Origin of the sequence: Ornithinimicrobium pratense (assembly GCF_008843165.1) — a bacterium.
Lineage (GTDB): Bacteria > Actinomycetota > Actinomycetes > Actinomycetales > Dermatophilaceae > Ornithinicoccus > Ornithinicoccus pratensis.
Genome location: NZ_CP044427.1, coordinates 3079067 through 3309752, shown reverse-complemented (window position 1 = coordinate 3309752; position 230686 = coordinate 3079067). Strand labels below are relative to the sequence as shown.

195 protein-coding genes, 3 pseudogenes and 3 riboswitches (1 of these 201 only partly in view) are annotated in these 230686 nt (G+C 69.4%); of the genes and pseudogenes, 102 read left to right on the top strand and 96 right to left on the bottom strand.

What is annotated here, in order from left to right; all coding sequences use genetic code 11:
• Window positions 1-409: the 3' portion of an alpha-amylase family glycosyl hydrolase gene (locus FY030_RS15205; RefSeq protein ID WP_238348458.1), read on the top strand. It extends 1331 nt beyond the left edge of the window; only the last 409 of its 1740 coding nucleotides appear in the window; its start codon lies beyond the left edge, outside the window; the stop codon is at window positions 407-409.
• Window positions 410-465: 56 nt separating this feature from the next.
• The gene (locus tag FY030_RS15200; RefSeq protein WP_158062365.1) at window positions 466-1329 is read left to right on the top strand and encodes a hypothetical protein; all 864 of its coding nucleotides are present in this window, start codon (window positions 466-468) and stop codon (window positions 1327-1329) included.
• Between the two features lie 37 nt (window positions 1330-1366).
• Here FY030_RS15200 and FY030_RS15195 read toward each other — a convergent pair whose 3' ends face one another.
• From FY030_RS15195 to FY030_RS15170, 6 genes are read right to left on the bottom strand one after another with little or no spacing between them, the layout of a single operon-like run.
• Window positions 1367-4225 carry a multicopper oxidase domain-containing protein gene (locus FY030_RS15195; protein WP_158062364.1) on the bottom strand — a complete coding sequence of 953 codons (2859 nt, stop codon included), beginning with the start codon at window positions 4223-4225 and terminating at the stop codon, window positions 1367-1369.
• Complete coding sequence (locus FY030_RS15190; protein WP_158062363.1) at window positions 4218-5339, bottom strand: hypothetical protein; 1122 nt, start codon at window positions 5337-5339, stop codon at window positions 4218-4220. Before FY030_RS15190 ends, FY030_RS15195 begins: the two co-directional genes overlap by 8 nt.
• Complete coding sequence (locus tag FY030_RS15185) at window positions 5336-5725, bottom strand: hemerythrin domain-containing protein (protein WP_238348457.1); 390 nt, start codon at window positions 5723-5725, stop codon at window positions 5336-5338. The genes FY030_RS15190 and FY030_RS15185 overlap by 4 nt, the downstream gene beginning before the upstream one ends.
• A gap of 47 nt (window positions 5726-5772) precedes the next feature.
• Window positions 5773-6102, bottom strand: coding sequence for a DUF2249 domain-containing protein (locus FY030_RS15180; protein ID WP_158062361.1), 330 nt, complete (start codon window positions 6100-6102; stop codon window positions 5773-5775).
• A 51-nt stretch (window positions 6103-6153) separates the two neighbouring features.
• Window positions 6154-7554: an MFS transporter gene (locus FY030_RS15175; protein WP_158062360.1), complete on the bottom strand. Its 1401-nt coding sequence runs from the start codon at window positions 7552-7554 to the stop codon at window positions 6154-6156.
• On the bottom strand, window positions 7551-8891 hold the full coding sequence (locus tag FY030_RS15170) for an MFS transporter (protein WP_238348456.1): 1341 nt from the start codon (window positions 8889-8891) through the stop codon (window positions 7551-7553). Before FY030_RS15170 ends, FY030_RS15175 begins: the two co-directional genes overlap by 4 nt.
• A gap of 311 nt (window positions 8892-9202) precedes the next feature.
• Here FY030_RS15170 and FY030_RS15165 point away from each other — a divergent pair, with 311 nt between their 5' ends.
• From FY030_RS15165 to FY030_RS15130, 8 genes are all read left to right on the top strand, one after another.
• On the top strand, window positions 9203-10096 hold the full coding sequence (locus FY030_RS15165) for a helix-turn-helix transcriptional regulator (RefSeq protein ID WP_202879716.1): 894 nt from the start codon (window positions 9203-9205) through the stop codon (window positions 10094-10096).
• Window positions 10093-13797, top strand: coding sequence for a nitrate reductase subunit alpha (locus FY030_RS15160; protein WP_158062358.1), 3705 nt, complete (start codon window positions 10093-10095; stop codon window positions 13795-13797). Before FY030_RS15165 ends, FY030_RS15160 begins: the two co-directional genes overlap by 4 nt.
• An 82-nt stretch (window positions 13798-13879) precedes the next feature.
• Window positions 13880-15646 carry a nitrate reductase subunit beta gene (gene narH, locus FY030_RS15155; protein ID WP_158062357.1) on the top strand — a complete coding sequence of 589 codons (1767 nt, stop codon included), beginning with the start codon at window positions 13880-13882 and terminating at the stop codon, window positions 15644-15646.
• On the top strand, window positions 15646-16440 hold the full coding sequence (gene narJ / locus FY030_RS15150; protein WP_158062356.1) for a nitrate reductase molybdenum cofactor assembly chaperone: 795 nt from the start codon (window positions 15646-15648) through the stop codon (window positions 16438-16440). The genes narH and narJ overlap by 1 nt, the downstream gene beginning before the upstream one ends.
• Complete coding sequence (gene narI / locus FY030_RS15145; RefSeq protein ID WP_158062355.1) at window positions 16437-17192, top strand: respiratory nitrate reductase subunit gamma; 756 nt, start codon at window positions 16437-16439, stop codon at window positions 17190-17192. Before narJ ends, narI begins: the two co-directional genes overlap by 4 nt.
• A 23-nt stretch (window positions 17193-17215) precedes the next feature.
• Window positions 17216-18349, top strand: a complete 1134-nt coding sequence (locus FY030_RS15140) for a ThiF family adenylyltransferase (RefSeq protein ID WP_202879715.1) — start codon at window positions 17216-17218, stop codon at window positions 18347-18349.
• Window positions 18350-18504: 155 nt separating this feature from the next.
• Complete coding sequence (gene mobA / locus FY030_RS15135) at window positions 18505-19308, top strand: molybdenum cofactor guanylyltransferase (RefSeq protein WP_158062354.1); 804 nt, start codon at window positions 18505-18507, stop codon at window positions 19306-19308.
• A gap of 55 nt (window positions 19309-19363) precedes the next feature.
• Window positions 19364-19603 (top strand): MoaD/ThiS family protein, encoded by a 240-nt coding sequence (locus FY030_RS15130; RefSeq protein ID WP_158062353.1) that lies wholly within the window; start codon window positions 19364-19366, stop codon window positions 19601-19603.
• A 121-nt stretch (window positions 19604-19724) separates the two neighbouring features.
• On the opposite strand, the gene moaA is transcribed toward FY030_RS15130, so the two are convergent.
• The 3 genes from moaA to FY030_RS15115 are packed head-to-tail and all read right to left on the bottom strand — an operon-like array spanning window position 19725 to window position 21816.
• Window positions 19725-20744: a GTP 3',8-cyclase MoaA gene (gene moaA / locus FY030_RS15125; protein WP_158062352.1), complete on the bottom strand. Its 1020-nt coding sequence runs from the start codon at window positions 20742-20744 to the stop codon at window positions 19725-19727.
• Window positions 20741-21262, bottom strand: a complete 522-nt coding sequence (locus tag FY030_RS15120) for a MogA/MoaB family molybdenum cofactor biosynthesis protein (RefSeq protein WP_158062351.1) — start codon at window positions 21260-21262, stop codon at window positions 20741-20743. Before FY030_RS15120 ends, moaA begins: the two co-directional genes overlap by 4 nt.
• Before the next feature lie 59 nt (window positions 21263-21321).
• Window positions 21322-21816 (bottom strand): MarR family winged helix-turn-helix transcriptional regulator, encoded by a 495-nt coding sequence (locus tag FY030_RS15115; RefSeq protein ID WP_158062350.1) that lies wholly within the window; start codon window positions 21814-21816, stop codon window positions 21322-21324.
• Window positions 21817-21957: 141 nt separating this feature from the next.
• Here FY030_RS15115 and FY030_RS15110 point away from each other — a divergent pair, with 141 nt between their 5' ends.
• Complete coding sequence (locus FY030_RS15110; RefSeq protein WP_158062349.1) at window positions 21958-24105, top strand: MMPL family transporter; 2148 nt, start codon at window positions 21958-21960, stop codon at window positions 24103-24105.
• A 7-nt stretch (window positions 24106-24112) separates the two neighbouring features.
• On the opposite strand, the gene FY030_RS15105 is transcribed toward FY030_RS15110, so the two are convergent.
• Genes FY030_RS15105 through FY030_RS15090 form a run of 4 tightly spaced genes read right to left on the bottom strand, consistent with a single transcriptional unit; the run spans window position 24113 to window position 28078 of the window.
• The gene (locus FY030_RS15105; RefSeq protein ID WP_158062348.1) at window positions 24113-24931 is read right to left on the bottom strand and encodes an ABC transporter ATP-binding protein; all 819 of its coding nucleotides are present in this window, start codon (window positions 24929-24931) and stop codon (window positions 24113-24115) included.
• A complete protein-coding gene (locus tag FY030_RS15100) occupies window positions 24928-25959 on the bottom strand; it encodes a FecCD family ABC transporter permease (protein WP_158062347.1) in 1032 nt (343 codons plus the stop codon). Before FY030_RS15100 ends, FY030_RS15105 begins: the two co-directional genes overlap by 4 nt.
• Entirely contained in the window at window positions 25956-27002 is a 1047-nt protein-coding gene (locus FY030_RS15095) for a FecCD family ABC transporter permease (RefSeq protein ID WP_158062346.1), read from the bottom strand. Before FY030_RS15095 ends, FY030_RS15100 begins: the two co-directional genes overlap by 4 nt.
• Window positions 26999-28078, bottom strand: coding sequence for an iron-siderophore ABC transporter substrate-binding protein (locus tag FY030_RS15090; RefSeq protein ID WP_158062345.1), 1080 nt, complete (start codon window positions 28076-28078; stop codon window positions 26999-27001). The genes FY030_RS15095 and FY030_RS15090 overlap by 4 nt, the downstream gene beginning before the upstream one ends.
• An 81-nt stretch (window positions 28079-28159) precedes the next feature.
• Here FY030_RS15090 and FY030_RS15085 point away from each other — a divergent pair, with 81 nt between their 5' ends.
• Complete coding sequence (locus FY030_RS15085; RefSeq protein ID WP_192498642.1) at window positions 28160-29059, top strand: siderophore-interacting protein; 900 nt, start codon at window positions 28160-28162, stop codon at window positions 29057-29059.
• A 24-nt stretch (window positions 29060-29083) separates the two neighbouring features.
• Here the strand turns inward: FY030_RS15085 and ilvA are convergent, their stop codons facing one another.
• Both ilvA and FY030_RS15075 read right to left on the bottom strand, forming a co-directional pair.
• Window positions 29084-30349 (bottom strand): threonine ammonia-lyase IlvA, encoded by a 1266-nt coding sequence (gene ilvA / locus FY030_RS15080; RefSeq protein ID WP_202879714.1) that lies wholly within the window; start codon window positions 30347-30349, stop codon window positions 29084-29086.
• Between the two features lie 118 nt (window positions 30350-30467).
• On the bottom strand, window positions 30468-31487 hold the full coding sequence (locus tag FY030_RS15075) for a 6-phosphofructokinase (protein ID WP_158062342.1): 1020 nt from the start codon (window positions 31485-31487) through the stop codon (window positions 30468-30470).
• A 168-nt stretch (window positions 31488-31655) separates the two neighbouring features.
• On the opposite strand from FY030_RS15075, the gene FY030_RS15070 reads away from it, so the two are divergent.
• Entirely contained in the window at window positions 31656-32264 is a 609-nt protein-coding gene (locus FY030_RS15070; RefSeq protein WP_158062341.1) for a biotin transporter BioY, read from the top strand.
• An 80-nt stretch (window positions 32265-32344) separates the two neighbouring features.
• Here the strand turns inward: FY030_RS15070 and FY030_RS15065 are convergent, their stop codons facing one another.
• Entirely contained in the window at window positions 32345-33409 is a 1065-nt protein-coding gene (locus FY030_RS15065; protein ID WP_158062340.1) for a hypothetical protein, read from the bottom strand.
• Between the two features lie 389 nt (window positions 33410-33798).
• Here FY030_RS15065 and FY030_RS15060 point away from each other — a divergent pair, with 389 nt between their 5' ends.
• Window positions 33799-34461, top strand: a complete 663-nt coding sequence (locus tag FY030_RS15060; protein WP_158062339.1) for a hypothetical protein — start codon at window positions 33799-33801, stop codon at window positions 34459-34461.
• A 55-nt stretch (window positions 34462-34516) separates the two neighbouring features.
• Window positions 34517-35104: a class F sortase gene (locus FY030_RS15055; protein WP_158062338.1), complete on the top strand. Its 588-nt coding sequence runs from the start codon at window positions 34517-34519 to the stop codon at window positions 35102-35104.
• Window positions 35105-35132: 28 nt separating this feature from the next.
• On the opposite strand, the gene FY030_RS15050 is transcribed toward FY030_RS15055, so the two are convergent.
• The gene (locus FY030_RS15050; RefSeq protein WP_192498641.1) at window positions 35133-35645 is read right to left on the bottom strand and encodes a DedA family protein; all 513 of its coding nucleotides are present in this window, start codon (window positions 35643-35645) and stop codon (window positions 35133-35135) included.
• A gap of 58 nt (window positions 35646-35703) precedes the next feature.
• Here FY030_RS15050 and FY030_RS15045 point away from each other — a divergent pair, with 58 nt between their 5' ends.
• Window positions 35704-37086, top strand: coding sequence for a glucose-6-phosphate dehydrogenase (locus FY030_RS15045; protein ID WP_158062336.1), 1383 nt, complete (start codon window positions 35704-35706; stop codon window positions 37084-37086).
• Between the two features lie 53 nt (window positions 37087-37139).
• Here FY030_RS15045 and FY030_RS15040 read toward each other — a convergent pair whose 3' ends face one another.
• Window positions 37140-40403, bottom strand: coding sequence for an efflux RND transporter permease subunit (locus FY030_RS15040; RefSeq protein ID WP_158062335.1), 3264 nt, complete (start codon window positions 40401-40403; stop codon window positions 37140-37142).
• A gap of 99 nt (window positions 40404-40502) precedes the next feature.
• On the opposite strand from FY030_RS15040, the gene FY030_RS15035 reads away from it, so the two are divergent.
• The gene (locus FY030_RS15035) at window positions 40503-40970 is read left to right on the top strand and encodes a MarR family winged helix-turn-helix transcriptional regulator (protein ID WP_192498640.1); all 468 of its coding nucleotides are present in this window, start codon (window positions 40503-40505) and stop codon (window positions 40968-40970) included.
• A gap of 116 nt (window positions 40971-41086) precedes the next feature.
• On the opposite strand, the gene FY030_RS15030 is transcribed toward FY030_RS15035, so the two are convergent.
• Entirely contained in the window at window positions 41087-43159 is a 2073-nt protein-coding gene (locus FY030_RS15030; protein WP_158062333.1) for a M3 family metallopeptidase, read from the bottom strand.
• A 331-nt stretch (window positions 43160-43490) separates the two neighbouring features.
• Between FY030_RS15030 and FY030_RS15025 the strand changes: the two genes are divergently transcribed.
• Both FY030_RS15025 and FY030_RS15020 read left to right on the top strand, forming a co-directional pair.
• Window positions 43491-48725 carry a cell wall-binding repeat-containing protein gene (locus tag FY030_RS15025; RefSeq protein ID WP_192498639.1) on the top strand — a complete coding sequence of 1745 codons (5235 nt, stop codon included), beginning with the start codon at window positions 43491-43493 and terminating at the stop codon, window positions 48723-48725.
• Window positions 48726-48802: 77 nt separating this feature from the next.
• Window positions 48803-50308, top strand: coding sequence for a S10 family peptidase (locus tag FY030_RS15020; protein WP_158062331.1), 1506 nt, complete (start codon window positions 48803-48805; stop codon window positions 50306-50308).
• Window positions 50309-50418: 110 nt separating this feature from the next.
• Here the strand turns inward: FY030_RS15020 and FY030_RS15015 are convergent, their stop codons facing one another.
• A complete protein-coding gene (locus tag FY030_RS15015) occupies window positions 50419-51462 on the bottom strand; it encodes an EamA family transporter (protein ID WP_158062330.1) in 1044 nt (347 codons plus the stop codon).
• Between the two features lie 105 nt (window positions 51463-51567).
• Between FY030_RS15015 and FY030_RS15010 the strand changes: the two genes are divergently transcribed.
• Both FY030_RS15010 and FY030_RS15005 read left to right on the top strand, forming a co-directional pair.
• Window positions 51568-52161 carry a CGNR zinc finger domain-containing protein gene (locus FY030_RS15010; RefSeq protein WP_158062329.1) on the top strand — a complete coding sequence of 198 codons (594 nt, stop codon included), beginning with the start codon at window positions 51568-51570 and terminating at the stop codon, window positions 52159-52161.
• Window positions 52158-53261, top strand: coding sequence for a trans-sulfuration enzyme family protein (locus FY030_RS15005; protein ID WP_158062328.1), 1104 nt, complete (start codon window positions 52158-52160; stop codon window positions 53259-53261). The genes FY030_RS15010 and FY030_RS15005 overlap by 4 nt, the downstream gene beginning before the upstream one ends.
• Here FY030_RS15005 and FY030_RS15000 read toward each other — a convergent pair.
• The 4 genes from FY030_RS15000 to FY030_RS14985 form a co-directional block, all read right to left on the bottom strand.
• Window positions 53258-54013: a hypothetical protein gene (locus FY030_RS15000; RefSeq protein WP_158062327.1), complete on the bottom strand. Its 756-nt coding sequence runs from the start codon at window positions 54011-54013 to the stop codon at window positions 53258-53260. The genes FY030_RS15005 and FY030_RS15000 overlap by 4 nt on opposite strands.
• Before the next feature lies 1 nt (window position 54014).
• Window positions 54015-54230 (bottom strand): ribbon-helix-helix domain-containing protein, encoded by a 216-nt coding sequence (locus tag FY030_RS14995; RefSeq protein WP_158062326.1) that lies wholly within the window; start codon window positions 54228-54230, stop codon window positions 54015-54017.
• 104 nt (window positions 54231-54334) lie between these two features.
• Window positions 54335-54649: a YciI family protein gene (locus FY030_RS14990; RefSeq protein ID WP_158062325.1), complete on the bottom strand. Its 315-nt coding sequence runs from the start codon at window positions 54647-54649 to the stop codon at window positions 54335-54337.
• A 36-nt stretch (window positions 54650-54685) separates the two neighbouring features.
• Complete coding sequence (locus tag FY030_RS14985; RefSeq protein WP_158062324.1) at window positions 54686-55570, bottom strand: DsbA family protein; 885 nt, start codon at window positions 55568-55570, stop codon at window positions 54686-54688.
• A 156-nt stretch (window positions 55571-55726) separates the two neighbouring features.
• On the opposite strand from FY030_RS14985, the gene thpR reads away from it, so the two are divergent.
• Window positions 55727-56320, top strand: a complete 594-nt coding sequence (gene thpR, locus FY030_RS14980; RefSeq protein ID WP_158062323.1) for an RNA 2',3'-cyclic phosphodiesterase — start codon at window positions 55727-55729, stop codon at window positions 56318-56320.
• Between the two features lie 16 nt (window positions 56321-56336).
• Here the strand turns inward: thpR and FY030_RS14975 are convergent, their stop codons facing one another.
• Entirely contained in the window at window positions 56337-58076 is a 1740-nt protein-coding gene (locus FY030_RS14975) for a metallophosphoesterase family protein (RefSeq protein WP_158062322.1), read from the bottom strand.
• Between the two features lie 250 nt (window positions 58077-58326).
• On the opposite strand from FY030_RS14975, the gene FY030_RS14970 reads away from it, so the two are divergent.
• Complete coding sequence (locus FY030_RS14970; RefSeq protein WP_202879713.1) at window positions 58327-58836, top strand: NUDIX hydrolase; 510 nt, start codon at window positions 58327-58329, stop codon at window positions 58834-58836.
• On the opposite strand, the gene FY030_RS14965 is transcribed toward FY030_RS14970, so the two are convergent.
• Entirely contained in the window at window positions 58823-59815 is a 993-nt protein-coding gene (locus tag FY030_RS14965; RefSeq protein WP_158062321.1) for an NAD(P)H-quinone oxidoreductase, read from the bottom strand. The genes FY030_RS14970 and FY030_RS14965 overlap by 14 nt on opposite strands.
• A gap of 149 nt (window positions 59816-59964) precedes the next feature.
• The gene (locus FY030_RS14960; protein WP_158062320.1) at window positions 59965-61341 is read right to left on the bottom strand and encodes a NupC/NupG family nucleoside CNT transporter; all 1377 of its coding nucleotides are present in this window, start codon (window positions 61339-61341) and stop codon (window positions 59965-59967) included.
• A 95-nt stretch (window positions 61342-61436) separates the two neighbouring features.
• Between FY030_RS14960 and FY030_RS14955 the strand changes: the two genes are divergently transcribed.
• The 5 genes from FY030_RS14955 to FY030_RS14935 are packed head-to-tail and all read left to right on the top strand — an operon-like array spanning window position 61437 to window position 65158.
• Window positions 61437-61859, top strand: a complete 423-nt coding sequence (locus tag FY030_RS14955; RefSeq protein ID WP_158062319.1) for a hypothetical protein — start codon at window positions 61437-61439, stop codon at window positions 61857-61859.
• A gap of 26 nt (window positions 61860-61885) precedes the next feature.
• The gene (locus FY030_RS14950) at window positions 61886-62200 is read left to right on the top strand and encodes a hypothetical protein (protein WP_158062318.1); all 315 of its coding nucleotides are present in this window, start codon (window positions 61886-61888) and stop codon (window positions 62198-62200) included.
• On the top strand, window positions 62200-64146 hold the full coding sequence (locus tag FY030_RS14945) for a DNA/RNA non-specific endonuclease (protein WP_158062317.1): 1947 nt from the start codon (window positions 62200-62202) through the stop codon (window positions 64144-64146). The genes FY030_RS14950 and FY030_RS14945 overlap by 1 nt, the downstream gene beginning before the upstream one ends.
• Before the next feature lie 11 nt (window positions 64147-64157).
• Complete coding sequence (locus tag FY030_RS14940) at window positions 64158-64661, top strand: hypothetical protein (RefSeq protein ID WP_158062316.1); 504 nt, start codon at window positions 64158-64160, stop codon at window positions 64659-64661.
• A gap of 5 nt (window positions 64662-64666) precedes the next feature.
• Window positions 64667-65158 (top strand): hypothetical protein, encoded by a 492-nt coding sequence (locus tag FY030_RS14935; protein WP_158062315.1) that lies wholly within the window; start codon window positions 64667-64669, stop codon window positions 65156-65158.
• Window positions 65159-65160: 2 nt separating this feature from the next.
• On the opposite strand, the gene FY030_RS14930 is transcribed toward FY030_RS14935, so the two are convergent.
• The 3 genes from FY030_RS14930 to FY030_RS14920 form a co-directional block, all read right to left on the bottom strand.
• Complete coding sequence (locus FY030_RS14930; protein ID WP_158062872.1) at window positions 65161-65925, bottom strand: IclR family transcriptional regulator; 765 nt, start codon at window positions 65923-65925, stop codon at window positions 65161-65163.
• Between the two features lie 7 nt (window positions 65926-65932).
• Entirely contained in the window at window positions 65933-68383 is a 2451-nt protein-coding gene (locus tag FY030_RS14925; RefSeq protein WP_420371890.1) for a glycogen/starch/alpha-glucan phosphorylase, read from the bottom strand.
• A 269-nt stretch (window positions 68384-68652) separates the two neighbouring features.
• On the bottom strand, window positions 68653-69312 hold the full coding sequence (locus FY030_RS14920) for an ASCH domain-containing protein (RefSeq protein ID WP_158062314.1): 660 nt from the start codon (window positions 69310-69312) through the stop codon (window positions 68653-68655).
• 138 nt (window positions 69313-69450) lie between these two features.
• On the opposite strand from FY030_RS14920, the gene hutH reads away from it, so the two are divergent.
• Window positions 69451-71055 (top strand): histidine ammonia-lyase, encoded by a 1605-nt coding sequence (gene hutH / locus FY030_RS14915; protein WP_158062313.1) that lies wholly within the window; start codon window positions 69451-69453, stop codon window positions 71053-71055.
• Window positions 71056-71217: 162 nt separating this feature from the next.
• Here hutH and FY030_RS14910 read toward each other — a convergent pair whose 3' ends face one another.
• Both FY030_RS14910 and FY030_RS14905 read right to left on the bottom strand, forming a co-directional pair.
• Window positions 71218-71799 (bottom strand): gluconokinase, encoded by a 582-nt coding sequence (locus FY030_RS14910; RefSeq protein WP_238348455.1) that lies wholly within the window; start codon window positions 71797-71799, stop codon window positions 71218-71220.
• On the bottom strand, window positions 71796-73211 hold the full coding sequence (locus FY030_RS14905; RefSeq protein WP_158062312.1) for a GntP family permease: 1416 nt from the start codon (window positions 73209-73211) through the stop codon (window positions 71796-71798). Before FY030_RS14905 ends, FY030_RS14910 begins: the two co-directional genes overlap by 4 nt.
• Window positions 73212-73339: 128 nt before the next feature.
• Between FY030_RS14905 and FY030_RS14900 the strand changes: the two genes are divergently transcribed.
• On the top strand, window positions 73340-74428 hold the full coding sequence (locus tag FY030_RS14900) for an NAD(P)-binding domain-containing protein (protein ID WP_158062311.1): 1089 nt from the start codon (window positions 73340-73342) through the stop codon (window positions 74426-74428).
• 60 nt (window positions 74429-74488) lie between these two features.
• Here the strand turns inward: FY030_RS14900 and FY030_RS14895 are convergent, their stop codons facing one another.
• Complete coding sequence (locus tag FY030_RS14895) at window positions 74489-75010, bottom strand: aminoacyl-tRNA deacylase (RefSeq protein ID WP_158062310.1); 522 nt, start codon at window positions 75008-75010, stop codon at window positions 74489-74491.
• A gap of 162 nt (window positions 75011-75172) precedes the next feature.
• Here FY030_RS14895 and FY030_RS14890 point away from each other — a divergent pair, with 162 nt between their 5' ends.
• The 7 genes from FY030_RS14890 (at window position 75173) to FY030_RS14860 (ending at window position 82420) form a co-directional block, all read left to right on the top strand.
• Entirely contained in the window at window positions 75173-76558 is a 1386-nt protein-coding gene (locus FY030_RS14890) for a sensor histidine kinase (protein WP_158062309.1), read from the top strand.
• Window positions 76559-76632: 74 nt separating this feature from the next.
• Complete coding sequence (locus FY030_RS14885) at window positions 76633-77265, top strand: response regulator (RefSeq protein WP_158062869.1); 633 nt, start codon at window positions 76633-76635, stop codon at window positions 77263-77265.
• 152 nt (window positions 77266-77417) lie between these two features.
• Window positions 77418-77479, top strand: a riboswitch (guanidine-III (ykkC-III) riboswitch).
• Window positions 77480-77513: 34 nt separating this feature from the next.
• Window positions 77514-77828: a DMT family transporter gene (locus FY030_RS14880; RefSeq protein ID WP_158062308.1), complete on the top strand. Its 315-nt coding sequence runs from the start codon at window positions 77514-77516 to the stop codon at window positions 77826-77828.
• 1 nt (window position 77829) lies between these two features.
• Window positions 77830-78198 (top strand): DMT family transporter, encoded by a 369-nt coding sequence (locus tag FY030_RS14875; RefSeq protein WP_158062307.1) that lies wholly within the window; start codon window positions 77830-77832, stop codon window positions 78196-78198.
• Between the two features lie 177 nt (window positions 78199-78375).
• Window positions 78376-79134, top strand: coding sequence for an ABC transporter ATP-binding protein (locus FY030_RS14870; RefSeq protein ID WP_158062306.1), 759 nt, complete (start codon window positions 78376-78378; stop codon window positions 79132-79134).
• A gap of 14 nt (window positions 79135-79148) precedes the next feature.
• Window positions 79149-81713, top strand: a complete 2565-nt coding sequence (locus FY030_RS14865) for an FtsX-like permease family protein (protein ID WP_158062305.1) — start codon at window positions 79149-79151, stop codon at window positions 81711-81713.
• A gap of 401 nt (window positions 81714-82114) precedes the next feature.
• Window positions 82115-82420, top strand: a complete 306-nt coding sequence (locus FY030_RS14860) for a UBP-type zinc finger domain-containing protein (RefSeq protein ID WP_158062304.1) — start codon at window positions 82115-82117, stop codon at window positions 82418-82420.
• A gap of 130 nt (window positions 82421-82550) precedes the next feature.
• Here FY030_RS14860 and recD read toward each other — a convergent pair whose 3' ends face one another.
• The 4 genes from recD to FY030_RS14840 form a co-directional block, all read right to left on the bottom strand.
• The gene (gene recD / locus FY030_RS14855; RefSeq protein WP_158062303.1) at window positions 82551-84512 is read right to left on the bottom strand and encodes an exodeoxyribonuclease V subunit alpha; all 1962 of its coding nucleotides are present in this window, start codon (window positions 84510-84512) and stop codon (window positions 82551-82553) included.
• Between the two features lie 13 nt (window positions 84513-84525).
• Complete coding sequence (locus FY030_RS14850) at window positions 84526-88023, bottom strand: UvrD-helicase domain-containing protein (protein ID WP_158062302.1); 3498 nt, start codon at window positions 88021-88023, stop codon at window positions 84526-84528.
• Window positions 88020-91604, bottom strand: a complete 3585-nt coding sequence (locus tag FY030_RS14845) for an exodeoxyribonuclease V subunit gamma (RefSeq protein ID WP_158062301.1) — start codon at window positions 91602-91604, stop codon at window positions 88020-88022. Before FY030_RS14845 ends, FY030_RS14850 begins: the two co-directional genes overlap by 4 nt.
• Before the next feature lie 71 nt (window positions 91605-91675).
• On the bottom strand, window positions 91676-92140 hold the full coding sequence (locus FY030_RS14840; protein ID WP_158062300.1) for a YbaK/EbsC family protein: 465 nt from the start codon (window positions 92138-92140) through the stop codon (window positions 91676-91678).
• A 75-nt stretch (window positions 92141-92215) separates the two neighbouring features.
• On the opposite strand from FY030_RS14840, the gene FY030_RS14835 reads away from it, so the two are divergent.
• Window positions 92216-92899 carry a CueP family metal-binding protein gene (locus tag FY030_RS14835; protein ID WP_158062299.1) on the top strand — a complete coding sequence of 228 codons (684 nt, stop codon included), beginning with the start codon at window positions 92216-92218 and terminating at the stop codon, window positions 92897-92899.
• A gap of 106 nt (window positions 92900-93005) precedes the next feature.
• Here the strand turns inward: FY030_RS14835 and FY030_RS17145 are convergent, their stop codons facing one another.
• The 5 genes from FY030_RS17145 to pdhA all read right to left on the bottom strand — a co-directional run bounded on the left by FY030_RS17145 (window position 93006) and on the right by pdhA (window position 99188).
• Window positions 93006-93926, bottom strand: coding sequence for a hypothetical protein (locus FY030_RS17145; RefSeq protein WP_158062298.1), 921 nt, complete (start codon window positions 93924-93926; stop codon window positions 93006-93008).
• Between the two features lie 9 nt (window positions 93927-93935).
• The gene (locus FY030_RS14825; protein ID WP_158062297.1) at window positions 93936-95408 is read right to left on the bottom strand and encodes an alanine/glycine:cation symporter family protein; all 1473 of its coding nucleotides are present in this window, start codon (window positions 95406-95408) and stop codon (window positions 93936-93938) included.
• A gap of 101 nt (window positions 95409-95509) precedes the next feature.
• Window positions 95510-97015 carry a dihydrolipoamide acetyltransferase family protein gene (locus tag FY030_RS14820; RefSeq protein ID WP_158062296.1) on the bottom strand — a complete coding sequence of 502 codons (1506 nt, stop codon included), beginning with the start codon at window positions 97013-97015 and terminating at the stop codon, window positions 95510-95512.
• The gene (locus FY030_RS14815; RefSeq protein WP_158062295.1) at window positions 97012-98040 is read right to left on the bottom strand and encodes an alpha-ketoacid dehydrogenase subunit beta; all 1029 of its coding nucleotides are present in this window, start codon (window positions 98038-98040) and stop codon (window positions 97012-97014) included. The genes FY030_RS14820 and FY030_RS14815 overlap by 4 nt, the downstream gene beginning before the upstream one ends.
• Window positions 98037-99188 (bottom strand): pyruvate dehydrogenase (acetyl-transferring) E1 component subunit alpha, encoded by a 1152-nt coding sequence (pdhA, locus tag FY030_RS14810; RefSeq protein WP_158062294.1) that lies wholly within the window; start codon window positions 99186-99188, stop codon window positions 98037-98039. Before pdhA ends, FY030_RS14815 begins: the two co-directional genes overlap by 4 nt.
• Window positions 99189-99295: 107 nt before the next feature.
• Here pdhA and FY030_RS14805 point away from each other — a divergent pair, with 107 nt between their 5' ends.
• The 3 genes from FY030_RS14805 (at window position 99296) to FY030_RS14795 (ending at window position 100675) form a co-directional block, all read left to right on the top strand.
• The gene (locus FY030_RS14805; RefSeq protein ID WP_158062293.1) at window positions 99296-99787 is read left to right on the top strand and encodes an Lrp/AsnC family transcriptional regulator; all 492 of its coding nucleotides are present in this window, start codon (window positions 99296-99298) and stop codon (window positions 99785-99787) included.
• A complete protein-coding gene (locus FY030_RS14800; RefSeq protein ID WP_238348448.1) occupies window positions 99784-100329 on the top strand; it encodes a GNAT family N-acetyltransferase in 546 nt (181 codons plus the stop codon). Before FY030_RS14805 ends, FY030_RS14800 begins: the two co-directional genes overlap by 4 nt.
• 106 nt (window positions 100330-100435) lie before the next feature.
• Entirely contained in the window at window positions 100436-100675 is a 240-nt protein-coding gene (locus tag FY030_RS14795; protein ID WP_158062292.1) for a hypothetical protein, read from the top strand.
• 17 nt (window positions 100676-100692) lie between these two features.
• Here the strand turns inward: FY030_RS14795 and rfbA are convergent, their stop codons facing one another.
• The 15 genes from rfbA to FY030_RS14725 form a co-directional block, all read right to left on the bottom strand.
• Window positions 100693-101556 (bottom strand): glucose-1-phosphate thymidylyltransferase RfbA, encoded by an 864-nt coding sequence (gene rfbA / locus FY030_RS14790; protein ID WP_158062291.1) that lies wholly within the window; start codon window positions 101554-101556, stop codon window positions 100693-100695.
• Window positions 101553-102953 (bottom strand): sugar nucleotide-binding protein, encoded by a 1401-nt coding sequence (locus tag FY030_RS14785; RefSeq protein WP_158062290.1) that lies wholly within the window; start codon window positions 102951-102953, stop codon window positions 101553-101555. The genes rfbA and FY030_RS14785 overlap by 4 nt, the downstream gene beginning before the upstream one ends.
• Entirely contained in the window at window positions 102953-103963 is a 1011-nt protein-coding gene (gene rfbB / locus FY030_RS14780; protein ID WP_158062289.1) for a dTDP-glucose 4,6-dehydratase, read from the bottom strand. Before rfbB ends, FY030_RS14785 begins: the two co-directional genes overlap by 1 nt.
• An 83-nt stretch (window positions 103964-104046) precedes the next feature.
• Window positions 104047-104736, bottom strand: coding sequence for a winged helix-turn-helix domain-containing protein (locus tag FY030_RS14775; protein ID WP_192498638.1), 690 nt, complete (start codon window positions 104734-104736; stop codon window positions 104047-104049).
• A 170-nt stretch (window positions 104737-104906) separates the two neighbouring features.
• The gene (locus FY030_RS14770; RefSeq protein ID WP_158062287.1) at window positions 104907-105098 is read right to left on the bottom strand and encodes a hypothetical protein; all 192 of its coding nucleotides are present in this window, start codon (window positions 105096-105098) and stop codon (window positions 104907-104909) included.
• A gap of 98 nt (window positions 105099-105196) precedes the next feature.
• The gene (locus tag FY030_RS14765) at window positions 105197-106399 is read right to left on the bottom strand and encodes an alanine racemase (RefSeq protein ID WP_158062286.1); all 1203 of its coding nucleotides are present in this window, start codon (window positions 106397-106399) and stop codon (window positions 105197-105199) included.
• Window positions 106396-107637 (bottom strand): pyridoxal phosphate-dependent aminotransferase, encoded by a 1242-nt coding sequence (locus FY030_RS14760; protein ID WP_158062285.1) that lies wholly within the window; start codon window positions 107635-107637, stop codon window positions 106396-106398. Before FY030_RS14760 ends, FY030_RS14765 begins: the two co-directional genes overlap by 4 nt.
• Window positions 107634-108476, bottom strand: coding sequence for a 2,3,4,5-tetrahydropyridine-2,6-dicarboxylate N-succinyltransferase (locus FY030_RS14755; RefSeq protein ID WP_238348446.1), 843 nt, complete (start codon window positions 108474-108476; stop codon window positions 107634-107636). Before FY030_RS14755 ends, FY030_RS14760 begins: the two co-directional genes overlap by 4 nt.
• Window positions 108473-109495 (bottom strand): 4-hydroxy-tetrahydrodipicolinate synthase, encoded by a 1023-nt coding sequence (gene dapA, locus FY030_RS14750; protein WP_158062284.1) that lies wholly within the window; start codon window positions 109493-109495, stop codon window positions 108473-108475. The genes FY030_RS14755 and dapA overlap by 4 nt, the downstream gene beginning before the upstream one ends.
• Before the next feature lie 30 nt (window positions 109496-109525).
• A complete protein-coding gene (locus tag FY030_RS14745) occupies window positions 109526-110374 on the bottom strand; it encodes a 4-hydroxy-tetrahydrodipicolinate reductase (RefSeq protein WP_158062283.1) in 849 nt (282 codons plus the stop codon).
• Between the two features lie 177 nt (window positions 110375-110551).
• Window positions 110552-111217: a response regulator transcription factor gene (locus FY030_RS14740; protein ID WP_158062282.1), complete on the bottom strand. Its 666-nt coding sequence runs from the start codon at window positions 111215-111217 to the stop codon at window positions 110552-110554.
• On the bottom strand, window positions 111214-112518 hold the full coding sequence (locus FY030_RS14735) for a sensor histidine kinase (RefSeq protein WP_158062281.1): 1305 nt from the start codon (window positions 112516-112518) through the stop codon (window positions 111214-111216). The genes FY030_RS14740 and FY030_RS14735 overlap by 4 nt, the downstream gene beginning before the upstream one ends.
• Window positions 112519-112557: 39 nt before the next feature.
• Window positions 112558-112950 carry a hypothetical protein gene (locus FY030_RS16465; RefSeq protein ID WP_192498637.1) on the bottom strand — a complete coding sequence of 131 codons (393 nt, stop codon included), beginning with the start codon at window positions 112948-112950 and terminating at the stop codon, window positions 112558-112560.
• A 209-nt stretch (window positions 112951-113159) separates the two neighbouring features.
• Complete coding sequence (locus FY030_RS14730; RefSeq protein WP_158062280.1) at window positions 113160-113903, bottom strand: esterase family protein; 744 nt, start codon at window positions 113901-113903, stop codon at window positions 113160-113162.
• Window positions 113904-113963: 60 nt separating this feature from the next.
• Window positions 113964-114158, bottom strand: coding sequence for a hypothetical protein (locus tag FY030_RS14725; RefSeq protein WP_158062279.1), 195 nt, complete (start codon window positions 114156-114158; stop codon window positions 113964-113966).
• A gap of 122 nt (window positions 114159-114280) precedes the next feature.
• Here FY030_RS14725 and FY030_RS14720 point away from each other — a divergent pair, with 122 nt between their 5' ends.
• Window positions 114281-115540: an ATP-grasp domain-containing protein gene (locus FY030_RS14720; protein WP_158062278.1), complete on the top strand. Its 1260-nt coding sequence runs from the start codon at window positions 114281-114283 to the stop codon at window positions 115538-115540.
• A 3-nt stretch (window positions 115541-115543) separates the two neighbouring features.
• Window positions 115544-117556: a choline BCCT transporter BetT gene (gene betT / locus FY030_RS14715; protein WP_238348437.1), complete on the top strand. Its 2013-nt coding sequence runs from the start codon at window positions 115544-115546 to the stop codon at window positions 117554-117556.
• Window positions 117557-117627: 71 nt separating this feature from the next.
• Here betT and FY030_RS14710 read toward each other — a convergent pair whose 3' ends face one another.
• A complete protein-coding gene (locus tag FY030_RS14710; protein WP_158062277.1) occupies window positions 117628-118557 on the bottom strand; it encodes a glycosyltransferase in 930 nt (309 codons plus the stop codon).
• A gap of 224 nt (window positions 118558-118781) precedes the next feature.
• On the opposite strand from FY030_RS14710, the gene FY030_RS14705 reads away from it, so the two are divergent.
• Window positions 118782-119489 carry a hypothetical protein gene (locus FY030_RS14705; RefSeq protein ID WP_158062276.1) on the top strand — a complete coding sequence of 236 codons (708 nt, stop codon included), beginning with the start codon at window positions 118782-118784 and terminating at the stop codon, window positions 119487-119489.
• Here FY030_RS14705 and FY030_RS14700 read toward each other — a convergent pair.
• From FY030_RS14700 to FY030_RS14680, 5 genes are all read right to left on the bottom strand, one after another.
• Window positions 119426-121489: an acyltransferase family protein gene (locus tag FY030_RS14700; protein WP_192498636.1), complete on the bottom strand. Its 2064-nt coding sequence runs from the start codon at window positions 121487-121489 to the stop codon at window positions 119426-119428. The two genes, FY030_RS14705 and FY030_RS14700, sit on opposite strands and share 64 nt — an antisense overlap.
• A 236-nt stretch (window positions 121490-121725) precedes the next feature.
• Window positions 121726-123306 carry a lipopolysaccharide biosynthesis protein gene (locus FY030_RS14695; RefSeq protein ID WP_158062274.1) on the bottom strand — a complete coding sequence of 527 codons (1581 nt, stop codon included), beginning with the start codon at window positions 123304-123306 and terminating at the stop codon, window positions 121726-121728.
• The gene (locus FY030_RS14690; protein ID WP_158062273.1) at window positions 123306-124577 is read right to left on the bottom strand and encodes a glycosyltransferase family 4 protein; all 1272 of its coding nucleotides are present in this window, start codon (window positions 124575-124577) and stop codon (window positions 123306-123308) included. The genes FY030_RS14695 and FY030_RS14690 overlap by 1 nt, the downstream gene beginning before the upstream one ends.
• Window positions 124561-125424: a glycosyltransferase gene (locus FY030_RS14685; RefSeq protein ID WP_158062272.1), complete on the bottom strand. Its 864-nt coding sequence runs from the start codon at window positions 125422-125424 to the stop codon at window positions 124561-124563. Before FY030_RS14685 ends, FY030_RS14690 begins: the two co-directional genes overlap by 17 nt.
• Window positions 125421-125960, bottom strand: coding sequence for an acyltransferase (locus FY030_RS14680; RefSeq protein WP_158062271.1), 540 nt, complete (start codon window positions 125958-125960; stop codon window positions 125421-125423). The genes FY030_RS14685 and FY030_RS14680 overlap by 4 nt, the downstream gene beginning before the upstream one ends.
• Window positions 125961-126209: 249 nt before the next feature.
• Between FY030_RS14680 and FY030_RS14675 the strand changes: the two genes are divergently transcribed.
• From FY030_RS14675 to FY030_RS14650, 6 genes are all read left to right on the top strand, one after another.
• On the top strand, window positions 126210-127088 hold the full coding sequence (locus FY030_RS14675) for a Wzz/FepE/Etk N-terminal domain-containing protein (protein WP_158062270.1): 879 nt from the start codon (window positions 126210-126212) through the stop codon (window positions 127086-127088).
• 164 nt (window positions 127089-127252) lie between these two features.
• Entirely contained in the window at window positions 127253-128548 is a 1296-nt protein-coding gene (locus tag FY030_RS14670; protein WP_238348685.1) for an O-antigen ligase family protein, read from the top strand.
• Window positions 128545-129591, top strand: coding sequence for a glycosyltransferase family 2 protein (locus FY030_RS14665; protein ID WP_158062268.1), 1047 nt, complete (start codon window positions 128545-128547; stop codon window positions 129589-129591). Before FY030_RS14670 ends, FY030_RS14665 begins: the two co-directional genes overlap by 4 nt.
• Window positions 129588-130457 carry a glycosyltransferase gene (locus FY030_RS14660; protein ID WP_158062267.1) on the top strand — a complete coding sequence of 290 codons (870 nt, stop codon included), beginning with the start codon at window positions 129588-129590 and terminating at the stop codon, window positions 130455-130457. Before FY030_RS14665 ends, FY030_RS14660 begins: the two co-directional genes overlap by 4 nt.
• A 44-nt stretch (window positions 130458-130501) precedes the next feature.
• Complete coding sequence (locus FY030_RS14655; protein WP_158062266.1) at window positions 130502-131521, top strand: glycosyltransferase family 2 protein; 1020 nt, start codon at window positions 130502-130504, stop codon at window positions 131519-131521.
• On the top strand, window positions 131518-132837 hold the full coding sequence (locus FY030_RS14650; RefSeq protein WP_158062265.1) for a hypothetical protein: 1320 nt from the start codon (window positions 131518-131520) through the stop codon (window positions 132835-132837). The genes FY030_RS14655 and FY030_RS14650 overlap by 4 nt, the downstream gene beginning before the upstream one ends.
• Here FY030_RS14650 and FY030_RS14645 read toward each other — a convergent pair.
• A complete protein-coding gene (locus FY030_RS14645; protein ID WP_158062264.1) occupies window positions 132823-133776 on the bottom strand; it encodes a glycosyltransferase family 2 protein in 954 nt (317 codons plus the stop codon). The two genes, FY030_RS14650 and FY030_RS14645, sit on opposite strands and share 15 nt — an antisense overlap.
• Window positions 133777-133786: 10 nt before the next feature.
• The gene (locus tag FY030_RS14640; protein ID WP_192498634.1) at window positions 133787-134761 is read right to left on the bottom strand and encodes a glycosyltransferase; all 975 of its coding nucleotides are present in this window, start codon (window positions 134759-134761) and stop codon (window positions 133787-133789) included.
• 234 nt (window positions 134762-134995) lie between these two features.
• Between FY030_RS14640 and rfbF the strand changes: the two genes are divergently transcribed.
• From rfbF to FY030_RS14610, 6 genes are read left to right on the top strand one after another with little or no spacing between them, the layout of a single operon-like run.
• Entirely contained in the window at window positions 134996-135769 is a 774-nt protein-coding gene (gene rfbF / locus FY030_RS14635; RefSeq protein WP_158062262.1) for a glucose-1-phosphate cytidylyltransferase, read from the top strand.
• A 2-nt stretch (window positions 135770-135771) separates the two neighbouring features.
• Complete coding sequence (locus FY030_RS14630; RefSeq protein WP_158062261.1) at window positions 135772-136800, top strand: NAD-dependent epimerase/dehydratase family protein; 1029 nt, start codon at window positions 135772-135774, stop codon at window positions 136798-136800.
• The gene (gene rfbC, locus FY030_RS14625; protein WP_158062260.1) at window positions 136797-137339 is read left to right on the top strand and encodes a dTDP-4-dehydrorhamnose 3,5-epimerase; all 543 of its coding nucleotides are present in this window, start codon (window positions 136797-136799) and stop codon (window positions 137337-137339) included. The genes FY030_RS14630 and rfbC overlap by 4 nt, the downstream gene beginning before the upstream one ends.
• Window positions 137336-138643, top strand: coding sequence for an NAD(P)H-dependent oxidoreductase (locus FY030_RS14620; protein WP_158062259.1), 1308 nt, complete (start codon window positions 137336-137338; stop codon window positions 138641-138643). Before rfbC ends, FY030_RS14620 begins: the two co-directional genes overlap by 4 nt.
• The gene (lhgO, locus tag FY030_RS14615) at window positions 138640-139866 is read left to right on the top strand and encodes an L-2-hydroxyglutarate oxidase (protein ID WP_158062258.1); all 1227 of its coding nucleotides are present in this window, start codon (window positions 138640-138642) and stop codon (window positions 139864-139866) included. Before FY030_RS14620 ends, lhgO begins: the two co-directional genes overlap by 4 nt.
• A gap of 8 nt (window positions 139867-139874) precedes the next feature.
• Complete coding sequence (locus FY030_RS14610; RefSeq protein ID WP_158062257.1) at window positions 139875-140465, top strand: phosphatase PAP2 family protein; 591 nt, start codon at window positions 139875-139877, stop codon at window positions 140463-140465.
• On the opposite strand, the gene FY030_RS14605 is transcribed toward FY030_RS14610, so the two are convergent.
• A complete protein-coding gene (locus tag FY030_RS14605) occupies window positions 140414-142201 on the bottom strand; it encodes a VWA domain-containing protein (protein ID WP_158062256.1) in 1788 nt (595 codons plus the stop codon). The two genes, FY030_RS14610 and FY030_RS14605, sit on opposite strands and share 52 nt — an antisense overlap.
• A gap of 608 nt (window positions 142202-142809) precedes the next feature.
• On the opposite strand from FY030_RS14605, the gene wecC reads away from it, so the two are divergent.
• The gene (gene wecC, locus FY030_RS14600; RefSeq protein ID WP_158062255.1) at window positions 142810-144057 is read left to right on the top strand and encodes a UDP-N-acetyl-D-mannosamine dehydrogenase; all 1248 of its coding nucleotides are present in this window, start codon (window positions 142810-142812) and stop codon (window positions 144055-144057) included.
• Between the two features lie 30 nt (window positions 144058-144087).
• Here wecC and wecB (FY030_RS14595) read toward each other — a convergent pair.
• From wecB (FY030_RS14595) to FY030_RS14580, 4 genes and pseudogenes are all read right to left on the bottom strand, one after another.
• Window positions 144088-145092 (bottom strand): annotated as a pseudogene (gene wecB / locus FY030_RS14595) (non-hydrolyzing UDP-N-acetylglucosamine 2-epimerase); the annotation flags it as partial.
• A 76-nt stretch (window positions 145093-145168) separates the two neighbouring features.
• Window positions 145169-145732: an arsenate reductase/protein-tyrosine-phosphatase family protein gene (locus FY030_RS14590; RefSeq protein ID WP_158062254.1), complete on the bottom strand. Its 564-nt coding sequence runs from the start codon at window positions 145730-145732 to the stop codon at window positions 145169-145171.
• A 36-nt stretch (window positions 145733-145768) separates the two neighbouring features.
• A complete protein-coding gene (locus FY030_RS14585) occupies window positions 145769-146383 on the bottom strand; it encodes a hypothetical protein (protein WP_158062253.1) in 615 nt (204 codons plus the stop codon).
• 258 nt (window positions 146384-146641) lie between these two features.
• On the bottom strand, window positions 146642-148096 hold the full coding sequence (locus tag FY030_RS14580) for a tyrosine-protein kinase domain-containing protein (RefSeq protein ID WP_192498633.1): 1455 nt from the start codon (window positions 148094-148096) through the stop codon (window positions 146642-146644).
• Between FY030_RS14580 and FY030_RS16460 the strand changes: the two genes are divergently transcribed.
• A complete protein-coding gene (locus tag FY030_RS16460; protein ID WP_192498632.1) occupies window positions 148079-148609 on the top strand; it encodes a hypothetical protein in 531 nt (176 codons plus the stop codon). The two genes, FY030_RS14580 and FY030_RS16460, sit on opposite strands and share 18 nt — an antisense overlap.
• A 12-nt stretch (window positions 148610-148621) precedes the next feature.
• A pseudogene (locus FY030_RS17385) lies at window positions 148622-149095 on the top strand (tyrosine-type recombinase/integrase); the annotation flags it as partial.
• Window positions 149096-149882: 787 nt separating this feature from the next.
• On the opposite strand, the gene FY030_RS14565 reads toward FY030_RS17385, so the two are convergent.
• The 3 genes and pseudogenes from FY030_RS14565 to FY030_RS14555 form a co-directional block, all read right to left on the bottom strand.
• A protein-coding gene (locus FY030_RS14565; protein ID WP_420371864.1) for an IS3 family transposase occupies window positions 149883-151048 on the bottom strand; the annotation gives its coding sequence in 2 pieces (ribosomal slippage) (window positions 149883-150761 and window positions 150764-151048; 1164 coding nt in all).
• A 2028-nt stretch (window positions 151049-153076) separates the two neighbouring features.
• Window positions 153077-154383: pseudogene (locus tag FY030_RS14560) on the bottom strand (IS30 family transposase).
• A 118-nt stretch (window positions 154384-154501) separates the two neighbouring features.
• Window positions 154502-155722 (bottom strand): O-antigen ligase family protein, encoded by a 1221-nt coding sequence (locus FY030_RS14555; protein WP_158062250.1) that lies wholly within the window; start codon window positions 155720-155722, stop codon window positions 154502-154504.
• Window positions 155723-156505: 783 nt separating this feature from the next.
• On the opposite strand from FY030_RS14555, the gene FY030_RS14550 reads away from it, so the two are divergent.
• Window positions 156506-157840 carry an ISL3 family transposase gene (locus FY030_RS14550; protein WP_420371863.1) on the top strand — a complete coding sequence of 445 codons (1335 nt, stop codon included), beginning with the start codon at window positions 156506-156508 and terminating at the stop codon, window positions 157838-157840.
• Window positions 157841-157925: 85 nt separating this feature from the next.
• On the opposite strand, the gene wecB (FY030_RS14545) is transcribed toward FY030_RS14550, so the two are convergent.
• The 5 genes from wecB (FY030_RS14545) to FY030_RS14525 all read right to left on the bottom strand — a co-directional run bounded on the left by wecB (FY030_RS14545) (window position 157926) and on the right by FY030_RS14525 (window position 164205).
• The gene (wecB, locus tag FY030_RS14545; protein WP_158062249.1) at window positions 157926-159056 is read right to left on the bottom strand and encodes a non-hydrolyzing UDP-N-acetylglucosamine 2-epimerase; all 1131 of its coding nucleotides are present in this window, start codon (window positions 159054-159056) and stop codon (window positions 157926-157928) included.
• A gap of 149 nt (window positions 159057-159205) precedes the next feature.
• Window positions 159206-160504 carry a glycosyltransferase family 4 protein gene (locus FY030_RS14540; protein ID WP_158062863.1) on the bottom strand — a complete coding sequence of 433 codons (1299 nt, stop codon included), beginning with the start codon at window positions 160502-160504 and terminating at the stop codon, window positions 159206-159208.
• 342 nt (window positions 160505-160846) lie between these two features.
• Window positions 160847-161995: a DegT/DnrJ/EryC1/StrS family aminotransferase gene (locus FY030_RS14535; protein ID WP_158062248.1), complete on the bottom strand. Its 1149-nt coding sequence runs from the start codon at window positions 161993-161995 to the stop codon at window positions 160847-160849.
• Window positions 161992-163635 carry a polysaccharide biosynthesis protein gene (locus tag FY030_RS14530; RefSeq protein ID WP_238348430.1) on the bottom strand — a complete coding sequence of 548 codons (1644 nt, stop codon included), beginning with the start codon at window positions 163633-163635 and terminating at the stop codon, window positions 161992-161994. Before FY030_RS14530 ends, FY030_RS14535 begins: the two co-directional genes overlap by 4 nt.
• A 294-nt stretch (window positions 163636-163929) precedes the next feature.
• Complete coding sequence (locus tag FY030_RS14525; RefSeq protein WP_158062247.1) at window positions 163930-164205, bottom strand: DUF4235 domain-containing protein; 276 nt, start codon at window positions 164203-164205, stop codon at window positions 163930-163932.
• A 38-nt stretch (window positions 164206-164243) separates the two neighbouring features.
• Window positions 164244-164351: riboswitch (TPP riboswitch) on the top strand.
• Window position 164352: 1 nt separating this feature from the next.
• Here FY030_RS14525 and FY030_RS14520 point away from each other — a divergent pair.
• Window positions 164353-165561 carry a thiamine ABC transporter substrate-binding protein gene (locus FY030_RS14520; RefSeq protein WP_158062246.1) on the top strand — a complete coding sequence of 403 codons (1209 nt, stop codon included), beginning with the start codon at window positions 164353-164355 and terminating at the stop codon, window positions 165559-165561.
• Between the two features lie 38 nt (window positions 165562-165599).
• Window positions 165600-166244, top strand: coding sequence for a sugar transferase (locus FY030_RS14515; RefSeq protein WP_272950526.1), 645 nt, complete (start codon window positions 165600-165602; stop codon window positions 166242-166244).
• On the opposite strand, the gene FY030_RS17380 is transcribed toward FY030_RS14515, so the two are convergent.
• Complete coding sequence (locus FY030_RS17380) at window positions 166220-166870, bottom strand: acetyltransferase (RefSeq protein ID WP_158062245.1); 651 nt, start codon at window positions 166868-166870, stop codon at window positions 166220-166222. The genes FY030_RS14515 and FY030_RS17380 overlap by 25 nt on opposite strands.
• A 127-nt stretch (window positions 166871-166997) precedes the next feature.
• Window positions 166998-167765 carry an SDR family NAD(P)-dependent oxidoreductase gene (locus tag FY030_RS14505; protein WP_158062244.1) on the bottom strand — a complete coding sequence of 256 codons (768 nt, stop codon included), beginning with the start codon at window positions 167763-167765 and terminating at the stop codon, window positions 166998-167000.
• A gap of 213 nt (window positions 167766-167978) precedes the next feature.
• Here FY030_RS14505 and FY030_RS14500 point away from each other — a divergent pair, with 213 nt between their 5' ends.
• From FY030_RS14500 to FY030_RS14395, 22 genes are all read left to right on the top strand, one after another.
• Entirely contained in the window at window positions 167979-168530 is a 552-nt protein-coding gene (locus FY030_RS14500; RefSeq protein WP_158062243.1) for a glucose-6-phosphate isomerase family protein, read from the top strand.
• 57 nt (window positions 168531-168587) lie between these two features.
• Window positions 168588-169553, top strand: coding sequence for a shikimate dehydrogenase family protein (locus FY030_RS14495; RefSeq protein WP_158062242.1), 966 nt, complete (start codon window positions 168588-168590; stop codon window positions 169551-169553).
• Window positions 169554-169612: 59 nt separating this feature from the next.
• Window positions 169613-170494, top strand: a complete 882-nt coding sequence (locus tag FY030_RS14490; protein ID WP_192498630.1) for an NAD(P)-dependent oxidoreductase — start codon at window positions 169613-169615, stop codon at window positions 170492-170494.
• Window positions 170495-170627: 133 nt separating this feature from the next.
• Window positions 170628-171386: an SDR family NAD(P)-dependent oxidoreductase gene (locus FY030_RS14485; protein WP_158062240.1), complete on the top strand. Its 759-nt coding sequence runs from the start codon at window positions 170628-170630 to the stop codon at window positions 171384-171386.
• Window positions 171387-171458: 72 nt separating this feature from the next.
• Window positions 171459-172640 (top strand): sugar ABC transporter substrate-binding protein, encoded by a 1182-nt coding sequence (locus FY030_RS14480; protein WP_192498629.1) that lies wholly within the window; start codon window positions 171459-171461, stop codon window positions 172638-172640.
• A gap of 37 nt (window positions 172641-172677) precedes the next feature.
• The gene (locus tag FY030_RS14475; protein ID WP_158062238.1) at window positions 172678-174174 is read left to right on the top strand and encodes a sugar ABC transporter ATP-binding protein; all 1497 of its coding nucleotides are present in this window, start codon (window positions 172678-172680) and stop codon (window positions 174172-174174) included.
• Window positions 174167-175285: an ABC transporter permease gene (locus tag FY030_RS14470; protein WP_192498628.1), complete on the top strand. Its 1119-nt coding sequence runs from the start codon at window positions 174167-174169 to the stop codon at window positions 175283-175285. Before FY030_RS14475 ends, FY030_RS14470 begins: the two co-directional genes overlap by 8 nt.
• A complete protein-coding gene (gene deoC, locus FY030_RS14465; RefSeq protein WP_158062236.1) occupies window positions 175282-175980 on the top strand; it encodes a deoxyribose-phosphate aldolase in 699 nt (232 codons plus the stop codon). The genes FY030_RS14470 and deoC overlap by 4 nt, the downstream gene beginning before the upstream one ends.
• Window positions 175977-177518: a xylulokinase gene (locus FY030_RS14460; protein WP_158062235.1), complete on the top strand. Its 1542-nt coding sequence runs from the start codon at window positions 175977-175979 to the stop codon at window positions 177516-177518. The genes deoC and FY030_RS14460 overlap by 4 nt, the downstream gene beginning before the upstream one ends.
• Window positions 177496-178284, top strand: a complete 789-nt coding sequence (locus tag FY030_RS14455; RefSeq protein ID WP_158062234.1) for an SDR family NAD(P)-dependent oxidoreductase — start codon at window positions 177496-177498, stop codon at window positions 178282-178284. The genes FY030_RS14460 and FY030_RS14455 overlap by 23 nt, the downstream gene beginning before the upstream one ends.
• Window positions 178285-178493: 209 nt before the next feature.
• Window positions 178494-179264, top strand: a complete 771-nt coding sequence (locus FY030_RS14450; RefSeq protein WP_158062233.1) for an SDR family oxidoreductase — start codon at window positions 178494-178496, stop codon at window positions 179262-179264.
• Window positions 179265-179350: 86 nt separating this feature from the next.
• On the top strand, window positions 179351-180400 hold the full coding sequence (locus FY030_RS14445) for a zinc-dependent alcohol dehydrogenase (protein WP_202879709.1): 1050 nt from the start codon (window positions 179351-179353) through the stop codon (window positions 180398-180400).
• A gap of 21 nt (window positions 180401-180421) precedes the next feature.
• On the top strand, window positions 180422-181291 hold the full coding sequence (locus FY030_RS14440; protein ID WP_158062232.1) for a sugar phosphate isomerase/epimerase family protein: 870 nt from the start codon (window positions 180422-180424) through the stop codon (window positions 181289-181291).
• 169 nt (window positions 181292-181460) lie between these two features.
• The gene (locus tag FY030_RS14435) at window positions 181461-182504 is read left to right on the top strand and encodes a zinc-dependent alcohol dehydrogenase (protein ID WP_158062231.1); all 1044 of its coding nucleotides are present in this window, start codon (window positions 181461-181463) and stop codon (window positions 182502-182504) included.
• Window positions 182501-183994, top strand: coding sequence for a xylulokinase (gene xylB, locus FY030_RS14430; protein WP_158062230.1), 1494 nt, complete (start codon window positions 182501-182503; stop codon window positions 183992-183994). The genes FY030_RS14435 and xylB overlap by 4 nt, the downstream gene beginning before the upstream one ends.
• Window positions 183991-184962, top strand: a complete 972-nt coding sequence (locus FY030_RS14425) for a phosphotriesterase family protein (RefSeq protein ID WP_158062229.1) — start codon at window positions 183991-183993, stop codon at window positions 184960-184962. Before xylB ends, FY030_RS14425 begins: the two co-directional genes overlap by 4 nt.
• A 5-nt stretch (window positions 184963-184967) precedes the next feature.
• Window positions 184968-185609 (top strand): bifunctional 4-hydroxy-2-oxoglutarate aldolase/2-dehydro-3-deoxy-phosphogluconate aldolase, encoded by a 642-nt coding sequence (gene eda, locus FY030_RS14420; RefSeq protein ID WP_158062228.1) that lies wholly within the window; start codon window positions 184968-184970, stop codon window positions 185607-185609.
• A 60-nt stretch (window positions 185610-185669) separates the two neighbouring features.
• Window positions 185670-186617 carry an SIS domain-containing protein gene (locus FY030_RS14415; RefSeq protein WP_238348427.1) on the top strand — a complete coding sequence of 316 codons (948 nt, stop codon included), beginning with the start codon at window positions 185670-185672 and terminating at the stop codon, window positions 186615-186617.
• A gap of 273 nt (window positions 186618-186890) precedes the next feature.
• Complete coding sequence (locus FY030_RS14410; protein WP_192498627.1) at window positions 186891-187967, top strand: sugar ABC transporter substrate-binding protein; 1077 nt, start codon at window positions 186891-186893, stop codon at window positions 187965-187967.
• 221 nt (window positions 187968-188188) lie between these two features.
• The gene (locus FY030_RS14405) at window positions 188189-189088 is read left to right on the top strand and encodes an ABC transporter permease (protein ID WP_238348684.1); all 900 of its coding nucleotides are present in this window, start codon (window positions 188189-188191) and stop codon (window positions 189086-189088) included.
• Complete coding sequence (locus tag FY030_RS14400; RefSeq protein ID WP_158062225.1) at window positions 189085-190608, top strand: sugar ABC transporter ATP-binding protein; 1524 nt, start codon at window positions 189085-189087, stop codon at window positions 190606-190608. The genes FY030_RS14405 and FY030_RS14400 overlap by 4 nt, the downstream gene beginning before the upstream one ends.
• Window positions 190608-191603 (top strand): ABC transporter permease, encoded by a 996-nt coding sequence (locus FY030_RS14395; RefSeq protein WP_158062224.1) that lies wholly within the window; start codon window positions 190608-190610, stop codon window positions 191601-191603. The genes FY030_RS14400 and FY030_RS14395 overlap by 1 nt, the downstream gene beginning before the upstream one ends.
• An 85-nt stretch (window positions 191604-191688) precedes the next feature.
• Here FY030_RS14395 and FY030_RS14390 read toward each other — a convergent pair whose 3' ends face one another.
• Window positions 191689-192444 (bottom strand): FadR/GntR family transcriptional regulator, encoded by a 756-nt coding sequence (locus FY030_RS14390; RefSeq protein ID WP_158062223.1) that lies wholly within the window; start codon window positions 192442-192444, stop codon window positions 191689-191691.
• A gap of 70 nt (window positions 192445-192514) precedes the next feature.
• On the opposite strand from FY030_RS14390, the gene FY030_RS14385 reads away from it, so the two are divergent.
• From FY030_RS14385 to FY030_RS14370, 4 genes are all read left to right on the top strand, one after another.
• Window positions 192515-194056 carry an acetyl-CoA carboxylase carboxyltransferase subunit alpha/beta gene (locus tag FY030_RS14385; protein ID WP_238348418.1) on the top strand — a complete coding sequence of 514 codons (1542 nt, stop codon included), beginning with the start codon at window positions 192515-192517 and terminating at the stop codon, window positions 194054-194056.
• Window positions 194057-194132: 76 nt separating this feature from the next.
• The gene (dctP, locus tag FY030_RS14380) at window positions 194133-195188 is read left to right on the top strand and encodes a TRAP transporter substrate-binding protein DctP (RefSeq protein WP_158062222.1); all 1056 of its coding nucleotides are present in this window, start codon (window positions 194133-194135) and stop codon (window positions 195186-195188) included.
• Between the two features lie 3 nt (window positions 195189-195191).
• The gene (locus tag FY030_RS14375) at window positions 195192-195965 is read left to right on the top strand and encodes a TRAP transporter small permease subunit (RefSeq protein WP_158062221.1); all 774 of its coding nucleotides are present in this window, start codon (window positions 195192-195194) and stop codon (window positions 195963-195965) included.
• The gene (locus FY030_RS14370; protein WP_192498626.1) at window positions 195965-197317 is read left to right on the top strand and encodes a TRAP transporter large permease; all 1353 of its coding nucleotides are present in this window, start codon (window positions 195965-195967) and stop codon (window positions 197315-197317) included. The genes FY030_RS14375 and FY030_RS14370 overlap by 1 nt, the downstream gene beginning before the upstream one ends.
• 152 nt (window positions 197318-197469) lie before the next feature.
• Here the strand turns inward: FY030_RS14370 and FY030_RS14365 are convergent, their stop codons facing one another.
• The 4 genes from FY030_RS14365 to FY030_RS14350 are packed head-to-tail and all read right to left on the bottom strand — an operon-like array spanning window position 197470 to window position 202366.
• On the bottom strand, window positions 197470-198609 hold the full coding sequence (locus FY030_RS14365) for a lipopolysaccharide biosynthesis protein (RefSeq protein WP_158062220.1): 1140 nt from the start codon (window positions 198607-198609) through the stop codon (window positions 197470-197472).
• A gap of 58 nt (window positions 198610-198667) precedes the next feature.
• A complete protein-coding gene (locus tag FY030_RS14360) occupies window positions 198668-200077 on the bottom strand; it encodes an O-antigen ligase family protein (protein ID WP_158062219.1) in 1410 nt (469 codons plus the stop codon).
• Window positions 200078-200111: 34 nt separating this feature from the next.
• On the bottom strand, window positions 200112-201344 hold the full coding sequence (locus FY030_RS16455; RefSeq protein ID WP_192498625.1) for a glycosyltransferase: 1233 nt from the start codon (window positions 201342-201344) through the stop codon (window positions 200112-200114).
• Window positions 201341-202366, bottom strand: coding sequence for a glycosyltransferase (locus FY030_RS14350; RefSeq protein WP_158062218.1), 1026 nt, complete (start codon window positions 202364-202366; stop codon window positions 201341-201343). Before FY030_RS14350 ends, FY030_RS16455 begins: the two co-directional genes overlap by 4 nt.
• 402 nt (window positions 202367-202768) lie before the next feature.
• Between FY030_RS14350 and FY030_RS14345 the strand changes: the two genes are divergently transcribed.
• The 6 genes from FY030_RS14345 to FY030_RS14320 all read left to right on the top strand — a co-directional run bounded on the left by FY030_RS14345 (window position 202769) and on the right by FY030_RS14320 (window position 210646).
• Window positions 202769-204082 (top strand): tyrosine-protein kinase domain-containing protein, encoded by a 1314-nt coding sequence (locus FY030_RS14345; RefSeq protein WP_158062217.1) that lies wholly within the window; start codon window positions 202769-202771, stop codon window positions 204080-204082.
• Window positions 204083-204099: 17 nt separating this feature from the next.
• A complete protein-coding gene (locus FY030_RS14340; protein ID WP_158062216.1) occupies window positions 204100-205272 on the top strand; it encodes a glycosyltransferase in 1173 nt (390 codons plus the stop codon).
• Window positions 205273-205508: 236 nt separating this feature from the next.
• The gene (locus tag FY030_RS14335) at window positions 205509-206471 is read left to right on the top strand and encodes a glycosyltransferase family 4 protein (RefSeq protein ID WP_192498624.1); all 963 of its coding nucleotides are present in this window, start codon (window positions 205509-205511) and stop codon (window positions 206469-206471) included.
• Window positions 206472-206801: 330 nt separating this feature from the next.
• On the top strand, window positions 206802-208193 hold the full coding sequence (locus tag FY030_RS14330; RefSeq protein ID WP_158062214.1) for a hypothetical protein: 1392 nt from the start codon (window positions 206802-206804) through the stop codon (window positions 208191-208193).
• Between the two features lie 664 nt (window positions 208194-208857).
• Window positions 208858-210363, top strand: a complete 1506-nt coding sequence (locus tag FY030_RS14325; protein ID WP_420371862.1) for an IS1634 family transposase — start codon at window positions 208858-208860, stop codon at window positions 210361-210363.
• 37 nt (window positions 210364-210400) lie between these two features.
• Entirely contained in the window at window positions 210401-210646 is a 246-nt protein-coding gene (locus FY030_RS14320) for a hypothetical protein (RefSeq protein WP_158062213.1), read from the top strand.
• A gap of 632 nt (window positions 210647-211278) precedes the next feature.
• Here the strand turns inward: FY030_RS14320 and FY030_RS14315 are convergent.
• From FY030_RS14315 to FY030_RS14290, 5 genes are all read right to left on the bottom strand, one after another.
• Window positions 211279-212079, bottom strand: coding sequence for an MBL fold metallo-hydrolase (locus FY030_RS14315; protein ID WP_158062212.1), 801 nt, complete (start codon window positions 212077-212079; stop codon window positions 211279-211281).
• 287 nt (window positions 212080-212366) lie between these two features.
• The gene (locus tag FY030_RS14305; protein ID WP_158062211.1) at window positions 212367-212747 is read right to left on the bottom strand and encodes a HepT-like ribonuclease domain-containing protein; all 381 of its coding nucleotides are present in this window, start codon (window positions 212745-212747) and stop codon (window positions 212367-212369) included.
• Entirely contained in the window at window positions 212744-213202 is a 459-nt protein-coding gene (locus FY030_RS14300; RefSeq protein ID WP_158062210.1) for an XRE family transcriptional regulator, read from the bottom strand. The genes FY030_RS14305 and FY030_RS14300 overlap by 4 nt, the downstream gene beginning before the upstream one ends.
• A 176-nt stretch (window positions 213203-213378) precedes the next feature.
• Window positions 213379-213627: an antitoxin VbhA family protein gene (locus tag FY030_RS14295; RefSeq protein WP_158062209.1), complete on the bottom strand. Its 249-nt coding sequence runs from the start codon at window positions 213625-213627 to the stop codon at window positions 213379-213381.
• 168 nt (window positions 213628-213795) lie between these two features.
• Window positions 213796-214227, bottom strand: coding sequence for an OsmC family peroxiredoxin (locus FY030_RS14290; RefSeq protein ID WP_158062208.1), 432 nt, complete (start codon window positions 214225-214227; stop codon window positions 213796-213798).
• A gap of 262 nt (window positions 214228-214489) precedes the next feature.
• A riboswitch (TPP riboswitch) is annotated at window positions 214490-214595 on the top strand.
• Window positions 214596-214654: 59 nt separating this feature from the next.
• Here FY030_RS14290 and FY030_RS14285 point away from each other — a divergent pair.
• Window positions 214655-216280: an ABC transporter permease gene (locus FY030_RS14285; RefSeq protein WP_238348417.1), complete on the top strand. Its 1626-nt coding sequence runs from the start codon at window positions 214655-214657 to the stop codon at window positions 216278-216280.
• A gap of 70 nt (window positions 216281-216350) precedes the next feature.
• On the top strand, window positions 216351-217355 hold the full coding sequence (locus tag FY030_RS14280) for an ABC transporter ATP-binding protein (protein ID WP_158062206.1): 1005 nt from the start codon (window positions 216351-216353) through the stop codon (window positions 217353-217355).
• A gap of 30 nt (window positions 217356-217385) precedes the next feature.
• Here the strand turns inward: FY030_RS14280 and FY030_RS14275 are convergent, their stop codons facing one another.
• The 3 genes from FY030_RS14275 to FY030_RS14265 all read right to left on the bottom strand — a co-directional run bounded on the left by FY030_RS14275 (window position 217386) and on the right by FY030_RS14265 (window position 219880).
• Window positions 217386-217658, bottom strand: a complete 273-nt coding sequence (locus FY030_RS14275) for a hypothetical protein (RefSeq protein WP_158062205.1) — start codon at window positions 217656-217658, stop codon at window positions 217386-217388.
• A 562-nt stretch (window positions 217659-218220) separates the two neighbouring features.
• A complete protein-coding gene (locus FY030_RS14270) occupies window positions 218221-218757 on the bottom strand; it encodes a hypothetical protein (protein ID WP_158062204.1) in 537 nt (178 codons plus the stop codon).
• A 337-nt stretch (window positions 218758-219094) separates the two neighbouring features.
• Window positions 219095-219880 (bottom strand): thioesterase family protein, encoded by a 786-nt coding sequence (locus FY030_RS14265; protein ID WP_158062203.1) that lies wholly within the window; start codon window positions 219878-219880, stop codon window positions 219095-219097.
• 24 nt (window positions 219881-219904) lie between these two features.
• Between FY030_RS14265 and FY030_RS14260 the strand changes: the two genes are divergently transcribed.
• The 3 genes from FY030_RS14260 to FY030_RS14250 are packed head-to-tail and all read left to right on the top strand — an operon-like array spanning window position 219905 to window position 223267.
• Entirely contained in the window at window positions 219905-220984 is a 1080-nt protein-coding gene (locus FY030_RS14260; protein ID WP_192498623.1) for a DUF2891 family protein, read from the top strand.
• A gap of 50 nt (window positions 220985-221034) precedes the next feature.
• Entirely contained in the window at window positions 221035-222573 is a 1539-nt protein-coding gene (locus FY030_RS14255) for a sensor histidine kinase (protein WP_158062201.1), read from the top strand.
• Window positions 222574-222586: 13 nt separating this feature from the next.
• A complete protein-coding gene (locus FY030_RS14250) occupies window positions 222587-223267 on the top strand; it encodes a response regulator transcription factor (RefSeq protein ID WP_158062200.1) in 681 nt (226 codons plus the stop codon).
• 19 nt (window positions 223268-223286) lie between these two features.
• On the opposite strand, the gene FY030_RS14245 is transcribed toward FY030_RS14250, so the two are convergent.
• Genes FY030_RS14245 through FY030_RS17140 form a run of 3 tightly spaced genes read right to left on the bottom strand, consistent with a single transcriptional unit; the run spans window position 223287 to window position 226548 of the window.
• Window positions 223287-224939 (bottom strand): ABC transporter permease, encoded by a 1653-nt coding sequence (locus FY030_RS14245; RefSeq protein WP_158062199.1) that lies wholly within the window; start codon window positions 224937-224939, stop codon window positions 223287-223289.
• Window positions 224936-225892: an ABC transporter ATP-binding protein gene (locus FY030_RS14240; RefSeq protein WP_158062198.1), complete on the bottom strand. Its 957-nt coding sequence runs from the start codon at window positions 225890-225892 to the stop codon at window positions 224936-224938. Before FY030_RS14240 ends, FY030_RS14245 begins: the two co-directional genes overlap by 4 nt.
• Window positions 225892-226548 carry a TetR/AcrR family transcriptional regulator gene (locus FY030_RS17140; protein WP_158062197.1) on the bottom strand — a complete coding sequence of 219 codons (657 nt, stop codon included), beginning with the start codon at window positions 226546-226548 and terminating at the stop codon, window positions 225892-225894. Before FY030_RS17140 ends, FY030_RS14240 begins: the two co-directional genes overlap by 1 nt.
• 300 nt (window positions 226549-226848) lie before the next feature.
• On the opposite strand from FY030_RS17140, the gene FY030_RS14230 reads away from it, so the two are divergent.
• Genes FY030_RS14230 through FY030_RS14220 form a run of 3 tightly spaced genes read left to right on the top strand, consistent with a single transcriptional unit; the run spans window position 226849 to window position 230676 of the window.
• Window positions 226849-228129, top strand: coding sequence for a glycosyltransferase family protein (locus FY030_RS14230; protein ID WP_202879707.1), 1281 nt, complete (start codon window positions 226849-226851; stop codon window positions 228127-228129).
• On the top strand, window positions 228119-229393 hold the full coding sequence (locus tag FY030_RS14225; protein WP_158062196.1) for a glycosyltransferase: 1275 nt from the start codon (window positions 228119-228121) through the stop codon (window positions 229391-229393). The genes FY030_RS14230 and FY030_RS14225 overlap by 11 nt, the downstream gene beginning before the upstream one ends.
• Complete coding sequence (locus tag FY030_RS14220; protein WP_158062195.1) at window positions 229390-230676, top strand: glycosyltransferase family 4 protein; 1287 nt, start codon at window positions 229390-229392, stop codon at window positions 230674-230676. Before FY030_RS14225 ends, FY030_RS14220 begins: the two co-directional genes overlap by 4 nt.
• Window positions 230677-230686: the final 10 nt, after the last annotated feature.

Genomic DNA, 230686 nt, shown 5'->3' with positions numbered 1-230686 from the left:
GTTCCGCGACACCGTGCCACTGGACTGGGAGCGGGCCTGGGCCTTCCGCGACATCACCCAGATGTTCCGCGACCTGATCCTGCTGCGCCGTAACGCCGGGGGCGACACCCGTGGCCTGGCCGGGGAGCACACCACGCTGGTGCTCGCCGACGAGGAGGTCAAGGTGCTGGCCTACGTCCGCTCCACCGGCGACGGGCACCACGTGCTGGTCGCCGTCAACCTCTCGGCCACCTCGGTGCAGCGCCGGGTAGAGCTGCCCGGCAGGCACTGGCGCGTGCGCTTCAACAGCGACGCCCGCGCCTACAGCCAGCTGTTCGGCGACCACGCGACCTCTGACGTCGTGGTGCAGGACGGTATGGGCCTGCTCGACCTCGGGCCCTACTCCGCCGTGCTCTACGTCCCTGCCTGACGCGGGCCACCCGGAGGGATGTGCCTTCGGGTCCTGCATGTGCCTACGATGCGCACGTGCCAGGGACGATCGCCGTGCTCTCCATGACCAGAGCGCGCCACAGCCAGCTGCTTGCCCAGGTTGACGGCATTTCCGTCAGCTCCGTCCCACCGCAGGTGCACTGCGTGATCTCGATGGGGGACCGGGAGCTCACCCGCGGCCGGCTGCCGCTGGGCACCGACCGGTGGGAGACGATCGTGCGGCCGGTCCAGACCGACCGGCGGGCCCTGCCGATCGCCGCGGCGCGCAACCTGGCCGCCAGCCTGGCCATCGAGGCCGGTGCCCGGACGCTGGTGTTCATGGATGACACGGTGATCCCTGGGCCGCACACGCTGGAGCGCCTGGCTGAGGCTGTCGGCGGGCAGCGCTCCGCCGTCCTGCAGGCGATCCCTAGCGGGGCCCGCGACCAGGCGGTCACCTCGCCCGTGGTGTGGCGCCCTCCCGTCCTGGATCTGCCGCCCCTGGCCGACGAGGCGATCGGCTACCCGGTAGCCCGCCTGCACGAGATCGCGGCCCGGGGCCCAGACGCGCTGCCGCTGGTGCCCGGGCAGCAGGTGGTCGACACCCGGTGGCCGCTCTTCAGCGGCGAGTGCTTCGCGATGAGCGTCGAGGACTTCCAGGCGACCGGCGGCTTCTGCGCCGACTACAACGGGCGCGGCCTGCAGGATGCCGACTTCGCCGAGGTGGTGCGCCAGCGGGGCGGCACCATCATCTGGGTCGGGGGTGCCGACGCCTATCGGCAGCCGGCCGAGCCGGTCGAGCCCGAGCTGCAGGCCCGGTATGCCGCCCGCCACGTCCAGACCTGGCGCGAGCGGTGGGAGGGCGACCCCGAGCACCCGTGGCTGGACTGGCTGCGAGAGCAGGAGCTGCTCGCTCGGTAGCGCAGCCGGACCGGCACGGGTTCGCCAGCCGGGGTGCTCAGTCCTCCACGCGGACGACGCCGTGGGCACCTCGCTCGGCGTCGACCATGATGTGCGAGACGACCGGGTAGTGCCCGGCCTCAGGGAAGGTCAGCTCCACGAAGCCGCCCTGGGCCGGCTGCAGCGCGAGCGCCTGGGCGCCCGCCCTCTCGGCTCGCGGGCCGAGCTGGTAGGCGCCCTCGGCGTAGACGGTGTCGAACTGTCCGCCGACGATGTGGAAGGACGTGGGCCGGTTGGGCCCGGTGACCAGCACCCAGAAGCGCACCCGCTCCCCGACCCGGGCCTGGAGCATCTTCCCGGCCGTGCCGTACTGCCCGGCGATGCCGTTGAAGGTAACCAGGGCCGGGCGCTCCGCGGCGACGGCGTCGGCGTCCACCTCGGCCGCGGGCTCCTCGCCCTGGCCAGAGCCCGGGACGAGGTAGACCTCGGACTGGACCAGGACGTACTCCCGGTCCACCTCCGGCAGGCCCTCCGCGGGCTCGATGATGACCGCCCCAGCCATGCCGGCCGCGATGTGGCTGCTCATCGGGGCCGTCGAGCAGTGGTACATCCAGACGCCAGCCCGCTCGGCGGTGAACCGGTAGACCAGTGACTGGCCCGGCGCGATGGTGCGCATCGGCTGGTCCGGGGCCAGCGCCCCGGCGTGGAAGTCGATGGAGTGACCCAACGTCCCGTCGTTGACCAGGGTGATCTCGAAGACGTCGCCGACCCGGCCGCGCAGCGTCGGCCCCGGCACCTGCCCGTTGAAGGTCCACCGCGTCTGGGTCACCCCGGGTGCGACCTCCAGCTCCAGCTCCTGCGCGGTCAGCGTCAACCGGTGCACCCGCTCACCGTCGAGTGGGACAAGCACCGGGTCCACCACGTCCTGCACCCGGGCGTCCGGGTCCAGGAGCGGCGTGGCGGTCGCGGGGTGGCCAGCCGCGCCGTGACCGGCTGCCCCGCCGTGGCTGCTGCCGTCCACGCCGCCGCCGTCCCTGCCCCCGCTGTCCACGCCGCCGCCGTCCCTGCCCCCGCTGTCCACGCCGCCGTCCACGCTGTCCACCCCGACGCCACCGCCGGACGCCGCCGTGCCGCCGCCGTCGGCTCCCTCCACCACGACGTCGAGGACCATTCCCATCTGCCGATGGCCGACGATGGTGCACCAGCCCTGTGCCGGGCCGCCGACGACGCCGACGTCCAGCGTCGCCGACTCACCGGCCGCCAGTCGCGGTGAGCGCTCGCCGAGCAGCTGCAGGTCGTGCACATTGCTGTCGTCCACGTTGACCAGCTCGATCACCAGGCGGTCCCCGGCCGGGACGGTGATGCTGGCGGGCTCGAAGCGCATGTCGTGGGCCTCGACAGTGACCGTGGTCGTGTTGCCGGTGGGGGTCACGGCGGTGGCGGCGCCGCCACCGGCCACCCCGACCCGGGAGCCGCCCAGACCGGCGGCCGCCGGGTCCGCAGCCACCCCGACCGAGACGGCCAGCACCAGCGCCGACAGCGCCGCGACCAGCTGCCCTCCAGACCAGACCGAGGGCATCCGGTCCGGGCCGCCGTCGGCGGTCGTGCGCGTTGCCCCGACCGGGCGCTCGCCACGCTCCCGGGCCGCGGCCACCTCGCGCTTGGCCCGGCTCGAGGCCCGGATGCCCAGCACCATCAGCGGGATGAAGGTGGCCAGGGCCGCGACCACGAGCAGCGAGACGATGACCCGCACGATGCTGGGCACCGGCAGCAAGCACAGGAGCAGCCCGGCGTTGATGGTCACCAACCGGGCCGTGCCCCACCGGTCGAACCAGCGCGCGCCGGCCCGCACGACCGTCTTGCCGCCGCCGACGACGGAGGGCACGAGGTAGGCCAAGGCGCCGGTGAGCAACTGACTGGCGAACCCGACCACGATCACCGCCGAGGTCCAGCCGAAGCCGTTGACGAAGTCCGCCCAGTCGCTGGCCCCGGCCAGGCGCCACAGCACCATGGTCAGCGCCGCCAGACCCCACAGCAGCGCCGCCCCCACCGAGGCGGGCGCAAACTCCCGCGGCGGCGCCTGCCGCACCGGGGACAGCACCGCGCTGGCCCACCAGGCCAGGGAAGCGAGATAGCCGACCAGGGCGACGACGCTCAACCACCGCATGTCCAGCAGGGCCCCGCCGACCAGCAGGGCCAGCGCGCAGATGAGTCCGGGCAGCGCCTGGGTGGCCCGCCGCTCGGCGGGCGCGGCGATCCGCGTGCGCAGCATCGTCGGCCACAGGGTGAGCAGCGTGCCGGTGACGGTGAGCCCGACCCAGCCCAGCAGCATCGTCATCGTGTGCGCCAGCAGGAGGCGGCCGTGCCACACATCGGTCAGGCCCAGGGCCAGGGTCGCGCCAAAACCGGCGCCCACGGGCAGGGCCACCGCGGCTGCGACGTAATAGCGCACCGTCACCCGGAACCGGCCGGGGAGCGCGCCCCGCAGGCGGCGGACGAGCTGCACGCCGTGCGTGATCACCGCCACGCTGACCAGGCAGGCCCCGGCCAGCGTGATCGGCCACAGGGCGGTCGGGACTCCGACCAGGGTGAGCACGGTGCCGGCCAGGAGCAGCCACAGCCGGATCGACTGGGCGCGGCGGTCGTCCAGCCCGGGCCGGTTCTTCAGCAGCGCCTGGGTGAAGTGGGTGCTCCAGACCATGATCGCGTGGGTCAGGGCACCGAGCAGGACCAGGTGGACCATGAGCCAGCGCGACTCGGCCACGAACGGGTGGATCGCGGTCATCACCAGGGCCAGCACCAGCCACAGCAGGGCGGGCTGGTCACGCAGCGCCCAATGGCCGTGGCTGCCGCCAGCTCTCGCCCTGCCGCTCCCGTCGGGCGAGGTCCGGCGCGGGGCTGGCGCGAGGTCAGGCATGGATCTCCGTTCGGGCGGGTATGGGGCGGCGCCCGGCCCGCAGGCCGGTCACCACCGCGGTGAGCAGGAAGAGCAGGAGGGCGGCGACGTTGCCGACCAGGGCCAGCTGCCACACCGGCAGCGCCTTGAGACCGATACCGACCAGGCCCAGGGCGGCGACCCTGGCCGCGAGGGTGGTGTGCAGCAGGAGCAGCGGCAGCCACATCGCGCGGTGGTAGGGCAGCCGCACCTTCAGCACGGCCGGCAGGATCACCGGGGCGTGCGCGAGCACCATCGACAGGGCGAAGCCGAGGAAGGTGGCGTGCACGATGACGTCGTAGCCGTTGCCGGTGGGGCGCCCGGCCAGCAGCAGCCCGAGTGCGGCCACCAGCAGCCAGCCATACCCGAGCAGCAGCGCCACCGCGGCGAACCGGGGCAGGCCGGTCGCGTGCACCGTGCGCCGGGCGACGTCGTGCCGCAGCAGCCACCCGGTGAGCAGGAGCAGGGCCAGGCCGAGCAGCCGCCAGGTCACCTCGGCGCCGACGCCGGACCCGGCCAGGACGGTGGTGCCGAGCACCGCCAGCGTGACGCCCCCGGCGAGCAGGACCAGCCAGCGGTCGGCGCCGACGGGCATGGCCAGCCGGGCCAGCTCCACCCGCTCGGCGGCGATGGTGAGCACGACGAACCCGATGAGCAGCGGCACCACGACCGTCACCTCGACGCGGGTCAGCAGCAGCGCGGCCGCCGCCGCCAGCACCGCGCCCAGGGCCTGCACCGCCACGGTGAGGTCCCGGTTACGGCGCCAGAGGACGGCATACACCAGGACGAGGGTGAGCAGCCCCTGGGTGATGAGCAGCCGGCCGAGCAGGGGATCGGGCAGCAGGGTCAGGGCGAGTGCGCCGGCACCGGTGAGGGCGGGTGCCAGATAAGCCCAGCCCGCGCGCAGGGCGGTGGCGCGCTCCAGGCTGATCACCGTGCCGAGGAAGCCGAGGACCATCAGCGGTCCGTGCAGCTCGGCCAGCCGGGTGCTGGCGAGCGGCGCCGGCACGCCGGCCCGGGTGAGCCCGGCATCCATGCCGACCAGAAGCGCCAGCCCGCCCGGCAGCAGCAGGAGCGGCGCCGGCCCACGCCTCACGGTGCGGGGGGAGTGGTCTGCTCCACCTCGGCCCAGTCCGGGCCGTCCAGCGCGATCGCGGCCGCGGGGAAGAGCCCGTTGTCCTCGCGGTCGATGTGCTGACGCAGCAGGTGCTCGAAGGCGGGGTATGCGGCGTGGTCGCCGGCGCGGACCGCGGCCAGCCGTTCGTCGAGCTCGGTGTGCTCGGAGCAGAGGTCGCTGATGTGCTCGGTGAACTGCTCCTCGCGCCGCATGACCGAGAAAAGGCCCACCTCCTCCGCGGCGGTGTGCGGGTGCAGCAGGCCGGCGAGGGTGTCGGCGGCGGCGTGGACCGCCTCCTCCCCGCCGCCCTCGATGGCCCGGCGCAGCTGGCCGGCAGCGTTGATGATCGCGGTGTGCTCGGCCATGAACCGGCCGATCACCTCGATCGACTCACATCCGCAGTAGGTGCACATCAGGCGTTGGCGGCGCCCGTCGCCAGCTCGTCGGCCCGACGGGTGAGGCGCAGCGTCCAGGTCTCGGGGCCACGCTCGAGGTACTCGTGCATCACCGACCCGCCCTCGCGCTCGGCGAGCTGCGCCAGCAGGGGCAGCGGGTCGTGGGGGGCGAGGAGGTCCATCTGCTGTCCGGGCCGCAGACCGCCGACGGCGCCGAAGATGGTTGCGTGGCGGATCGCGTGGGGGATCGCCCGGGCATCGAGGGCAGGGATGCCCTCGGCGCCGGAGCAGCCGCAGCCGCAGCCGCCCTTCTCGGTGATCGGCAGGGTGCGGGGTGAGTCGTTCATGTCGGTCTCCTAGTTCTCACGCACGGGGCGGGACGGTGGGTGGGTGGCGGTTCAGCCCGGCTTCGGAGCGCCAGGACGGGCGTAGCGCACCCAGGTGATGATCACGCACATCACGGCGAAGGCGATGCCGATGGCATAGAAGGTGGTCGGGCTCATCAGGGTCAGCCCGATCCCGAAGAGGAACGGTCCGAAGGCCGCGATGGCCGCGGTCCAGCCGATCACGCCACCGGCCTGGCGACGCTCGAAGATCATCGGCATCTGCTTGAACGTCGAGGCGTTGCCGATCCCGGCGAAGAGGAAGATCGCCAGCATCCCCCACAGGAAGCGGTCGAAACCGGCGTCCAGGGCCGAGGCCGAGGAGGTGTCCGGCACCAGGGCGGTCATCGTGAAGGCGATCGAGCCGATGAGGCCCAGCCCGGAGATGAGCGTCCAGATCGCTCCACCCATCCGGTCGGTGAGTGGCGAGAAGAGCACGCGGGCGCCCGCCCCGACCAGGGGGCCGAGGAAGACCAGCGCGAGGGCGTTGGGCACCGCGTAGCCCTCGATGAGCATCTGGGCCTCGGGCCCGGTGCCCTGGACGATGTCGGGGTTGCCTGAGCCGTAGAGGTTCTGCATGAGCAGGCCGAACTGGGCGGACAGGCCGGAGAAGGTGCCGAAGGTCATGATGTAGAGCAGGGTCATCAGCCAGGTGTCGACGTTGCTGAAGATGTCGAACTGCTGCCTGATGTTGGCCTTGATCGGCACCGACTTCAGCATCCACCAGGCCAGGGCGGCGCCGATGAGGCAGAACGGGATCCAGAAGAAGGCCGCGTTCTGGTACCAGACCTCCTGGTTGGCCTGGCCGGCCATCTCCATGCTCTGGCTGTTGCCCAGGAAGCCCAACATCCCGAAGCCAATGAGCCAGGGGGTGAGCAGCTGGACCAGGGAGACCCCGAAGTTGCCCAGGCCCGCCTGCAGGCCCAGCGCCGTCCCCTGCATCCGCTTGGGGAAGAAGTAGGACGTGGAGGGCATGAAGCCGGAGAAGGCACCTCCGCCGATACCGGCGAGGAAGGCCAGGACCATCAGCTCCCAGTACGGGGCGGTCGGCTCCTGCACGCGCACGCCCCAGCCCAGCAGGGGGAAGACCAGCAGGAAGGTGGTGATCGCCACCATCTTGCGGGTGCCCAGGACGGGGGGCAGCACCATCCACACGATCCGCAGCAGGCCCGCCGCCAGGCCGGGCATCGCGGCCATCCAGTACAGCTGGCCCTGGGTGAACTCATAGCCGAGGGCGTTGAGGCGGGGCACGATGGCACTGGGCAGGAACCAGGTGATAAAGCACAGGGTCAGGGTGAACGTGGTGATCCACAGGGTGGACCAGGCCCGGCCGCTGTCCCAGGTCTCCTCGTTCTCGGGGTCCCAGTTCTGCAGCCACTCACCGCCGGTGCGGCGTTCGGTCGCGGGGGTACTCATCGCTGTGCCTCCTGAAGGCGGCTGTCGGTCTGGTCAGGGGTTCCGCTGAAGGTGCGGTCTAGGTGCTGCTGGCCGTCTGAGGGCTCGAGCTTGTCGGACAGCTGGGGGGACTGCTCGTGCAGCATCCGGACCACGGTCAGGTGCATCCACAGCAGGCAGACGGCAGTGAGGAGAAAGAGGACGAAGAAGGTGGAGGTCGGGAAGCCGGACCATTCCTCGGTGTAGGCGAACAGCGGCGGTAGGAAGAAGCCACCCAGCCCGCCGAGCATGCCGACCAGGCCGCCGACCGGTCCGACGTTGTCGGGGAAGTACTCGGGGATGTGCTTGAAGACCGCGGCCTTGCCCACGCCCATCGCGCAGCCGAGGAGGAAGAGCAGGATGGTGAACGGCACGATGTGCATGGCGTAGCCCAGGTGCTCGGTGGCCCGGCCGTCGGCGTGGTCGATGACGATGTGTCCGTTGGGCATCATCAGGATGCCGGAGGTGATCAGCATCACCACGAAGGTCCCGTACATCGCCTTGCGGGCGCCCCACCGGTCGGTGAACCAGCCGCCCACCGGACGCAGCAAGGAGGCGGGGAAGATGAAGACCGCGGTCAGCAGGCCAGCGGTCGTCAGCGAGACCCCGAAGTTGTTGATGTAGTAGATGGGCATCCAGGCGGCCAGCGCCACGTAGGCACCGAAGACCGCGACGTAGTACAGGCTGAACCGCCACACCCGCACCTGGCGCAGGGGCGTCATCATCTGCCCGATCGTCCGGGAGGAGCCGGGCATCTGGTCCTGGGACGGGGTGCCGAACCAGGTGATCGCCGCCATGACGAGCAGCAGCACGGCATACACGACCGGGATGAGGCGCCACCCGCCCTGCAGACCCAGGATGACGGTGGAGCCCGCGGTCGCGGCGATGATCGGCGGGCCGATGAACTTGGTGACCGAGGCGCCCACGTTGCCGGCGCCGAACAGGCCGAGGGCGAAGCCCTGGCGCTCGCGGGGCGTCCAGGCGGCATTCCAGGCGATGCCGACCGAGAAGGAGTTGCCGGCGAAGCCGACGAGGAAGGCCAGCACCAGCAGCATCCCGTAGCTCTGGGCCTGGCTGACCAGGAAGGCGGGGACCGCGCTGACCGCCAGGATCGCGGTCATCATCTTGCGCCCGCCGATCCGGTCGGTGATCATCCCGGCGGGGAGGCGCCAGATCGAGCCGTTGAGCACGGCCACCGCGGCGATCCACGACAGTTGGGTGTCGGTGAGCCCGAACTCCTCCTGGATGGGCTTGCCGAGGATGCCGAACATCAGCCAGACCGCGAACATGAGGGTGAAGGCGGTGGTGGAGATCCACATGACGCGACTGGCGTGCGAGTCCGTACGCGTCTGGCTACCGGTCGGGGCGCTGCTCATCCCGCTCCTAGGGGTTGAAAAGGACATTTGACGGAGAGACTCATTTCAAACAGCCGTATACTACACCTTGTCGGACCCCTCCGCCACCCGGTCGCTCGCGGCCAATTCCGCTACGGCAATGTAGCGTATTTCTGCAGGTGGGAGCGCGCGACGCGGGGGGTGTTCGAGGTGGGTCGGCACGTTGTGGCCTTCTTGCATCTGACCACAGGATGGGTTTAGATAAGGCGTCGCAATCCGCTAAATGAGGAGTCGCCGTGAACGCCGCCGAGACGCCACGCGAGGGAGCAGCGCTGCTGGCCTCAGCCGTGCGTCGGCGGATCGTGGATACCCTGGCCGGCCTGCCCCGGCTGGCGGTCGAGGGCCGACCGACCCGCACCAGCGGCCTGACGGCAGCCGAGCTGGGTCAGGTCCTGAGCCTGCACAGCACCACGGTCCGGTTCCATCTCGACCAACTGGTCGCCGCCGGTCTGCTCGAGGCGCACTTCGTCCGCGGCGGGGGAGCGGGCCGTCCGAAGAAGAAGTACGTCGTCGTCGACGGAGAGTTGACGCCGCCGGAGTCGCCCCAGGCCGAGGGGCCTTACCAGGTGCTGGCGGCCCTTCTCGCCGAGGCGCTCGACCCGGAGTCGGTGGCGCATCTGTCTCCGGAGGAGGCCGGCGCGGAGTGGGCCCGCCAGCGCCTGGCCGACCGGGGTCGAACCGGGCCGGAGCGGCCCGCGGCGACCGCCGGCGAGTGGGTCGGCAAGCTGGGGCAGGTGGTGGACCTGCTGTCCGAATGGGGTTATACCCCCGATCTCAGCGTGGAGGGCGCCGAAGGAGAGGCCACCTTGACTCTGCGGGACTGCCCCTTCCTGGAGCTGGCTCGCGTCCGCCCGGCCGTGGTCTGCGGGGTGCACCGCGGTCTGCTCCGCGGGGCCCTGGAGGTGGCGGGGGAGGAGCAGGCCGAGGTCAGCCTGCGCCCCTTCGTCGGGCCCCGGACCTGTCACGCGGTGGTCTTCCGCGACGGTGGCCCCGTCGACGTCGAGGGGCTGCTCATGCCCGAGCAGCCCGCCACCGACCCGCCCACTACCGACCCGCAGCCCCCGGACCCGCCCGCCACCGACCCGCCGGCAACCGGCACGTCACCCACCGATCAGGAGAGCACCTCATGAGCCAGGGCACCACCACGCCTGCCGGGCTGGACGGCCCGCTGAGCCAGGCACTGGTCAGCACCAGCCGCTTCTTCACCCGGGGGGAGGTGTCCGAGGACCAGCGGTCCGTGCACGTCACCGGCGGTCGGTCTGGAGATGCCTTCTACCGGGACCGGTGGAGCCACGACAAGGTGGTCCGCTCCACGCACGGCGTCAACTGCACCGGCTCCTGCAGCTGGAAGGTCTACGTCAAGGACGGGATCATCACCTGGGAGGCGCAGCAGACCGACTATCCCTCCGCCGGTGCCGACCGGCCCGAGTACGAACCCCGCGGCTGCCCCCGCGGTGCCGCCTTCTCCTGGTACACCTACAGCCCGACCCGCGTCCGCTACCCCTACGTCCGCGGCATCCTGCTGGAGATGTTCCGCGAGGCCCGTCAGCAGTACGGCGACCCGGTCATCGCCTGGGCCTCGATCGTCCAGGACGAGGAAAAAGCTCTGGCCTACAAGAGCGCTCGCGGCAAGGGTGGGCTGGTCCGCTCCTCCTGGGAGGAGGTCGTGGAGTTGATCGCGGCCGCGCACGTCTACACGGTCAAGCGCCACGGCCCCGACCGGATTGCCGGCTTCTCCCCGATCCCGGCCATGTCCCCGGTGTCCTACGCCTCCGGCGCCCGCTTCCACGAGCTCATCGGCGCCCCGATGCTCTCCTTCTACGACTGGTACGCCGACCTGCCCAACGCCTCCCCGCAGATGTTCGGCGACCAGACCGACGTCCCCGAGTCCGGCGACTGGTGGGACGCCGGCTACCTCATCATGTGGGGCTCCAACGTCCCCCTGACCCGCACGCCGGACGCGCACTGGATGGTCGAGGCCCGATACCGCGGCCAGAAGGTCATCGCGGTCTCCCCCGACTACGCCGACAACGTCAAGTTCGCGGACGAGTGGGTCGCCTCCGACCCTGGCACCGACGGGGCGCTGGCGATGGGCATGGGCCACGTGGTGCTCAAGGAGTTCTTCGTCGACCAGCAGGTCGACTTCTTCACCGACTACAACAAGCGGTTCACCGACCTGCCCTACCTGGTCACCCTGGTCCAGCAGGAGGACGGCTCCTACCAGCCCAGCAAGTTCCTCACCGCCGGTGACCTCGACGAGCAGTACCCCGAGCAGCAGAGCGAGAACGCGCTGTGGAAGCCCGCGGTCCTGGACCGCGCGGTCAACGACGTCGCGATCCCCAACGGCTCGATCGGCCACCGCTACGGCGACGAGGGAGCCGGCCGATGGAACCTGGAGCTGGACGGCATCGACCCCGCGCTGACCCTCTATGGCGAGAGCGGCGAAGCCGTGGAGGTCACGCTGCCCCGCTTCGACAACGTCGAGGGGCACCTGCGCACCGAGCGACGCGGTGTCCCGGTCCGCCGGGTCGGCCAGCACCTCGTCACCACCGTGCTGGACCTGATGCTCGCGCACTACGGCGTGGCCCGGGACGGTCTGCCGGGCCACTGGCCCACCGGGTATGAGGACCCCTCTGTGCCCGCTACCCCCGCCTGGGCGGCCGAGATCTGCGGGGCTCCGGCCGAGCAGATCATCCGGATCGGCCGGGAGTGGGCGCAGAACGCCATCGACACCACCGGGCGCGGCATGATCCTGATGGGGGCCGGCACCAACCACTGGTACCACTCCGACCAGGTCTACCGGGCCATGCTGGTGCTCACCACGATCACCGGCTGCCAGGGCCGTAACGGCGGCGGCTGGGCGCACTACGTCGGGCAGGAGAAGATCCGCCCGATCATGGGCTTCCAGCACCTGGCTTTCGCGCTGGACTGGGCCCGCCCGCCGCGGCACATGAACCAGACCGCGTACTGGTACGTCCACACCTCCCAGTACCGCTACGACACCTTCGACGCCGACGCCATCAACGGCAGCACCGGTGTCTTCGCTGGCCAGACCACGATGGACCTGCTCGCCCAGTCGGTGCGGCTGGGCTGGACCCCGTCCTACCCGCAGTTCGACCGCTCCTCGCTGGACCTCGCCGACGACGCGGCCGCGGCCGGGATGGGCGCCGGGGAGTATGTGGCCTCCCAGCTAAAGGAGGGCAGGCTGCAGTTCGCGGTCGAGGACCCGGAGAACCCGGAGAACTACCCGCGGATCCTGTCCCTGTGGCGGGCCAACCTGTTCGGCTCCAGCGCCAAGGGCAACGAGTACTTCCTCAAGCACCTGCTCGGCGCCGACAACGCGGTCAGGGCCACCGAGGCGCCGCCGGAGCTGCGGCCCAAGGGTGTGGCCTGGCCGGAGCGGGCGGTCGAGGGCAAGCTGGACCTGCTGCTCACCCTCGACTTCCGGATGACCAGCTCCACCCTGTTCTCCGACGTGGTGCTGCCGGCGGCGACCTGGTATGAGAAGCACGACCTCAACACCACCGACATGCACCCGTTCATCCACTCCTTCAACCCGGCGATCTCACCGCCGTGGCAGTCCAAGACCGACTGGGAGGCGTGGAAGGCGATCGCCAAGCGGTTCTCCGAGCTGGCGGTGGACCACCTCGGCACCCGCAAGGACGTGGTGACCAAGCCGCTGTGGCACGACACCCCCGAGGCGATGGCGACCGTCCACGGCCGGGTCCGGGACTGGAAGACCGGGGAGGTGGACGCCATACCGGGCAAGACTCTCCCGGTGATCGCGGAGATCGAGCGGGACTACACCGCCATCTACGACAAGATGACCGCGATCGGTCCGCTGCTGAAGAACGTCGGCATGCTGACCAAGGGCGTGAAGTATGAGGTGAGCCGGGAGATCGACATCCTGGCCCGCCGCAACGGTGTGGTCCGGGGCGGTGCCGCCGACGGCCAGCCCAAGCTGGAGACCGACATCCAGTTCGCCGACGCGATCATGCACCTGTCGGCGGTGAGCAACGGGCACCTGGCCACCCAGGGTTTCAAGTACCTGGAGGAGCGCACCGGCACCCAGCTGCACGACCTGTCCTCCGAGCACGAGGGCAAGCAGATCACCTTCGCCGACACCCAGGCCGCTCCCGTGCCGGTCATCACCTCCCCGGAGTGGTCCGGCAGCGAGTCCGGCGGACGGCGGTACAGCCCGTTCACCATCAACATCGAGCGCTCCAAACCCTTCCACACCCTGACCGGGCGCCAGCAGTTCTACCTGGACCACGACTGGATGCTCGGGATGGGCGAGGCGCTGCCGACCTACCGGCCGCCGCTGAACATGAAGACCCTGTTCGGGGAGAGCTCACCGGGTGAGCAGAACGAGCTGGGCGTCTCGGTCCGTTACCTGACCCCGCACAACAAGTGGTCGATCCACAGCGAGTACCAGGACAACCTGTTCATGCTCTCGCTCTCCCGCGGTGGCCAGGTGATCTGGATGTCGGACCAGGACGCCGCCAAGATCGGGGTCAGGGACAACGACTGGATCGAGGCGGTCAACCGCAACGGGGTGGTCGCCTGCCGGGCGATCGTCAGCCACCGGATGCCGGAGGGCACCGTCTACATGCACCATGCCCAGGACCGGCTGATCGACGTGCCGCTGACCGAGACGGACCGCAAGCGCGGAGGCATCCACAACAGCCTGACCCGGATCCTGATGAAACCCAGCCACATCATCGGTGGCTACGCGCAGCATGCGTACTTCTTCAACTACATCGGCCCGACCGGCAACAACCGGGACGAAGTGACGATGATCCGCAAGCGCACGGCGAAGGTGGAGTACTGATGCCCCGCGACGAAGGACGAGTGAGGACGGCGCACGTGCAGACCATGGTGAGGTTCGGAGTACGAGGAGCGGGGCGGTAGATATGCGAGTCATGGCCCAGATGGCGATGGTGATGAACCTCGACAAGTGCATCGGGTGCCACACCTGCTCGGTGACCTGCAAGCAGGCGTGGACGAACCGGCAGGGCACGGAGTATGTCTGGTTCAACAACGTCGAGACCAAGCCCGGCATGGGTTACCCGCGCGGGTATGAGGACCAGGAGGTCTGGAAGGGCGGCTGGGAGGTGACGCCGGGCGGCCGGCTGAAGCTCAAGGCCGGGGGCCGGCTGAACAAGCTGCTCAACATCTTCTCCAGCCCCAAGATGCCCAGCATCAACGACTACTACGAGCCGTGGACCTACGACTACGAGACGTTGCTGAACGCTCCGGCGCAGGAGAACTTCCCGGTGGCCAAGCCCCACTCGTTGATCTCCGGCAAGCAGATCAACATCGAGTGGTCGGCCAACTGGGACGACGACCTCGGCGGCTCACAGGAGCACGCGGCCAAGGACCCGATGCTCAAGGGCATCGAGGACAAGGTCAAGTTCGAGTTCGAAGAGACCTTCATGTTCTACCTGCCGCGCATCTGCGAGCACTGCCTCAACCCCAGCTGCGCTGCCTCCTGCCCCTCCGGCGCGATCTACAAGCGGGCCGAGGACGGCATCGTGCTGGTCGACCAGGACCAGTGCCGCGGCTGGCGGATGTGCGTCACCGGCTGCCCGTACAAGAAGGTCTACTTCAACCACAAGACCGGCAAGGCTGAGAAGTGCACCTTCTGCTATCCCCGGGTCGAGGTCGGCATCCCCACCGTGTGCGCCGAGACCTGCGTAGGCCGACTGCGCTACATCGGGCTGATGCTCTACGACGCGGACAAGGTGCTCGAGGCCGCCTCGGTGCAGGACGAGCACGGCCTCTACGAGGCGCAGCGTTCGGTCTTCCTGGACCCGCGCGACCCGGCCGTGGCGAGAGAGGCCGAGCGGGCCGGCATCCCCGGTGACTGGATCGAGGCAGCGAAGAAGTCGCCGGTGCTCAAGCTCATCCAGGACTACAAGGTGGCCCTGCCGCTGCACCCGGAGTACCGCACCATGCCGATGGTCTGGTACATCCCGCCGCTGAGCCCGGTCGTCGACGTCATCAAGGACACCGGCTACGACGCGGAGGACAAGGACAACCTGTTCGCCGCAATCGATGCGCTGCGGATCCCGGTGGAGTATCTCGCCAACCTGTTCACCGCTGGCGACGTGGGCCCGGTCAACGACGTGCTGCGCAAGCTGGCGGCGATGCGCTCCTACATGCGCGACATCAACCTTGGGCGCGACCCCCGGGCGGAGATCCCCGAGGCAGTGGGCATGAGTGAGGAGGCGATGTATGAGATGTTCCGCCTCCTGGCGATCGCCAAGTACGAGGACCGCTACGTCATCCCCTCGGCCCACGGCGAGCAGGCGCACGCCCTGGAGGAGATCGCCACCGACTGCCCGGTCAGCAACTACGACGACGAGCTGATGGAGACCTCCGGTCCGTTCGGCGAGGGCTCCGGGCGAGGCGGGGTGACCCCGGTCGCGGTGGAGAACTTCAAGATGCTCCAGGAGCGGGCGACCGCGGACAACCTGGTCTCCGGCGGGTCCAAGCGGGGCAGGGTCAACCTGCTCAACTGGGACGGCCGGGGCGTGCCCGAGGGCCTCTTCCCGACCCCGGACCCGAAGGTCACCTCCCCGCAGGAGGCGGCCGCAGGGGTCGACGACAGTGCCACCCTGGCCGGTGGCCGGGCCCGGCCGGACAACGTCGCGGGCTCTGAGGAAGGGCTGCGCTGATGCTGCCCTGGAAGCGGCACCGCCGCACCCAGCCGCGGCTGGACGCCCAGGCCCAGGCGGACACGTGGCAGCTGTGCTCGCTGCTGCTGGACTACCCCGACGACCAGCTGGTCGCTCGGCTGCCCCTGCTGCGAGAGGTGGTGGCCGGGCTGCCCGGGCAGGCCGGCGGACCGTTGAGCCGGTTCCTGGACCACGTGGACACGACGCTGGCGCAGGAAGGTCTGGGCGCGCTGCAGGTCGCCTACGTCGACACCTTCGACGTGACCCGCAAGTGCGCACTGCACCTGACCTACTTCCTGCACGGCGACACCCGCAACCGGGGCGTGGCCCTGGTCCGCTTCAAGCAGCTCTACCGCCAGCACGGCATGGAGCTGCGCGAGGGGGAGGACAGCCCCGCCGAGCTGCCCGACTTCCTCCCGGTCGTCCTGGAGTTCGGGGCGACCACCGCACCGGAGACGGCCTGGAAGCTGCTCAACGACCACCGGGTCGGGATCGAGTTGCTGCGGCGGGCGCTGGACAAGCGCTCCTCACCCTGGCTGGACGTGCTGGCCGCGGTCCGCGCCACCCTGCCGGCGCTGGACAGCGACGACGAGGTGGCGCTAGCCAAGCTCATTGCCCAGGGCCCGCCGCAAGAGACCGTCGGCCTGGACGACGCCGCCCTCAACGCCCCCTATGCCATCGACCCCGCCCTGGACCAGCTGCGCGAGCCGCCGGCCGGCGGCTGCGGCGACGGTGCACCGCATACCTCCCCTGCCCAGCTCGGATCCACCATTCCCGTAGGAGCCCCCCGATGAGTACCTTCCTCTGGGTGATCGTCCCGTACGTCTGCCTCGCGATCTTCGTGGTGGGCCACGTGTGGCGCTACCGCTACGACAAGTTCGGGTGGACCACCCGCAGCTCCCAGCTCTACGAACGCAAGCTGCTGCGGATCGGCAGCCCGCTGTTCCACTTCGGGATCCTCGGCGTGGCGCTCGGTCACTTCATGGGCCTGGTCATCCCCAAGTCGTGGACCGACCGGGTGGTGCCCGAGGAGGTCTACCACCAGTTCGCCGTGATCGGCGGGGTCATCTTCGGGATCATGACGGTGGCGGGCCTGGCGATCCTGGTCTACCGGCGCCGGACCGTCGGGCCGGTCTTCTCCGCCACCACGGTCAACGACAAGGTGATGTATGCCGCGATGATGCTGGTCATCGTCCTGGGTGCGCTCAACACCCTGCAGACCGCTGGTGTGGGGGTCAGCCCGGAGCAGACCGGGGCGCACGGCTACTTCAACTACCGGGAGAACGTCTCCGTCTGGTTCCGGCAGATCTTCTGGTTCCAGCCGGACCCCACCCTGATGGAAGGCATCCCGTGGAGCTTCCGGGCGCATGCCTTCTGGGCGTTCATCCTCTTCGCGATGTGGCCGTTCACCCGGCTGGTGCACGTCTTCTCCGCCCCCCTGGGCTACTTCGTGCGGCCCTACATCGTCTACCGTTCCCGGGACGTCCGGCAGGGCCGGGCCACCGGCACCCGCGCCCAGAAGCGCGGCTGGGAGCGGGTCGGCTGAGCCACTCACGTAGCCTGCTGGACGTGACCACCCTCGCGCCCCTCGTTGAGCTCGGCCCCGAGCTCACCCCGGCCCAGGTCTCCCGCTACTCGCGGCACCTGCTGGTCCCCGGGATGGGCATCGAGGCCCAGCGGCGGCTGCTCAACGCCCGGGTGGCGGTCGTGGGCGCCGGCGGGCTGGGGAGCCCGATCGTGGCCTACCTGGCGGCCGCCGGCGTCGGACACCTGACGATCATCGACGACGACATCGTCGACACCACCAACCTGCAGCGGCAGGTCATGCACCGCGCCGACTCGATCGGCACCCCGAAGGCCGACTCGGCCTCCGGCTTCGCCCGGGCGCTGAACCCCGACGTCACCGTCGTGACCCGGCAGCAGCGGATCACCCCGGAGAACGCCCAAGACCTGCTGCGGGGTCACGACGTGGTGCTGGACGGGGCCGACAACTTCCCCACCCGCTATGCCGTGAGCGACGCCTGCGCGGCCCTCGGCGTGCCGGTGGTGTGGGCCGCGGTGCTGCGCTTCGACGCCCAGCTCTCCACCTTCGTCCCGGGCGTGACCGACGCGGTCACCCTCCGTGACCTTTACCCGGTGCCGCCCCGGCCCGAAGACGTGCCCTCCTGCGCGGAGGCCGGCGTGCTGGGGGCACTCGTCGGCCAGGTCGGCTCGATCATGGCCGCCGAGGCGGTCAAGCTGATCTGCGGCTTCGGCGAGCCCCTGATCGGCCGGGTGCTGCTCGTGGACGCCCTCACCCAGCGCACGCGGGAGATCCCGCTGCGGCCCGCGGGTGCGGTGCTGGCCGCGGTCGCGCGGGAGCCGGTGCGGGAGATGATCGCGCTCCGCGAGCACTCCGCGCGAGAGGTCTGCGCCATGCTCACCGACGAGCCGCCCGTCCTGCTGGACGTGCGCGAGCCGGCCGAGCACCAGCTGGGCACGGTCCCCGGGGCGCTGTGCGTCCCGGTCGGCGAGGTGCTCACCTGGGACGACTTTGACCACCACCTGCCCGACGGCCCGGTCGTCGTCTACTGCAAGGCCGGCCCCCGCGCCCGTCGCGCCGCGGCCCACCTGGTGCGCATTGGCCGCGAGGACGTCAGCGTGATGACGGGCGGGATGCTGGCCTGGATCGAGCACGTCGACCCCTCTCTGCCCAGCTACTGACCCTTCCCCGAGCGCCCGTGTGCGGAAACGGTGCGTCACATGCGTAGCCGAAACAACGGATGTGACGCACCGCTTTTGCACATGCGTGGCAGGAGGGGCCCGGTCGGGGATGCGGCACCCTGGTGGGCGGGGTCGGGACGGTGCCATGCTGAGGTATGCCGACGCACCACCCCGTCCCGACCGACGCCCCCGTCCCTGTCGACGCCCCTGTCCCGGCCGACGTCCCCGTCCCGACCGACGTCCCCGTCCCTGTCGACGCCCCCGTCCCTGTCGACGCCCCCGTCCCTGTCGACCTGCTGATCCTTGCTGGGGGACGGGGGGCCCGGCTCGGCGGCCGCGACAAGGCAGCTCTCGTCGTCGGCGGGCGGTCTCTGCTGGAGCGACTGGTGCAGGACGTGGACCTGGGTGGGGCGGTCGTCGTGGTCGGACGCACCACGCTCCCCCCGTCCGGGACCGGCCGAACCCTGCTGCAGACCCTGGAGGACCCACCGGACGGGGGTCCGGTGGCGGGTATCGCCGCCGGCCTGGACGCGCTGGCCGAGGGGGGTCGAGGAGCTGAGCAGAGCAGCGACTGGGTCGCGGTGGCGGCCGTCGACCAGCCAGAGGCAGCTCGTGCGCTCGCATCTTTGGCCGCCGAGCTGGCCCACGTCGACGATGATGTCGAGGCGGTCAGCCCCCTGGACGCGACCGGCCACCGACAGTGGCTGTTGGCGCTCTACCGTCGGACCGCGCTGGAGCGGGCCCTGGTCGCGCTCCCCGACGTCCGGGACACCTCCGTCCGGCGCCTGGTCACCGACCTGCGCTGGCACGAGGTCGACGTCGAGGCGCAGCACCTGGGCGACGTCGACACGTGGGAGGACATGGAGGACTGGGCGCAGCGGGTGGCGCACGACGAACGTCACCGGGTCCTGCTGACCGGCGGCGGGTGTGACCCGGGTCCTGCTGACCGGCGGGTGTGACCCGGCTGCGGCTGGCGGGGTGGGACCCCGCCTGCGCATCTGGGAGACTGGCCCCATGGCCACGGTGAGGTATTTCGCGGCGGCCGCCGAGGCGGCCGGGACCCAGAGCGAGCGGGTGGACGCCGACGACCTCGGCACCCTGCTCGCCGACCTTCGCACCAGGCACGGGGCCGAGCTGGCCCGGGTGCTGGAGCGCAGCTCGGTGCTGCACGAGGGACAGTACGTCTCCGACCCCAGCCTGCCGCTGGCTCATGATGCCGAGCTCGACGTGCTCCCGCCCTTCGCTGGCGGCTGACCCGCCCTTCGCTGGCGGCTGACCCGCCTTTCGCTGGCGGCTGACCCGCCTTTCGCTGGCGGCTGACCCGCCTTTCGCTGGCGGCTGACCCGCCGTTCGCTTCGGCCCAGGGCCCGCTCGGTCAGCCGCCGATCGCGCTCATCGGGCGAGGAGGCTGGAGGAAGTGCGGCTCGTTGATGCCGTGACCGGGCAGCTTGGCTCCGATTGAGTCGCGGAAGATCTGCGCCAGCTCGTCGTCGGAGGCCCCGTCGCGCAGCGGCGTGCGCAGGTCGGTCTCGCCGGCGGCGAACAGGCAGTTGCGCACCTGGCCGTCGGCGGTGAGCCGAACCCGGTCACAGGTCCCGCAGAAGGGCATCGTCACCGAGGCGATCACCCCGACCGTCGCGGGCCCGCCGTTGACCAGGAACAGCTCGGCCGGCGCGGAACCGCGGCTCTCGTCCGGCATCGGCTCCAGGTCGAAACGCGGACGCAGGTGGGCCAGGATCTCTTCGCCCGTGATCATCTGGCTGCGGTCCCACCGGTGCTGTGCGTCCAGCGGCATCTGCTCGATGAAGCGCAGCTCATAGCCGTGCTCCAGGGCGAAGGCCAGCAGGTCGGGGGCGTCGATGTCGTTGATCCCGCGCATCAGCACGGTGTTGAGCTTGACCGGGGTCAACCCGGCCTCTGCCGCCGCCCGGACCCCGGACAAGGTGTCGTGCAGCCGGTCCCGCTTGGCCAGCTGGATGAAGGTCTCCCGGCGCAGCGTGTCCAGGCTGACGTTGACCCGCGTCATGCCCGCCTCGCGCAGGGCCGACGCGGTCTTGTCCAGCCCGATCCCGTTGGTGGTCATCGAGATCTCGGGGGCCGGGTCCAGGGCCGCGAGGCCGGCGACCACGTCGACCAGGTCGCGGCGCAGCAGCGGCTCGCCCCCGGTCAGCCGGATCTCCTCGATGCCGAGGGACACCGCGATCCCGCCCAGTCGGATGACCTCGGGGGTGGTCAGCATCGTCAGGCGAGGCAGCCACGGCACGCCGTCCTCGGGCATGCAGTAGGTGCAGCGCAGCGAGCAGCGGTCGGTCACCGAGATGCGCAGGTCCCGGTGCACCCGGCCGTAGCGGTCGATCAGGGGCCCGCGTTGAGGCTGGGGAGCGGTGGCGGTCATCGGTGGTCACCTCCGCCGATCTGGTCCAGGACGTGCCCGAGCAACGGCCCGATCACCTCAAGGCCTTCGGTGACGGCTGCGGGCCGCCCGGGCAGGTTGACCACCAGGGTGCCGCCGGCGCCGCGCTCCGCCGGCCAGTCCACGACGCCCACCACCCCGCGGGAGACCGCCGCGAACGGGGTATGCCGTGCGCCCTCGTGCCGCAGCAGCTCGGCCAGCCCGGGGTTCTCCCGGGTGATCACCGCACGCGTGCCCTCGGGGGTCAGGTCTCGTGGACCCATGCCCGTGCCGCCGGTGCTCACCACCAGCCCGGCCCGCTGCTCGACCGCGTCCCGGAGCGCTCCGGCGACATTGTCCGCCCCGTCGGGCACGATCTCGGTGCGCACCTCGAAGCCCATCTTCTCCAGGCCCTCGGCCAGCAGCCGACCGGAGGTGTCCTCACGGGTGCCGTCGGAGCTGCGGTCGGACACCGTGAGGGCGACGGCGAGTCGGGCCGGGCGGGGGTGGGTGGCGCTCATCCACCTAGTCTACGAGGCCCAGCGCTCGGGCGGCCCGCCCCACCAGGTGCGCACGCGGTCTAGAGCAGACGCCCGACGGCGCGGTCGGCGGCGGTGAGGAAGCGGTGGATCACGGCCAGCTCGCCGTCGGTGAAGTCCGCGTCCAGCCGGGCCAGCTCGACAAACATCGGCATCAGGTGCTGGATCAGCTCCTCGCGCCCGCTGCTGGTGCAGACGACCGCGGTGCGCCGCCGGTCGGTCGGGTGCGGCTGCCGCTCGGCGTGACCCCGGGCGACGAGGCGATCGACGATCCCGCTGGCTGCGGCGCTGGTCACGCCGATGCGCTGAGCCAGCTCGCTGGGGCCCAGGGGCTCCTCCATGACGTGCTCGAGCACGCTGAGCTCGGTGTGGGACAGGCCGGTCCGGCGCGCCAGTGCAGGGGTCACCCGTCCGCTGGTGTTGAGCAGCCGGCGCAGGGCGTCGAGGGTCTGACTGCGCTGCCAGTCCTGCACCCAGCGGGAGGCGTGACCCGGCGCCGGCGCCGGCGCCGGTGTGCCCTCTTCTCGCCTGTCCATCAGATGCCTCCTGCGTCTGTCGAGGGTTGTCCTCGGTTGAGACAGAACCCTATAGACACCCCGTGGTAGTTTGACCGAAGTACTTCATCAACTTAGGTACTTACTGAGGCACTTCACCCCACACACTCCGAAAGGCCCCTCGTGTCGCGCATCATCGAGGCCATCACTGGCCGCCGCTCCTGGATCGTGGCGGTCGTGGGCCTCCTGCTGGGGTTGCTCGTCATCCTCGGAGTCGGTCCGGCGGAGCGCTCGCCCAGCCCCCTGGACAGCCTGCCTGCCGGGTTCGAGAGCGCCCAGGGTCAAGAACTGCTGGAGAGGCTGCCCGAGGAGGGCAACCAGACAGCGATCGTGCTCTTCACCGTCGAGGACCAGGGGATCGCCGAGCTGCTGCCCGACCTCGCCTCGGTGATGGAGGATGTGGCCCCTGAGGGGGTGGAGCCCCCCGAGGCTACTGGCGAGGGTGAGGGTCAGTCCGGCCCGCCGGAGGGCGTCACCGACGCCACCTTCCCGGTCATCCCGGCGCAGGACGGCACCGCCGCCTTCAGCGTGATCGAGATCGACGCGCCGACCTCCTCGGTCGCCCGCGACACCGTCGCCGAGCTGCGCGCCGGCCTGACCGACGCCGTGCCGGACGGGGTCACGGCCCAGGTGACCGGGCCCGCCGCGATCTCCGCGGACCTGGCCTCGGTCTTCGACGGCGCCAACTTCACCCTGCTGGCCGCCACCGCCTCGGTCGTGGCCATCCTGCTGATCCTCACCTACCGCAGCCCGATCCTGTGGATCCTGCCGCTGGGGGTCGTCGGCATCGGCGACCAGCTCGCGACCACGGCGGCGACCCATGCGCTGAAGACCTTCGGGGTGCCGTGGGATGACTCGACCGTCGGCATCCTGTCGGTGCTGGTCTTCGGCGCCGGGACCAACTATGCCCTGCTGCTCATCAGTCGCTACCGCGATGAGCTGCGGCAACGGGAGTCTCGGCACGAGGCGATGGCCGTCGCGCTGCGCCGGGCCGCCGAGGCCATCACCGCCAGCGCGAGCACCGTCGCGGTGGGTGTGCTGACCCTGTTGCTGTCGGTCTTCCCCTCCACCCGCGGGTTGGGTTTGGCCTCCGCCGTCGGCATCCTGGTCGCGATGCTGATGGGGCTGATCATCCTGCCGTCCGTGCTGGTCAACTTCGGTCGCTGGATCTTCTGGCCGAAGGTGCCGCGGCAAGGAGAGCAGGGTCTGGCCGAGTCCCGCTCGGTCTGGCGGCGCATCGGTGACACCGTGGCCCGCCGCCCGGTGGCCTGGATCCTGGCCACTTTCGTGCTGCTGGGCGCGATGACCGCCGGCCTGTTCCAGTACCAGACCGGGCTCGCTCCCGAGGACCAGTTCATCGACACCCCGGAGGCGATCACGGCGAGCCAGCGGCTGGGGGAGTCCTTCCCCGCCGGTGCTTCCGACCCGGTGATCCTGGTGACGAAGACCGAGGACGAGGCCGGCCTCGAGGAGCTGTCCGAGACCGTCTCCGACGTCGCCGGCGTGGAGCAGGCCACCGTGATCGCCCCCGAGTCCGGGATCGGCCAGGTCCAGGTGGTCCTGGACGCGGAACCGGGCAGCGACGAGTCGAAGGAGGCCGTGCTGGCGATCCGCGACGCGGTGCCGGACGACGTCTACGTCACCGGCGGCGACGCCTCGGCGCTGGACGAGGGCGAGGGCAATGTGCAGGACCGCTGGCTGATCATGCCGCTCATCCTGGTCCTGATCTTCGTCGTCCTGGTCGGTCTGCTCCGGTCCGTCCTGGCCCCGCTGGTGCTGGTGCTGACCACCGTGGCGACCTCGGCTGCGGCCCTGGGTGTGTCCTGGTGGCTGTTCACCGGCGTGCTGGGCTTCAACGCCATCGACGCCAGCATGCCGCTGCTCGCCTTCCTCTTCCTGGTGGCCCTGGGCGTGGACTACAACATCTTCCTCATCACCCGAACCCTGGAGGAGGCCGTCGAGCACGGCACGAGGGACGGCGTGCTGCGCGCCCTGGGCGCGACCGGTGGCGTCATCACCAGCGCCGGCATCCTGCTCGCGGCGGTCTTCGCGGTGCTGGGCGTGCTGCCCCTGGTCGTGCTGGCCCAGATCGGTGTGGTGATCTGCATCGGCGTGCTGCTCGACACCCTCGTCGTGCGCACCGTGCTGACCCCCGCCATCGTGCGGGTCCTGGGCGAGCACTTCTGGTGGCCCCGGCGGGTCGACTCCGCCGGTCGCCACCGCGAGGACGACGACGCCGAGGGCCGGTCGTTGGAGCCGGTCTCGGGCTGAGGACCGCTCAGGCCGGGCAGGCCGGCCGGGCGCAGTGGTGCCGCCCGATCGGCAGCACCATCGGGCGACCGGAGACCGGGTCGGGAACGACCTCGCTGGGCATCCCGAAGACGGCCTCGATCACCGCGGGGGAGAGCACTTCCCCCGGGTCGCCGGTGGCCAGGATCCGGCCACCGGCCATGGCGACCAGGCGGTCGGCATACCGGGCGGCCAGGTTGAGGTCGTGCAGCACCATCACGATCGTGGTGCCGCGCTCCCGGTTGAGGTCGGTGAGCAGGTCCAGGACCTCCACCTGGTGGCAGATGTCGAGGAAGGTGGTCGGCTCGTCCAGCAGCAGGATGTCGGTCCGCTGGGCCAGCGCCATCGCGATCCACACTCGCTGACGCTGGCCGCCGGAGAGCTCGTCCACGGCCCGCCCGGCCAGGTGCGTGGTGCCGGTGAGGTCCATCGCCTCGGCGACCGCGAGGTCGTCCGCCGGCGACCACCGGCTGAGCAGCCGCTGGTGCGGGCTGCGGCCGCGGGCGATGAGGTCGGCCACGACGATGCCCTCCGGGGCGATCGGCGCCTGCGGCAGCAGGCCCAGAGTGCGGGCGACCTCCTTGGTGGGCAGCCGGTGCAGCTCCTTGCCGTCCAGCAGCACCCGCCCGCGGGACGGGGGCAGCAGCCTGGCCAGCGCGCGCAGCAGCGTCGACTTGCCGCAGGCGTTGGCGCCGACGATGACCGTGATCCGGCCGTCCTGGACGGACAGGTCCAGCCCGTCGACGACGGTGCGTTCGCCGTAGCCGAGCGTGACGTCCTCGGCGAGCAGGGTGTGGACCGTGGTCATAGCGAGCCTCCAGCGCGGTTGGTGCGGATGAGCAGGTAGACGAGGTACGGCGCGCCGAGCACGCCGGTGATGACACCGACCGGGTAGCGGTTGCCCACGGCGTGCTGCCCGACCAGGTCGGCGCCGAGCACGAGGGCGGCACCGACCAGCGCGGCCGGCACCATGAGCGAGGTGCCCGGCCCGACGATGCGGGCGGCGATCGGCCCGGCGAGGAAGGCCACGAAGGCGATCGGCCCGGCGGCGGCGGTCGCGAAGGCGATGAGGCCCACCGCGGCCAGGATCGCGATCACCCGGGTGCGCTCCACCGGCACGCCCAGCGCGGCGGCCGCGTCGTCGCCGTGCTGCATGAGCCGCAGCGGGCGGGCCTGCGTGAGCAGGACCGGGGCGAGGACCGCCACGGCCAGGCACAGGGGAGCCACGGTCGACCAGACGGCCCCGTTGACGCTGCCGGTCAGCCAACGCATGGCGGCCTGCAGGTCCCAGGTCGCGGCCCGGACGATGATGTAGGCGACGACCGAGTCGAGCATGGCCGAGATGCCGATGCCGATAAGGATCAGCCGGGTGCCGGCCACGCCGTCGCGGTAGGCCAGCAGGTAGATGACCAGGGCCGTGAGCAGTGCGGCCACGATCGCCACCACGGAGACCCAGGTCTGCGACAGCTGCAGCACGACGATCGCCACGACGGCGGCGGCGCTGGCGCCGGAGCTGATCCCGATGATGTCGGGGGAGGCCAGCGGGTTGTGCAGCATCGTCTGGAAGGTCACGCCGGCCAGCCCGAAGGCCAGCCCGGCCAGGAGAGCGAGGGTGGTGCGTGGCAGACGCAGCTCGCCGACGGTGAACGAGGCGCCAGGAACGTCCTGGCCCAGGATGACGCGGGCGACCTCGCCGGGGCCGTAGAACGTCTGGCCCACCATGAGGCTGGTGGCGACCAGGGCCAGGACGAGCGCGGCCAGGATGACGGTGAGCACGGACCGGGACCGGGCCCGGCGGATCCGCCCGGCGCGGACGAGCTCGAGGGTGCCGCTCACAGCGCCCTCCCGCGCATCCTGCGGACGATGATGATGAAGACCGGAGCGCCGACGAGGGCCGTGATGATGCCGACATCGACTTCGGCGGGACGGGCGATGAGGCGGCCGACCAGGTCAGCGGCGGTGAGCAGGGCCGCCCCGACGACCATCGACAGGGGCAGCAGCCAGCGGTGGTCGCTGCCGGCGACCAGCCGGCAGGCGTGCGGGACGACCAGGCCGACGAAGCCGATCGGCCCCGCCACCGCCGTCGCCGCCCCGCACAGCAGCACGGCCCCGGTGGCCGCCGCAGCCCGGGTCAGCGCCACCCGCTCGCCCAGGCCGGCGGCCAGGTCGTCACCCAGGGCCAGCGCGTTGAGCCCCCGGGCCACGACCAGGCAGACCAGGGCGCCGACCACGAGGAAGGGCAGCACGGCGAGGATTCGGGACGTGCTGGCCCCGCCCACGCCGCCGATCTGCCAGAACCGGAAGGAGTCCATGACTGCGATCCGGGGCAGCAGGATGGCGCTGATCAGCGAGCTGAAGGCCGCCGTGGTCGCCGCTCCCGCCAGCGCCAGCTTCAGGGGGGTGGCGCCGCCGCGCCCGAGCGAGCCCACCACATACACGAAGACGGCGGAGACGGCGGCACCGGCGATCGCCACCGAGATAAACCCGGTGGGGGTGCTGAGCCCGAAGAAGGCGATGCCCGACACGACCGCCAGCGAGGCGCCCGAGGTGACCCCGAGGATGCCGGGGTCGGCGAGCGGGTTGCGGGTGACGCCCTGCATCACCGCGCCGGCCAGGCCCAGCGCCGCCCCCACGAGCATGGCGAGCAGGGTGCGGGGGATGCGCTTGTGCACCGCGGCCTGGGAGACGTTCTCGTCCAGGCCGCCCAGGGCTGCCCGCAGGTCCGCCCAGCTGACGTCGCGCACGCCCAGGGTGACCGACAGCGCGGCCAACGCGGCCAGGACGCCCAGGGCGAGGGCCAGACCGGCCAGGCGAGGACCGGCCGCCCCGGCCCGCCCCGGTGGGGTGGTCCTTGGCGGTGAGTCCAGGGTGACGGTCATCGAGCCTGGTCGACAGCCTGCGCCAGCAGGGCCAGGTAGTCCTCCAGGCCCCAGGCGATGGCCAGCGGGGAGGGGTTGGCCGAAGCGGCTAGCGGGGTGTTGTCCTGCAGCACCACGATCGCTCCGTTCGCAACCGCCGGGATCTTCGAGAGCAGCGGGTCGCTCTGGACCAGCTCGACCACCGAGCCGTCCGTGGCACCGTAGGTGACGAACAGATCGACGTCGGCAAAGGAGTCGCTGCTCTCGGCGCTGACTGTCTCGTAGAAGGAGTCGCTGGCCGCCGAGGCCTCGGCGACGACCGCCGGGGCCTGCAGGCCGAGAGTCTCCAGGTAGCCGGCCCGGGGGTCGGACGTGGTGTAGAAGTCGATCTGGCTGAGGTCGTTGGGGTCGAGGTAGGTGAAGACGGCGACCTGGCCCTCCAGCTGCGGGTACTGCGCGACGGCATCGGCGATGGTGGCGTCCAGGTCGGCGATGAGCTGCTCACCCTCCTGGGCCAGACCCAGTGCCTGGCTGTTGAGCTCGATCATCTCGGTCATCGTCGTGCCCCAGGCCAGGTCCGGGTAGGCGACGACCGGAGCGATCTTGCTCAGCGTGTCGTACTGCTCCTGGGTCAGGCCCGAGTAGGCGGCCAGGATGACGTCCGGGCTGGTGTCCGCGACCGCCTCGAAGTCGATCCCGTCGGTCTCGTCGAAGAGCACGGGTGGCTCGGCGCCCAGCTCGGCCAGCTTGTCCTCGACCCAGGGCAGGATCCCGTCACCGTCGTCGTCGCCCCAGGTCGCCTTGCCCATGCCCACCGGGACGATTCCCAGGGCCAGCGGCACCTCGTGGTTGGCCCAGGCGACGGTGGCGACCCGCTCGGGCGCCTGCTCGATGGTGGTCTCGCCGAAGGCGTGCTGGACGGTGACTGGGAAGGCGTCCGCGTCGGCCGAGCGGGCTCCGCCGCCGCTCGGCCCACTCCCGGTGTCGTCCGCCGGGCCAGTGTCAGTGCCGCTGTTGGTGCCTTCGCCGCAGGCCGCGAGCAGGAGGGCGGCTGCCAGCGCGGTCGCGGTGAGCGCAGCCCGATGGGTTTTGAACACAGTTTCTCCTCGTATGTAGGTAAGGCTGGCCTAACCTAGCGTATGTTCTCCTTGTCCAGTTCCCCACGAGAAGGGTTCACCGTGACCACCCTCACCACCACCCTGCGGGAGGCGGCCTCGCGGCTGCTGCATACCCCGGCCCTGTCCCGGGTCGCCACCGCGGCCTACGCCCGCACGACCGCCGTGCCCGTCGAGCGGGAGAGTCACCGATGCGTCCCGGGCTCGGTGACCGCGGTCGCCCATGTCGCGCCCTGGCTGCGCCGGCTCACCCTGCACGTGCCCGGTCTGCTGGGGTATGCCGTGCTGGGCCCGGACGAGTACGTCGGCCTGGTCATGCCCCGGCCGGGCACCGAGCTGCCGGACCTGTCCTCGATCACCGGCCCCAACCCACGGCCGGTCATCGGTGCCATGCCGGAGGAGGTGCGCCCCGACGTGCGCTGGTACACGGTGCGCGAGTGGCGCGCGGACACCTGCGAGCTGGATGTCGAGGTGGTCCTCCACCCTGCGGGTGACGTCGACGAGGGCCCCGGCGCGACCTGGGTGCGCAGGGCCCAGGTGGGGGACCCGCTGGCGGTGCAGACCGGCTCGGCCAGCTTCCCCGCCCGCACCGGCGACGAGGTGCGCCTGGTGGCCGGCGACGAGACGGCATACCCGGCGATCGCGGGGATCCTGGAGGCAGCCCGGGACAGCGGCACGGTCCTGCACGTCTTCCTCGAGGTGGGCCGCGACGGCGTCCTGCCGGCCCTGGCCGAGCCGGAGCGGGGCAGCCTGACGGTCCTCGTGCGTGGGGAGCGGCGACCCGGGGAGGCGCTGCTGGAGGCGGTCCGGGCAGCCGACCTGCCCACCCTCGACCACGGCTGGGTCTCCGGGGAGCAGGAGCTGGCCGCGACGCTCCGGCGCCACCTGGTCGGCGACCGCGGCCTGGCCAAGACCTCGGTCTACTTCTGCGCCTACTGGATCCTGGGCCGCCCGCGGGGGTAGCCGCGAGTCGCGCGGGTCGGCGGGTTAGAGGATGAACCGGAAGAGCGGACTGTCCGGCTGGATCGGCTCCACGTCCATGCTCGAGCGGTCCAGCCGCTCCAGCAGGGGCGCCAGGTCCTCCCGCGAGCCGAGCTCGATGCCCACCAGCGCGGGCCCGGTCTCCCGGTTGTTGCGCTTGACGTATTCGAACAGCGCGATGTCGTCGTCCGGGCCCAGCACCTCGTCCAGGAAGCGCCGCAGCATCCCCGGCTCCTGCGGGAAGTCGACGAGGAAGTAGTGCTTGAGCCCCTCGTGCACGAGCGAGCGCTCCATCACCTCCGCGTACCGGAGCACGTCGTTGTTGCCCCCGGAGACCACGACCACGACGGTCTGCCCCGGCTCGACGGGCACTCGGTCCAGCGCGGCCGCTGCGAGCGCTCCCGCGGGCTCGGTGATGATTCCCTCGGTCTGGTAGAGGGCCAGCATCTCGGTGCACACGCGCCCTTCGGGCACGGCGACCAGCTCGGGGGTATGCCGTGCCACAGCCTCATAGGTCCACTCGCCGGCCCGGGCCACAGCCGCCCCGTCGATGAACCGGTCGATCTGGGGCAGGGTCACCGGCTCACCTGCTCGCGTGGCCGCGATCATGCTGGCGGCCCCGGCCGGCTCCACCCCGACGACACGCACGCCAGGATGCCGCTCGCGCAGCCAGGTCAGGCAACCGGCGAGCAGCCCCCCGCCACCCACGGGCACGACGACGACGTCACACGTCCGGTCCAGCTCCGCCAGATCGTCCATGATCTCCAGGGCGACGGTGCCCTGGCCGGCGATGATCGCCGGGTGGTCGAAGGCGGGGACGAGCGTGGCGCCGGTGGCCTCGGCGTCCGCGCGGGCGGCCGCGGCCGCGTCGTCGTAGGTCGCTCCCCCGACCACGACCTCCACCCAGTCACCGCCGATCTCGGCCACCCGGTCGCGCTTCTGCCGCGGGGTGCGGGCTGGCAGGTAGATGCGGGCGGTCACGCCGAGGGAGGCGCAGGCGTGCGCCACGCCCTGGGCGTGGTTGCCGGCGCTGGCGCACACCACGCCGGCCCAGACCTGCTCGCTGTCCAGCTGGGCAATGAGGTTGGCCGAGCCGCGGCCCTTGTAGGAGCGCACCGGCTGCAGGTCCTCGCGCTTGAGCCAGACCTGCGCGCCGGTCCGCTCGCAGAGCCGGGGGCTGAGCTGCAACGGGGTGCGCGTCACCCGGCCCGCGATGCGTGCGGCCGCGGCCTCGACGTCGGTCGCGGTGGGCAGGGCGGGGGAGGACGGCATACCTGGCATCCTAGGGAGCAGCCGACCGGCAGCTGACCGCGGTTGACGCTGCGTCCGGCGCGGTCCCCCGGGCCGGCCTCCAGGCTCGCGGCCTCGTCGCACCGCGGGCGGCCCGACCTCAGCCGAAGAGGATCGCGGCCTCGTCCCACAGCGCACGGGTGACGCTCTTGAGCGTCCTGGTGGCGTCCTGCAGGTTGACGTTGACGATGTCGACGCCGCGCAGGGCGACCATGGTGCCCCACATCCGGTTGCTCACGGCGTCGACGGCCGCGGTGCCGAAGCGCGTGGCGAGCACCCGGTCGTCGGCGCTCGGGACCCCGCCACGCTGCAGGTGGCCCAGCGTGGTGTTGCGGGCCTCGATGCCGGTGCGCCCCTCGATGATGCGGGTGACCTGCTCACCGATGCCGCCGAGGAGAGGCCGCCCGAAGCCGTCCGTGCGGCCCTTGTCGACCTGGTCCGCACCTTCGAAGCGGAAGCCCTCGGCCACCACCACCATCGGCGCCCGGCCGCGGTCCATCGCGTGCTGCACCCACTCGCAGACCTGCTCCTGGCTCACCGGGACCTCGGGGATGAGGATCGCGTGCGCGCCGCTGGCGATCCCCGAGTGCAGCGCGATCCAGCCCGCGTGCCGGCCCATGACCTCCACGACCATGCAGCGGCTGTGGGCCTCGCCAGTGGTGCGCAGCCGGTCGATCGATTCGGTCGCCACGGACACCGCCGTGTCGAAGCCGAAGGTCCGGTCGGTGGCGGACAGGTCGTTGTCGATGGTCTTGGGCACGCCCACGATGTTGATGCCGTCCTCGTGGAACATCCGGGCCACGGTCAACGTCCCCTCGCCCCCAATGGCGATGAGGGCGTCGATCTGGTGCTTGTCCATGACCTCCTTGACCCGGGCGGTGCCGCCGTGGTCGAAGGGGCTGACGCGGGAGGTGCCCAGGATGGTGCCCCCGACCTTGGACAAGCCGCGCACCCGCTGGCGGGGCAGCGGGACGATGTCGTCCTCCACCAGGCCGCGGAAGCCGTCCCGGACCCCGACGAACTCGTGGTCGTAGATCCGGTCGCCCTTGAGCACCACACCGCGGATCACCGCGTTGAGGCCCGGGCAGTCGCCGCCGGCGGTGAACAGTGCGATCTTCATAGGTCCATCCTCGAAGGTCCGAACAAGGACGACGCCGGACCCGGAGGGGGACCGGCGCCGGCGTGTCCCCAGCGTATGCGGTTCTCCGCCCGGTCGGCCACCCGCCCGGCCCGGGCGCGTTGTCGGCCGCTCGCCTGGGCCGGGTCGCGTTGTGGCACTCTTGCGTCCATGTCAGGTGCATCCCTTGCCGTACGCCCGTCGGCGGGCGTCCTCGCCGACCGTCTCCTGCCGCGTCGCACCGCCCTGGTGGACGTCGCCGTCGTCGTGACCGGCGCGGCCGTGGTGGCGCTGCTCGCCCAGGCCAGTTGGCGCATCGGCCCGGTCCCGATCACCGGGCAGACCCTGGGCGTCATGCTGGTCGGCGGCGCCCTCGGGATGCGCCGCGGGGCCGCGGCCCTGAGCGCTTACCTGCTGGCCGGCCTCGCGGGGGCCCCGATCTTCGCCGGGGGGATGGGTGGTCCCGCCTATGTGCTTGCCCCGTCCTTCGGCTTCATCATCGGCTTCGTCGCTGCTGCCGCGATCGCTGGCTGGGCCGCCGAGCGTGCCTGGGACCGCAACGTGTTGCTGGCCATGGCCGGTTTCACGCTGGCCACCGTGGCCCCGTTCGTCGTGGGCGTGCCCTACCTCGCGGCTGTGCTCGGCCTGACTGACCTGGCGGCGATCGCCGCGGTCGGGATCACCCCGTTCGTCGTGCCAGGGCTGATCAAGGCCGCGATCGCCGCGGCGATCTTCCCGCTGGCCTGGCAGGCCATCCGGGCGCTCGACGCCCGGCGCTGACCCACCACCCCCCGACAGAACCTGCATGAGGCCCGACTGAAGCACGCCGCGAGGCGCGACAGGGCGGGGGATCCTGCGGGTCAGTCGGCGTCTTCGGCTTCCTCTAGCGCCGTGCGGGCCTGGGCGCGACGCTCCCGCGCGGCTGTCAGAGCCTCGTCGGCGAGCTCTAATGCCGCACGGGCCTGCTCGTCCTCCGCCTCCGCGTGCTTGGCCTCCTTCTCGGCCCGGGCCAGGAGCTGCCTGGCCTGCGCCAGCCCGTCCGCGGCCTCTTCCACCCGGGCGGCCGCAACGCTCGCAGCCTCAAGGAGCGACCGCCGCTCCCGCCTAGCCGCGGTCACCTGCTCCTCGGCCTCTGCCAGTGTCTCCTCCAGCTGGGCCAGGCCTTTCTCGGCCGAGAGGTCGTCCTCCTCGTCGAGATCGTCCTCGTCGTCCTCTGGGTCGTCCTCCTCGTCCCCCGCAGCGCTGAAGTCGGCCTCGTCCTCCTCGTCAAGATCGGCCTCGTCCTCTGGGTCGTCCTCGCCGAGGTCGGCCTCGTCCTCCTCGCCGAGGTCGTCCTTTTCGCCCCCCGCCTCGTCCGTGGCGCTGTCTCCACCGCCGCCCTCGATCCGGGTCAGGACGACGCCGGTGCTGGTGCGGGCGACGGCGTCGCTGACATCCACCTCCCCAAAGCCGCTGTAGGAGAGGCCGCGGGTCAACGTGCCGCTGAGCACCACCTCCGTCGCGGCGCCGTCCGCGAGGGCCGCCACAGCGGTGTCCCGCACCTCGGCCTCCACCGCGGCCGTCAATGGCCCGGTCGCGTGTGCGCGCGCGGCCTCCACCCAGTCGTGCAGCACCGCGTCGCGCTCACCCCGCAACGCGGCCAGGCCCGCGGTGTCCAGCGCGGACTGAGCGTGCCGCATGCGCGTCCCGACGTCGCGCAGCCGATCGGCCGCCGGATCCTGGGCCCGCACGAGCGCATTGATGGCTGCTGCGGAGACCGACGGCTTGCGGAGGGCAGCGACAGACTTCGCCGCGTCGCGCTGTTTGCGCGACCGCAGCTCCTTGACCCACCGGGTCCGGGTGGCCACGAAGTCGGCGGGCGCGACGCCATACACCTCCCACGCCGCCTGTTGCAGCGCGTCGCTCTCGGCGCCGTCCTCCTCCATGGGCCGCAAGGTTAGCGCCAGGGGCTCGCACCGGCCGGGCCGGCGGCCCCTGCAGTCTCGTGCACCTCGAGCCCATCCACCACACGCGGGACACGAGCCCCGTCCCACCCCTGAAGTCTCGGGAATGAGGTGGGTCAGTGTCGCCGTGGCGGCACCGATCTACCTCAGTAGCCCTCCCGACTCCGCGGGTGGTAGTGACGGGTGGCTCTCGATCCGTCCGACCGACACGCCGTGTCGGGCGGTGACCCACCGTGCGCCCTCGGCTATGGTGCTTATGCGCTCAGAGTTACATGAGTGACATCTGTGCTTGAAGTGATTATTGTGACTCGCGCACGATGGACGCAGGACCGCGGAGGAACCGCGCGTTCGCCATGAAAGGAACCGTGACAATGCGCCGCACCACCTTCAGGCTCGCGCTCGCTGCCGGCACCAGTGCCGTCCTGCTCTCCGCCGGGCCGGCCCTGGCCACCACACCACCCGACGACTGGGCGGACCGCTTCACCGAGCTGTCCGGCTACTCCGACGTCAGCTGCCTCGTCTCCACGATTCCCGGCGGAGAGAGCAGCGTCTTCATCAGCGAGCAGCAGTGGTCGCCCTTGCTGCAGGGCGACAACGAGTTCATGGGTGTCGCGCTGGAGCTCACCAACGGGACCGCCGAGCACTCCCCGTTCCTGGGCTTCGGCGAGGACCACATCTACTCCTCCAGCAGCGGCGAGAGCATCGAGCGGGCCGTCGTCTGCCAGGGGGTTCCGGCGGGCGAGGCCGCGCCGGCTGATCCCGGGGACGACGCCGACGAGAGCACCGAGGACGACGCGACTGACGATGACGCGACTGACGATGACGCGACCGACGATGACGCGACCGACGATGACGCGACCGACGATGACGCGACCGACGCTGACGACGAGGACGCCGACCAGGCCAGCGGCCCGCCGGTAGAGACCGACGGCCCGAGCAGCATGTCCGGTGCCAACCTCGGCCTGATCGGTGGCGCCGCACTCGCACTCGCTGGCGTCGGCATCACCGGCTTCGCCCTGCGTCGCCGCGCCTGAGGGTGCGCGGCCGGACAGACACCCCGGGCCGACCCGGGCCGACACCCAGGACACCATGAGCCGAGGACACCGCCTTCTCGTCCCGACCGGCCTGCTGATCGCCACCTTCGGCGTGAGCACGCTGGCCGTGCAGGCCGTCGGCGCGATCGAGGGGACCTCCGCGCGCCCCATCACGGCCGAGGGACCGGATGCCCCGGCCTGGGTGAGCGTGGAGTCGGCGGGCCTGGACCAGGAGCCGATCAAACCCGAGGGGCTGACCCCGCAGGGCACGATCAACCCGGACCAGGGTGATGTGATCTGGCACGTCGGTTCCGGCCGGGTCGTCCCGGGACGGGTCGGGACCGCGGTGATCGCCGGCCACGTGACCTACTACGACGAGCCCGACGTCTTCTACGACCTCGGCGAGGTGACCGTCGGCGACATCGTCTCCATCGGCTACGGCAACGGTGACACCCGCGAGTTCGTGGTCAGACGCACCCAGCAGGTCTCCAAGGAAGGCCTGCAGCGGATGCCCCAGGTCTGGGACAACCAGGACGAGGTCGCCCGGGTCGCCCTCATCACCTGCGATGAGTCCCTCGGCCAGCGCGCCGACGGTCACACCCGGGCGAACTTCGTGGCGATCGCCGAGGAGACCGGCAAGTAGCACCGGCGCCCTGCGTGGCTCGGGGTGGTCAGGCGGGCGGGGCGCTCAGGCGGGGACGTCGGCGGCGCGCGAGAAGCACGGCCACGGTCGCCACCGCGAGGAGCAGCACGACCCAGACCGGGTTGCCCCGCACTGCGGCGAAGAACGCGCCCCAGAAGGCGAAGCCCACCGTGGTGTAGATCAGCGCCCACGCGATCGCCCCCGGCACCTGCGCCAGGGTGAAGACCTTCCAGGACATGCGGACCATTCCGGCCGCCGCCATCACCATCGACTGGAAGCCCACGGTGAGGTAGGCGAACGGCACCAGCGGCCAGCCCCACTTCGCCAGCGCGGCGCGGGCGTGGGCGACGCGGTCGCTGTGCAGCCACCGATAGATGCGCCGACGCCAGCCCTCCTCGGGCTCGCCGAAGGCCAGCGCGCGGTCGGTGCTGACACGGGCGAGCCAGTAGATGGCCTGGCCGCGCGCCATCGAACCGAAGAAGAAGGCCACGAAGACGCCGAGGGCGATGTCTTCCAGACGCCATGAGGAGGGGCTGCTCACGATGGCTCCAGGGTACGTCGAGGACCCGGCCGGACCCGCACCCGCATACCCTGCCGGTATGACGGACCAACCCACCACGCTGCTCATCCTCGGCGCCTCCGGCGACCTCACCCGCCGCCTGCTCCTGCCGGGCCTGGGCTCCCTGCTCAAGGTCGAGCCGGACCGGCAGGTGCGGGTGGTCGGTGCCGACCGGGCCGAGCTGTCCCAACACGAGTGGGCGCAGAGGGTGCGGGAGTCGTTCGTCGAGGCCGAGGCGCCGCAGGGGGCGGTCGACCGGGTGGTTGGACAGACTGCATACCAGCGGACCGACGCACTGGACGAGGACCAGCTGCGCGAGCTGATCGGCTCGGTGCCCGGGTCCCTGGTGATCTACTTCGCGCTGCCGCCGCAGGTCACGGTGGGCGTCTGCGCGCTGCTGGAGCGGATCGGCGTGCCCGAGGGGACCCGCCTGGCGATGGAGAAGCCGTTCGGCCACGACCTGGCCTCGGCCCGCGAGCTCAACGCGCAGGCCACGCAGGTGGTGGCGGAGGAGCAGATCCATCGGATCGACCACTTCCTCGGCGTCAACACCGTGCTGAACCTGCTCGGGCTGCGCTTCGCCAACCGGATCTTCCAGCCGCTGTGGAGCGCGGACCACATCGCCAAGGTCGAGATCGAGTATGACGAGGACCTCGCCCTGGAGGGGCGGGCCGGCTACTACGACAAGGCCGGGGCGCTGATCGACATGACCCAGTCGCACCTGCTGCAGGTGCTGGCCATGTTCGCCATGGAGAGCCCGGCCTCGCTGGACGCCGAGGAGATGCGCTCGCTGAAGTCGCAGGTGCTGCGGGCCACCCGGCTGTGGGGCGGCGACCCGCGGACCGCTTCACGGCGGGCCCGGTACACCGCAGGCCGGATCGGGGACCGGGATGTTCCCGACTACGTGGACGAGGAGGGGGTGGATCCTGAGCGGGGCACCGAGACCCTCGCCGAGCTGGTGGTGGAGATCCGCAACCAGCGCTGGGCCGGCGTGCCCTTCCTGCTGCGCAGCGGCAAGGCGCTGGGGGTGCCGCACAAGGAGATCACCGTCACCTTCCGCGAGCCGGCGCACATCCCGGACGGGCTGCGGGACTGCGGTGCCCCGGACCGGCTGGTCCTCCAGCTGCGCCCAGGGGCGGTCACCCTCGATGTGTCGGTGAACGCCGAGGGCGACCCCTTCGACCTGGAGCAGGCCCAGCTGCACACCACGCTCGGCCAGCCCCGTATGCGGCCCTACGGAGAGGTGCTCGCCGGGATCCTGGACAGCAACCCGCTGCTGTCGATCCGCGGCGACGCCGCCGAGCTGATGTGGGAGCTCGTCGAGCCGGTCCTTACCGCCTGGCGCAACGACGAGGTCCCGCTCGAGGTGTACCCGGCCGGCTCCCAAGGCCCCGAGGGCTGGGGCACGATCCCGCCGCGTTAAGGGGCGACGTCGCCGCGTCCCGGACGGGACGCCGCGACATGGCACACCGGCAGTCAGCTCCGCGAGAAGCGCGTGACCCCCCGCTCCACGAGCTCGTAGAGCACGGGCACCAGGATCAGCGTCAGCAGGGTGGAGCTGAGCAGCCCACCGATGACCACGATCGCCAACGGCTGGGAGATGAACGCGCTGCCGCCGGTGAGCGCGATGGCCATCGGCACCAGCGCGAGGATGGTGGCGAAGGCGGTCATCAGGATCGGTCGAAGCCGGTGCCGGGCGCCCTCGATGACGGCGGTGGTGCGGTCCATGCCCTGGGCGCGGTACTGGTTGACCAGGTCGATGAGCACGATCGCGTTGGTGACCACGATGCCGATGAGCATGAGGAAGCCGATGAGCGCGGTTACGTCCAACGCCTGTCGCGTGACCAGCAGCGCGCCGATCGAGCCGGTCGCGGCGAACGGCACAGACACCAGCAGGATGAGCGGCTGCAGCAGGGAGTTGAAGGTCGCCACCATGACCAGGTAGACGATCGCCACCGCGGCCAGCAGCGCCAGCCCCAGCGCCGAGAACGCCTCCTGCTGGTCGGCGCTGACGCCACCAATCTCCACCTGCACGCCCTCCGGCACCTCGAGCGCCTCGACCCGCTCCTCCAGGTCGCTGGTCACGGCGCTGAGGTCATCGCCGGTGGAGGTGCCGGTCACCGTGGCGGCCCGCAGGCCGTCGACCCGGGTGATGCTCGCTGCCTCCTCGACGATGGCCAGCTCGGCCACCTCGCCCAGCAGCACCGCCTCGCCGTCGGTGTCCCGGGCCACCTCCACCTCCTCCAGGGCCTGCACGTCCGAGGCTGAGTTGTGCAGCACGACGACGTCCAGCTGTTGCGTGCCGAACTCGACCTCCCCCACGGTGGCGCCGTCGGTGGCCGCCTGGACGACCTGACCGAGCTGGGCCTCGGCCACCCCGACCTCGGCAGCGGCGGCCCGGTCGACCTGCACCTGCAGGGTGGGCACCGTCTCGGCGAGGTCGTTGACCACGTCCGCCGCGCCGACGTCACGCATGAGCTGGGTGACGGCTTCGGCGGTCTCCTGCAGGTCCTCGGGGTCCTGGGCCTGCACGCGGATCGACAGACTGCTGCCGACCGGGCCGGCCTGCCCCGCGCTCGCGGTGAGGGTGGCCCCTTCCGGCAGCAGCGGCTCGAAGTGGCTGGTCAGCGACTGGCCGAAGGTGAGCCCGCTGACCTCCTCGTCGACGGTCACGGCGAAGGCCGCCGTGCCCGAACCGGCCCCGGTGAAGACCGCCTCGATGCCGCCGGTGGAGCCGACGGTGGCCTGGTAGCTCTGCACCTCGGCGCGCTCCGTGAGCCAGTCCTCCACCTCACGGGCCTGCTCGTCGGTCTCCTCAAGGGTGGTCCCGACCGGCATCTGCAGGGTGGCCTGCACGGTGTTCTCGCCGGTGTCGCCGATGAAGTCGGTGCGCAGCAGGCCGGCACTGAGCACCGTGCCCGCCAGCAGTGCGGCCGCCAGGGCCAGGGTCACCCACGGCCGCCCGAGCGCGACCCGGAGCGCGGGCAGGTAGGCGCGCTGCAGCCGGTCCGGCGCGTCCTCGGCGGGGCGCGCCTCCGCGTGCTCCTCGGGCTTGGTGTCGGCGGCTTCCGGCGCGTGCTCGGCGCGCCGCGCCGTGCCCAGCAGCCAGTAGCCCACGACCGGGATGATCGTCAGCGCGACCAGCAGCGAGGCCAGCATGGCCAGCGACACCGTCACTGCGAACGGGCGGAAGAGCTCCCCGACGGCCCCGCCGACGAAGCCGAGCGGCAGGAAGACGGCCACGGTCGCCACGGTCGCCGAGGTGATCGCCCCCGCGACCTCCCGGGTCCCGTTGAGGACCGCGTCCCTGCGGTCCTCTCCTAGGGTCGTGTGCCGCTTGATGTTCTCGATGACCACGATGGAGTCATCCACCACGCGCCCGACCGCGATGGTCAGGGCGCCCAGGGTCAGGATGTTGAGGCTGTAGCCCAGCGCGGTCAGGCCGATCAGGGTCACCAGCAGCGACAGCGGGATCGACAGCGCGGTGACCAGCGTCAGCCGGACCGAGAGCAGGAAGACCAGCACCACCAGCACCGCGAACCCGAGCCCGAGCAGGCCCTCGGTGGCCAGGTCCTCGATCGAGTTCTCGATGAACGGCGCCTGGTCGAAGATCGTCACCAGCTCACCGCCGTCCAGCGACTGCTCCAACTCGGGCAGCGCCTCCTCCAGCGCGTGCGAGACCTCCACGGCGTTGCCGTCCGGGGTCTTGGTGATCGCCAGGCCGACGGAGGCCACCCCGTTGGTGCGGGTGTATGCCGTGGCCGGCCGCTCCTGCAGGCTCACCTCGGCGACGTCTCCCAGGGTGGGGATCTCGGGGACCTCGACAGCCCCGGCGGCGGCCTGCTCGGCCGCGGCCTGGGCGGCGGCCGCCTGGCCGGCCAGCTCGGGGTTCGTGGGGTCGGCAGCGGCGGCCTCGCCCGCCTCCTGGGCGGCCTGCTCGGTCTCTCCGATCGCGGCCTGCTGCTGCTGGGCGGCGGTCCGCGCCCCGATCGTGGTCTGGGTGAGCAGGGGCAGCTCGGCGATGGCCTCCACGCTGGTCAGCCGCGAGCCGACCTGGACCGGCAGCTCGGTCTCACCGTGCAGCACCTGGCCGCCGGGCAGCACCACGCCGTTGGCCTGGAGCACCTGGCCGACCTCGGAGACGGACACACCCGCCTCCTGGGCCGCCTCCTCGTCCAGCTCGACGGTCACCACCCGGTCCGCGACACCGGACAGGGTCGCGGACCGCACGCCCTCCAGGTCCTCGATCTCGGGCAGCACGAAGCGCTCGAGGCGGTCCACCAGCTCCTCGCCGTTGACGTCCTCACCGCCACTGGCCGACATCTGGATGATCGGGAAGTCGTCGAGGTTGCCAGCGATGATCTGCGGGTTGGCCGTGTCGGGCAGCTGCGGCAGGGACAGCACCGCGCGCTGCAGGTCGGTCTGGGCCGCGCCCAGGTCGGTGCCGTAGTCCAGCTCGATGACGACCGAGGAGAACCCGTCGGTCGAGGTGGACTGCACCTCGACCACGCTGTTCAGCCCCTGGGCCGCGGTCTCGATCGGCCGGGTGACCTGCTCCTCGACGACCGAGGAGCTGGAGCCGCTCACGGGCGTGGCGACCACCAGGACCGGGAACTGCAAAGAAGGGAAGAGCTCTCGTGGCAGGGCGGACGCGGACCAGAGGCCGGCGAGGATCCCGAAGACGGTGGCGAGGGCGATGAGGGCGCGGTTGCGCACGCTGAAGACGGTCAGGCGTGACATAGGATGCCTAGCCTAAGGCGAATAGTTCGCCTGAGCCGAATCAATGGCTGCTGCCCTGGCTGCAGGCATCCTCGGCCGACCTGCGAGGCGAGGACCTGGATGACACCGAACCGTGAGGAGCTCACCGCGCGGCTGGGAGCCGCGGAGGCTGAGGTGCACGCCACCGCCATGCGCTGGGTCGGGGGAGTGCAGGAGGTGCCCGACCTGACCCTGCGTCAGTTGCAGGTGCTCGCGCTGCTGCGCACCACCCCGGGCATGTCTGGGCAGGACCTGGCGGACGCGCTCGGGGTCAGCACCTCCACGATGAGCGGCATCGTGGACCGCATCGTGGCCAAGGAGTGGGTCGAACGGGAGCCCGATGCCACGGACCGGCGGCGGGTGCTGCTGCACCCCACCCCGGAAGGGTTGACTGTCCTGGCCGACCTGGAGACCCCGGGTCGGCGGGCCCGGGCGTTGCTCGTCGAGCGGCTGGAGGACAGCGAGCTGACCGAGCTGTGCCACCTGGTCGAACGCCTGCGTGACATCGCCCGTCAGATCGATGAGGCCGGCGGTCCTGGCCCGGCCTAGCGGTGGGCGAAAGGTCTGGTCCTGCAGGTGACCGGCGCCTCCATCAGCGCCAGCACCCGCCGCAGCGCCGCTTCGCCCGCCCCTCCCACGGACGCCCCGCAGGTCCCGCCGCCCGCTCAGCCAGCAAGCCCCAGGCGGTGCAGCAGCGGGGTGACGTCCGGGTCGGCGCCGCGGAACCGGCGGTAGGTCTCCAGCGCCTCCACCGAGCCACCGGGTCCGAGCAGCTCGCGGCGGAAGCGCTCGCCGGCCTCGCGCGTCATCCCTCCCGGCTGGTCCGGCGTGCCCTGCTCACGGAACCAGGCGACGGTGTCGGCGTCCATCACCTCAGACCACAGGTAGGAGTAGTAGCCCGCGGAGTAGCCGCCGCCGAAGATGTGGTGGAAGTAGGCCGAGCGGTAGCGCGGCGGGACGAGCGGGAAGGCGACGCCGGCGCGCTCGAGCACGGCGGCCTCGAAGGCCTCCACCCCGGACCCGTCCGCGGGCAGCTCGGCCAGCGGGGTCTGGTGCCAGGCCTGGTCCAGGATCATCGCCTTGAGCAGCTCCAGGGTCGCGTAGCCGCTCTCCTGGCGGCCGTCGACCAGGGCCTGCACCCACTCCTGGGGCAGCGGCTCGTCGGTCTCGTGGTGCCGGGCGTAGCCCGCGATGAGCTCGGGCTCGAAGGCCCAGATCTCGTTGACCTGGCTGGGGAACTCGACGAAGTCGCGGGGCACGGACGTGCCGGACCGAGAGGGGTAGCGCACGTCGGAGAGCAGCCCGTGCAGGTCGTGCCCGAACTCGTGGAAGAGGGTGATGACGCTGTCCCAGCTCATCAGGCTCGGCAACCCGGGGGCCGGCGCGGGCAGGTTGCAGGTGTTGGTCACCACGGGCAGGTCACCGAGCAGGTGAGACTGGTTGACGACGCTGGTCATCCAGGCTCCGCCCCGCTTGGTGGGTCGGGTGTAGGGGTCGATGACCACCGCGCCGAGGACCGTGCCGTCCTCGTCCCGGACCTCGTAGACGGTGGCGTCGTCGGTGTAGCCGACCAGGTCCGGCCGCTCGCGGAAGGTGAGGCCGTAGAGCGCGGTGGCCGCGGCGAACACCCCATCGTGCAGGACGCGGGAGTACTCCAGGTAGGGCTTGAGCTGCTCCGGGTCGGGCCCGGCCCCCCGGGCGGAGCGGCGCGCGGCCGCCAGGAACTGCCAGTCCCACGGCTCCAGTGTCGCCTCCGGTTCCACGGTATGCAGCTGCTCGCGCAGCTCCTCTGCCTCCCGCTCGGCGATCTGCACCACGCCGGCGGCGAGCCGGGCCAGCAGGTCGTTGACCGCGTCCGTGCTTTTGGCGCAGGCCACCTCGTGCACGTAGGCGGCGTGGTGCGCATAACCGAGCAAGGTGGCCCGCTCGGCCCGCAGGCGGGCAATCCGGACCAGGATCTCCCGGGTGTCGTGCTCGCCGCCCAGGCCCCGCCCCGTCGAGGCCCGGAAGACCTGCTCGCGCAGTGCGCGGTCCTCCAGACTGTCCAGCAGGGGCTGACGCGTGGTGTTGGTGATGGTGAGCAGCCAGCCCTCGTCGGCCTCGTCGCGGGCCCGGGCCGACTCGCGCAGCCCGGCCCGGTCGTCGGCCGGCAGGCCGGCCAGGCGCGCCTCGTCGGTGACGTGCACCGCAGCGGCGTTGCGGCCAGCGACCAGGAGCCGGTCGAACTCGGTGGACAAGGCGGCCAGCTCGGCGTTCAGCTCCCGGAGCCGGGTCTGCCGGTCCTCCGGTAGGTTCACCCCGCCCCGCTCATAGCCGCGCAGCCGCTCGATGAGCACGAACTCGTCCTGCTTGTCGAGCTCCACCTCGCCGGCGTCGGCCCGCTCGCGCAGTGCGCGGAGGCGGGCGTAGAGGTCGGGGTCGAGCATGATCGCGTCGCTGTGCTGGGCCAGCCGGGGGCTGAACTCGGTCATGATCGCGTCGCGCTCGTCGTTGGTGTCGGCGGCCTTGGCGACCCAGAAGGCGGCCAGGGTGCGGTCCAGCGTGGCGCCGCTGGTCTCCCAGGCGTGCAACACGTTCTCGACGGTGGCCGGCTCCTGGCTCTGCGCCAGCGCACGCAGCGCGGCGAGCTGCTCGGCCATCCCGACCTCCAGCGCCTCCCGCACGTGGGCGTCCCTGATCCGCGCGTAGTCGGGGAGGGAGTATTCCAGGGCGGAGGGGGCCAGGAGGGGGTTCGCCATACCAACATCACACCACGAGCCGGGCAGGTCGACGCGTCAGAGCACGTCCCGGTGCGGGCCGGGAGGTCACGGTTTAGTCACGAAATGCCAGGCCACGCGATTCTGTGAGTGTGCTGTGAGAGGGTCGAGGGCGTCTGCGCCTCGTGTCCCGACGAGGCGCGGACCTGTCCTACCGCCGGGCGCCGGCCCAGGGGCCCGTTGCTTCGTTCGACGAAGAACCGGCGGCGGGATGCACACGGAGCCGGTGCGAGCCGGCCCGCAACGTGGTGCACCGTGGGCCCGCCCCTGGCCCGCCCGGTGTGCCTTGGCCCCATCGAACGGAGAAGCACGAATGGCCTTGAACAGGCGCCGGTCGACCCGTGCAGCGAGTGCGCTCGCGGGTCTGGCCCTGGTGGCTGCCGGTCTGACACCGGCAACCGCACTCCCCACCTCACCCGGCTCATCAGCCGATGGTGAGGCTTCACTCACGGACGAGTACGACATCTGGTCGGCCCCTGAGGCCGCACCCTCCAGCGACTGGGAAGGGGTGGCGAGCGACACCGGTCTGTGGATCGTCCGGCTCGCCGGCCCATCCGTCGCCGCCTATACCGCGACCCTCGAGGCGCGCGGCACCGCCTCCGACTCCCAGGTCGCCAGCTTCGACGCCCAGCTCGAGGCCAAGCACACCGAGCTGGTCGACACCATCGACGCGACCCTGGGTCGTGCGGTGAACGTCGAGTTCAGCTACCGCAACGTGCTCAACGGAATGGCGGTGGAGATCACCGAGGCCGAGGCCGAGCAGCTGCGCGAGCTGCCCGGCGTCATCGAGGTCTACCCCGACACCATCCGGGAGATGGACACCGACGTCAGCCACGAGATCCTCCTGTCCGAGGCTGTCTGGAACGGCGAGACCGGCACCGACGAGGGCACCCGGGGTGAGGGCGTCGTCATCGGCTTCATCGACTCCGGCGTGAACCCCTTCCACCCCTCGTTCGCCGAGACCGACATGGACGGCTACACCCACACCAACCCGTATGGCGAAGGCGTCTACCGCGGTGTGTGCGCCGACCCGTCCGCGAACAACTACGAAGACATCTGCAACGACAAGCTCATCGGTGCCTACAACCTGAATGCCGCGTCGTCGAGCGCAATTGACACGGATGGGCACGGCAGCCACGTCGGCTCCACCATCGCCGGCAACAAGCATGAGGCCGAGTTCGAGATCGGTGCCGACACCTTCGAGCGGTTGGTGCAGGGTGTCGCCCCGCGCGCCAACGCCGTCTCCTACCTGGTCTGCTCGCCCGGTTGCCCCGGCGCCGCGAGCATCGCCGCCGTCAACAACGCCATCACTGACGGGGTTGACGTCCTGAACTACTCCATCTCCGGCAGCGACTTCCCCTGGAACGACCCGGTAGACCTGGCCTTCCGCGACGCTGCGGCGGCCGGTATCAACGTCGTCGCCTCCGCCGGCAACGCCGGCCCGGGCGCCAGCACCGTCGCCAAGACCGGCCCCTGGATGGCCTCCACGGCAGCGACGACGCACCAGCGCGTCTTCGCCCAGTCCGTGTCGGTCGCCGGTCCGACCCCCGTCCCCGAGATGCTCACGGATATGCCGGGCTTCCCCGGTGCGGGTCCGGTCATGACCGAGGACATCACGGCCGAGGTCCGCTCCGCTGCGGACCTGGGCAACTTCCGCGCCTGCACCCCGCTGCCCGCGGGCTCGATGAGCGGTGCCATCGCCTTCATCGAGCGCGGTGACTGCCCCTTCCCCGACAAGGTGAACAACGCTGCGGCCGCCGGTGCGGTCGCGGTGCTCATGGGCAACAACTTCGGCGGTCCGCCGATCGCCCCGGGCGGGCTGGAGGGCACCTCCATCCCCACCGTGCTGATCTCAGGCGCCGAGTCCCAGGCGCTGCTGGACTTCTTCGCCAGCACTGACGCCGCGGTCACCGCGACGATCGACGCCGACGTGGAGCTGTTCCTCAATGAGGACTGGATCGACATCGTCGCCGGCTTCAGCTCCCGCGGGCCGAGCCAGTACGACATGCTGGCGCCGACCTACGCCGCGCCCGGTGTGAACATCCTGGCCGCAGCTGAGCCGCAGGCCGGGAACGACAGCCCGTACGCCATCCTGCAGGGCACCTCGATGTCCTCGCCGCACGCAGCCGGGGCGACCGCCCTGATGCGTGGGTTACACCCGGACTGGACCCCGACCGAGATCCGTTCGGCGCTGGCCGCCTCGGCCGACACCGACCTGGTCAAGGACAACGGCGTCACCCCGGCCGACCCCTTCGACATCGGCTCGGGTCGCATCAACCTCTCCCAGGCTGGCCGCATTGGTCTGGTCCTGGACGAGAGCATCCCCAACATGATTGCCGCCAACCCGGCAGTCGGCGGCGACCCGGCCACGCTGAACCTGCCGGCCATGGTCCGCCAGGACTGCGCCGGCCTGTGCAGCTGGACGCGCACCGTCACCAACGTGGCCGACGTCGAGGCGGAGTACACCGCCGCGACCACGGGTGCGGAGGGTCTGTCGATCCAGGTCACCCCGGCCCAGTTCACCCTGGCCGCCGGTGAGTCGCAGGAGGTCGTCATCACGGCCACCACCGTCGACACCCAGGGCGCCTGGGCGTTCGGCAGCGTGACCTTCTCCACCGACGCCAACCACAGCAGCGGCGCGGACATCGCCGACGCCTCCCTGCCGGTCGCCCTCAAGGGCACCGCAGCGGTGGCGGACATCACCGTCGACCCCTCGCAGATCGACTCCACCCAGGCCCCCGACGAGGTGACCACCCACGAGCTGACCATCGGCAACACCGGTGGTGCCCCGCTCACCTGGGAGTTCGTGGACGAGGCCGGCACCGGTGTCGTCTTCGAGCAGGCCGAGGGCGGGACCAGCGGCATCGTCAGCGACTACGGCAACGGAGCGCAGACCGGTGTCTACTCCGCCGACGACTTCGTGGTCGGGGACGCGACGGAGATCTCCTCGATCTACACCCCGGGCTTCTGGAACACCGGCTCGTTGACCCAGGCCAGCCAGATCAGCTGGCGGATCTACGCCGACGCCGGCGGCGTGCCGGCCTCCCACCCGGAGGCCGGGGACGACGCGGTGTGGGCCTACGACGCCGCGCCGACCGCAGCCGAGGTCGACATCACCGACAACAACATCACGCTGGATGTGTCGGCGGCCGCCTCGACGCTCGACCTGGAGGCCGGGACCTACTGGCTGTCGGTCTACCCCTCGATCCCGGGCAGCCCGACCAGCACCTCGCGCTGGAACTGGTACCAGGGCACTCCGCAGAACGGCGCGCCGGCCAAGCTGGTGGACCCCAGCAACTTGTTCGGTGGTGGCTTCACCAGCTGGACCACGCTGCCGGTCGACTGGGCCGTCTCGGCCCTGGCCTTCCGCCTGGAGGGGCCGCTCTCCTGCGGTGCCGACTGGGTGAGCGTCTCGCCGATGAGCGGCACCACCGCTCCCGGTGGCACCACCGGTGTCGAGGTCAGCCTCGACTCCACCGGGGTCGACGAGGGCACCTACACCGCCCAGCTCTGCCTGGAGTCCAACGACCCCGACGAGTCGCCGTTGACCATCCCGGTCACGATGACCGTCGAGGTCCCGGAGCCGGCCCCGGCCATCAACGTGATGCCGGAGTCGCTCTCGAACTCGCAGGAGCCCGACACGCAGAGCGAGCACACGGTGACCATCGCCAACGATGGTGACCAGGCGCTGGAGTGGGATCTGGCCGAGGCTGAGGCCGCACCGCCGGCCGCGGGCTCACCCGTCACCCTGCCGCAGGGCTCGGACCGCGCCTCCGGCGTGGTCGAGGTCGACGGGCAGGCGCCTGCACAGGTGCTGCCGACCTTCAACCCGTTGGCCACCGACTCGTTGATGGAGACCTTCGACGACATCGACACCCTCCCGGGTGAGGGATGGGCGATCGTCAACAACAGCGAGCCGGTGGGCGGCGCCAGCTGGTTCCAGGGCAACCCGGATGTGTTCGACGCCCACGAGGGTGCAGCGGACGCTTACGTCGGGGTCAACTTCAACAGTGCCGGTCTGGCTCCGGGGCACATCAGCAACTGGCTGATGACCCCTGAGCTGGAGCTGACGAACGACAGCACGCTGTCGTTCTGGACCCGCACTGCGGAGAACCCGGCGCTCTTCGCGGACCGGCTGGAGGTGCGGTTGTCGACCAACGGCGCCAGCACCAACGCCGGCACCGGGGCCAACGGTGTGGGTGACTTCACCACCCACCTGCTGTCCGTCAACGAGAACCTCACGGCCACCGGCTACCCCGCTGAGTGGACCAACTACGAGGTGACCATCGAGGGTCTGGACGCTGCCACCACTGGACGGATCGGCTTCCGTTACTGGGTGCCGGACGGTGGCCCGCTGGGTGACAACTCCAGCTACATCGGCATCGACACGGTCTCCTACGAGGCCGCCGACGTGGAGCCCAACGAGTGCGAGATCGGCACCGACATCCCCTGGATGTCTGCCAGCCCGATGAGCGGCACGACCGCTCCGGGCGGCTCCTCCGAGGTGACCGTGACCCTGGACTCCTCGAGCCTGGACTACGGCACCTACGAGGCGCAGCTGTGCGTCTTCAGCAACGACCCGGAGAACCCCCTGGTGCGGGTCCCGGTCACCCTCGAGGTGGCCGACGCACCGGTGGACCCGGTGGAGCCGATCGAGGTCGAGCGCTGGTCCGGGACCAACCGTTACGGCACCGCCGCTGCGGTGTCCGGGACCTACGAGCCCGGCGCGGACGTGGTGTTCCTGGCCACCGGCCTGGACTACCCCGACGCGTTGACCGGTTCGGCCCTGGCCGGATCGATGGACGCTCCGGTGCTGCTGACCCGTAAGGGTGCGCTGCCGAACTCCACGATTGCTGAGCTGGGGCGTCTTGCTCCGGAGCGGGTTGTGGTGCTCGGTGGTCCGGACGCGGTGGCGGATGCTGTCCTGGTCCAGGCTGCTGCCTTGACGGGTGCTTCGGTGGAGCGCCTGTCGGGTACTAACCGGTATGGCACTGCTGCGGCGGTGGCTGCCGAGTTTGGTACTGCGGATCGGGTGTTCGTGGCTACTGGAGTGGACTACCCGGACGCGTTGTCCGCGGCGGCTCGTGCTGGTGCGCTGGACTCCCCGGTGCTGCTGGTCCGTCAGGCCTCGATCCCGTCGGCCACGGCCGCTGCGCTGAGCGCTCTGGCGCCCAGCCAGATCACCGTGCTGGGTGGCGAGGGTGCTGTGGACCAGTCCGTGGTGCGTGAGCTGCGTCAGTGGGCTCCGACCCAGCGTCAGGGTGGCCTGAACCGGTGGATCACCTCAGCTCGGATCTTCGCTGACGTCGTCAGCGCGGAGACGGTCTACGTGGCCTCGGGCCAGGACTGGCCGGACGCGCTGGCCGGTGGCGCCAAGGCTGGCTCGGATCACGAGCCGCTGCTGCTCACCCGTAAGGGTGAGCTGCCCACGGTGATCGCGAACGCGATCCTGCGTCTCGACCCTGAGCGGGCCGTGGTGCTGGGTGGCACGAACGCGGTGTCGAACGACGTGGTCGAGGAGTTGGAGGACCTGCGCGGTCAGGACTGATCTCCTCCCCGTTTCACACGCACTGCCCCGTCGACCTTCCGGTCGGCGGGGCAGTGCCGTCTCATAGAGTCTGGGCTATGAGCGCCAGTGCCACCCCGGACCCGACCCCGCCCAGCGCAGTCCCGCCGACGGTGGGCCCCGACCGCCCCGAGCCCAGGGACCTGCTGGTGGAGACGAGTCATACCCTGCAGAGCGTCGACGGCAAGCTGTCCTACACCGCCCGGACCGGGCGGGTGGTGCTGCGCGAGGAGGAGTTCAAGGACGACGTCTTCGAGGGGTGGAAGCCGCGCGCCGAGCTGGCGGTCACGGCATACACCCTCGACGTCGACGAGGCCGACCGGAAGTCGCGACCGATCACCTTCGTGTTCAACGGCGGGCCGGGATCCAGCTCGGTATGGCTGCACCTGGGCGTCATGGGGCCGCGCATCGTCGACGCGGGGGAGCCCGACGCCCCCACGCCGCCGCCCTACGCGCTGCTGGACAACCCGCACACGCCGCTGCGCGCCACGGACCTCGTCTTCATCGACCCGATGTCCACCGGCCAGTCCCGGGTCGTCGAGGGCGGCAAGGCCAAGGACTACCACGGCTTCGGCAAGGACGTGGAGCAGGTCACCGAGCTGATCAGGCTGTGGTGCACGCGCGAGGACCGGTGGATGAGCCCCAAGTTCCTCGCCGGCGAGTCCTACGGCACCACCCGCGCCGTCGCCGTGGCCGAGCGCCTCTTCGCGAAGTTCGGCATGCAGCTGAACGGCCTGGTGCTCATCTCCAGCGTCCTCGACTTCGGTGCCCAGGACTTCCGCTACCTGCGTCACGACGAGGCCTGCCAGTCCTTCCTGCCCACCTACGCCGCGATCGCGCACTACCACGGCAAGCACCCCGGGCGGTCCTTGCGCGAGGTCCTCGCCGAGGCCGAGGAGTATGCCGGCACCACCTACCGCTGGGCGTTGGGCCGGGGCCACCGGCTGGCCCCGGAGGAGCGCGCCGAGGTGCTGGCCACCCTGGCCCGGCTCACCGGCTTGTCGCAGGACTACCTCGACCGCAGCGACCTGCGGCCCGAGCACTGGCGCTTCTGCACCGAGCTGCTGCGGGTCGAGGGGCGCACCGTCGGCCGGATCGACGGGCGGATCACCGGTGTCCTGCACTCCGGGATCGCCGAGGGGATGGACGCCGACCCCTCCATCGACATGATCATGGGCCCGTATGCCGCGGCCATCCACCACTACCTGCGCGGGGAGCTGAGCTCCGAGCTCGACCTGCCCTACGCGGTCTTCTCCGACGCCATCCAGCACTGGTCCTACAAGGAGTTCGAGGCCAAGCCGATCAACGTCACCGACCTGCTGGAGCGGGTGCTGCGCGCCAACCCCCACCTGCGGGTGCGGATCGAGTACGGCTACTACGACCTCGCCACCCCCTACGGCGCCGCCGAGGACATGGTCGCCCACCTGCGGGTGCCCGAGCAGGCGCTGGACCGAATCGAGCACGCCTACTTCGAGACCGGCCACATGCCCTACGTCGGGGAGGTCACCCGGGTCGAGGAGGCCGAGGGCATCACCGACTTCGTCCGTCGCGCCAGCACGTCCTGAATTTGCGGTAGATCGCTGTCGCCATCGCACCGAGCTACCTCACACTGAGCTACCTCACCCGAGCTACCTCACGGCCTGCGGATCCTCCCGCAAGGGTCTGCCGGCTGGCCTTAGGACTTGTCGGGGATCGGCTCGACCTCGATCGGGCCGGTCTCGGCATGGACTGCCCCGGTCGGCTCGTCGAGCTTGACGCAGACCACCCCGGCCAGGATGAGCAGGCCACCGGCCAGCTGGATCGGGGCGGGCAGCTCGGCGAGCAGGATCCAGGCCCAGAGCACCGCGAACATCACCTCGGTGAGCCCGACGAACGAGCTGACCTTGGCACCCAGCGCCCGCGCGGCGGCGATGCCGGTCGCGTAGGCCAGCCCGGCGGCGACGATGCCCAGCCAGAGCACCGGCACCCACCAGGGCACCGTCGCCCCAGCCAGGACCGCCGGGGCGGTGTCCCAGGTCATCGGCACCAGGCCGGCGAGCCCGGCGAGCAGCAGGGCGAGGCCGCCGAGCGTCATCCCGAAGCAGGCGAACGCCATCGGCGGCAGCCCGGAGGCGTCGTCCGCGCCGACGACGAAGAAGACGGCCAGGCCGACCGCGGCCGCCAGGCCCCACAGCACCCCGGCCGTGCTCAGCTGCACGTCGCCGAGGACGTCGAGGACCAGCAGCAGCCCGACGACGGCGATCGCGAGGCCGCCGATCGTCAGCGGCCGGGGACGTTGGCCTCGGGCCAGCCAGAGCCAGCCCACGACGAGGATGGGGCCAAGGTACTCAAGCATCAGCGCCACCCCGACCGAGAGCCGCTCCACGGCCAGGAAGTAGAAGAGCTGGCAGCCGGCGACGGCCACGAGCCCGAAGAGTCCCAGGTGCGTCCACGCCAGGCGGCTGCGCAGCAGGTGCCACCGCCCACGCATCTCCCACAGCGCGAACGGCGCGAGGAGCAAGGCGCCGACCGCGATCCGCAGGGTCACGGCCGCACCGGGTGACCAGCCCTCGACGAGCAGGCTCTTGGCCACCGCGCCGGAGCTGCCGAAGGTCGCGGCCGAGACCACGGCGATGAGCAGGCCCACCAGGAGCACGCGTCCGGGGCTGCGGCGGGGAGGGGCGTTGGTGGGGGCGGCGGAGCTGCCGGTCTGGGGCGGTGTGGTCGAGGTCGCGCTCATGCGGCCCTCCTCTCGGGGCGGGCACGATCAACGGCCCGACGTGGGATCATGGGTGTCAGCCGTTGACGGGTATGACGATAGGTGAGCCACGGCTCAGGAGTCAAGATGCATTTCACTCATGACACACAACTGGCGCTGCAGGCCGCCGCAGCCCTGGTCAACACGTCCCTGCGCCGTGAGGGGGACGTCGACGAGCTGGCCACGGTGAGCGAGTTGGAGGCGTTCGTCCGCCGGTGGCGCTGGACCGGTCGCCGGACCCGGGACCGGGCCGAGCTCGACGAGGTGCGCCACCTGCGGCCCCGGCTCGAGGCCTTCTGGGAGGAAGGGGAGGAGGGGGTGGCGCAGCTGGCCAACACCCTGCTCGCGGAGGCGCAGGCGCTGCCGCGGCTGGTCAACCACGACGACCTCGGCTGGCACCTGCACGCCACCCCCGACGACGCCCCGCTCGCGACCCGGATGGCGGTCGAGGCGGCCATGGCCTTCGGTGACGTGCTGCGAGCCGACGAGCTGCGGCGGCTGCGGGTCTGCGAGGCTGACGACTGCCGGGACGTCCACGTAGACCTGTCCCGCAACCGGTCCCGGCGCTACTGCAGCACCACCTGCGGCAACCGGATGGCCGCCGCGGCCTACCGGGAGCGACAAGGGGCCCGGCCGACCGAGAACCCGCGGCCCAGCAATGAGACGGAGGATGGCTCATGACCAACGCCGAGGAGTATGACGGGCTGACGGCGGCAACCCGGGCGGTCGCGCTGGGGCGCCCGAAGCGCATCGCCGGCGCTGCTGTCAACGTGCCCGTGTCGTTCACCTCGACCTACGTCGCAGACGGTGACGTCAGCTATGCCCGCACCTCCAACCCGACCTGGGAGGCCCTCGAGGAGGTGCTGGGCTCGCTGGAGGGCGGGTCGGCCCGGGTCTTCGGCTCCGGGCTGGCCGCGGTGTCCGCGGTCATCTCCCTGGTCCCGGTGGGCGGCGTCGTGGTCGCTCCGCGGCACGCCTACAACGGCACCACCGGGATCCTCGGTGAGCGGTCCGCGGCGGGCGCGCTGACCGTGCGGCCGGTGCAGGCGGACGACGTCGAGGGCATCGTCGCCGCTTGCGCGGGGGCGGACCTGCTGCTGCTGGAGAGCCCCACCAACCCGATGATGGAGCTGACCGACGTGCCGGCCGTCCTACGCGGGCTGGCGGACCGGTATGGCGACCAGCGCCCGGTGGTCGTGTGCGACAACACCTTCGCCACCCCGCTCGTCCAGCAGCCGCTGTCCTGGGGCGTGGACGCGGTGATCCACTCGGCGACCAAGTACCTCGCCGGCCACTCCGACGTGCTCCTGGGCGCCGTCGTCGTCAGCCCGCAGCGGGCGGACCTGGCCGAGCGGCTGCATACCCACCGGACCCTGCACGGCGCGATTCCCGGCCCGATGGAGGCCTGGCTGGTGCTGCGCGGGATCCGCACCCTCTCGGTGCGGCTCGAGCGCGCCACCGCCACAGCACGGGTGATCGCGGAGCGGCTGCGCGAGCACCCCGTGGTGGTCCGGGTGCGCTACCCCGGGTTCGGGGCGATGCTGTCCATCGAGGTGGGCAGCGAGGAGGCTGCAGAGACGGTCTGTGCCCGGACCCGGTTGTGGATGCACTCGACCTCGCTGGGTGGGGTCGAGTCCCAGATTGAGCGGCGCCGCCGGCACCCGCTGGAGGTGGACACGGTGCCGGTCGACCTCATCCGGCTCTCGGTAGGCATCGAGGACGTCGAGGACCTGTGGGCCGACCTGGAGCAGGCCTTGGCGCCTGAGGCTCCGGCGCCTTAGCCCGTGGAGAGATCCGTGTAGCCGTAGAGGTCGGTCTGCCGCTCGTTGATCCAGATCCGCTTGCCCCCGTCGGGGTCGGCGACCTGGAGCGTGCGGCTGTAAGTCTCGTCGATGAGCAGGCAGTCGATGCCGGCGGCCGTGAGCAACGCCTGGGCGTCCTCGACGACGCCCGCCCATTCGAAACTCAGCTCGGTCCCGCTCTCGTCGGCGCCGTGCACCGCGGCGAGCCCTCTGCCGTCGAAGGTGAAATCCGCCCAGGTCCCGGCGTCACCGACGATCCGGGGTCGGGCGCCCAAACCCTCCAGGACCGCGCGGGGCATGGCCGTGTCGACGGCATACCAGATCGGCAGCACGCTGAGCTCTGGGCGGGTCGCCTCACCCCCGCCGCGGGTCGCCTCCACCGCGACGGGCGTGGGCGCATCGAGCCAGAGGAAGGTCCCGTCCGCGGCCCGGACGTGACCGGCCGGTCCGTGGTCGCTGTCCTCGAGAGTCACCGGCACCCCATGGGCGGCGGCCTCCGCCACGGCCTGCTCCAGCTCGACCGGGGTCTCGATGGCGATCGTCGTCGTCCCTGCGGGTTGGTCGGGATGGGCGGCATGCAGAGCGACCCGGCCGCCGCCGAGCTGGTAGACGAGCCAGCCCGGGTGCTCGCTGATCAGTGTGCCGCCGAGGGTCTGCAGGATGCGCTGCCAGCCGGGCAGATCGGCGGTAAAGCGGATGGGTCGCGGCGTGGGGCCGGTCAGGGTGCTCATGTCACTGCTCCTTGCTGCTCGGATCGGTCGAGGTCGAGGTCGAGGTCGAGGTCGAGGTCGAGGTCGAGGCCTCGGGCCGGGTCTGCCCGGAGAGGTAGTCCCGCAGGGCTCGTTCGACCAGGGCGGAGAGGCTCACGCCCTCGTCGACCCCGCGGTGCTTGACCGCGGTGATGAGGTCGCGAGGGAGGTAGACGTTGAACTGCGCCTTCTCGACCATGCCTAGGATGCTAGCAATCTAGACTGCAGTGGGCAACGCGGTCGGTTGGGGCGACGCGGCTGGAGCTTGTCGCCGTGGATGACCTTCGCCCGGTGGGCGACCGGTCAGAGCCCTTCGGCCAGGGCTTTGTCGAACCAGTGGCCCAGCACGGGCGTCCACTCGCGGATCGCCACCTGCTCGACAAGCCCCTGCTGCTGGAACGGGTCCTGCCGGAGCAGCTCGACCAGCTCGGCGGCGCTGTCGCCGCGCAGGATCAGCATCGCAGCGTCCGGCGCCTCGTCGACCGCGGCGTAGGGGCCGGAGAGGAGAACGACCCCCTCCTGCGCCAATGAGCCGAGGAACTCCCGGTGGGCCGGGCGGTGCTCGTCGCGCGCCCGGGTGTCGTCGGAGTAGCTGTAGTGGACTGCGAACAGGCTCATGGCGCCAACTTACTGGGTGGTCAGCGCCGCCCGCTCCTACCGGGTGGTCAGCGCCGCCCGCTCGGCCTCGGCCGCGATCACCTGCTCGAAGTGCTGGATCGGGTGGGCGCCCTGCACGACCTGAGTGTTGATGAGGAAGGTCGGGGTGGAGGTGACGCCGATAGCGCGCGCCTCGGCGGTGTCGGCCTGCACCGCGGCCAGGATCTCCGGGTCGTCCAGCGCGGTCTCGAACGCCTCCAGGTCGGGGATGTCGAGCTCCTCGGCGAGCGCGATGATGTCGTCGCGGTCGTACTCCGCACGGCCCTCGGCCGAGAGCGCGAACAGGGCCGTCTGGTAGTCGTGGAGGTGGTCCTGCTCGGCCGCTGCGCGGGCAGCGACGGCCGCCAGCTGCGAGGCCTCCTCGAAGAGGACGAGGTCACGGAACTCGATGCGTAGCGTCCCGTCCTCGACCAGCGGGTCCAGGTCAGGGCGGGTCTGGGTGGCGAACTGGGCGCAGTAGGGGCAGCGGTAGTCGGCGTACTCGATCATCACCACCGGCGCGTCGACGTCGCCGACCGCCATCGGGTCGTCGGCGTCCCGGCGCTGCAGGCCGAGCATGAACTCCTCGATCTCCGGGGGCGGAGTCTGCTCCGCCGCGTCGGGGGCCGGTGCCTGCGAGGGGGGCTGAGCCTGGTCGTCGGTCTGGCCCTCCCCCTGGCCCTGCGCCTGGCCCTGATCCTGGCCCTCGCCCGGGGTCTGCTGCGGCTGCGCCTCCTGCGTCGTCGCGGGGGCGTCGCCGGCGGTGTCCGATCCGTCCCGGTCGCCCATCGCCAGCCAGGCGATGAAGGCGACGACCAGCGCCACGACGATCGCGGCCACGGCCCAGGCGATCGAGGCGGCCTTGGTGTCGTGGGCGGGCTGGTTGGCGGTCGGGGTGCTCACCACTCCAGCGTCGCACACCGGCCTGGGCGATCCCGTCGGTGGAGCCGCCCCTGGGTCGGCATACCGCTATCGGCTCGCCCGTGGGGGTCGGGCGCCGCCCGCCCTGCGGCGCACCTCGCCGCGGGCGGCTCAGCGACTCGGGGCGACACTAGATGTATGCGTGCTTTCGTGGCCCTCCTGCCCCCGCCCGAGGTGATCGACCAGCTGACCAGCTTCCTGGAGCCGCGCCGCGACGCACTCGCGGCCCTCGACACCCATCCGCGGTGGCGCTGGACGCGCCCGGAGCACCTGCACCTCACCCTGGCCTTCCTGCCCGAGCTGGACGAGTGGCGAGAGGAGGAGCTGGAGGAGGAGGGTATGCGGTGGGCCGCTCGCGTGGCCCCGCTGACCCTGCGCCTGGCGGGGGCAGGCGCCTTCCCGGACCCGGGCGCGGCCAGGGTGCTGTGGGCGGCTGTGCGCGAGGAGCCAGAGGTCGAGGAGCCCCGCCTCGGCAGCTGGGCGTCCGCGACGCGCGCCCTGGCCAGCAGGGTCGGCGCCCGCGTGGACGGGACGCGGTTCAGCCCACACGTGACCGTCGCCCGGGCAGCCGGTCGGCCGGGCCTCGCCGGGCACCTGCTGCAGTCGCTGGACACGCTGCATACCGACCCCTGGATCGCTGAGGAGGTGTGTCTCATCCGGTCGTACCTGGGTCAGGGCCCCCGTGGCACCCCTCGTTATGAGGTGCTGCAGACGTGGCCGGTCGGGGACTGACCGCGCAAGCGCCCGGTCAGGGGGTTGGAGCTTCGGTCACCTCGGACTCGTCGATCTCCGGCAGGCGCAGCGGAGGGAGCGTGGTGACCACGGCGTCATCCGGCGGCGTGACCACGAGCGTCGTCGACTCCGGCTCGTCGTCGCCGCTGCTGTCCTCGGCGAACAGCGCCATGTCCTCGATCGGGCCCACCGTCACCCCGAGCTCAGCCGAGCAGACCCGACCCGCCTGCGGAGGCGAGGCCTCGATGGTCTGGCCGTTGACCATGCTGACGTCGTCGAACTGGGGCCGCCCGGAGACCAGGTTGCGGTAGCTGTAGCGCGTCAGCGTCCCGACCGAGCAGTCCTCGCCGAAGGTGAGGATGTCGAAGCCTTGGGGCCCGCCCTGGAGCTCGCCGGCGGTGTCCGGGTCCTCCTCGGCCGCCTCCCGGGCCTGCTCGGTCAGCGGCGGCAGCCGGAACTGGTTGACCAGCCCGCCGCCGGTGAACGAGCCCACCTGGATGTTCCTCCCGCCCAGGCCGGCCACGTGCATGTGTCCGCTGATCGTCACCGCCCTGGGTTGCACCCGGTTGGCGGCGTACGGCTGATGGGTGACGATGATGTCTGTCGGCGGCAGGCCGTCCACCCGGTCCCGGTAGGCGGCGGCGAGGTCGGCCTGGTCGGTGGCGAAGTCCTCGTGGCGCTGGTTGAAGTAGCGGATGTCGTTGAAACCGCTGACCCGCACCCCGCCCACGGTGACCAGTTGCAGCTCGCCGGCGGTCGGCTCCAGCAGCACGACGTTAGGCACCCGCTCCAGGCGTCGCAGCAGCCGCTCGTCCGTCGCAGAGACCGCGTCATGGTTGCCCCGCACGAACAGGTAGGGCACGCCCAGGCTCTCGATGCCTTCGTAGATCCTGGTGAGGTTGCCCTCCTCGGGCGTGCCGAAGTTGACCAGGTCACCGGCGTCGATGACGGCGTCGATCTGCTGCGTCTGCACGATCTCCCGCATCAGCGGGTAGTGGTTCATCCCGTGCTTGTCGCTGACCAGCAGGAAACGGACAGCAGGCTCGCTGACGGAGGAAGGGCTGAACTCCTGCCGCATCGCCGAGGACAGCGCCAGCAGGTTGGTGACATACACGGCACCCTGGTCGGCCTTGCGGTCCAACCCCGCCAGGATGTCGGTGTTGCCCTCCACCAGGGAGAGCAGGCTGGTGGTGCGGAACTCCTGCACGTTGTCGGTGCGGTAGGTCAGGTAGGCCGTTGCACCGGGCACGAGCAGCGCCAACGCGGTCGCCACCGCGGAGGACACCAGGGCCCGGGCCAGGCGGACCGGGCGGGAGACGGCATAGGTGAACAGCACCAGGGCGGTGGTGACCAGCGCGCCGACCGCGAACTTCCAGGCGACCTCCCGCACGGCGGTGTCGATCGCGGCGCGCAGCTCCTGCTGGCTGGGCTCCAGGTCGGCGGTGCGCAGCTGCCCCTGCCGCAGCAGCTCGGTGACGCTCTCCCGGATCTGCACCTGCCCCACGAGGCCGGGGGCGGGCAGCGAGCCGTCGAAGGTGACCTCCATGTTCCCCAGCGCGGTGGGCAGCAGGACGGTGGAGTCCAGGCGCGGCTGGACGGAGATCTGGGCGCTGAAGTAGTCGGTCTGCGTGTGCACCGGGAAGAAGTGCGTCGCGGTGACTCCGCCCAGGAAAGCGACCACGGTGAGGAGGGCCACGACGACGCCGCGTCGCAGCCCGGTGACGACGCTGGCAGGGATGCGCTCACGGGTGCTCATCGCAACGTCAGACTAACCCCTGCGGCTGACGGGCCGGCAGCGAGTCTCGCGCTAGCCTCCCCCTCCTCAGCGCGCAGGCTGGCCCCGCCCCGCCCTCCCCGACCGCCCCGACCGGCGACACGCTTTGTCTCGACCGGCGACGCGGTTTGTCTCGACCGGCGACACGGTTTGTCCCGACTGGCGACGCGCTTTGTCCCGGCGCCGGGCGTCTGAGCCGCCCGGCCTCTGACCCGTGTGATTGGCTGCACCCATGAACATGTCCACCCTGCGTCGCAAGCTGGGCACAGCGGCGTTGGTCGCCTTTCGGGTGACGCCGGGGCCGCTCAAGCGGGCCGCGGTCCGGACGGTGGCCCCGACCTACCGGGTCGGTGCGGTGTGCGTCATCGACCACGACGAGGAGTTCCTGGTGCTCTGGCAGCCACACCGGCGCGGGTGGAGCCTGCCCGGCGGGTTGCTGGGCCGGGGTGAGTCACCGGCGGACGCGGTCCGCCGCGAGGTGCGCGAGGAGGTCGGGCTCGACATCGAACCGGGCGAGCCGGTGACCGTGCGCTTCGACCCGCAGGAGCGGGGGATCGACGTGGTCTTCCGGGTGCGGCTGGAGCGCCGTCCTGACCTGAGTCTGTCGACCGAGGCCCGCAAGGCGCGGTGGACCACCCGCAAAGAGCTGGGCAAGGCGGACCGGGACACGCGGGGGATCCTCGACGTGCTGCTCTCGGCCGACGAGCAGCCGCGGGAGGGTCGGTTGCTCAGCTCCGGCTGACGTCCAGCAGGATCTTGCCGATGTGACCCGAAGCCTCCATCTCGCGGTGCGCCTCGGCAGCATCCTCCAGCCGGTGCCGCGACTGGATGAGCGGCCGGACCCGGCCGTCCTCCACCATCGGCCAGACGTGCTCGCGCACCTGCGCGACGATCCTCGCCTTGTCCTCCCGCGACCGGCTGCGCAGAGAGGTGGCGATCACCCGGCCGCGCTTGGCGAGGAGGGCGCCAAGGTCGAGTTCCCCTGTGCGCCCACCCAGCAGCCCGATGACGACCAGCCGGCCGTCCTTGGCCAGGGCCTTGACGTTGCGGGGCAGGTACTTCGCGCCGACGACGTCGAGGATCACGTCCGCACCGTGGCCGTCGGTGGCCTGCTTGACGATCTCGACGAAATCGTCCTCGCGGTAGTTCACCAGGATCTGCGCCCCCAGCTCCTGGCAGGCCGCCAGCTTGTCCGCCGACCCGGCCGTGACCGCGATCCTCGTCCCGAGCTCCCGGGCCACCTGGATCGCCATCGTGCCGATGCCGCTCGACCCGCCGTGCAGCAGGACGGTCTCACCCTGCTTCAGGCCGGCTTCCATGACCAGGTTGCTCCAGACCGTGCACGCCACCTCTGGGAGCGCTGCGGCGTCGGCGAGCTCGACCCCGGCCGGGACCGGTAGCAACTGCCCGGCCGGGACGGTGACCGACTCGGCGTAGCCGCCACCGGCGAGCAGGGCACACACCTCGTCACCGACCGACCAGCCGGACGACTCGGTGCCCGGTCCGAGCGCGGTGATCCGGCCGCTGACCTCCAGCCCCGGCAGCTCCGACTCGCCGGGCGGCGCCGGGTAGAAGCCCTTGCGCTGCATGACGTCCGCACGGTTCACCCCGGCAGCGACCACCTCGACCAGGACCTCCCCCTGGCCGGGCTCCGGGGTAGGGACGTCGGCGATGACGAGGGCGTCGGCCTCGCCGGGCTCGGGGATGGTGATGGCACGCATGCCTCCAACCTAACTAACGGCGCCGCCAACAGGACACGCCATATGGCGCGACAGGACACGGCATATGGCCCCACAGGACACGCCGGAGGGTCTCTTGAGGTGTTCTTTCGAGACTTCAGCGTGTTCTGTCGGGGGAAGCGTGGGGTGGGTCAGCTGATGAGGATGCCGGCGATGGTGGCGCTCATCAGGTTGGCCAGGGTGGCGGCGGCAATGGCCCGCAGACCAAGCTCGGCGATCTCACCGCGACGGTGCTTGACCAGGCTGCCCAACCCGCCGAGCAGGATGCCGAGCGAGCCTAGGTTGGCGAAGCCGGTCAGGGCGAAGGTGATGATGGCGGCGGTGCGGGGGCTGAACTCCTCGATGATCGGCGCGAAGTTGCTGAACGCGACGAACTCGTTGACCACGACCTTCTGGCCGACGAAGCTTCCGGCGCCGGTCGCCTCGGACCAGGGCACGCCGATCATCGTCATGATCGGCGCGAAGACGTAGCCGAGGATCTGCTCAAAGGTCAGGTCCGGGTTGCCGAACCAACCGCCGACCGTCCCCAGGATCAGGTTGAGGAGGGCGATGAGCGAGATGAAGGCCAGCAGCATCGCCCCGATCGTCAGCGCCAGCCGCAGCCCGTCTGCGGCGCCTGAGGCAGCCGCGTCGATGACGTTGCGGTGTCCCTCCTCGCTCGACTCGTCGCCCTCGAGGAGGTCGTCGTCGTCGGAGGACGAGGTATGCCCTGCCTCGCCCGCGCCCTGCCCGTTCGCACCCGCCGCGTCCGTCGCGTCCGTCGCGTGGGCCGCCCCCACCTTCGCCCGCGCACCGCGCCCCTCGCGCTTCTTCGCCGCTGCGAAGTCCGGGTCGTCGGAGTCCCGGTCCTCGAGCCGCTCCGGCAGGACGATCTTGGCCATGAGCAGCGCCCCAGGGGCGGCCATGAAGGAGGCCGCGATCAGATACTCCAGCGGCGCACCCAGCAGGGAGTAGCCGACCAGGACCGATCCGGCCACGGTGGACAGGCCGCCGACCATCACGGCGAACAGCCCCGAGCGGGTCAGCCCCTTCAGGTAGGGCCGAATCACCAGGGGTGCCTCGGTCTGGCCGACGAAGACATTGGCCGCGGCGTTGACCGACTCGGCCCGCCGGGTGCCCAGGGCCCACCCCAGGGCACCGCCGAGCTTCTCGACGACAAACTGCAGGATCCCGAGGTGATAGAGCACGGCCGTCAGCGAGCCGAAGAAGATGATGACCGGCAGCACCTGGAAGGCGAAGGTGAACTGGACCCCCTCCCCGCCGAGCACCCCGCCGAAGACGAAGTCGATGCCCTCGCCGGAGGAGTCGATGATCGCCTGCACCCCGCGCGAGACGAGCTCCAGTGCGCGTTGCCCAGCCGGCCAGTAGAGCACGATCACCCCGAAGCCGGCCTGGATCGCCAACGCCGCCAGCACCGTGCGCCAGCGGACCGCCTTGCGGTTCTCCGACAACAACCAGGCCAGACCCAGCAGGCCGACCATGCCACCCAGACCCCACAGCACATACATGCGGTGAGGCTAACGGAGCCCGACGGCCCGCGCTGGTCGTGCAAACCCACTAGGCTCCGATCTGGGCAGGATTCTTCGACCTGGGAGGGGTAGTGATGGAGGCGACGGCGCAGCAGGAGCAGGTCCGGGCGATCGCGGAGCGGTTCGTCCAGATCGCTCCGGACGGCTGGGCCCGCCTGGTGGGCAACTGGGAGGCGACGGTGGTCGACGGCGAGGTGAGCCTCAACTGGATCACCCTGGGAGTGGTCGATCTCGGTGACCGCTGGGGCGCGGGCCAGTTCGGTTTCGACGAGCAGCTCTACGACCTTGTCGCCGAGCTCAACGAGGGTATGGCGCAGGCGGGCGAGCGCTGGACGGTCCTGGACCTCGAGGTGGACCGGGACGGGGCGTTCCGGACGCGGTTCGGCTACGGCCCGCCCACGCGCACCCTGGGCCGCCCCGACGAGGAGTCCCTCGGCCGGTTCGAGAAGTACCTCGACACGTGGGTGGCTGAGCACGGCCCGGTGCCGGGCCGCTGACCGGGCACCCACGAGGAGGACAGCAGATGGCGGGCGGGGACGAGGTCACCATGGTGCCGAACAGCTACCGGTCGGCGATCAGCAGCGCTCGGACGGCGGCGGCACCACCGGCCCAGGAGATGAAAGACGCCCTCGACAAGGCGCACCGAGCCTTCGAGGGCGGGTGCTGGCTCAGCACCACCGCCGACGACTTCGGGGTCGCGCTGGCCGAGCACCGCAGGTCGCTGACCCGCGTCCGGGATGATGCGCTGGCCGAGTTCGACGACTCTCTCGCGCAGCAGCCCGAGCTGGTGGAGTCCACCGACTGGCGGGTCAACTGGCACCGGATGGCGCCACGCTGATGGGCGTCTGCTCCATCCACATACCCGGCTTCACCGAGCTGGTCGCCGGCATCGAGCAGGTGCGCCAGGACCTGGCCGGCGACCGTTCCGCGGTGTCCGGGCGGCTGCAGCACGTGCTGCTGCCCACCGGCTCACTCACGCCGGTCGACACCGTGCTCGGCTGGGCTGACGGGCAGATCATGGGGCTGCACCGGCGGCTGGCGATGGCCCTGCAGATCGAGGCCTCGACACCGGGCCAGCAGCTCTACGCGCAGTTCGACGAGAGTGACCTGTCCACCAAGTCACGCGCTCAGGTGGAGGCGGACGCGCAACGGGTGGCGGACTTCGTGAACCAGGGCGGGGGAGAGATCCCCCAGGAGATCCTGGACCTGTTGCAGGAGGGGCGCAACGACCCGTACTTCGCCCAGGCCCTGGCCGGCAGGGTCGACCTGGAGCAGCTGGCGGGCACCGTGCGCAACGCGGGTCTGCGTCCGGACCTGGCCTACAGCACGGATCCGGTCGCGGAGCAGGAGCGCTGGCAGACGGACTACGAGGACCTTCTCGACGGCCTGGGCCAGACCCTGGGGCTGGCCTCCCGCGGCACCGGGGACGTCGCCCCTCCGCACGGCTGGGACCAGCGCTGGATCGAGGCCATCACCGCCATGGAGAACCCCGGCCAGGCGTCGAACCTCGCGGCGGTCGTCTCGCGCGGCACCTGGTCCACGGACTTCACTGTGGGTCTGGTGCAGGCGATCTATGACCTGGAGACCGGGGACCGGGGCATGAGGGGTATGTGGCAGCAGGACGCCTACCCCATGGGCACCTACCTCGGCGCCACGCTGCCCGACGGCACCCAGGCCTACGACCCGCTCGCGCTGGTCCTGCAGGCCGCTGCCCGCAACCCCGAGGCCGGGATGCGGATCTTTGAGGAGTCCGGCACGACGACGGTGACCGTCGGGGGTGAGGACCACTCCGTCAGCGCCTTCATGGACTACCTGATCTCCCAGCGCCGGTGGCCCGTCGATGACGGGCAGGGCGCCGGGGAGATGATCCTCGCCGCGGCCACCCCCTTTGAGGGCGGTTCGGTCTACTCCGCGCAGGTGGCCGACGACGCCTACTGGACGTCTGAGGCCTTCAAGGAGGAGGTCGCCTCCCGACGGGACGACGCTCCCTGGTGGTCCAGCGCAGGGCACATCGTCCTGGACGTGCTGGGGATGGTGCCCGGGATCGGGGAGCTGGCCGACGGGGTCAACGCGATCTGGTACTTCGCCGAGGGCAACGTCATCGACGGCTCGCTGTCCATGGTGGCGTTGGTCCCGCTGGGCGGTCAGGCAGCGACCGCGGGCAAGTGGGGACGTCGCGTGCTCAACGCCGACGAGGCCGCAGCCGTCCTGCGCAACCTCGACAACGTCCCGCTCAACCAGCTGGACGACTCGGTGCAGCTGTTGGCCCGCGGTGACAACATCGGCCCGGGTGTCTTCCGGTTCGACAGCATGGCTGACTTCAACGCGGCGGCGAACCGGGCGCACCCCAACGTCCGCTACGAGTACAACAACATGTTCTGGCGCACCGACGAAGCGGGCAGGACCGCCGAGGTCGGCGGCCAGCTGAGCCTGAGCCCGGCGGGTCGGGACGCGCGGCTCCAGGGCGACATCGGACGGGGACCCGACGCCCGGGACAGCGACGTCGGCTTCCACCTCATCGCCGACTCTCTTGGCGGCCCGACCAACCGGCTCAACGTGCTGCCCGGCAACGGCCGGCCCATCGACGACGGCCTGGCCAACCTCAACCAGGGTGCCTACTCCAGGATGGAGAATGTGCTGCGCAGTGCCCTGCAGGGCGGTAGCGAGGTCAGTTTTCATCTCAGGACGGTTTACCCGTCGGGATTAACGACGCGGCCCGATAGGTTCGTGGTCGAGGCCTGGATCGACGGCCGCCCGAGACAGTGGGTCTTCGACAACAAGTAGGAGTGCAACCGATGGTCGAGATCGACGACGCCGATGTTGACGAGTACGTCACCGAGATCACTAAGGGTCAGTCGAACTGGATCCGCCTCGTGGTCTGGGTCAGCCGACTTGCCGAGCCAGACGGCAGCCCGGCCGGTTCCTCCACGGCGGCACACCGCATCATCGTGCACGACAGCGCGGGCTTGCGGGCCGAGTACGGCAGCACCATGGATGCGTACGACGCCTTCCGTCGCATGGAGGTGACGCTCAAGGATGTGGACTGGAGCGAGCTGCGCATCGTTGCCGACCGCGATGGTCAGCATGACATCGAGGTGCTCACAGACCAGCCGCTGAGGCCGGAGGAGGATTCAGGCAGCGATCCCTACTGGGACCAGGTGCACGACTACCTGGAACTCAACCGGACCGAGATGGACGCCCTCGTCGAGCGCCTGCGCGCCAGCGGCGACCTGCCAGGCGAGGCCGCCCCCACCGAGCAGCGCCGCGGCGTCCTGGGTTACTTCCGACGGGACGGCTGAGCGCAGTGGACGAAAGCGTCGACCAGATCGTGGCTGAGTTCACGCAGGGCCATCCGAACTGGATCAGGATGGTCGTCTGGGTGGGACGACTGGCCGAGCCCGACAGGAGCCCGGCGGAAGCCAACGTCACCGTGCACCGGGTGCTGTCGTGGGACCGCGACCGTCTGATCGCCGGCCATGGGCGCGGCCACGGGGCGCGACAGGCCTTTCGAGACATCGACGAGGCCACGAAGGACGTGCCCTGGACCGAGCTGCGCATCGAGGTCGACCGGGACGGGCAGCGCCGGGTGGACCTCATCACCGACCGTCCGATGCGCTCGGTGGACAATTCGGCAACAGATCCTCACTGGCGACAGGTGCACGACTACCTGGACCACAACCGGGCGGAGCTGGACGCACTGGTGGAGCGGCTGCAGGCCAGCGGTGACCTGCCGGGCGAGGCGACCCCGCAGGAGCGGAGTCGCGGTGCCCTGGGCTATTTCCGCCGCGACGGCTGATCTCAGTCGCGGTAGCCCAGCCGGACGGACAGCTCGGCAGCGGAGGCGCGGACCAGCTCCACCACGGCGTCGCGGGCTGCGTCGTCGACGTCGTCCACCGGGTAGGTCACGGCCACCGCGGCGACCGGGTGCCCGGTGTGGTCGAGCACGGCCGACCCGACCGAGGCAAGGCCGGGCGTGACCTGCCCGTCCTCCACGGCATACCCCCGCTGCCGGGTGGCGGACAGCTCGCGCCGCAGCTGGGACAGGGAGGTGGGCCCGACCCCGTGCCGCTGCACGAAGGCGTCGGGGGAAGGGAAGAGCGCGCGGACCTGCGCGGCCGGCAGCGCCGCCAGCAGCGCCAGCCCGCTCGCGGTGAGCGAGGCCGGCAGCCGCACCCCGACGTCGGTGACCAGCGAGGGCCGACCGGCCACTCGCTCCTCGACGACGTAGAGCACGTCCCGGCCGTGCAGGACAGCCAGGTGTGCGCTGTGGCCGGCCGCGTCCGCCAGCCAGGTCAGCCGCGGCCGGGCGATTCGCTCCAGGGGCGCCTGCCGGGTGTAGGCGAAACCCAGCTCGAAGGCCGCGACCCCGAGCCCGTAGCGGCGTTCCTCCGGCAGGTGGACGGCATACCCCTGCTCGACCAGGACCGCCAGCAGGTGGTAGGTCGAGGAGCGGGGCAGCCCGAGGTCACGGGCGATCGTCACCGCCGACACCGGCGTGGGACGCCGGGCCAGCAGCGTCAGGATGGCCAGGGCGTGGGCGGCGGCAGGTGCGTTGCTGGCGATGCGGGCCTCAGGCGTGCCAGATCTTGTCGAGGTAGTCGCGCATCGAGCGGTCGGAGGAGAAGAACCCGCAGCGGGCGACGTTGAGGATCGCCATCCTGCTCCACGCGTCCTGGTCGGCGTAGGCCTCGTCCACCCGGTCCTGGGCGGCCAGGTAGGCCTGGAAGTCGGCCAGGGCCATGAACGGGTCGTGGTGCAGCAGGTTGTCGACGACCGCCGCCGCCGAGTGCCGGCTGCCGTTGGTGAAGTGCCCGCTGCCGATGAGGTCGAGCGTGGCCCGCAGCACCGGGTCCTGCTCGTAGTAGCTGCTGGGCACGTAGCCCTCCTTGCGCAGCGCCTCGACCTCCGGCTCGGAGAGCCCGAAGAGGAAGAAGTTGTCATCGCCGACCAGCTGGCGGATCTCCACGTTGGCGCCGTCGTCGGTGCCGATCGTCAGTGCCCCGTTGAGCGCGAACTTCATGTTGCCGGTGCCCGAGGCTTCCTTGCCGGCCAGCGAGATCTGCTCGGACAGGTCGGCGGCGGGGATAATCTTCTCGGCCAGGTTCACGTTGTAGTTGGCCGGGAACAGCACCTTGAGCCGGCCCTGCATGATCGGGTCCTCGTTGACGACCGCGGCCACGTGGTTGATCAGCGCGATGGTCTCCTTGGCCAGGTGGTAACCCGGGGCGGCCTTCGCGCCGAAGAGCACGGTGCGCGGGGTGACCCGCTCGATCGGCAGGCGGCCGGAGCGCACGCCCTCGTAGAGCGAGACCACGTGCAGCAGCTTCAGCGACTGCCGCTTGTACTCGTGCAGCCGCTTGACCATGACGTCGATCAGGTGGTCCTGCTCCAGCACCAGGCCGTCGCGGCCCTCCAGCACCAGCGCCAGACGGTTCTTGTTGGCGGCCTTGACCTGGCGGAACTGCTCGCGGAAGGCGGCGTCGTCGGCCAGCGGCTCCAGGCCGCGCAGCAGGTCGAGGTCGGTCACCCACTCCTCGGTGCCCAGCGCCTCGGTGACCAGGCCGGACAGGCGGCGGTTGGCCAGCCGGACGAAGCGCCGCGGGGTGATGCCGTTGGTGACGTTGGTGAACTTCTCCGGCCACAGCTCGGCGAAGTCGGGCAGGACGTTGTCCCGCAGCAGCTGGGAGTGCAAGGCGGCGACGCCGTTGACCTTGACCGCGGCCACGGTCGCCAGGAAGGCCATCCGCACCGAGCGCTGGGGGTGCTCAGCGATGATCGACATGCGGCGCACCCGCCACTCGTCGCCGGGGAAGGCCTCGCGCACCTGCGCCAGGAAATCGTCGTTGATCCGGTAGATGATCTCCAGGTGCCGCGGCAGCAGCCGGCCCAGCAGCTCTACCGGCCACACCTCAAGCGCCTCCGGCAGCAGGGTGTGGCAGGTGTAGGCGAAGCACTGCTGGGTGATCGCCCACGCCTCGTCCCAGTCGAAGCCCTTCTCATCGACGAGGAGCCGCATCAGCTCGGGCACCGCGATGACCGGGTGGGTGTCGTTGAGCTGGAAGATGATCCGCTTGGGCAGGTTCTGCAGGTCGAAGTCGCCCGGCAGGGTGTTCTCGATGAAGTCGTGCAGGGAGCAGGCCACGAAGAAGTACTGCTGCTGCAGGCGCAGCTCCTTGCCCTGCGGGGTGGAGTCGTCGGGGTAGAGGACCTTGGAGATGTTCTCGGCGACGGTCTGCGCCTGGGTGGCCCGGGCGTAGTCACCGGAGTTGAAGACCTGCAGGTCGAAACCCTCGTGGGCCTCGGCGCTCCAGAGTCGCAGGGTGTTGACGACGCCGTTGCGGTAGCCGGGGACCATGTAGTGGTAGGGCACACCCCGGACCTGCCGCTCGGGGGTCCAGCGACAGCGGTTCCGTCCCTCCTCGTCGGCAGACTCCTCGGTCTGTCCGCCGAAGCCGACGGTGACCGCCCGCTCGGGGTGCGGGAACTCCCACGGGGAGCCGAGCCGCAGCCACGGGTCGGGCTGCTCGACCTGGCGGCCGTCCTCGAAGGACTGCCGGAAGATGCCGTACTCGTAGCGGATGCCGTAGCCGATGGTGGGCACGTCCATGGTGGCCAGGGAGTCGACGAAGCACGCCGCCAGCCGGCCCAGGCCGCCGTTGCCGAGGCCGGGCTCGATCTCCTGCGCCCGCAGCTCGGCGATGTCGATGCCGCACTCGTGCATCGCCTGCTCGGCGATCGAGATGAGGTTGGTGGACAGCAGCGCGTTGCCCAGCTGGCGACCCAGCAGGTACTCGGCCGAGAGGTAGGCGACCATCTTGGTCGGGTTCTTGCGGCGCCGGTGGCCGGTCTCCAGCCAGGCGGCCATCAGATAGGAGCGCACGGTGCGCGCCAGCGCGAGGTACTGGTCGTTGATCGTCGACTGCGAGAGCTTGACGCCCTGCCCGTAGTTGAGCTCGGAGAGGAACTCCTGCACGAAGCCGTCGACGGTCACCGGTGGCGACTTCACCGGCCCGGTCGCCAGCTCGTGGCTGGCGGGGAAGGCGGAGCCCCGGCGGTTGGGGTCGGCGGCGGGCCGCTCGTCGGAGAACGGGCGGATGGTCTCAAAGGTGTCGGTCACAGGAGGGCCTCGCTGGGGCGTACGACGGGTGGGGCAATCATGAGCATAGGCACCGTTGCCCACCCTCAAGGGTACGCCGCGTCAAGAGCCGTGTCGGCCAGCGACCCGGTCGGTCGGGACCGGCTGGTCGGGCCAGCCCGGAGCCGCCGCTCAGGCCAGCGCGGTGCCGCCGCTCAGGCCAGCCCGTTGCGCCGGGCGGCGCGCCGAGCCTCGGCCGGCACCAGCACCTCGAACTGCTCCAGGACCACCATCGTGTCCTCATCGACAGGCTCGCCGGTGGTCGAGCTGCGGTGGAAGAACTCCTGGTGGACGCGCCGCCAGTGCGCCAGGGAGCCGTCGCCCTCGCCCTCACGCCGTGCGTGCTCGGCGCTCACGTCGCCGAAGCGCACGATCTGCACGTCCGTGATCCGGATCAACGCCCGAGGCCGCCCCGAGCCGTCGAGCAGGATGGACAGCAGCCCCGGCTCCGGCAGCGCCAGGTCAAGGTCGGTGTCGACCAAGAGGTCGCCCTCCGCGGGGCCGTGCAGGGCGTCCTGCTCCCGGGCCAGCTCGCGCGCCTCGTCCTCGTAGTCGCGCAGCGCGCTCGCGGTCGCGGTCTTCTTGCCGGTGAGCACCAGGTCCAGCAGCCGGTCGGCCTGGTGCGGGTCGTCCCCGAAGGACCAGGCCGGGGGCGGGACCGTGTCGTTGACGCCCGGGCCGGTGTAGGCCTCGATCGGGTTGAGCCGGGCCCGGATGCGCGCATCGGACCAGAAGGCGGCGATGGCGCCGGCCTGCGCCTCATCCTGGCTGGGGCTGGTCCCGTGAGTGTCGGAGGTTCGGTCGGCTGCAGGCACGAGCCCAGCGTAGGCGCTCGCGGGTGAGGGGCCGACGCCCGACGGTGTGCCCAGCCTAGACAACTGTGTCTGAGATCTGAGACGACCACGGTGGGGTGGGGGGTGCTTCTGCACGTGTCCGTGGGGTGGAATGTGGCCATGAGCCGTCTTCCGCTGCCAGGCATGCCCACCGAGGTCGTTGTCGACGTCGGCCCGCTGAGCCCGCTCGAGGTGGTCGCGGTGGCCCGGCACGGTGCGCGGGTGCGCCTGTCCGTGGCCGCGGTGGAGGCGATCGGGCAGACCCGCAAGATCATCGAGGACCTCGCCGACGACGCCGAGGCGCACTATGGGATCTCGACCGGGTTCGGGGCCCTGGCCACGACCAGCATCCCGCTGGAGAAGCGCGCCCAGCTGCAGCGCAGCCTGATCCGCAGCCACGCTGCCGGTTCCGGCCCGGAGGTCGAGCGCGAGGTGGTCAGGGCGCTGATGCTGCTGCGCCTGTCGACCCTGGCGACCGGGCGGACCGGGGTCCGGGTGGAGACAGCGCAGGTCTACGCCGACCTCCTCAACGCCGGGATCACGCCGGTCGTCCGCGAGCACGGCTCGCTCGGCTGCTCCGGCGACCTGGCACCGCTGGCCCACTGCGCGCTCGCGGTGATGGGGGAGGGGACCGTGCGTCTCGGCCCCCCCGCCGGGGCCGACGACTGGGCCGAGCAGGAGCCGGGACTGCTGCCGGCCGCTGAGGCGCTGGCCCGCGCCGGCATCCCCCCAGTCGAACTGGCCGAGAAGGAGGGTCTGGCGCTGATCAACGGCACCGACGGGATGCTCGGGATGCTGCTGCTCGCGCTGCACGACCTGGACACGCTGCTGACCACGGCCGATGTCGCGGCCGCGATGAGCGTGGAGGGCCAGCTGGGCACCGACGACGTCTTCGCCGCCGACCTGCAGGAGCTGCGGCCCCACCCTGGTCAAGGCGCCAGCGCGGCCAACGTGCGCGCGGTCATGGCCCACAGCCCGATCCGCGACAGCCATCGCGACCCGACCGCCTGCACCCGGGTCCAGGACGCCTACTCCCTGCGCTGCTCCCCGCAGGTGCACGGCTCAGCCCGGGACACCTGCGAGCATGCCCGCCTCGTCGCCAGCCGCGAGCTGGCCTCCGCCATCGACAACCCGGTGGTCACCCTCGATGGCCGGGTCGAGTCCAACGGGAACTTTCACGGCGCGCCCGTCGCGCACGTCCTGGACTTCCTCGCGGTCGTCGTCGCGGATGTCGCCAGCATCTCCGAGCGCCGCACCGACCGGTTCCTCGACGTCGCCCGCAACCACGGTCTGCCGCCCTTCCTCGCCGACGACCCCGGCACGGACAGCGGGTTGATGATTGCCCAGTACACCCAGGCCGCCATCGTCTCCGAGCTCAAGCGCCTGGCCAACCCCGCCAGCGTGGACTCCATCCCGTCCTCCGCCATGCAGGAGGACCACGTGAGTATGGGGTGGGGCGCCGCCCGCAAGCTGCGCCGCGCGGTCGACGGGCTGGCCCGGGTGCTGGCCGTCGAGGTCCTCACCGCAGCCCGCGCGCTCGACCTGCGTGCCCCGCTGACCCCGGCACCTGCGAGCGGCGCCGTGGTCGCGCTGCTGCGCGAGTCGGGGATCGAGGGCCCGGGCCCGGACCGTCACCTCTCGCCCGAGATCGAGACGGCCGTGGACCTTGTCCTCGACGGCCGGGTGCGCGCCGCCGCGGAGACCACCGCCGGCCCGCTCCACTGACAGAAACACGCCGCAGGCCCGAGAGAGCGCGCCGCAAGGCCCGACCGAACACGTCGCAAGGCACGAGAGGACACGTCGTCACGTGTTCTGTCGGCCCTATCGCGTGTCCTGTCGGGTCCTTTCGCGTGTCCTGTCAGGTTGGGAAGACCTGGGACGGAGAGGTCAGGGCCTCCAGATCAGCCCGGGGTCTCGCTCCTCGTCCCCTCGCGGCGGTAGCCCGGCCACGGCGAGGGCCTCGAGCGCGCGCGTGACGACGGCCTGGGGCGTGTGCCGGACATCGATCTGCAGGCCGAGCTCGTCCTCCTCGAGCATCTCCAGGGTCTCGAACTGAGACTTCAGCAAGGACGGCGGCATGAAGTGGCCGCGTCGCTGCGACATGCGCTCGTCCAGGACGTCGTAGTCGGTGTGGAGGTGCACGAAGAAGAGCTCCTGGACCCCTAGCCGCAGCCAGTCGCGGTAGAGCCGGCGCAGGCTGGAGCAGGCGATCACCCCGGTCTTGCCCTCGGCGTCCATCCGGGTGATCTTGCGCGCGAGCGACTGCAGCCAGGGCCGGCGGTCGTCGTCGTCCAGGGGCATCCCGGCGGCCATCTTGTCGATGTTTGCCTGGGGGTGGAAGGAGTCACCTTCGACGAGCGTCCCGGCCAGCCGCGCGGCGATCGCGTCGGCGACCGTCGACTTGCCGGTGCCCGAGACACCCATGACGACGACGTGACGTGGCGTGGCCGTGCGTGGCGTGCTCGTCACAGCACCAACCAGAGGACCGCGGACAATCCGAAGATCGCCAGTCCGAGGGTCGTCTCCATGACGGTCCAGGTCTTCAGCGTGGTCTTGACATCCATCCCGAAGAACCGCCCAACCAGCCAGAAACCGGAGTCGTTGACGTGCGAGAGGACGGTGGACCCGGCGGCGATCGCGAAGACCAGCAGGGCGATCTGCGCGTCGCCCAGTCCTTCGGCGATGACCGAGGACGAGATCAAACCGGCCGTCGTGGTGATCGCCACCGTGGCCGAGCCCTGGGCCACCCGCAGCGCGGTAGCGATGAGGAAAGCCTGCACGATCAGCGGCAGACCCAGGTCACCCAGTGACTCGGTGAGGGCCTGCCCGATGCCGCTGGCCCGCAGCACCCCGCCGAACATGCCGCCGGCGCCGGTGATGAGGATGATGGCGGCGATCGAGCCGAGGGCGTCGTCGAACAGGCTGCCCGCCTTGGACATGCTGAAGCGGCCGGGGGCCAGCAGGATCAGCGCCACGATGACGGTGATGAGCAGCGCCACGGAGGTCTGGCCGATGAGCATCAAGAAGTCGGCCCACACGGCGTCCTGCGGGATCACGCCGTCCGTCCGCAGGGTGTTGACGCCGGTGTTGAGGGCGATGAGCAGGAAAGGCAGCAGCAGGATCAGCAGGACCGTCCCGAACGGCGGCGCCTCCTTGCGGACCCCGCGGCGCTCCGCCTCGTCGTCGGCGTCCGGGTCCACGCCGCCGTTCTGCTTGCCGAAGAGCAGGTCCGGCACGGAGACGTGGAAGCGGTTGCCCAGCCATTGGGACACGAGGTGGGCGCCGAGGAACCACCCGATGATCGCGACCGGGACGCCCATCAGGAGCGTCAGACCGATGTCACCCTCCATAAGGTCGGCCGCCGCGACCGGCCCGGGGTGGGGCGGCACGATGGCGTGCATCGCCGCGAACGCACCGGCGGTGGGCAGGCCGTACTTGAGGACGGAGCCGCCGAAGCGCCGAGCGACGGTGAAGATGATCGGCAGGAAGACGACCAGACCGGCGTCGAAGAAGATGGGGAAGCCGAAGATCAGGGCCGCCACGCCCAGGGCGAGCGGAGCCCGCTTCTCCCCGAACCGGCCGATCAGGGTGTCGGCGAGCACCTGTGCTCCACCGGTGTGCTCCAACAGTCGGCCGAGCATCACGCCGAAGGCGACGAGCAGCGCCACCGACCCCAGGGTGGTGCTGAAGCCGCTCATCAGGGCCGTAGGCACGTCGGCCAGGGGGATCCCGGCCGCGACGGCGGTCAGCACGCTGACGAGGACCAGCGCGATGAAGGCGTGCAGCTTGATCTTCATGATGAGGAAGAGCAGCAGAGCCACCGCTGCGGCCGCGATCAGCAGCAGCACCCCGGCTCCATAGGCTGGTTCGATCGCTTCCATGCTCGCTCCTTTGCGTGAGGGGATCGCCCGACCAGGTCCGCGGTGCGACCATGCGTCACCGTAGCCTGACCTCGCGACCTCGCGCAGCAAGACGGAAGGCGGGCCCACGACGTGCTGTTGGACCCAAGGTGCAGACCTACGACAGCATCGTGATCGGCGCCGGCCAGGCCGGCCTGTCCACGGCATACCACCTGAAGCGGCTGGGGGTGAGCCCGTTCGTGGTGCTGGACGCCAACGAGGCGGCCGGTGGGGCCTGGCAGCACCGGTGGGACACGCTGACGATGGTCGACGTGCACGGCGTCTCCGACCTGCCGGGGGAGGCGCTGCCCGGGCACGACGGGCAGACACGGGCGAACGAGGTGGTGCCCGGCTATTTCGCCGACTATGAGCGGCGTCACCAGCTGCCCGTCGATCGGCCGGTCGCGGTGACCGCGGTCGAGTCCGTGGACGACGACCCAGCCGGCCTGCTGCGGGTCCGGGCCCGCGGCGCCGCCGGGGACCGGCTGACCCGCACCGTCGTCAACGCGACCGGCACCTGGGACAGCCCGTTCGTGCCCTCCTACCCGGGGATGAGCCAGTTCGAGGGGCGGCAGCTGCATACCGTGCAGTGGGCCGGCCCGGACGAGTTCGCCGGCCGGCGCGTGGTGGTCGTGGGCGGGGGTGCCTCAGCCGTGCAGATCCTGGGTGAGCTGGCCCCGGTCGCCCAGACGATCTGGGTGACGCGACGGGAGCCGGTATGGCGTGCCTCGGAGTTCACCCTCGACGCCGGCCGGAAGGCGGTCGCCCTGGTCGAGGAGCGGGTGGCTCGGGGGCTGCCGCCGCGCAGCGTCGTCGATGTGACCGGGCTCATCCTGCGGCCGCAGGAGGAGCGGGCGCGCCAGCTGGGTGCCTACGAGCGCCGGCCGATGTTCGAGCGGGTCGAGCCGGATGGCGTGCGCTGGGCGGACGGCACGGTGGAGCCGGTCGATGCGATCGTCTGGGCCACCGGCTTTCGGCAGAGCGTGGAGCACCTGGGTCCACTCCAGCTGCGCAGCCCGCACGGCGGGATCCGGCTGCTTGCGCCCTTCGACCGGCACACCTACACCACCGCCGCCCTCGACCACCGGGTCAACCTCGTCGGCTACGGGCCGTCCGCCTCCACGATCGGGGGCAACCGGGCCGGCCGCGTCGCGGCGCGGGCGACCCAGCGGTGGCTGGCCGAGCACCGGACGGGGTGAGACGCGTGGGTGGAGCCGACCTGTCGGCTCCCGGCCGGCTGAAGTTGCCGGCGCTCCCCGTCATCCCGCGGGCTCGGTGACGTCCGCCACCTGCGCCTGCAGGTGCTCCAGGGCGGCGGCGGCGTCGACGGTGACCGCCGCCCCGTGGGCACCGGCCCCCATCGAGATCAGACGTCCGGGTTCCGCGGTCAGCGAGGCGTCGGCCACGACCGGCCACGCGGTCGCGGACCCGAACGGCGTGATCGTCCCGCGCTCGTAACCGGTGGCCACCTGCGCTGTCGCTGCGTCCGGCATCGAGAGCCGATTGACGCCGAGCAGCGCCCGCAGCTTGGGCCAGGAGATCTCCCGGTCGCCGGGGACCAGCACGAAGAGGTAGTCACCCTCTGCCCGCCGCACGACCAGGGTCTTGACGATGTCCCGCGGCTGCACGCCACGCACCCGCGCGGCCTCCTCCAGGCTGCCGACCCGGCCGTGCCTCGTCACCTCATGTGCCAGCCCGGCCCGCTCCAGCGCCGCCAACGCCCGCTCCTCGCCGCTCTGCTCGCTCGACGTGCCCGCCCCCTCCGACCCAGCCGCGTTCATGCTGCCGACTCTACGACCAGGAGTCCTCCGCCCGAGCGCTGAACGGTGAGGCCAACGCCGCAACCAGCCCGGCGGGCGTCATACCCCGGTATGACGCCCGCCCGCCCGCTCCCGCCCGTGGCCGGACGCCCGGTGCCGGGGGACGGGCCTAGGGTCGAGGGCGTGGATCACAATGCGAGACCGAGCCGCCCCCGGGCGTGGTGGGACGCCGCGCAAGCGGGGGCCAAGGACGCGCAGGCGTGGGCCGAGGAGCTGGCCGGTGACCGGGCGGTGATGCTGCGCAGCCTCTTCCCGGACTTCCTGCTGGTCGTGGTCCTGATCGTGCTCAACACGCTGATCTCCGCGACTGCGGGCACCGGCTACTGGCTGGTCGGCGTGCTGCTGCTGCTGCCCCTCGTGGTGCGGCGCAGGTCCCCAGTGGTCGCGGCCCTCGGCGTGGCCGCGGTTTGCCTGTTGCAGGTGTGGGCGCTCGACGGCCCGCACTTCGGCAACATCGCCGTGCCGATCGTCGTCTACAGCGCCGCTGTCTTCGGCACCCATGCACAGTCCCGCGGCGTGCTCCTGCTAGGGCTCTTCGGCTCGGGCGTCGCGGCGCTGGACTGGGCCCGCCTCGAGTCGGGGATGAACTGGCGCTCGGAGCTGCTGTACGCCGCCTTCAACGCCTTCTTCATCGCCATGGTGGTGGCGGTGGCCTGGGTCCTGGGCGACGTCGTGCGCCGCCGCAAGGACGTCGTCGCCAAGCTGGAGCAGCAGAACCGGGCGCTGGCCCGCGACCAGGCCCAGCGCACCCTGCTCGCAGCCCAGGGCGAGCGGGCCTCCATCGCGCGGGAGATGCACGACGTGGTCGCGCACAGCCTGGCTGTCGTGGTGGTGCAGGCCGACGGGGGCCTGTATGCCGCGCGGACCGCCCTCGAGCAGCCGCCCGCCAGCGCACCGGACCGGGCTGCGCTGGAGCGGGCGGCGGCGACCCTGGAGACCCTGGCGCACACCGCCCGCGCGTCGCTGGCCGAGACCCGCAAGCTCGTCGGCGTGCTGCGCGATGAGGGGGCGGGCGCGGAGTACACGCCGCTGCAGGGGCTGGAGTACCTCACCGAGCTGGCGCAGCGGGTCCGGGACTCCGGCCGGGAGGTGCATGTTGCCGTGCGCGGGCGCATCGACGACCTGCCGCGCGAGGTCGACCTGGCCGCCTACCGGGTGGTGCAGGAGTCGCTGACCAATGCGCTCAAGCACGCCGGCCCGGACGCCGTCATCGACGTGGACGTGCTGCGGACCCCGGCGGTGCTGCTCGTGCGCGTCACGGATGACGGGTTCGGGCTGGACCCGAACTCCGACGGCGAGGGCAACGGCATCCTGGGCATGGCCGAGCGGGTGGAGGTGCTGGGCGGCAGCGTCCAGGCGGGCCCCCGGCCGCGCGGCGGCTGGGAGGTGGTCGCCACGCTCCCGGCGCAGGCACAGGCGCAGACGCAGACTCCATCCAGGGGCGTGACGCACGGGCGGGGGAACGGCATACCCTCAGCAGACGTGCCCACCCCAGGAGGACCGCAGTGACCACAGCCCCGGGCGAAGGCCCCATCCGGCTCTTCCTCGTCGACGACCAGGAGCTGGTGCGCGCCGGTTTCCGGATGGTCCTCGACGCGCAGGCTGATATGACCGTGGTCGGGGAGGCCGGCGACGGTGCTGCGGCCCTGGACGCCATCGGCGCGACGCGGCCGGACGTGGTGCTCATGGACATCCGGATGCCGCGTCTGGACGGGGTCGAGGCGACCCGCCGGCTGCAGGAGCGTGACGACCCGGCCCGGGTGCTGGTGCTGACGACGTTCGACCTGGACGAGTACGTCTATGCCGCCCTCAAGGCCGGCGCCTCCGGCTTCCTGCTCAAGGACGCCGGCCCCGCGGAGCTGCTCTTCGCCATCCGCGCGGTGCACGCGGGGGACGCCGCGATGGCGCCGTCGACGACGCGGCGGATGCTGGAGCGGTTCGTGCCTGACCTGCCCGACGCGGGCCAGGAGAACGCCGCCGCACGGCAGCGTCGTGCCGCGACGGCCCGGCTGGCGCCGCTGACCGACCGGGAGCGCGAGGTGCTCGAGGCGGTCGGCCGCGGCCTGACCAACAGTGAGATCGCCGCGGAGCTGTTCCTGGCCGAGGCAACCGTCAAGACCCACATCGGCCGGGTGCTGCACAAGCTCGGCCTGCGTGACCGCGTGCACATGGTGATCACCGCCTACGAGACGGGGCTCGTCGGCCGCCCCGAGTAACCACCCCGACCGGCGACACGCTTTGCCCCCGACCGGCGACACGGTTCGCTCCGACCGACGACACGGTTCGCTCCCGACCGGCGACACGCTTTGCCCCCGACCGGCGACACGGTTCGCTCCGACCGGCGACACGGCGCCGCGTTGCTACCCTGACAGTGGCGCTCCAGCGCCCCGGACGACGGTTCAGTACCCGGTGAGGACAAGACTGGCCACCCCTCTCGTCGACCTTCGTCAGGAGTGAACTGCCCATGGACTGGGCCATCCTCATCGGCGCCGGCGTGCTCGAAGCCGTCTGGGCGACTGCACTCGGAGCCTCTCGCGGCTTGCGTCGACCCCTGCCCACCATCGTCTTCGTCGTCGCCGCCGTCCTCAGCATGTGGGGCCTGGCGGTGGCGATGCAGACCATCCCCACCGGCACGGCGTATGCCGTCTGGACCGCCACGGGTGCCAGTCTCACCGTCCTGTGGGCGATGCTGCGCGGCACCGAGCCGGCCACCCTCGTGCGCGTCCTGCTGCTGCTCGGCATCGTCGCCTGCGTCGTGGGACTCAAGGCGGTGGCCTGACATGGCGTGGGGCATCCTGCTGTTCAGCGCCATCCTGGAGGCGGTCTGGGCCACCGCGCTCGGTGCGTCCGAGGGCCTGACCCGGCCCGTCGCGACCATCGTCTTCCTCATCTTCTGCGTGCTCAGCCTCATCGGTCTGGCCCAGGCCATGCGCTCCATCCCGATCGGCACGGCGTATGCGGTCTGGACCGGCCTGGGTGCCGTCCTCACCGTGACCTGGGCGGCCATCACGGGGGCCGAGCCCCTCACCCCGCTCAAGGTGCTCTTCCTCGCCGGCATCATCGGCTGCGCGGCGGGGCTGAAGTTCACCACCGCCGCTCCGGCCGTTCAGGCCGTGCCGGAGGACCCGCCCCAGGCGAGGTCCAGCTAGGGCTACGGTGCTAGCGGACTGAGGCCGGCCGGCCCCGGCCTCCGTCGAGCCGCCGCCGCGCTGACCGCGGGTGGAGATCGACCAGGCGCACGTCATACCCCGGTCGTAGGGAAGACCACCCAGGTCACGACCGGTGAACGACGTCCGGTGCGCACGGGCAGACCTACGGTTTCACCCATGACGACAACGACTGAGCCGCGACCTGCGGCCACCCTGGCGGCCAGCGCCCTGGACCTGACCAAGACCTACGGCCGCGGGGAGACCGCCGTGCGAGCCCTCGACGGGGTGTCCGTAGGCATCGAGGCGCAGCAGTTCACCGCGATCATGGGGCCCAGCGGCTCCGGCAAGTCCACCCTCATGCACCTGCTCGCGGGGCTGGACAGCCCCACCAGCGGCCGGGTCTTCCTGGGTGACACCGAGCTGACCTCGCTCTCCGACGCGCAGTTGACCAAGGTGCGCCGCCGTGCCGTCGGTTTCGTCTTCCAGGCCTTCAACCTGCTGCCCACGCTCACCGCTCGCCAGAACATCCGCCTCCCGCTGGACCTGGCTGGGCGTGGTGTCGACCCCAGCTGGGAGCAGCTGGTCGTCGACGGCCTGGGCCTGACCGACCGCCTGGGGCACCGCCCCGGCGAGCTGTCCGGAGGGCAGCAGCAGCGGGTGGCGCTGGCGCGTGCGCTGTTGACCCGCCCGGAGGTGATCTTTGCCGACGAGCCGACCGGCGCGCTCGACTCCGCCACCGGCGCCGAGGTGCTCGCCCTGCTGCGTCGCTCGGTCGACCAGTGGGACCAGACGGTGGTCATGGTCACCCACGACCCGAACGCGGCCGCGGTCGCCGACCGGGTCCTGCTGCTTGCTGACGGCCAGATCGCCGGCGAGCTCACGAACCCTGACGTCGACGCCGTCATCGAGGCCGTGCGCGGGCTGGGGCGCGCGTGATGCAGACCTCTGCCATGCCCACGGGCGCCCCGACCGGCAGCGGGCCGCAAGGCACCGGGCCGCACGGCTCCTCAGCCGAGAACTCCCGCCCCGGCCGCTCCTCCCGGGCCTCCGCAGCCTGGATGACCGCCGGGCTCGCCGCCCGTGGCCGCCGGCTGATCTCGGCCGCGATCGCCATCATCATCGGCACCGCCTTCCTGGCCACCAGCCTCATCGTGGTCGCCACCGCCCAGCGCGGCCTGGAGGACGCGGTCGCCACCGGTGTCCGTGACGCCGACCTGGTCGTGGAGATGGAAAACTCGTGGCTGACCATCGAGCAGTACGACGCCGTCGCGGCCGTCGACGGTGTCGCCCAGGTCAGTGGTGATGCCTCGACGTATGCCGAGCGCGGCTCCCAGTACTTCCCCGGCGTCTCGGTCCCGGCGGCCGGCGCGCGCCTGCTCGAGGGCGCCAGCCCGACCGCCGCCGGCGAGATCGCGGTCAACCCGATGGCCGCCGACCACGGCGTGGCGATCGGGGACACGCTGACCGTGACCGGGTCGGAGGACGAGGACGGCGTCGCCAACGACATGGAGGCGACCGTGGTCGGCATCATCGACCCGGGCGAGCTGAGCCAGCTCAGCTACGGCGAGGGCTTCATGGCCACCGACGCCACCCTGCGCGAGCTGGACCCGCAGCTGGGCTACAACTACGCCCAGGTCGAGCTCGCTGAAGGTGCTGACCAGGACACGGTGCGGACCGCGCTGGCCTTGGCTGTGCCGGAGGCCCAGGTGCGCACGGGGCCGGAGGCCGCTGAGGCGCGGGTCGCCGGGCTCACCGGAGAGACCGCCGTGCTGGGCGCGATCCTGCTCGGCTTCGGGGCCGTGGCCCTGGCCACCGCCGCCATCGTCATCGCCAACACCTTCACGATCACCCTGGCCCAGCGCACCGGTGAGCTGGCGCTGCTGCGCTGTATCGGGGCGGCCAAGACCCAGGTGCGCCGGATGGTGCTCCTTGAGGCGCTGCTGCTGGGGGTGCTCGCGTCCGCGGTCGGGGTGCTGGTCGGGCTCGGCGCGGCATGGGGCCTGCTCGCCTTTGCCCGCACGCTGGACATGGGGATCCCGCTCGGCTCCGGCCTGGCGGTCACGGCGCTCGCGGTCGTGCTGCCGCTGGCGGTCGGCACGGCGGTCACGGTGCTGGCCAGCTTGCAGCCGGCCACCCGGGCCACCCGTGTCTCGCCACTGGCCGCGCTGCGGCCCACCGACACCGCCGGGAAGGGACGCCGGGCCGGCTGGGTCCGGCTCGCCCTGGCCGCGCTGCTCGCCGGCGTTGGCCTGGCTGCGATGCTGTATGCCGCCACGAACCGCAACATGCTCGCGGGGGTGGGCGGAGGCCTGATCTCCTTCCTCGGGGTGCTCCTCGCAGCGGTCGTCATCGTGCCGCTCGCCGTCCGCGCCCTCGGCGTGGTGGCACGCCGGACCGGTGTGCCCGGCCGGCTGGCGGTCGACAACGCAGTGCGCAACCCGGGCCGGGCGGCCGCGACCTCCGCAGCCCTGCTCGTGGGGGTCACCCTCATCACGATGACCACGATCGGTGCCGCCACCGGTGAGCGCACCGCCCTGGGCGAGATCGACGACGCCTACACCGTGGACCTCGCCCTCGTTGCCTCCCCCGGCACGGACGAGGACGAGCAGCCTGTGCCCGCCCAGATCCCCCAAGGGGTGGAGGGCCGGGTGCGCGCCCTGGAGGGTGTCGCCGACACCTCGCTGGTCCCCACGGCCCAGCTCACCCTGGGACAGGACTGGCCGGTCCAGGCCCTGGGTCTGGACGAGCAGGACGGCGGCGTCTTCCGCAGCGCCAGTCAACTGGCGACCCTGGAGCCGGGGACCGTGGGTCTGAGTGAGGGCCTGCAGTCGATGTACGGGCTCGAGGGCGGGGACCGTCTCGAGGTCAGCGGGACAGGTGGCAGTCAGGAGATGACGGTCGTCGAGGTCGGTCTGGGCTACAACGTGGCGCTGCACAAGCAGGACCTGTTGGTCCTGGGCGGCGACCAGGTCGGCGAGGGCACCCTGCTGATCCGCGCCGGTGACGACGCCGACCTCGGCGCACTGCTCACCGGGATCCAGGACCTGGGTGAGGACACCCTCTACTACGAGGGGTCCGCCGTGGAGCGCGCCGTCATCACCCAGGTGCTCGACGTGCTGGTGCTGGTCACTACCGCCCTGCTGGGCGTGGCCGTGATCATCGCCGTCGTCGGGATCGCCAACACCCTGTCGCTGTCCGTGGTCGAGCGCCAGCGCGAGCACGCGTTGCTGCGCGGCCTGGGCCTGACCCGGGGGCAGATGCGCTCGATGCTGCTCACCGAGGGCGTGCTGCTGGCGGTCGTCAGCGCGGTGCTCGGGCTGGGGCTGGGTCTGCTCTACGCCTGGCTCGGTGTGCAGACGGTCCTGCCGGAGGGCACCAACGTGCGGCTCGGGATTCCCTGGGCCCGCCTGGGCCTGATCCTCGGCGTCGCACTCCTGGCAGGTCTGCTCGCCAGCGTCCTGCCGGCCCGCCGCGCCGCACGCGTCACCCCGGCCGAAGGGCTTGCCACCGCCTGACCATCCCACCCCACTTACCCCATCCTCGACACCACACCAGTCCCGACAGGACACGCGAGAAGCCCCCACAGGACACGCGGAATGCCACGAGAGGACACGCGGAATGCCACGACAGGACACGCGGTTGATCAGAAGCATCACACCGCCCGATCTCGCTCCGGCACAGGCTGACACCTGAGCAGGAGCTGCGACTGGGGCACCGCCACGAAGGGACGCGTGGCGGGTCACAACCCCAGTAGGCCGAACCGGGAAGGGACACCCGAATCGGCCCAGAGCGCCCGGTCACACCTTGCAGGGGCAGGTGCGGCCGGGCGCTCGTTTGTGTGCTCCCGGCCGACCCCGGACGTCGGGGCCCGATTCCCGCTAACGTTGATCACAGCCCCCGCCAGAGGAGTCGGACCGTGAACGCACCCTGTAAGCATCTCGACCTCGCCCAGGACGTGACCCCTTCGGCCAACGGTTGCGAGGACTGCCTGCGCACCGGTGACTCGTGGGTGCACCTGCGCATCTGTATGGCGTGCGGTCACGTCGGGTGCTGCGACAGCTCCCCGAACCAGCACGCCACCGCGCACTGGCGCGAGCGGCGGGACCACCCTCTGGTCCGCTCCTTCGAGCCCGGCGAGGACTGGTGGTGGTGCTACCCCGACGAGCTCACCTTCCGGGTGCCCGGTGCCGAGCCCGCGCCGTCCTACAACGCCTCCTCATGAGTAGCGCGCCCTGGCCGGCCCTGCCGCTCACCAGCTGGGTCGAGACCCGGGACACGCTGACCCTGTGGCTGCAGACTTACCGTCCCTTGTCGTGCTCAACACTGGATACATCCGGGGGGTAGGCACGAAATCAGCCTGTGAGTGGGGGCAGGTCCGCCGCCCCAGACTCAGCCGACGGAGGGTCGGCCAACGCGCGCAGCCGGCCTTGCAAGCCGCTGGCGCGGACCACCCGGCGCTCGACCGCGGCGCGGACCACGGCCTCGGAGCCCACGACCCGCACCCGCTCCTGAGCCCGGGTCACCGCGGTGTAGAACAGCTCGCGGGTCAGCAGCGCACTGTCCGACTCGGGCAGCAGCACGGTGATCTCCCGCGCCTGGCTGCCCTGCGCCTTGTGGATCGTCATCGCGTGCATCGTCTCGACCTCCCCGAGCCGGCTCGGCGCGAACCGCTGCGCCCCCGACGGTCCCTCGATGACCGCCATCCGCACCGGAGTGCCGTCCGGCCGCTGCGAGGCGACCACCACGCCCGTGTCCCCGTTGAGCACGCCCGTCGCGTAGTCGTTGGCGGTCACCAGCAGCGGCCGCCCGAGGTACATCGGCTCGTAGAAGGTCATCCCCGTCTCCTCGCCGAGCCACACCTCGACCAGCTGGTTCCACGTGCGCACGCCGTGCGGCCCGGCGCGGTGCGCGCACAGCAGCCGGTGCTCGCCCAGCGCCGCCAGCGCAGCCTCGCCGTCGCCCCGCCGGGCGGCGTCCAGCACCGCGCGGGCGTGCCGGGTGAGCACCGGACGCAGGTATGCCGTGTGGTCCGGCTCGTCGTCTCCCACCCATTCGACCTCGGGGCTGCCGGAGGACAGGGCGGCAACGACCGCGTCGGCGTCACCCTGCCGCAGAGCCTCGGCCAGGGCGCCGATCGTGGCGCCGAACCGGTGCACCGTGCGCAGACGGGCGACTGCCACCGGGGGGTTGGAGGCGAGGGCGGTCTCCGCCACCGGGTCCGGCCCTGATGCGCCCGCAGCGGGGGAAGCAGCAGAAGACGCCCCCGCCGCGGGGGAGGCCAAAGGGGATGCGCCCGCCACCAGGTCCGCCAGCACCGCGCCGGCGTCGACGGAGACCAGCTGGTCGGCGTCGCCGACGAGGATCAGCCGCGCGGTGGGTCGCAGCGCCTCCAGCAGCCGGGCCATGTGGGTCAGCGAGACCATCGACGCCTCGTCCACGAGCACCACGTCGTGGGGGAGCCGGTAGGCCCGGTGGTGCCGGAAGCGGGTCCGGCTGTCGGGGCGCCAGCCGAGCAGCCGGTGCAGGGTCGAGGCCTCGACCTGGGCCAGCGGCTCAACGACCGCCCGGGTCGCCGGGTCGGAGGTGCGCGCCAGGATGCCGGCCATCGCCCCGTCGAGGGCGGCCTTGACCCGCGCCGCGGCCTTGCCGGTCGGCGCGGCCAGCCCGACCCGCAGCGGCCGACCTCCCGCAGCCGCAGCCTGCTCGGCCAGCAGCGCCAGCACGCCCGCGACGGTGGTCGTCTTGCCGGTGCCGGGCCCGCCGGTGAGCACGCTAGTGCCGGCCCGGATGGCGACGTCCGCGGCGGCGCGCTGCTCGGCATACCCCTGGCCGGGGAAGATCCGCTGCAGCCCGGCCGCCAGCACCGCCTCGTCGACCGCCGGTGGCTCCAGCGCGGCCCGGGCCTGCAGGTCCTGCACCACCTGCACCTCCTGGTGGTGGTAGCGCTGCAGGTAGACCAGTCCCTGGTCGACGACGAGCGCGCCCTGCGCCACGAGCTTGCTGCCGGCGACGGACTCCACCCAGTCCTGCGGGTCCGGCCACGGCAGGTCGGGCAGGGCCGACGCGCCGTCGGCCGCCAGGTCGGTCAGGTCGATCGCCACCGACCCCGACCGCACCCCGCGCGAGGCCATCGCTACGGCGAGCACGGCGGACTCGTCCTGCTCCCGCGTGATCCGGGCCAGGGTGCGCGCGATGTGCACGTCGGCCGCGGTGATCACCCCCGCCGCGTTGAACTGCCCCAACACGCCCTTGGCGGACAGCGCCAGCCGCCGGTCGAAGTCACCGACCTGCTCGAAGGTCTCCACGATGCTCACCGCTCCGCCCTCCTCATGCCGCTCCCGCCGCGCGCCGACCGTCGAGCAGGTCAGAGACGCCCGTGACCAGCTCCACCGGCGGCCGCCAGGAGAAGACCCCGCACGGGTGCCCGTCGACCACCGGCGTCTGCGGTCCGCACATCCCGCGCAGGTAGAGGTAGAGCACCCCGCCCAGGTGCCGCGCCGGGTCGTAGCCGCGCAGCCGCCACCGCAGGAACCGGTGCGCGACGACGGCATACAGCAGCGCCTGCAGGGGGTAGGAGCTGTGCCCCATGGCCTCATCGAGCTTCTCCGGGCGGTAGTCGGCCGCGGTCAACGGCTGCTCCGGACGCCCCAGCCAGTTGGTCTTGTAGTCCACGACCAAGTAGCGCCCGCCCGTGCGCAGCACCACGTCGACCGACCCGGTCAGGTAGCCGCGCAGCTCCTGCCCGCCCAGCTCGGGGTTGCCCTCGAGCACGTCGGCCCAGCCGCGGACGGGGTCTCCCGGGCGCAGGTGGGCACGCAGCAGCGGCACGAGGTCGCCCAGCACGACCGGGGGGTATGCCGTGCCGCCTGGTCCGGCGCCCCTCTCGCCCGAGCCCTTCTCGCCCGAGCCCCGCTCGCCGGCGCCCGGCGCGCCTGAGCCGTGCCCACTTCCCGGTCCGCCCGAGCCACGCCCCTGTTTTGGACCGCCACCGGCCCCCCGCCGCAGGTCACCGCCACCCAGCGGCAGCTCGAAGTCCAGCTCGGTCAGCCGGCCGGCCCGGCCGATGTCGCGCAGCGTTGCGTTGCCGGCGAGCGGTCCCAACGGGGTGTCGCAGACCGCGACCAGAGCCTCGGCGAGCGACTCCTCCCCGCCCTCCCCGAGGTCGACGGGCCACAGCACCTTCTGCTCGCGAATGTGCTCCAGCAACTCCGCGTGCAAGTCGTCGGCCTGAGGGTCGGCGTCTTCGAGGACCCCGTGCACCAGCGAGCCGAACGTCGCCCCGACCGGCAGCTCGGCCATCGGTGAAGGCACCTCCGCACCCGGCACCGCCGCCTCCAGACCCGGCAGCGCCGGCGTCCCCTCGACCACCGGGTCGACAGCGTCCGGCTCGTCTTCGCGCGGCACGACCTCGGGCTCGCTGCCGACCCCCGCGAGCTGCTCGTCCTGCGGGGTGGACAGCGCGGTGTAGGAGGTGCGGCGCCAGCCGGTGTCGACCTGCCGGGTCCAGGTCGCCAGCCGCAGCTCTGGCGCTGGCGGCACGGGCACCTCGGGCACCTCGGCCGCCGGGTCGGCCGGCTCCAGCACGAAGGCGCCTTCGGCGGCCCACTGCCTGAGCCGCTCACCGGCCTGGTCGTCGCGACGCGGCACAGCGACCCGGTCCGGCACCGGTCCCTCCCCGGGAGCGCGGCCGAAGAGCACCCGGTGCAGCGCGGAGTTCGCGGAGTTGCTGCACGGCGCCCACCACGTCACGACCTGCGACTGGGCCCGGGTCAGCGCCACGTAGAGCAGCCGCAGCGACTCCCCGGAGTCCTCGTCCTTGTGCGCGCGCACTGAGGCGTCCCAGCCCGGGTTGCCGGCCGCCCCGCCGACGTCGAGGCAGCGTGTCCGGGCGGGCGGCTCCTCGTGCAGGAGCGGGATGTCCGGCACGTCGCTGACCCACCGGTCGGTCAGGCTGGGCAGGTAGACGACGGGGTACTGCAGCCCCTTGCTCCCGTGGATCGTCACCAGCTGCACCGCCGCGGCGTCGCTGTCCAGCCGCCGGGTCCGCGCTCCTGAGGACTGCGGGGCGTCCTCGGTCATGCCGGCGCGCAGCCACTCCAGCAGGGCGACCAGCCCCAGCTGGTCACGCCGGCCGACCTCGTGCAGCAGCTGCGCCACGTGCCGCAGGTCGGTCAGGACCCGCTCGCCGCCCACCCGGCCCAGCACCCGGGCCGGCAGGCCGGCGACGGTGAGCAGCTCCAGCACGGCAGCGACATCCTGGCGGGCGTAGACGTGCGCCAGCTCGCGGCAGCGCTGCGCCAGCTCGTCGTCGAGGTCGGCGCCGCCGGTGTCGAGCTGTGGCACCGCGTAGCCGAGCAGGTCGGTGAGCGCCGCTGCCCGCGTCAGCAGCGCGCGGTGGGGCGCCACCATCGCCTCCAGCAGCGCCAGCCAGTCGTGCGCCGCCTGGCTGTGCAGGACGGTCGACCCCCCGGTGCTGACGGCCGGTATGCCGAGCGCGTGCAGGGCGCGCTGCGCCTCGGCCAGGTCCTTGCCCTTGTGGGCGATGACCGCGATGTCCCGGGCCTGGACCGGGCGGCCGTCGAAGGTGGCGTCGGAGGCCAGGAGCGCGGCGACGTCCTGGGCTAGGTCCCGGGCGATGAAGGGCCGCACCGCACCCATCCGGCTGTCGCCGCCTAGGTGGTCCTTGAGCAGCACCTGCCGCACCCGGACGGGCGCGGTGTTCGGGGCCCCGGCGAGACGGGTGGCGGGTCGGTGGGCGCTCACCGGGTGGACCGCGATCTGCTTGTCGCCGAGCTGGGCGCCACCCAGCAGCGTGCCGAGGGCGTCGACGACGCCGGCGTCGGAGCGGTAGTTGCGGGGCAGCGTGCGCTGGTCGACCGCCGTGGCCGCCGCCTGCAGGTAGGTGACGACGTCGCCGCCGCGGAAGGCGTAGATCGCCTGCTTGGGGTCGCCGATGAGCACCATCGCGTGCGCGTGGCCGGAGAAGGCGCGATCCAGCACCTGCCACTGGACCGGGTCGGTGTCCTGGAACTCGTCGACGAGCACCACCCGCCAGCGCGCCCGCATCCGGGCCCGGGCGGGAGAGCCCTCGTCCTTGAGTGCCTCGGCCAGCTGGCTGAGCAGGTCGTTGTAGTGCATCACCTGCAGCCGGCGCTTGCGCACGTCCATCTCCTCGCGGACCGCCTTGGCGAAGCGGACCCGCCGGTCAGGGGCGCTGCCCCGCTCAGCGATCGTCGGGCGCAGCTCGGCGTGGGTGTCGTCGATGACGCGGCGGGCGATCTTCAGTGCGTCCCCTCGGGAGAACAGGGGCGCCGCCTCGTCCTTCATGAAGCCGCGCAGGTAGATGTCGTCGACCACCTCGACGAGCAGCTCGTCGAGATCCTCGACGAGGGTGGCGGAGGCGTCGGTCGTGCCGGCGACACCGAGGCTGCGCAGCACCTGCTGGCAGAACTGGTGCGTGGTGGCGATGGTGGCGGCGTCGAGGTTGGACAGCGCCGCGCGCAGCCGGGTGCGGCGGGCCGCCACCTCGTCCGGGTCACCGGCGAGGAGCAGGGTGAGCAGCTCGTCACGCTCCTGCTCCGGGGGCGGGTCCGCCAGGGCTCGCTCGGCGGCGTCCAGCTGCTCCCGGACCCGGGCGCGCAGCTCCTGGGAGGCGGCCCGGCCGAAGGTGACGACCAGCATCTCGGGCAGGGTGGCGACGCCCTCGGCGACGTAGCGGGTGACCAGGGCCGCGATCGTCCACGTCTTGCCGGTGCCGGCACTCGCCTCGAGCAGCACGGTGCCCTGCGGCAACGGGTCGGTGATGGAGAACTGGCGCATCGTCATACCCGCTCCAACCGCTCTGCCCCGCGCAGCACCGGCGCCCACACCCGCAGGGCGAGCTGGCCCAGGCGCGAGTCGACCCCGGGGGTCCAGCGCTCGTCGTCGTCCGGGACGCCCAGGACCGCGGTGAGGGGCACGGAGTCACCGTGGACGTAGCGGACGCTGGGGTCGTCCTGCTCCTTGGGGAAGGCGCTGTCGAAGGTGTCGTTGGTCTTCCACTCCCGCTCCGCGTCCATGGTCGCCGCAGCCTGGTCGCCCGGGCCGGAGAGCCAGGCCTGGGCCCACCGCAGCGAGGTCTTGGGGGACAGCGGCAGCGGCTCGCACAGCCCCCGGTCGCGCAGGTCGACGAGCTGCTCGAGCAGGTCCAGGGCGGCCTGCGGCTCGTGAGGGCCGTGAGTGGCCAGGACGTAGCCCTTGGCGCGGCCCCAGCGGTAGCGGCCGATGACGTGGCTGCTGGCCTCCTGACCCAGCGCGGCGGCCAGGGCGAGGGAGGTGATCCACGAGCGCAGCCGCTGCTTGGCGGCGACGGTGGAGTAGGTGACCTCCAGGGCCCGCTGGCCGACCATCCCCGGCACGGTGCCGACCAGACGCCGGCCGCTGGGCAGGGTGAGGTCGACGTCGAGGGCCTCGCGGGGCAGCGGCTGGCCCAGCCCGCCGAGCCCGGTCGTGCGCCACGTCGCCTCGCAGAGGGCCTGGACGTTGCGGGTGATGTCGTCCAGGACCCGGGTGCCCAGCTCGAACGGCGGCAGCTCGCCCCGCCAGTGCTCGGCGTCGAAGGTGGCGACGGGGTCGCGACCGCCCAGCACCGCGGACAGGATGCGGTCGCCGACCGCCCAGGCGGCCAGCCCGTCCAGCTCGATGGGAATGCCCTCGCCCCGGATCTCCGGCACCTCAGGAAGGATCAGGCCGAGCCGGGAGCGCAGGAACGCGCGGGCGGGGTTGTCGAAGAAGCGGATCAGCTCGCCGAGGTCCACGTCGGCCTCGGTGTCGACCGGGGTCAGGCGGTGGCGGGCGACCGGCTCCGGGCCGGTGCGCTCCTCGACCGCCGCCCTGGCACCGGCCAGCGCCGCCGGGTCGAAGCTGAACGGCGCATCACCCGGCGGCAGCGCCGGCCGCCCCTCGTCCACGGCGCCGAGGTTGCGCACGTCGAACGGCTGCAGCGGGTGCGCGGTGACCACCCGGTCCGCGCCCTCCGGGGAGGCGGTCCGGCGCACGGCGTCGAGCAGCTCGCCGAGCGGCACTGCCGGCGGGCGCTCCTGGCCTGAGTGCTCGTCGAAGCCGGTGTAGGTGATGACCAGCGTCTCCCCGGCCGACATCACCGCGTCCAGCAGCAGCTGCCGGTCCTCCCCCCTCAGGTCGCGCTCGCCGGTGACCGGCCGCCGGGCCAGGGCGTCGTCACCGTCGGGGGTGGTCGAGCGGGGGAAGACACCGTCGTCGAGGCCGACCAGGGCCACGACCCGGTGCGGGACCGAGCGCATCGGCACCATCGTGCAGACGGTGAGCGTGCCGGTGCGGAAGTTGGCCCGGGTGGCGCGGCCCGCGGCCTGCTCGCCCAGCAGGGCGTGCACGTCGGACAGCGACAACGACAACGACATCGCGCTCCCGCGTCCCGCGCTCTGGGAGGCGCCCCCGCGCCCGGCCCCGCCGCCGGCCGCCGCACCCCCGCCGCCGGCCGCCGCACCCCCGCGCGTGGCCGCCGTCTCGAGCCGGTCCAGTTCCCGCTCGAGCTGGGCGAGCTGCCAGGCGTCCCGGTATGCCGTGTCCGCCAGCCCGAACACACCCTCCTTGAGCAGGCGCACCCACTCGACGACGGTGTCGGCGGCACGCAGCCCCCGCACGGTGTGCGCCAGCCGGTCGACGAGCTCGGCCAGCCGGCCGGCCAGGTCGAGGTCGCCGCTGTCGAGGTCGTCGAGGGCCAGGGTCTGGCCCAGGTGGTCGGTGTCCTCGCCGTCGACGGCGGCCCCGACGAGCAACCGGTCCAGCGCGACCTGCCAGGTGTTCTGGGTCAGGTGGGGCAGCTGGTAGCCGGCCCGGTGCTCGGCGTCCAGCCCCCACCGCACGGCGGTCGACTTCACCCAGTCGCCCAGTCGCTCCAGGTCGTCGTCGTCGAGCCCGAAGCGGTGCCGCACCGGCGCCGCCCGGGCCAGGTCGAGCACCTCGCTGGCCGTGACCCGCCCACCCGCCAGCTCCAGCAGCCGGGTGGCCAGGCCGAGCAGCGGGTTGGTCTGCACCGGAGCGCGGTCGGCCAGCCGCACCCGCAGCCCGTGCGCGGGGTGGGCGGGCTCCTCGCGCACCACCTCGCCGAGGCCGAAGCCGGCGTGCACGAGCGGGGCGTAGGCGTCGATGTCGGGGCACATGACCAGGACGTCCCGCGGCTCGAGCGTGGGGTCGTCCTCCAGCAGCTGGGCCAGGACGTCGCGCAGCACCTCCACCTGCCGTGACTGCCCGTGGCATGCATGGACCTGCACGCTGCGGTCGGTCACCGGCACCTGACGCGCCGCGCGCTCGGTCTCGTCGGGGACATGGTCGGCGGCGAGGTCTGACTGCAGCAGGTGCAGGAGGGAATGCGGCCCGCCGTGCCCGGCCCCAGCGCCCGTGCCCGCCACGCCAAGCTCGCCAGCGCCGTCGACCACCCGCTCCTGCCCACCGGCGATGGCCAAGGTCCGCTGCAGCTCGCGCGAATCCCGCCCCAGGCTGGCCAGCAACGGGTGCCGCACCAGCAGCGCGCTATCGTCCGCCTCGCGCGCGACCGGCCCCTGCGCGGCCACCGACGCCAGACGGTCCCACGCCGCGGGGGAGGCCTGCGGCAGCCAGAGGTGGACGTCGAGATGCTCGCCGAGCGCGGCCACCACCTCGACCTCGGACCGGGCGATCCGGGTGTGCCCGAAGAGTGAGAGCCGGCCCGGCAGGACCAGCTCGCCCTGCCGTCCGCCACCCAGCGGGCCCAGCGCGCCGGCGCCCTGCTCGCGCAGCAGCCGCACGACCCGGCCCGCGCGCTCGTCGGGGGTCTGCCCACCCACCTGGTCCACGACCCGGCGCCACAGCTCGGGCTGCCAGGCCAGGTCCTCGTCAAGCTGCCCGCCGTGCCCGTCCCCGGCGCCGCCGGCGCGCCAGTCGGCCAGCATCGTGGGCCGCTGGGCGGCGTAGTCGGCGAAGAGGCCGGCGAGGCGTCGGGCCACGGCATACCTCCGGCCGTTGCGCAGCTCGCGCTCCACCCCGGTGAGGCCGTGGCCGAGGTGGGTGGCGAGCGTGGCCGCCCACGGCTCGCCGAGGCTGGCGTCGACCACCCGCAGCAGCGGCCAGGCCAGCTGGTCGGGATGCCACGGGTCGTCGCGCTCCACGCCGAGCACCATCGCGACTAGGGAGTGCGGCGTGAGGAAGCGCACCCCCGCGCACACGCCGTCGTCACCGTCCCCCGCGCCGAGCCGGTGCGAGAGCCGCTGCGCCAGCCACCGCTCGACCCCGCGCGTCGGCACCGCGACGACCTCCTCGGCGAACGGGTCCTCCAGCGGGTCCGCGAGGAGCTCGGCCAGGCCGTGGGCCAGCACGTCGGTGCTGCGGCCACGGTGCACGAACAGGGTCACGCAGCGACCTTAACCGGGGCCACCGACAGGGCCGGCCCCGCCACGGGGGGCCACCACGGGCCCAGGCCGCCTCACCGCACCCGCGTGGGCGTCCCGCCGGTCAGCCGCACCAGGTCGGGATAGCTCAGCGCCATCACGGTGTCGGGCGTCCCTCCTGCGGCCCATACCTGGTCGTACTGCTCCAGCTCGACGTCGACCACAGCCCGCAGCCGCCCCGGGTGGCCGGTGGGCGCGACGCCGCCGATCGGCATCCCCGTCGCCTCCCGCACAAAGGCCGCGCTGGCCCGCTCCACCCGCCCTGCCCCCAGGGTGGCCGCGATGAGGTCGGTGTCCACCCGGGCGGCACCGCTGGCCATGACCAGCAGCGGCTCGTGGTCGCAGTCGAAGACCAGGCTGTTGGCGATCGCGCCGACCTCGCAGCCGATCTGCGCTGCGGCCAGCGCGGCAGTGCGGGCGTGCTCCTCGAGGAAGACCATGCGGGGCTCGATCCCGGCCGCGGTGACAGCGTCGAGGACGCGTTGGTTGGTCGGGTGCATGGGCCAGATATTCGCAGATGAGGGATCGATATGAAACACTACCTTGCGTAGTAATTCCGACCGTTGAGGACCGCCATGAAGCTCCGCACCGCCGCCCTGCTTGCCGCCATCGCCGTCGCCCTCGCGGCCTGCAGCCCGTCGGACAGCGAGAGCGCCGCGAGCCCGGCACCGGCCACGACCGCAGCCGAGCCCGCCGCCGAGCCGGCCACCGAGCAGGCCGGCGAGCCGGTCTCCCCGGTCGAGCTCGACACCTCCGCCGACGAGGCGTTGCCCGAGGAGGTGGCCGACATGCTGGAGGGGTATGGCGTCTCCGCCGAGGACGGCGTGCGGGCGGCCATCATGACGCTGGACCGGGTGGACCAGCAGCGGCCGCTCACCGTCCAGGGCTCGGTGCGCACCGACGACGTCGTCTTCGGCGACGGCGAGCAGGAGATCACCGTGCCCATCCCGGGCGACCTGGTCTACGTCTCGGTCGCGCCCTACGTCGACCAGACCCACCCCTGCCACTTCCACGCCCTCGGCGGCTGCCAGGGCGAGATGGTGGGCGAGGAGGTGCGGGTGCACATCGTCGACCACATGGGCGAGGTCCTGGTTGACGAGGAGGTCACGACCCGAGCGAACGGCTTCGTCGGCTACTGGCTGCCCAAGGACGCGCACGGCACGGTGACGATCACCCAGGGTGAGCTGACCGGGGTCGCGGCGTTCGAGACCGGCGACGGCGACGCCACCTGCGTGACCACGCTGCAACTGCGCGCCTGAGGTCCGCCCACTCCGGTGAGCCACCATTAGAGGCTCCCGCCACTGTTGCAACGGTGGCGGATGCCTCGACGAGTGGCGCGAGGGCCGCGCGCGGGTCTCCGGGGCCTCAGCCGACCGGCCGCGAACCGTCCGCAGTCTCCAGCACCAGGCGGACCTGCTCCGGGGTCGGCCAGGCCTCCAGCACGTCCAGGATGTCGGTCTCCCAGCGCTCGTCGTCCTCAGCCAGGTCGTCGCCGCGCTGCATGATGCTCAGCCCGGACAGATAACCGTCGCCGATCCACAGCTCGACCTGCAGAGGCAGCCCGCCGGCCTCGAAGTGGGCCCGGACCGGCCAGCCCTGGGCGTGCGGGACCACCCGCGGGGCCTCCGCCGGGACCTCGAAGTGGACGTCGGTGCTCAGCGGCTGGTCGCGCAGGATCGAGGCCTGCGCCTGGTCCAACTGTCCACGCAGGGTCGCGGCGGTCTCGACCAGCCCGGCCGGCACGGGCCCGTCGGCGCCCGGGGACGTCGCCGCGTCGAGCATCGCCTCCAGCAGCGCGCGGGCGTGGTCGGGGACCTCGACCGACTCGTAGAAGTCCCCGGGCTCGAGCAGCTCGTCCTGGTCCCACGACGCGGGGCGGTTCTGGTTCTCCAGCGCCAGCGCCGCACCTACGCCCGCCCCCACGAGCGCCAGGGCCAGGCGGGGGCGCTGCATACCCCAGGAGCGCAGGCGGGCAGCAGCCCACCCGTCGGCCGCCTCGTCGAGGGGAGCGGTGACCAGGGTGGCCGCCGCCCCGGCGACCGCCCCGAAGATCGGCGCCGGGACCTCGGGCAGCAGGGCGCGGCGCCCCGTGTCCCAGGTGTACCAGCCGACGTAGGCCGAGCGGGCCAGCCTCAGCAGGTGCCGCTGCCCTGGGGTCATCCGGGTGTGGTCGGGCAGCGCCAACGCGCCCAGCGCCAGCGCGCTGGCGGCGACAGTGCCCAGCTTGGTACGGCTCGTCGTCGACGGGTCAGTCTCGGTGACGGTGGGCGCAGCGATGTCAGTCATGGTCCGACTCTACGTCCGCACCGCCCGGTCCTTTTCCGCCCGCCGGGCGGCAATGTCCTTCCACACCGGCGCGTTGGTGATGCCCACGTCCTCCGGGTTGAAGACTGGGTCCACCCCGGCCTTGCGCTGCCGGTCGTAGTCGCGGATGACCGCGTTGGCCTGCTTGCTGAGCAGGACCAGCGCCACGAGGTTGATCCAGGTGTAGAGGCCCAGGCCGACGTCGGCGAGGTTCCACGCGAAGGACGCCGAGCGCAGCGAGCCCAGGAAGATCGAGGCGGCCAGCAGCATCCAGGCGACGCGGACGACCAGGCGCTGGCGCCTGCCGGCGCGCAGCAGGTAGGACAGGTTGGTGTCGGCGTAGAAGGCGAACGACAGCAGCGTGGTGAAGGCGAAGAAGAACATCGCGACCGCGAGGAAGGCCGAACCGAAGCCAGGGAAGGCGGCGTCGATCGCCGCCTGGGTGTACTCCGGACCCTCGATGAGCCCGGGCACGTTCTCCACGACGGTCTCGCCGTCCGGACCTTCGACGTTGTAGGACCCGGTGACCAGGATCATCAGCCCGGTGATCGTGCAGATGAGCAGGGTGTCGACGTAGGCCGAGAAGCCCTGCGCCAGCCCCTGCTTGACCGGGTGGGACACCTCGGCCGCGGCCGCGGCCTGCGCGCCGGCACCGGTGCCGACCTCCGAAGAGTAGATCGCCCGCTTGACGCCCCACATGATCGCCGCGCCGACGATGCCGCCGAAGGCCGCGTCGGCCCCGAAGGCGCTGGCCAGGATGAGCCGGAACATCTCCGGCACAGCGCTGGCGTTGACGGCGAGCAGCGCGAGCCCCAGGAGGATGTAGCAGGCGGCCATGACCGGCACGACCAGCCCGACGACCCGACCGATCCGGTGCATGCCGCCGAAGACGACCAGGCAGAACAGCCCGGTGACGACGGCGCCGGTGGCCCACGGCGGGACCGAGAAGGCGGCGTCCATCGACACGGCGATGTTGTAGGACTGGATGGAGGGGCCGGTGATGGTCAGCGCGAAGATCGCCGCCACGGCATACAGGACCGCCAGCCACTTCCAGCCCAGGCCCTTCTCGATGTAGAAGGCGGGGCCGCCGCGGTACTCCCCGCCGACCTCCTCCTTGTAGATCTGGGCCAGCGAGCTCTCGGCGATCGCCACTGCCGCGCCGACGAAGGCGGTCACCCACATCCAGAACAGCGCGCCGGGGCCGCCGAAGTGGATGGCCGTGGCGACACCGGCGATGTTGCCGACCCCGACCCGGCCGCCGAGCGCCATCGCGAACGACTGGAACGACGACAGGCCCTGCGTCGAGTCGTCGCCGCGGACGAGGTAGCGCACCATGTCCGGCAGCCGCCGCACCTGCGGGACGACGGTGCGGATGGTGAACCACAGGCCCGCCGCGAGGACGAGCACGACCATGGGGGTGCTCCAGAGGAGCTCGTTGAGCCAGGCGATGGCGGGCTCCAGCATCGGCGCGGACCTTTCGGAAGGGTGAGCGCAGACTAGTTCGGCCGCACAGTTCTCGCCCGCCAGCAGCGCCCCTGCCCGGGTGCCGCGGGTCCGTCAGCGGGCTACAGGTCCGTCAGCAACCTCCGCGGATCCTCCACGCAGTCGGCCACGAACCGCAGGAACCCGCCTGCCGTCCCGCCGTCGCAGACCCGGTGGTCGAAGGTGAACGACAGCTGGGTCACCTGGCGCACCTTGAGCTTGCCTTTGTGCACCCACGGCTTGTCCACGATCCGGCCCACACCCAGCATCGCCGCCTCGGGGTGGTTGATGATCGGAGTCGAGCCGTCCACGCCGTAGACGCCGTAGTTGTTGAGGGTGAACGTCCCGCCGGTCATGTCCGCCGGTGACAGCTTCCCCTCCCGCGCCTTGGCGGTCAGCTCGCGCAGCCGTTGCGCCAGCTCGGTCGTGGTCAGGGCCTGCGCGTCATGCACCACCGGCACGACCAGGCCGCGTGGGCTTTGCGCCGCGAAGCCCAGGTTGATGCCGCCGTGCTGGACGATCTCGCCCGCCTCGACGTCCACCGAGGAGTTCAGGGCCGGGTATGCCGTCAGCCCCGCCACCACGATCCGCGCCAGCAGGGGGAGCACGCCGATGCCCGCCTCGGGCCGCGCCTCCTTGAGCGCGTCCTTGGCCTTCATCAGCCGGGTCGCGTCCACGTCCACCCAGGTGGTGGCGTCCGGGATCTCCCGCCGCGACGTGGACAGCCGCTCGACCATGATCCGGTGCACGCCCTGGATCGGGATCCGGGTCTCCTCACGGCCGGGGCTCTGCTCTGCCCGCCGACCGGACGAGCCGTCTGCGGCCCCCTGGCCGGCGACACGCTCTGCCCCCTGACCGGCGACACGCTCTGCCCGCTGCTGCGCGAGGTAGGCGTCGAGGTCGAGGCGGCGGATGACACCGGTCGGTCCAGGGCGCACCTGCTGCAGGTCCACGCCGGCGTCCTGGGCCAGCTTGCGCACCAGGGGCGAGATCACCCGGACGGCCTGGCGGCCGTTACGGGACGCGGCGGGGGACACGCTGGCGGACGTGACGGGGGAGGGGGCGGGCGACACGCTGGCGGAGGTGATGGGGGATGCGGCCGCGGACGGCTCGGGCGCCGACCGCGCCGGCCTGCGGCGACGACCGCCGGCCCGGCGGACTGGCTGGTCGCTGGCGCCATACCCGATGAGCGGGCGCTCGGGCTTGTCCTCCTCCTCCTCGTCACCCTCTGGCACGCGGGCGCCGGCGCGCTCCTCGGTGCGGTACTGCTCGCCACCGGCTCCGGTGGGTAGGTCCGCCCCGGCCGGCGCCGATCCGCCGCCGGCCCCTGGGGCGTCCGCTCCGGCGACGACCTTTCCGCCGATGGTGATCAGCGGCTCGCCGACGGGGAGCACCTGCCCCTCCTGGGCGTGCAGGACCGAGACCGTGCCGCCGAAGGGGATGGGCACGTCAACCGCGGCCTTGGCGGTCTCGACGGTGACGACCTCCTGGTCGATGCCCACCTCGTCGCCGACGCGGACGAGCCAGGTGACGATCTCGGCCTCGGTGAGACCCTCGCCCAGGTCGGGGAGACGGAAGACCTGCGTCATACCGTCACCGCCGTCCCGCCAGCACCCGCGTGGGTGAGGTCCGGCTCGTCGTCCCACTGCAGCCGGGCGATGGTGTCCAGCACCCGGTCCACGCCGGGCAGGTAGGTGTGCTCCAGCTTCGGCGGCGGGTAGGGCATGTCCAGCCCGCTAACCCGCAGCACCGGCGCGGCCAGGGAGTGGAAGCAGCGCTCCTGCACCCGGGCGGCGATCTCGGCACCCATGCCACCGAAGCCCTGCGCCTCGGCGAGCACCACGGCCCGGCCGGTCTTGCGCACGGAGGTCTGCACGGTGGCGTCGTCGAAGGGCACCAGGGTGCGCAGGTCGATGACCTCCACGTCCCAGTCCTCCTCCGCGGCAGCGACCTCGGCGGCCTTCAGCGCGGTCGGCACCTGGGGGCCGTAGGTGATCAGGGTGACGTCGGCGCCCTCGCGTCGCACGGCGGCCCGGCCGATCGGCTCGGTGCCAACCGGCAGGTCGAGGTCGGCCTTGGACCAGTAGAGCGGCTTGGGCTCCATGAAGACGACGGGGTCGTCGGAGAAGATCGACTCGCGCAGCAGCGAGTAGGCGTCGGCGGGGGTCGAGGGGGTGACGACGTGCAGACCGGGGGTGTGGATGTAGTAGCCCTCGGAGGAGTCGCAGTGGTGCTCCACACCACCGATGCCGCCGGCGTAGGGCATGCGGATGACGATCGGCATCGCCAGCTTGCCCTGGGTGCGGTTGCGCAGCTTGGCGATGTGCGAGACGACCTGCTCGAAGGCGGGGTAGCCGAAGGCGTCGAACTGCATCTCGATGACCGGCCGGAAGCCTTGCATCGCCATCCCCACCGCGAAGCCGGCGATCCCGGCCTCGGCCAGCGGGGTGTCGATGCAGCGGTCCTCGCCGAAGTCGCGGGTCAGCCCGTCGGTGATCCGGAAGACGCCGCCGAGCGCGCCGACGTCCTCGCCCATGACGATCACGTCCGGGTCCTGGGTCATCGCGTCGCGCATGGCCCGGTTGAGGGCCTGGGCGAAGGTGGTCTGGCTCATCGGGTGCTCTCCTCCATCGCGTCCTGACCGGGGCTGTCGGCGCTCGCGGCCTGCCCGGCCAGCTCGGTCTGCACCATCGCCCGCTGCTCGAGCAGCTGGGGGGTGGGCTCGGCATACACGTGCTCGAACAGCGAGAGCGGCTCAACGACCGGCTCGAGGTTCATCCGGTCGCGCAGGTCGGCCGCCTGCTCCTCGGCCTCGGCCCTGACCTGCTCGATCTGCTCCTCGTCGAGGTGGCCCTCGGCGACCAGCCAGGTCTGCAGACGCACGATCGGGTCCTGCCCGGTCCACTCGTCGACCTCGTCGGGGGTGCGGTAGCGGGTGGCGTCGTCGGCGTTGGTGTGCGCCTCCATCCGGTAGGTGTGCGCCTCGACCAGCACCGGGCCCTTGCCCTCGCGGGCGTGCCGGCAGGCGGCCTGCATCACGGCCAGCACCGCGGCGGGGTCGTTGCCGTCCACCTGCTCGGAGCGCACGCCATACCCGATCCCCTTATAGGCCAGGGTGGGTGCCTTGGTCTGCTTGGCGAGGGGGACGGAGATCGCATATTTGTTGTTCTGCACCAGGTAGACGGTCGGGGTGTTGAAGACGGCCGCGAAGTTGAGACCCTCGTGGAAGTCGCCCTCGGAGGTCGCGCCGTCGCCGATGAGGCAGAGGGCGACCGCGTCGGCGCCGCGACGGTCGAGCGCGTGCGCGCTGCCGGCGGCGTGGACGGCCTGGGTGGCGAGCGGGGTGCACTGCGGGGCGGTGCGGGTCGCCTGCGGGTCGTAGCCGCAGTGCCAGTCACCGCGCAGCAGGGTCAGCACGCCGACCGGGTCGATGCCGCGGGTGACCAGGGCCATCGAGTCGCGGTAGGTCGGGAAGACCCAGTCCTGCTCCTCCAGCGCCAGGATCGGCGCGACCTGGCAGGCGTCCTGCCCTCGCGAGCTGGGGTAGACCGCCAGCCGGCCCTGCTTGGTCAGCGCGGTGGACTGGGCGTCGAAGCGGCGCCCGAGCACCATTGCCCGCCACACGGCGAGGAGCTCCTCGGGCTCGGGGAAGGCGTAGCCGCGCGCGGCAGCCTGCTCGGAGAGCTCCACCCTGGTCCCGTCCGGCGCGAGGAAGCGCACTGGCTCGGGGCAGGGGAGGAGGTCGGCGATGTCGCTGGTCATGCAGACTCCTGTGTCTGGGCGATAGACGTCTGCCCCCTATCGTCGCTCCTGGGTGGGCTTCCGTTCTATCCCTAGGGGCAAGTGTGGACATCTGGCATGCTTGCGGTATGCCCAGGAGCCAGACGTCCAGTCACGGTGCGCCGCGCGCGGGCTCCGGCAGACAGGTGGCTGCCCTGGACGACACGGACCGGCAGATCGTCGCGTTGCTGCGCGCCGACGGACGGCTCTCGGTGCGCGCCCTGGCCGAGCAGGTGCACATCTCCCGGGCCAGCGCCTACACGCGCCTGGAACGGCTGCACCGCGACGGCGTGATCACCGGGTATGCCGCGCAGGTCGACCCCGACCGGCTCGGCCTGGCCACCGCGGCCTATGTCTCGGTGTCGATCCAGCAGGGCTCCTGGCGCGAGGTCCGCGACGCCCTCAGCGAGCTGCCGGGGGTGGAGCGGGTGGCACTGGTGGGCGCCGAGTTCGACATGCTGGTGCAGGTGCGCGCGCACGACAACCACGAGCTGCGCGAGGTGGTGCTGGGGCAGATCCAGGCCATCCCCGGCGTCCGTGGCACCCGGACCTGGCTGATCTTCGAGGAGTGGGTGACGTGAGCCGTGAGTTGGGCGAATACCGGCTGCGGCCGGTGCGCGAGGGTGACGCTGAGGCCGTCCTCGAGGCCTTCTTGTCCGCGCCCGACATGGCGCGGCAGGGGGACGTCACCGACCTCGCGTCGGCACAGGGCTATGTGGCGTGGCTCCAGGGGCCGACGCGGCACTCTTTCGCGGTGTGCACCGGTGACCGGGTGGTCGGGCTGGTGGCGGTCGGCGTCGACGAGGCCAACCGAAACGGCTGGGTCTTCTACTGGATGCACGCGGCGCACCGCGGCCTCGGGGTGACCGGGCGCGCCGTGGCGACGGTCGCGGACTGGGCCCTGCAGCCCGCGCCCACCGGGGCAGGCATGGAGCGGCTGGAGCTGGGCCACCGGGTCAACAACCCAGCCTCGGGGCGGGTGGCGCTGGCGGCCGGCTTCGTGCAGGAGGGCCGGGAGCGGGGGAAGTTCCTCATCAACGGTGAGCGGGTCGACGTGCTGACCTACGGCCGGCTGGTGTCCGACCCGTGGCCGGAGACGACTGTGCTGTCGATCGGGTCCTGACCCTCGGCCTGTGCCCCTCCCCGGCGTCGAGTGGCAGCCGAGGAGTCGCCCCTCTACCGTCGGGGGATCGGGCCGGCCCCCGATCGGCCCGGGAGAGGACACGATCATGGCGATCTGCGAGGTCTGCGGCAACGACTACGACAAGAGCTTCGAGGTGGTGGCGGCCGGCCAAACGCACACCTTCGACAGTTTCGAGTGCGCGATCCACAAGATGGCGCCGATCTGTGAGCACTGCGGCTGCAAAGTCGTCGGTCACGGCATCGAGGTGGAGGGCCGGTTCTACTGTTGCGCCCACTGCGCGAAGCACGCCGAGGGAGATGTGCCGGTGGATGACCGGGTGGGTTGAGGACGGTCTGGCCTCTGTTAGTGCTGCAGCAGCCCGAGTAGGTAGTCGCCGTAGCCGGACTTGCGTAGTGGTTCGGCGCGCTCGGTGAGTTCGTCGTCGGTGAGGAACCCTTGTCGCCAGGCGACTTCTTCGGGGGCGCCGATCTTGTAGCCCTGGCGGGCCTCCAGGGTGCGGACGAAGTTGGAGGCGTCGTTGAGGGAGTCGAAGGTGCCGGTGTCGAGCCAGGCGGTGCCGCGGGGCAGGATCTCGACCTGCAGCTCGCCCTGTTCGAGGTAGCGCCGGTTGAGGTCGGTGATCTCCAGCTCGCCACGGGCCGAAGGACGCAACTCGCGTGCGTAGTCGACGACGCGTTCGTCGTAGAAGTACAGCCCGGGGATGGCGTAGGAGCTCTTGGGCTCGGCGGGCTTCTCCTCCAGCGAGATCGCCCGCCCTTCTTCGTCGAACTCAACGACACCGTAGGCGGTGGGGTCAGCGACGCGGTACCCGAAGACAGCGGCACCGTGCAGGTCCTCAAAACGGCTCAGCTGGGTGCCCAGTCCGGGTCCGTAGAAGATGTTGTCGCCCAGGATGAGGCAGGACGGCTGCCCGGCGACGTGGTCAGCGCCGAGGAGGAAGGCCTGGGCCAGGCCGTCGGGGGAGGCCTGGACGGTGTAGGTGATGTTGATCCCGAACTGTGACCCGTCGCGCAGCAGGCGTTGGAACTGCTCGGCTTCGTGCGGGGTGGTGATGACCAGCACGTCGCGGATGTCGGCGAGCATCAACGTCGAGAGGGGGTAGTAGATCATCGGCTTGTCATAGACCGGGACCAGCTGCTTGCTGATGCCTTGGGTGATCGGGTGCAGCCGGGAACCGGTGCCCCCGGCCAGGATGATGCCCTTCATCGCTGCTCGTCCTCTCGGTGCAGGTATGCGGCCAAGGCGGCGCCCTGGTCGCTCGGCGTGAACCCGGTGGCCTGGATCTTGTCCAGGGACAGGACTGAACGGGCCGGGCGGGGCGCGACCGGGCTGGTGGCCCCTGCGGTGTACTGCGCGGTGGTGGTCTCGCTCACCGCTGCCGGGTCGGCGCCGCGCAGACTAAACACTTCTCGGGCGATGTCTGCCCACGAGGTGGGTTCGCCACTGCTGGTGACGTTGTAGGTGCCGTAGGGGGCGCCGGTGGCCAGCAGGTGGACGGTGGCTTGCGCCAGGTCGGTGGTGAAGGTGAGCCGACCCACCTGGTCAGCCACCACGGACGGGGACACGCCACGGTCGGCGAGGCCGGCCATGGTGGTCACGAAGTTCTTCCCCTCGCCCACGACCCAGGAGGTGCGGATCAGGTAGTGGCGGGGCGCGATGCTGACGGCCAGGTCCCCGGCGGCTTTGGCTTGCCCGTAGACGCCTAACGGGCACAGCGGGTCGCTCTCGCGGTAGGCGTCGGCGGTGCCATCGAAGACGTAGTCGCTGGAGTAGTGCACCAGGGTGAACCGGTGCTCGACCGCGGCCCGGGCCAACGCAGCCACGCTGGAGGCGTTCGCGGCCCAGGCCTCTTGCCGCCCCTGCTGAGTCTCGGCGGCGTCGACGGCCGTGTACGCCGCGGCGTTGACCACGGTGGCCACACCGCCCCAGTCGAAACGGGCGATGGCGTCCGGGTCGGCCAGGTCCAGCTCGTCCCGTCCGATGACCCGCGCCTGCGGCAGTGCCGCGGACAGGGCCCGGCCCAGCTGTCCCGTACGCCCCAGGATGAGGGTCCTCCGGTCCAGGACCGGGATCACGTCAGCCAGCCGCGGGTGGGCCCGATCCTTGTCCGAGATCTCCGCGTCCGCTAGCGGGATCGGCCACGGCACGGACACGGTCTCATCGGCCAGGTTCAGCATCGTGTAGGACGCATCGGGTGACCAGTGGTCGTTGACCAGATAGGAGTAGACCGTGTCCTGGGTCAGGGTCTGGTAGGAGTTGCCGACCCCGCGGGGCACGAACACTGCCGTGTGCTCGTCCAGCTCCTCGGTGTGCAGTGTGCCGAAGGTAGGTCCCTCGCGCAGGTCGACCCAGGCGCCGAAGACGCGGCCGTGGGCGATGGAGACCAGCTTGTCCCACGGCTCGGCGTGGATACCCCGGGTCACCCCGGCCGGCCCGTTGTGCGCCACCGAGTGCTGCACCGGGCCAAAGTCGGGCAGGCCCAGCGCGGTCATCTTCGCCCGCTGCCAGTTCTCCTTGAACCAACCCCGCGCATCGCCATGGACCGCGAGGTCCACCACGAGCAGGCCAGGGATGGCGGTCGACCGGACACTCAGGTCAGCCATCACTGACCCTTGGCGGCGTAGGCAGCCTCGGTGCCCGCCTTCTTCGGCTCCCACCAGTCCCGGTGGGCGGCATACCACTGGATCGTGCGCGCCAGACCCTCCTCGAAAGAGCCATGGGAAGGCGTCCACCCCAGCTCGGTCCGCAACCGGGTGGGGTCGATCGCGTAACGCAGGTCGTGCCCGGCCCGGTCGACCACGTGGTCAAAGTCGCCCGGGTCATGCCCCATCAACTCCAGGATGAGCCGCACCACGTCCAGGTTGGACCGCTCACCGTCAGCACCGATCAGGTACGTTGCCCCGACCTGGCCCTTCTCCAGGATGGTCCACACCGCGCTGGAGTGGTCCTCGGCATGGATCCAGTCCCGCACGTTCTCCCCACTGCCGTACAGCTTGACCCGCCCACCGGCCAGCACGTTGGTGATCTGACGCGGGATGAACTTCTCCACGTGCTGCCACGGGCCGTAGTTGTTCGAGCAGTTCGACAACGTCGCCCGCACCCCGAAAGAACGCACCCAGGCCCGCACCAGATGGTCCGCAGCCGCCTTCGACGCCGAATACGGCGAGGAAGGCCGGTAAGGCGTGTGCTCGGTGAACCGCTGCGGATCGTCCAGCTCCAGGTCGCCATACACCTCATCGGTAGACACATGATGCAACCGCACATCGTGCCGCCGCACCGCCTCCAACAGGGCGAAAGTGCCCACGATGTTGGTCTGGATGAACGGACTGGGGTCATGCAACGAGTTGTCGTTGTGCGACTCCGCCGCAAAATGCACCACCGCGTCACCCGGACCAATAAGCCGGCCGACGAGGTCACCCACCAACTGCTCATCAGCGATGTCACCCACCACCAGATCGAAACGATCCCCCGGCAGAGCATGCAGTGCCTCCGGCGAGGCCGCATACGTCAACCTGTCCAACACCGTCACATGCACATCCGTGTGCTCCAACGCGTGATGCACAAAATTGGACCCTATGAAACCGGCACCACCGGTCACCAACAGACGACGCATAGGACCAACCTATCTGGTCATGGCCCCCGCGCCGGAGGGCTGCGGGGGGCAAGGTGCCCCGGTCGATCTGGGTCCACCCGCCATCACTGAATGGCCTGCAGCCGATAGCCGATCGACCGCACCGAGTCGATGCAATCCGGAGCCCCGGCGGCGCGCAGTTTCATCCGGGTGCGGCTGATATGCGACTCCAGCGCCCGGTTGCTGAGGTTTGCTTTGCCGGTGGCAACCGAGAGTTCGCTGCGGGGCACCACGTCGCCCTGGCTCAGGGCGAGGGCTAGCAGGATCTGGAACTCGGACTTCGTGAGGCTGACCCGCCGAGTCCCTACGTCGACGGTGCGTTGCCGTAGGTGAATGTCGATAGTCCCGGCGACGGAGATGAGGTCTGGCAGGCTGGACCGGACCGGCTCGATGCGCTCAGAGCGGACGAGTGCATCCAGTCGGCTGCGCAACTTGCGAGTGGAGGCGGGGATCCCCACTACATCGCGCGCTCCCCGGTCCAAGAGGCTCGCCTCGTAGTGGTCGGTCAGTGCCTCGACGAGGACGAGGGTGGGCACATGAAACTCGGCTAGCCACCGTTGCACGTCGATGAGCTGGGGGGTGATGGCTCCGCCGTGCACGATCGAGGCCAGTGGCGTGTCCTGGTCCAGTTGCTCACGAACGAGCTCAGGACCCACGATGATGTAGGGGATGGAGCAGTCCTTGAGGGCTCCAAGGGTCGTCTTGAAGGCAGCCGGCGCAGCCTCCAGCGGGATCAGCCAGGCAGGTCGGGTCACGGGATCCTCAGCATGAAGAGACAAGAAGGCAGGCTCAGTCACGGGTGAGCCTTTAGGAAGTCTTTACCTTTGGTCTGCCTTTGTCAATCGCTCATCGGTCCGGACCGGAGGCTCGCTTTTCCGCCTTGCGAGGGAAGCTCAGCCGGGTGCGACCCCCACGACCGTTGGGTCTACCCCTGCTGCGAGTCGAACGCCACCCCCACGGCGATCCCGAGGGGCATGCCGATGGCCAGCCAGAGCACCTGGCCGGTGACGGCGAACAGGACTACCCCGAGCAGCATCCCCCCGATCAACCCGTAGATGAGGCCGTTGTGCTGCGGTTCATCCTGGGGGCCGGCGGAGTCGGGCTCCTCTGCGCTCACGTGCTCACTCCTTGCCCTTCAGAGGCGATGGTGGCTTGCATGGGGAGAACCTACCAACGCCATCTGATCCGGGGCCCAGCTTGACCCCCACCGAGTCGTCACCCGGCGTCGACCCAGACCTGCTCAGGTGCCGGGTGCGAGAGGAAGTGGGTCATCGCCTGGGTGGAGGCGTAGGCGCCGGCCTGGCCGAAGACGACGAGGTCACCGGGCTGCAGGTCGACCGGTAGGTCACCGGTCCCGACCCGGTCCAGCGACGTGCACAGTGGGCCGGCCAGCGTCGTCAGCGCCGTCTCTCGACCGAGCACGCCGACGCCGGGACGCAGCGCCAGCGTGGGGAAGGACTGCCCGGTCAGCAGCGGGCGCAGCAGGTGGTTGATGCCGCCCTCCAGCATGACGAACCGCTCGCCACGGGAGACCTTGGTGCGCACCACGTGGGCGCAGTAGACACCCGTGGGTGCCGACAGCCAACGTCCTGGCTCGAGCAGCAGCTCGCCGGTGAACCACGGGTTCTCCTCCAGCACCCGCCCCAGCCCGGCGCCGAGCGCACGGACGTCCAGGCTCGGCCGGTCCACCTCATACCGGACGCCCAGGCCGCCCCCGAGGTCGAGGAGGTCCAGCTCCCGCCCGAGCAGCTCCTGCAGCCGTCGCCCGATGCCGAGCGTCGTGCGGTGGTTGGCCAGCAGCCGGCCCGCGTCCAGCTCGTTGCTGGCCGCGAAGACCTGCAGCCCGGTGATCTGCACGCGGTCGTGCCGCGCCGCCTGCCTCACGAAGTCCTCGAGCGCCTCCTCGTCCACCCCGAACGCGCTCGGCCCACCGCCACCGATGATGCTCGCCGCCTCCGACACACCTTGGGCCGGGTTCACGCGCACGCTCACCGGCAGCGGACGCTCGCCGGTGTGCAGGGCATGGAGACGAGCGACGTCCTCGATGCCGTCCACCTGCACCCGGGCCCCGGCGAAGAGCGCTGCCTGCAGGTCACGCTCGGACTTGGCCGGGCCAGCAAAGACCATGCTTGTGCCGGTGCCGCCGGCGGCGAGGACCGCCGACACCTCGCCCGCGCTGGCGCAGTCGAACCACGCACCTTCGCCGGCGAAGGTCTCGACCAGCGGCAGCCCGGGGTTGGACTTCACGGCGTAGGCGAGCCGCACCCGGGCCGGGAGCAGCGCGCGCAGTCGGCGGTAGCGCTCCCGCGCTGCCCCCAGGTCGTAGGCGAAGAACGGGCCTGGCTGGGTCGCCGCCAGCTCCTTCAGTGCAGGAGCGTCGAAGGCGAAGAGATCGGTCGTCGCAGCAGTCAGCATCATGTCGTCCACCACGGCGCGAGACGCCGCAGTCCTTCCTCGAGATCGTCGAGCGGGCCGCCGAGGCTGACCCGCAGGTGTCCTGCGCCACGGGGGCCGAAGGCGCTGCCGGGGACGGTGGTCACCCCGCCCTCGTCGCGCAGGCGCAGGGCGAAGGCCAGGGTGGGGTCGTCCCCATCCGTGCCAGCCGCGTCGCGCGCACCGCGCGGCACGGGCACCCAGAGATAGATCCCTGCCCTCGCGGAGGAAGGCGCACTGCGGGCCCTCGTGGTCAGCGCCGGCGCGACCTGCTCGGCGATGCCCCACCGCCGTCGCACGTGGCCCCGAGAGTCCGCGAGCACTTCGTCAGCTGCCTTCAGCAAGGCCAGGGCCGCCGCCTGAGAGGGCTGCGCGGGAGCCGTCGTCATCGCGTTGTGGACGATCCGTGCGGGAGCGAGGGTCTGAGCCCCGCCGACGGCCCACCCGAGCCGCAGGCCCGGCGCGCCGAACGCCTTGCTCATCGACCCGAGGACGACCCCGGTGTCGATTGCGGCGACGTCGTGCAGTGACGGCGGCGGCTCGTCCACCCACAGCTCGCGGTAGACCTCGTCGCTGACCAGCAGCACGCCCCGGGCCGCGCACGTCTCGGCGACGGCCGTGAGGTCGGCGGCGGACGCCATCCCTCCTGTGGGGTTGGCGGGGTGACAGAGCACGACCATCGAGGCCCGCGGATGCGCCAGGAGCGTCTCGACCAGCGCCTCGGCGTCGAGGTGGCCGCCGGGGGCCAGCGGGTAGCCGACTGGCTCGGCGTCGCATAACCGGGCCAGGGAGGGATAGGAGACGAAACCGGGGTCGGGGACCAGCACGGTCGAGCCGGGCTCGACGTGCGCCTGGAAGAGGGCGAAGAGGGCTGCCTGGCTGCCGGAGGTGACCATGATCTGGTCGACAGACACCGTGGCGTGTCCAGTCGAGCCTTGTGGCGTGTTCTGTGCGGTCAGGGTGCGGTGGACGGGGTGGACGGTCTGGCTGGTCCGGGAGTGGTAGTCGGCGATGGCCTCGACCAGATCGGGGCGGCTCGTGTTGGGGCCGTAGGGGAGCGGGCCGTCCCCCTGCCCGACGTCGGCGAGCGCCTGCCGGGCGACGTCGGGCAGCGGCCAGCCGGGCTCGCCCAGGGCGAGGTTGATCGTGCCCGGCGGAGCGCCCACGGCCATGCGGCGGATGGGTGACAGGCGCTGGCCCGTCACCCGGCTTGCGGGGCTCACCGGAGCGCGTCCTCAAGGACGGTGGAGGCGTCGGTGGAGGAGTCGCGATACTTGACGATGACCGGCGCGTAGAGCGACAGCCGGCGTGCCCCCGCGAAGTCCCCACCGGCGGGGCGCGAACCGGGGACGACGACGGCACCCGCTGGCACCTCGCCGCGGATCTCCCGCTCGTGCACCAGGTCGTAGATCGTCGTGCGCCCGGTGAGCACCACGCCAGGAGCGAGGACCGCACGCTCGCGGACCACGGCTCCCTCGTAGAGCCCGCACTGGGCCCCGACGAAGGCGTCATCCTCGACCACGACCGGTCGGGCGCCGACCGGCTCCAGGACACCGCCGAGCTGGACGGCTGCCGAGAGGTGCACGCCACGACCTACCTGGGCGCAGGAGCCGACCAGCACGTGGCTGTCCACCATGGAGCCCGCGTGCACGAAGGCGCCGACGTTGAGATAGCTGGGCGGCATGACCACCACGCCCGGAGCCAGGTGGGCCCCGCGACGCACCGAGGTGCCGCCGGGCACGACCCGGACGCCGTCCTCCGCGACCATCTGGCGAGCGGGCACCAGCGACTTGTCCACTGCCCCGCCCGGCCAGTCCAGCTCGACCGTCTCGCTGTGCCGGAAGGCGGCGAGGATGCCCTGCTTGACCCAGGCGTGCGCCTGCCAGGTCCCGTCGGCAGAGCGGGTGGCAGCCCGCACCGTGCCGTCCTCGAGCGCGGCGAGCAGCTCCCCGACGTGGGCCACGACCTCGGCTGGGTCCGAGGCCGGCGAGGTGCCCGCGGCCTGGCGGTCCGACTCTTGAGCAAGATGGGTGAAGAACTCCTTCAACGACCTCGCGCTCACGACGCCAGCGCCGCGGGGCTCGAAGGGATCGCGGGCATCGCTGCGGCCGCATCAGCCACCCCCGCCCGGACGCGGCGCGCGGCCAGCAAATCGGCGAGCGCCTGCTGCACCTGGGTCCACGTCCCCGGCTCGGCGGGCGCGAGCGGCAGCCTCACCGCCCCGGTGGTCAGGCCCAGGCAGGCGAGCGCCGCCTTGACCGGCACCGGGTTGGTCTCGGCGAAGAGCGCCGCCATGAGCGGAGCAAGCAGGGCGAAGGCGGCCTGGGCGGACCCCAGCTGTCCGGCGCGGGCGGCCCGGACGAGGGCCGCCGTCTCGACGGGGGCGACGTTGGCGCAGACCGAGACCAGCCCCTGCGCCCCGACAGCGATCGAGGGCAGGGCGAGGTCGTCGTCACCGGCCAGCACGAGCCGGCTCGGAGGCGCCTCCTGGCACAGGCGGGCGATCTGCCGCAGGTCACCAGAGCTCTCCTTGAGCGCCACCACCTGGTCGATCTCCCACAGCCGGCGCATCGCCGCCGGGGTGATGTTGCACCCGGTGCGGCCGGGCACGTTGTAGGCGATGATCGGCACCCCCGGCGCGGCGTCGGCCACTGCGCGGTAGTGCGCCACCAGACCGCCGACCTGCGGCTTGTTGTAGAACGGCGTGACCACGAGCAGCCCGTCCGCCCCCGCTGCCGCGGCGTCGGCCGCGAGCTCGCAGGTGCGGCCGGTGTCGTTGTGACCCACCCCGACCACGACGGGGACGCTCCGCGCTTGGGCCCGGGCCAGCTCCACGGCTTGGCGCACCAAGGCCCGGCGCTCGCGGTCATCGACCGTCGCGCCTTCACCCGTGGAGCCGAGCACCACCAGCCAGTCCACACCTCGCCCGTCGGCGAGCACGTGCTCGACCAGCCGCGCAAACGCGCCGTGGTCCACCGCGGGCTTTCGCGCCCCGCCCACGGCGTCGGTGCCGGCGCCGAACGGCGTCGCCAGGGCGACGCCGAGGCCGGTGAAGGGCGCTGCGGTGGGGGTGGTGTTCATGGCTTTCCTTGGGGTATGCGGGGCCCCGCGTCAGGCGGGTGCCCCGGCGTGGGTGGGACGGCCGGCCGATGCGCCGGCCCGGGGGATGTCGGTGGTGGCGGGGGTGGCAGTGGCGTCACCGTCACTGGTAGACGCGACGTTGGTGGGTACCGCGCCGGTGGAGACGTCGAGCAGGTCGCGCAGGTGGTCCTCGGCGAGGTCGTCGAGGGTGTAGACGCCCGGCTCGGTGCGGCCGGCCAGCCAGCGCGCCGCGGTGAGTGCACCGGCGGCAAAGAGGTCCCTGCTGTGCGCGGTGTGGCGCAGGGTGAGTGTCTCCAGCGGGGACGCGGCGATGACCTCGTGGTCACCGATCACCTCACCGAGCCGCAGGCTGGTAACCTGCACGTCCTCTGGCCGTCGCTCGGAGCCGAGAGCCAGCCCCTCGCGCAGGGCCAGGGCGGTGCCGCTGGGCGCGTCGACCTTGTTCCTGTGGTGGGTGTCGGTGACGGCCAGGTCGACCGGGACGTCGGCGCGTGCCGCATAGCCCCCGAGCGCAACGGCGAGCCTGCGCAGCAGGGCGACGCCGAGGGAGAAGTTCGGCGCGGTGAGCACCCGGATGCCGGGGCCGGCGCCGATGCCCGGCCCGCCCCGATCGAGGAGCGCAGGGTCCCAGCCCGTGGTGCCGATGACCAGGTGGGTGCCGGTGGCACGCGCCCAGCGCAGGTGGCCTGGCACAGCGGCGGCGGTGCTGACGTCGATCGCGATGTCGACGGCCTGCTCATCCTCAGGCGGCCCGCCGCGGCCGACGGCCCAGACGACCTGCACGTCGTCCGCGCCGTCAGCCAGGGCCCGGATCGCCGTGCCGAGGCGTCCGGTGCCGAGCAGTCCAAGGGTGAGCACCCATCGAGTATGGGCGCGCTCGAAGGCCTGATCAACCGGTGTCTTCGCAGGTCAGAGCAGGTTTACGGGCAAAGTCATGGCCGGCAGGATGATGTCCTGCGAGGTGGTCTTCGCAGGCTCAACCCCGTCCGGTGCAGCCCACAAAAGTTGAGACGGCCGGGCTGCGGCCGCCCCAGCTCAGGGCTTGACGAGGCCAGAGCGGTAGGCGAGTGCCACGAGCTGAGCGCGGTCGTGGGATCCGGTCTTCATCAGCAACCGCGAGATGTGCGTCTTGACGGTGGACTCGGAGACGAAGAGTCTCTCGGCTAGCTGCGGGTTGGTGGGGGCGTCGCGCATGAGGCGCAGCACCTCCAGCTCGCGCTTGGAGAGCATGTCGAGGTTGGGCCGGCCGGTGGCGTCGATCGGGGTGGTCTGCCGCAGGGTGTTGATCACCTTGCCGGCGACACTGTGGTCGATCCAGGAGCCGCCGTCGGCGATGGTGCGCACGGCCTCGGCCAGGCCGGCGGGGGCGGCGTGCTTGAGCATGTAGCCGGAAGCGCCGGCCCGTAGGGCGCCGTAGAGCAGGTCGTCCTGGTCGAAGGTGGTGAGCACCAGCACGGTGGTGACCGCGTCAGGGTCGTCCTGGTCCGCGGTGATGCGCCGGGTGGCCTCGATGCCGTCCATGCTGGGCATCCGGATGTCCATGACGACCACGTCGGGGTGGTGCTCGTGCGCCATCGCCACCGCCTGCCCACCGTCCTCGGCCTGGGCCACGACATCGATGTCCGGCTCGGCCGAGAGCAGCATGGTCATGCCGTCGAGGACCGCCTTCTGGTCATCGGCGATGACCACTCGAATGCTCACGTCTCATCCTCCCGCGCGCCGCTGCGGGCGCCGGACTGGGGCAGCACCACGGTGGTGACGAACTCGTCGCCGACCCAGCCGGCCTCGAACGAGCCCCCGGTGAGGTCGACCCGCTCCCGCAGCCCCCGCAGCCCGTGCCCGCCACGGGGCGCGTTGAGCCGAAGGCCGTCGTTGCCGCCCCGGCAGCGCACCTGCACCTGCACCTCGTCCTCGCCCCACGACTCATAGATGTCCACGACCGTGCCCCGGCCCAGGTGCTTCAGGGCGTTGGTCAGCGACTCCTGCACGGTGCGGTAGGCCGCGATCCCGACCGAGGGGTCCAGCTCGCCGGGCGTCCCGGTGCGGTGCACCTCCACGATGAGCCCACTGTGCCGGCCGGTGCGGACCAGGTCTTCCAGGTCGGCCAGGCTGGGTGGCTCGCTGGGTCCAGAGGCCTCCGGGCCGAGGCTGGATGAGACGGAGGTGCCCAGCAGGCGGTGCAGCTCGCGCATGCTCTGCGAGCCGGTGTTCTCGATGCTGCTCAGGGCGTCCAGGATGGACTGCTGCACCCGCTCGTCCTGGGCCTGGCCCAGGGTCACGGTCTGGGCCATCGCTCGGGCGCCCGCAGCCTGCATCATCATCGCGCTGACCGAGTGGGCCAGGATGTCGTGCAGCTCGCGGGCGATCCGTTCCCGCTCGACCCGGGTGGCCAGCTCGGCGCGCGCGTTCATCTGGCTGGACAGCTCGGCGGCGCGGCCCGCCGCGAGCTGTTCACGGCGGGCGGAGAACCACACCCCCAGCACGACGCTGGTGAGCACCCCTGCGGGGAAGGCGACCTGCCAGAACTTCACGTCCTGGTAGCCGTCGTACCCCACCACCACCGCCGTGGTGATGGCCATGCCGATCAGCCCGAGGGCCAGCACGAGTCGGGCGGTTCGTCGGGTGGCGTGCCGGGCGGCGGCATACAGGGCGACCAGCACACAGATGGTCGGCTGCGCCTCGCGCAGCCAGAGGGCCAGGCCGGCCGTGATCACCAGCACGTAGATAAGGACGGGCAGCCCGGCCCGCCAGCGCCAGAACAGCGCCAAGGCCATGATCGCCACGATGGCGATGACCAGCACGGGGGAAGCCGGTGTGCCACTCAGCCGGGTGTAGAGGCCGTCGGTGAAGTAGCCGGCGAACATCAGGTCGGCGCCGAAGGCGAGCGGCACGACCACCAGGTCGCGCCATCGGATGCCCAGAGGCCAGCCTCCCGAGGGCGTGGCCGGCGGAGAGGTCGCAGCATCTGGACCGACCGCGGCGAGCTCGGTGTCACGGGTCACGCGAGTCTCCCTTCGGTGCGTCCTGCCCGGAAGGTCAACCTAGCGGCAGGACGGTGGCCAGATCTTGCAATACCAGGGATCGGAGGCCCGATCCTTCTCACCTACCCGCGACTCGACCACCGAAGCCAGACCCAGGTCGGCGAGCACCTGCCCATCGAGCTCGAGGACGCAGTGGTCGGACCCGTCCGCCGCCGGGTGCACTTTCAGCACCTCGACGGCGGACGTGCCGTCACGGTTCGTCCTGTGCTCGCCCCTGTCGCCCCCTGCGGCGACAGGGACGAGCACACGCAACGGAAGGGATGGGGTGGTGTCCCTATGACCCACCGCCATGATCGCGATGTTGAGGCCAACGAGAGTTGCAGGTCCCACGGGCCGACCGTCGCTCTCGCTGTCCCTGGCCTCCACGGTGAGGACCAGTCCCTTCTGTTGCACCCGAACATTGTGGCGGGGGAGATCGCGAGGTTTCGTCATCCTGCAGGATGATTTTTGCGAGGTATGTAGCGGGAAGCCCTTCGACACCCGGTGCAGGCCTTTACCTTGCGCCAGGAGCACCGATGCACGCTCTTTACCTGCCCGTTACTGATTCGTGACCTACAGCCCCAGGCGGACGCGATAGCACCCTCACCTGGGGCCAGGACCCGTCAGCAGAAGCGCGGCAGGTGGTGCGCCAGCTGCTTGCGCCACCAGGGCCAGTCGTGGGCACTGTCGAAGCCCCAGACGTCCAGTTCGTGGGGGATGCCCTTCTCGGCCAGGATGTGCGCCATCCGGTGTGCGCCGGGCAGCGACTGGGTCGGCTGCACCTCGAACGGGCCCTGGCCCACGACGAGCAGGATGTTGGCGTGGGCGCGCACCCAGGCCAGGTGCTCCCCGTCCATCCCGGCCACGTAGGCCGTGGGGTTGGCGAAGTAGGTCGCCTCACCGAACTCGCCCCACCCGTGCCAGCTGGTCGGGTCGAAGTTGGCCGAGAGGCTGATCGCCACCGGGAACACGTCGGGACGCTTCAGGCCCAGGTGGACGGCGTGATAGCCGCCCATGCTGGCGCCGACCGTGACGATCCCGCGATGACCCGGCGAGTCCGCGTCGATGCGCGGCACGACCGTCTGCAGGAGCCAGCGCTCGTAGGTCTGGTGCCGGCGGGCCCTCTCCTCGGTTGGCAGGGCGTTGCAGCTCCAGGTGAGGTGGTCGATTGCGTCAACGCAGTAGACCTTGACCTGACCACCGTCGATGAGGGATCGGATCGGCTCGATCATGCCGTTGTTCTCAAAGTCCCAGGCGCGGCCTGCCTCAGAGGGGAAGACCAGCACCGGACGTCCCCAGTGCCCGTACTGGATCACGGTGCCCCGGCCTGTGCCCTCGATGTCCAGGTCGACCTGCACGCGCTCCATACCGTCCTCCTTGATCGGGTGGGCTCCGGTCAGTGGGGGCTAGCCTGCCATAGGCAGGGTTCAGCCCGCGCGCGTTCCGCTCTCGTCGTCGTCCTCGTCGTCCTGCTCTTCCTCGGCCCCGTCGAGCACCAGCGGTATTCCTCTTAGGACGTCCCGACTTGAGGACATCGATATGGCCAGCCCCACGCCCGCGAGGACGACGAGGAGGCCGAGGATGATCCACAGCAAAGCTGTCTGGTCAAGACCGGAGAACACGTAACAGCACACTCGCTACAGGTAAGGGGACACAGCCGCGCCGGTGTGACGAGGGGGACTGTATACACGGTAACAGTCCGATCCTTGTGGTGCCCGACTGCGTCACCCGCTAACGTTCCGACATGGCCAACGACGTGAGGACTCACCTGATCGGTCTGCTGCTGGGTGCAGAGGAGGACTGGCCACGGGCGTTCGAGTCGATTCTGTCGCTTGTGGGGCCGCTGGACGTCAAGGGCACGACCCACACTTTCACCTCCGAGCGGGTGCGGATCCACCCCTTCGACCTGACCGACCCGGTGCGCTACCGACTGGTCATCGACCGGCTGGCGTACTGGTACTACCACCCGCGCGAGTGGCTGAAGAAGGCGTCGCTGATGAACGACACCTACCTGCTCAACAGCCCCTTCACCTTCCAGGCGATGGAGAAGCACAGCGCGTATGTGGCGATGCTGCGGCTGGGCATGAAGATCCCCAAGACCGTCCTGGTGCCCTACAAGAACCCGGTCGACAACACCCGCTGGGCCTACACCGCGGCCCGCTACAACGACCCCTTCGACCTTGAGGCGATCGCCGAGCAGGTGGGCTACCCACTCTTCATGAAGCCCTTCGACGGCGGCGGCTGGCGTGGGGTGTCCCGCGTGCCCGACGTGGAGACGCTGCACCGTGCCTACGACGAGTCCGGCAACATGCTCATGCACCTGCAGGCGACCGTCGACTACGAGCACTTCGCCCGGGCGTTGACGATCGGCCCGGAGACGATGGTGATGGACTTCCGCCCCGAGCAGCCCATGCACAACCGGTATGCCGTCACCCACGACTTCCTCTCCCCGCAGGCCGGCTGGGAGGCCGAGACGGTGAGCAAGGTGGTCAATTCCTTCTTCGGCTGGGAGTTCAACTCCGCCGAGATGCTGGTCGCCGGCGACGAGGTGCACCCGATCGACTACGCCAACGCCTGCCCCGACGTGGCGGTCACCTCGCTGCACTACTACTTCCCCTGGGCGATCACCGCGCTGGTGCGCTGGTCGGCCTACTGCCTGGTGACCGGTCGCCGCCCCAAGATCGGCGTGCGCGACCCCCGCGCCTACTTCGACATCGCCGACGACCCCGACCGCACCTACCTGGAGAAGATGCAGGCCTACCGCCAGCTGGCAGACCAGGAGTTCGAGACCGACCGCTACTGGGAGTGGTGTGAGACCCACCTGCCGCACCTGCCGGAGCGGGTGCTGGAGTGGGTCGACTCCCCGGCCTTCACCCAGCTGCTCGAGGACACGGTCCGGGCGACCTACCCCCAGCACGAGCAGGAGAAGTTCATGGCCCACTTCGGCGGCCTGCTCGACCTGTGGGTGAGCGACCAGCGGAGCCTGTCGGCGTCTCAGCGCTAGGCGGTGCGCAACATCGCTGCGCCGCCGCCGGAGATGAAGGCGCCCGATCGGGCGCGCACCAAGTGGACCGTTCTGGTCGTCTCGATGGCCTTCATCCTGGTGGTCGCGGTCTGGGCGCTGGTCGCGCCCGAGCAGTCCGCGACCGTCCTGGGCGAGATTGTCGGCTGGACGTCGACCTGGTTCGGGTGGTTCTACATCGCGCTGGCCACCGCGATCCTGCTCTTCGTCCTCATCATCGGGGTGCGCTACCGCGGGGTGCGGATGGGCAAGGACACCGACCGGCCGCAGTTTTCCACCTTCGCCTGGTCGGCGATGCTCTTCGCGGCCGGCATCGGGACCGACCTGATGTTCTTCGCCGTCGCCGAGCCGGCCAGCCAGTACCTTTTCCCGCCCCAGGGCGAGGCGGAGACGGTCGAGGCGGCTCGGCAGTCCTCGGTGTGGGCGCTCTTCCACTACGGGATCACCGGGTGGGGCATGTATGCCCTCATGGGCCTGGCGCTCGGCTTCTACGTGCACCGGCTGGGGCTGCCCCTGGCGGTCCGCTCCCTGCTCTACCCACTCCTCGGCAGGCGCATCAACGGCCCGGTCGGTGACGCCGTCGACATCGCCACCGTGCTCGGCACCATCTTCGGAGTCGCCACCACCCTGGGCATCGGGGTGGTCATGCTCAACGTCGGTCTCGACATCATGTTCGGCGTCCCGCAGGGCCTGACCGCCCAAACCCTGCTCATCCTGCTCGCGGTGGCCGCCGCCACCGTCTCGGCCATCACCGGCATCGACCGCGGCATCCGGATCCTGTCCCAGCTCAACGTGTTGCTTGCGGTCTTCCTGGCCGTATGGGTGCTGGTCACCGGCGAGACGGCGTTCCTGCTGCGGGCGATCGTCATGAACGTCGGCGACTTCGTCTCGATGTTTCCCGGGATGACGATGGACACGATGGCCTACGACTACCCGGGTGAGTGGATGGCGAGCTGGACGCTCTTCTTCTGGGCCTGGTGGATCGCCTGGGCCAGCTTCGTGGGCCTCTTCCTGGCCCGCATCTCCAAGGGCCGCACCATCGGGCAGTTCGTCCTGGGGACGCTCACTATCCCGTTCAGCTACATCGTGATGTGGATCAGCATCTTCGGCAACAGCGCGGTGGCGCGGATCCGCCAGGGCGACGCGGCGTTCGGCGAGCTGGCCGTCGAGCTGCCCGAGCAGGGCTTCTACACCCTGCTGCAGCAGCATCCCGCCGCGTTCTTCCTCGTCGGGCTGGCCACCGTGGTCGGGCTGCTCTTCTACGTCACCTCGGCCGACTCCGGCGCGCTGGTCATGGCCAACCTGTCCTCCGACCTGCCCGGTGGCGACGTCGACGCGCGGCCGTGGCTACGCGTGGTCTGGGCTGGCGCCACCGGCCTGCTCACCGCAGGCATGCTCGTCATCGACGGCATCCCGGCCCTGCAGAACGCCACGATCATCATGGGTCTGCCCTTCGCCTTCGTGATGATCGCGGTGATGGTCGGCCTGCCCCCGGCGCTGGCGCAGGACCGGGTGCGCACCCAGGCCGCCCCTCCGGCCCTTCCCGCGCAGCTGACCGCGGTCCCGTCACCGCAGCTGTGGCGCCGCCGCCTGGCGCGGGCCACCGGCACCGTCACGGTCCAGCAGGCCAACGAGCACCTGGAGGACGTCGTGCTGCCGGCGCTTGAGGCCCTCCGGGCCGAGCTGGCCGCGCAGGAGGTGGACGCCCAGGTGCGTGTGGACGAGCTGCAAGCGTCCGGGGAGGTGCGGCGCACCGCCGAGCTCGTCGTCGACCACGAAGGTGCACAGTTCCGCTACGCCGTCCGGGTGCGTCTGCAGCCGGCCCCGAGCTTCGGCGCCCTGGTCCGGGAGTCCAGCGACCAGACCACGGTCCTGCACGTCGAACTGCCCACCGGCGGCTATGACCTCATGGCCTACGACCACGACCAGGTCTGCAGCGCCGTCCTGGACCGCTACGTGCGGTGGGCCGCCGAGGTGGAGCAGGCGGGGCAGCACTGAGCGAGTCCACCGGCACCCCCCCGGCGGGCACCGGAGGTCCGGCGACCTACCCCCCAGCACGAGCACCACGCTCACAGGTTGACTTGGGTGCCCCATCTGATGGTCGAGCGCTGCGCCGCGTCGGTGAGCATGGGCAGTAGGTCGGAGTCCCGCCAGGCGACCGTGACCAGTCCCTTGGCTTCGAGCATCCGGGCCAGCTGCGACTGGTGGTTGTCGACGTGCTCCCCAAGTTGGGGCAGCCGGGGGATCACCAGCGGGTGCTTGGCCAGCCGCAACGCCGTGAGCACGGATCCCACCCCAGCATGGGTGACCACGACGTCGGCACGCTCCATCGCCCTGAGCAATTCGTCCAGCGGCAGCCACTTCTGATACGAGGCGGACGAATCGGGAGGTGGGGTGTGACCTACCTGATAGAGCACCTCCACGTCGCCGGGCAGGGCCCGAGCCACACTTTCCAGTGCCCGAGAGAATGGGTATCGCTCCGTTCCAACGATCACCACGACCCGGCGCAGCTCTCGAGAGACTCTAGGACCGGGACGGTAGGCGTCGAAGACGCTGCCGAGATGGCTCCAGCCCTGCCGAGGCACCCGGAACCCCTGGTGGTGCCGCCGCACTCCCGGCAGATTCTCCATCATTCGACCGGTGACGGAAGGGCCCTCCAGTCGTGTGGCGCTCTCAATGTAGTGCGTCGGCACCCCCAACGTTCTGGAGGCCACGAGGTGAGGAACCGCCAGGGCGGCGCCCGTCGAGATGACCAGGCTAGGGCGGTACCGGTGGATCAGCTGCATCGCGTACGGCAACTGCGCGAGAGCTCGATGGCCCTGACGCGAGGCGATCGGCGGCACCCACTCGGTCAGTTCGGTCGTGAGCAACTGCGCGGTCTGCGGCGTTCGCGCGGTGATCCAGAGGCGCCTTGTCGTACTGTCTACCAGCCGTGACGTCAGGTCGTAGAGCTCGTCAATATGTCCACCGGGTGAGGCGATGAGAAAGACCCCGCCCATCACGGCCTGCCGCGACTGACCAGGGCGCCACGGAGGAACCCCCCGCGTGCCCGCAACCGTTCGGCAATGTGACCGGCTGACGTGGTCATGCCGTGCATGCTACGACATCCATGTCGCACGAGGGCAAGAATAGGTTACCTCCACACCGTTCGCTAGGATCGCGTATGGCGTTCACCCCTCATTCACCTTGGCGACGTTTCCCAGATGTCTTTCGGGCTCTGCTCATGGTCGTTCCGCTGGTGTCCATGGTCGGCATCTATCTGCTCTGGGTCGTCTATCCGAGCGGTTACCTGTGGGGGACCGCCGAGGACAGCCTCGTGGAATGGATGACGGTGGTCTGCTACCTGGCGGCTGCTGCGGTCGCTGCCGTATTGGTACCGAGGTGGTGGAGGCGGGGGCGGCGGTTGACGGCCATCGCTTACGTGGTGCTCTGCCTAGGGTTCCTCGTCATCGCGGGGGAGGAGGTCAGCTGGGGTCAGCGCGTGCTGGGTTTCGAGGGTCCCTCCGCGCTGGTGGAAGCCAACCTTCAGGACGAGGCGAACCTGCACAACCTGCTGGACCGCTACGCGCTGCACGGTCTGTACATTGTGATCGGTGTGTGGGGGGTCGGCGTGGGTCGGTGGGTCGTGTCCCGTGTGGCGTGGTTGCAGCCCGGCTACGCCTACGCCCCCTCCAAGGACCTGCTGTGGTGGTTCCTGCCGGCCCTCGTCTACTACCTCTACGTCGACTACGGGGTGCCAGCTGCGGGCGTGGCCGGGGTCGCACTCGGGGAAGGCCCCCCGCGGTTCCAGGAACCGGTAGAACTGCTCCTCGGGGCAGGATTCCTGCTCTTCATGGTGGAGGTATGGCTGCGGGGTGCTTGCGCCCGTCAGCCGGCGTTGACCAGCGCGTCCCAGGCCTCGCCGACGCGGGGGCCCAGGGTGCGCATATAGGGCTGTGAGACGTGGTCTCCGTCGACGTACACCACGATATTCCCCACCACGGCAGGGCAGGCGTCGTCGGCGCAGAACAGATCACGGACCGGCATCAGATCGACGGGTTGACCGTCGGCCCGGAGACGGTCCACTGCCGCGTGCAGGGGGCTGGGACCGGGCTGATCCACCTGCGACTCCGGCTGGGCGCACGCCCGGGCCGGCTGCTGGGACAGGCATTCCAAGACGTCGTCACGGGGCAGCGGTGTCTCTTCCATCACCAGCACTCGCTTGCCGGCCTCAGCCCACCGGTTCCATGCCTGGGCGTAACCCTCGACGCCCGTCTCGTAGGGGGAGCGGCCCTCGGTGGGGACCCAGGTGATCGTGTTCAACGCCGCCGTCATGACCAGATCGACCTCAGGATCAGTCACAACCTCCTCGATGACGTCCCGCGACCAGGCGTCACACAACTCTTGCTCCCCGGGTACGTAGCGCTTCGTCACGGCAGCACTCACCGGACAAGCCCCACGCAGATAGGTCAGGAGCCGCCACCCGCGTTCCTCCGCTGCGACTTGTGCCGCTGGCAACCAGGCCAGGCCGTGGGAGTCGCCCACCAGGGCCACGGTGGTGTCTGAATGCGGATCGCCGAAGACGCAGCGGATGACGGTGGACGCGGTCACGGTCTGCATGCACTCGTTGTTCTCGGGCGACTGGGTGAAATCGACGTACGCCGTGCTGAGAGCTGGAATGAGCTCGTCACCGAACGGCGGCTCGCAACTCGGGTCGTCCAGAGCCTCGACGCCGTAGCAGGGGAGGTCCGAGGCCAGGGCTTGGCCTTCCAGAGCTGCCGCCCGCGAGGAGGCCGCGGTGATCGTGCTCAGCTGCAGGACACAGCCCACCACAACGACCAGGGGCAGGACCGTAGCGACGACGATCGACGGCCTGCGCAGCGGGTCCACGCCCCGCACGAGCACGACGCCCCCCTCCCGGAAACGGTCCTCGACCTGGGTCTTGGTCACCCATGCCAAGAGGAAGCACAGGACGACCAGGCCCAGATCGACCGGCAGGGAGGTTTCACCCTCAAGCACCCATGGTGCGAGCACGATGATGGGCCAGTGCCACAGGTACAAGGAGTAGGAGATGTCCCCTGCCCAGAGCACCGGCGGGGACAGAACAACCCGGCTGAGCGCGCGACGTCCTTGTCCGAAACCACCCCAGAGGCATAGCGCCGTCGCGAGGACAGGGATCGCCCCGATCCAGCCAGGAAAGGGCCAGGTGCCTCGATAGACGTAGAGGCATACAGCTAGAACCACCAGCCCAGCCCAGCCGACAGCGGCGTGCCACGGCCGGCGTTCGGGGGTCGGGGCGAGGGCTAGCAGGGCGCCGACGCCGAACTCCCACGCGCGGATGTGTGTGGCGAAGAAGGACAGCTGCCAGTCTTGAGGAGTCACCACGACCGAAGTGATGAAGGATGCAAGGGTCAACGCCCCCAGGGCCACGATGACCCCCCGGCGCACACCGCCAGTCCGATGTCCGATCCAGCCTGCCAGCACGATGATGACCGGCCAGATGAGGTAGAACTGCTCCTCCACCGACAACGACCAGTAGTGCTGGGCGAGCGAGGGAGACCCTGCGAAGTAGTCGTTGCCTTTGTAGACGAGGAACCAGTTCTGTACGTAGAGGGTTGACGCGAGCAGTTCCGAGAAGGTGTCCAGCCACAGGCTGATGGGTTGGACGAACCACGCGACGACCCCGGAGACCAGTGCCACAAGGGCCGCGGCCGGGATCAGGCGACGGATCCGGCGGATGTAGAACTGGCGGAACGAAAACTGTCGCCGTTCCACCTGGCGGACGATGCCGCCCGTGATCAGGAAGCCGGAGATGACGAAGAAGATGTCGACACCGAGGAAGCCTCCCGGCAGGGCATGCGGCCAGAAGTGAAAGATGAGAACGCCGCCGACCGCGACGGCTCGCAGGGCCTGGACGTGGGCCAGGCGGGTGGGGGCGGCTGCTCCCGTCACGGCCCGACCCTCCGGCACACGGGTGTCTCAGTGCGTTCGGCCGAGCGCTCGTGGCGTTCAACCATCCTGCAGCACTGCACCGTCGACCCCTGCCTGTATCCCGGCCGTCCCACGAATTCACACCCGGTAGGTCACGGCCACCGGTTGGGCTGCACGATAGCAGCCACACGCCGCAGCCGGCACGGCTCGACAGAGTTTCTCAGCTGGGCAGGAGCAGCGGCGCTGGTCGAGGGCTGTCATCGCCCGCGCCGGGGCAGGCGTGCTCGGACCATCTCCCCGACGCGGCGCGGCCCCCAGGTGGTCAGGACGAAGAGGCCCAGGGCGGGGGCGGCGGCGGCGCCGCACAGCAGCAGACCGATGCCTCCGCCAGGAAGCGGACCCTGGGTGATGGCGTAGGCCATGATGCCCACCAGGGCGGTGCTGCATACCCCCGCGAGCAAGGCCTGCCACCAGGGGATGTCACCCAGAAGCGAGGGCCCTGGCACCTCCAGGGCCCTGGAGAAGAGCAGGAGTAGCACCAGTCCGGCGAGATAACCGAGTACGGCAGCCACGGCGGCGCCCAGCACACCCAGCTGCGGGATGAGGAGCAAGGAACCACCGAGCAGCACCGCAGTGGTCATTGCGGAGCTCCACATCTCGTATGACGCGCGCCCCTGCAGCAGCTGCCACTGCAGGAGCACCTGAGGCAAGAGGGATAACCACTGCGCCGTCAGCATGACGGCTGCCACCAAGCCGGCCAGGTAGCCCTCCAGAGGGAGCCAGACGTTGACGCCGACGAATGCTGCAGGTGCCCCGACGACGCACCACCCCGTGACCCCGCGGACCCACATCCGTTGCAACGCCCGGAACTCTGGCAGGGTGTCCTGGGCGCCCTTGGCACCAACGCTTCGTCCCAACATGGACTGGATCGGGACGACGCCGTTCATCGGGATGAGCTTGAGCTGCTGGGCGAAGGTGCTGCCCGGCCCGAAGTCGGCGACCTGGAGGGGCTGCATACGACCCACGATGAGCAGCGGCCCTTGCATCGCGGCGACGGTGAGCAGGCCGGAGATCTGCACTCGCCAGGAAACCTGGGCGACCTCGACCATCCGTCGCCAGGACACGAAGCCGATGCCTCGGGTCGAGAGGTGACGGAAGGTGGGCGGCACGATGGTGAGGGTGGCCACCACCTGCTGGGCCACAAAGGCGTAGGCGACTCCCCGCAACCCCATCCCGCTTGACAGCCCCCACACCATGCCGATCGCGTAGACGGCATAGCTGAGCAGCGACGAGACAGAGCTCAGCGCGAACCTCTCGTAGGCGTGCAGGACGGCCGCGAACAGGTTACGCAGCAGGCCGACGGCGACAAGGACCAGGAGCACCTGCAGCAGGAAGACGGTGTCCGCCAGCATTTCCGGCGGCGTGTTGAAGAAGGCCGCCAGCTGCTCGGAGACCAGGAAGGCAGGCAACAGCAGCAGCCCGCTGACGAGCGCGACCGCCACCAACAGCGAGATCAACAACCGGGTACTGCCCTTCCGGTCATCGGAACCCGCGAGCAGGGCGAAGAAGTACTGCGCGCTACGCCCGATCCCTCCGTCGAACTGTCCCAGGAGCTGGGTCAGCGTGCTGCTGATCAGCCACAGACCGTACCCGGTCCGTCCGAGGGTGAGGATCACGTAGGGGGTGAGCGCCAGATTGACGAACAGCGGCATGATCTGTGCCACGATCCGCCAGCTGCTCCCCCGGATCAGTCGTGCGGCCAGACTCGGCTGGGGCGCCGGCTGTGGACCGGTCTGCGGTGCCGCATCGGCGCTCGGCGTCTGCTGGTGGTCCGACATCAGGCGTTCGCCGGGACGGCGTTCCGCAAGAAGTCGGCCATGACCGGGCCGGTGGTACGAGGGGTGAACTCCTCCAGGATGGCCGCCCGCCCCGCCCGCCCCAGGCGCAGGCGCTCCTGCGGGTCCGCCGCAAGCCTGCCGATCGCCTCCGCAAGCTGGTCGACCCGCGCCATCCTGACGACATGACCGTTCTGTCCGTCCCGGACCAGTTCGCCCACCGCCGCGACGGCGGTGGTCACCACCGGTAGCTCGGTGGCCATGGCCTCCATGAGCACGACCGGCAGGCCCTCCATGAAGGAGGTCATCAGGTAGGCGTCCGCCCAGTGGTAGTGCGCCACGATGTCGTCCTGCCCCACCGGCCCCACCAGGCGGATATGGTCCTGCAGCCCCAGCTCGGCGATGTGCGCACGCAGCACCCCCTCATCCGGGCCCTGGCCGATGATCCGGACCTCCACGTCGACCCCGTCTCGCCGCAACACCTCGACGGCGTCGATGAGCACGTGAAAGCCCTTCAGCGTGACGAGACGACCGACGGCCAGCGCCCGGAGCGGTCCCTCGTGCGAGCGTGGCGTGGCGGGCGGGACATAGATATCGGGATCGACCGACATCCGCACGACGTGGATCTTGTCCCAGTGCGAGCGGTCGACCAGGCGCATCAGCTGGCCCCTGGTGAAGTCGCTGATGCAGGCGATGGCGTGGGTCTCACGGATCTTGCTCGGCAGGTCCCAGGCGCTGATGTTCTCAAACTCCGCGGACCCGTGGATGGTCGCGGACCAGGTCCACGTGCCCGGACCGTCCACCGCGTTGCCGAGCTCGCAGGTGAGGCGGGCGACGTCAGCGGACACGTTCGCATGGTGGACGTGGATGTGGCGCAGCCCGCGGGCCCTCATCTGGTCGTGCAAGACGACGGCTTCACCGTAGTAGAACATCTGCCACAGCCGCCCTCGCGGCGTCGCCTCGCCCGTGCCCAGGGCGGTCCGGATCGTGCTCAGGGCCCCGCGCAGATGGCGGGTCAGAGTCGTTCCGTGCGCCCGGACCCAGGGGCCTGGCTGTCCACCCAGGAGCACAAAGGTGCTTTCCGCCTCGGTCCGCATCGTGCGGGAAAGCAGGTCCTCCGGAGGCGACGCCCGCACCGAGAAGGTGTGTACCTCGAACCCGTGCCCGCGGACCGCCTCGATCTCCCTTTCGATAAACGTGTGCGACAAGGCGGGGTACCTGCTGTTCAGGTAGGCGAGGCGACGCGCGGGCGCACCGTCAGCGGCTGGACTCATCACGCTGCCACCTCCGGGTCGGCTGACGAGGCGATCGCGCCAGTGTGTTGATGGCCGCATAGACCAGGGCCGGAGGTAGTTCGTACGGGCGCCGAACCACCAGGGCCAGGAGTGCCCGGAGGGTGGCCGACGTCGTGGCCGAGAAGTCATGGGCCTGGGTCAGCACCCCCACCTCGCCCTGCGTGGTCCGGGCGAGCTCGACATTACCCGCCACCAGCCTGGTCCTGACCTTGAGCAGGTCTTGCCACCGTCGAGGCGTGCGAACGGTGCTCAGCCCCTGGCTGACGATCGTTTCCTGGGGGGAGAAGAGCCGGTTTACGAACAGGTCGTCCGCCAGCAGGTCCGGGAACCGGCCGAACCTGGCCCGCCCCGCCTCGGACACGGCATAGACACCGCGCCCCACGACGCTCTGGCGAGCGGACGGCAGTTGCCGAAAGATGTGGAAGTAGGCGCGGACGAGCAGGTCCGCCCCGTCGGTCTGGTGACGCACCGTGGGTGCGGACAGTGCAGGCAGATCAGTGCTCAGCACCTGGATCATGCTTCGGACTGCCTGCTCATCGAGGACCACGTCGGCGTCGAGGTACAACCGTGGGAAGGCAGTCGCGACCTCGTCGCCGGCGTTGAGCGCGCCCGTCTTGCTCGGCTCGGGCAGGTTGAGCACCACGACGCCGGGCTGGCTGCTGGCGAGGTGCACGGTGTCGTCGATGCAGCCGTTGGCGACGACCACGATCTCCAGGGGCAGGGACCGGCTGAGCGACACCAAGGGGCGCAGACAGTCCACGATGCGAGGACCCTCGTTGTGCGCCGGGATCACCACACTGGCAACCGGGGCGTGTCCCTGGCTCACCTGGACGGGTTCCGACGGTCGCGCAGCACGACAGCCGGCACGCCGCCGACGATGGTGTAGGGAGGGACGTCCCGCACGACGACCGCACCGGCAGCCAGGACGGAGCCGGTCCTCACCGTGACCCCGGGCATGATGGTGACGTTGGCGCCGATCCAGACGTCGTCCTCAATCACCACGGGCTCGTACTCCCCGAAACCCTGGGTGCTCATCGGACGCGTGACGTCGCCGATGTGATGGTTGCGCGTCAGGATGGTGCAGCGCGGCCCCATCATCACGTCGTTGCCGATGCTGACCGGCCCGTGGATGTCGGCATCGACGCCGAGCCCCGAGCGGTCGCCAAGCGAGATCATCCGCCCCGAACCGAACACAGCGCCCGACTCGATGTTCACGTCGCGACCGGCGTGGGCCAGCAGGGGACCGGCCAGCGTGCGGCGCAGCCGTGCGGCGGTGGCACCGCCCGGCGCGTAACTGCGTGGGAGCTTGCTAGCCAAGGCGTAGTAGAGCGCATAACGGATGCCGTCGGTGGCTCGCTTCATGCGACCTCCACTCCTTGGTGACAGTCGTGGGTTCAGGCTCGGCCCGCAGTCAGGCGTAGGCCCCGCTACCCGGAGACCCGCCCCGCCCGCGGTGGCTCAGGGTAACCTATACCTAGCACGTATGACGAGGACCCTACTGTTAGGTAGTCTGTGTGCGATGGGCGATGTGACGGTTCAGGGACCGTCCATGGTGATCCGCCGGATCAGACCCATCGTCGACCGTGGGCCCGTGAACCCAGGAGATTACCCATGTCAGTAGAGACCGACGCTGCCGCCAAGTCGCGGCGGACCGAGTCTGCCACCCTCTGGACGCGAGTCCGTCGGCAGTGGGTTCTCATCACCGCGATCATCCTCGGCTGCCTACTGATCGCCCTGCTGGTGTCGTGGGTGCGGCCAGCCGTGTACACGGCCGAGGCCAGGTTGGCGGTGGGCGCGGGCCAGATGACCGCGCTGAACATCCCAGGCTTCCCCACGGCGTCGGAACAGATGGCTTCCAACTACGCCCGCTGGGTCAACCATCAGGGGGTGCAGGGCGAAATCGCCCCCGAGGGCACGTTGGCGGTTGCCGCGTCCCCGATCGTTGAGTCCAATGTGCTCCGTATCGAGGCTACCTCGCGCGATCCCGAGACAGCCGTCGACGCGGCCGCGACCATGGCGACCGCGCTCAAGAGCGCCGTCAACCAGGTTGCGCAGGAGAACGATCCCGAAGCGTTGCGGACGGAGATCGCCCAGAAGACGGAACCGCTGCTCACGGCCCGGGCGGACGCGTTGCGCGCCCAGGGCACCTTTGAGGCGTCCCAGGAGGAGGGTGTCCCCCAGGTCGAGGCCGACCGTCGCTTCGCGGCCTACGTGGAGGCTGAGAGCGCCCTGACTGAGATCCAGCTCGAGTACGACTCCTTGCGGGACCGTTACCGTAATCTCGTGGCAACCCGCAGCACGGAGGCGCAGCTCGTCGACACGCTGCCCGCCCAGCTGATCGGGCACGACCGGGTCGCGACAACGCAGCGCAACGCGCTGCTCGGCGTCCTGGGGGGTGTGGTGCTTTCCGGTGCTGTCCTCTACCTCTCCGAGCGGAAACCTCTGCGCCAGAGGCGGGACGAGGTCGGCGCCCCGATCGCAAGCCCATGAGGGTCACCACCGGCGGACAGGCAACCGCCGAGGCCGTCCGGGCAGAGGGCAGTACAGCGGTCATCGGCGAGCGGAGCATCTCTAGGGGGGCCACCCCGCAGCGTCGGACAGTAGCGCATGCGCCGGCCAGCAGGTGGGCCCGGCCGCCGGTGTATGTCGTGCTGATGATTCTCGGCCTGGCCGCCAACCTGCTGTCCGGCCACAGCCACCGGCTGGGCCTGCCCATTTCGCCGGACCGCATTCTCATCCCCCTTGCCCTGATCCTGCTGTGGAGGGACCCGAATCGGACCCGGGCTCGATGGGGAGCGGTGGCAACGTTGATGGTCCTGTTCGTCGCGTGGACCCTGGCGTCGATGATCTGGCACGGCAACCTGCTGACCCCCTCCACGCAGTTCGCCCTGCTCGACCGCACCGTTATGCCGTTCGTGATGTTCCTGGTCGGCCCCCTCATCTTCAGCACCACCGGCCGCCGAGACCTGCTGCTCAAGGGATTGACGGCAATGGGGCTCTACCTCGGCGTGACCGCCGTCCTGGAGGTCTTCGCTCCACAACTGGTCTTTCCCCGCTACATCGTCGACCCCGAAGTGGGGATGCACTTCGGCAGGGCCCGGGGACCGTTCGCCGGTGCGGAGGCGATGGCCATGACCCTGGCGGTCTGCATGGGCGCCGCCCTAGTGCTGGCGGGTCGCCAGCTGCCCCGATGGTCGACGCTGGGTCTCATCGTGGCTCCGCTCGCCCTCTTTGGTGTCGTGCTGACCGGAACCAGGTCGGCCTGGCTCGGGGTGGCGGCAGGCATCCTCGTCGCACTGGTCCTCTCTCCCGCCCTGCGCCGCTGGATACCGGCGATGTTGATCGCTGGTACGTCCGGGGTGGTCGGGGCGATGATCTTCCTGCCCTCCCTCGTGCAGAGCATCTTTGAGCGGTCCGCAGCCAACGGCCCGATCTATGACCGGCTGAGTAGCAACGCTGCGGCCTTCCGCGTCATCAGTGATCTACCGCTCACCGGTATCGGCTGGCGCAGGTTCTACCCCCATGGGAGCGAATGGGCACGGCAGTCGGACGCCCTACCGATGAACAACGCGGTCATCGAGGTGCACAGCGTGATTCTGTCCCGGGCGACCGAGTTGGGACTACCCGCCGTAGTGGTCTTCCTCCTCATCATCGTGCTCGGCCCCCTGCGCTCTGCTGTGCCCACCGGGCCCATCCCGGGGCACCCGGACCTCCCCGGCTGGCGGGCGCTGTCCGGGTACGCGGTCTCCGTCTGGCTGGTCGCGGGGTTGTTCGGGCCCCTGTCCAACCCCATGCCGAACTACTCGGTCTGGTTGATCGCCGGCGTGGCGTCCTGGGGACTGACCACGTGGGCCACACCCGCTCCAAAGCCGCCAGGTGGCGAGCTGGCCGGCGAGGCTGACTCCCCACCCCGGGCCTACCGGGCTGCGCGGACGACGAGCGTGCCGTGACGAGTCCGCAGCGGCCAATGGTCTCCGTCGTCGTGCCCGCCTACAACGCGCAGGACACGATCGGGGCCTGCCTGTCCGGGTTGCTGACCCAGACCTATCCCCACGTCGAGATCGTCGTCATCGACGATGGGTCCACCGACCAGACCGCTGAGATCTGCCGGGCATACGGACCGCTGGTGCGCTACCAGCGTCAGGAGAACGCCGGCAGCGCCGCGGCCCGCAACGCGGCCTTCTCTCTGGTGCGCGGAGACCTCATCGCCTTCTGCGACGCCGACGACATGTTGTTGCCCGCCTACCTCGACCGGGCGGTCGCGGCCTACCAGGACGCGGGCGGCGGCCGACGGATCGTGATGTCCGACGCCCTGCAGCTGACGTCAACCGGACTCGCCCACGGCCGCCGGCTGATCGGGCCGCACTTCCCGCGCCGACGGCAACGCCTGGCGATCCTGCAGAAGAACTTCGTCCCCATCCTGAGTGTCTTTCCCCGAGCTCTGCTGGAGGACGTTCCCGGGTTCGCCGAGGACCTTGACCTGGTCGAGGACTGGGAGTTCTGGATTCGCGCCGTCCTCACCGGGTGGGAGGTCATCTTCCAGCCGGAGCCGCACGCCCTCTACCGGCTGTCGCCAGACGCGAAGTCGACAGACGACAGACGGCACGAAGCCGAGGACGAGATCATCCGCCGGGTTCGGGACCAGTACCGGGAGGAGCTGACGCCGCAGGAGCAGGAGTTCGTCTCCCTGCGGCTGACCACGCCCCCGCCCCGGTTCCTGGACCTGCAGGCCGGGGAGGCGCTGCGCGACGGCGACGACAACCACGCCCGGACGCTCTACCGCCAGCTCGCGACGCTGAGCTCGGAGGACCCGCGGGTCAGGGCCCGGGCGCTGCTTCTGGGCTACGTCCCCGGGGCCACCAGGCTGGGCCGGTGGCGCCAGCAGATGATCGACCGTCAGATGGGCGGCCGCATCCAGGCCACACCCACCCCCTCCGGCCCGGAGACCGTGCCGCCGGGCGGCGACAGCACACCAGAGGAAGGAACATCATGACAACTGGCCCTACCCCCCACGTCTTCCTCACCAGGTTCAACCTGCCGGCCAACAGGGTCGAGCAGTCCATCTTTTCCCCGGAGTGGCTCACCGCCCGCATGCGGCTCTTCGAGGCCTACACCGTCCCGTCGGTGCGGGCTCAGGAGCAGGAGGGTCTGTCCTGGGTGATCTACCTGGACCAGCAGGGCACCCCGGACTGGCTGCGCGAGCGGATGACGCAGCTGCAGGAGGAGCTACCGCTCCACCCCATCTACCTGGATCGTGCCCTGGACCCTGAGACGATCCGCGCCCACGTCCTGCGCGTCAGCGGCCGGACCATGGGCCCGGTCGTCACCTCCAACCTGGACAACGACGACGGGTTGGCCACTGATTTCGTGCAGCGGGTCCGTCGGCTTGTGCCGGCCACCACCCCGTCAGCGATCTACCTGACCAAGGGCCTGATCTGGCACGGCCAGCGGGTCTACCTGCGTCAGGATCGCAACAACGCTTTCGTCGCGGTCGTGGACGACATCGCCTCTGCCGACTACCTCAGTTGCTGGGCAGGGGTGCACGACCAGCTTGAGTCCGTGATGCCGGCCGTCCGCGAGGCGGGTAACCCCGCCTGGCTGCAGGTCGTGCACGGACGCAACGTCTCCAACCGCGTGGCCGGGCAGCTGGTGGCTCCGGGCAGTCACGGAGCCAGGTTCCCCGGTCTGATCGACGACCTGCCCGACGTCACGCTGCCGGACCGGGTCAAGGACCTTGCGGCCCGTCCCGCGCGCCTGGCCCGGGACAAGGTCGTCCGTCCGGGGGCCACCCTGGTCCGTACGGTCATCGGTCCGCGCCGCTACGAAGACATCAAGATGGCGATCCAGGGGCACCGCTAGGTCGCCTGCTCGACCCCCTCACCCACCAATCCGGGAGTTTCAATATGTCCGTCCTACGCCGCTACTGGACCAGTCGGTTCGATCAGTGGGGGTCCCGCCCGGAGCAACGGCCGGGTTATACCCTGCTGGTGCCGGTGCCCGGTGACCTTCCGGTCTTCCTCGAGTTGGCCCTGCAGGTGCTGGGCACCCAGGGTGCCCGAGGCCGGGTGGAGACGCTCGTCATACCGGACGTCGTCACCCCCGCGATGGATGCGGTGGTCGCTCGCCACCAAGCCGACTGGGCCGGCCCCCTGGAGCTCCTTCGGCTGCCTTATCCCGAGCGCGTGCTGCTGCCCCGGATGCGCAACCCTGCCCGCAACCATGGCGTGCAGCTGTTGACGGGAGTTTCCCGCACCCGGGCGAGGTACATCGTGCTGCACGACGCGGACCTGTTCCTGCTGTCTCCTGACCTGCTGGACGAACGGGTGGCCCTGGCAGACCGGGAGGACCTGGACGTGCTGGGGGTGGACCCGGTGTGGGACGGGTGGTTCGCCGAGCGGGGAGTGCACCTGGCGGCCACCTGGGAGATGATCGCGCGCACCGACTGGCTGCGCTCCTTCCCGCCCAGCATGCACATAGGGCACGACGGGGAGTACGACGGGGAGAAGCACACCTTCGACACCTGCCTACACCCGCAAGCCGTGTCCGACCCGGCCCGCCGGGAGGTGGTCCGCAGCGATGATGTTGTCCACTTCAACTACGTCATCTCGACCTACCGGCACTTCCAGCGTGCGCGTGGGGGATTCGTGGACGACCAGTTCCGGCTGCTCCTTATCCGCCTCTTCGTCGACATCTTCGCCCGCGAGGAGTTCGACTACGGGCTACCTTCCCTGTCCGAGCTGGCCGAGGGCCTGCACGATGCTCAGGCGCCGGTGACCTATCCGGCCGCGGACGGGACGGTGCGGGAGAGCTATGCAGGATTCCGGGGCAAGCTGGACCGCATCCTGCAGGGGCCATGGACCCCTCCGGCTAGCAGGAGTGCGGTGAGCGAGCAGCTGCAGGCCTTCGACCGCTACTACGCATGAGCCATTGCCGTGCACCCCGCCCGGTCCTGGCCGCCGCCACCGCGCTGGCTCTGGTCAGCATCTCCGGCGCCGCCCTGCCGGCACTGTCCCGGCCGGCCGACTCCATCGACCGCTCCGACACCTCGGTCGAGGGAGTCTTTTCCGACGACTCACCCTTCTACCGCGAGCTGCCTGACGACACTCCCGTAGCCGACGACTCCGAGATACTGGTGTCCAGCCTGTATCAGCAGGGAATCGACAACTATGGTCAGCCGGACAGTCCCAGCCTGACGATCAACGTGTATCACTGGACAGCGCCGCTCTTCGCGGCCAGCACCACAGACGTCCAGCACGACATCCGGCCCTGGAACTGCCAGAACAAGGATCCCGGCTGGGATGCGGAGCTCGCCGGGATGCTGCGGGGTGTGCACCTGCCTGCTGCGTTCGAGCCGGACGACACCACTGACGGCAATGTCTCCATCTACAACGTCGACACCGGTCAGCTCGTGGAGCTGTGGCAGGCGCGGCAGGCGCCGGACGGCGCCTGGGAGGCGTGTTGGGGCGGGATGATCGAGGACGCGAGCCGGTCGCAGGGTTCGTTCCCGGTGCCCTATGGCGCCGCGGCGGGTGGGTTGGCCATGTGGGGGTACACGATTCGGCAGCAAGAGCTGCTGGACGGTTCCATCAACCACGTCGTCGGACTGGGTATCCCGAAGGTGAAGAGGGGCGTCATCTCGTGGCCGGCGGTGCGGACCGACGGGCGGGAGGACGGGACCGAGCTCGCCATGGGACAGATGCTGCGGCTGCCGGCAGATTTCGACCTGGACTCGCTCAACCTCTCGCCCTCGGCACGGACCGTCGCCCAAGCGGCTCAGGACTACGGCATCATCATCACCGACACCTCCGGTGCCCTGGCGTTTGCCGGGGAGCACGCCTCAGGCCTCCTCGACGTCCGTTATGAGGAGATTTTCCGGGGCCGGTACAGCGTCGAGGAGATGGCCGGTGACCCGGCGAGGGGCGAGGACCCGTTCCCCCTGGATCAGCTGGTCGCGCTGCCGGTCGACTACGGCCAGGATCTGCCGTGGCCTCCGGAGGAGCCGATAGCCGTGGACCCCGAGTCAGACCCTGACGCGGATCGGGACGAGGTCACATCGGCGGGTGAGGACGTCAGCCCCACGACTGCAGCTGCTTCACCGGAGACGACTGCAGCTGCACCACCGGAGACGACCTCCGAAGCAGAAGAGCAGGAGGCGGCGATCCCTTGGGCGGCAGTGCTGGTCGGCCTGCTCGTCGCAGCAGGTGCCGCCGTGGCCGGGCTCCTGTTACGCCGCCGGTAAATTTGACTGTCGGGCCGACACGAGTCGGCGCAGCAATGCCGACGGCAGATGAGACGTCACCGCGAGCCGAGCCGCGGTCAGGCCTGGCTGCAACCGGAAGGATCGGTGCAGGAAGGGCCTGGCCGACCGGAAGTCTCCGTCGTGCAGCAGGGCTCGGCCCGCAGCCAAGGTGGCCTGCCCCAGGCGGCGTTGCAGTGCAGACGTGTCTTGGTGGCGCCCGGACCCGAGCGCCTGCTCCAGCACGAAGACGGTGGCCCTCGCCTGCGCCGCGGAGTGGGTGTTCGTGTCGGCGTCCGGGTGAAGCCGGTAACGCACCACCGGAGCCTTGGTGAACCACAGCGGCCGATCATTCTCTGCTGCAGTTAGGGCAAGATGGAAGTCGTAGGCGGTCCCCACCTCGGCAGGGACCGATGCCCAGTCGACCAGGTCGGCCCGCACCACTGCGCCGGCGAGCTGGACGCCCCCACGAGCCACGATGCCGGTGGCCCCGGTCAGACGCCCCTCCTGGAAGAACGCACGGCCGCTGGTGCGATCCAACCACTGCGTCCGCTCCTGCAGGGGAGCGTCGTTTTCATCCACAAGTTGAACGCCGCCGAAGCTCAGCCTGATCTCGGGCTCTTGATCGAAAGGCCGGGTCAGGCGTTCGAGTGCATCGGGCATCAGGGCGTCGTCGTCGTCCAGCTTCATCACCAACGGCGACCGGGCGTCGGCGAATCCGAGCAGGGCGTTTCGCAGCATTCCCACGTTCTGGGGACGAGGGATGTAGCGAAACCTCTCGTCGTCCAAGGAACGCACCACGTCCTCGGTGGCCGCCTCCGCGCCGTTGTCGCAGACCAGCACCTCGAAGTCCGTCATGCTCTGAGATTTCAGTGAGGCGAGAGCGTTGACGAGGAAGTGTGGGCGTCGGTAGGTAGGCACGATGACCGAAACGCGAGACATTAGGCGACCCTCAACTTTCTCCGGTTTTCAGTGTGAACTCAGCGGCAGAGCCGCGCTCGACGCGCCGGGAGAGTGCCTCCCACACATGCTCCGGGCGGAGGTCGTCGGGGTCGGCCGTCACGGCCAGTCCTCGTGCGCTCAGCTCGTCGGCGATGAGCAACTGGTGGTCGTCGACATGCTCGCCCTTGGCGCTGGACCGGGGGAGGAACAGTGGGACGCGGCCCGCGTCGAGGATCTGCAGGGCAGACCCCGTGCCTGCATGAGCGATCACCAGGTCCGCCTGCGCGATCGCGACCCGCAACCGCTCGGCGGAAACCGTCGAACAGACCTCTCCCGGCAGAGCTTCCGCCTGCGCCATACCGATCTGCCACAACACATCGACATTCGTCTCCCCGAGTTGCTCCAGCACCCGACGGACCGCCTGAACGGCGCGGTCGAAGGGGTACTGATTCAACGTTCCCAAGGTCACCACGACGCGTCTAGGTGGCGCCTGCTCCCGGCCCGATGGGCGAGCAGTAAAACCGTCGAAGACCGACCCACGGTAGGACCACACCTCGTCAGCCCAGCGAGAGTACTGCGTGTAGAGACGCACCCTCGGGAAGCGTCGGACGATGCGGCCGGTGAGGCTGGGGCCATCGGTCCGGGCGGCGCTTTCGATGTAGTGCGCCTCCAACCCGGACAGCCGCGCACCCAGCAAGAACGGAACGGCAACCGCGGAGCCGGTGGAGATGACGTCCGTGACCCGTTCGCCTCGCATGAGTCGTACCGCTGGGAACAGTGCACGGGCTGCCGAGCGCCCAGCACGGGGTGGGACCCGAGGGACGAAACGGACGTCGTGTCCCGCGAGAAGGCTTCTAGATTGGTCAGTCTCCGAGGTGACGAAGATCAGGGAGTCGAACTGTGGTCGAAGACGCGGCGCGATCCGGACGAGCTGGTCGAGGTGACCGCCGCTCTCGGCCACGAGCAGGGCTTTGCGGCGGGCCATGGCTATTCCTTCATTACGATCGTCTCGCAGACACTGAGCGGCGATCCGCGTGCTGGACGGCGCCTCGCCCATCATCCATGTGCGAGGCGCTTCCAGCAACTACCACGTGCGGGGCGCTCCCGGCAACCGCCGGAATTCTGCGGGGATCCGCCGCAGGAGTCCATGGCGCGCTATGCTCCGCACACGTGACAGCACCCCCGGGGAGCGGGGTGCTCCCGAGCGCAAGGATGGCGCATGAAAGCAGTAATACTGGCCGGCGGGTTAGGCACGCGTCTCAGCGAAGAGACCGCACTCAGGCCCAAACCCATGGTGGAGATCGGCGGCCTCCCGATCCTCTGGCACATCATGAAGACGTATGCCGCGCACGGCATCGAGGACTTCATCGTGTGCTGCGGTTACAAGGGGACCGTCATCAAGGACTGGTTCGTCAACTACCGGCGCCGGATGTCCGACCTGACCATTGACCTGGCCAAGGATGAGATCACGGTGCACACCCCCCACATGGAGCCGTGGCGGGTCACCCTGGTGGACACCGGTGCTGAGACCATGACCGGAGGTCGGCTGGCCAGGGTCCGTGACCACATTGGGCAGGAGACCTTCTGCTTGACCTACGGTGACGGGGTCTGCGACGTCGACCTCACCGCGGAGATTGCCTTCCACCGCGAGGCCGGGATGCTCGCCACCATGCTCGCGGTGCAGCCACCGGGCCGGTTCGGCGCGCTCGTTCTGGGCGCCGACGAGACCGAGGTCAGCCAGTTTCAGGAGAAGCCAGACGGCGATGGCGCCTGGATCAACGGCGGTTATTTCGTCCTGGAGCCTGGGGTCATCGACTTCATCGACGGCGATGACACGGTCTGGGAGCAGGGGCCCCTCCGAGCCATCGCGCAGGCGGGACAGTTGAGTGCCTACAAGCACACCGGCTTCTGGCAGCCGATGGACACCCTGCGTGACAAGAACCTGCTCGAAGGACTCTGGGCGTCTGGCAAGGCGCCCTGGAAGGTGTGGTGAGTATGAAGATCCTGGTCACCGGGACAGACGGCTACCTGGGATGCCTGCTGGCACCGGCCCTCCGGGCTGACGGGCATGAGGTGATCGGCCTCGACACCGGTTTCTACCGAAACGGCTGGCTCTACAACGGGGTCCCCAGCACCCCGTTCACCCTGGACAAGGACATGCGCGACCTCACCCCGGACGACCTGGAAGGTGTCGACGCGGTGGTGGCCATGGCAGAGCTGTCGAACGACCCCACCGGAGACCTCGTGGGGCCCATCACCTTCGACATCAACCACAGAGGCTCGGCGCACGTGGCGCAGACGGCCAAGGAAGCCGGTGTCTCCCGGTTCGTCTACATGAGCAGCTGCTCGGTCTATGGCGTGGCTGACGGCTGGGTCGACGAGACGTCCCCGATCGACCCGCAGACGGCCTACGCCGAGTGCAAGGCCCTCACCGAGAACGACCTGCACGAGCTGGCCGACGACCACTTCCACCCCACGTCGCTGCGCAACGCGACGGCCTTCGGCGCCTCCCCGCGGCAGCGCTTCGACATCGTGCTCAACAACCTGTGCGGGCTGGCGTGGGTGGAGAAGAACATCGCAATGACCTCGGACGGCACCCCATGGCGGCCCATGGTCCACGCCCTGGACATCGCCAAGGCGATCCGGACCGTGCTGACCGCGGACGTCGACACTGTGCACGACGGCGTCTTCAACGTCGGGTCCAACGACAACAACTACACCGTCCGGCAGATCGCCGAGACGGTCGCGGCGGAGTTTCCAGACTGTGCGTTGACCTTCGGGCCCCCCGGGCAGGACAACCGGTCCTACCGGGTCAACTTCGACAAGATCCACGACGAGCTGGGCTTCTCCTGCGACTGGGACCTGGCCCGCGGCGCCCGCCAGCTGCACCAGGTCTTCGAGCTCATCGACCTGGACCGCGAGACCTTCTACGGTCGTGGGCACACTAGGCTCAAGCAGATCCAGCACCTCCTCGACACCGGTCAGGTGGACGGCTCACTGTTCTGGAAGGAACCGGCAGTATGAAGTTCATTCCCACCGAGGTCGACGGCTGCATGATCGTCGAGCTGGAGCAGCGTGCAGACCACCGCGGCTTCTTCGCCCGCGCCTTCTGCACCGACGAGTTCGCCGCCCACGGCCTGGACACCCAGGTCGTGCAGGCCAACCTCTCGTTCAACCACAAGGCAGGCACACTCCGCGGCATGCATCGCCAGATCCCGCCCCACGCCGAGGGCAAGCTGGTGCGTTGCATCCGCGGGGCGATCATCGACGTGGCCCTGGATCTTCGGGAGGACAGCCCCACCTTCGGCAGGCAGGCCATGGTCGAGTTGAGCGCCGACAACCGGCGCGCTCTGTGGGTCCCGCCCTATGTCGCGCACGGTTATCAGACCCTCGGCGACGACACCGAGGTCCTTTACCAGGTCTCCGGCCCTTACGCCCCCGAGGGGGAGCGTGGCCAGCGCTACGACGACCCGGCCTTCGGCCTGCAGTGGCCGCACGAGGTGACGGTCATCTCGGAGAAGGACCGCAGCTGGCCCGACTGGGACGGGAAGCCGATCGCGTGATCATCACCGACACTCTGCTCGCCCGCCGCGCGGATGAGGGCGCTCCGGTGCGGGTCGGCCTCGCCGGCTCCGGCTTCATGGCGACCGGGCTGATGAACCACATCGTCAACACCGTCCCGGGGATGGAGATCGCCGCGGTCTACGCGCGCCGCCCGGAGCAGGCGCTCGCCTCCCTGGCCAAGGCCGGCCTCCGCGAGGACCAGCTGGTGCGGGCCGACGAGCCGCGGCAGGTCGACGAGGCAGTCGCGGCAGGCAACGTCGGGATCACCACCAGCATCGAGGCGCTCACCCGGGCCGACTCGGTGGACGTGGTCGTGGACTGCACCGGTGCCGTGGAGTTTGGCGCGCACCTGGCGCTCGCGACGCTCGAGGGCGGCAAGCACCTGGTCCTGCTGAACGCCGAGGTCGACGCGACCATCGGCGCCGCCCTGAACCCCCGGTTCGAGGCGGCCGGGCTGGTCTACACGGGATGCGACGGCGACCAGCCCGGCGTGCAGATGAACCTCATCCGGTTCGTCCGCGGGCTAGGTCTGCGCCCCCTGGTGGCCGGCAACATCAAGGGCCTGCAGGACCCCTACCGCACCCCCACCACCCAGGAGGGGTTTGCCCGCAAGTGGGGCCAGGACCCGCACATGGTGACCAGCTTCGCCGACGGCACCAAGGTGTCGGTGGAGCAGGCGCTGGTCGCCAACGCGGCGGGCTTCTCCGTCCACCGTCGCGGTCTGCTGCAGCGCGACCACCGTGGTCATGTGGACGAGCTGACCCAGATGTATGACGTGGATGAGCTGCGCGAGCTCGGCGGCGCGGTCGACTACGTCGTCGGCGCCCAGCCCGGGCCCGGGGTCTACGTCCTCGCCGAGCACGACGACCCGGCGCAGCGGCACTACCTCAACCTCTACAAGCTGGGGGAGGGGCCGCTGTACAGCTTCTACACCCCATACCACCTGTGCCACTTCGAGGTGCCGAACACCGTCGCGCGCGCTGCCCTGCTCGGGGACGCGACGATCAAGCCGCTGCCGGGTCCGCCGCACGTCGACGTCGTGACCGTGGCCAAGCGGGACCTGAAGGCGGGGGAGACCCTGGACGCGCTGGGTGGCTACACCTACTACGGCGAGTGCGAGCGGGCCAGCACCGTGCAGCAGGAGCGGCTGCTGCCGGTCGGCCTGGCGGAGGGGTGCGTCCTGACGCGCGACGTCGCCCAGGACGAGGTGATCGGGTATGCGGACGTGACCGTCCCGGAGGGCAGGCTCGCCGACCGGCTGCGCGCCGAGGTGGACGCGCTCTTCGAGCAGGCGTCTCGGTGAGCGTCGCGTCGGCGCACGACGTCGTGGTGATCGGCGGTGGCATCGTCGGGCTCTCGACGGCCATGACGCTGCTGCAGCAGCGGCCCGGGCTCGACGTGCTGGTCGTGGAGAAGGAGCAGTCGCTGGGCCGGCACCAGACGGGGCACAACAGCGGAGTGATCCACGCCGGCGTCTACTACACGCCTGGTTCGCTCAAGGCGCGGCTGTGCACCGCGGGCGCCCGGGCCACGCAGGAGTTCTGCGACGAGCATGACGTGCCGTACCGCACCGTCGGCAAGCTGATCGTGGCCACCGACGACGCTGAGCTGGCCCGCATGGACGCGCTCTACGAGCGAGCCACCGCCAACGGTCTGGCGCTGGAGCGGGTGGACGCCGCCGAGCTGCATCGTCGTGAGCCGCACATCACCGGCGTCGGCGCCCTCTGGTCGCCCGGCACCGGGATCGTGGACTACACGCAAGTCTGTCAGGCGATGGCCCGGGAGATCGCGCGGCTGGGTGGGCAGGTCCAACTGGGCACGCGGGTCACCGCCATCACCGAGTCTCTCAGCGAGGTGCGGATCGACGTCGCCAGCCCAGGGGGTGAGCCCGACGGCCCGGTCTACGGTCGCACGCTGGTGGTGTGCGCCGGCATCCAGGCCGACCGGCTCGCCCGGCTGGCCGGCATCGACAGCGATGTGCGGATAGTCCCCTTCCGGGGGGAGTACTACCGGCTCCCTCCCTCGCGCAACGGCATCGTGAGCACGCTGATCTACCCCGTGCCGGACCCTGCGCTGCCCTTCCTGGGCGTGCACCTGACCCTGATGATGGACGGCGGCATCACCGTCGGACCCAACGCCGTGCTGGGCCTGTCGCGTGAGGGTTATCCCAAGCTGTCGGTCAACCCGCAGGACGCCGCCGACATCGTGCGCTTCCCGGGCTTCTGGCGCTTCGTGAAGGGGCATGTGCGCAGCGGTCTGGTCGAGCAGTGGAACTCGCTCTACCGCCCGGGTTACCTGGCCCTGGTGCGCAAGTACTGCCCCAGCCTGACCCTGGACGATCTCGGCCCGGAAGAGGCTGGCATCCGGGCGCAGGCGATCCGTGCGGACGGCAGCATGGTCGAGGACTTCCTGGTCATCAACACAGACCGGATGGTGCACGTCCTCAACGCACCCTCCCCGGCCGCCACCTCCGCGCTGCCCATCGGGGCCATGATCGCGGAACGGGTGGGTTCCCCGTCCAGGTAGGGCACCCGGTGCGGATCGGGTGGGGGTATGTCGTCAGCGGCGTCCTCGGGCTGCTGGGCATCTACCTGGCCGCGGTCTGGACGACCACGGGGCAGCGGGTGGACGACGCGCTCACTGCGAGGGTCCGAGCCGGCGAAGATGTCGCTCCCCTTCTCCTTGAAGTGGTGCACCTGATCGGGCCGATGACGATGGTCTCTGTCGTGGCCCTGGTGGTCGTCGCTGGACTATTCACCCGCGGGTGGCGTGCGGCGCTGGCCGCGAGCGCCGGCGTGGCAGTGTGCTTGATCACCCCGCAGGTGCTCAAGGCGGTGCTACCCCGCCCGGAGCTGGCTGTCTCGTGGCCGCTGCCGAACACCTTGCCGAGCGGGCACACCGCGGCCGTGATCGCCGTGGTCGTGGCGCTCCTGGTCCTGGCCCCGCAGTCGCTCCGCCTCCCCGTGCTCCTGGCAGGGGTGGTCGCGGCGACAGTGATGGGCTACCTCATGGTGGCCCTTCCCCATCACCGGGTAAGTGACGTCATCGCCTCCGGCGCGGTCGGAATCACGGGCTACGGCGTCGCGCTGCTGGTGCGCTGGGCAACGACCTCGACGAAGACCTGAGGCAGGTCACGCGGGTCGCGCAGCACGATGGACACACCACCGGCTGCGGACGCCAACCGGTCCAGGGCGGCTTCGTTCACCTCCGGCCCCATCCCGATCAGGACGACGGTGACCGGGCGGTCCCCGGCTGCGTGCGCCGCGGACAGCAGCTCGACGACCTCGTCCGCGGTCAGGCCCCCGGTGGTGTCGTTGTTCTTGCCGTCGGTGAGGAGCAGCACGGAGCTCACCGCCTCGGGCGTCCACTCCTCCTGCATCTTCTGGTAGGCCGCCCACAGCGTGTCGTGGAGTCCAGTGTCGCCGGTGAGCGTGTCCACCCCGAGCTCGTCGGTCACGGACATCAGCAGCTCCCGCTGCGTGCCGCCGTCGACCCGCTCGCCCAGCGGCCGCAGCGGGGCGACCTCGGTCCAGTCCTGCGTGCCCTCAAGTGCGGTGGCGAAGTACCAGACCCCGACCGCGGTCCGTGGGGGAATGGTCTGCAGGGCCGCCTGGGCCGCCTCGCGGGTCAGGTCCACCCGGGTGGTGTCACCGACTTCCTCGGTCATCGACAGCGAGATGTCAATGGCTGTCAGGATGCGCGACTGCCGGGAGATGGCCGCCCACGTCTGGGCCGTCAGCGGCACGGTCGCTGGGTCGACCTCGGTAGCGGTGGCCGGGACGTCGTCGGGCACCCCTTCCACCTCAGGTGCCGGCCCTGAGGTGCCAGGCCGCAGCCACAGCTCCTGCAGGTCCGCGGCCGCGTCCGACGATGTGAGCTGCTCCTCCAGCGCGTCGACGCCCTCCTCCGAGCCGTCGCCCACCCGGACGAACGGGATCTGCACCTGACCGAGCCCGTCCGCCAGGGCCAGTCCCGCCACCTCGCGGCCGGCTTCCTGGGCAGCACCCAGCTGACGCTCGGTGGCCGGGACCACCGTGGTCGGGTCGGCCACGAGCGCCGTCAACGGGTCGTCCGGGATCGACGTGTGCGCCAGCAGCACTAGCATCCCCCGCTGCGGGCTGTCCTGCTCGGTCCAGCCGCCGGTCTGGCTCCCCGTGGTCGACAGCAGGGACATCGTCGCCGCGTCGGACCGCGGGTCACCGATGCGCATCTCGAAGGGTGCCTGCTCCCCGGCCGCTCTGCTCTCCTGGACCTGCTGCACGACCTGTGCCCAGCTGGTCTCCGGTCCGATGCCCATCTGTTCCAAGGCGCTGATCACTGGTGGCGCCCCGGCGAGCAGGACCGGGGACGAGGCGATGGTCTCACCGACCTGCAGCTGGACCCCGTCCTGCGCGACGAGCCCCGGCCAGGCGGCCGAGCCGGGGATCCACACGTCTGGCCTTTCACCGCCGCGCAGCGCGGCCTGGGCCGATGCGTCGGCGTGCGGGGCCACCGCGTAGCGGAAGCAGCCGTCGGTCACCCGCTCGGCGGCGGCCTGCACCGCGGGCTCGAGGTGCGGGGCGGTCCAGACCGTGATGGAGACACAGTCCTGCGCGTCATTCGTGGGCGCGGCGGCGGTAGCCGTAGCGGTGGAGGTGCTGTCGTCGGGGGCGTCAACTGTGGGGGCAGCTGACTCGTCGGCCGTGTCCTCGCCGGTCGCCGTGGCCGGCGCGGGGTCAGCAACCGCATTGGGGGCGGGGTCGGTTCCGGAGCGCAAGAGGCCGAAGAGGATCAGCCCGTTTACGACGACGAGCAGCGCGACGATTGCGATGCTCCATCGCTGACTCGGGCTCCATCTGCCCCAGACTCCCTGCGTGGCCACGAGCGGACGTTAGCCGAGCGGGAAGATTGGCCGCAAGGGTTTCGGAGAAGGCTCGCGAAATGACCTTCTGCTTCTTCCAGTCGGGACCGTCAACTACTACCACGCCGTGATGGTCAACGACTGGAGGACCCCTGATCGGTCTCTGTTGGGGGTGGAGGAGGACTGGCCGCGGGCGTTCGAGCCAATCCCGTCGCTCGAAGGCGTCGTTGCTGAATGACAGCTATCTGTTAGACAGTCCCTTTACGTTCCAGGCGATGGACAGCACAGCGCGTAGGTGGTAATCCCGAGGATGAAGATCCCCAAGATGCTGCTGGTGCCGTACAAGAACCCGGTGGGCTACGCCGTGCCCCCTACAACGACCCCTTCGGCCCCAAGCGACCGCCCAGCAGGTCGGGGTCGACTCCCCAGCCATCACCCCATTGCTGAAGGACACGGTCCGCGCGCGACCTGCCGGACCACGAACAGGAGAAGTTCACGGCCCACCTCAAGGATGCTGGGGATGTGGGGAGTGACTAGCAAGGGTTGCGGGCTGAGTGGCCCATCGCGTGGGCCCCTGAGCCGGTGCCCGCTATAGTCGTGGCGTCTCCGGTCCCGAGCTAGTAGGTGTCATGTCGCAGCGCGTCGCGGTTATCGGTCTGGGCTACATCGGTCTGCCCACGGCGGCCATCCTGGCCAGCCACCAACACCAGGTGACCGGGGTTGATGTCAACCCCAGGCACGTGGAGGCGGTCAATCGGGGGCAGGTTCCGTTCGTCGAGCCCGATCTCGGCACCCACGTCGCCGGCGCCGTCAGCCAGGGCCACCTGAGCGCGCAGGCGGAGACCCCGCAGGCGGACATCTACATCATCGCCGTGCCCACGCCCTTCAAGGACGGCCACCACGCGGACCTGTCCTACATCGATGCCGCGGCCGACGGCCTCATCCCCCACCTGCAGGGCGGTGAGCTGATCATCCTGGAGTCCACCTCCCCACCCGGCACCACCCAGCACTTGGCCGACCGCATCACTGCAGCCCGGCCCGAGCTGACCACCAACGACGCAGGCTCCGAGGCCAACATCGACGTGGCCCACTGCCCCGAGCGGGTGCTGCCCGGCCGGGTGATGATCGAGCTGGTGGAGAACGACCGGATCGTCGGCGGCCTCACCGACCGCGCCGCCGCCCGGGCCAAGGAGCTCTACGCCACCTTCTGCCAGGGCGAGATCTTCCTCACCGACGCCATCACCGCGGAGATGGCCAAGCTCACCGAGAACTCGTTCCGCGACGTCAACATCGCCTTCGCCAACGAGCTGTCGATCATCGCCGAGCGTCTCGGCATCGACGTCTTCGAGCTCATCGAGCTAGCCAACAAGCACCCCCGGGTCAACATCCTTCAGCCCGGCCCAGGCGTCGGGGGACACTGCATCGCGGTCGACCCATGGTTCATCGTCTCCGCCGCCCCCGAGCAGGCCCGGCTGATCCGCACGGCGCGAGAGGTCAACGACGCCAAGCCGGAGTATGTGATCAACCAGGTCCTCGAGCACGTCCAGTCCGAGCCGACCGACGCCGTAGCCGTCCTGGGACTGGCCTTCAAGCCCGACATCGACGACCTGCGCGAGTCCCCGGCCCTGCACATTGCCGAGCAGCTGGCCACCCGGCTCCCGCAGACCCGGCTGCTGGTGGTGGAGCCCAACATCGCGGCCCTCCCCGCCAGCCTGGCCGGCCACGAGCACGTCACCCTGGTCAGCACCTATGCCGAGGCGGTGGAGCAGGCCACCCTCACGGTGCTGCTGGTCGACCACAGGGAGTTCCGCAACCTCGCCACCCAGGTGCCCGAGGGGCACCGGGTCATTGACACCCGCGGCGTCACCCGGAAGTAGTTGACGGCGAGGGGTGTGGCCAGGTTGCCCCGGCAGCCGCTCGCCACCCAGCAGGAGGGCCTCAACGGCGGCGACGCTACGCTCGGCCGCCCGGCCGTCCCCGTAGGGGTTGACGGCGTTGGCCATGGCCTCGTAGGCCTCCGGGTCATCGAGGAGGGTCGAGACCTCCCGGACGATCCGGTCCTCGTCGTTCCAATGAGCCGCACCGTCCCGGCCTCCACGGCCTCCGGACGCTCGGTGTTCTCCCGCATCACCAGCACCGGCTTGCCCAGCGAGGGAGCCTCCTCCTGGACCCCGCCGGAGTCTGTGAGGACGACCGTGGCAGCGGCCATGACGCGGGTGAACTCGCCGTAGGCCAGTGGCTCGGTCACGATGACGTTGGCCAGGCCCTCCAGGGCCGGCAAAACGGGCCTCGCGCACGATCGGGTTGCGGTGGGCGGGCAGGACGACCGTCAGGTCGGGGTATGCTGCCGCGAGCCGTCGAAGAGCCCTGCCGACACCCTCCATGGCCCCCGCCCCAGTTCTCCCGGCTGTGGCTGGTCACCAGGAGAATCCGCCCACCCGCGGCCACCGTCTGCGCGAGCCGCTGGTCCGAGATTGAGGTGTCCTGGTCGACGGCGCGTAGGAGCGCGTCGATGACGGTGTTCCCCGTCACCGCGATGGTGCTCTCCGGTAGCGCCTCGCGCAGCAGGTTGGCCTTGGAGGTGGGGGTGGGGGCCAGGTGCAGGGTGGTGACCTGGGTGGTGATCTTGCGGTTGGCCTCCTCCGGCAAGGGGGACCCGTGGAGGTGTCACCCTGCACGAGCAGCGCGTCGGGCGCTTCCCGCTCCAGGATGGGATCAATCCGGTCGAGGACCTTCACCATGAGCGTGTTGAGGCCCTGACCATGAGCGAAGACGTCAAGGTCGTGGTCGGGCACGATGCCGAAGATCCCGTTGACCTGGTCCAGCATCTCCCGAGGCTGCCCGGTGACGACCGTGACTGAATCGAGGCCGGGGCTGGCCTCCAGTGCCTTAATGACCGGCGCTAGTTTGATCGCCTCAGGCCGGCTCCCGTAGACAGCGCCTAAGGTCGGGGCCCGTGAACAACCATGACGCTCGGCTTCGGTGCCGTCATGGAGTTAGTACGCGCGTGATCGCATCGATCGCCGGCACGAGCTGCCGGCGCATCTCTTCGTAGGCCTCGGCGGGTTGGCGGTACGGGTCGACGATGTCCAGCTCCGCCGGGTCCAGCCCAGCCACGTTCCCGCGGTTCGCTGCGGCACACCTCGTCACGGCTTCGATCCGACCTTGGGGGTCGGTGGGTAGTTCCACGGGGTCGAGGCCCTGCACTAGGTGCGCCAGCTCACGGACGGTGAAGCTGCGGCGTAGCGCACGCGGGGCGTGCTGCATGGCGGTATGCCGGTGCTCCCTGGTCGCCGTCAGGATCAGGTCAGCGTCGGCGACCATCTGCGGCTCCAGCCAGCGGGAGAGGAAACCGGCGTGGTCGCCACCGAGGTCAGTCAGAATGCGCGCCGACTGCTCGTCCATCGCCGCGTCGACCAACGCGCCTGTCCCTGCGGAGTGCACTTGCACCACCCCGGGCCCGTAGGCCTCGTCCAGGCGCCGCTGCAGCAGCCGCTCGATGAGGGGGGACCGGCAGACGTTGCCGGTGCAGACGGTGAGGATAGAGGCCATGGCCCCAGGATAGTCAGCCGTGATCAGCCGCCCGGGTCAGCCTTCCTGCTCCGCACTGTCCGTCAGCGTGGTGTGGAAGGTGAGAGCCCACTCTTCGGCGGAGGGGTCGATGATGCCCGTGTCCCGGAGGTCGATGAGCGCCACCCGCGCGGAGTTCTCCTCAGCCCAGCTCGAGAGGTCGTCCCCGACCCCCGGGCTGTAAAGCCCCTCAGGAGCGATGGTCAACAGGACCGGGACGTCGGGGAGCTCGTCCAGCAGGGCGTCCATCTCGGCGGCTACGTCCTCGCCTTCGCTGGCCTGGCCCAGGCTGATGAGCACGGCGTTTGGATCGTTGGCCTCGCCCTGGAAGCGGTCCAGGCGTTCCCGCGCATCCGCGATCGTGCTCTCAGTCCGGCTCGCGCTCCAGACCGTCAGTGCAGGCCCGTCACCGCCGGACAAGACGATAGGCAGGTTGTAGGTCATGTCCTCGGCTTCGCCCCAGTGGCGAATGCCGACGGGCCGCTGCTGGGCGAGGATCCCGGCCCACTGCTGCAGCCATTGCCAGTCCATGTTGCTGTAGCCGTCACCGATGACCTGCAGAGAAACACCGTTCCCGGCCAGCGCGTCCAGCCAGTCCTGCGTCGTGAGTGCCACCGGCTCAGGCCCTGTCATGTCCTCCTCCACCGGTGATGCCGATTCAGTGACCTGCTCGTCATCGGCTCCCTCCAAGGGCGAGGTCGTGACCGCCACATCGTCTTCGCCATGGGCCACCACCGGCGGCGCGGTCACAACGGGTGGCGGGCCACCACCATCCTTTAGCGAGGGGTGAGGCTGGCTGACCACCCAAACGGCATAACCCGACGCGCCTACCGCAAGAACAGCGAGAGTACTCAGCAGGCCGTTCTGCGAGCGACCGGAAAGGGCCACAGGTCAGTCGCTTCCGCTGCGGAACTTGGCGCGGCCAACGTGCTTGCGCTGACCCTTCGGAGCGCCCGGGAGCTGGGGCGCGTACGCCTCGTAGGAGTAGCTGTAAGCATCAGGGCCCTTAATTGGGACTCGGTTCAGGACTGTTCCGAGCACCCTACTCTCCACCCGATTCAGGTGGCCCAGAGCGCGTTCTAACTGCTCGCGCCGTACCAAGCCGGTACCCACCACGACGATGGTGCCGTCCACAAGCGTGGAAAGAACAGCCGCGTCAGTGACCGCAAGCAGAGGAGGGGCGTCGATAACGACGTAGTCGAACTTGCCGCTCAAGCGATCTAGGAGCCGCCTCATAGCGTCTGAGCCAAGCAACTCGCTGGGGTTGGGCGGGATAGGGCCACATCCTAAGACCCTCAGGCCATCGCCGAAGTCCTGTAGAACATCCTCTAGCTCTGCCCTGCCGACCAGCACATCGGTCAGGCCCACGGAACTGACCAGACCCATGTACTCAAGCAACCGAGGCCGACGCAGGTCCCCCTCGATGAGGCATACAGTGGAACCGGTGGCTGCCAACGTCAGGGCCAGGTTGGCTGTCGAGGTGCTCTTGCCTTCACCCGGGATTGTTGAAGTTACGAGGAGGGTACGGGGCTGGTGATCTGGGTCAAGATAGAGCAGGTTGGTGCGCAACGCTCGGAATGCCTCTGACCGACTGCTGTGTGGGTCCAGATGCACCACCAAAGGGTGCTTTGCAGCATCTTTGTCATAGTGAACAGCGCCCAGCGTAGGCGCGTCGCTGACGCGGCGGACATCCTCCTCCCCGCGTACGCGGGTGTCGATAACGTGACGCAATGCGGATAAGCCCAGCCCAAGCAACAGGCCCAGCGTCAAAGATAGCGATAGGTTCTGAACTACATTAGGGCTTGCCGGGTCATTCGAGGCAGTAGCCGGCCTGACGATGCTGGCGCTTACTGGACTTTCCCCCGTTCCAGTTCGCTCAAGATCCTGTATAGTATCCGCGAATTGTCCAGCCACGGCGTTTGCGAGATTCGCTGCAGCGCCGGGGTTAGCATCGGTAACGGTGATCTGGATCAGCACTGTATTAGGTGGGACAGTAGCGCTGACCTGGCTTGCCAAGGCCCTCGATGAAGTGTCCAGTCCCAGTTGTTCGATCACTGGATCAAGCACTATCGGCGTGGTCACAATGTCCGCGTACGTAGCCACCTGACGCTGCGTGAAAGACCCACCTTGCACTAGGTCAGTCACAGTGTCTCCTCCAGCAGTCGAGACGAACAACTCCGCCTCGGCACGGTATTGGCGCGTCGTAAGAGCAGTCAGCGTTGCCCCCAGCAGGAGAGCAACAAGAGTAGTAGTTGCGACCAGACGCCAACTGCGCTGGACGATGTGTAAGTAGTCAGATAGTTTCACGTGGGTCCTGAGGTGCAGGCGATGGGCAAACGACGTCATCATACCCGGTTGGGCCTGCGGCTGAGGCCGCGTTCTTCCTCGACGACCCGCCGCCCCCGGTCCAGGCCCCTGCCCCGCTTCATCCCCGAGTTTGTCATGGGCCACCTCGAAGACCCCGACAACCTCGCCCAGCTGCCTGATCAGACCACAGTGCACCTGCTCGTGGTTCTCCAGGAGGCCGGGCTGCGCGCTCGGGAGCTGCATCTGGAGTTCAACCCCATCATCGTCGACAGCGCCGGCTGGCCGTGCCTGAAGTACTACACCAAGATGTCCACCGAGCAGCTCGTGCCGCTTCGCAGCGAGCTGTCGAGGCGATCCGCGCCCGGCAGGACCACATGCACGATCGGTGGCCCGGCGGCGGCTTCACCTGCCGTTTCCCTCACCGGTCGCCAACCCCGACGGGACCCGGCCGTTCAGAGGAGGCACCCTCGAGGGCGCCTGGTTGAATGGGAGCACGACATTGGCCTGCACGACGAGACCGGTTGGCCCGCGCGCGTCACCGCGCACCAATAGCGGCACACCCCGGGCACCCGGCTGATCAACGCCGGTGTGCCCCAGCACGTGGTGCAGAAGATGCTCCGGCACGCCTCTCCGCAGATGACCGCGCGCTACGCGACCATCCACGACGCCACCGTTCCGGCCGCCTTCGACGGCTACCAGCAACGCCGCGTCGACATAGAGGTCCACAACGTTCCCTTCGCCCCCGACGCACCCGGCCGAGGCCGAGTGGATCCAGCACAACCTCGCCCGCGTTCAGGCCACCCTGCCCAACGAGTACTGCGCCGCCCGCCGCAGCAGGAGTGCCCCCACCTGAATACCTGCCTGACCTGCCCGACTTCAGACCACCCCAACCTTCTTGCCCATCCACCGCCGCCAGCGCGACGACACCCGCGAACTCATCGACCTGGTCAAGGGGCGCGGCAACGTCCGCTTGGCCGACAACCACCGCAAGGTCGCCGACCACCTCGACCAGACCATCACCGCCTTGGAAACCGTTGAAACCCGGGGGGCCACCAGCGAGCACCTCACCTCCGCCACCCGGCGCCGCGCGCCTAGAACACCCGTGCCCCGAGGCGCTACGCCGCCTCCACCGCGACGGCACCCCCATCACCTACACCGCCGTCACCCAGGCCGCTGGCGTCTCCCGAGCGCTGCCGTACCGCGACCCCGAGCTACGCGAGACCATCAGCAAGCTCCGCCAGAACCCCACCTTTGCGCCCCGACTACCGATCTCTCAGCGCAGTCACAAGCCTCTCGCGACGAGTTCATGGCCAACCTGCGCAAACGAGATCAAGACGCCCCGAGTGGGAGAGAGCCGAGCCCAGCGGGGACGGCTCTTCCAGTTCCTCGGCGTACACCGAAACAGCACCTGACTTCTGCGCCGGTAACATGTCGCCGACATACAACTCCATCAACGACGCGGCCCACACCCACCCACGCTCCAGGTAATCGTCAACGGTCGACTCGAGCATCTTGGCGGCTCAGCCTCGGCTTTCGCAACCTCACCAACTACATCGCCCGAGCACCGCTCGAGGCCGGCGGCTTCCGCCACGACTACACGTCGCATTCCCAACCACCCGTTTACTGCCAAGCCTAACGTCGACGATCCTTGACGGCTGCGCAGACTAGGCGTCGCCGGCCCCCATTACACCGATCGCCTCAGACTTCCGCAACGGCTCCTAACGACGCTTCCGCACTACGGGGTCGCGGCTCCGACTACCTTCGTGCGTGTGTCGTTGCACGCGCCAAGAAAGGGACTGCTGCACGGATAGGTGACAGTGGTTAGTCACGCAGCCAGGGTGGCTGGTGTGGTCATGATGGTCTCGTACTCGATGGGGGTCAACCGGCCCAGAGCGTCCTGGCGTCGGCGGCGGTGGTAGGTGCGCTCGATCCAGGTGACGATCGCGATCCGTAGCTCCTGGCGAGTGGTCCAGGTGCGGCGATCCAGAACGTTCTTCTGCAGCAGGGCGAAGAAGGACTCCATGGCCGCGTTGTCACCGGCCGCACCGACCTTGCCCATGGATCCGACCATGCCGTGACCGTTCAGCGCACGCACGAACTTCCGGCTACGAAATTGCGACCCTCGATCGGTGTGAACCACGCAGCCGACCACCTCACCACGCCGTGCGACGGCGCTGTTGAGCGCGGCAACAGCGATCCTGGATTTCATCCGGGAGTCGATGGAGTAGCCCACGATCCGGTTGGAGTAGGCGTCCTTGATGGCGCACAGGTAGAGCTTGCCCTCGCCTGTGCGGTGCTCGGTGATGTCGGCCAGCCACAGCTGGTTGGGGGCCTGCGCGGTGAAGTCGCGCTGCACCAGGTCCTCGTGGACCGGTGGCCCGGGCTTCTTACCGTTCTTGCCGCGCTTCTTCCCGAACGCGCTCCACCAGCCGTTGGCTGAGCACAGCCGCCACGCGGTCCGCGCGCACATGCCCTGGCCGGCGTCGCGGGCCTCGTCGGCCAGGTACCGGTACCCGAACTCGGGATCGTCGACGTGGGCGTCGAACAGGGCGTTGGCGCGGTAGGCGGCCGCCAGCTCGGTGTCGGTGACCGGGTTGGTCAGCCACCGGTAGTAGGGCTGGCGAGCGAGGTTGAGCACCCGGCACGTCACCGTGACGGGGATCCCGTCACCGGCGAGCTCACGGACGAGCGGGTACATCATTTTCCCGGCAGGTTGGCCTGGGACAGGTAGGCCGCCGCACGGCGCAGAACCTCGTTCTCCTGCTCCAACAACCGGATCCGCCTCTTGGCCTCGCGTAGCTCGGCCGAGGCAACCGCGGCACCACCGGGCCGTTCACCATCCTCCTCCTCGGCCTTCTTCATCCACGAATAAAGCGTGGTGAAGTGGATCCCGAAGTCCTTGGCGATCTGGTCCAGTCCGACACCCGGCTCACGGTTTCGAGCGACCCGGACCACGTCGTCGCGGAACTCCTGGGGATAGGGCTTGGTCACGGTGAACATCCTTCCAGCCCAGCCCGAAGACTAGGCAGCTCAGGTGTCATCTATCCGTGCAGCAGTCCCAAATAGTATTGCAATACACTCGCTACGGATCTGGCATAGACCAACCGGAGTCTACTGGCGCATATGGTGGAGATCAGAGACTGTCATGGCAGAGCAACCCCTCGGGACTCTGTCGAACTGCATCTTCACCGCTCAATGACACGCATCGAGCCGATACGCTTCAAGTCAAGGAGTCAGCCTGTCCGTAGCGATCGGGCCGTCCAGCGCGCCTGATTCAGGGCTCGGGTCTGTGAACCGTCGATACCCAGCGTCCCAGGAGGACCCCGCAACCCGCGGGACCACCAAGCACTCAGCGCGAGGGTCGGAGCCGCTACACTGTCACAGACGTCAGAGTCGGCCGCGGGCAGATGGCCGATGCGTCGTCTACTTAACGAGAAGTCGCGGTTTTTCGGGAAGACGGGGAATCTGCGGGAGTGTGCCACTGCGGTGAGGCATACCAAACGCAGGCGGGAGTACGCCGATGTCGTGCCTTCCTTCTCCCAGCGCGCATAGGCCGACCCGAAGTCGAAGGACCGGAGCCATGCACGTTGAATCAGCGTGCGCAAAGATTCGGAGTCCCGCTCCATGCAAGCAGGGGCGTTTCTGGGCTTCATTGCAAGCCTTCGTCGTGTATCTGGATTGGAGTTGCTATTATGCTCGGACTTATACGCCGTTTCGCGCAGAGAGACAATGCGCTCACGCTTGGCTCTTCGTTGCTGTCCAGCGTGACAAATGCGGGCGCGGTGCTAGCCGGCGGCGCGCTTCTCCAGGCCGACGAGCTAGGTGTCTTCTCTCTTGTAGTAATGCTCGCACTCCTGGCGTCTACATTGATCAACGCCTTCACGGGTGAGGTGCTTCTGGGGACCGCTGCTGGCCCGTCTGACGTACAGGCGGCCCAATCCGCGACCTGGCTTTTGCTCCTGGGTGGAATCACGTTGGCCTTGCCGGTAGCGGTGTATGGCGTAGTGGCAGAGCGTTTCAGTGTAGGCTTGGTATTAGCGTCCGCGGTGACCGTGATATTTGTAACGCTCCACGCCTTTGCTCGCTGCGTCGCGTTCGCGCAGCACGATGCGATGGCAGCCGTAATTCTAGACGCCTTTTGGGCTGGGATTCTAGTATCCGGGTACGCTATTGCGGTAGCGTTGCCCAGTCTCAGGTCGTCCGCAGTATTGCTCCTGATATGGGGTTTCGGGGCAGCGGTGGCGGTGATCGGAAAGTCGGGCCGGTTGGTTCTTCGTCCAACTAGGCCGCAACGTTCCGTCGATTGGTTTCGGCAATACGGGTGGTTTGGCGGCAGTTTAGCCTATGGTGCGGCTGCGGAAACTGGAACACGCAATCTCGTAGTAGCCCTGGCCACTCCCGTGGCTGGGTTAGCGGCTGTAGGTGGCTTGCGTTTCATGCAGACAGCGCTCGGGTTGTCTACCGTCTTCTTCTCGGCCGCGCGCAGTCGCGCTTTGCCTCACTTGGCCAAGCAAAATAATGTGAATGGTCTCAAGCGGCGTCTTGCCGTAATGTCGGCGTTATTAGCGCTCGTTCCCATCTTGGCGGGTTTCGCGTTTGTGCTGTGCGTTCCGGTACTAGGGCTGGTGATTAACGAACAAACCCTTGCGGTGGCAACGTCGCTTGTTGTCCCTGTGGTGGTTGCATACGTAGGGTCCGCGCTAACACAGGGGCCGCAGGTCGGCCTAAGGTATCTTGGCGCAGCTAGGCCGTTGGTTGTTGTGCGAACTGCTAGTGGCCTCCTTGTCCTAATTGTCTGCCTTGCGCTCTTGCCCGTGGGGGGATTCTTGGGTTGGCCTGGGGTCTTGCGAGTGCGAATGTGCTAAGCGCTGTCATTTGGTGGGGCATATTCGCTCGCTTTCTTATTAGGCCAGGCAAGTAAGCCGGCTCTTCCCAGTTGCGGTGGGGGGGAATGGTTGAGTCCTCCGCCGACCAGGAGCATGCGGAGCCTGTAGTTGCTCCGGTTCTTGAAGCCTCTGGCTAGGCGGCGGTGCAGCTCGCGGGGGTTGCCCAGTCCAGGGTCTGCGAGGTCGGGTGTTGAGGGTGTGGGCGTCGGCGTGGAGCTCGTCCTCGTCGTAGCGGGCCAGGTCGGTGCCTTTGGGGAAGTACTGACGCAGCAGCCCGTTGGTGTTCTCGTTCGTCCCGCTGCCAGGCGGGTGCGGATCGCAGAAGAACACGTCCAGTCCGGTGCTGATCGCCAGCTGAGCGTGCTGCGCCATCTCGCTGCCCTGGTCCCAGGTCAGTGAGGAGCGCAGGCGCTGCGGCAGGGAGGCGATTTGGCGGCGATGGCGTCCCGGACGGCCAGCGCGCCGTGCCCGGCCAGCGGCCGCCCGTTCTTGACCTGGGTCCGACGCAGTGGCCCTCCAACCGTGGCAGGTGCAGCAGCATCGTGTATCGGGTGGTGCGCTCCACCAGGGTGCCGCGGCCGACTGTCTAGGCCGATGATCAGATCGCCTCCCCAATGCCGCGGGACGGCCCGGTCGGCCACCTCGGCCGGACGCGCGGAGATACCACCTGGTCGGTGACGGAACTTCTTGCCCTTGGCTCGGTGCGCAGGCACGCGATCAGCTCGCGGCGCAGGGCACCGCGGCCCTGCCGTACAACGACTGGTAGATGGTCTCGTGGCTGGCCCGCATGGACTCATCGTCGGGGAAGTTGCTCCGCAACCGGTGACTGATCTGCTCGGGGGACCAGGCCGCGCTCCAGCGTCGGTCAGCACGGCGCTCATGCCGACGCGACTTCCATGGCAGGTCCGGGCCTGGGATCCGCCGCCCTTGGGCGTCGGTGACCAGCCCGGCCAGACGCTCCTGCACGTAGGCGCGCAGCCGGGCGTTCAGAGCAAGCTTGGCCTTCTTGGGCCGTGGGGTGGCCAGCTCGATCTTCCTCCGCGCGACGCCGCCCCGATAGGCCGCTGCCCGGCCCGGCCCGGGTCGCGCTGTCGCGGCGCAGCTCACGCGAGATCGTGCCCGGGTGCCGTCCCAGGGCGCGGGCGACCTGGCGCACCCCCTGGTCCTGGGCAGTGAGGATGGCGATTTTCTCGTGCTCGGTCAACCAGAGGTACCGGCCAGTGAATTCGTCAAACTCAGCGGGGGCATACCGCCACCGTGGCGGAACCAACGGGCTCCGACCGGCGCCGACATGCCACCCGTGACAGCGCCCTCGTCACTGCTCACGCCTTTGGCGATCAGCCGCCAGAATGCCCGCTCCACCGCACGGGCCGGTTGCGGGCGTCCTGGGGAACGCAGCCGGGTCCGGATCGCTCGGTCCGCGTCCTGTTGCCCCTGCACGGGCCTGTCCCTCGGGTTTCGCCACCTGACCAGATGCATCGCCCGAGCACTACTCGAGGCCGGCGAATTCAAGTCCAGTTCTGGACCCTGGATTGTGAAGAGCCAGATCATCGGGAGTTTAGCGGCGACCACCCGACACGATGTGCGACCTTGGGCCAAGGCGGCGTGGAGCGTTATCGGTGTTCGGACCAAGTTCTCCATTTGGCTCAGGGTCAACAACGCGTCGGCTCAATGACTCTGCCCCAAAAATGAGAAAGAGCCAGATGAAGCGTGAGTCATACCATGTACCCGAGAACATCGATGCGACTATCAACAATATAGCAGCGCACGCGAAAAGTGAATGACGGCCGCCACGCAGGGACCACGCACTTCGAAGACCCACAAGAAGGAGGGCCAGCAGTGTCAATCCAGCGAGTAATCCCGCCTCGGCGAAAGTTTGCAAGATCAGATTGTGCGGATGCTGAAGTCCATAACGATATCCCGCCTCCCCCCAGTATCCATCCAGCCCCACGCCGATAAGGGAGTTTTCCGCCCACAATTCTAGTACTTGAGACAGGATCACGTCTCGCCCCGCGCTGTAGCCGGAGGCGATGGTGTCGACGAACCGAACTTCAACCCATTGTTCCACGCGCGGCCACACCACTAGGTAGATGACGGCAATAACTAATGTAAGACCTAGAAGCGTGTTGCGACGCTCGTTGCGAGTCCTTCCTGACAGCCCTAGCGCGATTATGACGGCGCCGGCGACGGCAATGGCCAGCGTGCCGCCACGTGAGCCGGAGAGGACTGCGGCTGCCAGGAACACGGGCACGGTCCAGATGACCCACTTACGGCCGCCCCACGCGAGCGCCACCGCCGCGATTGCACCGAGTCCAACGACACGGACGAAGACGTTCGGGCCCATGCCGAACGCGGATCGCCGGCCTTGGAGGTCGATATCGCCGCCGACACCAGTGAGGGCGGCGGAAGCGAACAGAATGCCTATAAGCCAAGTGAGGCCCCAGATCGATGCTATCGCTCTGTCGGGAAGCCGTGGCGCCACCCAGGCGGCGCATACCGTTAAGACCATCAGATAAACTAAATCAACCAAGAAGCGGCCCGGGCGGGCGTCGAGGGGCGCCCAATATGCCGACAGTGCGACAAGTCCAACCCACGTGACGAACCAGGGCAGGCCAGACCAGACCCGCCCCCGGGGCGGGAGGACAGTAAGGGCCAGTGAGCCAACCATCACCGCGGAAGTGCCAAGCAACCGTAGGGGCATTCCAGCTATGACCGTCTCTCCGGCAAGGAGAGTCACGTATAAGACCGTTACGAACGTGACCGGCACGACGATTGGCATGCGTCCAGATCCCACCCCCGCACCATACTCTGGCTCGGTTCAAACGCAAACATCGGGCTGTGTCCACCGTTGTGGACGATCCATTCCGACGGCAGTAGTTGCGAGGGTGTGTCGACTCCTGGGGCTTGGGGTTCGATGCGGCTCCCGCCCGCGAGCACTGCATTGAAGAGCCACCTCGTGGGGTCCCCCACCCTGGACGCTCCGTCGGTTTTGCTGCGGTCCTCCCACCCTAGTAGGGCTCCTACGAGCATGAGCCAGGGCGACACTCCCGCACTCGCCTTGGCGGTAACGGGATCAAGCGCCTGACCGTCGCGAACGTCACCAGCCTCGGCAATCAATTGCATGCGCAAGCGGCTAGGGCAGCGTCGGCCCGCTGACGACCTGGGCCGAGCTGATGTGGTCAATCTGCAGAAACGGCCGCCCCCGCTGGTGCACAAGCGGCACCGCCGTTTCGCCCGAACCGGTCCGCGGTTGGTGCACGAATGAAGCCTCCAAGAATGGCTCAAGGCAAGAGCAACCTGGCGACGCCTATCCGCGGGTCAGTCTGGGGGCGGCCACGAATCTCTTGGACCCGTAACTCATTTCTGACCCTGCTGCTGGTCGACCACCGGGAGTTCAGCGACCTCGCCGCGCAGGTGCTCGAGGGACACCGGGTCATCGGGCTCTTCGTCTTTGAGGGTGGGGTGAGGGCGGCGCGCCGACGAGCTGGGTGAGGCCGGGACGGGGTCGAGGTCCCCGATGATCAGAGGACTCTTACCTCACCTGATCGCCAAGGACCTCGACGTGAATCAGCCTACGTCGTGCCGCCGTGCCCTGTGCTCGGACGGCGCGTACTGCAACAACTGCGACCTGCTCGTCGGCCTGGACGGCCTGCACGTGACCGCCATCGACCGAGCGCCGGACCTGCTCACCGTGACGGTGGAGTCCGCGCCGGCGCGGGTCGGGTGCCCGACCTGCGGGACGGTCGCGGAGGCGCACAGCCGGCGGGCGGTGCGGCTCGTCGACGCGCCCTGCTTCGACACCCCGGTCGTGCTCTTGTGGCGCAAGCGAAGGTACCGGTGCCGGGAGGATGCCTGCGCGGTGCGGACGTTCACCGAGCAGGCGCCCGACCTGGCCCGCCCGCGCGGGCTCCTCACCACCCGAGCCGCACGGTGGGCGATCCGGGCGATCCGCTCCGAGCACGCCTCCGTGCAGGGTGTGGCCCGCCAGCTCGGGGTGCGGTGGCGCACCGTCTGGTCGGCGGTCAAGCCCATTCTGGCCGCCGCGGCCGACGACGAGACTCGCTTCGCTGGCGTGTCTACGCTTGGCGTGGATGAGCACGTGTGGCACCACGTCTCCACCAAGGCACCTGAGCACGGCGGTCGCGGGCCGAAAGAGCTGACCGGCATGGTCGACCTCTCAACCGATGAGAACGGGCAGGTCAGGGCACGTCTGCTCGACCTCGTCCAGGGTCGCACTAGGGCCGCCTACGCCAACTGGCTCGAGGAGCGCGGCGAGCACTTCAAGGCCGGTGTCGACGTGGCCACCCTGGATCCGTTCCACGGGTACAAGTCCGCGATCGAGGAGGAGCTGGGCGACGCCACGGCTGTCCTGGACGCGTTCCACGTCGTCGCCCTCGGCACCCGGTGCGTGGACGAGGTCCGCCGTCGGGTGCAGCAGAGCACCACCGGGCACCGCGGCCGCAAGGGCGACCCCCTCTACGGGATCCAGAACATCCTGCGCGCCGGAGCGGAGAACCTCACCGACAAGCAACGCGCCCGCATCGAGCGGGCGTTCGCAGCGAACGAGACCCACGAAGCGGTCGACCTGACCTGGCAGTGCGCCCAGCAGCTGCGCACCGCCTACAAGCACGCCGACAAGACCGAGGGCCGCAAGATCGCTGAGCGCATCGTCGCCACGTTCCCCTCCTGCCCGATCCCCGAGATCGCCCGCCTCGGCCGGACCCTGCGCAAGTGGAAAGAAGCGTTCCTGGCCTACTTCACCACCGGCGCGACCAATGGCGGCACCGAGGCGATCAACGGCCTCATCGAGCTCCACCGACGCATCGCCCGCGGACTCACCAACTTCGAGAACTACCGCCTGCGCATGCTCCTCATCGGCGGAGGGCTGAACCTATGACCCCACCCTCAAAGACGAAGAGCCGGTCATCGACACCCGCGGAGTCACCCGGCGGTAGGTCCCGCCGGCGCCGGCGCCGGCGGCGTCAGCCGGTGAAGTCCGGCAGGCGCTCGCTCCCCAACAGCAGGCTCTCGATCGCGGCCACGCTCCGCTCGGCTGCGCCGCCGTCCCCGTAGGGGTTGACCGCGTTGGCCATGGCCGCGTAGGCGTCGGCGTCGTCCAGGAGGGTGGAGACCTCGTCCACGATCCGCTGTTCGGCGGTGCCGATAAGCCGGACCGTCCCGGCCTCGACCGCCTCTGGTCGCTCGGTGTTCTCCCGCATGACCAGCACCGGTTTACCCAGCGACGGCGCTTCCTCCTGCACCCCGCCGGAGTCGGTGAGCACCACGGTCGAGGCAGCCATCACCCGTGTGAACTCGCCGTAGGCCAGCGGCTCCGTCACGATGACGTTGCCCAAGCCCTTCAGGTGGGGGAGGACCGCCTCGCGCACGATCGGGTTGCGGTGGGCAGGCAGCACGACGGTCACGTCCGGGTATGCCGTGGCCAGCCGCCGCAGGGCCCGTCCGACCCCCTCCATGGCGCCGCCCCAGTTCTCTCGGCGGTGGCTCGTGACCAGCAGGATGCGCCCGCCTGCAGCGACTGTCTCAGCGAGCCGGTCGTCGGTGACAGGGGTCTGTCGGTCCACCGTGTGCAGGAGTGCGTCGATGACGGTGTTGCCGGTCACCGCGATCGTCGACTCCGCCACGGCCTCCCGCAACAGGTTGGCCTTCGAGGTCGGGGTAGGTGCCAGATGCAGCGTCGTCACCTGAGTGGTGATCTTGCGGTTGGCCTCCTCAGGGAAGGGGGACCACAGGTCGCCGCTGCGCAGACCGGCTTCCAGGTGGATCACCCGGATCTGCCGGTTGAAGGCGGCGACGGCTGCGGTTGCGACCGTGGAGGTGTCACCCTGCACGAGCAGCGCGTCGGGGGCCTCCCGCTCCAGGATGGGATCAATCCGGTCGAGGACCTTCGCCATGAGCGTGTTGAGGCCCTGACCATGAGCGAAGACGTCAAGGTCGTGGTCGGGCACGATGCCGAAGATCCCGTTGACCTGGTCCAGCATCTCCCGATGCTGCCCGGTGACGACCGTGACTGAATCGAGGCCGGGGCTGGCCTCCAATGCCTTAATGACCGGCGCTAGTTTGATCGCCTCAGGCCGGGTCCCGTAAACAACCATGACGCGTACAGTTTTAACCATTGAGTACACTCCTGCGAAAGTTGCGAGGTGGTAAGGTTGGTAAGTCATCAGTACAAGATGCCGAAAAGCCACGCGACATCATCATTCTGTCAAGGGCAGCGGGACGATAACCGTAGGAGACCGAATATTCAGTGTTCGGCAGGTCCTCTGCGCCTAACGCGAATCCTGCTAGCATTAAGAGATTGCGACCGAGTGGTCTCGAGTGCAGACGCCAAGCGTTGAGCCATGATGGTGCGAGACTGATTTTGTGACAGCCACAGCCGTCCATTCTCGCCCAGTTGCTGCCTGCTGGCCTCGCTTTGAGACGCCATGTCCCTTAGTCCCGCACCTAGTTCGCAGGGCCCGACCGCCAGGCCCGCCTCGGCGGACATTAGGAGGTCTGCTACGAGACCGGGACTGTTGGAGAGCACTGGCAGACCTACTGCCATGTAATCGAAAACCTTGTTGGGGCTAACGGAAGTTCGGAACAACTCGACGTCAGCTAAGACATGAAGACCAAAATCCGCGGCGGCCAAGATGTCCGGGACCTCCGTCTTCGGTACAGCATCCAGAAACCTTACGTTCTGTAGGTTCTGATCTCGGGCCCATTGCTGTAACCTCGCCTTCTCTGGCCCACCCCCAACGAGGACGATGTCGACATTTGATGCTTCATCGGCCGCCTTGAGCAGCAGATCAAGACCGTTCGCAGGTCCGTGGGCGCCAACATAGACTCCCGTGAGGCGTCTCATGCCATACTTCTCCCGCAATACATCGCGCGGCATCGCCGAGACGAAGTCCTCCGGGTCAGCTCCGTTTGGAATGTAGTAGATGTCCTTTTCCCCGAATCCCCGCCTGGTTAATTCTGTTCGCGAACCCTCAGCCATTACGATTATGGCGTCTGCTTGACTGTAGATGAATTCTTCCACTGCGGTTAAGGCACGAAACATCGGGGAGGTTTCGCTCAGTACTCCCATGTCTAAGAGAACCTTCGGCCATAAGTCTCGAATTTCAACAACAAAGGCCGCCCCCTTGATGCGAGAGAGAAGCCAAGCGGACAGGGGTGTCAGTAGGTGAGGGGTTGATCCGTAAACTATATCTGCTGGACCACAGAGCAATCCTCTCAGAGTTCCTGTAACTGCGTAACTACCCCAATTTAGAATGCGGCCCACTCCATTGGACGTGTATGGGACCACGGGGACCGTCTTGAGTTGATCACTCCCCCGTACTCGCGTCCCGGTCTGTGAACTGAAGTTACTGGCGATGATCGTAGAATCCCAAGCTGTAAGTCGCTGAAAGAGCTCTACATGTCGGGTTCCACCAGGCGCGCCAGGAGGGACCGCAAAATGATTTAGCACAAGTGCTCTAGGTCTGGATGGAACGCCTTCGAGGCCTTGGCGACCGCCGGGTCCATCAAGAATTCGGGATAGTCTCTTCAGTATATTTGACATTTGCATCTCGCAACTCCTATCGTCGGTTGTCAAATGGAGAATTCTACCCCATTGACCAGTCTCCGTCGGAAACTAGCGCGCGCTAGGTGCGTCAACCGCGTTTGCCTGTTTTCTCGATTGGTCGTCGACAGGTACCCCGAATTTGGGCGACAATTTTATGACCTAAGTCAACGTTCTAATCAGAAAGTGCCAGCTACACTTGTCGAGAACTTGGCCTCTATAATTCCGACTTGGCAATCGTGCCAGGGTGATCTGGACCCAACTAAGAAAGTGAACGTCGGGACTTGAAACGTTTCACTCATATTGCCTCGTCAATAATCTCCGAACTTCCCGACTCCGCCCTCATTGGTACGACCATGCGCCCAACACAACGTGGAATGCCCGGGCGACCTCATCGATCTGTTCATCTGTTAGTGCGGAACCGCTTGGGAGAGCTATACCTGTCTCAAAAAGCCGTTCTGCCACGCCGGATAATAGTGACGGACAGGACGAGAACACAGGTTGCATGTGCATGGGCTTCCATACATGACGCGCTTCAACGCCCATTTGATTGAGGTCCGTGATCACCGCATTTGTCTTGCCCTGTAGGTGGCTGGGTAGGCAGACGACGGTAAGCCAATCGTTCTGCTCTACGTGCAAACGGGAATCTCGGCTTCCTAAGAACGTGAGGTCTTTTATATCCTGGAGCAAATGCATATATCGGGCGCGGATCCCCCTCCTTCGTTTGACCATAGTGTCCAGTCGGGTCAATTGTCCTCGCCCCAACGCGGCGAGCAGGTTTGACAGCCGGTAATTGTACCCAATTTCCGCGTGCTCGTACCATGGCACTGGCTCACGGGACTGAGTCGATAGCTTGCGGACGTGCTCCATAAGGTGAGAGTCAGAACTAAGGAGCATTCCTCCGCCGGACGTCGTCATTATTTTGTTACCATTGAATGATAAAGCCGCTGCGGTGCCGAAGGATCCGGCCTGTTTGCCGTCTAGGACCGTGCCGAGCGCTTCAGCAGCGTCTTCAATGATCGGAATTCCGCGTGCCGATACTGCCGGAACGAGGCTGTCGTAATCGCATGGTCTTCCGAAGAGATCGACCGTCATAACGGCTGCGACGCTTCGCCCTTGTCCCTGAAGGAGATCCAACGAGTCTTCCAGAAGTTCCACGTCGATGTTCCCGTCCACCGGGTTTGAATCCACGAAGAAGAGATCTGCCCCCGTATACGCTGCGGCATTCGCTGTGGCAGCGAAGGTCAGAGTAGGCAAGACTACGGTTGTGCCTGGCCCAGCTCCGAGGTGTAATAATGCTAAATGAAGTGCGGCGGTGCCCGAGGACAGGGCCAGCGCGTGGGGCACACCAACACGACGGGCGATCTCTTGCTCGAACGCGTCCACGTCGGGCCCCAGCGGGGCCACCCAACCCGAGCGTAGGGCGTTCAGGACGTACCGCTCCTCCACCTCTGTGACGTCGGCTTTGGAAAGGTGGATCCGTTCGCTCACTGAGTCAACTCCGTGTTTCGGACAACCCCAGTTTGGGCTTGTGCCCTCATGACGCTTGTGATCTGCCCAGGTGCCGCGTCCACTGCGGTCACCTGTGTCACCCTGATTGAGGGGACAGTCACAGCTGTGATGAGCGGATGCTCCGTCTGCAGGTGCTGCTCGCCCGAGGTGAAGAGCACTTCGGTCAATTTCTCTCCAGGTCGCAACCCTGTGAACTGGATGTCTACGACCTTCCCCGACATGGCAATCAGTTCTTGGGCGACATCGACAATTTTGACCGGCATGCCCATGTCTAGCACCATAACGCGACCGTCTCTTCCGATCGCTCCAGCCTGCAGAACAAGCTGCGAAGCTTCAGGGATGAGCATAAAATAGCGCTCCACATCGGGGTGGGTCACAGTGACAGGGCCGCCCTGGCGGATCTGCTCAGTAAAGGCGGGGATCACCGAACCCCGTGAGCCGAGGACGTTGCCGAAGCGCACAGAGACGTAACGGCCGGGCTCGTGCTGGGCATACCAGGCGGTGAGCCGTTCGGCGATGCGCTTGGAGTAGCCCAGGACTGAGGTGGGGCTGGCCGCCTTGTCGGTGGAGATGTTGACGAAGGTGCCGACGCCAGCGGCGGATGCCGCCTTGAGCACGTTGAGGGTGCCCAGGACGTTGGTCTGCCAGGCCTCGGAGGGATAGCGCTCCAAGAGGCTTAGGTGCTTGAGGGCTGCGGCGTGAAACACCACGTCGGGGCGGATCTCGGCGAACTCACTGATGAGGCGGTTCTCGTCACGGATGTCTGCCAGCAGCAGGTCCTCGCCGTGGAGGAGGGCGCGACCGGTCATGCTGAGCTGCGCGGAGTGGAGGGCGGACTCGTCCCGGTCGAGCAAGACGAGGCGTGCCGGGTTAAAGCGCTTGATCTGACGGCACAGCTCGGAGCCGATGGAGCCGCCGGCTCCGGTGACCAGGACGACCTTGCCAGTGAGGTGGTCGCTGATGGATGCCTGGTCCAGCTCGACGGCATGCCGGCCGAGCAGGTCCTCCAGGTTGATGTCGCGTAGGTCACTGCTCTGTGGGTGCGACAGGCGAGCCCACTCGTCGATTGGGGGCAACATCTTTACCGCCAGCTCGGCAGCGACCGCGAGGTCGCGGATCTCGCGAAGGGTGTCCGGCTCGGCCTTGGGCATCGCGACGACCAGGTGCGTCGCGCCGACCTTCTGGGCGACGGCACCCATGTGATGGCGGTTGCCCCGCACCGGCACGCCCTCGATCCGCAGCCGCCGCTTGCCCTTGTCGTCATCGAGCAGGGCGACGGGGACCATCTTGGCCCGGTCATCGTGCAGCAGGCTGTGGACCAGGCGGCGGCCGGCGAGGCCCGCGCCGAAGATGATCACCCGCTCGGCGCCCGGCTTGGTGCCGGTGCGCCGGGTGCGCCAGGACCGGACGACGAAGCGAAGCGCCAGCATCAGGACGATCGCCAGGGCGGTGCCGAGGACGGGTGTGGAGCGAGGGAACAGGCTGGGGTCGCCGAAAAAGGCCAGGGCTACGAGCGCGAGCCCGGTGATGACTGCGGCGCGCGTGACGGCCAGCACCTCTTCAAAGCTGCCCCGCACGTGCCGGACCATGTATGGGCCAAACGAGAGGCCGACCAGCACGTGGAATAGCGCCGCACCTAGGGCGACCGTCCAGGTCTGCCAAGACTCGAGGACCCCCAGCTTGAAATCCAGACGGGTAAAGAGGGTCAGGGCGATGGCGGAGACCCAGCACAGAGCATCTGCCAAGATCCAGGTGGTTCGGACGGACACTTCACGCCATATGGGCTCAGAACGTGGGGACACGCCGGGACCTCGAAAATCTCACACTTCGGAACGGGACCGCTCTATCATGCCTGACCGAGGTGTGCCTGAGCAACCACACCTGTCCCAAAAGCCACTTCTGGCCCGATCTACTCAGGCCTCGTCAGCCACCTGCGCCCGGCTCTTCCCCTGGCTCTTGGCCAGCACCTTGGTGGCCTCCCGGTTCGCCAGCATCCGCGCCAGGGCGACCAGGGCTCCGGAGAGGACGGCGAAGATGATCGCCTCCTTGATGTCGATGTCCGGGTCGTCCGGGTTCTCCGGGACGTCCTTGCCAGTGACGAGCGACCACGTGCCGTCGGTGGCCTTCTTGGCCACGACGCTGGCGAGGAGGGCCGCTCCGGTGGTCACAACTTTGGCCGTAATGTTCATGGCCTCGATCCTGCCACACGGGTGTTAGGGTCGTCGGACAGAACCGACAGGGGAGCGCTAGTTAGCGCTGAGAGTGCGGCAGCAGGCCGCAGACCCTTGAACCTGCCCCGGTTAGCACCGGCGAAGGAAGTCGAAGGAGAGACGCAGATGCGGTATACCCGTGCCCTGGCCCTTGCGGCCACACTGACCTTGACCGCCACCTCGGCCTGCACGCTCGCGGGGGGTGACGAGGAGACCCCCGAGCCCACCAGCCCAGGGACCCCCGCCCCGGTCCAGCCGCCGGCCGACGAGGGTGACGGGGATGAGACCCCCGCCGAGGGTGGGGCCGCCGCTGACGACGAGACCTCCACCGGCGACGGCGCCGCAGAAGAGGAGGAGACCACCCCCTCCGATCCGGGCGCTGTGACACTCATCGCGCATGACTCGTTCTACCTTCCCGACGAGCTGGTTGAGGCCTTCGAGGCGGAGACCGGGATCGACCTGGAGATCCAGCTCTCTGGTGACGCCGGGGCGATGGCCAACCAGGTGGTGCTCACCGCCGGCAGCCCGGTCGCCGACGTCGTCTTCGGCATCGACAACACCTTCGCGGCGCGCGTCATCGACGCCGACGCCCTGGAGGGCTACACCCCCGACGGGTTGCCCGAGTCGGTGGCCGAGCACGACCTGGAGGGGCCGAGCGCGGCCTACCTGACCCCCGTGGACTACGGCGACGTATGCGTCAACGTCGATAACGTGTGGTTCGCCAACCAGGGCATCGCGCCGCCGCAGACGCTGGCCGACCTAGTCGAGCCGGAGTACGAAAACCTCTTCGTCACCCCCGGTGCCACCACCTCCAGCCCGGGCATGTCCTTCCTGCTGGCCACCATCGGCGAGTTCGGCCCAGACGAGTGGCACACCTACTGGGAGGAGCTGATGGCCAACGGCGCCAAGGTCACCAGCGGCTGGACCGACGCCTACACCGTCGACTTCACGGGCGGCGGGGGCGAGGGTGACCGGCCGATCGTGCTGTCCTACGCCTCCAGCCCGCCCTTCACCATCCCCGAGGGGGGTTGGGAGCCGACCACCAGCGCGCTGCTGGACACCTGCTTCCGCCAGGTGGAGTATGCCGGCGTGCTCGCTGGGGCGGGCAACCCCGAGGGTGCCCATCAGGTGATCGACTGGCTGCTCTCCGAACAGGTGCAGGCCGCGATCCCGGACGCGATGTACATGTACCCCGTCCACGACCAGGTCGTGCTGCCCGAGATCTGGGCGCAGTGGGCCGCCGTGGCCGAGGACCCGATCGTCGTGCACCCCCAGCAGATCGAGGCCGAGCGGGAGACGTGGCTGCGCGAGTGGGCCGACATCGCCACCGGCTGACTAGGTGATCGTGAGTTGATTCGGCTAGAAACGTCTGTGTGAAGGTGGACAAGACAGTCATCAAGCGCAGCATAGACATCGCCGTAGCGAGTGCAGGCTTGGTGGCGACGGCCCCTCTGCAGCTCGCAGCGGCCGCAGCGGTTCGCGCCACGATGGGCAAGCCGGTGCTGTTCCGTCAGAAGCGACCAGGGCTACGCGGTCACGTTTTCGAGATGGTCAAGTTTAGGAGTATGCATCATGTGGACGACGGTCGAGGGCGGGTTGCCGATGCGGACCGGCTGACGAGAGTAGGCCGCGCCCTGCGGAGCACCAGCGTCGACGAACTGCCGACGCTCTGGAACGTTCTGCGGGGTGACATGTCGATTGTGGGACCGCGACCGCTGCTGGTGGAGTATCTGCCGCTCTACTCTCCTGAGCAGGCCAGGCGGCACGAGATGCGCCCCGGTCTCACCGGCCTGGCGCAGGTATCGGGTCGTAACACCGTTTCGTGGGAAGATCGATTTCGTCTGGATGTCGAGTACATCGACAACTGGTCCCTAAGGCTCGACTTCCAGATCCTGGCCAGGACTGTTGCTGCAGTTCTCCGCCGTGAAGGCATCTCCGCTGATGGTCAAGCGACGATGACGCCTTTTGGTGGATCCGGCGCGAGATCAGCGGCTCACTCTTCCAATGGCGAGGAGTAGAGGGGGCGTGCAGGCACCCCTGCCCAAGTCGCCCCAGCGGGGACGTCCTTCACTACCGCAGCCCCCGCTCCGATTGTTGCACGACTGCCAATTGTCAGGCCCTGTCGTACGACTGCCCCCGTGCCGACGGTCGCTGCTGCCTTCACGGTCACATCTCCAGACAGTGCTGCCTGTGGGTTCAGGGTCACGTAGTCGTCCAACGTCACATCGTGGGCGACTGTAACGTTGATGTTGACGTGCACATGTATGCCGGTCCGCACGTTCGTCGTCAAGCGAGCGCCGGCACAGATAACGGTACCTGCACCGAGCACCACATCCTCTCCGATCGTCGCCTGACCGTGCACGACTGTGACTTCCTGCAAACCGGCTTCGCGCGCCTTCGTCGCCAGCAAGTGACGGGCATCAGGGGAGCCGACACCAACAACAAAGCCGGCTCCCTCGTGCTCCGGGAGGACTTCCGTTCCGCCTAGGAACGGGGCGTCAAGGCGCCGTAATCGCTCTAGGTCCGGGATGCCGTCGTCGACGAAACCTACAAACTCCCTGGCTCCGTGCCTTCGATCGTGAGCCCGTAAGGCAACCAATACGTCGCGACCGTGGCCACCCGCACCCAAGATCAATGTCCGCATTCGCAAGAGCCTACTGGCCGTACTCGCCTCACAGCAGCTGACTGCGCGAGTGGGCCGACATCGTCACCGGCTGAGTCAGCAGAGGACTGGACGGCCTCAGGAGACCGGGGCAAGAAAAGCGGTAACCCTAGAACAGGGTGTACCCGCCGTCGGCGACGAGGATGGTGCCGGACATGAAGCTGGAAGCGTCTGAGGCGAGGAAGACCATGGCCGGGCCGAGCTCCTCGGGCAGGGCGTAGCGCCCCTGGGGGGCGTCCTCGATCCAGTGCCGTCGGAAGCGTGGCTCGTCCACCGGGGACATGTCGGTCTTGATGTATCCCGGCGCCAGCGCGTTGACCCGCACTCCTAGCGGCGCCCATTCGGCGGCCAGGGACTTGGTGAGCTGGTGAACCGCGGCCTTGGAGGCGTTGTAGGCCGGTTGCATCTGGGGCCGGTTGACGATCATCCCCGAGATCGACCCGACGTTGACGATCGTGCCTGAACCCCGGTCGATCATGTGCCGCCCCACAGTCTGGGACACGTGCCACAACGCGGTCAGGTTCGTGTCGATGACATGGGACCACTCATCGGGGCTGACCTCGAGCGCGGGACGGTGAATGCACGCGCCGGCGTTGTTCACCAGTACATCGATCCGCCCGGCCTGCGCCAGTGCCTCAGCCACCACCTGGTCCACGCCACCGGGGGTGGTCAGGTCCCCGGTCACGACGAACGCCTCACGCCCCAGGGCTTTGATGGAGTCTTGGACCGTCGCGGCAGCGGCCTCGTCGCGGCCGTGGACGATGATGTCCGCACCAGCTTCCGCCAGCGAATGGGCGAACTGGCGACCCAGCCCGCGCGTGGCCCCCGTCACGAGAGCAACGCGGCCAGAGAGGTCAAACTTGTCGATCACGGACACGTGATTCCCAACTTTCTGTGGTGGACGCTGGCCCGCCGGGCGGGTGCCCGTGACCCTGCGCCGCGGCTCGGCGTGGTGAGGGCGGGTGTATGTCGAGGATACGGGGCAGCCGCCTCTACGCGACTTGTTGTAGTCTAACTACATCCACGGACGAAGGGGACTAGCGTGTCTTACCACCAGCCTGTCACTGTCGACATCGCAGCGGATGGGGTGATGTCCGGAGCCTCGAGGATCTACGAGAAGCGTCTGGGTGACCTCGACGGCCTCTATCGTGACTCCGAGGCCTTCGCGGCCGAGGTGAGCCAGCGAGGAGCCGATGAGCTTGTCTACGTCGTGCACGAGCAGAAGTACGACTCGAGCCCGGGCGCCCTCATCATCGGCACAAGCACCCTTCTGCCGGGAGCGGTGAGCACCGAGTTCGCGATGACCCGCGGCCACCTGCATGCCGTCGCTGACCGCGCCGAGCTCTACCACTGCCTCAGCGGTCACGGGGTCATGCTCCTCGACACCGTCGACGGAGACTCGCTCGCCGTCGAGCTGACGCCTGGGAAGGCCGTCAACGTGCCAGGTCACTGGGTGCACCGCAGCGTGAACGTCGGCGAGGAACCCTTCGTCACGCTGTTCTGCTACTCCGCGGACGCCGGCCAGGACTACTCGCTCATCGAGCGTGCGGGCGGGATGCGCACGCTCATCGTCAAGGACGGCGAGGGCTGGAGCCAGATCCCGAACCCTGACCACCGCGGCTACGAGACCGCCGCCAACTGAGTGATGTCGCTGCGTCTGCATATGTAGCGCAGCCCGGACCGCACGACAAGGACTGCTATGGCAACGACATACACCCACGACACGCTCCAGCCCGCGACCAAGCCGACGTTCTACTTCGTCGGGGTCACCACCGGTAAGTCGTCTATCCGCCGGGTTTTCCCGGCCTGGGCGCAGGAGCTCGGTCTCGGGGACATCGAGATGGTCGGCATCGATCTCGCGGTGCACGCACCGCGCGACCATTACCGCAGGGTGGTGGAGTTCCTCAAGCAGGACCCGCTCAGTCTCGGCGGCCTTGTAACGACCCACAAGATCGACCTCTACCGCGAGGCCGGTGACCTGTTCGACAGCGTCGACCCGCTGGCCGAGCTCATGGGGGAGGTCAGCTGCCTGGCCAAGCGGGATGGACGACTCGAGGCCAGCGCGAAGGACCCGTTCTCCTCGGGTCACTCGCTCGATGCCTTCATCCCCGACGGTCACTTTGCCAGCACGGGGGCGGAGTTGTTCATCATGGGTGCAGGTGGCTCGGCCATCGCGATCGACTGGTACCTCGGACAGTCCGGGAGGGGAGCCGACCGGCCGTCGCGCACGGTGGTCTCCAACCGCAGCACTCCGCGGCTCACCAGGTTCCAGGAGGTGCATGAGCAGGCCGGCAACGAGGTCCCGCTCGACATCGTCCACACGCCGAACCCCGCCGACAACGACGCCGTGCTCAAGACACTCTCGCCGGGCGCCGTCGTCATCAACGCCACGGGTCTGGGCAAGGACGCCCCCGGTTCACCGCTCACCGACGCCGCCGTGTTTCCCGACGGGGCCCTCGTGTGGGACCTCAACTACCGCGGTGACCTCATCTTTCTCGACCAGGCGCGGGCTCAGGAGACTGAGCGCAGCCTGCACGTTGAGGACGGCTGGGTCTACTTCATCCACGGCTGGACGCAGGTGATCAGCGAAGTCTTCCAGATCGACATCCCGACTTCTGGCCCTGCCTTCGACCGACTGGCGGAGATCGCCGGAGCGGCCCGGTGAGCGCCCGCGGCCGGGTCCTCATTACACCGCGGTCCCTGACAGCCACCGGGCTCGACGCGGTGGCCGAGCTCGAACCCTTGCGCCGGGCGCAGTTCCAGCTGCTCGCCGGACCCGCCGGCCGGACACCCAGCGCGACCGAGCTCACCGCGCTGCTCGCCGCTGGCGACGTCGTCGGCTGGCTCGCCGGCGTCGAGCTGATCCCCGCCGCGGTGCTGGAGTCTGCGGGCACGCTGCGCGTCATCGCCCGCAACGGCGTCGGGGCGGACAACATCAACCTCCAGGCCGCAGCCCGGTGCTCAATCGAGGTGCGCACCGCTCCCGGCGCAAACGCCCAGGGAGTCGCCGAGCTGGCCCTCGCCCACGGACTCTCGCTGCTGCGCAGCATCCCTCAGGGGAACGCGGCCCTGCACGACGGGCGTTGGGAACGCACCAAGGGCCGCGAGCTGGGTGACATCCGCGTCGGTGTCGTCGGTTACGGCTCCATCGGCCGTCGTGTCGCTGCTCTGTTCACCGCCCTAGGTGCCTCGGTCAGCGTGCACGATCCGTTCCTGACCGGCCCGGTCGAGCACGAGCTCGTCGCGGACCTCGAGGTACTCCTTGGCAGGTCAGACCTACTCAGCCTGCACGCCCCGCCGTCCGCAGACGGCCCCCTCCTCGACAAGCACCGGATGGGCCTGCTGCCTAGAGGAGCGATCGTCGTCAACACGGCACGGGCAGCTCTCGTCGACTCGGACGTGATGCATGCAGCCCTCGAGTCGGGCGCGGTCAGCGGCTACGCGGTCGACGCCTTCGCCGAGGAGCCACCGGTCATCGACGAGCTGCTGTCGCACCCGCGGACGGTGATGTCGCCGCACGTGGGCGGATTCACCGACGGGAGCGTCCGGCGCGCAACCGAGGCTGCGGTCGCCCAACTTCTCGACGTCCTGGGGGGACAGCACTAGCGTCACCGGTCGGCCGAGGTTGAGCCGGATTGACCGCCTACCGGCGTCCCGATGCGCACATGACCCTGGCACTTGCAAGATTCGGGACTTCGTGTAGTAATACTACTAACACGTCCATCGCAAGGAGGCGAAGATGTATCGCTCACGCACAGATATCTCCGGTCGCTCGGCCCTCGTCACCGGCGGTGCCCGAGGCATCGGCCGCGAGATCGTCCGGGCCCTCAACGAGTTCGGCGCCAACGTCCTCATCGTCGACCTGCTCGAGGATGAGGGACGGTCGGTCGTCGCCGAGCTCGACCGCCCCGACGCGCGGGTCGAGTTCTTCCGTGGCGATGTGCGAGACAAGGCGCAGGTCACCGCGGCTTTCGACGCCGCCGAGGCAGCCTTCGGGTCTCTGCAGATCGTCGTCACGAGCGCGGGCGTCGTCGAGCACCTGCCGAGCAACGACGTCGTCGAGGACGGCTGGCGCTACGTGATGGACACCAACGTCGACGGCACGTTCTGGGCCGCCCAGGAAGCCGGACGCCGTCTGGCACGTGGCGGCTCGGTCATCACCATCGGTTCGATGTCGGGCCTCATCGTCAACCACCCCCAGCCCCAGGCGTCCTACAACGCCTCGAAGGCAGCCGTCCACGCCCTGACCTCCAGTCTCGCCGTTGAGCACGCACCGGCGGGGATCCGGTTCAACTCGGTAGCACCGGGTTACATCGCGACCGACCTCACTGTCCACGTGCGCCCGGACTGGATCGAGAAGTGGAAGCAGCTCACTCCCACGGGCGAGATGGGGACCACCCAAGACGTGGCCTCCCTCGTGGCCTTCCTGGCCTCCGACGCCGCCAGTTTCATGACGGGTTCAGTCCTGACCATCGACGGCGGTTACACCAGCTGGTGACGCCAGGTCTCCCTGACGTCGATCAACCTCCACGACCGAAAGGCTCTTGAGAACATGACCATACGAAGCGCAATGACTGCGGCGACCGTCGCCGGGGCCACGGCTATCGCTCTCGTCGGATGTGCCGACGACAGCTCGGACAACGGCTCCGCCGGCTCCGCAGACTCCAACGGCGACGGCGCCAGGCACGAGCTGTCGATTGGTTGGGTCCCCGCCAACACCACCGGCGTCTTCAACACCGCCACCTCCTACTTCGAGGCGGCGGTGGCCGAAGCCAACGAGAACGGCTTCGACATCGACCTGACCGTCCAGGCGCCCACCGGGGGCGAGGCCAACTCGGCCGGGTTCCAGCAGATCATCGAGAACCTCATCTCCACCGATGTCGACGTCATCGTCGTCTCACCCGGTGACTCCGAGGCCATCAAGCCTGCAGTTCGGGCAGCGAACGACGCTGGCATCCCCGTCGTCTACGTCAACCTTCTCGATGACCCGGATGACGTCGACGTCTCCGCCTTCGTCGGCTTCGACAACGTCGACGCCGGCCGGATCTCCGCCTACTCCGTCCTCGACTACTTCGGCGGCCCCGGTGTCCTGGGCGCCGGTGAGAAGGTCGAGGTCGCCGAGGAGGACTACCTCGACCTTGCCTTCTGGGAGGAGCTGTACGCGGACGCCGACCTCAGCGACGTCGAGGTCTCCGGTGCCCTCATCGAGGGGGTCAAGGGGACGATCTACTCCAACCAGCGCCTGCAAGGCTTCAACGAGGTGATGGAGCTTGCGCCGGGCGTCGAGGTCGTCACAACCCTCGCCGGTGACTGGGACCGTCAGGTGGGCGCTGACGCCGCGGCCGCCATCATCACCCGCTACGAGGAGCTCGACTTCATCTGGGCCGCCTCGAACGAGATGGCGCTGGGTGCCAGCAGCATCCTCAAGGGCGCCGACCGGCTCGATGTCAACGCCGACAACGGCGAGCCCACCCCTGGCCTGACGGCGCTGTTCACCAACGACAACACCGGCGAGTCGACCGACGCCATCCGCGCCGGAGACATCATCGCCGAGACCAGCCACGGCTTCGCTGACTGGGGCTGGGTCGGGACGCAGGTCGCTGTTGAGCTCGCGTGTGGGCTTGAGGCGGAGCGGTTCAACGACATCCGGCCGCGCACCGTGTACGTCGGCAACGCCGACCAGTTCTACCCGGAGCCGAGCCTGCCGGAGATCGACTGGGCCGAGATCGCCGAGAGCTGCGACGCGTCCTGACGTTCGTGATCCTGCACCGCCAGAAGGGAGACGGTCGATGACGACCACTGGGTCCACACCAGTGCTTGAGCTGGTCGACGTGAGCAAGTCGTTTGGCGCCAACCGGGCGCTGCGGAGCCTCAATCTGTCGATCGACTCTGGAGAGGTCCACGGCCTGCTCGGCAAGAACGGCGCCGGCAAGTCGACGCTGATCAAAGTGGTGGCCGGGATCTACGAGCCGGACCAAGGCAGCGTCCGAGTCCGCGGCGTCAAGTCGCGGCTCGGCTCGCCCTCCGGCGCCCGGGAGCTCGGGGTGGCCGTCGTCAACCAGGAGCTCAGCCTGGTCCCCACCATGACAGTCGCCGAGAACTTCCAGCTCGGTCGATGGTCGAGCACGGCCGGGTTCCTCAACCGTAAGGCCAGCCGCGCCGCCACGGTGCGGGCGCTGGAACGGGTCCGGCTTCAGCGCCGGCCTGAGGAGCCGCTGACGAATCTGGGGATGGCCGAGCGTCAGCTCCTCGAGATTGCGAAGGCCCTCGACGGCGAGATCAGCGTGCTGCTCCTCGACGAGCCGACGTCCTCGCTGTCCGACGCCGAGACCCGCCGGCTCTTTGAGCTCGTGCGCGAGCTCAAGGCCAACGGGACCTCGGTCATCTACGTCTCCCACCGGATGAGCGAGATCCTCGAGCTCACCGATCGGGTCACCATCCTGCGGGACGGCCAGGCCGACCCGCCTGTGGAGACGGCCGGGACGGATGAGAAGACCCTGGCGCGGATGATGGTCGGTGACGTTCGCCAGGTGGAGCGCACCGCTCAAGGAGCAGCCCGTGGCCAGGCGCTGCTCGAGGTCACCGGTCTTCGCGTCGACGAACGACTCAAGGGCATCGACCTGCAGATCGGCGCGGGTGAGGTCGTCACGGTGTACGGCCTGATGGGCGCCGGCCGCACGAGGCTCGCGCGGGCCCTCTTCGGTCTGGAGACCTGGACAGGGGGGAGCGCCAGCATCGAGGGCAAGCCCTTCGCCCCGACGAAGCCGCTGGACGCGATCAACGCCAAGATCGGCTTCGTCGGGGAGGACCGCAGTGCTGGCCTGGTCCCCAAGATGAGTGTCGTCGACAACATCACCCTGGGCAGTCTTGGCCTCTTCTCCTCCTACGGTCACTACAACCGCAAGGCAGCGACGGCCAAGGCCAAGGAGTTCGTCCAACGGCTCGCGATCAAGACCGAGTCTGTGGACACCCCGGTTGGACAGCTCTCGGGCGGGAACCAACAGAAGGTTCTGCTCGCCCGATGGCTACTGCGCGGAGCGCACGTCCTGATTCTCGACGACCCCGCGCGGGGCGTCGATGTGGGTGCCCGCGAGGAGATCTTCGCTGAGCTGGCCGAGCTCAGTGCGAGCGGGGCTGGAGTCCTTTATCTCACCTCCGACGCCGAGGAAGCACAACGGCTCGGTGACCGAATACTCGTCATGGCCAATGGCCGGATCGTCGCCGATCTGCCGGCATCGGCTGATGAGGACACGATCGTTGCAGCAGCAGGAGGAGCACATGTCTGAACTTGTCGCCAGGCGCGCGAGCGTCTCGCAGATCGGCGCCCTGGGCCGATTCTTCGGTGCAGGGGGGCTGGGTGGACCGATCATCATGCTCGTCGTCCTCGTCGGGCTACTCTGGTTTCTCTCCGACGGGGTGTTCCTCTCCCAGAACAACCTCGTCAACATCCTCCGCCAGTTCTCGGTGCCACTCATTCTCGCGATGGGCCAGACGCTGGTCATCATCACCGCCGGCATCGACCTGTCGGTGGCCAGCACCGCGGCACTGAGCGCGTGCGTCATGGGGATCATGTACACGCAGATCGGACTCGGTGGCTGGCTCGCGGTCCTGCTCGGCGTCCTCACCGGGTTGCTGGTGGGCCTCATCAACGGCTTCGTCATCACTAAGTGGCGGGTGCCCGACTTCGTCGCCACCCTCGGTGCCTACACCGCCGTTCGCGGCGTCGCGCTGCTCATCACCGACGGCTACCCGATCCCCAACCACGGGGTCGCGATCCCCGGGCGGACCATGCCCGAGGTCGTGCAGACCCTGGGCAGCCAATCCCTCGGACCGATCCCGATCATCGCCATCGTGGCGGTCGTGCTCGTGCTCGCCACGTGGGTGGTGCTGAACCGCACGACGCTCGGACGGCGGCTCATCGCCGCCGGTGGGAATGCCGAGGCCGCACGGGTAGCCGGAATCAACGTCCAGGCGACCAAGATCTACGCCTACCTGATCGCTGGTGGCTTCGCCGCCATCGGCGGCATCCTGATGGCCGGTCGCCTCGACTCGGCCAACGGCCTCATGGCACCCGCCATGGAGCTCACCACGATTGCTGCCGTGGTCCTCGGTGGGACGGCGCTGGCCGGTGGTGAGGGACGCGTCGGCGGCACCGTCATCGGTGTCGCGATCCTCGCCTCGCTCGCCAACGGTCTCAACATCCTCGGTGTATCCAGCTTCTGGCAGGACGTCGCCACCGGCGTGGTGCTCGTCCTGGTCGTCGCCCTGGACCAGTTCCGCCGCCGGCTCTCCGGCAAGCGCAACCGCGCCGGAGCGGCTCCGCCGGCCGACACCCAGATGGGGACAACGGCTGGTGGCGGTGCTGCTGACCAGCCTGTCGACAACGGCGCTCGGTGAGCGCCCTCCCACTCGACGTCACCCGGCTGCCGCGCCACGTCGACATCAGCTGCGTCCAGGCATTCCATGGCCGAAGCGATGTCGAGTTGTTGGCCGAACGTGCCGTGGCGGGAGACTTCGTCAGTGCCCACGTGCTGCCCTCGTGGCTGCCGCTGCTGCGCACCCTGCTGGAAGGATCGGCGACCCTCGCAGGCGGCCCGGTGGGTTTCCCCTCCGGCGGAACGGTCACCGAGGTCAAGGTCGAGGAGGCCCGCCGGCTCCTCGACCTCGGTGCCCAGGAGCTTGACGTCGTCGTGAACGTCGGCCAGCTGCGGTCCGGCATGATCGATGACGTCCGTCGCGAGCTGGAGGTGGTGGTACGGACGGTTGATGACGCAGTGCCACTCCGGGCGATTCTCGAGGTCGGCTACCTTGACGATCAGCAGATCCTGGCCGGGGCCCAGGCGGCGGTCGACGCCGGTGTCCCGTGGGTCAAGACCGGCACCGGGTGGTCCGGCCAGGCGACCGAGGTCCGCCACATCCGGCTGCTGGCCGACGCAGTGCAAGGACGTGCCCAGCTCAAGGCTGCGGGCGGGATCCGTGCGCTGTCCGTGGTCCGGGAGATGATTGCGCTCGGCGTCACGCGGTTCGGTATGAATGGAGAGGTCGCGATGCGGCTCGCCGAGGAGGCCCGAGGGGCCTCGGAGGCGCCGTGACCGGCTCTGCGAAGAGTGTCCTCGCCCTCGACCTTGGCACCGGCGGCTGCAAGGCGTCGGTCTGGCACTCGACCGGCGTCCGTGGCGAGACCAGCGTCGTGTCCTACGAGACCCTGCACCCCGGTGACGGATTGAACGAGCAGCGGCCCGCGGACTGGTGGGCCGCCGTCCTGCGGTCGAGCAAGCTGCTTCGCGACGCGGACCCAGCAGCTTTCGAGCGCATCGAGGGTGTCGTGCTCTCCGGACAGAGCCTAGGCTGCCTGCCACTCGACCAGAACGACGAGCCTCTTGAAGAGACCACGCCGATCTGGTCCGACTCCCGCGGCCACGACGACGCCCAGCGGTTCTTCGAGCACTTCCCGGAGGACCGCTGGTATTTGGAGACCGGCAACGGCTTCTCCCCGGGCCTCTACCCGGTCTTCACCCTCATGCACATGGCGAGGACCCGGCCAGAGATCTCTGCGCGCACACGCACGGTGATCGGCAGCAAGGACTACATCAACCTCCGCCTCACCGGGGTGGTTGCCACCGACCACTCCTACGCGAGCGGCAGCGGCTGCTACTCGCTGGCCGCCGGCGGCTACGACGCCGCCATCTGTGACGCCGCCGGGATCGACATCTCGCTGTTCCCGGCCCCGGTCGAGGCCAGCGAGGTGGTCGGCACCGTGCTGCCCACGGCGGCGGCCGAGCTGGGCGTGGCGCCCGGCACCCCGGTCTTCTCCGGTGGCGTCGACAACTCCTGTATGGCGCTCGGCTCCGGCCTGGCCCAAGCCGGCCGCTCCTACGCCTCGCTAGGCTCCTCGAGCTGGGTCACGGTCGCCTCCGCACAACCCGTCCTCGACGTCGACTCGCGTCCCTTCGTGTTCCGCCACGTCGTTCCCGGCCTGCACGTGAGCGCACTGTCGACCTTCAGCAGCGGCACCTCCTTCGACTGGGTCAAGGGCATCCTCGGTCACGCCGGCCTCGACACCCCGGCGGTGCTCGACGGGGCCATGAACTCGCCGGCAGGGGCACGCGGTGCGCTCTTCCTACCCACGCTCGCCGGCGGCACTCCCCTGGAAGGGGGATCGCAGGTCCGCGGCGGCTTCGTGGGCCTGGGTCTCTCGACGACGCAGGAGGACGTGGTCCGAGCGGTGATGGAGGGGATCGCGCTCGCGCTGCGCCGCAGTCGCCGTCGGCTGGGCGAGCTCACGCCGCTGGATGATCGGATGATCATCACCGGTGGTGGGAGCCGCCACGCCGGGTGGAACCAGATCTACGCCGAGGCGATGGGCGTGCGTCTCGTCCGGACCACGGTGGGCCAGGACGCCGCCACGCTCGGTGCCGCCGCGGCTGCCTTCGTGGGGCTCGGAGCGTGGCCGGACCACCGTCAGGCCGAGGCGGTCGTGAGCGCGCAGGATGAGATCGTCCCGGACCCGGCAGCAACAGCGACCTACGACCGGCTCGCCGAGGACTTCGAGGCGGCGTCCCGGTTGGCGGCACGCTACGCCCATCACAAGCACAACGGAGGTCACGATGCAGATCGATCTGACAGGTAAGCGCGCGCTGGTGACCGGATCGAGCGGTGGCATCGGCCAGGCGATCGCGGCCGGCCTGGCCGCCTCCGGGGCACTGGTGTTCATCAATGGTCGATCGCACGAGGGCGTGGCCCGCGCCATCGAGCAAATCTCCCGCGAGGTTCCCGACGCCCAGCTCGCGGCGGCCGTCGGCGACGTCACCGACGCGGCGGAGTCCGTCGTGGCCCAGGCCGGCGCCGTCGATATCCTCGTCAACAACGTCGGCATCTACCGTCCACGCGAGGCACGCGAGATCACCGACGCCGAATGGCGCGAGATGTTCGAGACCAACGTCTTCACCGGGGCGCGGCTGAGCCGGTTGCTGGTCGATGGCATGCTCGAGCGCGGCTGGGGCCGCATCGTCTTCATCGCCAGCGACGCTGCCATCGCCATCCCTGCGGACATGGTCCACTACGGCGCGTCGAAGACGGCGATGCTGGCGCTCTCGCGGGGCTTGGCGAAGTCGGTGCGAGGCACGGGGGTCACGGTGAACAGCGTAATCGCCGGCCCGACGGTGACCGAGGGCGTGCGAGCCTTCATCGCCGAGAAGATCGACCCCGCCCTGTCCTGGGAGGAGGCGCAGGCCGAGTTCATGCGCAGCGAGCGCGCTCCCTCGCTGATCGGCAGGCTCATCGAGCCCGCCGAGATCGCGAACATGGTCGTCTACCTCTCCTCGCCGCAAGCGTCGGCCACCACGGGTGGCGCGATCCGGGTCGACGGGGGCTACGTCGACGCCGTGACCACCTAGAAGGTCCGGGATGAACCGCTGTCGACGGGCTTGTGCCCCTGATCGGGCCTGGGTAGTCTTACTACCCTCCTACGCACACCTCCTGCTGAGGACGACTGCGCAGCAGAACCGCCGGCGCCCTACGGTGAGGACGGTAGGCGTACCAAGACAGGGTGGCCCGCACGACAGGGCCGTAGTTTCGTCCTCCTCAACCACGATCTGGGGTCGCAATGCATGACGAGATGTTCTCCCTGCGCGGCAAGACGACTCTCGTCACCGGCGGCGCCCGAGGCATCGGGCGGACGGTGGCGCAGGCCCTTGGGCACGCCGGTTCCGATCTCGTCCTCTTCGACCTCGAGCGCGAGAGCCTGGAAACCACTGCCGACGATCTTCGGGCCCGTACGGGGCGCCGGGTCCGCACGGGCGTCGTCGACGTCACGGACCACGAGGCCGTGCGAGTCGCTCTCGACGAGGCGTGGCAGGACTGCGGTCCGGTCCAGCTGCTGTTCAACAACGCCGGGATCGTTATCCAAAAGCCGGCTATCGAGACCTCGCCGGAGGAGTGGCGACGGGTGATCGACGTCAACCTCAACGGCGTGTTCAACGTCGCTCAGCTCTTCGGGAAGAAGCTCATCGACAACGACACCAGCGGCTCTATCGTCAACACCGGATCGATGTCCGGGACCGTGGTGAACTACCCACAGCTGCAGGCTTCCTACAACACGTCGAAGGCCGGTGTGGTGCACCTCACCAAGAGCCTGGCCTTCGAGTGGGCCGAGTGTGGGATTCGGGTCAACTGCATCAGCCCGGGCTACATCTTCACCGACCTCACGTCGCGTGTGCGCGAGGACTGGAGGGACCAGTGGGCACAGCTGACCCCCATGAAGCGCTTGGGCCGCCCGGAGGAGCTAGCCAGCGCCGTCGTGTACTTCCTGGCCGACTCGGCCAGCTTCACGACCGGTGCCGAGCTCATCGTCGACGGCGGATTCACGACCGTCTAACACCAGCAAGGACACCGTGCCGACGGTGCCGGGCCCATCCTTGGCCCGGGCGTGAGGCATAGCGACGACAAGGAGTGAGACGCACGATGGACATGAAGGCGCTCGTGGTCGGCACTGCCGGCAAGGTGGAGATCAGGCAGATCGACCGACCTCGGCCGGCGTCTCATCAGGCACTGGTCAAGACGATCGGGGGCGGCATCTGCGGCACCGATGGGACGCTGCTCCACGGCAGCTTCAAGGGGATCGAGCCTGCGCAGTATCCCCTCGTGCTCGGCCACGAGTCGGTGGGCCGCGTCGTCGAGGTGGGGACTGACGTCACCTCCTACACGGTCGGTGACGTGGTCCTGCTGCCCTTCGTGCCCAACCCCACGGAAGCCGGACGACCGCTCGGGTCGGCCTGGGGCGCGTTCAGTGAATTCACCCTCGTCGATGACATCGCCGCCTTCGAGGCGGGCACGGTGGCAGGCCCGGCCCCGGAGGCGGCTGTCGCCCAGTCGATCGTCCCCGCATCCATCGAGCCACTCCACGCTCCGGTCATCGTGACGCTGCGCGAGGTCCTCAGCAGCATCTACGTGAGTGGTATCGACGTGGCGGAGCCGGTCGTCATCTATGGGTCAGGGCCCGTGGCGATGACCTTCGCCAGGCTTCTGCGGTTGCTCGGAGCCACCCAGATCATTGCTGTCGTCCGCAGCGAGGAGAAGGCCTCGCTGATGCAACAGTTCGGCGCAACCACCTGCATCAACTCCCGGGCGGTGGACGTCGCCGGCGCGGTGGGTGACCTGCTCCCGGGGGGAGTGGGTGCCGTCATCGATGCCGTCGGGCATCCCTCCGTCATCAACGAAGCGCTGCCGATGCTGCGGGACCGCGGGATCCTGTTCTGCTACGGGGTGCCCAAAGAGGGCTCCATGCACATCGACTGGTCGCGCGCCCCGTACAACTGGACGCTGAAGTTCCAGCAGATGCCGCGCAAGGACGAGGAGGGCGCGTGTCACCAGCAGGTCATCGACTGGGTCGAGAGCGGGGACCTCGTGCTGGGTGACTTTGTCTCCGATGTCGTCCCGATCGATGAGGCGCCTGCGTTCTTCGCTGACTATCTGGGGGGCAAGACGTCCGGGAAGATTGTTCTGTCGTTCTGAAAAACCAACATAGGAGATCAGATGGATATCGGATGTCACGGCCTGGTCTGGACCGGATCGTTTGACCAGCAGGGTATTAGCCTGGCAGCGCGAAAGACGAAGGAGGCCGGGTTCGACCTCATCGAGTACCCCCTGATGGATCCGTTCACCTTCGATACCGAGGCGGCAGTGAGCGCCCTGGCGGAGAACGAGTTGAAGGCGAGCGCTTCCCTGGGTCTCTCGGACAGCACGGACGTCACGAGCACCGACCCTGAGGTCGTGGCGGCAGGCGAGGCGCTCCTCCTGCGCGCTGTCGACGTCCTCGCCGACATGGGCGGCACCCACCTGTGCGGCGTGATCTACAGCGCGATGAAGAAGTACATGGACCCGGTCACGACACAGGGCCTGGAGAACAGCAAGCGCACCATCGGGACGGTCGCCGATCACGCTGCCGCGCGTGGTGTCAAGGTCAGCCTCGAGGTCGTCAACCGGTATGAGACGAACGTGCTGAACACTGCTCGTCAGGCGGCCCGCTTTGTCGCTGACGTGGACCGGCCCAACCTCGGCATTCACCTCGACACGTATCACATGAACATCGAGGAGTCCGATATGTTCGCGCCCGTGCTGGACGCCGGCGAGCTCCTGCACTACGTGCATATCGGCGAGAGCCACCGCGGTTACCTCGGGACCGGCAACGTCGACTTCGGCAACTTCTTCAAGGCGCTGGGGCGGCTCGGCTACGACGGGCCCATCACCTTCGAGTCGTTCTCATCCGCCGTGGTGGCGCCCGATCTCAGTCGCATGCTAGGCATCTGGCGCAACCTGTGGGAGGACAACGCCGATCTGGGCTCCCACGCCAACCGCTTCATCCGCGACCAGCTGACGGCGGTGGAGACGATCAGCCTTCACTGACGGCGCGCTGCTGCCCGCCGGCGCCAGAGAGGGTGCTCGACAGGGCGCCCGCCGGCGGCTGTGTAGTATGACTACATACGGAGCGTGGCACGGCAGCGGTGGGTGACAACGCCTGGCCCGCCCGGTCCGTCGCGGGCGCCCGACCCGATTATCTCCAAGGAGGACTGGTATGTCTCGCAACAGCCGTCGAGTCACCTTTCATGGTGGCGCCGAGGTCAGCCTGGCCACCGAGCCGGTGGCCGCGCCAGGGCCAGGTGAGGTGCGGGTCGCCTCGACGCTCGTGGGACTGTGCGGGTCGGACCTGCACGCAGTCCAGGGTGATCACCCGTTCATGAACCTCCCGTACTCACCCGGACACGAGGTCGTCGGCACGGTCGATGCCGTCGGCGAAGGTGTGTCGGACCTCGCGGTCGGTGACCGCGTCGTAGTTGAGCCGAACCTCACCTGCGGGACCTGCGCCAACTGCCTGGCTGGCAACTACAACATCTGCGAGACGCTCGCCGTGTTCGGCTGCCAGACGCCTGGCGGGATGAGCGACTACTTCCTGATCGACGCCTCGCGGCTGCACCTGATCCCCGCGGACCTTCCCGATGCCTATGCGGCGCTCATCGAGCCGCTCGCCACCCCTGCCCACGCGGTCACCAAGGCCGGGGTCGGCGAGGAGGCCAAGGTCGCGGTCCTGGGCGCTGGCACCATCGGCGTGCTGGTGGCTCTCGTCGCCAAGGCGCGAGGAGCCCGGCAGGTGGTCATCACCGACACCGACCCGGTCAAGCGGGAGCGTGCCCTGCGGCTGGGCATCGATGCCGCGTTGAGCCCCGCAGAGTTCTCCCAGCAGATTGCCGAGGCTCAGGACTTCGACGTCGCCTTCGACTGCGTCACCAACGTCCCCTCCGCGGCGCAGGCCGTCGGCGCGGTACGCAAGGGTGGCACCGTCGTCGTCGTCGGTGTGCCGGCCGAGTCGATCCTGTTCCCCCTGCACCTGGTGCAGGACCGCGAGCTGAGGATCCTGGGAACGCTGATGTACACCAAGGCCGACTACGAGTGGGCGATGTCCTACCTTGCCGACCAGCCGGCCGGCCTCGATGAGCTCATCACCTCCTACTACGGCCTGGAGGAGGCCGGGGCAGCGCTCGCCGCGGCGCTCTCCGGGAACGAGGGCAAGGTAGTCGTGACGCCCGGTATCGAGGCCACCGCGAAGGCTTCTTCGCCGTGATACTGGCCCACGACCTCGGGACGACGGGGAACAAGGCGTCGCTTCACGACGACTCCGGGCGACTGCTCTCGGCGACCACCGTGGAGTACGGCACCGACTTCCGCCCCGGGGGCGTGGCAGAACAGGCACCCGATGACTGGTGGGACGCCGTCGGCCAGGCGACCAGTGAGCTGCTCAGCACCAGCGTCGAGTCCCCGGACGCGGTGTCCGGGATCGTCATCTCCGGGCAGATGATGGGCGCTGTCCTGCTGGACGGGGACTACCGGCCAGTGCGCCCGTCCATCATCTGGGCCGACGACCGTTCGACGGCACAGACCGCCCAGCTGCTCGACCGGATTCCCGGCGCCGAGGCATACCGCGAGCTCGGGCACCAGCTCAACCCGACCTACTCCATCGCGAAGGTCATGTGGGTCCGCGACAACGAACCCGACGTCTGGCGGCGCGTGCGCCACGTCTGCCTGGCGAAGGACTACATCAACTACCTCCTCACCGGAGAGCTGGTGACTGACCCGTCGGACGCGTCCAGCACCAACGCCTACGACCAACGCAGCGGCCAATGGTCCGCGCGGGTGCTCGAGGCAGCGGGCATCGACCCGGCGCTCATGCCGCGCATCGTGGCCTCCACCGCCGTCGTCGGCCACGTCACCGAGCGGGTGGCGGCCCAGGTCGGGCTACGTGCTGGCACCCCGGTGGTCGCTGGCGGTGGCGACGGGCCGATGGCCGCGGTCGGCGCCGGGGTGGTCGCGGAGGATGACGGCGTATACGTCAGCCTCGGCTCCTCCTCGTGGGTCTCCTGTGCCTCAGACGTGCCGCTCCACGACCCCCAGATGAGGTCGATGACCTTCAACCATGTGGTGCCGGGAAAGTTCGTGCCCACGGCCACGATGCAGGCGGGTGCGGCGAGTGTGTCGTGGGCGATCGAGGCGCTGGGATTGTCCGGGGTGTCGACCGCCGAGGCGGTCGAAGGGGCCGCCGAGGGGCGCGGCGCATCCACCGGGCTGTACTTCCTGCCGCACCTCATGGGGGAGCGGTCGCCATACTGGAACGCCGAGGCGGCCGGCGCTTTCGTCGGGCTGGAGCGGTTCCACACGGCCCAGGACATGATGCGTGCCGTGCTCGAGGGTGTGGGTTTCAACCTCGCCACCTGCCTCGGGGCGCTGCGGGACGCGGGTCGTCAGATCGACGGCGTCGATGCCATCGCCGGAGGGGCGTTGAGCGACACCTGGCTGCAGGTCCTTGCCGACATCTGGGGCTTCCCGGTTCGCCGGCGGACCGTGGTGCGTGAAGCCAACAGCATGGGCGCGGCGGTCACCGGGCTCGTGGGGCTGGGTCGGGCGGACTTCGGCATTGCCCGGGGGCTGTCGCACATCTCCGCGGAGTTCGCCCCCGACCCGGAGGCACACGAGAGCTATCGCAGCCACCACGAGCTGTTCCTCGACGCATACTCCCGGCTGGAGGGCTGGTTCACCAAGCGGGCGGCCCTGCTGTGACCGACCGCGCCGTGCGCACCGTCCTCGGCGACGTCGCACCCGGCGAGTTGGGCGTAGTGAACTACCACGAGCACCTCTTCCAGACCACCCCGCTGCTGCCCGGTGACGAGCTCGACGACGAGGAGCACAGCCGTGCGGAGGCCGCGGACCTCGTGGCGGCCGGCGTGGGTTGTCTGGTGGAAGCCACCCCGATCGGGCTCGGTCGGGTGCCCAGCGCCGTGCGGCGGATCTCGCGGGATCTGGGTGTGCACGTGGTGCACACCACCGGCGTCCACCGGGAGTCCCACTATCCTGCACGTCCCGACCTCACCGCGAAGAGCACCGCGCAGCTCGCTCAGGCGTTCCGTGCCGAGCTCGTCGACGGGCTGGTCGACGACCGCGACGCACACGATGCCGAGCCCGCCCGCCACGGCCGCGCCGGCCTGGTGAAGGTAGGCATCGGCTACTGGTCGGTCAGCGCCTTCGAACGGCGGGCGATCGAGGCCGCCGGCGGAGTCAGCGCCGAGCTCGGCGCCCCGGTGATGGTGCACCTTGAGCACGGCAGCGCCGCGCACGAAGTGTTGACCATGCTGGCCGAGGCTGGCTGCCCCGAGGACCGGGTCGCGCTCGCCCATATCGACCGCAACCCGGACCCAGGGCTGCATCTGGAGTTGGCGGCACGCGGTGCCTACCTCGGCTACGACGGTTGCGCACGCCACAAATCGTGGCCCGACAGTGTGCTGGTCGACTGCCTGGAAAAGGTTGTCGCCGGTGGCGGCGAAGACCGCACGCTGCTGGGCGGTGACGTCGCCCGGCGCAGCCGGTATGAGTCCTACGGCGGGATGCCGGGCCTGGCCTACACCTACCGGCGATTCTTGCCACGGGTGCGCGCGGCCATCGGTGAACAGGGCGTGGCACTCCTGACGACGAAGAACCCCTCGCGGTGGCTGACGTGGCGCACCGCACCCGAGATCGACCAGAAAAGGTGAAGACCATGAGCACGGCTACGACCCTCACGATGGAAGAGATCTGCCGGATGAGCCCGGTGGTGCCCGTCGTCAAGGTGCCGAGCGCTGAGGCCGCGGTGAGCGTGGCCAAGGCCCTGGTGCGAGGCGGGGTGCCCGTCATCGAGCTGACCCTGCGCACCCCGGCTGCGATCGAGGCGATCCGGGCCATCGCGGCGGAGGTGCCCGACATCGTCCTGGGCGCCGGCACGGTGACCACCCCGGAGCAGGTCACGCTCGCTGTCGAGGCCGGCGCGCGGTTCGTCGTCTCGCCGGGCTCGCCGGCCGACCTGCAGGACGCCGTCCTGGACGCCAACGTCCCAGCTCTGCTCGGCGCGGCCACCACCACCGAGATGATGCAGCTCGCGAACCGCGGGTGGCGCACCATGAAGTTCTTCCCCGCTGAGGCGGCGGGCGGCGCCACCTACCTGGCCAATGTGCGCGGACCGCTGCCAGACCTGCAGTTCTGCCCCACCGGCGGGGTCAACCGGAAGAACGCCGCGGACTACCTCGCGCTCGCGAACGTCGCCTGCGTCGGGGGCTCGTGGATCACGCCCGAGGCCGCCATTGACGCGGGGGACTGGGCCACCATCGAGAGGTTGGCCGGCGAGGCGGCACAGCTTGGTGGCTGAAAGCTCCCCCTCCCCGGGCCGCCCCCAGCGCTACGATGCCTTATCTACAGGGGAGAAGTGATGACTGCGAGTCCCAATGGCGGGAGCCCGATGGTCGAGGAGATGCCCCTCCTCGAACGGATCCGAGACGCGATGCCCAGCCTGCGCAAGTCCGAGCAGAAGGTCGCCCAGGTGGTGCTGGCCGCTCCGGCAGACATCCTTGGCTACACGATGGCCGCGGTGGCCGACGCCGCCGGGGTGTCCGAGCCGACGGTCATGCGCTTTGCTCTGCGGCTCGGCTACGACGGGTTCCAGGCCTTCAAGCTTGACCTCGCCCAGGTGCTCGCCCTCGGGGTCCCGGTCACCTACTCGGGCATCGAGCCTGGTGACTCCGTGGAGACGATGGCGCAGAAGGTGTTCGACCACACCATCAGCAGCCTTGACCGAGCCCGTAAGACCTACGACCCCGAGGCGCTCTCCAAGGCCGTCGACTATCTGGCCGCGGCAACCTCCGTGACGTTCATCGGCTTCGGCGCCTCAAGCATCATCGCCCAGGACGCGGAGCAGAAGGGCGGGTTGTTCGGGGTGCCGTGCTCCGCCCCACTCGATGCCCATCAGCAGGTCATGGCGGCCTCGATGTGCGAGCCGGGCTGCGTCTTCTTCATCATCTCCAACACCGGCAACACCGGCATCGTCCTCGAGGTCGCCGAGCTGGCCCGGCGCCATGGGGCGACCATCATCGGCCTGACGGGGGGTCAGACGCCGCTGGTGCCGTTCTGCGACGTTGCGCTCATCGCCAAGACCTACGAGGACACCGAGGTGTTCACCCCCATGGTCAGCCGTCTCGCCGGGCTCGTCGTCATCGACATCCTCGCGACGGCCGTGGTGGTCAAGAAGGGGCCCCAGCATCTCGACCGGGTGCGGACGATGAAGCGCGAGCTTGCCCGGTTCCGGGCGAGCAAGACCTCCATGGACGGCTGGCATCCCGGTCCCGAGGGAATTGTTGACGGCGGGACCAGGAAGGCTTGACACCCCTTCAGCAGTAGGTAGTATCACTACATGCTCTCTCGGTGCAGAGGGAGAGACATGGCGCACCTCCGGTTGGCCCCGACGCGGGCGGGCCCGAACGCCCGCCTGGATGACCAGCACCACCCTCAGGACCTCTCCGTTCCGTTCCGGGCAGGCCCTAGTCCTCTCCCCAGAGGCTCGTCGCCACCCCCGGTGCCCCGACTGGCCCCACCAATGATGTTGGAGGTAAGAGTGTTCTCCCTACGCAACTCACGAAAGCGCACCCGCACGGGCGTGTCTGCCGTCGCGGTCTTCGCGGCCCTGTCCCTCGCCGCATGCTCCTCGGGCGACGGCGGGTCAGACGGCGCAGCCACCGGCACCCCGGACGGTGACTCGGGTGATGACGTGCAACTCGTGCTGGCGATTCGTTCTCTGTCCAACCCCTACCACGCCAACTGGGTCGAGGGAGCGGAGATCTTTGCCGAGTCCGTCGACAAGGACCTCACCGTCCTCAGCGATGACGGTGACTCTCAGAAGCAGCTCTCCCAGATCCGCTCGCTCATCGCCTCCGGTCAGACCATCGCGCTCAACGTCGACCCGAACACGTCCTCGGACACTCAGGCCATCGTGCGTGCGGTGACCGACGCGGGCGGGTACGTGGTGACGCAGTGGAACAAGCCCGACGACCTGCTGCCGCCGGACGTGGGTGACAACTGGGTCTCGCACATCTCCTTCGACGGCGACGAGAGCGGCTACCAGATCGCGACTGCGCTGTTCGAAGAGATGGGCGGCGAAGGAGGCATCATCGCCCTCCAGGGCATCCTGGACAATGTCCCTGCGCAGCAGCGGTTCGCCGGTCTGCAACGGGCGCTCGAGGAGTACCCCGACATCGAGCTGCTGGACGATCAGACAGCGCAATGGGACCGCAACACCGGTTACAGCGTCACTCAGACCCTGCTGACCAAGCATGGTGAGGACGTCCAGGGCATCTGGGCAGCCAACGACAACATGGCACTCGGCGCACTGGAGGCCCTGAAGGCGGCCGGTCGCGGTGGGGGCGAGGTGCCCATTGTGGGCGTCGATGCGGTCCCCGAGGCGCTGGACGAGATCAGCTCCGGTGAGAACGGCTACCTCGCCACGGTCACGACCGACGCATGGTGGCAGGGTGGGGCGCCGCTCGCGCTCGCCTACCAGGCAGCCATCGGAGAGTACGACGTCGCCGACGCGAGCGATGAGCAGCGGGCCTTCTACGGCACGCAGTTCCTGGTGACGCAGGACAACGTCGACGAGCACATGTCGGCGCCGACGGCCGAGGAGCTGCAGCCCGACCTCGATGACCCGTTCCTTCGCAGCGTCGGGCCGATCGAGTAACTCCGTTCCTCGTTGTGCCGAAGAAGTAGTGCCGTCCGCGGCTACGTCCCTTGGCCGCGGACGGCACTGACGAAAGGTAAAGGATGTCGCAAGACCTGCAGACCCCACAGAGTCCGGCAGGGTCCCCGGCCCCGGCGGCACCCCCGTCGAGGCAGTCCAGGAGGGGCTGGGCGCGCCGCCTGATGAACGTCGGTCCGCCGGTCGCGCTGGTGGGGCTCTTGATGTTGTTCACTCTGTTGAGCGACCGGTTCTTCACCGCGGCCAACCTGGGCGGGATCGCGGACCAGACATCGATCCTGCTCGTCATGGCAGTGGGTATGACGTTCGTCATTCTCCTGGGAGGGATCGACCTCTCTACCGAGGGCGTCATGGCGACGTCGTCGATGGTCGTCGTGCTGCTGGCGGCCAACGACCGCAATGACAACGACTTCGGCCTGCTGGCCGTCCTCGCCGGCGTCGGTGTCGGCGCCATCTTCGGACTGGTCAACGGGGTGCTGCATACCCGGCTCAAGATTCCCTCGTTCATGGTGACGCTGGGTGTCGGGGCTATCGGCATGGGAATCGCCACGGTGCTCTTCGCCGGCCGCGCCCCCCGGCTGTTGGATGAGGGGGTTCGTAGCTGGGGTCTGGGCCAGTGGTTCGGGCTCTCCAAGCTCGTCTTCATCGCGTTGTTCATCGTCCTCATCGGTTACGGCATCCAGCGCTTCACCCGGGCCGGCCGCTACGCGTACGTCATTGGTGGCGATGAGGCGATTGCCCGCTTGTCCGGTATCTCGATCCCGAAGTACAAGACCTTGGCATTTGTGATCTCCGGGTCGGCCGCTGGGCTCGGCGGGGCCATGGCCTCGATGCGGCTCGGGGTGGGGGACGTCCAGATCGGTGCCGGTCAGATGTTCGCCACCATCACCGCCGTCGTCATCGGTGGCACCCTGCTCGCCGGCGGCCGCGGAGGAGTGCTGCACACCGTCGTCGGTGCGCTGATCATCGCAACCCTGGCCAACGGGCTCATCCTGGTCGGCGTGCAGCCGTACATCCAGGTGTCTCTGCAGGGCGCCATCATTGTCGTTGCGGTCGCCGCCACTGGCTGGCATCTGCGGAACAGGACGCGGGTCATCAAATGAGCGAACCCGTGATCTCCCTGCAGAATGTGTCCAAGAGGTTCCCCGGCGTCCTCGCGCTGGACCGCGTCAGCATGGACATCCGACCCCACGAGGTCGTGGGCCTGATCGGCGAGAACGGTGCCGGGAAGTCCACGGTTCTGAAGATCCTCTCCGGCGTCTACAGCCCCGACGAGGGGGCGGTCGAGCTGCGTGGAAAGCCGATCAAGCTGCGCAACCCGCGGGACGCGGCCAACGCCGGCATCGGAATGGTCCACCAGGAGCAGTCGCTCATCGGCACCGTGTCGGTCGCGGAGAACATCCTGCTGGGCGCCGAGGGCTCCTCAGTCCGCGGTGGGGTGTACCGCTGGGGTGAGATCAACCGGCGCGCGCAGCGGCAACTGGACAAGATCCAGTCGTCGATCAAGCCGACCGACAAGACCGAGTCCCTGACCTTCGCCCAGCGTCAGCTGGTCGAGCTGGCCAAGGCGCTGGGCGTCGAGGAGCGCTCGGCCCACGAACCGGTCATCATTCTCGATGAGCCCACCTCGGTGCTCGACGGTGAGGACCTGGAGACACTGTTCGAGCAGATCGAGCGGCTGCGCTCGATTGCCTCGGTAGTCTTCGTCTCCCACCGACTCGACGAGGTCCTGCGCGTCTCGGACCGCGTCTACGTCATGAAGGACGGCCGCGTCGTCGCCGAGCGGGACCCCAAGACGGTCGACGTCGACGAGCTCTACCGGCTGATGGTCGGAAGAGAGTCGAGTGGCGGTTACTACCGCGAGGACGAGCAGCAGGAGATCACCGAGGATGCCCCGGTGGTGCTCGAGATCAACCGGCTCAACCGGGCCGGGTCCTTCCGTGACGTCAGCCTCAAGGTCCGCGCCGGCGAGGTCCTCGGCCTCGCCGGCGTGCTCGGCTCCGGACGCGAAGCACTGTGCCGCAGTCTTTTCGGCGCTGAGCCCTTCGACTCTGGGGAGGTGCTACTCCGGGGCTCCCGGGTGTCGTTCGGCTCACCACCGGACGCCGTCGATGCCGGTATTGGCTACATCCCCGCCGAGCGGCGGACCGAAGGCGTAGCCATGGGGTTGTCCGTGGAGGAGAACATTGTGCTTGCTGACCCCAGCACTGTGAGCACGGCGGGCGTCGTCGTGCCCTCGCGGCGCTCAGCGCTCGTGGCGGAGTGGACCGAGCGGCTGAAGATCAAGACCCCGACACCACATGTCGACGTCGCCAATCTCAGCGGTGGGAACCAGCAGAAGGTGGCCTTGGCCAAGTGGCTGAGCTCGCCAAAGCTGAAGGTGCTCATCCTCGACCATCCGACCCGAGGGCTCGATGTGGGGGCCAAGGAGGACGTGTTCACGTTCGTCCGGGAGGCCTGCGCCGCAGGGTTGGCGATCATCCTGCTCGCGGACACGCTCGAGGAGACCATCGCGCTGAGTCACCACGTCGTCGTGTTCCGTGATGGTGCGGTGACCGCTGAGTTCCCCGCGGCTCCGGGCAACAAACCGACTCAGATTCAACTTGTGGAGGCGATGGTCTGATGGCTCAGACGGAGGTGGAGGTCGCGACACCGGATCGTCGCACCGGCCGCGGGGCCGTATCCAGAGGCAGGCTCGTCACGGCGCTCCCGATGGTCATGCTGATCGCCCTCGTCCTCGCGGTGAGTGTGCGTGAGCCCACGTTCTTGAGTGGCCCCAGCCTGAGCACGCTGGCAGAGAGCTCGGTGCCGATCATCCTGCTCGCCCTCGGGCAGACTTTTGTCATCCTCACCGGGGGTATCGACCTGTCGGTGGCCGTGCTCGCCTCGCTTGGCACGATCCTGCTGGCGTCGTGGATCGACACCATGGGCGTGGCGGGCATCCTCCTCATGATCGCCTGTATCACGGGGGCCGGTCTGCTCAACGGCGTCATCTCCGCATACGCGCAGATCCCGTCGTTCGTGGTGACCCTGGGCGCGATGGGGCTATGGTCCGGGGTGGCGCTGGGCCTCTCGGGCGCCTCGACCATCTCGATCGGCGAGAACTACCCACTCATCGGTTGGCTGACCGGCTCGAGGTTTGCCGGGGTGGCGCTGGGCTTTTGGGCGACGATGCTCGGCGTCGTGCTCGTGCTCGTGCTCATGGCCTTCCTGGCCCGGGGCAAGTCGCTGCACACCATCGGGCTCGCGGAGCGAGCAGCCCTCATGTCGGGGATCCGCACACGCCGCGTGCGCGTCCTGGCGTTCGGTGCCTCAGGGTTCTTCGCGGCGATGGCGGCGATCGTGCTGTCCTCCTCCCAGTACAGCGGCTCTCCGACCCTCGCGGACGCGCTGCTGCTGCCCGCGATCGCTGCGGTCATCGTGGGCGGCTCGGCGATCACCGGTGGCATCGGCGGCCCTCTGCGGACGGTCGTGGGTGCGTTGATCATCGGCGTGCTCCGGGTAGGAATGAGCATCCTGGGCGTACCGCCGGCGTACGAGCAGATCGTGTATGGCGCCTTGATCGTCGTAGCTGTAGCGCTTTCGATGGACCGGTCCAGGGTCCGCGTCGTCAAGTGAACGCGTCCGAGGGGCTGAGTGCGGCATACCTGACGGGCTGCTCGCAGAGCAGGCAGCCCGTTCCTGGCCGCCCACGGCCCGGTGATCAGGTCTCCTGCTGCTCGGCTGAGGTGTAGGACAAGAACGCGACGTCGGAGACCAACGCGATGTGCTCCGTCATCGCTGCGGCGGCGGCGGTGGGATCCTGGCGACGGATCGCCTCGGTGATGCTCTCGTGCATGCGCAGGGAGTCCTGGGGGCGCCCGGGCTGGGAGAGCGACTCGATGCGGCTCTCCAGGATGAGCTCGCTGATCTCAGCCATCAACCGGGCCAGCACCACCGAGTGCGCGGCCCGGGTCACCGCTTCGTGGAAGGCGCGGTCGCCCTCCAGCGCCCGCTCGCCCGCCTGCACCTCGGCCCGCATCTGGGCGAGCGCCTCGTCGATCAGCTGCATGTCCTGCTCGGTCCGACGCTCGGCGGCGAGCCAGGCGAGCTTGGCCTCCATGGCGGAGCGGGCGTCGATGATGTCGGGCAGTGAGTCCTGGTGCTCGCGCACCGCCCGGACCAGCGTGTCGCTGGCCCCGGGCAGCTGACGGATGGTTGCCCCCTCGCCGTGCCGCACCTGGACGATCCCCACCACCTCCAGGGCGACGAGGGCCTGGGCCAGGGAGGCGCGGCTCACGCCCAAGGCCTGGGCCAGCTCACGCTCGGCGGGCAGCTTGTCGCCAGGGGCCAGCCCATGCTCGGCAATGTGGTGGTGCAGCTCCTGGACGATCTGCTCATACAGGCGGGGCCTGGGCAGTTGGGTCGGCCGCGGCGTCGTTGCCGCTGGCACCCGGGCGGTGTCGTCATTGGCACTCATGGCGCCACACTCTATTGACAAGTGTCTTACTTGCCTATTGGCTAGGCCACTGGTCCACGAGGGAGTGACGATGACAGAAACGAGCCAGGCCCGGCCGGGTCCGAGCATGACCCGCCTACCGGCACTGGAGGTGCTCACCACGGTGCTCGACCCGGGCTCCTTCCGGTCCTGGGACCAGCCCGTGACGCAACCCCAGCTGGGGGAGGAGTATGCCGCGGCGCTGCGCAAGGCGCACGAGCGCAGCGGCGTCGACGAAGCGGTGATCACCGGCGAGGGGCTCCTCGACGGGCGCCGGGTCGCCGTCGTGGCCGGGGAGTTCGCCTTCCTGGCCGGCTCCATCGGGCTGGCCGCCAGCGAGCGGCTGACCGTCGCGATCGAGCGGGCCACCCAGGAGGGTCTGCCGCTGCTGGCCTCCCCTTCATCAGGTGGCACGCGGATGCAGGAGGGGACACCCGCCTTCCTGCAGATGGTCAAGATCGGGCAAGCCGTGATGGCTCACCGCCAGGCGGGCCTGCCCTACCTGGTCTACCTCAGGCACCCCACCACCGGCGGCGTGCTGGCCTCGTGGGGCTCGCTGGGCCACCTGACGGTCGCCGAGCCGGGCGCCCTGGTCGGCTTCCTTGGGCCACGGGTCCGCGAGGTCATCCACGGGGAGCCCTTCCCTGACGGTGTCCAGGTGGCCGAGAACCTGGCGCGGCGGGGTGTCCTCGATGGCGTGGTCCCTCTCGAGGACCTCCGCGGGCTGGCGATCGCCGCGCTGCACGTGCTCACGGCGCCGCAGGAGCCGGTCCGCTCCGCGAGCCGATCCACGACGGGACCGGCCCGGCTGCCCGGGGTGGCCGAGGAGAACTCCGCCTGGGCGTCCGTCGAGGCGACCCGGCGCCCGGGCCGTCCCGGGCTGCGCGAGCTCCTTGAGCACTCGGCCGACATCTTCATCCCGCTGCGCGGCACGGGGTCCGGGGAGTCCGACCTCACCGTGATCCTCGGGCTGGCCCGCTTCGACGGGGTCTCCTGCGTGCTCGTGGGCCAGGACCGGCGGGCGCAGCGAGACGCCTACCTGGGCCCTGCGGCGCTGCGGGTGGCACAGCGAGGCTTCCAGCTGGCCGAGGAGCTGTCGTTGCCCGTCGTCACCGTCATCGACACCCCAGGGGCCGACCTGTCCCCGGAGGGGGAGGAGGGTGGCATGGCCGGTGAGATCGCCCGCACCTTGGGTGCCCTCGCGACCGTGCGTGTGCCGGTGGTCTCGATCGTGCTCGGTGAGGGCACCGGAGGTGGTGCCCTGGCCCTGATGCCGGCTGACCGGACGGTCTGCGCCGAGCATGGCTGGATCGCGCCGCTGCCGCCTGAGGGTGCCAGCGCGATCGTGCACCGCTCGGGGGAGCGGGCGGCCGAGATGGCCGAGCTGCACCGGATCCGTGCCGTCGACCTGTTCCGGATGGGCGCGGTGGACGAGATCGTGCCCGAGCACCCGGATGCAGCCGACGAGCCGCACGCCTTCAGCCAACGGGTCGCCCAAGCAGTGGTCGACCACCTCGCCGATCTGCTGGCGATGCCCGCTGAGGAACGCCTGGTCATGCGGCGCGCCCGCTACCGCAACCTCGGCAGTGATTGACGGCCTACCGAGGGCCCTCTAGAGTCCTCTAAATGGATGGGCCACTAGGCCACCAACCCAGTCAAAGGAGACTCTCGTGACCCGCAAGGTGTTGTTTTCGCTGGCCATCAGTTCCGGACTGCTTCTTGCCGCGTGCGGTGGGGGCTCCAACGACTCCCCGGCGGGCGGCGAGGCGGCCGGGTGTGAGGACGTGACGCTGCGCCTGTCCCACCAGTGGCCCGAGCCCACCGGAGATGACGGCGACTTCCGCTCCCAGATCGCCATCGACTTCAAGGAGAAGGTCGAGGAGGCCACCGACGGCTCCGTCTCGGTCGACATCTTCCCCAACAGCACCCTGTCCAAGGCCACCGAGCAGTATGACGCGATGCGCGCCGGCTCGATCGACATGTCGGTGTTCCCCCTGGACTACGCCAGCGGTGTGGTCCCCGAGTGGGGGATCACCCTGATGCCGGGCCTGGTGAGCAACCACGACCAGGCGCAGGCGTGGGAAGACTCCGAGATCGGTGACTGGGTCGAGGAGAACATGGAGGAGAACGGCGTGAAGCTGCTCACCTGGGTGTGGAACGCCGGCGGGATCGGCACCAAGGCCGACCAGCCCATCGTGACCCCCGACGACATGCCGTCGGGCACCACCATGCGAGCGGCCGGCACCTACGTCGAGCACATGCTCGCCGACGCGGGAGCCGGGATCTCCAGCCTGCCCTCGAACGAGATCTACACCGCGATGCAGACCGGCGTGCTCGACGCCGCCGTCACCTCGACCGGCTCGTTCGCCTCGTTCAACCTGCAGGAGCAGGTGGCGTCCTACACCAGCCCGACGGAGAACACCTTCTGGTTCATGTTCGAGCCGCTCATCATCACCACCGAGACCTTCGAATCCCTCTGCGAGGAGCAGCAGGAGGCCGTCGAGACCGCGGGCGCGGACCTGCAGGAGTACGCCTACCAGGCCTCCCGGGAGGACGACGCGCGGGTGGAGCAGATCTTCACCGACGCGGGCGTGAACGTGGTCACCATGGACGATGCGGCATACCAGGAGTGGGTCACCCTGGCCGAGAAGCAGTGGGCGTCCTACGCCGAGGACATCGAGGGTGGCCAGGAGCTGATCGACATGGCACTCGAGGCTGGGAACTGATCGGTGGATCGGGAACCCAACCTGGGGAGCACACCCGCCCCACCTCTCGACCGGCCTGAGCCGTCACTGCTGACCAAGGCGCTGACGTTCCGGTGGGCCACGTGGCTGTCCGAGCTGACCGGCTACCTCAGCGGTGTCGCACTGGTCGCGGCCACCTTCGTCACGGCCCACGGCGTCTTCGTCCGGTATGTGCTGCGGGAGTCGACGATCTGGCAGACCGAGACCACGATCTACCTGATGATGTTCGTGACCTTCGTGGGTGCGGCCTACGGGCTGAAACACCACGCCCACGTCGGGGTGGACCTGTTGGTGGAGCGGGTCGACGGGCGCGCCCGGTTGGCGTGGAAGCTGGTCACCAGCGTCCTGTGCCTGGCGGTCGTCCTCGTCGTCCTGTGGCTTTCCTTCCAGATGTGGCACACCGCGTGGCAGGGCGGGCACCGCTCGGCCACGGCCTGGCGTGCGCCGCTGTCCATCGCCTACGCCATCCTGCCGATCGGCATGCTCCTCGTGGCGCTGCAGCTCGTGGCGATGATCATCGAGGGCATCCAGGGGCTGCGCGGGCGGATCCCGCTGTCTGAGGTCTCGCTCATGCGCGCTGCCACCGAGCTCGCGCACGCCCAGACGCACATCGAGGTCGTCGAGCTCGCGGAGGCCAAGGAGGCTGCGGATGAGGCGCGGGCAGACGCGGCTCGGGCAGACGCGGACTCCGAGTCCCAGCCCGAGCCCGAGCAAGGACCAGCGCGACCAGGTCGGGCGACGGAACGAGGGAGTGACTGATGGCTGACCTGGACTCGCTGGTCCAAGGGCTGATTATTGCCAGCTTTGCCGTGCTCCTGTTCATGTCAGGTATGCCGATCGCCTTCGCCCTGGCGATCACCGCCCTCCTGTCCGTCTTGGTGTTTCTCGGGCCGGGGCAGTTCGACCTGTTCGGGAAGATGGTCTTCGACTCGATCAACGACTTCGGGTTGCTGGCCATCCCGCTGTTCGTGCTGATGGGCAACCTCTTCGGCGGCTCGCAAGCCAGCCGGCAGCTGTTCGAGGCCGGCGAAGCCTGGCTGTCCCGCATCCGAGGTGGTCTGGCGATGAGCTCGGTGGCAGCGTCCACCATGTTCGCCGCGCTCACCGGCTCCAGCCCGGCCACGGCTGCAGCGGTGGGGCGGGTGGCCATCCCGGAGATGGAGAAGCGCGGTTACTCCGCCAGGGTGTCCACCGGCGCCATCGCGGCCGGAGGCACGCTGGGGATCCTGATCCCCCCCAGCGTCACCCTGATCCTCTACGGCATCGCCGCGGAGCAGTCGATCGGGCAGCTGTTCGCCGCCGGCATCGTCCCCGGCATCGTGCTCGCCCTGATGTTCTGCATCTGGGTGTTCATCGCCCAGACGTTGGACATGCGCCGCGCAGAGTCCGAAGGAGTCAAGACCGGCGGCCAGGCATTCGCGCGTGCGGTGAAGCGCTACACGTGGAACGAGCGGTTCACCAGCCTCCTGAAGGTCATCCCCTTCGGCCTGCTGGTCGCCGCGATCCTCGTCGTGCTCTACCGCGGCATCGCCACCCCGAGCGAGGCGGCGGCCATCGGCGCGCTGCTGGTCGGGATCATGGTGCTGGGCATCTACCGCGGCCTGACCGGCCGGGGCCTGATGGACGTGCTGCTGGACACGACGAACCAGAGCACGATGATCCTGCTGATCACGGCCTTCTCGGCGGTGATCGCCACGGTGATGAGCTATCTGCGCATCCCGCAGGACCTGGCCGCCCTGGTCTCGGAGATGGAGCTCAACCGGTGGGTCGTGCTGCTGATCATCAACGTGGTCCTGCTGGTGATGGGCATGTTCCTGCCGCCGGTGTCGATCATCGTGATGGTCACCCCGATCCTGCTGCCGCTGATCATCAGCCAGGGTTTCGACCCGATCTGGTTCGGCATTGTCATGACCATCAACATGGAGATCGGGCTGATCACCCCACCGGTCGGTCTGAACCTGTTCGTCCTGAAGGGGATCGCTCCACATATCCCCCTGAAGGAGATCCTGATCGGCTCGGCGCCCTACATCGTCGTGATGGGCCTGGCGATTGCGCTGTTCTCGATCTTCCCCGAGATCGTGCTCTTCGTCCCTGAGTTGTTGTATCAGTAGCCGGTGACGCCGGCGCAGGAGAACGAAGGCTCCCAAGAGGTGATCGCACCTCTGGGGGGCCGCAGTTCGAGCAGGGGGAGGCGCCCGGTCACGGCCTAGGTAGGTGCTGACGTGCAGCAGCACCGGGGCCCCCGTCTTCGAGTCGGATCAACTCAGTCCCTGCCGCCGGCGCAGACGCGGAGGAAGAGCACCAGACTCTTGGCGAAACTGACCACAGAGACACTCACGGCGGCGCCCGTTGCGCCTCCCCACGCGGCACCAATGAAGATCGCCAACACAAGGATGACCGCGAACACGAGAGCATTCGCGGCCACGAAGCGCTCCCGGCCAGTGCCTTGCAGCAGAGCATCGAGCGGGGACGTCAGGGCAACGAACGGCAGCCCCAGGATGAGCGCGGCCAAAGCCGGGGCGGCACTGGCAAACTCCTCGCCGAGAATGAGCGTGATGAACGGGCTGAGAATGAAGGCGAGGGGCACCGCTAGGACGAACAAAACCAGCGCGCCAGCCCCCATGGACAGGGCAACACGATAGACAGTCCGGGGGGTGGAGCGAGCGGCTCTGGGGAGCACGACTGCGGCCAGAGTGGACGCCACCAAGGAGAAGGGGGCGATGAGCTTGGACGCCCCTGCATAGAAGCCACCAGTTGCAGCAGAACTCACCAGACCCACGATGGCGACATCCAGGGAACGTGACTGGTTGCCGATGTCGGTGACAGCGAAGAACGAGGACTGTCGGACAACGGTAGCGGCGCCCTTGGCGTGCCGGACGCGTATCTGGAGCCCGAGAGTGGCGAGCCGTAAGCGCATATGGATCTGTCCTGCCACGGGGCCAGCAACTGCGGCTAGGCAGTAGGCGGGAACAGCCGGCCAGCCCCCGAGCAGGGCGACGAAGAAGACGGCCGCCGTCGTCATCCGTCGCAAGAGCACCGAAACGGCGGGAAAGACCCGTTCGCCGTCTGCGATCGGAACACCCACGGCCGCGTCAATGTTCTTATCAAGGGCTTGCCCCACAACGATGAGCGTCAGAAGGCCAGCTAACTCGGCGTCGAACGGGCCCAGAAACGTGGCCGCGATGGCGATCAGGGCTCCCAGGGCGGCGGTCGCGACGTTGAGGAGCAGTGAGGTCGACACCGCGGCGGCGTCCCCTACCGCGCGAGCACGGGGAACGTAACTCGCGATGCCGAGATCGCACACGATGAACCAGAACAGGACCGCGCCAGCGAAACCGACGATGGTCCCGTACTCGGCCGGACCAACGGAACGAGCCAGGGCGATCCCGACAATGGCCTGCACAGCAGCAGCTGAGAGCCGTGAGGCGACGATGAAGGCGAACTGACTTCGGGCCGATGACCTACCTTCGCTGATGGCTAACCCCTGCGTTGTGCGCCTTGTCAGGCGGTGTGCATCCGGCCGGCCCGGGCGTATCCTCCGTCGAGGCTGATCGGCCAGCTGAGGCCGAGTGGTGCTCTGGTGGACCAGCTATGACCAGGAGGAACAGCACGCCCATGAAGGCATGAAGGGGCAAGAGGGACTCGATAGCGTTATATCCAGAGATGGCCACCACGAACGCGACGATGGCGCCTAGCGCTGCCAGGTTCCGCGTCCTAAGGCAGTGGGCGAGCAGTACGGCGATCAAGATAGCGAAAGCCAAGCTACCTGGAATTCCGAGGCTGACGAGAACCTGCAAGGGTGAGCTCTCCACCATCAGTCCTTGGTCGTTCCACGACTGAATTGACTGGTCCGAGGTGCCAGCGCCCGTACCTCGCCAACCAGTTTCCCTTACCGTGGCAAGCGCGATGGAGAGGACCTCAGTGCGCGCAAGGCTCGACGTCGAGGCTTCAAGTGCTCCAGACCGCGTTTGTAGTAAGCCGGTTGAGAGCGCGGCGACACCCATAGCACAAGTGATCACCAGCCCACTTCGGTATCCGGGCAGGTCACCCTTCTTGAACTGTAGCCAGCCGACGAAGAACACCACTGCGGCCGCTGCAGCCACCGCGAGGAGCGCGCCTCGGGATACGGTGACCGTTAACCCAACAATGCTGGCGATGATCCATACCAAGGAACTGCGGTCGATGAGCCAGCGTGCAAGACCTGCCGCAGCCGATGTTGCGAAGAACGTTGCCGCGTACAGGGGATGTCCGAACGACGCATGAGAGCGGTACACAGCCCACTGCTGCTCCACGGGCCGACCCACCAGGGCGTAGAGCGACTCGAACAAGGCATTGCTCTGCAGCAGGAATTCGATGGCGGCGTAAGAGGCAGCGACCAGCGTGACGATCGGCCAAACGCTCCATACGGCCCGCGCCTCCCGCGTGGGGCCGGCGACGAACAGCGGCAGAACCGCGGCCAGGGTCAGGCTGACGATCCAGTTGCGACTCGTCGTAAAGGTGTTGGCGGTAGCCGCATGCATCAAGAGGAACGTGCTCCACAGCACGACAGCCACTCCGGCCGACCTCGCGATCATGACTAGGACTGGTGAACGCCCGGAGGGGACGCGACGCAATGCCTTTCGTAGCGCCCAGGCGAATAGCGCCAACGCGGCCGGCGACGCTCCGTTCAGATACCCGACCGCTTGCTGCGGCACCGCAACGAACAGGATGAGCGCCATAGCAGGCAGGTACGGCACCGGAACCGCCGCAAGTAGAACGCCGAACGCCAGCGCAGTCACCAGCAGACCAAGTTGGACCGGGGAGTTCGGAGACACGACCTCGACGCCTACCGCCGCCGCAAGAAAGATGGCGAGGCCAGCAGCAATCCTCATGAGGAGAGCTCGCCGTGAGGTGAGATCTTGCACGTTAGACTGCAAAACCCTCGGCGCCGGCCGCGTTGAACGCCGCGACGAGGCGCTCTGACCACCGTGCTGGCGCCAGATGCTCAGCGGCGTAGGTGCGCGCCGCTTCGCTGAGGGCGCGTCCTTCGTCAGGGTGGTGCACCAGGCGCTGCATCGCCGCCCCGAGCCCTGCGACGTCACCAGGCTCGACCAAGAGGCCCCGGCCTGCTCCTAGCTGCTCCACCATTCCCCCGACATTGGTGCCGATCACCGGGACATCGGCCGCCATGGCCTCATAAACGACCAATGGGCTGACCTCATGCCAGACCGACGGTACGACCAGAGCCGCCGCCTGCGCCAAGAGCGCCGGCACCTCAGCACTGGGTACTGCTCCAACGAACTCGACTGGAGCCCCAATCGACTCCGCCAGCGATCTGAGTGCTTCCGCGCTGCGTCCGTCTCCGACTATCTTCACGGGGACGTTGGACGTGCGAGCCGCACGGATAAGGATGTCCACACCCTTCTCGGGAACCAGACGACCGACAAAGAGCACATGGGTACGATCCGCGTTCGGCCGTTCACTGCCGAGCGTCACGGGATGGGGGATTCGATGCAATCTGCTGGCGTCAACACCGGCGGACAGCGCTGCCTTCTCCTGAAGCGTGTTCAACACAACCACCGCGCCGGGACGCCGGTAGCTCTGCCGGGCACGCGTCGTTAATGCCTCAAGGCTCAGCGCTAGTCCAGCCTTCCGGCTCCCGGACCAGCAACGTTCAACGGCTGGAGCCCACAAGTATCCGGACCGGTGGTCGAGACACTTAGTGCACATCTTGTCCGTGCGCTCGGAGAAAAACCGGTAGTTGGGGCAGGCAATCTTGTAGTCATGCAGGCTGAGAACCGTCGGCACCCCCCAATCAGTCAGGTCATTGAGCATCACCATTCCAAGCTGGTGATAGACGTGCACGACGTATGCTGCGTCAATCGACTCGGACCGTAGCAGCTCTCCCAGTTTGCGCCGCGTTTCTGACGAGACCGTGGCGCGCTCCAGAGTGCGGGCAGTGGCTCGCACTCCGGACGCTCGGAAGTCGAGCTGACTCGGGAAGTAGCGAGAGTAGGCCGTGTTTTCGTTCCCTTCCTCAGCCATGGCAAAGGGGACGACGGTGTGGTTCGCCGCTACCAGCCAGTCCTTCACCGCCTCCACGTGGGATTCCACCCCGCCGACCGGGCGCAGGAACTTGTTAGCGACGAGCACTCTCACGGGTGGTCCCACCTCACTGGGTCGACTGCGTCTGCGCTTGCCGCCCAGGCTACGAACCACGTGCCGAGGCGCATCTGCGATCTGGCCCACTCTCGGTGCCGTCGCGTGACAACAGAGGCGATAGCAGCAGTGAGGGCGACGGTGAACCGCGCCGTACCAGCACTTGCCACGATCGCGCGCACCCCTGCCGCGCTTGTGCCGCCAACGTCCATCAGCGAGAGAGCCGGCGCCTTGGCGAGTTCCATCATCCGCAACTGCCGTTGCATTGGCGCATTGGTTTTGCGACTGTGAGCTCCCACATGCTGGGCGATGACTCCCGGCAAGACGACGACCCGGTAACCCAGTTGGTGCGCACGATGACAGATCTCCTGGTCCTCCAAGTACATCGGCAGCCGGGTGTCCAGCCCAACGCCGAAAACCTCGCGTCGGATGGCCATGAAGGCACCTGAAGTAATGTCGACGTCCGCCGGGGTTCGATGCAGAGATATGTGCCGGGGGGCGGTGCCCAAGCCTAAGGCGAGAGATGGGGCGCCAAGCACCTCCGCAAAGAGGCGGCGTCGATTCCAATAGCGACGGGCCACTCCGCGGTCAGGACGCCCGTTCACGTCGACCAACATGGGCGCGCTGATGCCGATCGTCCGATCCTGCAAATGCTCTGCCACGGCAGATAGGGCTGACCCCGACGTCGAGACGTCGGGGTTCAGGAGTACAATAACGTCGGCTGTGCCCCATTGATGCTCGGCGGCCGACACGGCGGCATTCACGGCCGGGGCAAAACCTAAGTTCCGAGCGGCAAGCGTGATCATGACCTTGTCGCTGGACTCCTGGGTCGCCTCCCTGACGACGTCGACCGTCTCCTGGGAGTGGCTATTCTCAATCACCGCCAGCCTGAACCCGGGATCCCTTTCGAGCCATTCCTCGAGAGCCGCACTCAGGTCACGTATGAGCGAGGCCGAGTTGTATGTCACCACCACGACCAGGACGCGCACTCGAGTCGCGGACTCGGGCAGGCTCTCAGTCATTCTCAACTCCGGCGAGGTGCGGCTGTGCCGTCGGGCTTGGGGACGATGGCGGAACGGTGACACGGAACTTCACCAGCACCAAAGCGACCCTAACACTGGTGAAGGGTCCGAGGTCGAGCACGCCCGAACCTGCCACTTTGAGGCCGCGGCGGCCGGGAGGTGGAGAGCTCGGCGCTGTCTTGGGATGTCGCCGGGCCGCCCAGTCAGGTCCGCTTGGCATATGCGCCGTCGCTGTGCAACTGGGACTGTGTAGGGTGCCAGTGCGTCCAATCCGGCGACGCGTACACGTGAGAGGAAGATGTCATCGACTCGACGACGCGCCGGACGCCAACGCGTCCTTCCAGCGAGAGTTCATGGCTCGGTCCGGCCAACCTATGGGCACTGCGCAAACGCTGGCTGACCTTGCTCGTCACGAGTGTTCTGGGGGTAGCGGGCGGAGCGCTGGCCTCCGCGGTGATGCCCCGCGAGTATCAAGCCCACAGCGAGGTGTTCGTCGCGGTCACGAGCGTGGAGAGCTTCAACGAGCAGGCGCAGGGGAACGCTCTGGTCGAGTCGCGGATCCGGTCGTATGCCGCTATTGCTGACTCACCCCTGGTCGTCGGACCCGTCATCGAACGGCTCGGTCTGGACGCAACCATCGAGGATGTCGCCGAGCAAATCTCGGCCGACGTGAGGCTCGACACTGTTCTGGTCACCATAACTGTGACGGACGACACAGCAGAGGGCTCGGCCGCGCTGGCCAATGCCGTCGTCGAGAGCTGGTCCGAGGCGGTAGAAACAATCGGAACGCTCCCGGACGGCACGCTTGAAGGAGTCAATCCACCATCCGTAGCGCTGCTGCCGACCATGACCGCGACCGTGCCGGAAGAACCATCCCAGCCAATGGTTTTTCTCAATCTCGTTCTCGGAGGGTTGATAGGTCTTACTGCGGGTGTCGCAACGGCTCTGCTGCGTAGACGTTCCGGCTCCGAGCCGATAGATGACGCCGACGTTCTTCGCTTGGTCGACGCCGTCCTGCTCGGAAAGGTCCCCCAGGTAGGGCAAGGTGTGCAGCGGTCGAGCGACCAGGACGCGACGAGCGCGGAGTCTTTTCGCCGGATTCGCACAACGATGCAGTTCCACTCGAGTACCCGTGGCGTGGGGAGCGTGCTGGTGACCTCCGCACTCCCTGGTGAGGGCAAAACGACGGTCGCATCTCAGCTGGCCCTTGCCATGGCGGCTGCCGGAGTCCGTGTATGTCTCGTCGACGGCAACCTGCAACAGCCGGCCGTCGCTGCGTACCTCGGAGCCCACCCTGCCCCGGGCTTGAGCGACGTCTTGTCTGATCCGTCGCTCCTGCCTACGGCAATTGCCGACTGGGGTGAGCACGGTCTCGCCGTCCTTCCGGCCGGCTCCAACACGGACCACCCAGGGGAGCTCCTGGCGAGCCCAGCCATGGGAAACGTCTTCACCAGCCTGCGGCGCGAGTACGAGTTGGTGCTCGTCGATGCGCCATCACTCCTCTCGGTGACTGATACGGCGGTCCTGGCGGGTCTCACAGAAGGCACCCTGCTAGTGGTCGCCTCTAGCCAACCTACCCACGATGACCTTGACAAGGCCCTAGACGCCTTAGGGGGTGTAGAGGCACGACTGATTGGTGTCGTTTTGAACAAGGTGCGTTCCTCCTCCCGGGGGAAGGCCTCGACCTCCCGGGGGAAGGTCTCCACCTCCGCCTAGGCCCGAAAGTTTCGTCCATGTTGAAGAAGACACTACTCCGCAGGCAACACATCCCCGCCAACCCGGAACGGAGTCCCCAGGGCCGTCGGGTAGCGATCACCGGAACGCGGGGTTACCCCAGCTACTACGGTGGGTTCGAGACCTTGGTCAGGCGTCTCGTCCCATATCTGCTGGACCGTGGGTGGCAGGTCACTGTCTACGGCCGTGAGCGGGTGGCCCATGAGGACCCATCGCGAGATGAGCGCGCTGAACTTATTGAAACGGCAGGCTTGGACTGGAAGTCCCTCAGTACGCTTTCTTTCGGTATGACCTCGGCCATCGATGCTGCGGTCGACCGATCAGACGTCGCGCTGGTCATGAATGTGGCGAACGGTTTCTGGCTGCCATTGCTCGATAGACGTCAGGTGCCTACGGTCGTCAACGTCGACGGCATCGAGTGGGAGCGGGCCAAGTGGGGACCTGTGGCCCAACGCGTCTTCCGAGCCGGTGCGCGGGTGACCGCCAACCACGCCACGACTCTGGTCTATGACGCACAGGCAATTCGGCAGCGCTGGATGGATAGGTACGGCAGGGACGGCATCGTGATCCCCTATGGCGGGGAGGTCCACTCAGCCCTCCCCGTTCCCCTGGGCCTGACCTCGCGAGCCTACGTCCTGCTGGTAGCGCGGTTCGTCCCTGAGAACACGGTGCGGGAATTTTTCGACGCTGTCCCGAAACTCGCGGAGGTCGCCCCGGTGGTCATCGTTGGTTCCGGTGGGTACGGGGGCGAACTGGACGCCAGAGCCGAGGAGTTGGCGCGTATTCGGGGTGTGCAGTGGCTGGGGCATGTGAGCGATGACCGCCTCCTGTTCTCGCTCTGGGAGCACTGCGGTGCCTACTTTCACGGACATAGTGTCGGAGGAACAAACCCTGCACTCGTGCAGGCGATGGCATGCGGGGCGCCCGTCGTCGCAAGGGACACCGTGTACAACCGGGAAGTGTTGGGAGAAGTCGGGGTTTTCACGCAGCCCTCAGCGGAGGCAATCGCCGATGAAGTACTGAGTTTGCTGGCCTCCCCGGGGCGACAGGATAGGTTGGCACGCCTCGCGCGGGAGCGCGCGCAGGCTCGCTACAACTGGGACGACGTCTGCTCAGCCTATGAATCAGCGCTCGCTGATGCAGTCGATCGACGCCGTGGGTCGGAGCCCTGATGGCCCGCCTCAGGCCTGAGCGTCGTACCGGCGAGTCACCGCGGACAGTCTTCATCTGCCATTCTTCGCTCGCCGTCGGGGTAGAGCGCACCATGGTGACTTTCGTGCGAGAGGCCGTGTCTCGTGGAGATGTCGTCACGGTCGTACTGCCAGGACCTGGTCCCATCCTCGATTTGCTGGAGCCTTGGCGTGAGGCGATCGACGTCGTTGTGCGCAAGCCGCAATGGTGGATGGGTATGGATCATGCCGGGGTGGTCGGCGCATTGAAACTGGCCCATGGATTGCTGCAGAGTATTGGATGGGCAAGGTTCGTTGCCCGGCTGAACCCAGACCGCGTCTACGTGATGTCGACGGTGTGTCCCGCACCGATGCTCGGCACGCGGCTCGCCGGCAGGCCCCTCGTCGTTTTCCTCAGTGAAAGCGTCTCAAGCAATCCCACACTGCGCTCTGTAGTACCCAAATGGGTGATTATCGCGCTGGTGAAGAGATGGGCAGACGTCACGGTGGCGGTTTCCACCTACGCTGCCTCTCAATGGCGTGGGGCAACCATCATCGAGCCACCCGAGGTCATGGACCCCGACAAGGCCCTGCCTGACGTTGTCCATGGTGAGCGTCCGGCGACACCGCTTGAGATGGTGATGCTCGGCACGATGTCGGCGGAGAAGGGGCAACTGGATGCGGTGCGGGCCGTTGGCCTGGCGGTAGACGGGGGTGTCCCCCTCCAGCTCACCTTTTACGGTGACGCGGACCGGGTCGGCCTGCGTGCGTTGGAGCAGTTGATCTCACAGCTGCACCTCGACGAGGTTGTACGACATCGGGGATCGACGACTACACCTATGACTGTGCTTGCGCAGGCAGACCTCAGCGTGGTGTGCTCGAGGAACGAGGCTTACGGGCGCATCACAGCCGAGTCGCTCCTGGCGGGGACCCCCGTGGTTGGTTACGCCCTCGGTGGGACCGTCGAGATCCTGTCCCACGGTGGAGGGGTCCTCGTGCCACCCGCCCCTGCGCACCTAGCGACCGCCATGGCCACCATTGCCACCGACCCGGGGAAGTATGTCGAACTGCGGGCCGCTGCACTGCGCAGGCGGGAGGCACGAGAGGATTTCGGAGACGCAGCACGCACGCTGAGAAGGGCCGAGGCCGAGCTGGCGGCTCTACCCAAAAGAGGTGTGCGGGTCGTTGATCGTCGAGACTGACCTAGCCGCGCGGGAGTGTCGGCGCCCTGCCCAAAAGTGGAGCCACTGGGTATGCCGTTGGCCCAGGTCCACTGTTATCGTCGACGTGCACACTTCACGTTCGTGACACCTTGGGCGGTCGTAAGTGCTGCACCACTGCTGAGGTCACGCGCGTGACCGACTAAGTAAGAACGACAAGGCCGTAGTTTGGCTGCGGCCTACTACGCTCGAGAAGGTGCGCGTCTTGAATTGTTCGTATGTAGACCGCGAGCACGGGGTCTGGAAATTTGCCAGGCGCAGGTCGACCACGGGCCAATGCCAGGTTGCGGCCGTTAGCCTATGGTGCGGTCTATGAGCGTCATGAGTCGGCGCAGCCTGCTCAAGGGTGTGGGTGCGCTCGGTGCCGCCCTGACCGGCCAATCCCGCGAGCCTGCTCAAGCTCAAGGCGGCGGGTCGACATTCTATCTCGCGGCGGATGGTGACGACGATGCCGAGGGGGTGTCGGCGACGGCGCCCTGGAAAACTATTGACCGGCTCAATGCGGCTATGGCGGCGAACCAGGTGCGCCAAGGTGACTCAGTGCTGTTTCGCCGCGGTGACACCTTTCACGGTCGCATTGAGAACCCCGGACATACCAACCCCTACGCCCCTTGGATGGTCTTCGACGCTTACGGCACCGGCCCGAGGCCGATTATCTCCGCGTATAAAGTCGCAGTCACCTGGATCAGTCAGGGAGACAATGTGTGGGCAATTGACCTCAGCGCGTCGTCAAGCAACTACGTTGGGGCCAGGTCCGACAACACGGACGTCGGGTTCCTTAAAGTCGACGGCGAGACATTCGGGAGCAAGCGCGCCTCGCGGCAAGCGTTGAAGAACCAATGGGACTTTTTTTCGGGCTCCTACGACAATCCCCATGGACAGAGCACCCTCTACGTGCGGTCTGTTCGGGACCCTGGGCAGCACGCCATCAAGATTGCCGTGTCTGGGCCATGGACCGAGGGCAGCGGTAGTCCAGACGTGTGCACGCCCGCCACCAAGACTTCCATCAGGGGCCTGGATCTGCAGGGCAGCGCCGGGCACGGCGTCTCTGGGTCTGCCTACTGGCAACCCAAGTTTGTGCAGGTGGTCGACTGTACGATCCGCGAAATTGGCGGCGCCTATGCGCCTGGACACTACCCAGGAACTCGACTCGGCAACGGTGTACAAGCCTGGATCGGTCAGTCTGACTGGCAGATCGAGCGCAACAGAATTAAGGATGTCTTCGATGCGGGCGTGACCTACCAGGGGTCCCAGGAGGGGGTTCGAGGTTCATTCGTGCGGTTGCAGGCTCGGCGTAACGAGATCACGAATTGCGGGCAGTCGTTCGAGTGGTGGTCTTCCGGCACCGACGGAGCAGGATTTATTGACTGTTCCTTTTCGGAGAACACCTGTCGCGACGCGGGAATGGGTTGGGGTCATGCAGTCCGCATCGACCCAGCGGGGCGTGGCACTCATCTGTTGGCATATCAACAGGAGCTCCCTTGCGACCTGAGGATACAACGAAACGCGTTCTTAGGTGCAAAGACAAACTACCTATTTGCTTTGAGCGGCGTTCCCATGGGTGCGGTCCTTTCGCACAACCAGGTGGCGTTGAGTCCCGGCACGAGCATTAGTCACCAACGCCCTGAATCGATTAGCCAGTGGCGTAATTGGCAAGCCTCCACCGGGCTCGAGGCGGGCAGTGTGTTCACCGTGGCTTCATGACGGCTTCTGGCACTTCGCGCCCGTCAAGGCGGGCCTGTTTTCAAGATGCTGACCTGTGCCTCGAATGACCGGCTATGTGTGCCAAGCATGCGGGGTCGGTGCCTCTCCATATTGTGGTATCGCGCATCGAGCATCTGGTCACTTTTCTGGGGGGTCGTTGCCGGTGACCCATTCGTCCGCGGTGTCAGACCCGGCGCAGGCGCAGTATGTAATGAGCCGGTCAGGGCTGATCAAGGGCACCTGGGCCGGACGGCTCAACTCAGGGCTGACAGGGCCGCCCCGCCGACCTCTGGTCCGCAGCGGCAACGCCGTAGCGGTTTGTCCCGAGAGGCGGTCCACCGGCGCCCGTGAGGGCCGCAGCCTCCTCCAGCATTGCGTCAGCCACGGCGCGGTCGCCGCCGAGCAGCGCGACCCGCTGGGATCGATCCGCTGAGCTCGGCGATCGTAAAATTGGGCAGCGCGTCCTTGCGGGTGAGCACCACGGGGGCGTCCGGCGACCTCGAACGCCGTCGGGTCCAGGGTGAGCCAGTCGGCGTCGGTGGACAGGGTGACCTGACTTGGCTCACTCACCACGTTCAGCGATGACCACGGGCTGCTGACCTGCGGAGTCGTCAGCGACTGCTCGGAGATTGGGGCACTAGCCGAGGGGTTCTGGGGTGGCGGCGTGGCTCACATCCGTACCGTGAAGACGTCGTCGAGGGCGACGGCGGTGCAGATCGTGTACTCGCGCCGCAAGGGCTCCAGGCAGATCGAGCACATCGGCTCGGCCCGCACCGACGTCGAGCTCGAGCTGCTTAAGACCGCGGCCAGGCAGAAGCTTGCGGCTGGTCAGGGAGAGCTGGACCTGGGGATCCAGCCGCCTCCGGAGGCCGGTGGGCCGCTGCGCATCCTGTCCTCGCGCATGGGGCACCTGTGGGACTCCCTCGCCGCCGGCTACGCGGTGCTCGGGTTCGACCAGGCCGCCGGTGACGAGGTGTTCAAGCAGCTGGTCCTAGCGCGGATCGTGGAGCCGACCTCGAAGTTCGACACGGTCCGGGTGCTCGAGGAGATCGGTGTCCCAGCGGCGTCTTACCCGACGATCAAGCGTCGGCTCAGCCTGTACTCGGCCATCGGCTGGCGCGAGCAGCTGGCCGCGGCGTGTGCCGCTCACGTGCACCTGGGTCCCTCAACACTGGTCCTGTTCGACGTCACGACGCTGTACTTCGAGACCGACGAGGGAGACGGCTTCCGCGAGCCCGGGTTCTCCAAGGAACGACGCCTGGAGCCACAGATCACCGTCGGGCTGCTGTCGGACGCGAACGGATTCCCGCTGATGGTGCACGCGTTCGAGGGCAACAAGGCAGAGACGAAGACGATGCTGCCGACGCTGAAGGCCTTCATGGACACCCACGGCCTACATGACGTCGTGATCGTCGCCGACGCCGGCATGGTGTCCGAAGCCAACATGGACGCGATCGAGGCCGCCGGGCTCTCCTACATCCTGGGCGCCAAGATGCCGCGGGTGCCGTACGTGATCGAGCAGTGGCGCACGAACCACCCCGGCGCCGACGTGCCGGACGGCCTCACGCTTACGGCACGCTGGCCCGGCGGCCCCTCCACAAAGGGCAAGGACGTCACGACGTTCTACCAGTACGCCCACGACCGCGGCCGACGCACCATCAAGGGCATCGAGACCCAGGTCGCCAAGGCCGAGTCCGCCGTCGCCGGCAAGGCGTCCGTCAAGCGCAACCGGTTCGTGCAGCTGACCGGCGGAACCCGCTCGGTCAACCGAACCCTGGAGGAGAAGGCCAAGGCCCTGGCCGGGTTCAAGGCCTACGTCACCAACCTGCCCGACCCGGACGCCGAGATGGTGATCGGGTCCTACCGGCGGCTGTTCCAGATCGAACGGTCTTTCCGGATGGCCAAGTCCGACCTGCGCGCCCGACCGATCTACCACCGCAAGAAGGACTCCATCGAGGCCCACCTAAGCATCGTCTTCGCCGCCATGGCTGTGGGGCACTGGATCGAGCAGACCACCGGCTGGTCCATTAAGCGCTTCGTCAAGACCGCCCGCAGATACCGGACCTTCAGCATCGCTGCCGGTAAGCACACCATCACCGCCATCGACCCAGTCCCCGACGACCTCGCCCAGGCACTCGAGGCCATCAAGACGAAATCAGGAGCGCACTAGCCTGAGCCAAGTCCGGTCGAACGCCGTCGGGTCCAGGGTGAGCCAGTCGGCGTCGGTGGACAGGGTGACCTGGGCCGGCGTCGCCGTCACCGGTGTTGGTGAAGGTCACGTCGACTCCGAGCTCCACCGCGTGCGTCGCCGAGGTCGGCTCGACCTCGATCATGCCCACCGGCGGCTCCGGGTCAACCGGGCGGTCGGCATACGCGACGAACATGCCGTTGCCCCGCTCGACCTGGTCGTTGCCCTCGGGGTGCACGGAGACGTGATCAAGACGTCATCGTGATTGTTGATCTGCGGGGCTCCACCGAAGGCCGGGCTGTTGTCAGTCGGGAGACGTCGGCGGCGTGCTCGACGGTGGTGCCGCCCGTCTCCTCACCGGACGTTCTGGGTCAGGTGCGGGCATGGTCTGCCTCACTGGTATTGGGAGGGTGAGATGGGGACACCCCGCTGGTTAGACTAGATGAAGGATCAAGGGTCGCGTAGAGTCACTCGTTGGGTCGCCCGCCTCCCCCCGTGGCGGTGTTTCCCTGGTGCGCCTCCTGCTGCCGTGACCGGCGGGAGGCGCCCCCCCTGAGGACCTAGTTTTGAGGTTCAGGTGGCCTCCCGTGACGAGGTCGCCGCGCATGACTCTCGCCGGCCGTGACCCCGGCGAGTGCCGAAGGAGGCGACCCCGCCGTGACGAAGTGTCAAGTCCTCGACTGCCGCAACCCCAGTACGTGCCAGGTGGGCGGCACCCGGCTGTGCGCAGTCCACGCCCTTGTAGTGGAGCTTGAAGAAGGCTGAGGGGCTTTCGTCACCCGGCAGGTCTGGGCCAACGAGGAACCGCGCCTGCGACAGAAGTGGACTCATGGGACGTCGGCCCGAGCGGCATATCGGAGAGTGGTGTGCCTGGCTCGGTGCGTAGGACCTGACCGGCTAGGGACCGACCTTGAGCGAGATGGTGTCGCCTCGGTGGACGAGGCGGAGCTGGCCGGGCAGCTGGCGCTTGTGCCATTCCTGCTCGAAGTCGCTGAGCGGAGATCTGAAGACGGTGTAGTCGTCGTAGTGGATCGGCACGGTCAGGGACGGCTGTAGGAGCTGGACGAGGTCTGCGCCCTGGTTGCCGTCCATGGTCACGAGGATGCTGCCCAGGATCTTGGTGCCGCCCAGGTGGACTACCGCGGCGTCGAGGTGTCCGCAGCGGTCGGTGATCTCCCGCAGCCAAGGTCGGTAGAGGGTGTCGCCGCTGATGTAGAGGCGGAAGGGTGCGCCTGCGCCGGTGTCCAGCTCGAGCACGCTGCCCATGACCGGCGGCAGCAGCGGCTTGACGAGGTTGGGTGCGTGGGTGCCCGGGACGGCAGTAATCGTCAGGCCGGTGTCGTCCCGGGTCAGGGTTTGCGAGGTCCAGGTCTGCACGGCGGTGGCTTGCTCGAAGCCCCACTTGTGCAGCCGGCGCTGGGCGTGCCCGGTGGTGAAGATGGGCAGCTGACGGTCCAGCTTCTTCTTGGCGACCCGGTCGAAGTGGTCGCCGTGCAGGTGGGAGAGCAGGATGCCGTCCAGGGGCGGCAGCTGCTCCGGCTGCAGGGAGGGCTCGGTGCGCCGCTTGGAGACCAGGCCTTTGCCGAGGTAGGCGCGCTGACCCTTGTGCAGGAAGTTCGGGTCGGTCAACAGCGTGAATGGCCCGAGTCGGAGGATTGTGGTCGCCGTCCCGATGAACTCCAGGCTTGGATCGGTCATACCCCACGGTGTGACTGCCGCACGCGGCTGTCAACTTGACCTGGACTACGCCGATCTCCACCAGGCCAGGCTCACCGGGGGCTCGCGCTCAGTCACCGGAGAACGTGGGCTCCCGTTTGTCCAAGAAGGCCTCGACTGCCTCCGCGTGATCGGGGGCGTGGTGCGCCAGGGGTTGCATGGCTGCCGACATCTCCAGGATCGTGCTCAACTGCGAATGCCTGGCTTCACGCAAAAGTACCTTCGTCATCCGCACGTAGGTCGATGCGCCTGCGCGACGTCGGTCAGTGTCACAGGCCGCGGAGCAGCTCTGCGTGCAGCCGGACAAACTGCTCCCGCAGGCCGGGAAGGAAGTCGCGCAGTGTCCTCCAGACGAGTTCGTGGTCGATGCGCTGGTACTCGTGGACGGTGCGGTTCCGCATACCGCGGATCGCTGACCTGGGGATGCCGGGCTCGAGGTTGAGGACGTCCTCGGGCAGTCGGGAGATGCCCTCCCCGAGACGGATGAGGATCGCCTCGGAGGCCAGCCTCAGCAAGCGGTCCTGGCGATAGACCTCCTCCCCGCGGCTCACCAGCGCGGCAGCGGAGTCACAGACGTCGATGAGGTCCTCGATCGTCCATAGGTCCCGCTCATGTTTGCGCGGGCCCGAGCGGTCATCGGTGCTGGTCACAGCGGCACGGCGTCCTGAAGGATCGGGTCGTCCGGGCCGCGGAGACCGCCGCGGGACAGGACCTCGACCTTCACGTGCAGCAGCTCCTCCAAGGCGTGCTCCATCTCGATCAGGTCCACGAGCGTCGACTCGGGCGCCATGGTGACCAGCAGGTCCAGATCACTGTCCGTCGTGTCACGGGCGCGGGCGACGGACCCGAAGACGGCAGGCTCGGAGCCGCCGTGCGCGGTGATCGTGGCGATGACGTCCTCTCGCGCAGACGCGAGGGCGACGGAGGGTCGCTGGCGGCGCGCCTGGTCGAGCAACCGGGCGAGCATGGCGCGGGACATCGGCCGCCGACCGCTCTCGTAGGCGCAGAGGTTGGACGCGGGCATTCCAGACCTGCGCGCCAACTCTGCCTGAGTCAGACCCATCTGCAGCCGGAAGGTGCGAAGCTCCGCACCGAAGTCGGACATGGCACCAAGTTATCACTGATAAGAAGCGGGATCTGCTGACCGGGTGACCCGCCCAGCGGCAGCAAGCCACTCGAGGAGGTCGGTGTGCTCCACAGGATCCAGGTGAGCGAGCGGTCAGTTGTCCCGCGCGCGCTCGGCGGGCGAGGAGGATGACGTCGGCACTATCCGCCTGGGCCTCAATCGGCTGTCTCGCAGGCGAGGTAAGCCTGAACCGGCGCGACTGGGAGGAAGAGCGTGCGGGTTGGAATGTAGCTGTGTTGGGCTTGCTCGATGAGGTCGTCCAGGTCGATCTCCCCTCGCACGTACGCCTCCTGGGCCTCACGCATGTTCTCGCTCGAGCGTCCACCCTCCATCTCGGTGCTATGGCGGGCGTTGTCGACGGCGCGTCGCCGGCGTTCCCTTTCCTCGGCGGTGATCCGGCTCATGACGTTGTGTTCTTCCGGTGCCGGGCTGGGTCCAGGAGATCAGCAATCATCCCCTCGGGTGGCGTGTGCGAGCGAGACAATCTCCACGCCTGAAGACGCCTGGTGTCGCGGAACCTTGACAGCAGGATCGTTCCGCGCGTATCCGTGGCCCGCGAGGCGTGAGGCCGGTCAGCCCAGGTGTGCGTCGAGGGTGATCTCGACACTCTTGAGCGCCTGGCTCACGGGGCAGTTCTCCTTCGCGCCCTGGGCGAGCTGCTGGAAGGTCTCCTCGTCGAGCCCCTCGGCGGTGACCTGCGTGGTCAGGTGGATGCCGGTGATGCCGGTGCCGGCGACGAAGGTCACCTCGGCGCTGGTCCGCACCTCGGTCGGAGGGGTGCCGTTTTTCTTCATCTCGTTGGAGAAGGCCATCGAGAAGCAGGTCGCGTGGGCCGCACCAAGCAGCTCCTCCGGTGTCGTCGTGGTGTCCGAGCCCTCGGCGCGGGCGTTCCACTCCACCGGGAAGGACCCAGCTCCAGAGCTGTCGAGCGTGGTGGTGCCGCTGCCGGTGAACAGGTCACCGTTCCAGATGGTGCTGGCCTTGCTGACTACGGGGTTGGGCATGGCGTGCTCCTTGTCGTCGGGCGGTGCCCGAAGGTCTAGGCACCTGCTTGGCACCGTAGCGCGCCTGCGTGCCCGGCACTGCTTGAGGGCGGCCGGGCACCGCCCTAGCGCCCGTGGCGCGGCCCCACCTGCTCCGTCTGCACAACCTTGATCCCAATCTTGTGCCGAGGAGACATGGCGCGCGGGGGTGATCCCCCAGCACAACCTTGATCCCACGATCTGCTGTCCCTGAGGCGACGGTCTGCCCGGACTGTAGTCTGGACCGGTACGACAGGGGAGCGCGAGGTGCGCTGAGAGTGCGGCAGTGGCCGCAGACCCTTGAACCTGCTCCGGCTAGCACCGGCGAAGGAAGTCGAAGGAGGAGGCGGCCATCTGGGCTCGTCTAGGTCGAGGTGCCCGCGGCGCGCACCTCAGCGGACCTGGGCTCGTGCTGGGGCTGGCTGCCCTTCTGCCGCTGGCGTTCCTGGCGGTCTTCTTCGTGCTCCCGGTCGGCGGGATGCTGGCACGCGGCTTCTTCCCCGACGGTGGGCTCGACCTGTCTGCGGTGCCAGAGGTGCTGTCCCGGCGGCGGACCGTGCGCGTGCTCACCTTCACGGTGGTCAGCGCCACCGCCGGCACGGTGCTCACGTTGCTGGCTGGGCTGCCGGTGGCGTTCGTGCTCTACCGGCTGCGCTTCCCCGGCCGTGCGCTGCTGCGCGCGGTGGTGGTGATGCCGTTCGTGCTGCCCACTGTCGTGGTGGGCGTGATGTTCCGCTCCCTGCTCTCGTCCGGAGGGGCGCTGGGGTGGCTCGGCTGGGACGGCACCTGGGTGCCGATCCTGATGGCTTTCGTCTTTTTCAACCTGGCGGTGGTCGTGCGCACCGTCGGCGGAATGTGGGAGGGGTTAGACCGGCGGGCCGAGGAGTCCGCCGCGGCGCTGGGTGCCAGCCCCTGGCAGGTGTGGCGCACCGTGACCCTGCCCGCCCTGGCCCCGGCGATCATCTCCGCGGCGACCCTGGTCTTCCTCTTCTGCTCCACCGCCTTCGGGGTCGTGCTCACCCTCGGAGGCCTGCGCTACGGGACGATCGAGACCGAAATCTACCTGCTCACCGTCAACTTCCTGGACCTGCAGGGCGCGGCGGTGCTCTCCGTGCTCCAGCTGCTTGCCGTCGTGGTGCTGCTCGTCCTCGCCGCCCGCACCCGGGACCGGCGCGAGCAGAGCCTGCAGCGGGTCGGCGCTCGGGCGGCGGCCCGCCCGGTGCGAAGGCACGACATACCTGCCCTGGCGGTGACCGGGCTGGTGGTCGCGTTCGTGCTGCTGCCCGTCGGCTCGCTGGTGGTGCGCTCGCTGAAGGTGGGGGACGGCTGGGGGCTGGGGCACTACCGCGCGCTGACCGACCCGGACGCCACCCAGGCGCTGCGGGTGAGCGTGACCGACGCGATGGGCAACTCGCTGCGTGCGGCGGTCGACGCGACCGTGCTGGCGATGGTGCTCGGGCTCGTGGTGGCGGTGCTCGTGTCCCGGCGACCCCGGGCGGCAGGGTGGCGGCGCGTGGTCTCCGGGCTGGACGGGGCGTTCATGCTGCCGCTGGGGATCTCGGCGGTGACCGTCGGCTTCGGCTTCCTCATCACCCTGGACCGGCCGCCGCTGGACCTGCGCACCTCGCCGGTGCTCGTGCCGATCGCCCAGGCGATGGTGGCGTTGCCGCTGGTGGTGCGGACCCTGGCTCCGGTGCTGCGCTCGGTCGACCCGCGGCAGCGGGAGGCTGCGGCTGCGCTGGGGGCCGGGCCGTGGCGGGCGGCGTGGACCGCCGAGGCGCCCGTGCTGACCAAGCCGCTGCTGGCCGCCACCGGTTTCGCGTTCGCCGTGTCGTTGGGGGAGTTCGGCGCCACCGCCTTCCTGGCCCGCCCGGACCGGCCGACCGTGCCGGTCGTCATCTACCAGCTGATCTCCCGCCCCGGGGCCGACCACGTCGGGATGGCGCTCGCCGCGAGCGTCCTACTGGCGCTGGTGACGGTGACCGTCATGGGCGTGGTCGAGCGGCTGCGTGTCGGATCGGTAGGTTCCTTCTGATGCGACCGGCGACACGCTTTGCTCGCGACCGGCGACACGCTTTGCCCTCGACCGGCGAGAGGAGCTTGTGGTGCTTGAGTTGGAGGACGTGACCGTGCGCTTCGATGAGACGACCGCGGTCGACGACGTCTCCCTAGACCTGGAGGAAGGTCAGGTGCTGGCAGTGCTCGGGCCCTCAGGGTGCGGGAAGTCCACGCTGCTGCGGGCCGTCGCCGGGCTCGAGCGGCTCGACTCAGGACGCATCACCTGGCACGGGCGCGACCTGGCGGGCGTGCCGACCCACCGCCGCGGTTTTGCCCTCATGTTCCAGGACGGCCAGCTCTTCGCCCATGCCTCGGTCGCCGACAACATCGCTTACTCGCTGCGGCTGCGCGGCGTCGCGCGCGCGGCTCGGACGTCACGGGTGGGGGAGCTGCTGGAGCTGGTCGGGCTGCCGGGCTATGCCGACCGTCGGACCACCACGCTCTCCGGCGGCGAGCAACAACGGGTAGCGCTGGCGCGAGCGCTGGCCGCAGAGCCAGCGCTGCTCTTGCTCGACGAGCCGCTGTCGGCCCTGGACCGGTCGCTGCGCGAACGGCTGGCTGGGGATCTTCGGGAGATCCTCACGACCACCGGCACCACCGCGGTCATGGTCACCCACGACCACGACGAGGCCTTCACCGTCGCCGATCGGATGGCGGTGATGCTGGCCGGACGGGTGGCGCAGGAGGGGGACACCGCGCAGGTATGGCACAGCCCGGTCTCCCGGGAGGTCGCCGAGTTCATCGGTTACGAGACCGTCCTGGAGGGTCCTGCAGTTGCGGCGCTCCTCGCGCGGGCTGACGGCGGGCATGCGCTGCGCGCCGGCACGGGGGGTGGAACGCTGGCGCTGCGGCGCAGTGCCCTGCGCGTTGATGCAGCTGGCCCGCTGACTGGGGTGGTGCGGCGTGCGGTCTCCGTCTCCGACGCGGTGCACCTGCTGGTCGAGGTGCCGGAGATCGGCCAGGTCGCGGCTCGGGCCGACGACCCCGTCCATCAGCTTGGTGACGAAGTGCGCCTCAGGCTGGACGCTGGGGGGATCGCGACCCTCCCGTAGAGCCGTCGACCCGGCCGACCCCTGTGTCGGCTACCAGACCCAGCGGCCCCGGCCGTGGTCCCGACGCCGGCCGCCCGCGCCCGTGCGGCGGGGCTGGCTGGCTGGCTGGACGACATACTCGGCGACTTGCTCACCACTGTGGTTCACCACGCGGACGGTGCCGCCACCTTCCGCCCGGCAGATCTCCCGTGCCCGGTCCTCGGCGCGAAGACGGTCACTGCGGAAGATCGGCTCCGGACTGTCTTCACCCTCGAACACCCTCCACCAGCCAGTGCTGTTCTCGTGGATGACAAGGTGCTTCACAGTGGCCCTCTCCGTGGTCGACGACGGCCGCGCGGACGGCGCCCAGGTGCGGTGTTCGGACCGGCTCGGTTGCACCGATCCCTCCTGCGGGACGACCCCGTTTTTCAGCGAGGCGATGGCTCCGGCCAAGGTCTGCGCTGGTTTCGTGCTCGGGTGGTGCTCAATTAGACGGTTCACGGCGTCTCCTGATCTTCGCGGTCACCCGACCCTGGGTGCCTACTGTCAAGTATGTATCAGTAAACGTTAAGGAACAAGCAAAGTCCAGAGGTGGCTCTCACGCCAGTGCGCTGGTGCCCCGGGGGTGCACTGATCGGCGGATCTGCAGGTGAAGGGCCCCTGCTGACCTCCGTCAGATGAGAAGTGTATGCACTACGCCCAGGCCACGCGGGTCAGGAGTGGGGCCTCATGCCGCGCCGGGACGATCACGTATACAGGGGAGGAGGCCCTTATGTCGCACCATTGTCGCAGTAGCGTCGCATAAGGGTGTCTCAATTGGTTGCCGACCCAAGGAACCCTGGCGCCGGTGCGACAGGATTGAGGCCAGATCAGCCTGGTTTAAGCATCAACTGGTAGAGGTGCCGCCGGCGCCGCCGGGCGCGGGGGTCATCGGGTTGGCGCAGTACCGGAAGAGCTTGTCCTTGCCGGAGTGGTAGCTGGCGCGCTCGCCTCCGACCTGGAGGATGAGCTGATAACCGGGCACGAGTGCCTGGGTGTAGTGCATGCCAGGCTGCGGGCAGCCCAGGCTCCCGTCGGTCCAGGTGACGTCGGCGAAACCGATGACTTCGACCTCATCCTCACTGACCTGTCGCCGCTCCGCTTCTGCGGTGATCGCCGCCTTGACCTCTTCGCGCTCCAGCACGGAGGCGTCGACCGGGCCGGAGGGCAGGGAGTCGTCAGGGGTGGGGGCCGGGATAGAGGTGGGGCGGGCGTCGTCAGTCATGGTGGGCCTCTCAGGGGTGATGATCTCTGCCTCGATGGGGGCGGGGCTGTCCGCGGCACCGCCGCCGGTCTCAGTTCCGGTCTCAGCTCCGCAGGCGGTGAGCAGCACACTCACGCTCGCCACGGCAATCAGGTATCCCGTTCGTGTGGGTCGGCTCATCGTCGATCACCTTCCGTAGGGTCCCAGTCAGTCTAGGAGAGGGTCTGCCCGGCAGTCGCTGCGGCGCGGCTGTCGGTCGGCAGTCACGCGGCACTGTTGCACAGAACCCGCGGATGGCGTCCTGTCGGCCTCTGTGGCGCGCTTCGTGCGGAACAGAAGGAGTGGGGCGCCGGGCCCCTGCACCGGCACCCCACCCTCCTGCAACCCCTCTGTCCCGCCGAAGCGGCCTCCCCGTGACGGGTGTCGGCTGTCCCGAACCGACACTACATAGACGTCGCGACGAGGCAGATCGTTGCGTCGGTTTCAGGTGATGTCGGTCACATCTGCGATGGGCTGGTCACGGCTCGATCGGCCGGAGCGTCAAGCACTGGGCCAGCGTGCCCACCGGGCCGTGCTCATCGTGCAGGACCGACGAGGTCTCGCCCACGCCGCTCGGACCGAAGTAGACCTTGGTGTCCAGGCCGACCCAGGGTCCTTCTGGCTCGCGGTGCAGATGCAGGGTGAGGTCCACGTTGGGGAACATCCACTCCCGCGGGTCCTTGCGCACCGCTGTGCCGTTGGCCGTGTCGAGCAAGCCGACCCAGGCGGCCAGCGCGGAGGACGGCTCTCCACCGACCAGCTCCAGCGGCGTGCGGACCCACGTGCGGCCGCGGCCGGGCTCGTTGCCGGGGGAGCGGAACTCCAGGCTCTTGATGAACCCGCCGCCCCAGTGCAGCATCCCGCCCCAGACGGGCAGCTCGTCCGGAGCCGGCATCGGCGTCCCCTCCGGCTCGGGCGCTCCCGCCACCTCGCTGGTGTCGCCGCGGACCAGCCGCCAGGCCGTGGCCCGCACCGTGTCGCGGTCGTCGATCCGGGCGGTCGCCTCAAGCAGCTCGATGGTCCGCCCGGCCCGCAGCACCCGCGTGGTCACGGTCATCTCGTCCCGGCGGATGAAGCCCAGGATGTCCACGCTGATCCGCGCCCACTGCAGGTCCTCGCGCGGGTGGTTCAGCTCCAGGGCGTGCAGGAGCAGCCCGATCACCGGCGCCACGTGCTGCTCCTCGGGCGACCAGGCGCCCTGCACGTGGATGGTCGGCTGGTAGCGACCGTCGCCCAGCGCCTCGAAGTAGTGCTCCCGCGTCATGGCCGCGAGTGTAGTAATGGAGGGGTGAGCCCCCAGACCCCGCCATCTGCACCGACGCCCGAACCCGACCTCAACGCCTGGAGCCGGATCGCCCGTGAGGTGATCGGCACGCCATACCCATGGGCACCGGGGCACGTGGTGACCGGTCCGGACGACACGCGGGTCGTGCCGCACGAGCTGCACCCCGCCTTCCACGGCGCCCTCGACTGGCACTCGTGCGTGCACATGCAGTGGTCGCTCGCGACCATCCTGCTCCGGCACGGCGACGCGCTCGACCCGGCTGAGCGGGAGGCGGCTGGTGCGCTGCTCGCCGAGCGGTTGACCGCCGAGCATCTTGCGGTGGAGGTCGCCTACCTCCGTGAGCGACCTTCGTTCGAGCGCCCCTACGGCTGGGCGTGGGCGGCGCAGCTCATCGCCAGGGTGCAGGAGCTGGTCGACGCAGCCGGTCATGGGAGTGCCGCCACGGCGTATGGAAGCGACGTGCGCGCCTGGGCGGAGGCGCTCGCGCCGCTGGGTGAGGTCGTGGCCGGCCACGTGCTGGACTGGCTGCCGCGGCAGGCCTACCCGGTGGGGCACGGCAAGCACCAGAACGACGCCTTCGCTCTCCTCCTCCTGCTGGACGCCTACGGCCGGCTGGGGCGGCAGGACGTGGTGGAGGTATGTCGGTCCCGTGCGCTGGACTGGTTCGCGCAGGACGAGGGGGCGAGCACGGGGGACGAGCCGGGGGGTTCGGACTTCCTCTCGCCGGCGCTGACCGAGGCGCTGCTGATGACGCGGGTGCTCCCGCAGGAGGAGGTGAGGCCATGGCTGGAGAGGTTCCTGCCGGGGCTGGGGGAGGGCGCGCACGGGCACCTCCTGGTCCCACCGACGGTGCTGGACCCGACCGACGGTCAGGGCGCGCACCTGCTGGGCCTGGCGCTGTCCCGGGCCTGGGCACTGGGGGGCCTGGCAGGATGGTTGGCCAGACCTGCCGCCGACCTGCTGCGGGAGTCCGCCCGCCACCAGGAGGCCGCCGTGCTCGACCAGATCACCGATGGGCACTTCATGGCGACCCACTGGCTGGTCTCGTTCGCGCTGCTGGCTCGGGGCGAGGGGGCGTCGTGAGGCGCGGCGTGAGGTGGCGTCCATGAGGTGGCGCCCGTGAGGGGTCGCAGGTGAGCCAGCAGCACGAGCCTGAGGAGCCCCGGCTCCCGGCGCGCTTCCTGGGTCGCACGGTGCGTCGGCGCCTGCTGGTCCTCATCACCCTGATGCTGGGGCTGACGCTGCTGCTCACCGGGGTGCTGACCTTTGCGGTGCAGTACGCCACCGTCTCTGAACGGGTCGACAGGGACCTGGAGCAGGAGATCGGCGAGCTCACCCTGCTGGCTCAGAGCGGCCCGGCCCGGGACGGTCCCCCCTACGACAACGCCGCCGACCTGTTCCTCGACTTCATGAACGTCGCGGTGGCCGGTGAGGACGAGGCCTTCCTCGGCATGCTGGAGGGGGAGCAACCGATCTACAGCGGCGGGACCGGCCGGTCGTTCAACCCCATCGACCCCGAGATCATCGAGACGGTCGACGCCTTGGACGTGGCCGACGGGCGGGCCCGGACCGCCACGTTGCGCACCCAGGGGACGACCCTGCGGATGATCGTCGCCGACGTGCAGCTGCCGGGCGAGACCAGGGATGCCAGATTCGTGGTGCTGAACGACTTCGGCAGCCAGCGCGCCCTGGTGAACCGGCAGGTGATGACCTACGCGGGGGTCTCCCTCCTGATGCTGCTCGCCGGCGGCGCGGCCGCGCACCTGGTGCTGGGCCGGCTGCTGCGCCCGCTGCAGGCGCTGCGGGAGGCCACCGCCCGGATCCACCCCGAGGACCTGTCGATGCGGGTTGACGTCAACAGCGCCGAGAACACCGACGTGGCCGAGCTCGCCATCCGGTTCAACCAGATGCTGGATCGGATCGAGGACGGCGTGCGCCAGCAGCGCCAGTTCCTCGACGACGCCGCCCACGAGCTGCGCACCCCGCTGACCATCTTGCGCGGCAACACCGAGCTGCTGCAGGCCGACGACCCGGAGGACGTGGCCACCACGCGGGTGCTGCTGCTGGATGAGCTGGACCGGATGCAGCGCCTGGTCGACGACCTGCTCATCCTGGCCCGCGCCCAGCGCCCCGACTTCATCCGGCGCTCGCCGACCGAGCTGGCAGAGCTGGCGGTGGAGTGCATGGACCGGATGACCAACCTGGGCGAGCGTCAGTGGCGGCTGACCGCCGACGCGGAAGGTGAGGTGCTGGTGGACCGGCAGCGCCTCATCCAGGCGCTCCTCCAGCTCGCAGCCAACGCGGTGAAGTTCAGCGAGCCCGGCTCCAAGGTCGAGCTCGCCACCGCGCTGGTCCCGCAGGACGACCCCCGCGTGCTGGACGCCATCGCGGCCGGCGCCGCCGAGGCCCCGGAGTACATCACGCTGTCCATCACCGACCAGGGGCGCGGCATACCGGAGAGCCAGCTGGAGCGGGTCTTCGACCGCTTCGGGCGGGGGGAGAACTCGGTCAACACCGAGGGCAGCGGCCTGGGCCTGGCCATCGTCAAGGCGATCGTCGAGGCGCACGGCGGCGCCGTCATCGTGAAGTCGACCGAGGGGATCGGCTCCCGCTTCACCTTGTGGCTGCCGACCGACCCGCCGGAGGAACCCCCGCACTCCGACGTCGCCTAGTAGCCTGCCCGCTATGCAGCACATCCTGATCGCCGAGGACGAGGAAGGCATCGCCCGGATCATCGAGCGCGGCCTGCGCGCCGAGGGTCACCGCACCACCGTGGTCACCGATGGGCTCGCCGCGCTGGAGGCCGCCACCGCCGGAAACATCGACCTGCTCGTCCTCGACGTCGGCCTGCCCAAGATGGACGGGTTCACCGTGCTGCGCATGCTGCGGACCATGGAGGAGCCGGTCCCGGTGATCATGTGCACCGCCCGCGACTCGGTGGAGGACACCGTACACGGGCTCGACTGGGGCGCGGAGGACTACATCGCCAAGCCGTTCCGAGTGGAGGAACTGGTGGCCCGCGTCCGGCTGCGGCTGCGCCAGCACGCGGACATGCAGGGCGGCTCTGTCGAGGTCGACAACGGGGTCCTCAACGCCAGCGGCGTGGTCCTGGACCCGGCCGCCCGGACTGTCACCGTCGACGAGGCTCCCGTCGAGCTGTCCACCCGCGAGTTCGAGCTGGCCAAGGAGCTGATGTCCCACGCCGGCCAGACCCTGTCCCGCGAGCAGCTGCTCGACCGGGTCTGGGGCTATGAGGTCACCGGCAGCTCTAACGTCGTGGACGTCTACATCCGCTACCTGCGCGCCAAGCTCGGCACCGAGCGCATCGTCACCGTGCGCGGGATCGGCTACCGGTTCGTGACCTGACCGGGCCTGCGGGCCGGAATCAGCGCACGCCGATCTGGCGCCGCCGCACACCGACCAGGCCAAGACCGACGCCCAGGACCGCGATGGCCAGCAGGACCAGGATGGGGAGCAGGGCGAAGTCCTCGACGGGGAGCTGGGCGGGGTAGCTGAGCGGGGACAGGTTCTGCAGCCACCTGGGCAGGTCCAGCATCGCGGCGAAGTTGCCGACGAAGACGATCAGGCCGACGAGGGCCCAGCCGACGGGTGCCAGCAGAGCTGGCGCCCAGCCGTACAGCACGGCGCAGACGGCCAGCACCACCAGGACGGCCGGCAGCACATTGACGTGCGCGGCGACGAGCTCGATGACGAGGGACCCGTCCCCGGTCACGGCGGCGGCGGCCACACCTGTGCCCAGGCCGGCGACGACCAGGATCCCGGCCGCACCAGCGGCGACGACAAGGAGATGGGCGCCGGCCCATGCCGTGCGGCTGGTGGGGGTCGCCAGCACCGCCTCGGCGCGACCGCGAGCCTCCTCCCCGCTGAGGGACTGGACGGCGTAGACGACGTAGGCCGTGGTGAGGTAGCCGCTGAAGGCGGCGAGGAAAGCCAGGTAACCACTGACGAGCGCCTCCATGCCGAACATGTCGCGGACCGTCTCGGGCATCTCCTCGACGCCCTCGACCATCACCTGGGTGAAGGCACCGTCCACGCTGCCCAGCACGACGATGGCCGCCCCCCAGCCCCAGATGCTGGCTCGCTGCAGCCGCGCAGCCAGCCCCAGCGGCGTACCGAGGCTGCGCGAGGCCTCGCCCGGGCCAGGCCGCTCGGCTACCAGGCCAGCGCCGAGGTCGCGCCGCCGCTGCAGCGCGAAGGCGCCGGCCCCGGTGACCAGCGCGACCGCGGCCAGTGGCACCAGCGGCCAGAACCGGTCCAGCACATAGGGACCGGTCTGGGCCGCCCAGCCCAGGGGGGAGGTCCAGGACAAGGCACTGCCGCCGGCTGCGGCCATGTCTCCGAGCGCTCGCAGCATGAACGCCGCGCCCAGCACCGCTCCGGCCGCACCGGCGGCCGCCCGGGGCGACTCGAAGAACTGGGCGGTGACCGCGGCGACCCCGGAGAACGCCATACCCACCAGGCCGGTGCCCAGCCCCACGAGGACCGAACCGGTCGGGGCGAACCCGACGGCGGCCGCCAGTGCGGCGACGATCAGCGCAGCACCCGCGTTGGCGAGCAGGGCGAGCAGCAGGGTGGCGGCCAGCCCGGCGTCTCTCCCTGCCACATTGGCGCGGACGAGCTCGGCCCGGCCCGACTGTTCCTCCGCCCGGGTGTGCCGCACGACCAGGAGCAGGCTCATCAGGGCCGAGAGGAGGAAGAGGTACGGCGCGTAACCGGAAGCGAAGAACCGCTCATAGGTGGGGTCCTCCATGCCGAGGGCCGGCCCGGTGAACATCCGCCCGACCGGCTGCTGCAGCAGCGGCACCACCGCCTGCAGGTCATCCTCCGTCGGGGCGATCTGCGGCAGGGCGGCCGCGATGTAGAGGACGAACAACCCGTGCCCGGCCAGCCACGCCGGCAGCCGGACGCGGTCCCGGCGCAGCATGAACCGCACCATGGTGCCGGTCCCCGTGAACGGCCCGGAGGTATGCGGCGTCGGGGCGGTCGGTGAGCGGCGTCCCGCCAGGGTGGTGCTCACCGCGGGTCCCGGCCCTGAGTCGTGCCACCGCGGGCACCGCGGGCGGCGAGGTCATCCCCGTAGTGCCGCATCAGCAGCTGCTCCAGGGTCGGCGGATGCGCCACGATCGAGCTCACCCCGAGGTCGGCGAGCCGCCGCAGCACGGGCTCGACCTGGTCGCCATCCACCTCGAGGCGTACCTGGCCGTCTGCGTCGTGCAGCTCGTGGACGCCGGGCAGCCCCGCCAGCGACCCGGCCGGCTGCCGGGTGGTCGCCTCGATCGTGGTGCGTGTCATGTGGCGCAGCTCGCGCAGCGTGCCGGACTCGACGATCCTGCCCTGCCGGACGATCGAGATCCGATCGGCCAGAACCTCCACCTGCGCCAGGATGTGGCTGGACAGCAGGACGGTCGTCCCACCGTCCCGCGCCTCCCGGATGCACTCCTGGAAGACCACCTCCATGAGTGGGTCCAGCCCCGCCGTGGGCTCGTCGAGCAGCAGCAGGTCGACGTCCGAGGCGAGCGCGGAGATGAGGGCCACCTTCTGCCGGTTGCCCTTGGAGTAGGTCCGGGCCTTCTTCGTCGGGTCGAGGTCGAACCGCTCGCACAGCTCGACCCTGCGTCGCCGGTCCACCCCGCCGCGCAGCCGGGCGAACAGGTCGATCGCCTCGCCGCCGGTCAGCCGGGGCCACAGCTCGACGTCGCCGGGGACGTAGGCCAGACGGCGGTGCAGCTCGACCGCGTCGTCCCACGGGTCCTGGCCGAACAGCCGCAGCGTGCCACCGTCGGCCCGCAACAGCCCCAGGAGCAGACGCATGGTCGTGGACTTGCCAGCCCCGTTGGGGCCCAGGAAACCGTGCACCTCGCCCTGGTGCACGGTGAGGTCCAGGCCGTCGAGGGCGCGCGTGCTGCCGAAGGTCTTGATGAGTCCCACGGACTCGATGACGTCGGTCGTGCCTGCTTGCTGCGGGTCCATCACTCCTCGCTCTCCGAGCCGTCCGGCTCGTCGTGGTCGGCGGCATACCGCCGTAGCTCCTCGTAGGTGCCGTCGGCGAGGACGCCCTCGGCGTAGATCTCGAGCACCGCCTGCAGGTAGGGCTTGGGCAGGTCCGGACCCTCCAGCAGGGAGACATCGAGCAGCCGCTCGAGGTGCTCATGCAGCACGAGCACGCCCATCGACCACAGGAAGAGCACGACGACGCGGGCACGGGGGTTCTCGCTGGGCCGGATCAGCCCGGCCTCCACGCCGGCCTGGGTGTAGCACTCGGCGTCGGCGACCATCTCGTCGATCAGCTCGTTGACGTGCGGGCTGCCGTCGGTGAGGGTCTTGGCCAGGTAGCGCGTCACCGGCCGGTGCTCGCTCAGCTGGGTCATCATGCTGACCGGGTCCGGGCGGCTGCCCTGGGTGAGGGTGGAGGTCTTGACCGTCCGCAGGACCCGCGCGGCGTGCTGGTCGCAGGCGACGCGCAGGGCGTCCTTCGACCCGTAGTGGTGGACGATCAGGGCGGGGGAGACCCCGGCGGCCTCGGCGATGGTCTTCAGGCTGGTGGCACTGACGCCCTGGCGGCCGAAGAGGTCGAGCGCCGTCATCAGGATGCGCTCGGCCCCGTCGCCATGGCGTGGAGTTGGCATGCCTCCACCGTAGTGACTGAACGTTCAGTCAGTCAACGGGGCGGTCATATGACCGTGTCGCCGGTGGGGGGCGAAGCGTGTCGCCGGTCGGGCGCGAAGCGTGTCGCCGGTCGGGGGCGAAGCGTGTCGCCGGTGGGGGCGAAGCGTGTCGCCGGTCGGGGGCGAAGCGTGTCGCCGGTCGGGGGGTGGATGAGAGAGCTCTCATCGCTCTGTCATGCACCCCTCATCCGCGTGCAGTTCACTCAATCGTCATCGGCCGCCAGTCCCGGCGGCCCCGGATGAGGAAGGACGGTGGACGCCGTGGTCCCTCGACCAGACAGCGCACCGCTCCGGGTGGTGTTCTACTCGCACGACTCGCAGGGGCTTGGTCACTTCCGGCGCAACCGGGCGCTGGCTCACGCGCTGAACCAGCGTCTGCCGGTGCTCACCGGCCGGCAGGTGACCGGTCTGCTCATCAACGGGGTCCCCGAGGCCGGGGCCGACTCGCTGCCGCAGGGTTTCGACGTCGTCACCCTGCCGGCGATCGGCAAGGACGCCGGCGGCTACGGGCCCAAGCGCCTTGACGTCGCTATGCAGACCGTCACCTCGGTGCGCCGCGACATCGTCAGGGCCACCCTGACCACCTTCCGCCCCGACCTTTTCATCGTCGACCGGCACGCCCTGGGTGTGAACGGCGAGCTGGAGACCGGGCTGCGGGCCCTGCGCGCCGCGCACCCTGGGGCGCGGATCGTCCTGGGCCTGCGGGACGTGCTCGACTCCCCGCAGGTCGTCGTCGCCGAGTGGGCCCGCGTCCAGCCAGGGCTGGTCCGCGAGCTCTACGACGAGATCTGGGTCTACGGCGACCCCCGCGTGCACGACCTGCGCCGCACCGAGGAGATCCCGGTCCAGCTGCACGGCCTGGTCCGCTACCAGGGCTTCCTGGCCCACGGCCGCGCCGAACTGCCCTCCGGGCTCGACCCCGAGATCCCTTACCTCATCACCACCGCCGGCGGCGGCAGCGACGGCTTCCGCCTGTGCGTGGCCGCGGCTCGCGCCACCGTCCCCGCCGGCCACCGCCACGTCATCATCACCGGTCCGCAGATGTCCGACGCCGACCACCGTGCGATCGAGCTGCAGGCCGGCCCGTCCACCATGGTCGTCCGGTCCATCCCGGATGCCGCCGGACCGATCCGCCGCGCCGCCGCCAGCATCTCGATGGCCGGCTACAACACCGTCACCGAGACCCTCGCCACCGACGTCCCAGCCCTGCTCGTGCCGCGGGAGACGCCCCGCCGCGAGCAGCTCATCCGGGTCGAGTCGCTGGCCGCCCGCGGCGCGGTCGACCTCCTGCGTGAGGGTGACCTGACCCCGGAGGCGCTGACCCACTGGTGGGCCGGCGCCGTCCGCCGCCGCACCCAGCGCGGTCACCTGCACCTCGGCGGTCTGCGCGAGGTCGCGCGCTCGGCCGCCCGCCTGGTCCGCACCGCCCAGCAAGCGCGCCGCGCCGAAGCCACCGCCCCCGCGACCCCGGCCGCCACCGCCCCCGCGGCCGTCAAGCCCACCGACGCGTCCCCCACCCAGGAGCTCCCCGTTGCTATCTGAGACCCAGCCCCGTCCCGAGCGCACGGCCTACATCCTCAAGGTCTACCCGCGCTTCTCCGAGACCTTCGTCGTCACCGAGATCCTGGCCCGCGAGGCCGCCGGCGAGGACCTGGCGATCTACGCCCTGCGCCCCACCAGCGACTCCCGCTTCCACCCTCAGCTGGCCCAGGTCCAGGCGCCGGTCACCCATCTGCGCCGGCCCCTCAAACTGTCGACCGAGTGGGACGCCTTCGCCCGCGCACACGCCGAGCTGCCCGACTTCGGTGCCCGGCTCGGCGAGCTCATGCCGCTGCTGGTCCGCCTCGACCCCTCCGACGCCGCCCAGGCCGTCGAGCTGGCGTTAGCCCTGCGCCGCGACGGCATCACCCGGATGCACGTGCACTTCGCCACGCTGGCCTCCTGGTGCGCCGCCGTCGCCTCCGCGCTCACCGGCATCCCCTACACCGTCACCACCCACGCCAAGGACATCTTCCACGAGGACCTCGACCCGGTCCTGCTGCGCGAGATCCTGCACCGCGCCGAGAAGGTGGTGGCGATCAGCGACTACAACCGCCGCCACCTGCTCACCACCATCGACCCGACACTGGACGAGAAGGTCGACAAGGTCGTGCTAGTCCGCAACGGCCTGGACCTGCCCCGGTTCACCTACCGCGACCCCGAGCCGCCGCATACCCCACTGCGCGTGCTGGCCGTCGGCCGCGTGGTGGAGAAGAAGGGTTTTGACCACCTCGTGGAGGCCACCCGGCAGCTGCACGCGGAGGGTATGCCGCTCCAGGTCCGGATCGTGGGCGAGGGCGAGCTGCTCCCCGCCCTGCGCCAGCAGGTCGCCGACGCCGGGCTGACCGACGTGGTCAGCCTGTTCGGCTCCCGCAGCCAGGCCGAGCTGGTCGCCGAGCTCGACTGGGCCGACGTCATGGCCGCCCCCTGCGTGGTGGGCGCGGACGGCAACGCCGACGGGCTGCCGACCGTCCTGCTGGAGGCGATGGCCAGCGGCGTGCCCTGCGTGGCCACCGACGTCACCGGCATCCCCGAGGCCGTCCACCCAGCCCGGGGCGAGACCCCCGCCACCGGCATCCTGCTCTCCCACCAGCCGGCGGGCCTGCCCGAGCGGGTCGCCGACGCGCTGCGGCAGGTGGCCGACCCGACCTGGCCTCGTGTGGAGGCCGCCCGCGCCGCCCGCGCGCTGATCGAGCGCGACTTCGACACCACCCGCCAGGTCCGGCTCCTCGCCGACCTCGCCCGACCCGTGGAGGCCCGCCGATGACCACCGTCGCCTACGTCTGCGCCGACCCCGGCATCCCCGTCTTCGGCACCAAGGGCGCCAGCGTGCACATCCAGGAGATCGTCCGCGCCTGGCGCGCCCGCGGCGCCCACGTGGAGGTGTATGCCGTGCGCCGCGGCGAGGACGTCCCCGCCGACCTGGCCGACCTGCCCGTGCACATCGTCCGCGTCGGCGGCAAGGGCCTGGACCCGGCCGAGCGCGAGCACGCACAGCAGCGCGCCGCCGCCGACCTGGCCGGCCAGGTGGTCGAGCTCGCGCCGGACGTGGTCTATGAGCGCTACTCCCTCTTCTCCCGCGTCCTGGGCCAGGTCCGCGACGCCCTGCCCGGGCGTGAGCCGACCACGATCTTGGAGGTCAACGCGCCGCTGATCGAGGAGCAGGCGACCCACCGGGTGCTGGTCGACGTGGAGAGCGCCGTCGGTGCCCTGCGCGCGCAGCTCGCCGCCGCCGACGTCGTCGGCTGCGTGAGCCAGCCGGTGGCCGACTGGGTCGGCGGTCACCTGGACAACCGCGCTGACGCTGCCGCGCGCACCCGTCACCTGGACGGCGGCGCTGACGCTGGTGCGGTAACGGTGTGTCACATCCGTCGCCCGGACGACGGATGTGACACACCGTTCTGGCACACAGGTGCCCAGCGTCCTACGACCGCCGCCCGTCCCTCCATCGTGGTCACCCCCAACGGCGTCAACACCGCCCGCATCCGCCCCGTGATCCCTGACCTGGCCGGCGCTCCCGTCGTCGTCTTCGTCGGCACGCTCAAGCCCTGGCACGGCGTGGAGGACCTGGTCGAGGCCGCCGCCCTGGCGCAGGTCCCGTGGCGGCTACGGCTCATCGGCGACGGGCCGGTGCGCGAGGTCGTCGAAGCGGCCGTGGCCAAGCACGGCCTGGACGTCGAGCTGGTCGGGGCCGTCGCGCCGGAGCAGGTCCCGCAGGCCCTGCAGGGTGCTCTCGTCGCCGTCGCGCCCTACCCCGAGCGGGACGACCACTACTTCTCCCCGCTGAAGGTCTACGAGTACGGCGCCGCCGCGCTGGCGACCGTCGCCACGCGCATCGGCCAGATCCCCTCCGTCGTCCGCGACGGCGAGACCGGCGTCCTGGTGCCGCCGTCGGACCCGGCTGCCCTGGCTGCCGCGATCGACGCGCTCGTGGCCGACCCGGCGCGCGCCGGCCGCCTCGGGGCCGCGGCCCGCGAGCTGATGGACTCCGAGCATTCCTGGGACCACGTCCTGGACGCGACCCTGGAGGCCCAGGGTGCACTGGTCTAGAGCAGGCCTC

Coding starts and splice junctions, on each gene's coding strand:
- FY030_RS15195 (WP_158062364.1), bottom strand. CDS start 4,225: ATGCCTGACCTCGCGCCAGCCCCGCGCCGGACCTCGCCCGACGGGAGC.
- FY030_RS15185 (WP_238348457.1), bottom strand. CDS start 5,725: ATGGCCGAGCACACCGCGATCATCAACGCTGCCGGCCAGCTGCGCCGG.
- FY030_RS15180 (WP_158062361.1), bottom strand. CDS start 6,102: ATGAACGACTCACCCCGCACCCTGCCGATCACCGAGAAGGGCGGCTGC.
- FY030_RS15175 (WP_158062360.1), bottom strand. CDS start 7,554: ATGAGTACCCCCGCGACCGAACGCCGCACCGGCGGTGAGTGGCTGCAG.
- FY030_RS15170 (WP_238348456.1), bottom strand. CDS start 8,891: ATGTGGATCTCCACCACCGCCTTCACCCTCATGTTCGCGGTCTGGCTG.
- FY030_RS15160 (WP_158062358.1), top strand. CDS start 10,093: ATGAGCCAGGGCACCACCACGCCTGCCGGGCTGGACGGCCCGCTGAGC.
- narH (WP_158062357.1), top strand. CDS start 13,880: ATGCGAGTCATGGCCCAGATGGCGATGGTGATGAACCTCGACAAGTGC.
- narJ (WP_158062356.1), top strand. CDS start 15,646: ATGCTGCCCTGGAAGCGGCACCGCCGCACCCAGCCGCGGCTGGACGCC.
- narI (WP_158062355.1), top strand. CDS start 16,437: ATGAGTACCTTCCTCTGGGTGATCGTCCCGTACGTCTGCCTCGCGATC.
- mobA (WP_158062354.1), top strand. CDS start 18,505: ATGCCGACGCACCACCCCGTCCCGACCGACGCCCCCGTCCCTGTCGAC.
- FY030_RS15130 (WP_158062353.1), top strand. CDS start 19,364: ATGGCCACGGTGAGGTATTTCGCGGCGGCCGCCGAGGCGGCCGGGACC.
- moaA (WP_158062352.1), bottom strand. CDS start 20,744: ATGACCGCCACCGCTCCCCAGCCTCAACGCGGGCCCCTGATCGACCGC.
- FY030_RS15120 (WP_158062351.1), bottom strand. CDS start 21,262: ATGAGCGCCACCCACCCCCGCCCGGCCCGACTCGCCGTCGCCCTCACG.
- FY030_RS15115 (WP_158062350.1), bottom strand. CDS start 21,816: ATGGACAGGCGAGAAGAGGGCACACCGGCGCCGGCGCCGGCGCCGGGT.
- FY030_RS15105 (WP_158062348.1), bottom strand. CDS start 24,931: ATGACCACGGTCCACACCCTGCTCGCCGAGGACGTCACGCTCGGCTAC.
- FY030_RS15095 (WP_158062346.1), bottom strand. CDS start 27,002: ATGACCGTCACCCTGGACTCACCGCCAAGGACCACCCCACCGGGGCGG.
- ilvA (WP_202879714.1), bottom strand. CDS start 30,349: ATGCCGTCCTCCCCCGCCCTGCCCACCGCGACCGACGTCGAGGCCGCG.
- FY030_RS15075 (WP_158062342.1), bottom strand. CDS start 31,487: ATGAAGATCGCACTGTTCACCGCCGGCGGCGACTGCCCGGGCCTCAAC.
- FY030_RS15070 (WP_158062341.1), top strand. CDS start 31,656: ATGTCAGGTGCATCCCTTGCCGTACGCCCGTCGGCGGGCGTCCTCGCC.
- FY030_RS15065 (WP_158062340.1), bottom strand. CDS start 33,409: ATGGAGGAGGACGGCGCCGAGAGCGACGCGCTGCAACAGGCGGCGTGG.
- FY030_RS15060 (WP_158062339.1), top strand. CDS start 33,799: ATGCGCCGCACCACCTTCAGGCTCGCGCTCGCTGCCGGCACCAGTGCC.
- FY030_RS15055 (WP_158062338.1), top strand. CDS start 34,517: ATGAGCCGAGGACACCGCCTTCTCGTCCCGACCGGCCTGCTGATCGCC.
- FY030_RS15045 (WP_158062336.1), top strand. CDS start 35,704: ATGACGGACCAACCCACCACGCTGCTCATCCTCGGCGCCTCCGGCGAC.
- FY030_RS15040 (WP_158062335.1), bottom strand. CDS start 40,403: ATGTCACGCCTGACCGTCTTCAGCGTGCGCAACCGCGCCCTCATCGCC.
- FY030_RS15035 (WP_192498640.1), top strand. CDS start 40,503: ATGACACCGAACCGTGAGGAGCTCACCGCGCGGCTGGGAGCCGCGGAG.
- FY030_RS15030 (WP_158062333.1), bottom strand. CDS start 43,159: ATGGCGAACCCCCTCCTGGCCCCCTCCGCCCTGGAATACTCCCTCCCC.
- FY030_RS15025 (WP_192498639.1), top strand. CDS start 43,491: ATGGCCTTGAACAGGCGCCGGTCGACCCGTGCAGCGAGTGCGCTCGCG.
- FY030_RS15020 (WP_158062331.1), top strand. CDS start 48,803: ATGAGCGCCAGTGCCACCCCGGACCCGACCCCGCCCAGCGCAGTCCCG.
- FY030_RS15015 (WP_158062330.1), bottom strand. CDS start 51,462: ATGAGCGCGACCTCGACCACACCGCCCCAGACCGGCAGCTCCGCCGCC.
- FY030_RS15010 (WP_158062329.1), top strand. CDS start 51,568: ATGCATTTCACTCATGACACACAACTGGCGCTGCAGGCCGCCGCAGCC.
- FY030_RS15005 (WP_158062328.1), top strand. CDS start 52,158: ATGACCAACGCCGAGGAGTATGACGGGCTGACGGCGGCAACCCGGGCG.
- FY030_RS15000 (WP_158062327.1), bottom strand. CDS start 54,013: ATGAGCACCCTGACCGGCCCCACGCCGCGACCCATCCGCTTTACCGCC.
- FY030_RS14995 (WP_158062326.1), bottom strand. CDS start 54,230: ATGGTCGAGAAGGCGCAGTTCAACGTCTACCTCCCTCGCGACCTCATC.
- FY030_RS14990 (WP_158062325.1), bottom strand. CDS start 54,649: ATGAGCCTGTTCGCAGTCCACTACAGCTACTCCGACGACACCCGGGCG.
- thpR (WP_158062323.1), top strand. CDS start 55,727: ATGCGTGCTTTCGTGGCCCTCCTGCCCCCGCCCGAGGTGATCGACCAG.
- FY030_RS14975 (WP_158062322.1), bottom strand. CDS start 58,076: ATGAGCACCCGTGAGCGCATCCCTGCCAGCGTCGTCACCGGGCTGCGA.
- FY030_RS14970 (WP_202879713.1), top strand. CDS start 58,327: ATGAACATGTCCACCCTGCGTCGCAAGCTGGGCACAGCGGCGTTGGTC.
- FY030_RS14965 (WP_158062321.1), bottom strand. CDS start 59,815: ATGCGTGCCATCACCATCCCCGAGCCCGGCGAGGCCGACGCCCTCGTC.
- FY030_RS14960 (WP_158062320.1), bottom strand. CDS start 61,341: ATGTATGTGCTGTGGGGTCTGGGTGGCATGGTCGGCCTGCTGGGTCTG.
- FY030_RS14955 (WP_158062319.1), top strand. CDS start 61,437: ATGGAGGCGACGGCGCAGCAGGAGCAGGTCCGGGCGATCGCGGAGCGG.
- FY030_RS14950 (WP_158062318.1), top strand. CDS start 61,886: ATGGCGGGCGGGGACGAGGTCACCATGGTGCCGAACAGCTACCGGTCG.
- FY030_RS14945 (WP_158062317.1), top strand. CDS start 62,200: ATGGGCGTCTGCTCCATCCACATACCCGGCTTCACCGAGCTGGTCGCC.
- FY030_RS14940 (WP_158062316.1), top strand. CDS start 64,158: ATGGTCGAGATCGACGACGCCGATGTTGACGAGTACGTCACCGAGATC.
- hutH (WP_158062313.1), top strand. CDS start 69,451: ATGAGCCGTCTTCCGCTGCCAGGCATGCCCACCGAGGTCGTTGTCGAC.
- FY030_RS14905 (WP_158062312.1), bottom strand. CDS start 73,211: ATGGAAGCGATCGAACCAGCCTATGGAGCCGGGGTGCTGCTGCTGATC.
- FY030_RS14895 (WP_158062310.1), bottom strand. CDS start 75,010: ATGAACGCGGCTGGGTCGGAGGGGGCGGGCACGTCGAGCGAGCAGAGC.
- FY030_RS14885 (WP_158062869.1), top strand. CDS start 76,633: ATGGTCCTCGACGCGCAGGCTGATATGACCGTGGTCGGGGAGGCCGGC.
- FY030_RS14880 (WP_158062308.1), top strand. CDS start 77,514: ATGGACTGGGCCATCCTCATCGGCGCCGGCGTGCTCGAAGCCGTCTGG.
- FY030_RS14875 (WP_158062307.1), top strand. CDS start 77,830: ATGGCGTGGGGCATCCTGCTGTTCAGCGCCATCCTGGAGGCGGTCTGG.
- FY030_RS14870 (WP_158062306.1), top strand. CDS start 78,376: ATGACGACAACGACTGAGCCGCGACCTGCGGCCACCCTGGCGGCCAGC.
- FY030_RS14865 (WP_158062305.1), top strand. CDS start 79,149: ATGCCCACGGGCGCCCCGACCGGCAGCGGGCCGCAAGGCACCGGGCCG.
- FY030_RS14850 (WP_158062302.1), bottom strand. CDS start 88,023: ATGACGATGCGCCAGTTCTCCATCACCGACCCGTTGCCGCAGGGCACC.
- FY030_RS14840 (WP_158062300.1), bottom strand. CDS start 92,140: ATGCACCCGACCAACCAACGCGTCCTCGACGCTGTCACCGCGGCCGGG.
- FY030_RS14835 (WP_158062299.1), top strand. CDS start 92,216: ATGAAGCTCCGCACCGCCGCCCTGCTTGCCGCCATCGCCGTCGCCCTC.
- FY030_RS17145 (WP_158062298.1), bottom strand. CDS start 93,926: ATGACTGACATCGCTGCGCCCACCGTCACCGAGACTGACCCGTCGACG.
- FY030_RS14825 (WP_158062297.1), bottom strand. CDS start 95,408: ATGCTGGAGCCCGCCATCGCCTGGCTCAACGAGCTCCTCTGGAGCACC.
- FY030_RS14820 (WP_158062296.1), bottom strand. CDS start 97,015: ATGACGCAGGTCTTCCGTCTCCCCGACCTGGGCGAGGGTCTCACCGAG.
- FY030_RS14815 (WP_158062295.1), bottom strand. CDS start 98,040: ATGAGCCAGACCACCTTCGCCCAGGCCCTCAACCGGGCCATGCGCGAC.
- pdhA (WP_158062294.1), bottom strand. CDS start 99,188: ATGACCAGCGACATCGCCGACCTCCTCCCCTGCCCCGAGCCAGTGCGC.
- FY030_RS14805 (WP_158062293.1), top strand. CDS start 99,296: ATGCCCAGGAGCCAGACGTCCAGTCACGGTGCGCCGCGCGCGGGCTCC.
- FY030_RS14795 (WP_158062292.1), top strand. CDS start 100,436: ATGGCGATCTGCGAGGTCTGCGGCAACGACTACGACAAGAGCTTCGAG.
- rfbA (WP_158062291.1), bottom strand. CDS start 101,556: ATGAAGGGCATCATCCTGGCCGGGGGCACCGGTTCCCGGCTGCACCCG.
- FY030_RS14785 (WP_158062290.1), bottom strand. CDS start 102,953: ATGGCTGACCTGAGTGTCCGGTCGACCGCCATCCCTGGCCTGCTCGTG.
- rfbB (WP_158062289.1), bottom strand. CDS start 103,963: ATGCGTCGTCTGTTGGTGACCGGTGGTGCCGGTTTCATAGGGTCCAAT.
- FY030_RS14765 (WP_158062286.1), bottom strand. CDS start 106,399: ATGATGCTGACTGCTGCGACGACCGATCTCTTCGCCTTCGACGCTCCT.
- dapA (WP_158062284.1), bottom strand. CDS start 109,495: ATGAACACCACCCCCACCGCAGCGCCCTTCACCGGCCTCGGCGTCGCC.
- FY030_RS14730 (WP_158062280.1), bottom strand. CDS start 113,903: ATGGAGCGCGTGCAGGTCGACCTGGACATCGAGGGCACAGGCCGGGGC.
- FY030_RS14720 (WP_158062278.1), top strand. CDS start 114,281: ATGGCCAACGACGTGAGGACTCACCTGATCGGTCTGCTGCTGGGTGCA.
- FY030_RS14710 (WP_158062277.1), bottom strand. CDS start 118,557: ATGGGCGGGGTCTTTCTCATCGCCTCACCCGGTGGACATATTGACGAG.
- FY030_RS14705 (WP_158062276.1), top strand. CDS start 118,782: ATGGTCGTTCCGCTGGTGTCCATGGTCGGCATCTATCTGCTCTGGGTC.
- FY030_RS14695 (WP_158062274.1), bottom strand. CDS start 123,306: ATGTCGGACCACCAGCAGACGCCGAGCGCCGATGCGGCACCGCAGACC.
- FY030_RS14690 (WP_158062273.1), bottom strand. CDS start 124,577: ATGAGTCCAGCCGCTGACGGTGCGCCCGCGCGTCGCCTCGCCTACCTG.
- FY030_RS14680 (WP_158062271.1), bottom strand. CDS start 125,960: ATGAAGCGAGCCACCGACGGCATCCGTTATGCGCTCTACTACGCCTTG.
- FY030_RS14675 (WP_158062270.1), top strand. CDS start 126,210: ATGTCAGTAGAGACCGACGCTGCCGCCAAGTCGCGGCGGACCGAGTCT.
- FY030_RS14670 (WP_238348685.1), top strand. CDS start 127,253: ATGATTCTCGGCCTGGCCGCCAACCTGCTGTCCGGCCACAGCCACCGG.
- FY030_RS14660 (WP_158062267.1), top strand. CDS start 129,588: ATGACAACTGGCCCTACCCCCCACGTCTTCCTCACCAGGTTCAACCTG.
- FY030_RS14655 (WP_158062266.1), top strand. CDS start 130,502: ATGTCCGTCCTACGCCGCTACTGGACCAGTCGGTTCGATCAGTGGGGG.
- FY030_RS14650 (WP_158062265.1), top strand. CDS start 131,518: ATGAGCCATTGCCGTGCACCCCGCCCGGTCCTGGCCGCCGCCACCGCG.
- FY030_RS14645 (WP_158062264.1), bottom strand. CDS start 133,776: ATGTCTCGCGTTTCGGTCATCGTGCCTACCTACCGACGCCCACACTTC.
- FY030_RS14640 (WP_192498634.1), bottom strand. CDS start 134,761: ATGGCCCGCCGCAAAGCCCTGCTCGTGGCCGAGAGCGGCGGTCACCTC.
- rfbF (WP_158062262.1), top strand. CDS start 134,996: ATGAAAGCAGTAATACTGGCCGGCGGGTTAGGCACGCGTCTCAGCGAA.
- FY030_RS14630 (WP_158062261.1), top strand. CDS start 135,772: ATGAAGATCCTGGTCACCGGGACAGACGGCTACCTGGGATGCCTGCTG.
- rfbC (WP_158062260.1), top strand. CDS start 136,797: ATGAAGTTCATTCCCACCGAGGTCGACGGCTGCATGATCGTCGAGCTG.
- wecC (WP_158062255.1), top strand. CDS start 142,810: ATGTCGCAGCGCGTCGCGGTTATCGGTCTGGGCTACATCGGTCTGCCC.
- FY030_RS14590 (WP_158062254.1), bottom strand. CDS start 145,732: ATGGCCTCTATCCTCACCGTCTGCACCGGCAACGTCTGCCGGTCCCCC.
- FY030_RS14585 (WP_158062253.1), bottom strand. CDS start 146,383: ATGACAGGGCCTGAGCCGGTGGCACTCACGACGCAGGACTGGCTGGAC.
- FY030_RS16460 (WP_192498632.1), top strand. CDS start 148,079: ATGGGCAAACGACGTCATCATACCCGGTTGGGCCTGCGGCTGAGGCCG.
- FY030_RS14580 (WP_192498633.1), bottom strand. CDS start 148,096: ATGACGTCGTTTGCCCATCGCCTGCACCTCAGGACCCACGTGAAACTA.
- FY030_RS14555 (WP_158062250.1), bottom strand. CDS start 155,722: ATGCCAATCGTCGTGCCGGTCACGTTCGTAACGGTCTTATACGTGACT.
- wecB (WP_158062249.1), bottom strand. CDS start 159,056: ATGGTTGTTTACGGGACCCGGCCTGAGGCGATCAAACTAGCGCCGGTC.
- FY030_RS14540 (WP_158062863.1), bottom strand. CDS start 160,504: ATGTCAAATATACTGAAGAGACTATCCCGAATTCTTGATGGACCCGGC.
- FY030_RS14525 (WP_158062247.1), bottom strand. CDS start 164,205: ATGAACATTACGGCCAAAGTTGTGACCACCGGAGCGGCCCTCCTCGCC.
- FY030_RS14520 (WP_158062246.1), top strand. CDS start 164,353: ATGCGGTATACCCGTGCCCTGGCCCTTGCGGCCACACTGACCTTGACC.
- FY030_RS17380 (WP_158062245.1), bottom strand. CDS start 166,870: ATGCGGACATTGATCTTGGGTGCGGGTGGCCACGGTCGCGACGTATTG.
- FY030_RS14500 (WP_158062243.1), top strand. CDS start 167,979: ATGTCCGGAGCCTCGAGGATCTACGAGAAGCGTCTGGGTGACCTCGAC.
- FY030_RS14495 (WP_158062242.1), top strand. CDS start 168,588: ATGGCAACGACATACACCCACGACACGCTCCAGCCCGCGACCAAGCCG.
- FY030_RS14485 (WP_158062240.1), top strand. CDS start 170,628: ATGTATCGCTCACGCACAGATATCTCCGGTCGCTCGGCCCTCGTCACC.
- FY030_RS14480 (WP_192498629.1), top strand. CDS start 171,459: ATGACTGCGGCGACCGTCGCCGGGGCCACGGCTATCGCTCTCGTCGGA.
- FY030_RS14475 (WP_158062238.1), top strand. CDS start 172,678: ATGACGACCACTGGGTCCACACCAGTGCTTGAGCTGGTCGACGTGAGC.
- FY030_RS14470 (WP_192498628.1), top strand. CDS start 174,167: ATGTCTGAACTTGTCGCCAGGCGCGCGAGCGTCTCGCAGATCGGCGCC.
- FY030_RS14455 (WP_158062234.1), top strand. CDS start 177,496: ATGCAGATCGATCTGACAGGTAAGCGCGCGCTGGTGACCGGATCGAGC.
- FY030_RS14450 (WP_158062233.1), top strand. CDS start 178,494: ATGCATGACGAGATGTTCTCCCTGCGCGGCAAGACGACTCTCGTCACC.
- FY030_RS14445 (WP_202879709.1), top strand. CDS start 179,351: ATGGACATGAAGGCGCTCGTGGTCGGCACTGCCGGCAAGGTGGAGATC.
- FY030_RS14440 (WP_158062232.1), top strand. CDS start 180,422: ATGGATATCGGATGTCACGGCCTGGTCTGGACCGGATCGTTTGACCAG.
- FY030_RS14435 (WP_158062231.1), top strand. CDS start 181,461: ATGTCTCGCAACAGCCGTCGAGTCACCTTTCATGGTGGCGCCGAGGTC.
- eda (WP_158062228.1), top strand. CDS start 184,968: ATGAGCACGGCTACGACCCTCACGATGGAAGAGATCTGCCGGATGAGC.
- FY030_RS14415 (WP_238348427.1), top strand. CDS start 185,670: ATGACTGCGAGTCCCAATGGCGGGAGCCCGATGGTCGAGGAGATGCCC.
- FY030_RS14405 (WP_238348684.1), top strand. CDS start 188,189: ATGTTGTTCACTCTGTTGAGCGACCGGTTCTTCACCGCGGCCAACCTG.
- FY030_RS14400 (WP_158062225.1), top strand. CDS start 189,085: ATGAGCGAACCCGTGATCTCCCTGCAGAATGTGTCCAAGAGGTTCCCC.
- FY030_RS14395 (WP_158062224.1), top strand. CDS start 190,608: ATGGCTCAGACGGAGGTGGAGGTCGCGACACCGGATCGTCGCACCGGC.
- FY030_RS14390 (WP_158062223.1), bottom strand. CDS start 192,444: ATGAGTGCCAATGACGACACCGCCCGGGTGCCAGCGGCAACGACGCCG.
- FY030_RS14385 (WP_238348418.1), top strand. CDS start 192,515: ATGACAGAAACGAGCCAGGCCCGGCCGGGTCCGAGCATGACCCGCCTA.
- FY030_RS14370 (WP_192498626.1), top strand. CDS start 195,965: ATGGCTGACCTGGACTCGCTGGTCCAAGGGCTGATTATTGCCAGCTTT.
- FY030_RS14360 (WP_158062219.1), bottom strand. CDS start 200,077: ATGAGGATTGCTGCTGGCCTCGCCATCTTTCTTGCGGCGGCGGTAGGC.
- FY030_RS14350 (WP_158062218.1), bottom strand. CDS start 202,366: ATGACTGAGAGCCTGCCCGAGTCCGCGACTCGAGTGCGCGTCCTGGTC.
- FY030_RS14340 (WP_158062216.1), top strand. CDS start 204,100: ATGTTGAAGAAGACACTACTCCGCAGGCAACACATCCCCGCCAACCCG.
- FY030_RS14335 (WP_192498624.1), top strand. CDS start 205,509: ATGGATCATGCCGGGGTGGTCGGCGCATTGAAACTGGCCCATGGATTG.
- FY030_RS14330 (WP_158062214.1), top strand. CDS start 206,802: ATGAGCGTCATGAGTCGGCGCAGCCTGCTCAAGGGTGTGGGTGCGCTC.
- FY030_RS14315 (WP_158062212.1), bottom strand. CDS start 212,079: ATGACCGATCCAAGCCTGGAGTTCATCGGGACGGCGACCACAATCCTC.
- FY030_RS14300 (WP_158062210.1), bottom strand. CDS start 213,202: ATGTCCGACTTCGGTGCGGAGCTTCGCACCTTCCGGCTGCAGATGGGT.
- FY030_RS14295 (WP_158062209.1), bottom strand. CDS start 213,627: ATGAGCCGGATCACCGCCGAGGAAAGGGAACGCCGGCGACGCGCCGTC.
- FY030_RS14290 (WP_158062208.1), bottom strand. CDS start 214,227: ATGCCCAACCCCGTAGTCAGCAAGGCCAGCACCATCTGGAACGGTGAC.
- FY030_RS14270 (WP_158062204.1), bottom strand. CDS start 218,757: ATGAGCCGACCCACACGAACGGGATACCTGATTGCCGTGGCGAGCGTG.
- FY030_RS14265 (WP_158062203.1), bottom strand. CDS start 219,880: ATGACGCGGGAGCACTACTTCGAGGCGCTGGGCGACGGTCGCTACCAG.
- FY030_RS14250 (WP_158062200.1), top strand. CDS start 222,587: ATGCAGCACATCCTGATCGCCGAGGACGAGGAAGGCATCGCCCGGATC.
- FY030_RS14240 (WP_158062198.1), bottom strand. CDS start 225,892: ATGGACCCGCAGCAAGCAGGCACGACCGACGTCATCGAGTCCGTGGGA.
- FY030_RS17140 (WP_158062197.1), bottom strand. CDS start 226,548: ATGCCAACTCCACGCCATGGCGACGGGGCCGAGCGCATCCTGATGACG.
- FY030_RS14220 (WP_158062195.1), top strand. CDS start 229,390: ATGACCACCGTCGCCTACGTCTGCGCCGACCCCGGCATCCCCGTCTTC.